The 230,686-nt window shown below is 42.4% G+C and carries 223 protein-coding genes, 4 riboswitches and 1 other annotated feature (2 of these 228 only partly in view); of the genes, 169 read left to right on the top strand and 54 right to left on the bottom strand.

Going from position 1 to position 230,686, the window contains the following annotated elements; translation table 11 throughout:
* The 6 genes from ACFPRA_RS12020 to ACFPRA_RS11995 all read left to right on the top strand — a co-directional run.
* Nucleotides 1-1,284, top strand: the 3' portion of a protein-coding gene (locus tag ACFPRA_RS12020) for an iron ABC transporter permease (protein ID WP_381434586.1). 711 nt of this gene lie to the left of the window's left edge; 1,284 of the gene's 1,995 nt are visible here — the last part of the coding sequence; the start codon falls outside the window, past its left edge; the stop codon is at nt 1,282-1,284.
* 199 nt (nt 1,285-1,483) lie between these two features.
* Entirely contained in the window at nt 1,484-2,689 is a 1,206-nt protein-coding gene (locus tag ACFPRA_RS12015) for a DUF3221 domain-containing protein (protein ID WP_381434584.1), read from the top strand.
* A gap of 263 nt (nt 2,690-2,952) precedes the next feature.
* Entirely contained in the window at nt 2,953-3,525 is a 573-nt protein-coding gene (locus ACFPRA_RS12010) for an NADPH-dependent FMN reductase (protein ID WP_381434581.1), read from the top strand.
* 338 nt (nt 3,526-3,863) lie between these two features.
* Complete coding sequence (locus ACFPRA_RS12005) at nt 3,864-5,273, top strand: sigma-54 interaction domain-containing protein (RefSeq protein WP_381434578.1); 1,410 nt, start codon at nt 3,864-3,866, stop codon at nt 5,271-5,273.
* 151 nt (nt 5,274-5,424) lie between these two features.
* A complete protein-coding gene (gene speB, locus ACFPRA_RS12000; RefSeq protein ID WP_381434574.1) occupies nt 5,425-6,402 on the top strand; it encodes an agmatinase in 978 nt (325 codons plus the stop codon).
* A 191-nt stretch (nt 6,403-6,593) separates the two neighbouring features.
* Nucleotides 6,594-8,024, top strand: a complete 1,431-nt coding sequence (locus tag ACFPRA_RS11995; RefSeq protein ID WP_381434571.1) for a sodium:solute symporter family protein — start codon at nt 6,594-6,596, stop codon at nt 8,022-8,024.
* Nucleotides 8,025-8,495: 471 nt separating this feature from the next.
* On the opposite strand, the gene ACFPRA_RS11990 is transcribed toward ACFPRA_RS11995, so the two are convergent.
* From ACFPRA_RS11990 to ACFPRA_RS11975, 4 genes are all read right to left on the bottom strand, one after another.
* A complete protein-coding gene (locus tag ACFPRA_RS11990) occupies nt 8,496-8,921 on the bottom strand; it encodes a GatB/YqeY domain-containing protein (protein WP_381434569.1) in 426 nt (141 codons plus the stop codon).
* Nucleotides 8,922-8,989: 68 nt separating this feature from the next.
* Nucleotides 8,990-9,673 carry a DNA alkylation repair protein gene (locus ACFPRA_RS11985; RefSeq protein ID WP_381434566.1) on the bottom strand — a complete coding sequence of 228 codons (684 nt, stop codon included), beginning with the start codon at nt 9,671-9,673 and terminating at the stop codon, nt 8,990-8,992.
* Nucleotides 9,674-9,795: 122 nt separating this feature from the next.
* Entirely contained in the window at nt 9,796-10,308 is a 513-nt protein-coding gene (locus tag ACFPRA_RS11980) for a methylated-DNA--[protein]-cysteine S-methyltransferase (protein ID WP_381434563.1), read from the bottom strand.
* On the bottom strand, nt 10,292-10,882 hold the full coding sequence (locus tag ACFPRA_RS11975; RefSeq protein ID WP_381434560.1) for a bifunctional transcriptional activator/DNA repair enzyme AdaA: 591 nt from the start codon (nt 10,880-10,882) through the stop codon (nt 10,292-10,294). Before ACFPRA_RS11975 ends, ACFPRA_RS11980 begins: the two co-directional genes overlap by 17 nt.
* Nucleotides 10,883-11,073: 191 nt before the next feature.
* On the opposite strand from ACFPRA_RS11975, the gene ACFPRA_RS11970 reads away from it, so the two are divergent.
* The 16 genes from ACFPRA_RS11970 (at nt 11,074) to ACFPRA_RS11895 (ending at nt 29,893) form a co-directional block, all read left to right on the top strand.
* Nucleotides 11,074-12,426 (top strand): catalase, encoded by a 1,353-nt coding sequence (locus ACFPRA_RS11970; RefSeq protein WP_381434557.1) that lies wholly within the window; start codon nt 11,074-11,076, stop codon nt 12,424-12,426.
* A 540-nt stretch (nt 12,427-12,966) separates the two neighbouring features.
* Nucleotides 12,967-13,977, top strand: a complete 1,011-nt coding sequence (locus tag ACFPRA_RS11965; protein ID WP_381434554.1) for an asparaginase — start codon at nt 12,967-12,969, stop codon at nt 13,975-13,977.
* A gap of 41 nt (nt 13,978-14,018) precedes the next feature.
* Entirely contained in the window at nt 14,019-15,617 is a 1,599-nt protein-coding gene (locus ACFPRA_RS11960; RefSeq protein ID WP_381434552.1) for a glutathione ABC transporter substrate-binding protein, read from the top strand.
* 66 nt (nt 15,618-15,683) lie between these two features.
* Nucleotides 15,684-16,604: a glutathione ABC transporter permease GsiC gene (gene gsiC / locus ACFPRA_RS11955; protein WP_381434549.1), complete on the top strand. Its 921-nt coding sequence runs from the start codon at nt 15,684-15,686 to the stop codon at nt 16,602-16,604.
* 48 nt (nt 16,605-16,652) lie between these two features.
* Nucleotides 16,653-17,522: an ABC transporter permease subunit gene (locus tag ACFPRA_RS11950; RefSeq protein WP_381434888.1), complete on the top strand. Its 870-nt coding sequence runs from the start codon at nt 16,653-16,655 to the stop codon at nt 17,520-17,522.
* 24 nt (nt 17,523-17,546) lie between these two features.
* Complete coding sequence (locus ACFPRA_RS11945) at nt 17,547-18,560, top strand: ABC transporter ATP-binding protein (RefSeq protein ID WP_239392640.1); 1,014 nt, start codon at nt 17,547-17,549, stop codon at nt 18,558-18,560.
* Entirely contained in the window at nt 18,526-19,506 is a 981-nt protein-coding gene (locus tag ACFPRA_RS11940; protein WP_381434545.1) for an ABC transporter ATP-binding protein, read from the top strand. Before ACFPRA_RS11945 ends, ACFPRA_RS11940 begins: the two co-directional genes overlap by 35 nt.
* Before the next feature lies 1 nt (nt 19,507).
* The gene (locus ACFPRA_RS11935; RefSeq protein ID WP_381434541.1) at nt 19,508-20,527 is read left to right on the top strand and encodes a winged-helix domain-containing protein; all 1,020 of its coding nucleotides are present in this window, start codon (nt 19,508-19,510) and stop codon (nt 20,525-20,527) included.
* Nucleotides 20,528-20,581: 54 nt separating this feature from the next.
* Entirely contained in the window at nt 20,582-21,430 is an 849-nt protein-coding gene (gene dat, locus ACFPRA_RS11930; protein ID WP_381434538.1) for a D-amino-acid transaminase, read from the top strand.
* A 346-nt stretch (nt 21,431-21,776) separates the two neighbouring features.
* Nucleotides 21,777-22,595 (top strand): M55 family metallopeptidase, encoded by an 819-nt coding sequence (locus tag ACFPRA_RS11925; RefSeq protein WP_381434535.1) that lies wholly within the window; start codon nt 21,777-21,779, stop codon nt 22,593-22,595.
* Nucleotides 22,596-22,655: 60 nt separating this feature from the next.
* Nucleotides 22,656-23,726, top strand: coding sequence for a P1 family peptidase (locus ACFPRA_RS11920; RefSeq protein ID WP_381434532.1), 1,071 nt, complete (start codon nt 22,656-22,658; stop codon nt 23,724-23,726).
* Nucleotides 23,727-23,786: 60 nt separating this feature from the next.
* A complete protein-coding gene (locus tag ACFPRA_RS11915; protein WP_381434529.1) occupies nt 23,787-24,944 on the top strand; it encodes a M20 family metallopeptidase in 1,158 nt (385 codons plus the stop codon).
* Nucleotides 24,945-25,122: 178 nt separating this feature from the next.
* Nucleotides 25,123-25,743 (top strand): NAD(P)-dependent oxidoreductase, encoded by a 621-nt coding sequence (locus ACFPRA_RS11910; protein ID WP_381434526.1) that lies wholly within the window; start codon nt 25,123-25,125, stop codon nt 25,741-25,743.
* Nucleotides 25,744-25,870: 127 nt separating this feature from the next.
* Complete coding sequence (locus ACFPRA_RS11905; protein WP_381434523.1) at nt 25,871-26,341, top strand: PadR family transcriptional regulator; 471 nt, start codon at nt 25,871-25,873, stop codon at nt 26,339-26,341.
* Entirely contained in the window at nt 26,341-28,083 is a 1,743-nt protein-coding gene (locus ACFPRA_RS11900) for an ABC transporter ATP-binding protein (RefSeq protein ID WP_381434520.1), read from the top strand. Before ACFPRA_RS11905 ends, ACFPRA_RS11900 begins: the two co-directional genes overlap by 1 nt.
* Nucleotides 28,076-29,893 (top strand): ABC transporter ATP-binding protein, encoded by a 1,818-nt coding sequence (locus ACFPRA_RS11895; RefSeq protein ID WP_381434517.1) that lies wholly within the window; start codon nt 28,076-28,078, stop codon nt 29,891-29,893. Before ACFPRA_RS11900 ends, ACFPRA_RS11895 begins: the two co-directional genes overlap by 8 nt.
* A 122-nt stretch (nt 29,894-30,015) precedes the next feature.
* Here ACFPRA_RS11895 and ACFPRA_RS11890 read toward each other — a convergent pair whose 3' ends face one another.
* On the bottom strand, nt 30,016-30,459 hold the full coding sequence (locus tag ACFPRA_RS11890; RefSeq protein WP_381434514.1) for a MarR family winged helix-turn-helix transcriptional regulator: 444 nt from the start codon (nt 30,457-30,459) through the stop codon (nt 30,016-30,018).
* A gap of 176 nt (nt 30,460-30,635) precedes the next feature.
* Here ACFPRA_RS11890 and ACFPRA_RS11885 point away from each other — a divergent pair, with 176 nt between their 5' ends.
* Entirely contained in the window at nt 30,636-31,289 is a 654-nt protein-coding gene (locus tag ACFPRA_RS11885) for a GGDEF domain-containing protein (RefSeq protein ID WP_381434511.1), read from the top strand.
* 130 nt (nt 31,290-31,419) lie between these two features.
* Here the strand turns inward: ACFPRA_RS11885 and ACFPRA_RS11880 are convergent, their stop codons facing one another.
* Nucleotides 31,420-32,376 carry an ABC transporter substrate-binding protein gene (locus ACFPRA_RS11880; protein ID WP_381434508.1) on the bottom strand — a complete coding sequence of 319 codons (957 nt, stop codon included), beginning with the start codon at nt 32,374-32,376 and terminating at the stop codon, nt 31,420-31,422.
* A 108-nt stretch (nt 32,377-32,484) separates the two neighbouring features.
* Between ACFPRA_RS11880 and ACFPRA_RS11875 the strand changes: the two genes are divergently transcribed.
* Both ACFPRA_RS11875 and ACFPRA_RS11870 read left to right on the top strand, forming a co-directional pair.
* Nucleotides 32,485-33,486 carry a FecCD family ABC transporter permease gene (locus ACFPRA_RS11875; RefSeq protein WP_381434885.1) on the top strand — a complete coding sequence of 334 codons (1,002 nt, stop codon included), beginning with the start codon at nt 32,485-32,487 and terminating at the stop codon, nt 33,484-33,486.
* Nucleotides 33,483-34,535, top strand: coding sequence for a FecCD family ABC transporter permease (locus tag ACFPRA_RS11870; protein ID WP_381434506.1), 1,053 nt, complete (start codon nt 33,483-33,485; stop codon nt 34,533-34,535). Before ACFPRA_RS11875 ends, ACFPRA_RS11870 begins: the two co-directional genes overlap by 4 nt.
* A gap of 151 nt (nt 34,536-34,686) precedes the next feature.
* On the opposite strand, the gene ACFPRA_RS11865 is transcribed toward ACFPRA_RS11870, so the two are convergent.
* Nucleotides 34,687-34,935 carry a hypothetical protein gene (locus ACFPRA_RS11865; protein ID WP_381434502.1) on the bottom strand — a complete coding sequence of 83 codons (249 nt, stop codon included), beginning with the start codon at nt 34,933-34,935 and terminating at the stop codon, nt 34,687-34,689.
* Between the two features lie 216 nt (nt 34,936-35,151).
* Here ACFPRA_RS11865 and ACFPRA_RS11860 point away from each other — a divergent pair, with 216 nt between their 5' ends.
* A complete protein-coding gene (locus ACFPRA_RS11860; protein ID WP_381434500.1) occupies nt 35,152-35,886 on the top strand; it encodes a sulfite exporter TauE/SafE family protein in 735 nt (244 codons plus the stop codon).
* 125 nt (nt 35,887-36,011) lie between these two features.
* On the opposite strand, the gene ACFPRA_RS11855 is transcribed toward ACFPRA_RS11860, so the two are convergent.
* On the bottom strand, nt 36,012-36,737 hold the full coding sequence (locus tag ACFPRA_RS11855; RefSeq protein WP_381434497.1) for a sulfite exporter TauE/SafE family protein: 726 nt from the start codon (nt 36,735-36,737) through the stop codon (nt 36,012-36,014).
* Between the two features lie 405 nt (nt 36,738-37,142).
* Between ACFPRA_RS11855 and proS the strand changes: the two genes are divergently transcribed.
* On the top strand, nt 37,143-38,582 hold the full coding sequence (proS, locus tag ACFPRA_RS11850) for a proline--tRNA ligase (RefSeq protein WP_381434494.1): 1,440 nt from the start codon (nt 37,143-37,145) through the stop codon (nt 38,580-38,582).
* A 604-nt stretch (nt 38,583-39,186) separates the two neighbouring features.
* Here proS and ACFPRA_RS11845 read toward each other — a convergent pair.
* The 3 genes from ACFPRA_RS11845 to ACFPRA_RS11835 are packed head-to-tail and all read right to left on the bottom strand — an operon-like array spanning nt 39,187 to nt 41,543.
* Complete coding sequence (locus tag ACFPRA_RS11845; protein WP_381434492.1) at nt 39,187-39,918, bottom strand: ABC transporter permease; 732 nt, start codon at nt 39,916-39,918, stop codon at nt 39,187-39,189.
* The gene (locus ACFPRA_RS11840) at nt 39,919-40,629 is read right to left on the bottom strand and encodes an ABC transporter permease (RefSeq protein ID WP_381434489.1); all 711 of its coding nucleotides are present in this window, start codon (nt 40,627-40,629) and stop codon (nt 39,919-39,921) included.
* Nucleotides 40,629-41,543, bottom strand: coding sequence for an ABC transporter ATP-binding protein (locus tag ACFPRA_RS11835; RefSeq protein WP_381434486.1), 915 nt, complete (start codon nt 41,541-41,543; stop codon nt 40,629-40,631). The genes ACFPRA_RS11840 and ACFPRA_RS11835 overlap by 1 nt, the downstream gene beginning before the upstream one ends.
* A 2,219-nt stretch (nt 41,544-43,762) precedes the next feature.
* Here ACFPRA_RS11835 and ACFPRA_RS11830 point away from each other — a divergent pair.
* The 11 genes from ACFPRA_RS11830 (at nt 43,763) to ACFPRA_RS11780 (ending at nt 53,517) form a co-directional block, all read left to right on the top strand.
* Nucleotides 43,763-44,083: a helix-turn-helix transcriptional regulator gene (locus ACFPRA_RS11830; RefSeq protein WP_381434483.1), complete on the top strand. Its 321-nt coding sequence runs from the start codon at nt 43,763-43,765 to the stop codon at nt 44,081-44,083.
* A gap of 59 nt (nt 44,084-44,142) precedes the next feature.
* Nucleotides 44,143-44,580: a hypothetical protein gene (locus ACFPRA_RS11825; RefSeq protein ID WP_381434480.1), complete on the top strand. Its 438-nt coding sequence runs from the start codon at nt 44,143-44,145 to the stop codon at nt 44,578-44,580.
* A gap of 266 nt (nt 44,581-44,846) precedes the next feature.
* Entirely contained in the window at nt 44,847-45,032 is a 186-nt protein-coding gene (locus ACFPRA_RS11820; protein ID WP_381434477.1) for a class II lanthipeptide, LchA2/BrtA2 family, read from the top strand.
* A gap of 43 nt (nt 45,033-45,075) precedes the next feature.
* On the top strand, nt 45,076-45,261 hold the full coding sequence (locus ACFPRA_RS11815) for a class II lanthipeptide, LchA2/BrtA2 family (protein WP_381434475.1): 186 nt from the start codon (nt 45,076-45,078) through the stop codon (nt 45,259-45,261).
* 43 nt (nt 45,262-45,304) lie between these two features.
* Nucleotides 45,305-45,490, top strand: a complete 186-nt coding sequence (locus ACFPRA_RS11810; protein WP_381434472.1) for a class II lanthipeptide, LchA2/BrtA2 family — start codon at nt 45,305-45,307, stop codon at nt 45,488-45,490.
* A 44-nt stretch (nt 45,491-45,534) separates the two neighbouring features.
* Complete coding sequence (locus ACFPRA_RS11805; protein ID WP_381434468.1) at nt 45,535-45,720, top strand: class II lanthipeptide, LchA2/BrtA2 family; 186 nt, start codon at nt 45,535-45,537, stop codon at nt 45,718-45,720.
* Between the two features lie 97 nt (nt 45,721-45,817).
* Nucleotides 45,818-48,916: a type 2 lanthipeptide synthetase LanM family protein gene (locus ACFPRA_RS11800; protein WP_381434465.1), complete on the top strand. Its 3,099-nt coding sequence runs from the start codon at nt 45,818-45,820 to the stop codon at nt 48,914-48,916.
* A gap of 130 nt (nt 48,917-49,046) precedes the next feature.
* A complete protein-coding gene (locus tag ACFPRA_RS11795) occupies nt 49,047-51,194 on the top strand; it encodes a peptidase domain-containing ABC transporter (RefSeq protein ID WP_381434462.1) in 2,148 nt (715 codons plus the stop codon).
* Between the two features lie 680 nt (nt 51,195-51,874).
* On the top strand, nt 51,875-52,207 hold the full coding sequence (locus ACFPRA_RS11790; RefSeq protein WP_381434460.1) for a magnetosome magnetite crystal formation protein family: 333 nt from the start codon (nt 51,875-51,877) through the stop codon (nt 52,205-52,207).
* A 43-nt stretch (nt 52,208-52,250) separates the two neighbouring features.
* Complete coding sequence (locus ACFPRA_RS11785; protein ID WP_381434458.1) at nt 52,251-53,000, top strand: MerR family transcriptional regulator; 750 nt, start codon at nt 52,251-52,253, stop codon at nt 52,998-53,000.
* Nucleotides 53,001-53,031: 31 nt separating this feature from the next.
* On the top strand, nt 53,032-53,517 hold the full coding sequence (locus ACFPRA_RS11780; RefSeq protein ID WP_381434457.1) for a small multi-drug export protein: 486 nt from the start codon (nt 53,032-53,034) through the stop codon (nt 53,515-53,517).
* 511 nt (nt 53,518-54,028) lie between these two features.
* On the opposite strand, the gene ACFPRA_RS11770 is transcribed toward ACFPRA_RS11780, so the two are convergent.
* The 4 genes from ACFPRA_RS11770 to ACFPRA_RS11755 all read right to left on the bottom strand — a co-directional run bounded on the left by ACFPRA_RS11770 (nt 54,029) and on the right by ACFPRA_RS11755 (nt 58,604).
* A complete protein-coding gene (locus ACFPRA_RS11770; RefSeq protein ID WP_381434454.1) occupies nt 54,029-55,375 on the bottom strand; it encodes a HAMP domain-containing sensor histidine kinase in 1,347 nt (448 codons plus the stop codon).
* Nucleotides 55,372-56,040, bottom strand: coding sequence for a response regulator transcription factor (locus ACFPRA_RS11765; protein WP_381434450.1), 669 nt, complete (start codon nt 56,038-56,040; stop codon nt 55,372-55,374). Before ACFPRA_RS11765 ends, ACFPRA_RS11770 begins: the two co-directional genes overlap by 4 nt.
* Nucleotides 56,041-56,216: 176 nt before the next feature.
* Nucleotides 56,217-57,209: a magnesium transporter gene (gene mgtE, locus ACFPRA_RS11760; protein WP_381434447.1), complete on the bottom strand. Its 993-nt coding sequence runs from the start codon at nt 57,207-57,209 to the stop codon at nt 56,217-56,219.
* Nucleotides 57,210-57,438: 229 nt separating this feature from the next.
* A riboswitch (M-box (ykoK) riboswitch) is annotated at nt 57,439-57,606 on the bottom strand.
* Nucleotides 57,607-57,671: 65 nt separating this feature from the next.
* Complete coding sequence (locus tag ACFPRA_RS11755) at nt 57,672-58,604, bottom strand: EamA family transporter (protein ID WP_381434444.1); 933 nt, start codon at nt 58,602-58,604, stop codon at nt 57,672-57,674.
* A gap of 67 nt (nt 58,605-58,671) precedes the next feature.
* Nucleotides 58,672-58,903, bottom strand: a binding site (T-box leader).
* A 241-nt stretch (nt 58,904-59,144) separates the two neighbouring features.
* Between ACFPRA_RS11755 and ACFPRA_RS11750 the strand changes: the two genes are divergently transcribed.
* On the top strand, nt 59,145-60,734 hold the full coding sequence (locus ACFPRA_RS11750; RefSeq protein WP_381434441.1) for a glutathione ABC transporter substrate-binding protein: 1,590 nt from the start codon (nt 59,145-59,147) through the stop codon (nt 60,732-60,734).
* Between the two features lie 53 nt (nt 60,735-60,787).
* On the opposite strand, the gene ACFPRA_RS11745 is transcribed toward ACFPRA_RS11750, so the two are convergent.
* The 5 genes from ACFPRA_RS11745 to ACFPRA_RS11725 form a co-directional block, all read right to left on the bottom strand.
* On the bottom strand, nt 60,788-61,036 hold the full coding sequence (locus tag ACFPRA_RS11745; protein WP_381434438.1) for a hypothetical protein: 249 nt from the start codon (nt 61,034-61,036) through the stop codon (nt 60,788-60,790).
* Between the two features lie 79 nt (nt 61,037-61,115).
* Nucleotides 61,116-62,312 (bottom strand): alanyl-tRNA editing protein, encoded by a 1,197-nt coding sequence (locus ACFPRA_RS11740; protein WP_381434435.1) that lies wholly within the window; start codon nt 62,310-62,312, stop codon nt 61,116-61,118.
* 200 nt (nt 62,313-62,512) lie between these two features.
* On the bottom strand, nt 62,513-62,872 hold the full coding sequence (locus ACFPRA_RS11735) for a hypothetical protein (protein ID WP_381434432.1): 360 nt from the start codon (nt 62,870-62,872) through the stop codon (nt 62,513-62,515).
* Between the two features lie 153 nt (nt 62,873-63,025).
* Nucleotides 63,026-63,784 (bottom strand): hypothetical protein, encoded by a 759-nt coding sequence (locus ACFPRA_RS11730; protein ID WP_381434429.1) that lies wholly within the window; start codon nt 63,782-63,784, stop codon nt 63,026-63,028.
* Entirely contained in the window at nt 63,781-64,317 is a 537-nt protein-coding gene (locus ACFPRA_RS11725; protein ID WP_381434427.1) for an RNA polymerase sigma factor, read from the bottom strand. Before ACFPRA_RS11725 ends, ACFPRA_RS11730 begins: the two co-directional genes overlap by 4 nt.
* Nucleotides 64,318-64,511: 194 nt before the next feature.
* Here ACFPRA_RS11725 and ACFPRA_RS11720 point away from each other — a divergent pair, with 194 nt between their 5' ends.
* Entirely contained in the window at nt 64,512-65,060 is a 549-nt protein-coding gene (locus ACFPRA_RS11720; RefSeq protein ID WP_381434424.1) for an NADPH-dependent FMN reductase, read from the top strand.
* A gap of 77 nt (nt 65,061-65,137) precedes the next feature.
* Here the strand turns inward: ACFPRA_RS11720 and ACFPRA_RS11715 are convergent, their stop codons facing one another.
* Complete coding sequence (locus ACFPRA_RS11715; RefSeq protein WP_381434421.1) at nt 65,138-65,701, bottom strand: GNAT family N-acetyltransferase; 564 nt, start codon at nt 65,699-65,701, stop codon at nt 65,138-65,140.
* A gap of 101 nt (nt 65,702-65,802) precedes the next feature.
* On the bottom strand, nt 65,803-66,693 hold the full coding sequence (locus ACFPRA_RS11710; protein WP_381434418.1) for an EamA family transporter: 891 nt from the start codon (nt 66,691-66,693) through the stop codon (nt 65,803-65,805).
* Between the two features lie 176 nt (nt 66,694-66,869).
* On the opposite strand from ACFPRA_RS11710, the gene ACFPRA_RS11705 reads away from it, so the two are divergent.
* From ACFPRA_RS11705 to ACFPRA_RS11680, 6 genes are all read left to right on the top strand, one after another.
* Nucleotides 66,870-67,808: a carbohydrate kinase family protein gene (locus ACFPRA_RS11705; RefSeq protein ID WP_381434416.1), complete on the top strand. Its 939-nt coding sequence runs from the start codon at nt 66,870-66,872 to the stop codon at nt 67,806-67,808.
* Between the two features lie 247 nt (nt 67,809-68,055).
* On the top strand, nt 68,056-69,216 hold the full coding sequence (locus tag ACFPRA_RS11700; protein WP_381434413.1) for an ABC transporter substrate-binding protein: 1,161 nt from the start codon (nt 68,056-68,058) through the stop codon (nt 69,214-69,216).
* A 132-nt stretch (nt 69,217-69,348) separates the two neighbouring features.
* Entirely contained in the window at nt 69,349-70,233 is an 885-nt protein-coding gene (locus tag ACFPRA_RS11695) for a branched-chain amino acid ABC transporter permease (protein WP_381434410.1), read from the top strand.
* Nucleotides 70,234-70,237: 4 nt separating this feature from the next.
* On the top strand, nt 70,238-71,218 hold the full coding sequence (locus tag ACFPRA_RS11690; protein ID WP_381434407.1) for a branched-chain amino acid ABC transporter permease: 981 nt from the start codon (nt 70,238-70,240) through the stop codon (nt 71,216-71,218).
* Entirely contained in the window at nt 71,190-71,966 is a 777-nt protein-coding gene (locus ACFPRA_RS11685) for an ABC transporter ATP-binding protein (RefSeq protein ID WP_381434404.1), read from the top strand. The genes ACFPRA_RS11690 and ACFPRA_RS11685 overlap by 29 nt, the downstream gene beginning before the upstream one ends.
* Entirely contained in the window at nt 71,959-72,660 is a 702-nt protein-coding gene (locus ACFPRA_RS11680; protein WP_381434401.1) for an ABC transporter ATP-binding protein, read from the top strand. Before ACFPRA_RS11685 ends, ACFPRA_RS11680 begins: the two co-directional genes overlap by 8 nt.
* Nucleotides 72,661-72,864: 204 nt before the next feature.
* Here ACFPRA_RS11680 and ACFPRA_RS11675 read toward each other — a convergent pair whose 3' ends face one another.
* A complete protein-coding gene (locus ACFPRA_RS11675) occupies nt 72,865-73,098 on the bottom strand; it encodes a hypothetical protein (protein ID WP_381434398.1) in 234 nt (77 codons plus the stop codon).
* A 152-nt stretch (nt 73,099-73,250) separates the two neighbouring features.
* Between ACFPRA_RS11675 and ACFPRA_RS11670 the strand changes: the two genes are divergently transcribed.
* From ACFPRA_RS11670 to tatC, 7 genes are all read left to right on the top strand, one after another.
* Complete coding sequence (locus ACFPRA_RS11670; protein WP_381434396.1) at nt 73,251-73,685, top strand: hypothetical protein; 435 nt, start codon at nt 73,251-73,253, stop codon at nt 73,683-73,685.
* A gap of 209 nt (nt 73,686-73,894) precedes the next feature.
* Entirely contained in the window at nt 73,895-74,302 is a 408-nt protein-coding gene (locus ACFPRA_RS11665; RefSeq protein WP_381434393.1) for a hypothetical protein, read from the top strand.
* 139 nt (nt 74,303-74,441) lie between these two features.
* Complete coding sequence (locus ACFPRA_RS11660) at nt 74,442-74,705, top strand: hypothetical protein (protein WP_381434391.1); 264 nt, start codon at nt 74,442-74,444, stop codon at nt 74,703-74,705.
* A gap of 157 nt (nt 74,706-74,862) precedes the next feature.
* Nucleotides 74,863-75,621, top strand: a complete 759-nt coding sequence (locus ACFPRA_RS11655; RefSeq protein WP_381434388.1) for a gluconate 2-dehydrogenase subunit 3 family protein — start codon at nt 74,863-74,865, stop codon at nt 75,619-75,621.
* 14 nt (nt 75,622-75,635) lie between these two features.
* Nucleotides 75,636-77,348, top strand: a complete 1,713-nt coding sequence (locus ACFPRA_RS11650) for a GMC family oxidoreductase (protein ID WP_381434385.1) — start codon at nt 75,636-75,638, stop codon at nt 77,346-77,348.
* Between the two features lie 21 nt (nt 77,349-77,369).
* Entirely contained in the window at nt 77,370-77,570 is a 201-nt protein-coding gene (tatA, locus tag ACFPRA_RS11645) for a twin-arginine translocase TatA/TatE family subunit (protein ID WP_381434383.1), read from the top strand.
* 12 nt (nt 77,571-77,582) lie between these two features.
* Complete coding sequence (gene tatC, locus ACFPRA_RS11640; RefSeq protein WP_381434380.1) at nt 77,583-78,440, top strand: twin-arginine translocase subunit TatC; 858 nt, start codon at nt 77,583-77,585, stop codon at nt 78,438-78,440.
* A 65-nt stretch (nt 78,441-78,505) separates the two neighbouring features.
* Here the strand turns inward: tatC and ACFPRA_RS11635 are convergent, their stop codons facing one another.
* Nucleotides 78,506-78,652, bottom strand: coding sequence for a hypothetical protein (locus tag ACFPRA_RS11635; RefSeq protein ID WP_381434901.1), 147 nt, complete (start codon nt 78,650-78,652; stop codon nt 78,506-78,508).
* A 183-nt stretch (nt 78,653-78,835) separates the two neighbouring features.
* On the opposite strand from ACFPRA_RS11635, the gene ACFPRA_RS11630 reads away from it, so the two are divergent.
* The 6 genes from ACFPRA_RS11630 to ACFPRA_RS11605 all read left to right on the top strand — a co-directional run bounded on the left by ACFPRA_RS11630 (nt 78,836) and on the right by ACFPRA_RS11605 (nt 82,826).
* Nucleotides 78,836-79,171, top strand: coding sequence for a L,D-transpeptidase (locus ACFPRA_RS11630; protein WP_381434882.1), 336 nt, complete (start codon nt 78,836-78,838; stop codon nt 79,169-79,171).
* Between the two features lie 130 nt (nt 79,172-79,301).
* Nucleotides 79,302-80,270 carry an ABC transporter substrate-binding protein gene (locus ACFPRA_RS11625; protein WP_381434377.1) on the top strand — a complete coding sequence of 323 codons (969 nt, stop codon included), beginning with the start codon at nt 79,302-79,304 and terminating at the stop codon, nt 80,268-80,270.
* Between the two features lies 1 nt (nt 80,271).
* Complete coding sequence (locus ACFPRA_RS11620) at nt 80,272-81,306, top strand: FecCD family ABC transporter permease (RefSeq protein ID WP_381434374.1); 1,035 nt, start codon at nt 80,272-80,274, stop codon at nt 81,304-81,306.
* On the top strand, nt 81,293-82,078 hold the full coding sequence (locus ACFPRA_RS11615) for an ABC transporter ATP-binding protein (protein WP_381434371.1): 786 nt from the start codon (nt 81,293-81,295) through the stop codon (nt 82,076-82,078). Before ACFPRA_RS11620 ends, ACFPRA_RS11615 begins: the two co-directional genes overlap by 14 nt.
* A complete protein-coding gene (locus tag ACFPRA_RS11610) occupies nt 82,075-82,497 on the top strand; it encodes an ankyrin repeat domain-containing protein (RefSeq protein WP_381434368.1) in 423 nt (140 codons plus the stop codon). Before ACFPRA_RS11615 ends, ACFPRA_RS11610 begins: the two co-directional genes overlap by 4 nt.
* Complete coding sequence (locus ACFPRA_RS11605; RefSeq protein WP_381434365.1) at nt 82,494-82,826, top strand: antibiotic biosynthesis monooxygenase; 333 nt, start codon at nt 82,494-82,496, stop codon at nt 82,824-82,826. Before ACFPRA_RS11610 ends, ACFPRA_RS11605 begins: the two co-directional genes overlap by 4 nt.
* 75 nt (nt 82,827-82,901) lie before the next feature.
* Here ACFPRA_RS11605 and ACFPRA_RS11600 read toward each other — a convergent pair whose 3' ends face one another.
* Nucleotides 82,902-83,228: a winged helix-turn-helix transcriptional regulator gene (locus tag ACFPRA_RS11600; protein WP_239389607.1), complete on the bottom strand. Its 327-nt coding sequence runs from the start codon at nt 83,226-83,228 to the stop codon at nt 82,902-82,904.
* Between the two features lie 106 nt (nt 83,229-83,334).
* Here ACFPRA_RS11600 and ACFPRA_RS11595 point away from each other — a divergent pair, with 106 nt between their 5' ends.
* On the top strand, nt 83,335-84,183 hold the full coding sequence (locus ACFPRA_RS11595) for a VOC family protein (protein ID WP_381434360.1): 849 nt from the start codon (nt 83,335-83,337) through the stop codon (nt 84,181-84,183).
* Between the two features lie 138 nt (nt 84,184-84,321).
* Nucleotides 84,322-85,410 carry an AI-2E family transporter gene (locus ACFPRA_RS11590; protein ID WP_239389609.1) on the top strand — a complete coding sequence of 363 codons (1,089 nt, stop codon included), beginning with the start codon at nt 84,322-84,324 and terminating at the stop codon, nt 85,408-85,410.
* A 45-nt stretch (nt 85,411-85,455) separates the two neighbouring features.
* Here the strand turns inward: ACFPRA_RS11590 and ACFPRA_RS11585 are convergent, their stop codons facing one another.
* Nucleotides 85,456-85,785, bottom strand: coding sequence for a CHY zinc finger protein (locus tag ACFPRA_RS11585; RefSeq protein WP_381434357.1), 330 nt, complete (start codon nt 85,783-85,785; stop codon nt 85,456-85,458).
* Nucleotides 85,786-85,867: 82 nt separating this feature from the next.
* Here ACFPRA_RS11585 and ACFPRA_RS11580 point away from each other — a divergent pair, with 82 nt between their 5' ends.
* Nucleotides 85,868-86,146: a hypothetical protein gene (locus tag ACFPRA_RS11580; RefSeq protein ID WP_381434355.1), complete on the top strand. Its 279-nt coding sequence runs from the start codon at nt 85,868-85,870 to the stop codon at nt 86,144-86,146.
* A gap of 9 nt (nt 86,147-86,155) precedes the next feature.
* Here the strand turns inward: ACFPRA_RS11580 and ACFPRA_RS11575 are convergent, their stop codons facing one another.
* Complete coding sequence (locus tag ACFPRA_RS11575; protein ID WP_381434352.1) at nt 86,156-86,866, bottom strand: hypothetical protein; 711 nt, start codon at nt 86,864-86,866, stop codon at nt 86,156-86,158.
* 100 nt (nt 86,867-86,966) lie between these two features.
* Here ACFPRA_RS11575 and ACFPRA_RS11570 point away from each other — a divergent pair, with 100 nt between their 5' ends.
* The 4 genes from ACFPRA_RS11570 (at nt 86,967) to ACFPRA_RS11555 (ending at nt 91,173) form a co-directional block, all read left to right on the top strand.
* Nucleotides 86,967-88,238, top strand: coding sequence for an acetyl-CoA hydrolase/transferase family protein (locus tag ACFPRA_RS11570; RefSeq protein WP_381434350.1), 1,272 nt, complete (start codon nt 86,967-86,969; stop codon nt 88,236-88,238).
* Nucleotides 88,239-88,450: 212 nt separating this feature from the next.
* Nucleotides 88,451-89,272: an ABC transporter permease gene (locus ACFPRA_RS11565; RefSeq protein WP_381434347.1), complete on the top strand. Its 822-nt coding sequence runs from the start codon at nt 88,451-88,453 to the stop codon at nt 89,270-89,272.
* A gap of 4 nt (nt 89,273-89,276) precedes the next feature.
* Nucleotides 89,277-90,065: an ABC transporter ATP-binding protein gene (locus ACFPRA_RS11560; protein WP_381434344.1), complete on the top strand. Its 789-nt coding sequence runs from the start codon at nt 89,277-89,279 to the stop codon at nt 90,063-90,065.
* Between the two features lie 13 nt (nt 90,066-90,078).
* Complete coding sequence (locus tag ACFPRA_RS11555; RefSeq protein ID WP_381434342.1) at nt 90,079-91,173, top strand: ABC transporter substrate-binding protein; 1,095 nt, start codon at nt 90,079-90,081, stop codon at nt 91,171-91,173.
* 322 nt (nt 91,174-91,495) lie between these two features.
* On the opposite strand, the gene ACFPRA_RS11550 is transcribed toward ACFPRA_RS11555, so the two are convergent.
* From ACFPRA_RS11550 to ACFPRA_RS11540, 3 genes are all read right to left on the bottom strand, one after another.
* Nucleotides 91,496-92,476, bottom strand: coding sequence for a DMT family transporter (locus tag ACFPRA_RS11550; RefSeq protein WP_381434339.1), 981 nt, complete (start codon nt 92,474-92,476; stop codon nt 91,496-91,498).
* 16 nt (nt 92,477-92,492) lie between these two features.
* Complete coding sequence (gene pepT, locus ACFPRA_RS11545; RefSeq protein WP_381434335.1) at nt 92,493-93,719, bottom strand: peptidase T; 1,227 nt, start codon at nt 93,717-93,719, stop codon at nt 92,493-92,495.
* 117 nt (nt 93,720-93,836) lie between these two features.
* Nucleotides 93,837-94,907, bottom strand: coding sequence for a YeiH family protein (locus tag ACFPRA_RS11540; protein ID WP_381434332.1), 1,071 nt, complete (start codon nt 94,905-94,907; stop codon nt 93,837-93,839).
* Nucleotides 94,908-95,024: 117 nt separating this feature from the next.
* On the opposite strand from ACFPRA_RS11540, the gene ACFPRA_RS11535 reads away from it, so the two are divergent.
* Nucleotides 95,025-95,930: a LysR family transcriptional regulator gene (locus tag ACFPRA_RS11535; RefSeq protein ID WP_381434329.1), complete on the top strand. Its 906-nt coding sequence runs from the start codon at nt 95,025-95,027 to the stop codon at nt 95,928-95,930.
* Nucleotides 95,931-95,984: 54 nt separating this feature from the next.
* Here the strand turns inward: ACFPRA_RS11535 and ACFPRA_RS11530 are convergent, their stop codons facing one another.
* Nucleotides 95,985-96,206, bottom strand: coding sequence for a DUF2187 family protein (locus ACFPRA_RS11530; protein WP_381434326.1), 222 nt, complete (start codon nt 96,204-96,206; stop codon nt 95,985-95,987).
* Between the two features lie 316 nt (nt 96,207-96,522).
* Here ACFPRA_RS11530 and ACFPRA_RS11525 point away from each other — a divergent pair, with 316 nt between their 5' ends.
* A complete protein-coding gene (locus ACFPRA_RS11525; RefSeq protein WP_381434323.1) occupies nt 96,523-97,359 on the top strand; it encodes a YitT family protein in 837 nt (278 codons plus the stop codon).
* A gap of 89 nt (nt 97,360-97,448) precedes the next feature.
* Here ACFPRA_RS11525 and ACFPRA_RS11520 read toward each other — a convergent pair whose 3' ends face one another.
* Nucleotides 97,449-98,084 (bottom strand): glycerol-3-phosphate acyltransferase, encoded by a 636-nt coding sequence (locus ACFPRA_RS11520; RefSeq protein ID WP_381434321.1) that lies wholly within the window; start codon nt 98,082-98,084, stop codon nt 97,449-97,451.
* A gap of 140 nt (nt 98,085-98,224) precedes the next feature.
* A riboswitch (SAM riboswitch) is annotated at nt 98,225-98,339 on the top strand.
* 116 nt (nt 98,340-98,455) lie between these two features.
* Between ACFPRA_RS11520 and ACFPRA_RS11515 the strand changes: the two genes are divergently transcribed.
* Both ACFPRA_RS11515 and ACFPRA_RS11510 read left to right on the top strand, forming a co-directional pair.
* Nucleotides 98,456-99,745 (top strand): O-acetylhomoserine aminocarboxypropyltransferase/cysteine synthase family protein, encoded by a 1,290-nt coding sequence (locus ACFPRA_RS11515; RefSeq protein WP_381434317.1) that lies wholly within the window; start codon nt 98,456-98,458, stop codon nt 99,743-99,745.
* A gap of 62 nt (nt 99,746-99,807) precedes the next feature.
* Nucleotides 99,808-100,794 (top strand): homoserine dehydrogenase, encoded by a 987-nt coding sequence (locus ACFPRA_RS11510; RefSeq protein ID WP_381434314.1) that lies wholly within the window; start codon nt 99,808-99,810, stop codon nt 100,792-100,794.
* 91 nt (nt 100,795-100,885) lie between these two features.
* Here ACFPRA_RS11510 and ACFPRA_RS11505 read toward each other — a convergent pair whose 3' ends face one another.
* The gene (locus ACFPRA_RS11505) at nt 100,886-102,292 is read right to left on the bottom strand and encodes an amino acid permease (protein WP_381434311.1); all 1,407 of its coding nucleotides are present in this window, start codon (nt 102,290-102,292) and stop codon (nt 100,886-100,888) included.
* Between the two features lie 261 nt (nt 102,293-102,553).
* On the bottom strand, nt 102,554-103,420 hold the full coding sequence (locus ACFPRA_RS11500; protein ID WP_239389627.1) for a LysR family transcriptional regulator: 867 nt from the start codon (nt 103,418-103,420) through the stop codon (nt 102,554-102,556).
* Nucleotides 103,421-103,683: 263 nt separating this feature from the next.
* Between ACFPRA_RS11500 and ACFPRA_RS11495 the strand changes: the two genes are divergently transcribed.
* From ACFPRA_RS11495 to ACFPRA_RS11440, 12 genes are all read left to right on the top strand, one after another.
* Nucleotides 103,684-105,201, top strand: coding sequence for an aldehyde dehydrogenase family protein (locus ACFPRA_RS11495; protein ID WP_381434308.1), 1,518 nt, complete (start codon nt 103,684-103,686; stop codon nt 105,199-105,201).
* Nucleotides 105,202-105,230: 29 nt separating this feature from the next.
* A complete protein-coding gene (locus ACFPRA_RS11490; RefSeq protein ID WP_381434305.1) occupies nt 105,231-106,424 on the top strand; it encodes an NAD(P)/FAD-dependent oxidoreductase in 1,194 nt (397 codons plus the stop codon).
* 33 nt (nt 106,425-106,457) lie between these two features.
* Nucleotides 106,458-107,357 carry a 4-hydroxy-tetrahydrodipicolinate synthase gene (dapA, locus tag ACFPRA_RS11485; RefSeq protein ID WP_381434303.1) on the top strand — a complete coding sequence of 300 codons (900 nt, stop codon included), beginning with the start codon at nt 106,458-106,460 and terminating at the stop codon, nt 107,355-107,357.
* Nucleotides 107,358-107,780: 423 nt separating this feature from the next.
* Nucleotides 107,781-108,569: an aspartate/glutamate racemase family protein gene (locus tag ACFPRA_RS11480; protein WP_381434299.1), complete on the top strand. Its 789-nt coding sequence runs from the start codon at nt 107,781-107,783 to the stop codon at nt 108,567-108,569.
* A gap of 17 nt (nt 108,570-108,586) precedes the next feature.
* Nucleotides 108,587-108,874, top strand: coding sequence for a (2Fe-2S)-binding protein (locus ACFPRA_RS11475; RefSeq protein WP_381434297.1), 288 nt, complete (start codon nt 108,587-108,589; stop codon nt 108,872-108,874).
* A complete protein-coding gene (locus ACFPRA_RS11470; RefSeq protein WP_381434294.1) occupies nt 108,855-109,181 on the top strand; it encodes a (2Fe-2S)-binding protein in 327 nt (108 codons plus the stop codon). Before ACFPRA_RS11475 ends, ACFPRA_RS11470 begins: the two co-directional genes overlap by 20 nt.
* Nucleotides 109,175-110,407 (top strand): NAD(P)/FAD-dependent oxidoreductase, encoded by a 1,233-nt coding sequence (locus tag ACFPRA_RS11465; protein WP_381434291.1) that lies wholly within the window; start codon nt 109,175-109,177, stop codon nt 110,405-110,407. Before ACFPRA_RS11470 ends, ACFPRA_RS11465 begins: the two co-directional genes overlap by 7 nt.
* Before the next feature lie 23 nt (nt 110,408-110,430).
* Nucleotides 110,431-111,030 (top strand): short chain dehydrogenase, encoded by a 600-nt coding sequence (locus tag ACFPRA_RS11460; protein WP_381434288.1) that lies wholly within the window; start codon nt 110,431-110,433, stop codon nt 111,028-111,030.
* Nucleotides 111,031-111,073: 43 nt separating this feature from the next.
* Nucleotides 111,074-111,766 (top strand): SDR family oxidoreductase, encoded by a 693-nt coding sequence (locus ACFPRA_RS11455; protein WP_381434286.1) that lies wholly within the window; start codon nt 111,074-111,076, stop codon nt 111,764-111,766.
* Between the two features lie 68 nt (nt 111,767-111,834).
* Nucleotides 111,835-113,358: an alanine/glycine:cation symporter family protein gene (locus ACFPRA_RS11450; protein ID WP_381434283.1), complete on the top strand. Its 1,524-nt coding sequence runs from the start codon at nt 111,835-111,837 to the stop codon at nt 113,356-113,358.
* Between the two features lie 35 nt (nt 113,359-113,393).
* Nucleotides 113,394-114,143: an SDR family NAD(P)-dependent oxidoreductase gene (locus ACFPRA_RS11445; protein ID WP_381434280.1), complete on the top strand. Its 750-nt coding sequence runs from the start codon at nt 113,394-113,396 to the stop codon at nt 114,141-114,143.
* A 223-nt stretch (nt 114,144-114,366) separates the two neighbouring features.
* Nucleotides 114,367-115,872, top strand: coding sequence for an alanine/glycine:cation symporter family protein (locus tag ACFPRA_RS11440; RefSeq protein ID WP_381434277.1), 1,506 nt, complete (start codon nt 114,367-114,369; stop codon nt 115,870-115,872).
* An 81-nt stretch (nt 115,873-115,953) separates the two neighbouring features.
* On the opposite strand, the gene ACFPRA_RS11435 is transcribed toward ACFPRA_RS11440, so the two are convergent.
* Nucleotides 115,954-117,609, bottom strand: a complete 1,656-nt coding sequence (locus ACFPRA_RS11435) for a PucR family transcriptional regulator (protein ID WP_381434275.1) — start codon at nt 117,607-117,609, stop codon at nt 115,954-115,956.
* 150 nt (nt 117,610-117,759) lie between these two features.
* Between ACFPRA_RS11435 and ACFPRA_RS11430 the strand changes: the two genes are divergently transcribed.
* Nucleotides 117,760-119,223: a CoA-acylating methylmalonate-semialdehyde dehydrogenase gene (locus ACFPRA_RS11430; RefSeq protein ID WP_381434272.1), complete on the top strand. Its 1,464-nt coding sequence runs from the start codon at nt 117,760-117,762 to the stop codon at nt 119,221-119,223.
* Between the two features lie 29 nt (nt 119,224-119,252).
* Complete coding sequence (locus tag ACFPRA_RS11425) at nt 119,253-120,611, top strand: aspartate aminotransferase family protein (RefSeq protein ID WP_381434270.1); 1,359 nt, start codon at nt 119,253-119,255, stop codon at nt 120,609-120,611.
* Nucleotides 120,612-121,002: 391 nt separating this feature from the next.
* On the opposite strand, the gene ACFPRA_RS11420 is transcribed toward ACFPRA_RS11425, so the two are convergent.
* Nucleotides 121,003-122,655: a PucR family transcriptional regulator gene (locus ACFPRA_RS11420; RefSeq protein WP_381434267.1), complete on the bottom strand. Its 1,653-nt coding sequence runs from the start codon at nt 122,653-122,655 to the stop codon at nt 121,003-121,005.
* Nucleotides 122,656-122,895: 240 nt separating this feature from the next.
* On the opposite strand from ACFPRA_RS11420, the gene ACFPRA_RS11415 reads away from it, so the two are divergent.
* The 9 genes from ACFPRA_RS11415 to ACFPRA_RS11375 all read left to right on the top strand — a co-directional run bounded on the left by ACFPRA_RS11415 (nt 122,896) and on the right by ACFPRA_RS11375 (nt 131,879).
* A complete protein-coding gene (locus ACFPRA_RS11415) occupies nt 122,896-123,162 on the top strand; it encodes a (2Fe-2S)-binding protein (protein ID WP_381434263.1) in 267 nt (88 codons plus the stop codon).
* Nucleotides 123,162-123,557, top strand: a complete 396-nt coding sequence (locus ACFPRA_RS11410; protein ID WP_381434880.1) for a (2Fe-2S)-binding protein — start codon at nt 123,162-123,164, stop codon at nt 123,555-123,557. Before ACFPRA_RS11415 ends, ACFPRA_RS11410 begins: the two co-directional genes overlap by 1 nt.
* On the top strand, nt 123,550-124,740 hold the full coding sequence (locus ACFPRA_RS11405) for an NAD(P)/FAD-dependent oxidoreductase (RefSeq protein WP_381434877.1): 1,191 nt from the start codon (nt 123,550-123,552) through the stop codon (nt 124,738-124,740). Before ACFPRA_RS11410 ends, ACFPRA_RS11405 begins: the two co-directional genes overlap by 8 nt.
* Before the next feature lie 25 nt (nt 124,741-124,765).
* Complete coding sequence (locus ACFPRA_RS11400; RefSeq protein WP_381434260.1) at nt 124,766-125,947, top strand: NAD(P)/FAD-dependent oxidoreductase; 1,182 nt, start codon at nt 124,766-124,768, stop codon at nt 125,945-125,947.
* Nucleotides 125,948-126,313: 366 nt separating this feature from the next.
* On the top strand, nt 126,314-127,855 hold the full coding sequence (locus tag ACFPRA_RS11395; protein ID WP_381434258.1) for a CoA-acylating methylmalonate-semialdehyde dehydrogenase: 1,542 nt from the start codon (nt 126,314-126,316) through the stop codon (nt 127,853-127,855).
* 58 nt (nt 127,856-127,913) lie between these two features.
* A complete protein-coding gene (locus ACFPRA_RS11390; RefSeq protein ID WP_381434255.1) occupies nt 127,914-129,272 on the top strand; it encodes an aspartate aminotransferase family protein in 1,359 nt (452 codons plus the stop codon).
* 416 nt (nt 129,273-129,688) lie between these two features.
* Nucleotides 129,689-129,811 carry a hypothetical protein gene (locus tag ACFPRA_RS11385; protein WP_255726619.1) on the top strand — a complete coding sequence of 41 codons (123 nt, stop codon included), beginning with the start codon at nt 129,689-129,691 and terminating at the stop codon, nt 129,809-129,811.
* Between the two features lie 17 nt (nt 129,812-129,828).
* Nucleotides 129,829-131,397, top strand: a complete 1,569-nt coding sequence (locus ACFPRA_RS11380) for a sodium/proline symporter (RefSeq protein ID WP_381434251.1) — start codon at nt 129,829-129,831, stop codon at nt 131,395-131,397.
* The gene (locus ACFPRA_RS11375; protein ID WP_381434249.1) at nt 131,394-131,879 is read left to right on the top strand and encodes a hypothetical protein; all 486 of its coding nucleotides are present in this window, start codon (nt 131,394-131,396) and stop codon (nt 131,877-131,879) included. The genes ACFPRA_RS11380 and ACFPRA_RS11375 overlap by 4 nt, the downstream gene beginning before the upstream one ends.
* A gap of 81 nt (nt 131,880-131,960) precedes the next feature.
* Here the strand turns inward: ACFPRA_RS11375 and ACFPRA_RS11370 are convergent, their stop codons facing one another.
* Complete coding sequence (locus ACFPRA_RS11370) at nt 131,961-133,454, bottom strand: glycine betaine uptake BCCT transporter (protein ID WP_381434246.1); 1,494 nt, start codon at nt 133,452-133,454, stop codon at nt 131,961-131,963.
* 268 nt (nt 133,455-133,722) lie between these two features.
* On the opposite strand from ACFPRA_RS11370, the gene ACFPRA_RS11365 reads away from it, so the two are divergent.
* On the top strand, nt 133,723-134,286 hold the full coding sequence (locus tag ACFPRA_RS11365; RefSeq protein WP_381434243.1) for a glutathione peroxidase: 564 nt from the start codon (nt 133,723-133,725) through the stop codon (nt 134,284-134,286).
* 81 nt (nt 134,287-134,367) lie between these two features.
* On the opposite strand, the gene ACFPRA_RS11360 is transcribed toward ACFPRA_RS11365, so the two are convergent.
* Nucleotides 134,368-135,384, bottom strand: coding sequence for an ABC transporter substrate-binding protein (locus tag ACFPRA_RS11360; RefSeq protein WP_381434241.1), 1,017 nt, complete (start codon nt 135,382-135,384; stop codon nt 134,368-134,370).
* A 319-nt stretch (nt 135,385-135,703) separates the two neighbouring features.
* On the opposite strand from ACFPRA_RS11360, the gene ACFPRA_RS11355 reads away from it, so the two are divergent.
* Genes ACFPRA_RS11355 through ACFPRA_RS11340 form a run of 4 tightly spaced genes read left to right on the top strand, consistent with a single transcriptional unit; the run spans nt 135,704 to nt 139,736 of the window.
* Nucleotides 135,704-136,525 (top strand): ABC transporter ATP-binding protein, encoded by an 822-nt coding sequence (locus tag ACFPRA_RS11355; protein ID WP_381434237.1) that lies wholly within the window; start codon nt 135,704-135,706, stop codon nt 136,523-136,525.
* A 42-nt stretch (nt 136,526-136,567) separates the two neighbouring features.
* Nucleotides 136,568-137,584 carry a FecCD family ABC transporter permease gene (locus tag ACFPRA_RS11350; RefSeq protein ID WP_381434875.1) on the top strand — a complete coding sequence of 339 codons (1,017 nt, stop codon included), beginning with the start codon at nt 136,568-136,570 and terminating at the stop codon, nt 137,582-137,584.
* The gene (locus ACFPRA_RS11345; protein ID WP_381434234.1) at nt 137,581-138,618 is read left to right on the top strand and encodes a FecCD family ABC transporter permease; all 1,038 of its coding nucleotides are present in this window, start codon (nt 137,581-137,583) and stop codon (nt 138,616-138,618) included. Before ACFPRA_RS11350 ends, ACFPRA_RS11345 begins: the two co-directional genes overlap by 4 nt.
* Nucleotides 138,619-138,677: 59 nt before the next feature.
* The gene (locus tag ACFPRA_RS11340; protein ID WP_381434231.1) at nt 138,678-139,736 is read left to right on the top strand and encodes an NAD(P)/FAD-dependent oxidoreductase; all 1,059 of its coding nucleotides are present in this window, start codon (nt 138,678-138,680) and stop codon (nt 139,734-139,736) included.
* Between the two features lie 96 nt (nt 139,737-139,832).
* Here the strand turns inward: ACFPRA_RS11340 and ACFPRA_RS11335 are convergent, their stop codons facing one another.
* Both ACFPRA_RS11335 and ACFPRA_RS11330 read right to left on the bottom strand, forming a co-directional pair.
* Nucleotides 139,833-140,063: an excisionase family DNA-binding protein gene (locus ACFPRA_RS11335; protein WP_239389658.1), complete on the bottom strand. Its 231-nt coding sequence runs from the start codon at nt 140,061-140,063 to the stop codon at nt 139,833-139,835.
* Between the two features lie 191 nt (nt 140,064-140,254).
* Nucleotides 140,255-140,755 carry a QueT transporter family protein gene (locus tag ACFPRA_RS11330; RefSeq protein WP_381434228.1) on the bottom strand — a complete coding sequence of 167 codons (501 nt, stop codon included), beginning with the start codon at nt 140,753-140,755 and terminating at the stop codon, nt 140,255-140,257.
* A 7-nt stretch (nt 140,756-140,762) separates the two neighbouring features.
* Nucleotides 140,763-140,807: riboswitch (PreQ1 riboswitch) on the bottom strand.
* Between the two features lie 169 nt (nt 140,808-140,976).
* Here ACFPRA_RS11330 and ACFPRA_RS11325 point away from each other — a divergent pair.
* The 9 genes from ACFPRA_RS11325 to ACFPRA_RS11285 all read left to right on the top strand — a co-directional run bounded on the left by ACFPRA_RS11325 (nt 140,977) and on the right by ACFPRA_RS11285 (nt 150,058).
* The gene (locus tag ACFPRA_RS11325; RefSeq protein WP_381434225.1) at nt 140,977-142,581 is read left to right on the top strand and encodes an ATP-binding protein; all 1,605 of its coding nucleotides are present in this window, start codon (nt 140,977-140,979) and stop codon (nt 142,579-142,581) included.
* Between the two features lie 12 nt (nt 142,582-142,593).
* Nucleotides 142,594-143,268 (top strand): response regulator, encoded by a 675-nt coding sequence (locus ACFPRA_RS11320; RefSeq protein WP_381434223.1) that lies wholly within the window; start codon nt 142,594-142,596, stop codon nt 143,266-143,268.
* Nucleotides 143,269-143,376: 108 nt separating this feature from the next.
* Nucleotides 143,377-144,348, top strand: a complete 972-nt coding sequence (locus ACFPRA_RS11315) for a tripartite tricarboxylate transporter substrate binding protein (RefSeq protein ID WP_381434221.1) — start codon at nt 143,377-143,379, stop codon at nt 144,346-144,348.
* 224 nt (nt 144,349-144,572) lie between these two features.
* A complete protein-coding gene (locus ACFPRA_RS11310) occupies nt 144,573-145,697 on the top strand; it encodes an AbrB family transcriptional regulator (RefSeq protein WP_381434218.1) in 1,125 nt (374 codons plus the stop codon).
* Nucleotides 145,698-145,932: 235 nt separating this feature from the next.
* Nucleotides 145,933-147,240 carry a CitMHS family transporter gene (locus tag ACFPRA_RS11305; RefSeq protein ID WP_381434216.1) on the top strand — a complete coding sequence of 436 codons (1,308 nt, stop codon included), beginning with the start codon at nt 145,933-145,935 and terminating at the stop codon, nt 147,238-147,240.
* Nucleotides 147,241-147,840: 600 nt separating this feature from the next.
* Nucleotides 147,841-148,695: an AAA family ATPase gene (locus ACFPRA_RS11300; RefSeq protein WP_381434213.1), complete on the top strand. Its 855-nt coding sequence runs from the start codon at nt 147,841-147,843 to the stop codon at nt 148,693-148,695.
* Nucleotides 148,696-148,811: 116 nt separating this feature from the next.
* Nucleotides 148,812-149,219: a DUF4181 domain-containing protein gene (locus ACFPRA_RS11295; RefSeq protein WP_381434211.1), complete on the top strand. Its 408-nt coding sequence runs from the start codon at nt 148,812-148,814 to the stop codon at nt 149,217-149,219.
* 115 nt (nt 149,220-149,334) lie between these two features.
* Nucleotides 149,335-149,535: a hypothetical protein gene (locus tag ACFPRA_RS11290; RefSeq protein ID WP_381434208.1), complete on the top strand. Its 201-nt coding sequence runs from the start codon at nt 149,335-149,337 to the stop codon at nt 149,533-149,535.
* Between the two features lie 307 nt (nt 149,536-149,842).
* Nucleotides 149,843-150,058: a hypothetical protein gene (locus tag ACFPRA_RS11285; protein WP_381434206.1), complete on the top strand. Its 216-nt coding sequence runs from the start codon at nt 149,843-149,845 to the stop codon at nt 150,056-150,058.
* Between the two features lie 159 nt (nt 150,059-150,217).
* Here the strand turns inward: ACFPRA_RS11285 and ACFPRA_RS11280 are convergent, their stop codons facing one another.
* From ACFPRA_RS11280 to fdhA, 4 genes are all read right to left on the bottom strand, one after another.
* A complete protein-coding gene (locus tag ACFPRA_RS11280) occupies nt 150,218-150,772 on the bottom strand; it encodes a hypothetical protein (RefSeq protein ID WP_381434203.1) in 555 nt (184 codons plus the stop codon).
* The gene (locus tag ACFPRA_RS11275) at nt 150,765-151,658 is read right to left on the bottom strand and encodes a hypothetical protein (protein ID WP_381434200.1); all 894 of its coding nucleotides are present in this window, start codon (nt 151,656-151,658) and stop codon (nt 150,765-150,767) included. The genes ACFPRA_RS11280 and ACFPRA_RS11275 overlap by 8 nt, the downstream gene beginning before the upstream one ends.
* 142 nt (nt 151,659-151,800) lie before the next feature.
* Nucleotides 151,801-152,601, bottom strand: coding sequence for an MIP/aquaporin family protein (locus ACFPRA_RS11270; RefSeq protein ID WP_381434197.1), 801 nt, complete (start codon nt 152,599-152,601; stop codon nt 151,801-151,803).
* A 101-nt stretch (nt 152,602-152,702) separates the two neighbouring features.
* Nucleotides 152,703-153,917: a formaldehyde dehydrogenase, glutathione-independent gene (gene fdhA / locus ACFPRA_RS11265; RefSeq protein ID WP_381434194.1), complete on the bottom strand. Its 1,215-nt coding sequence runs from the start codon at nt 153,915-153,917 to the stop codon at nt 152,703-152,705.
* 191 nt (nt 153,918-154,108) lie between these two features.
* Here fdhA and ACFPRA_RS11260 point away from each other — a divergent pair, with 191 nt between their 5' ends.
* The 3 genes from ACFPRA_RS11260 to ACFPRA_RS11250 are packed head-to-tail and all read left to right on the top strand — an operon-like array spanning nt 154,109 to nt 157,228.
* Nucleotides 154,109-154,798 (top strand): response regulator transcription factor, encoded by a 690-nt coding sequence (locus ACFPRA_RS11260; RefSeq protein WP_381434192.1) that lies wholly within the window; start codon nt 154,109-154,111, stop codon nt 154,796-154,798.
* Nucleotides 154,776-154,952, top strand: a complete 177-nt coding sequence (locus ACFPRA_RS11255) for a hypothetical protein (protein WP_381434190.1) — start codon at nt 154,776-154,778, stop codon at nt 154,950-154,952. The genes ACFPRA_RS11260 and ACFPRA_RS11255 overlap by 23 nt, the downstream gene beginning before the upstream one ends.
* A 2-nt stretch (nt 154,953-154,954) precedes the next feature.
* Nucleotides 154,955-157,228: a sensor histidine kinase gene (locus ACFPRA_RS11250; RefSeq protein WP_381434188.1), complete on the top strand. Its 2,274-nt coding sequence runs from the start codon at nt 154,955-154,957 to the stop codon at nt 157,226-157,228.
* A gap of 169 nt (nt 157,229-157,397) precedes the next feature.
* Here ACFPRA_RS11250 and ACFPRA_RS11245 read toward each other — a convergent pair whose 3' ends face one another.
* Nucleotides 157,398-158,048 carry a CPBP family intramembrane glutamic endopeptidase gene (locus tag ACFPRA_RS11245; protein WP_381434186.1) on the bottom strand — a complete coding sequence of 217 codons (651 nt, stop codon included), beginning with the start codon at nt 158,046-158,048 and terminating at the stop codon, nt 157,398-157,400.
* 194 nt (nt 158,049-158,242) lie between these two features.
* On the opposite strand from ACFPRA_RS11245, the gene ACFPRA_RS11240 reads away from it, so the two are divergent.
* Both ACFPRA_RS11240 and ACFPRA_RS11235 read left to right on the top strand, forming a co-directional pair.
* Nucleotides 158,243-158,572, top strand: coding sequence for a hypothetical protein (locus ACFPRA_RS11240; protein WP_381434183.1), 330 nt, complete (start codon nt 158,243-158,245; stop codon nt 158,570-158,572).
* A gap of 84 nt (nt 158,573-158,656) precedes the next feature.
* Nucleotides 158,657-159,130 (top strand): DinB family protein, encoded by a 474-nt coding sequence (locus ACFPRA_RS11235; protein WP_381434872.1) that lies wholly within the window; start codon nt 158,657-158,659, stop codon nt 159,128-159,130.
* A gap of 512 nt (nt 159,131-159,642) precedes the next feature.
* Here ACFPRA_RS11235 and ACFPRA_RS11230 read toward each other — a convergent pair.
* The 5 genes from ACFPRA_RS11230 to ACFPRA_RS11210 all read right to left on the bottom strand — a co-directional run bounded on the left by ACFPRA_RS11230 (nt 159,643) and on the right by ACFPRA_RS11210 (nt 163,101).
* On the bottom strand, nt 159,643-160,275 hold the full coding sequence (locus ACFPRA_RS11230; RefSeq protein WP_381434181.1) for a response regulator transcription factor: 633 nt from the start codon (nt 160,273-160,275) through the stop codon (nt 159,643-159,645).
* Nucleotides 160,250-161,296, bottom strand: a complete 1,047-nt coding sequence (locus tag ACFPRA_RS11225) for a sensor histidine kinase (protein WP_381434178.1) — start codon at nt 161,294-161,296, stop codon at nt 160,250-160,252. The genes ACFPRA_RS11230 and ACFPRA_RS11225 overlap by 26 nt, the downstream gene beginning before the upstream one ends.
* A complete protein-coding gene (gene liaF, locus ACFPRA_RS11220; protein ID WP_381434176.1) occupies nt 161,293-161,994 on the bottom strand; it encodes a cell wall-active antibiotics response protein LiaF in 702 nt (233 codons plus the stop codon). The genes ACFPRA_RS11225 and liaF overlap by 4 nt, the downstream gene beginning before the upstream one ends.
* 80 nt (nt 161,995-162,074) lie before the next feature.
* Nucleotides 162,075-162,734: a PspA/IM30 family protein gene (locus ACFPRA_RS11215; RefSeq protein ID WP_381434174.1), complete on the bottom strand. Its 660-nt coding sequence runs from the start codon at nt 162,732-162,734 to the stop codon at nt 162,075-162,077.
* Nucleotides 162,735-162,750: 16 nt separating this feature from the next.
* On the bottom strand, nt 162,751-163,101 hold the full coding sequence (locus ACFPRA_RS11210; protein ID WP_381434171.1) for a lmo0954 family membrane protein: 351 nt from the start codon (nt 163,099-163,101) through the stop codon (nt 162,751-162,753).
* A 551-nt stretch (nt 163,102-163,652) separates the two neighbouring features.
* Between ACFPRA_RS11210 and ACFPRA_RS11205 the strand changes: the two genes are divergently transcribed.
* Nucleotides 163,653-164,264: a DedA family protein gene (locus tag ACFPRA_RS11205; protein WP_381434169.1), complete on the top strand. Its 612-nt coding sequence runs from the start codon at nt 163,653-163,655 to the stop codon at nt 164,262-164,264.
* Nucleotides 164,265-164,270: 6 nt separating this feature from the next.
* Complete coding sequence (locus ACFPRA_RS11200) at nt 164,271-165,098, top strand: undecaprenyl-diphosphate phosphatase (protein WP_381434166.1); 828 nt, start codon at nt 164,271-164,273, stop codon at nt 165,096-165,098.
* A gap of 47 nt (nt 165,099-165,145) precedes the next feature.
* On the opposite strand, the gene ACFPRA_RS11195 is transcribed toward ACFPRA_RS11200, so the two are convergent.
* A complete protein-coding gene (locus ACFPRA_RS11195; RefSeq protein WP_381434164.1) occupies nt 165,146-166,501 on the bottom strand; it encodes an FAD-binding oxidoreductase in 1,356 nt (451 codons plus the stop codon).
* 253 nt (nt 166,502-166,754) lie between these two features.
* On the opposite strand from ACFPRA_RS11195, the gene ACFPRA_RS11190 reads away from it, so the two are divergent.
* The 10 genes from ACFPRA_RS11190 to ACFPRA_RS11145 all read left to right on the top strand — a co-directional run bounded on the left by ACFPRA_RS11190 (nt 166,755) and on the right by ACFPRA_RS11145 (nt 177,090).
* Nucleotides 166,755-167,423, top strand: coding sequence for a GntR family transcriptional regulator (locus ACFPRA_RS11190; RefSeq protein ID WP_381434161.1), 669 nt, complete (start codon nt 166,755-166,757; stop codon nt 167,421-167,423).
* On the top strand, nt 167,420-168,430 hold the full coding sequence (locus ACFPRA_RS11185) for a TRAP transporter substrate-binding protein (protein ID WP_381434159.1): 1,011 nt from the start codon (nt 167,420-167,422) through the stop codon (nt 168,428-168,430). The genes ACFPRA_RS11190 and ACFPRA_RS11185 overlap by 4 nt, the downstream gene beginning before the upstream one ends.
* 58 nt (nt 168,431-168,488) lie before the next feature.
* Entirely contained in the window at nt 168,489-168,983 is a 495-nt protein-coding gene (locus tag ACFPRA_RS11180) for a TRAP transporter small permease (RefSeq protein WP_381434157.1), read from the top strand.
* A complete protein-coding gene (locus ACFPRA_RS11175) occupies nt 168,980-170,266 on the top strand; it encodes a TRAP transporter large permease (protein ID WP_381434154.1) in 1,287 nt (428 codons plus the stop codon). The genes ACFPRA_RS11180 and ACFPRA_RS11175 overlap by 4 nt, the downstream gene beginning before the upstream one ends.
* Before the next feature lie 29 nt (nt 170,267-170,295).
* A complete protein-coding gene (locus ACFPRA_RS11170; protein WP_381434152.1) occupies nt 170,296-171,450 on the top strand; it encodes an aminotransferase class I/II-fold pyridoxal phosphate-dependent enzyme in 1,155 nt (384 codons plus the stop codon).
* 30 nt (nt 171,451-171,480) lie between these two features.
* Entirely contained in the window at nt 171,481-173,118 is a 1,638-nt protein-coding gene (locus tag ACFPRA_RS11165; RefSeq protein ID WP_381434149.1) for a M20/M25/M40 family metallo-hydrolase, read from the top strand.
* Nucleotides 173,119-173,212: 94 nt separating this feature from the next.
* Nucleotides 173,213-173,914: a response regulator transcription factor gene (locus tag ACFPRA_RS11160; RefSeq protein ID WP_381434147.1), complete on the top strand. Its 702-nt coding sequence runs from the start codon at nt 173,213-173,215 to the stop codon at nt 173,912-173,914.
* The gene (locus tag ACFPRA_RS11155; protein ID WP_381434144.1) at nt 173,904-175,244 is read left to right on the top strand and encodes a sensor histidine kinase; all 1,341 of its coding nucleotides are present in this window, start codon (nt 173,904-173,906) and stop codon (nt 175,242-175,244) included. The genes ACFPRA_RS11160 and ACFPRA_RS11155 overlap by 11 nt, the downstream gene beginning before the upstream one ends.
* 56 nt (nt 175,245-175,300) lie before the next feature.
* A complete protein-coding gene (locus ACFPRA_RS11150) occupies nt 175,301-175,987 on the top strand; it encodes a PepSY domain-containing protein (protein WP_381434142.1) in 687 nt (228 codons plus the stop codon).
* Between the two features lie 275 nt (nt 175,988-176,262).
* Nucleotides 176,263-177,090 carry a PepSY domain-containing protein gene (locus ACFPRA_RS11145; RefSeq protein WP_381434139.1) on the top strand — a complete coding sequence of 276 codons (828 nt, stop codon included), beginning with the start codon at nt 176,263-176,265 and terminating at the stop codon, nt 177,088-177,090.
* Between the two features lie 33 nt (nt 177,091-177,123).
* On the opposite strand, the gene ACFPRA_RS11140 is transcribed toward ACFPRA_RS11145, so the two are convergent.
* On the bottom strand, nt 177,124-177,864 hold the full coding sequence (locus tag ACFPRA_RS11140; protein WP_381434137.1) for an MBL fold metallo-hydrolase: 741 nt from the start codon (nt 177,862-177,864) through the stop codon (nt 177,124-177,126).
* Between the two features lie 185 nt (nt 177,865-178,049).
* On the opposite strand from ACFPRA_RS11140, the gene ACFPRA_RS11135 reads away from it, so the two are divergent.
* From ACFPRA_RS11135 to ACFPRA_RS11025, 23 genes are all read left to right on the top strand, one after another.
* Entirely contained in the window at nt 178,050-179,534 is a 1,485-nt protein-coding gene (locus ACFPRA_RS11135) for a sensor histidine kinase (protein ID WP_381434134.1), read from the top strand.
* Complete coding sequence (locus tag ACFPRA_RS11130) at nt 179,503-180,072, top strand: ANTAR domain-containing response regulator (protein WP_381434132.1); 570 nt, start codon at nt 179,503-179,505, stop codon at nt 180,070-180,072. The genes ACFPRA_RS11135 and ACFPRA_RS11130 overlap by 32 nt, the downstream gene beginning before the upstream one ends.
* A 131-nt stretch (nt 180,073-180,203) precedes the next feature.
* The gene (eutH, locus tag ACFPRA_RS11125) at nt 180,204-181,460 is read left to right on the top strand and encodes an ethanolamine utilization protein EutH (protein ID WP_381434129.1); all 1,257 of its coding nucleotides are present in this window, start codon (nt 180,204-180,206) and stop codon (nt 181,458-181,460) included.
* 30 nt (nt 181,461-181,490) lie between these two features.
* Nucleotides 181,491-181,832, top strand: a complete 342-nt coding sequence (eutS, locus tag ACFPRA_RS11120; RefSeq protein WP_381434126.1) for an ethanolamine utilization microcompartment protein EutS — start codon at nt 181,491-181,493, stop codon at nt 181,830-181,832.
* 16 nt (nt 181,833-181,848) lie between these two features.
* On the top strand, nt 181,849-182,361 hold the full coding sequence (locus tag ACFPRA_RS11115; protein ID WP_381434124.1) for a EutP/PduV family microcompartment system protein: 513 nt from the start codon (nt 181,849-181,851) through the stop codon (nt 182,359-182,361).
* A gap of 118 nt (nt 182,362-182,479) precedes the next feature.
* The gene (locus tag ACFPRA_RS11110) at nt 182,480-183,928 is read left to right on the top strand and encodes an ethanolamine ammonia-lyase reactivating factor EutA (protein WP_381434121.1); all 1,449 of its coding nucleotides are present in this window, start codon (nt 182,480-182,482) and stop codon (nt 183,926-183,928) included.
* A 16-nt stretch (nt 183,929-183,944) separates the two neighbouring features.
* On the top strand, nt 183,945-185,309 hold the full coding sequence (locus ACFPRA_RS11105; RefSeq protein ID WP_381434117.1) for an ethanolamine ammonia-lyase subunit EutB: 1,365 nt from the start codon (nt 183,945-183,947) through the stop codon (nt 185,307-185,309).
* 13 nt (nt 185,310-185,322) lie between these two features.
* A complete protein-coding gene (eutC, locus tag ACFPRA_RS11100; RefSeq protein WP_381434115.1) occupies nt 185,323-186,297 on the top strand; it encodes an ethanolamine ammonia-lyase subunit EutC in 975 nt (324 codons plus the stop codon).
* Between the two features lie 11 nt (nt 186,298-186,308).
* Nucleotides 186,309-186,962, top strand: a complete 654-nt coding sequence (gene eutL, locus ACFPRA_RS11095) for an ethanolamine utilization microcompartment protein EutL (RefSeq protein WP_381434869.1) — start codon at nt 186,309-186,311, stop codon at nt 186,960-186,962.
* A 17-nt stretch (nt 186,963-186,979) separates the two neighbouring features.
* Nucleotides 186,980-188,491, top strand: coding sequence for an aldehyde dehydrogenase family protein (locus tag ACFPRA_RS11090; protein ID WP_381434113.1), 1,512 nt, complete (start codon nt 186,980-186,982; stop codon nt 188,489-188,491).
* A gap of 19 nt (nt 188,492-188,510) precedes the next feature.
* Nucleotides 188,511-188,798 (top strand): BMC domain-containing protein, encoded by a 288-nt coding sequence (locus tag ACFPRA_RS11085; RefSeq protein ID WP_381434110.1) that lies wholly within the window; start codon nt 188,511-188,513, stop codon nt 188,796-188,798.
* 86 nt (nt 188,799-188,884) lie between these two features.
* Entirely contained in the window at nt 188,885-189,751 is an 867-nt protein-coding gene (gene pduL, locus ACFPRA_RS11080) for a phosphate propanoyltransferase (RefSeq protein WP_381434108.1), read from the top strand.
* A 16-nt stretch (nt 189,752-189,767) separates the two neighbouring features.
* Nucleotides 189,768-190,070: a EutN/CcmL family microcompartment protein gene (locus ACFPRA_RS11075; RefSeq protein ID WP_381434105.1), complete on the top strand. Its 303-nt coding sequence runs from the start codon at nt 189,768-189,770 to the stop codon at nt 190,068-190,070.
* Complete coding sequence (locus ACFPRA_RS11070; protein WP_381434101.1) at nt 190,045-190,404, top strand: BMC domain-containing protein; 360 nt, start codon at nt 190,045-190,047, stop codon at nt 190,402-190,404. Before ACFPRA_RS11075 ends, ACFPRA_RS11070 begins: the two co-directional genes overlap by 26 nt.
* A 22-nt stretch (nt 190,405-190,426) precedes the next feature.
* Nucleotides 190,427-191,368, top strand: coding sequence for a malate dehydrogenase (gene mdh, locus ACFPRA_RS11065; protein ID WP_381434099.1), 942 nt, complete (start codon nt 190,427-190,429; stop codon nt 191,366-191,368).
* A 256-nt stretch (nt 191,369-191,624) separates the two neighbouring features.
* Nucleotides 191,625-193,154 (top strand): 4-hydroxyphenylacetate 3-hydroxylase N-terminal domain-containing protein, encoded by a 1,530-nt coding sequence (locus ACFPRA_RS11060; RefSeq protein ID WP_381434098.1) that lies wholly within the window; start codon nt 191,625-191,627, stop codon nt 193,152-193,154.
* Between the two features lie 42 nt (nt 193,155-193,196).
* Nucleotides 193,197-193,811, top strand: a complete 615-nt coding sequence (locus ACFPRA_RS11055; RefSeq protein ID WP_381434095.1) for a hypothetical protein — start codon at nt 193,197-193,199, stop codon at nt 193,809-193,811.
* Nucleotides 193,812-193,886: 75 nt separating this feature from the next.
* The gene (locus ACFPRA_RS11050) at nt 193,887-194,390 is read left to right on the top strand and encodes a flavin reductase family protein (protein ID WP_381434093.1); all 504 of its coding nucleotides are present in this window, start codon (nt 193,887-193,889) and stop codon (nt 194,388-194,390) included.
* Between the two features lie 475 nt (nt 194,391-194,865).
* Complete coding sequence (locus tag ACFPRA_RS11045) at nt 194,866-196,218, top strand: PucR family transcriptional regulator (protein ID WP_381434090.1); 1,353 nt, start codon at nt 194,866-194,868, stop codon at nt 196,216-196,218.
* A 49-nt stretch (nt 196,219-196,267) separates the two neighbouring features.
* Nucleotides 196,268-197,107 carry a dioxygenase family protein gene (locus ACFPRA_RS11040; RefSeq protein ID WP_381434088.1) on the top strand — a complete coding sequence of 280 codons (840 nt, stop codon included), beginning with the start codon at nt 196,268-196,270 and terminating at the stop codon, nt 197,105-197,107.
* A gap of 47 nt (nt 197,108-197,154) precedes the next feature.
* Nucleotides 197,155-198,309, top strand: coding sequence for an iron-containing alcohol dehydrogenase family protein (locus tag ACFPRA_RS11035; protein ID WP_381434085.1), 1,155 nt, complete (start codon nt 197,155-197,157; stop codon nt 198,307-198,309).
* Nucleotides 198,310-198,367: 58 nt separating this feature from the next.
* Nucleotides 198,368-199,231 (top strand): MBL fold metallo-hydrolase, encoded by an 864-nt coding sequence (locus ACFPRA_RS11030; RefSeq protein WP_381434083.1) that lies wholly within the window; start codon nt 198,368-198,370, stop codon nt 199,229-199,231.
* A 647-nt stretch (nt 199,232-199,878) separates the two neighbouring features.
* Nucleotides 199,879-201,159, top strand: a complete 1,281-nt coding sequence (locus tag ACFPRA_RS11025; protein WP_381434080.1) for an MFS transporter — start codon at nt 199,879-199,881, stop codon at nt 201,157-201,159.
* Nucleotides 201,160-201,280: 121 nt separating this feature from the next.
* Here the strand turns inward: ACFPRA_RS11025 and ACFPRA_RS11020 are convergent, their stop codons facing one another.
* A complete protein-coding gene (locus tag ACFPRA_RS11020; RefSeq protein ID WP_381434078.1) occupies nt 201,281-203,107 on the bottom strand; it encodes a ribonucleotide reductase N-terminal alpha domain-containing protein in 1,827 nt (608 codons plus the stop codon).
* 231 nt (nt 203,108-203,338) lie between these two features.
* Nucleotides 203,339-203,521, bottom strand: a riboswitch (cobalamin riboswitch).
* Between the two features lie 159 nt (nt 203,522-203,680).
* Nucleotides 203,681-204,487: an IclR family transcriptional regulator domain-containing protein gene (locus ACFPRA_RS11015; RefSeq protein ID WP_381434075.1), complete on the bottom strand. Its 807-nt coding sequence runs from the start codon at nt 204,485-204,487 to the stop codon at nt 203,681-203,683.
* 141 nt (nt 204,488-204,628) lie between these two features.
* On the opposite strand from ACFPRA_RS11015, the gene ACFPRA_RS11010 reads away from it, so the two are divergent.
* The 22 genes from ACFPRA_RS11010 to ACFPRA_RS10905 all read left to right on the top strand — a co-directional run.
* Nucleotides 204,629-205,096 carry a DUF3237 domain-containing protein gene (locus tag ACFPRA_RS11010; RefSeq protein WP_381434071.1) on the top strand — a complete coding sequence of 156 codons (468 nt, stop codon included), beginning with the start codon at nt 204,629-204,631 and terminating at the stop codon, nt 205,094-205,096.
* A gap of 20 nt (nt 205,097-205,116) precedes the next feature.
* Complete coding sequence (locus ACFPRA_RS11005; RefSeq protein WP_381434069.1) at nt 205,117-205,962, top strand: alpha/beta fold hydrolase; 846 nt, start codon at nt 205,117-205,119, stop codon at nt 205,960-205,962.
* Nucleotides 205,963-206,121: 159 nt separating this feature from the next.
* Entirely contained in the window at nt 206,122-207,264 is a 1,143-nt protein-coding gene (locus ACFPRA_RS11000; protein WP_381434066.1) for a muconate cycloisomerase family protein, read from the top strand.
* Nucleotides 207,265-207,766: 502 nt separating this feature from the next.
* Nucleotides 207,767-210,088, top strand: a complete 2,322-nt coding sequence (locus tag ACFPRA_RS10995) for an arylsulfatase (protein WP_381434064.1) — start codon at nt 207,767-207,769, stop codon at nt 210,086-210,088.
* 762 nt (nt 210,089-210,850) lie between these two features.
* On the top strand, nt 210,851-212,650 hold the full coding sequence (locus ACFPRA_RS10990; RefSeq protein WP_381434061.1) for a XylR N-terminal domain-containing protein: 1,800 nt from the start codon (nt 210,851-210,853) through the stop codon (nt 212,648-212,650).
* Nucleotides 212,651-212,852: 202 nt separating this feature from the next.
* A complete protein-coding gene (locus tag ACFPRA_RS10985; RefSeq protein WP_381434058.1) occupies nt 212,853-214,403 on the top strand; it encodes a 4-hydroxyphenylacetate 3-hydroxylase family protein in 1,551 nt (516 codons plus the stop codon).
* Between the two features lie 88 nt (nt 214,404-214,491).
* Nucleotides 214,492-215,274 (top strand): dioxygenase family protein, encoded by a 783-nt coding sequence (locus ACFPRA_RS10980; RefSeq protein WP_381434055.1) that lies wholly within the window; start codon nt 214,492-214,494, stop codon nt 215,272-215,274.
* Nucleotides 215,275-215,444: 170 nt separating this feature from the next.
* The gene (locus ACFPRA_RS10975; protein WP_381434052.1) at nt 215,445-215,993 is read left to right on the top strand and encodes an adenylyltransferase/cytidyltransferase family protein; all 549 of its coding nucleotides are present in this window, start codon (nt 215,445-215,447) and stop codon (nt 215,991-215,993) included.
* 53 nt (nt 215,994-216,046) lie between these two features.
* Nucleotides 216,047-216,520, top strand: a complete 474-nt coding sequence (locus tag ACFPRA_RS10970; protein WP_381434049.1) for a flavin reductase family protein — start codon at nt 216,047-216,049, stop codon at nt 216,518-216,520.
* Nucleotides 216,521-216,872: 352 nt separating this feature from the next.
* Nucleotides 216,873-217,655 (top strand): dioxygenase family protein, encoded by a 783-nt coding sequence (locus ACFPRA_RS10965; protein WP_381434046.1) that lies wholly within the window; start codon nt 216,873-216,875, stop codon nt 217,653-217,655.
* A 558-nt stretch (nt 217,656-218,213) separates the two neighbouring features.
* Nucleotides 218,214-219,338 (top strand): acyl-CoA dehydrogenase family protein, encoded by a 1,125-nt coding sequence (locus tag ACFPRA_RS10960; RefSeq protein WP_381434043.1) that lies wholly within the window; start codon nt 218,214-218,216, stop codon nt 219,336-219,338.
* Between the two features lie 161 nt (nt 219,339-219,499).
* The gene (locus ACFPRA_RS10955) at nt 219,500-221,386 is read left to right on the top strand and encodes a XylR N-terminal domain-containing protein (RefSeq protein ID WP_381434039.1); all 1,887 of its coding nucleotides are present in this window, start codon (nt 219,500-219,502) and stop codon (nt 221,384-221,386) included.
* Nucleotides 221,387-221,408: 22 nt separating this feature from the next.
* Nucleotides 221,409-221,672, top strand: a complete 264-nt coding sequence (locus ACFPRA_RS10950; protein WP_381434036.1) for a ferredoxin — start codon at nt 221,409-221,411, stop codon at nt 221,670-221,672.
* 104 nt (nt 221,673-221,776) lie between these two features.
* Nucleotides 221,777-222,805, top strand: a complete 1,029-nt coding sequence (locus ACFPRA_RS10945; protein WP_381434033.1) for an NAD(P)/FAD-dependent oxidoreductase — start codon at nt 221,777-221,779, stop codon at nt 222,803-222,805.
* 92 nt (nt 222,806-222,897) lie between these two features.
* A complete protein-coding gene (locus tag ACFPRA_RS10940; protein ID WP_381434030.1) occupies nt 222,898-223,281 on the top strand; it encodes a VOC family protein in 384 nt (127 codons plus the stop codon).
* 628 nt (nt 223,282-223,909) lie between these two features.
* Entirely contained in the window at nt 223,910-224,395 is a 486-nt protein-coding gene (locus ACFPRA_RS10935; protein ID WP_381434027.1) for a flavin reductase family protein, read from the top strand.
* A 44-nt stretch (nt 224,396-224,439) separates the two neighbouring features.
* Nucleotides 224,440-225,720: a Rieske 2Fe-2S domain-containing protein gene (locus ACFPRA_RS10930; RefSeq protein WP_381434025.1), complete on the top strand. Its 1,281-nt coding sequence runs from the start codon at nt 224,440-224,442 to the stop codon at nt 225,718-225,720.
* Nucleotides 225,720-226,919 carry a dipeptidase gene (locus ACFPRA_RS10925; protein WP_381434023.1) on the top strand — a complete coding sequence of 400 codons (1,200 nt, stop codon included), beginning with the start codon at nt 225,720-225,722 and terminating at the stop codon, nt 226,917-226,919. The genes ACFPRA_RS10930 and ACFPRA_RS10925 overlap by 1 nt, the downstream gene beginning before the upstream one ends.
* 16 nt (nt 226,920-226,935) lie before the next feature.
* Complete coding sequence (locus tag ACFPRA_RS10920; RefSeq protein WP_381434021.1) at nt 226,936-227,691, top strand: SDR family NAD(P)-dependent oxidoreductase; 756 nt, start codon at nt 226,936-226,938, stop codon at nt 227,689-227,691.
* A gap of 73 nt (nt 227,692-227,764) precedes the next feature.
* Entirely contained in the window at nt 227,765-228,127 is a 363-nt protein-coding gene (locus ACFPRA_RS10915) for a hypothetical protein (protein ID WP_381434019.1), read from the top strand.
* A gap of 315 nt (nt 228,128-228,442) precedes the next feature.
* Nucleotides 228,443-229,888: an amidase gene (locus tag ACFPRA_RS10910; RefSeq protein WP_381434016.1), complete on the top strand. Its 1,446-nt coding sequence runs from the start codon at nt 228,443-228,445 to the stop codon at nt 229,886-229,888.
* A gap of 87 nt (nt 229,889-229,975) precedes the next feature.
* Nucleotides 229,976-230,686 carry the 5' portion of an MFS transporter gene (locus ACFPRA_RS10905; protein WP_381434014.1) on the top strand. Its footprint extends 678 nt past the window's final position, so the window shows 711 of its 1,389 coding nt (coding positions 1-711); the start codon lies at nt 229,976-229,978; its stop codon lies beyond the right edge, outside the window.

Genomic DNA, 230,686 nt, shown 5'->3' with positions numbered 1-230,686 from the left:
GCCGCCATTTTCCTGGCGGCTATTACAGTCGCGGTAGTCGGGCCGATCGGTTTTGTCGGTATTATCGCGCCCCATGTTGTTCGGTTACTCGGATTGCGGTTACATTTTTCAATGATCCTAGGCAATATTGTTGTGGGGGCTTTGCTTCTCGTTAGTGCGGATATATTGGTACGTATTATTTCTCAGACATCGGAATTACCGGTTGGCGCTATGACTGCTCTTATTGGCGGTCCTTGGATCGTGTATTTAGCGATGAAGATGGGGCGTTCAGTCCGGGGGAAATCCGCTCCATTAGGCGGGCATGTTTTATTTCCCAAAAAGGGAGCCGTTTATGGTGTCTTGTTGATTATCACCATTTGTCTATTTTTCGTGAGTTTGCGGTTTGGTGGGACTGAATTTACGCCTCTGCATTTACTTGGCCAAGAGCTTGCGCATAATACATATGTATGGAATTTCCGCGTACCGCGAATTCTTGTCAGCTTCTTGGTGGGGATGCTCATGGCAGCTGGAGGCGTTCTGTTTCAATCGGTTTTGCGGAATCCGCTTGCAGATGCATCCGTGTTAGGGGTGACCTCCGGTGCAGGGATGACGGCCATGCTGTTCATGATTCTGTTTCCGGGTTTAGCGTATTTATTTGTCCCAATCGGTGCAGTTGTAGGGGCTTTTGTCGTGACGGGACTGATTTTGGTATGTAGTTCCCGAGGCGGTTTTCAACCTGTTACGCTTCTGTTAATCGGCGTTTCGATATCCGCTGTCTGTTCCGCAATCATTCAAATCCTAATGGTTAAATCCAAACTGTATGCAGCACAAGCATTGACATGGTTGTCTGGGAGTACGTATGGGAGTTCATGGGATCATGTGTGGATGGCGCTTGTTACGAGCCTCATTTTACTGCCACTTATTTATTATTTCTCCAGGACATATGATGCGTTAATTTTTGGGGAAGAAGTGGCGATCGGTTTTGGTATCCATACAAGCAGACTCCGTTTATGGATGATTATTGTTGGAGTGATCATCTCCGCGATCAGCGTTTCGATTGTCGGAACGATCGGTTTTATCGGGTTGCTAGCTCCCCATGCTGCTAGGCGGATCGTCGGTATTAAGCATCAAGCCGTTTTCCCGGTCAGTATTTTGCTGGGTGGCATGCTCTTATTGGCGGCAGACTTTTTAGGACGTTATGTCTTGGCACCCAACGAAGTTCCAGCGGGCTTACTCGTTTCCATAGTCGGCGCACCATATTTGCTGTATTTATTAAAGAAAAGTGGGCAAGTGAAAGTGAGATAGGAATTAAAAGTGTACCGTGTTGCAGGGCAATGTTGGATTGTCCTACAGCACGGTACTTTTTTGATTTATATGGGAGAGGTATTCGAATGCGGCAAACTCATGAAACCATTGTCGTATCAGGCCCCATAAAAATGTATAGATGAAACTAAACAACTGCCAAGCCGACTAACTCTATATGAGTTGGAGAGGAGGCACGTAGATGAAGAAAAGAATGGGGTTCGCCCTGATAGCAAGCGTTTCAATCCTTTTTGCTGCATGCGGGGCTACTGAAAACGATGAGGAACAGCTACCATTACAGAGCAATACAAAATTCGGCAGCGATCGTGAAATTATTGCGGAACTTGAGCAAACGGTGACCGAAACGCCGATACGGGACGCAGAGGCTAAGAAGCAAATAGAAAGCGATGATTTTAAAAATGGGTTTTATGGTGAGCCATCGGCAGAACTTGAGGAAGATATGGCTGTTCAAACAATAGAAGCCCTAGCAGCGTCAGACGCGATCGAAACAGTATATGGTAGTCACGGGGCATTCCGAAAAGAAGGTGTATTATTTTTAGAAAATCAGACTGAAGGCGCAAAACAGTCGGGCGTTTGGATTGGAATAAAAGAACCTGATGACCGTTTGGATGAATTATTGAAAGTATTGCAACCAAAAGTGGATGCCGGAGAGATTCTAGCGAAGCCGATTTATTTTTATCGGAGTGATTATGCAGAAATGGACTTGGAGCTTTTGCAAGAGGAGGTGTTGAATGCACTCAAGCCAATGCAATCCGGACGCGGATCGTTTGGCATTTCTACAGACACAAAGACAGGTAACATTGAAATCACCCATGACTTCTTAAAAGAGGAACAACAGGCAGAACTGAGAAAGCAGTTCGCAGACTACACCATTCATTTTGAACAGCAAGGAAGGCTAGTCGCGGAACCTGGTGAACCAACAACGACATACCCAGATCTGCCATTTACGGAAACTCCTTCGAAGGAAGGGACATATGTCATGCAGGTCGATGGAGAAAAGATGCTTGTTGTCGACACCATACCAACGGATCCTAGTTCAACCGGGGGTCAGGAAGATTTTTATGGTGCAGTGTTTTTCACATATCCAAATGCAGTTGAGGAATTAAAAATCGGCCAACGAGTTAAAGTGGAAAACTCCGGTATGATTTTGACTTCCTACCCGGGACAAGGAAGTGCGAAGTATGTAGAAGTGCTTCCTGAGTACAAGCCGAAAAATGCGAAGCTCTCAGAATCAGAAGTGATTGAAAAAGCGATTGAAATTACAAAAAAGAAGTCAGACGGCAGGATGATCATTCGCTCTATTGCATTTGATGAAGAAAAAGCTGTTTGGAAAGTTGAGATCAAACAAGATGGACAGGACGATGAAATTGAAATCAAAGATGAATGAAAAGTACCGGGTTCCGAGCTTGATTTGGAACTCGGTATTTTTTATTTACCTGAGTACTTCTGCAGCCATTCTGCAATTATAGAAAGTAAGGGTTTTTCGGTCACAATATAAACTGTGGAGGCTATCGCTTTTTTTCAGAGATGGTTCCGTTCGCCTTCCCAATTCAAATACTTGACTATTAAATATTACATATGTATAGTTACTTACATAAGGTAACAAACTAACACTTTGCATATTGCAAAGATAAAAAGGAGATCATAATCATGACTATTCAAGTAAAAGCGATTATAGGTAGCACAAGTTCAAATTCATTCAACTTAAAAGTGGTTGAGTTTATGAAAAAGCGTTATGCCGATCAATTGGATATTACCCCTGTATTGATCAATGACGTTGAAATGTATTCAGTGGATATTGAAAATAATGTACCGGCAAATGCGGAAAAGTTTAAAGAGGCTGTTAAGGATTCAGATGCAGTCCTATTCGCAGTGCCCGAGTACAACTTTTCAATTCCAGGTGCTTTGAAAAATGCAATCGACTGGTTATCACGTGGCGGGGATTTTGAAATCAAAGATAAGCCAGCATTTATCGTAGGGGCTTCTATGGGGGCCTTGGGAAGTGTCCGTGCTCAAATGCATTTAAGAGAAATCTTGTCAAACCCTAACTTATCACCTATCGTATTACCGAATAACGAAGTCTACATTGGTTCAATACATGAAAAAATAAATGAAGCTGGAGAAATCACAGATCAAGGTACCGTTGATTTCTTGGATTCCGTTGTTAAAAACTTCGTTGAATTCTATCACAAAGTGAAATCTGTTGATCTTGTCACTCAATAATTCGGCAGAATTAAAGCCAGCTTTCTATAAGTAATAGCCGTTTTCCGAAAAATAAAAGCTTCTAAACAATCCTGTATTGTTTAGGACCTTTTATTTTTTTAGAAAAAATTTTCACGTCGTTTTGCCGACTACTTTCCCTCAGTTATTCATGTGACTGCTACTAAACTTTCCTTGAGAATTCAAGTATGATGAATAAGTGGTGGAATACTCAATCATTTTATTTTTTAGGTTCTTGAAATTGAAGCATATGGTGAGGGCGGTGGACGCTGTGAATAGAATGCCAATTGCCAGAATGTCTTAAACAGGCACTAAACATTTAAAGAAAGATAGGTGGTTACATGGAAAAGCTTGAAATGTTGGAGCTTGAACTTAATGCTCTAGTAAGAGCGTCAAAAGATAACATTGTCATTACGGATGGAAAAGGAATCGTGTTAAGGGCTAGTCCCAATAGCAATGGTATTTATGGAATGGATCCTTTGTCTTTGATTGGGAAGTCGGTGACTGAACTTGAAGCGGAAAATGTATTTTCACCCTCTGTAACCAAGAGAGTATTAGAAGAGCGTAAGGAAGTACAGGTAATGCAGTATACTGCAACCGAACGATCGGTCATGGCAACAGGGATTCCTGTTTTCGATGAAGCAGGGGAGATTATCCGGGTTATTAGCTTTTCACATGATTTGACAGAGCTTCAGCATTTAAAAGAGGACTACGAAGAATTACGAACAACAATGGAAAGATATCAATCGGAAATTCAAGAACTTAGGGAAAAAGAACATGGTCTCGAAAATATGGTTATTCAAAGTAAGTCTATTCAGAGAGTGTGGCAACTTATACAGCGAGTTGCAAAGTCAGATGCTTCAGTTGTCTTTTTAGGAGAATCTGGAGTAGGAAAAACTATATTTGCTCGGGCTCTTCATAAAGGGAGTCAGAGAGAAAAAGAAACGTTTATCGAAGTAAATTGTGGAGCTATTCCGGAGTCCTTATTTGAATCTGAAATGTTTGGCTACGAAGCAGGTTCGTTTACGGGTGCTAACCAAAAAGGAAAGCCTGGTCTCATTGAGCTTGCTGACAAAGGGACACTGTTTCTCGATGAAATTGGAGAACTCCCGCTCCCGGTTCAGGCCAAGTTGCTAAAAGTGCTACAAGAGAAAGAAGTTACACGAGTAGGTGGAATAAAATCAAAAACCATTGATTTTCGATTAATCGCCTCAACTAATCAGGACTTGGAGGAAATGGTGAAACAGGGGAAGTTTCGGCAGGACCTTTATTATAGACTAAACGTGATTTCAATTACCATACCTCCATTAAGAGAGCGGAAAGAGGATGTTGCAATGCTTGCGCATTACTATTTACAAAAGTTCAATGAAAAAAATGCGATGAGCAAGTTTTTTCATGCAGCGACAATAGAGGAACTCGTCGCTTATGACTGGCCTGGAAATGTGCGTGAGCTTCAAAATATGGTAGAGAGGCTTGTCATTACGGCAGAGACAAAAACAATTTATCCTGACTCGTTACCCTTTTACACTCAACAGGAACACCAACCAGACATGGATAGCTTGCACATTGCAGAGCTGGAAGAAAGGGGTTCCACCTTGCGAGAAGCGCTTGAGGAAGTTGAAATCCGTTGGTTGAAACGAGCTGTTAGACAGTTTAAGACTACATACGAAATGGCGGAATACCTTGGCGTGAATCAATCAAATGTTGTGAGAAAGCTAAAAAAGTATGGTATTAATGCAAAAAAGCATTGAAATGCAAAATTAAATTAATGGTGATTAAATTAATGCATAATTGCATGCGGATTCTAATAATCTCCCCCTGTTTTTCTAACATTTCATCTTGGTATAGTTCTTGCATTGATAAAAAGTGGATGCAGAAATTTTAGAAACTAGGGGGATTGTCATGTATCAACCAAAAGACTCTTCGAAATCACCACGTTTTTGCGGTGTTCGTACATTTATGAGATTAGAACAAATTAAGACGACGGATCATGTAGATTTTGTTGTTTTGGGAGTACCTTTTGATACAGCAGCTTCAAATCGAACGGGGCAACGATATGGCCCGCAACACATACGTAATTCTTCAGTCTTGCTTCGTCCTTACAATCCGGATATGGATATTAATATTTTTGAATACTGCTCCGGTGTCGACTATGGGGATATTGATGTCATCCCTGGGAATATTCATCGCACATACGATAACATGGTTTCAGAACTTGGACCTATTCTTGAGAAAGGAATCATTCCAATTATTATGGGTGGTGATCATTCTATATCACTAGGAAATCTTCGTGCTTTTCACAAAAAGTATGGTCCGGTTGCACTTGTTCATTTCGATTCTCATGGCGATACATGGGATGATTATTATGGAGAAAAATATATGCATGGAACACCGTTTCGTCGCGCAGTAGAGGAAGGGCTTCTGGACGTTGATCATTCGATTCAGGTGGGGATGCGTGGTCCGCTTTATAGCCCGGATGATATAGAAGATGCTCGGAAATTAGGTTTTGAAGTAATTCCGATGAAAGAAGTTAGAGAGATTGGATTTGAAGAAGTTATGCGACGCATCCAATCCCGTGTTGGGGATCGCCCTGTATTTGTTTCTTATGATATTGACTTTGTTGATCCAGCGTATGCTCCAGGTACGGGTACACCTGAAGTCGGTGGACCTACAAGTTATGAAGCGCTAGAGTACGTAAGAGGTTTGGACGGACTCGACATCGTTGGATTTGATTTAGTGGAGGTTCTACCAACTCATGACAGCAGTGAAATTACAGCTGCACTGGCATCTGCTGTGATGTACGAAATGATTACGTTAACAGCATTGAAGAAAAAGCGGCTACAGTCATTGGTACATTCAGCTTCCAATCTATCCGAATGAATGACAAACGAATTCACTGATCGTACAAGAATGAGACATAATCTACTATGTATCATTCTTGTACATCTATGAGACCGAATATTTAAAATTGTTTACCGTGCCCTCGTTATCCTCTTAGACGATAGAGATTATCTTAATGCCGTCTAACTCGGTAATTGACAAGAATCTATTCTATGGAGAGTGGTTAGTCAGTGAATATAATTGATGTTTTAATAATGGTTGGATACTTTGCTGTGTTGATTGGGGTGGGGGTAATTGGATCCAGAAGGGCGAAGACAGCGGAAGACTACATATTAGCTGGGAGAAATCTAGGGTTTTTTATGTATTTTGGTTGTCTCACGGCCGTCATTCTTGGAGGCGCTTCCACAATTGGGTCAGCGCAACTTGGGTATGAATATGGATTATCCGGTATGTGGCTTGTATTCATGCTAGGTTTTGGAATTATGCTACTTGGCCTTTTTCTCATTAAACGGATCACAAATTTCAAAGTAATGACGATTAGTGAATTTTTGGGGAAGCGTTTTAACACACAGACACAGTTAATCAGTGCACTTGTCGCTTCGATTTATGCGATGATGGTGACAGTGACTCAAGTTATAGGAATGGGAACGATTTTAAACGTATTGATTGGCTGGAATTTGACTACATCGATGCTTGTCGGCGGAGGGATCGTTCTTTTTTATACCATACTCGGGGGAATGTGGTCGGTTACCATGACGGATATCGTTCAATTTTTGGTAATGACGATTGGTATTTTCTGTTTCATGCTACCTATGAGCGTATCCAGTGCAGGAGGTTGGAGCCAACTTTCGCTTCAGTTGCCGGATACGTATTTCAGTCTTTCAGGAATCGGTTCATCTCAAATATTTCACTATTTCTTATTGTTTGGGCTGGGTATGGTAGTTGCTCAAGACATTTGGCAACGTATTTTTACTGCAAAAACAATCAAAATTGCTCGAACGGGAACTATCTTTGCCGGAATTTATAGCTTGTTGTATGGATTAGCTATAAGTGTAATTGGAATGTGTGCATTTATTGTCCTTCCGAATCTCCAAGATACTCAAAATGCTTTTGCTAGCATGGCTTCCGAAACGCTTCCAGCCGGTATTCTTGGCTTTGTACTCGCAGGTGTCATTTCGGCCTTAATGTCCACAGCATCGGGAACATTACTTGCTTCATCGACACTAATTACAAATGACATACTAAAAACCTATTTTTTCAAAAACATCAAAGAAAAACAATTCCTGATTCTTTCAAGAGTGGTTACATCCATCATCGGCATTGCGACGATTGTCTTCGCACTTTGGATTCAAAATGTGCTCGTTGCTCTTGACGTGGCGTATGCAGTATTATCAGGGGCAGTTTTTGTACCTGTTATACTTGGCTTCTTTTGGAAAAGAGCGACAGCAAAAGCTGCTTTTTACTCGATTATCGTTAGTACTATCACAATCCTTACTGGACTGGCTATCGAAGGTATATCGTCGACCAACCCAATCTTGTATGGAATAGCAACTAGTGTTGTTGTCATGGTGTTTGTTTCACTGATTGGTCAGTATCAGAAACAGTCAGTCCCCGGTTATCACGGGAATATTAGCAGCGGGGCGGACCGGAGTGATTCGTGATAGGGAGAGGATATGTACTAAAATCAATAACGCCTCGGCGTTATTGCGTCCGGATTTTGAATTGAGCTTGCTCAATTAACTCCATTTAAAATCCGTGACATCCGCCGGAAGCTTGGGCAAACAGGATGTTGGTCACTCAGGCGTTGCCAATCAAACAGCGAAGGGTTTGATTTGCCGTATTTCTGCGTTTTTTTGCAGAAATTAAGGCACTTTCATTCAGGACGCGGCGACCTTAGCCTGAGTTCCTCTATTCAGCCGGGGTTTGAACCCCCACTGAATGGAATGCATTTCTAGCATTCATCCCGCCACTTATAGAAGTGGGGGACTTCTGCTGAAGCAAGTTAAAAGGGGTCAGTACTTCAACATCTAGCCAATGTAGCTGACGTGCCACATGAAGTGGAGGATTTTTGTTGATTCAAGTTAAACTAAAAAACGAACCTCTTGAAAACATGGAGGTTCGTTTCATTAAAATCAGATCAAGCTTTTCACAACTTTCGACATCGTTCCGCCGTCTGTTTTTCCAGCAAGTAATGGTTTTGCGATTTTCATGGCTTCGCCCATGTTCATGCCTTTGGTGACGCCGGCTTCTGTCAACAGTGCGATGATTTCATCTTCGCTCAGTTGTTTTGGTAAGAAGCTTTTGAGCAACACTAATTTTGCTTCTTCCTGTTTGATCAAGTCGTCCCGCTGTGCTTTTTGTGCACCTTCTAGCGCCTGATTCGTCTGTTTGATTTCCCGATTGACGATGGCAGTTTCTTCTTCAGTTGAAAGGGCTGCACCTTTTTCTTTTTCGGCAAGATCTAGCGCTGACTTCAATAAGGTTAATACACCTTTAGAAAGCGTATCTTTTTCCCTCATGGCCTTTTTCAATTGTTCGAATACGGTTGTCTTTAACATATTGGATCGCCTCCCACTTAGTGATAAAAGTATAAAAGAGGAGTGCATGAAAAGCAACGAATGTCGACTTATTTACGCTTCATGTTTCGAATCCGTTGTTTGGTCTCCTCATCGACGCGGTAAGATTCTATGATTTTTTGTAGAGCTTTATTATAGGTGAAATCATCAAGTGCATTCTCGTTCAAATAAATCGTTGTCGGTTCAGGTAGTTTTACATAGCAGATGGAAATGGCCCACGCAACCGCCATTTTCACATAATAACCGTCATGCTTGATACAATCGAGCGAATGAAGGACCTTGTCAATATAGGCATCGTCAATGTAAAAGTTCAGGAGCATGACAACCCCGAAACGTATGTCATATTCTTTTTCGGAGGTTAAATAGGGCTGCAAGTACGCCCAAACACGTTCCTGATTGACTTTTGTAAACTTGAGGCCAATACAGAAACTGTCACAAACCGACCAATTATCAATTTTAGGTACAAATGCAGTGATATAAGACAAAATTTCCTCGATATCCGCCTTTACATACCCAAGGACCATCCCTTGTAGCATGACTTCCTCAAAGTACTCACTTTCAGCCGTTTCTAAATAGGTACGCCAATCGCTTTTGGCAATCTCTTTGGCGATTTTGCGTAGTGCTGGCAACCGAACCCCTAACACATTATCGATCGTCGGAATGAGCTTGGAGGAAAACTTTTGATAATCTTCATCAATGAGTTCGAAAATTTGTTGGCGATAGCTATTTTCCATTTTTACACCTCTTGTTATAGAGTAAGCACGAATTTGGAACGCTCATTTTAACCATGGTGGTCATAACCAGACGGGCGGTCCCCATTTCGCAAGCACTGGTATGGATATAGGTGTGTTTTATGTTATTTTTCCAATGCCAATAATTGCTCTTTCATGTCCAAGCCGCCCCGAAAGCCCGTCAACTTTCCATTTTTTCCGATGACGCGATGACAAGGGACAATGATTAAGACTGGATTGGCGCCAATAGCTGTTCCCACTGCACGTACCGCTTGCGGTTTTTGGATGTTTTCCGCAACGTCTGTGTAGGAAATCGTTTGGCCGTATGGTATTTCTTGCAACGCTTTCCAGACTGTTTGTTGAAACACAGTGCCATGGAGATCCACAGGCCTTGAAAATGTTTTCCGTTTACCTTCGATATAGTCGATCAATTCAACCGTGTATGGCTGCAGCATTACTTGATCCTCGACTAGGCTGTAGGTGGGAAGTCGTTTCTTTGCCCATACAGCGAGTTCATCGAAGGGGGCATTTTGAGGACCGACATAACAAAGCCCTTGTTCTGTGGCGGCAATATACATCTTCCATTGTCCATGATTCAGCAGCGTCCAATAGACATTCTTTTCATTGTTTTTGTCCATTTTCATGTCCCTCCGAAATGATTTTTTGATACTGTTTTGGCGTGTGTCCTATTTTATTTTTAAATAAAGTGATGAAATACGATGTATTGGGAAGTCCTACTGATAAACCGATGTCAGCGATTGATTTATCGGTCGACTGCAATTCATTGATCGCCCGTGAAATTCGTATATGTTGAATATATTCCATCGGAGTTTTCCCGACAATTCTTTTAAAAGTGCGTTGTAGGTGATAGGGACTTCCATGACACATATCCGCTAATGTTTCCAACGAGAGTGGAGTGGGATAATTTGCATCGATATATTCGCGAATTTGGATTACCCATTCTTCATCCGGCAACCGAATACCGCCGGGTTTACAGCGTTTGCAAGGACGGAAACCTGCGGCCACTGCTTCATCGACATCGTAGAAAATGCGGACATTCTCTTTTTTCGGATCTCTTGAATGGCAAGAAGGCCGGCAACAAATACCTGTAGACGTTACAGCGTAGATAAAGACATCATCATAGGATGGATCATTCTGTGTGATGGCCCGCCACCATTCGTCCGTCAATGGCATCCCTTCTTGAAGGGCCATGGAATCACCTCTTCTCTCTTTTAGTATAACCGTTACCTCTCCAGAATGAGCGTTTTTTAAGATGTAATAGCAAGATAACAAAATTTTTCCCGACTGCCAGACGGTACAACTGCATTCATAATTACATAAAGTCCCACATAAATAATAGTGTATCTGAGGGAATGAACTGGCGGGTACAGGAGGCAGGAGCGATGAGAGATAACAAGGGGCGGAAAACGGGTTCTTCAAAAAGGGTAAAGGAAATGCATTCGCAAACTGTAGGGGAAAGAGGTCCTGTACTCGAGCAGGATAATATTTTGCATGAAACATTGGAGACGTTTATTCATTCGAAAATACTGGAAAGACCGGTGCATGTGAAAGGCTTTGGGGCTTTCGGTTACTTTGAGACCGTGTATTCAATGGCTAACTATACGAAGCTTTCCTTTTTACAACAACCTGGACAGCAAGTTCCGGTGACGGTGCGTTTTTCGCTTGCTGTCAGTAATAAAGGTACTCCGGATACCTCCCGCAATGTGCGTGGATTTTCGACCAAGTTTTATACAGGAGAAGGGATTTTTGATTTGGTTTGCAATCATATCCCTGTATTTTTAGTAAGGGATGCCTTGCGCTTTCCAGAAGCTATTCAGGGGTTATTACCCTCCCCGGTCAATAACTTGATGGACCCCGAACGGTTTTGGAGCTTCATAGCGAGAGCACCCGAAGCCACCCATTTTGTTGTTCGGCTATACTCGGATATGGGGACGTTGAAAAGCTTTCGTCATATGCCGGGGCACAGTGTAAACACTTTTGTGTGGCGGAATGGGCAGGGCGTTGGTACTTATGTAAAATATCACTGGATTCCTTATGCCGGGGAACAGTATATCGACAGCCAAGAAGCCAACCAATGGAACGGGAAGAATCCGGATGTTGCAGGCCAGGACCTATATGATACGATTGCAAAAGGAGAACCTGTTGAATACGGGCTTTATGTACAATTGATGAATCCAGACGATGCAACCACCCTTCCTTATGATCCATTGGATGATACGAAAGTTTGGGATGAACGGCAGTATCCGCTTTTGCCTGTTGGTCGCCTGACATTGAACCGGAATCCGGAAAATTATATGGAACAAGTGGAAAAAGTGGCATTTTCCCCGTCGAATCTATTGGAAGGTACTGAATTGTCAGACGACAAGATGCTACAAGGGCGGGCCAATATTTACTGGGATTCCCAGCGTCACCGACTTGGACCGGATTTTCGCAAAATACCAATCAACAATCAGAAAAATTGGTCGCCAGCTTCGCTTGTAACGAGTGGGAAAGGGAGATATGTGGAAGGTCGTCTCGTCCGAGCTGGTTTGCCGAAGGAGGATAACTTTACACAAGCCGGCCAATTTTATCAAGGTCTTTCCCCTGTACAGAAAGACCACTTGATTCATAATCTTTCTGTTGATCTTGCGGTCATATCCCCTGAAACGCGGCGCATTGTTTTAACCTATCTGTATAATGCATCGCCGGAAATGGGAGAACGGGTTGCTAGGAAAATTGATAAACAATCAGGCTGAATCCACTATGGGTTCGGTCTTTTTTGTCGTCAAGAAAATTATAAAACCTCGAATTGTAGATAACTATGAATGGGGGCATCTAGACTATCGGGACGCCATTTCACTTGAGTGCTTTCAACCTCATTTTTACATAATGAGTTGTATTAAGTTTGAATGTGTGTAATTGCTGTATGGAAATAAAGAACAAAGAGACGTTATCAGTTGCAGGTACTAAGCCGATTAAAGTGAATTCGTTCCTCCAATAAGCAATGAAAAAAAGGTTGCTTATGAACTCTTTTTTGTTGCTGGAGCAGAATGAAGTCATGAGTTGCTGAGAAGTCGATGCCAAGAGATTTCAAGTTTAGGCAGGTGGGCAACGCTTTTTGTCGTCTAGGAACACAAAAACTTATTTAGACAATACAGCCCTTATTATCGTTCTTTTCCGACTTTCAATGTAGCGCCAGGTTTCCATGTATTCCGAATTATTTTTAAAAAAGTGTTGTAATATGTTGAATTATGGGTTAATGTTATTAGAAATTATAGATAATATGAGGTGTAACCATGGGGGAAGAACAGTTAGTAGACGTAATAAGAGGTAGCATTGTTGAAAGTACACACTTAGGTCATATTGCTGTTGTGAACAGTGAAGGAAAACTACTCTACTACAATGGAGATCCGAATCGAGTAACGTTTGCGCGATCGTCGATGAAACCTTTGCAAGCGGTTCCAATTGTTGAAACTGGAGCTGCAGATTTTTACCAATATGATCAAGCAGACCTTTCGCTTGCTTGTGCATCGCACAGTGGAGAAGCGCAGCATACTGACCGAGTATTGGAAATTTTGAGTCGATTGGGTTTAACGACAGACAGTTTGAAATGCGGCACACATCCTCCACGTTGGCAAGAAGCTTATGAGAAGTTGATGAAGGAAGGTAAAGAAGTTACACCAGAATTCAATAATTGTTCCGGTAAACACAGCGGCATGCTTACAACGGCAAAATTTATGGAAGAGAGTTTGGAAGATTATTATAAGATCGATCATCCCGTGCAAAAAAGAATCCTAGAAGTAATCAGCAATCTCTCTGAAATACCCATTAACGAAATAGAAATCGGTATTGATGGTTGTGGAGTTCCTGTTCACGGAATTCCGTTGAGAAACCTTGCATTAGGTTTTGCGAAAATGGCGAATCCGGAAACCCTTCCGGAAAACAGAAAAAAAGCGATTGAACAAGTTACCGCTGCGATGATGGCTGCACCGGAAATGGTCGGAGGCACACACCGCTTCTGTACGGACTTTATGCACGTTGAAGATGGCCGTATGTTTGGAAAAGCTGGAGCGGAGGGCGTTTACTGTATTGGTGATAAAGAAACCGGTATCGGGATTGCTATCAAAATTGAAGATGGAAATGCCCGAGCTACATCGCCTGTTGCGGTTGAAGTGTTAAAACAGCTGAACTTGTTAACGGATAGACAACTTGAACTTTTACAAGACTATCACTATCCAAATTTGAAAAACGCAAGACAAGAAGTCATTGGGCAATTACGTCCAACTTTTTCGTTGAAAAATGCGTAATGCATATTTTCATAAAACAAGAAGGTAAAGGGGAGTTAGGGATGAAGAAAGCGTTGAGTGTACTATCTTTACTAGCGTTATCGATGGTTCTCATTTTAGCGGGCTGTTCAAGCGCTTCAAATGATAGCGATGGCAAAGACTCGGCTAAAGGAACAGAAAAAGCGAAAAAAGAAGGTAAAGACATTGTCATTGCAGTGCAAGATAACTTTACAGGAATGGATCCGCATGACACCAATGATACGTTATCCGGATCTGTTCAAAAGACAATGCTTGAAGGGCTTGTTGGATTTGACAAAAACATGAATGTCGTTCCAGTTTTGGCAGAAGACTATCTTGCCAATGATGATGCGACGGAATTCACCTTTAAGTTACGTCAAAATGTAACCTTTCATGACGGAACACCTTTTAATGCAGAAGCAGTAAAAGTGAATTTCGATCGACTTGCAGATCCTGAAAGTGGATTGAAGAGACATAGCCTTTATAGCTTGATCGAAAAAACGGAAGTGATTGATGAATACGAAGTGAAGTTCACGTTGTCAGAGCCATTCGGAGCGATGATCAATACATTCGCTCACCCGGCGGGATTAATCCATAGTCCAAAAGCGTTGGAAGAGTTTGGCGATGACGTTGCGAGACATCCAGTAGGAACAGGTCCATTTAAATTTGTGGAATGGAAACCGAGTGAAGGGCTAGAAATTGTTAAAAACGAAGACTACTGGTTGGAGGGATTCCCGAAGGTAGATAAAATTACTTTCAAACCGGTAGCGGAAAATGGATCGAGAATTGCGATGCTCCAAACCGGTGAAGCGGACTTCATTTACCCGGTTCCAACAGAACAAGTGGAAAACATTAATGGGAAAAATGGTATTGAAGTGGAAAGCAACCCTTCTATTATTGTTCGTTATATGGCGATGAATACATTGAAAAAGCCATATGATGATGTGCGCGTTAGACAAGCATTAAATCATGCCATCAACAAAGAAGCATTTATTAAAGTAGTGATGAACAACCAGGGTAATGTACTGGATTCCGTTATTGCGTCTGATGTACAGTTTTATGCGAAACAGGATGCATATGCATTCGATCTTGAAAAAGCAAAAAGCTTGTTAAAAGAGGCTGGATATGAAAATGGCTTTAAAACAAAACTGTGGGGCGGTAACAATTCCAGCGCAATCAAAGCGATGGAATTTTTGCAACAACAATTAGCGCAGATCAATGTAGAAGTAGAAGTGGTACCGATGGAAGCGGGTACGTTGTCTGATAGAATTTGGTCCGTTCAAAATGCAGAGGATGCTGAAATTGAATTGTATTATGCTGGATGGTCACCATCTACAGGAGATGCGGATTGGGGGATTCGTCCACTTCTTGGTGGAACAGAAGCTTACCCTCCATTCTCTTATAACGTAGCGTATTACGACAATCCGAAAGTGGATGAATCAATCCTAGCGGCCTTACAAACTGCGGATTTAGAAAAACGCGGACAAGCGTATGAAGAAGCACAAAATATCATATGGGAAGACGCGCCATGGGCTTTCTTATCAACAGATAATACATTGGCAGGTAAGAAAAACTACTTACAAGGAGTTTATCTGTTACCGGACGGCTCCCTAAGTGTTTCAGAAATTGAAATCGTCGAATAAACATTTGAATGAGCGCTATATTCAACATATAGCGCTCTATTTTTTCACCAATTTGGAGGGATGACAATGCTTCGCTTTCTCATGAAGAGACTACTAGAGATCATACCGATTTTGTTATTGGTCTCCATCCTCATCTTTCTTTTCGTACATATGATACCTGGTGACCCAGCTCGTCTTGTTGCAGGAGAAGATGCAACTCTTGAAGACGTGGAATTAGTGAGAAAAGAATTAGGTTTAGATAAGCCAATGCATGAGCAATACATTACATACATGACTAATCTATTCCAAGGGGATTTAGGAACATCACTGAAGACGAAACGACCGGTTACGGAGGAAATAGGCGAACGTTTTATGCCGACTTTTTGGTTAACTGTATGGAGTATGGTTTGGGCAGTCGTTGTCGGATTGATCATTGGGGTTGTTTCCGCAACCAAAAGAAATAAGTGGCAAGATTATTTAGGCATGTTCAGCGCTGTTTCAGGTTTGTCTTTGCCGTCATTTTGGCTTGGGCTGATGCTCATTCAGTTATTTGCCGTCACGCTTGGCTGGTTCCCAACCGGGGGAATGGAATCATGGAAAAGCTATATTCTTCCATCCTTCACGCTTGGAACTGGTGTTGCAGCGGTCGTTGCTCGCTTTACAAGATCATCTCTAATGGATGTATTGAAAGAAGATTATATTCGTACGGGTAGATCGAAGGGGTTAAATGAGCATAGCGTTATTTGGGGACACGGTTTAAGAAATGCGATGATCCCAGTTGTGACGATGACGGGCTTACAATTTGGCTTTCTACTCGGTGGCTCTGTCGTTATTGAAAGTGTATTTAGCTGGCCAGGTCTAGGGAAACTGTTAATAGACTCAGTTGCTTATCGGGATTATCCGGTTATTCAAGCGGAAATGTTAATATTCGCTTTCGAATTCATTTTAATAAATCTAATTGTCGATCTGTTATATGGTGTTTTAAATCCACAGATCCGATATGAGTAAGGAGGGACCAGAGTGGTTGAAATAAAGCTGTCCAAAAAAGAAGCGTATATGCAAATGACGTCGGAACAGATGAAGACGCGAACACCTTTTTCCGAGTTTTGGAGGAAGTTCAAAAAACAAAAACTTGCGTTCATCTCATTCTTTTTAGTGCTGTTCCTTATGATCCTTGCTGTCGTCGGTCCATTTATCGCACCTTACGACATAGCGGAACCAGATTATGAAAATGTTCTTTCAGGTCCATCAGCCAAGCATTGGGCAGGTACGGACGCCTATGGTAGGGATATTTTCAGTCGGATTATTGCTGGGACACAAATTTCCTTATTTGTTGGCTTGTCTTCTGTTTTACTTGGTGCCGTCGGTGGGACGGTTTTTGGATTGTTAGCAGGTTACTACGGAAAATGGATTGACCGGATCATCATGCGGATTTGTGATGTCTTACTCGCTTTTCCTGGTATACTATTGGCAATTGGTATTATCGCAATTTTAGGACCTGGTCTGGGTAACGTCATCGTTGCAGTTGCGATTTTCAGTATTCCGGTGTTTGCCCGGATTGTTAGAAGTTCAACGTTAGCTGTGAAATCGACCTTATATGTGGAGGCGACAAAATCGATTGGCGCGCAACCGCGACGTATTATTTGGAAGCATATTTTCCCAGGTACCATTTCTAGCATTATCGTTTATTTTACAATGCGAATTGGGTCGGCCATTTTAACAGCTGCCAGTTTGAGTTTCTTAGGACTGGGGGCGCAGCCACCTTCGCCTGAGTGGGGAGCCATGTTAAGTGGTGGGCGGGATTATTTGAATATAGCTCCACATGTTACCTTGTTTCCAGGGCTTGCGATATTTTTTACCGTACTCGTATTTAACTTATTAGGTGATGGATTGCGCGATGCACTCGATCCAAAAATAAAAGATTGATAATGAAGGAAAGGAGTAAGGTCTATGGGTAATCCATTGTTGAAAGTAAATAATTTACAAACGCATTTTAAAAGTGATGCTGGCGTTGTAAAAGCTGTGGATGGGGTTTCATTTGCCGTTTCGAAAGGCGAAACGCTTGGGATTGTTGGAGAATCCGGTAGTGGAAAAAGTGTGACATCCTTGTCGATTATGCGCTTATTGAAAGATACGCCGGGGCAAATTGCCGGTGGGGAAATTCTCTATGACGGGCAAGACTTGGTCAAAGTAAGCGAAAGTCAGATGCGGGAAATTCGTGGAAATGACATTGCGATGATTTTCCAGGAACCTATGACTTCTTTAAATCCAGTTTTCAAAATTGGGCGTCAACTGGAAGAGGCTATCCGATTGCATTTGAAATTCGGTAAGAAAGAAGCCAGAGCACGGGCGATTGAAATGTTGAAAGCGGTCGGTATTTCAAGGCCGGATACGATTGTTGACGAATTTCCACACCAACTTTCAGGCGGTATGCGCCAACGTGTAATGATTGCAATGGCCATGGCTTGTAACCCAAAGATTTTAATTGCCGATGAACCGACAACAGCACTTGATGTGACCATCCAAGCACAAATACTGGATTTGATGCGGAATTTGAGTAAAACGGCGGAAACGGCTATATTGCTTATCACGCATGATTTGGGTGTCGTTGCGGAAATGTGTGATCGTGTCGTCGTAATGTACGCAGGTCGTGCAGTGGAAGAAAGTGATGTCTACTCTATTTTTTCAAATCCTAAACACCCTTACACACAAGGGCTATTAGCTTCGATTCCTAAAATGGGAGAAAGAGTGGATCGATTGCAATCGATTCCAGGCAATGTTCCGATTCCAACGCGAATGCCTGAAGGATGTAAATTTGCACCTCGATGCCCATTGGCAATGGAGGTTTGTTGGGAAAAAGAACCGGCTTACAAGGAAGTTTCTACAAAGCATTCTGTTCGATGCTGGTTGCATGAGGAGGTGCCGAACGATGAGCCAGAACTTGTTGGAAGTGCACAACGTTAAAAAATATTTTCCGCTGCAGAGAAAATTATTCAGTAAAAAGCAGGACTATGTAAAAGCGGTTGATGGCGTTTCGTTTGCAGTAAAAGAAGGGGAAACGTTAAGTATCGTTGGCGAAAGTGGTTGTGGAAAGTCAACAACTGGCAGAGTATTGATGAAGTTATTAGAAGCCACAGAAGGTAAGATTATTTTCGAAGGAAAAGATATTACGCATTTAAGTGATGACGAGATTCGTCCTTATCGGAAAGAGTTTCAAATGGTGTTCCAAGATCCATACGCATCGCTGAATCCCCGACTGACGGTGAAGGAGATCATTGAAGAACCCCTTATTGTACATAACTTCGAAAAAGAAAAGCGAGCAGAACGAATTGCTGAATTACTGGAAGTTGTCGGTCTTAATAAATATCATGCGGATCGTTATCCTCATGAATTTAGTGGCGGTCAACGCCAAAGGATTGGTATCGCAAGGGCGTTGGCGGTACATCCGAAATTGATCATTGCAGACGAACCGGTTTCGGCGTTGGATGTTTCGATACAATCTCAAATTCTAAACTTACTTAAAGATTTACAAGAACAGTATAAGTTGACATATGTCTTTATTGCCCATGATTTAAGCGTGGTTGAACATATTTCAGATCGAGTAGGGGTTATGTATTTAGGGAGATTGGTTGAGTTGGCGGATAGGGACGAATTGTTCCAAGGTCCGTTACACCCTTATACGAAGGCATTATTAAGTGCAGTTCCAATTCCAGATCCCACTTTAAAAAGAGAAAGAATTCTGTTGAAGGGAGATATCCCGAGCCCTGCTAATCCTCCTTCTGGTTGCACATTCCACACGCGATGTCCTTTTGCACAATCATTATGCAAAGAGCAGGTACCGGAATTTAAGGAGTTAAGGGATGGACATTTTGTAGCGTGTCATTACGCAGAGGAGTTGCAGAAGGAATAATATGGTTCATTCTAAACGTAAACTTCATGTTATAGCGATACAAGAAGCTTATTTAAATATTGCAGCGTACCAATTAGTAGATATTCTTGGAGACAAAATAGATGTATTAGCGATCACTTTACAAGAATTGACGATGGATGTCATTGGGGAAGGAGATATCGTCATTCTTTCAAAAGAAATATTAAAGGGGATTACCCGGCCCTTCATCCCGGCGTCATGTCCAATCATTGTTGCAAAACGGGAAGTCAATATAGCAGGTACAAGAGAGTTTTTAAGTCTACCCAAGAATCAACAAATCCTTGTCATTAATGACACACTTGAACATGCAGAGGAGACAGCGATATCTCTTAAAAACATTCACTTTGAGCAAGAATATATTGCTTATGATCCGATCAATCCAATCCCTTCCCAGATCGATCTTATCGTTACTCCTGGAGAAAAAGAGCTTGTCCCGAAGCAATTTAAGAATGTCATTGATATTGGACCTAGGACATTAGATTTTAATACGGTATTGAAAATAGCGAGTCACTTAAATGATGACGATGAACTGAACATATTAATGAAGCGTTTTTTCAAATCCCAACTGTCATTAGCCGAAAAATTGAATGAAAAATACAACTTTCACTATAAAAAACCATTGATACAGAAACGAGAAGACATGGAGGATAAGGATCGAACTGAAGATGCAGTTCCTTTATCGGAAAAAGAAATGAGTTCCATGGTTAAAAAAATTGAAGAACATGGTTTTTTGGAGGAAAGTTTAGCGATTTTGGCAATTTATCTAGAAGGTAAAAGAAAACTTGAATCGTTTGGTCGTACAACGGTCAAACAGAAATTACAGCAAATTGGATTTGATTTATCTGCTCAGCAGTTACGGTTACGGTTAGAAGTTATGCAAGAACTGGGATTGGTCATCGCGCGTCAAGGAAGAGGCGGCACTAAATTATCTGAGACGGGCGAAGAATTTCTGAGTCATTATACAAAACGTACGGGTGCTGAATCCAAAGAAAAATCGATGTAATATGGCTCAATACACTAATTTTGGAATGTAGCGTTCAATGGGGAGGAATGCGTAATGAGTATTGGTTATGTGAATGGCGAATTTATACCGGTCGACAAACCCGTTATTCCAATCGATGAAAGAGGCCATCAATTTGGTGACGGAGTCTATGAAGTAATTAGAGTCTATCATGGAAAACCCTTTATGTTGGAAGAACATGTTCAAAGATTATTCAAGAGTGCGATAGCCATTAAATTAAACGTTGAACAGTCCCATGAGGATATCCAACAACTTATTGATGAATCGATTGAAAAATCGGGTTTGGCGGACTGTGATGTCTATATTCAAATTACAAGAGGCATTTCACCGAGACAACATCTATTTCCAGATGCTCCAGTCTCCATCACGCTAACGGTTAAGCCTATGCGTGTAACAGAGGAGGCGATTCGTGAAAACGGTAAGACTGCCATATTCCATGAGGATGAGCGTTGGGCAAATTGTTATATAAAATCATTAAACCTTTTGCCTAATATATTGGCCAAGCAAAATGCGCAAGATGTAGGTGGTTATGAGGCAATTCTTGTAAAAGATGGTTTTGTGACAGAAGGATCCAGTTCGAATGTATATATGGTAAGGGATCAGACCATCTATACAACGCCATTATCGAAACAAATCCTGCCTGGTATTACGCGCATGGCGGTAAAAAATATTGCGGATATGCTCGAGATCCCATTTATTGAAAAAAAGTTTACACCTGATGAGTTATTGCAGGCAGATGAAGTATTCATAACGAGTACAACGAATGAAGTCATGCCGATTGCATATGTGGATGGGAACAAGATAAACGACGGAGCTTCCGGAGAAATAACAAGATTACTCTATAGAAAGTTTTTTGAGTTAATTGAAATAGTGCAACATACATGAGTAAAAAACGGAAGTGGGATTTTCTGTACTCCTCATCCATGAATAACTCCTTCTAATTGAGGATTTGGGCGGAATTCAGTATCCGGCAATCCGAATTAGTAGGAGTTTTTATTGTTGTAGTACTTTTATAAGTTGAATTTATGATTTCACCTATTTTTTTAGTTGATTGGAGTGCAGAGCGGCGACTCCAGCGGGAACAGCGCTAGCCGAAGACCCTGCAGGAACGCAGTGACGAGGAGGCTTTAGCCGTGCCTGCGGAAAGCGTCCGCTCGGAACGGAAATCAACGGTTAGAAGAAATTATTTAGTTTAACTTATAGAAAAAATAACTTGTTCGGAGGTGTAGTTATGAATATTTTTATTTCAGCAGATATTGAAGGGGTTTCGGGAATTGTTCATGGTGAACATACAGCACGGGATGGAAAAGAACATGATTACGCTAGGATGCTCATGACAGAAGAGGTTAACGCATGCATTATGGGTGCATTGGAAGCGGGAGCTGAGCGAATCGTAGTCAATGATTCTCATGGAACGATGCGAAATATCTATCATGAAAAATTACATATGCAAGCGGAGCTTATTCTAGGTTCACCAAAGAAATTAGCGATGATGGAGGGGATCAGTTCAGATTTCGATGCAGCGATTTTTATAGGCTATCACACAAAAATGGGGTCGGATGGAATCCTCAACCATACGTTCAATGGCCGGGTTGTAAAATCGATTGAAATAAATGGTACGGAACTTGGAGAATTCGGTTTAAATGCGCTTGTTGCCGGTTATTTCAAAGTCCCTGTTCTCTTTGTTTCCGGATGTGATTTAGTGGCCATTGAAGCGGAGAAATGTGTGCCGAATATCCATCATGCCGAAGTGAAGAAAACGATAAATCGTACGACGGCTCTTAATGTACATCCTATGGTGGCTAGGGAACTCATTAAAGAAGGCACCCAAAAAGCAATGAAGAATCACGAAGATATTACCCCTTTTACAATGGAGCCACCGTTCATCGTGAGAATGGAGTTTTTAAATACTGGATTAGCTGATGCCGTTGAAATTTTACCGATTGTGAAAAGGGAAGGACCGCTTACGATTTCATTCGTTATGAATGACATGTTAGATTGTTATCGAATGATTCGAAGTGCCATTATGATGGCCGGGTCTGTTTCATAAGAGAATGTAACGATGTTTCTTACAGTGCAACTGTTATTAAAATATTTGGGGTGAATAACATTGAAGCGATATGTACCAGAAAAAGTTAGAGATAAAGGAATTTTGATTGGTCGTCTGCCAGTTGGTAAGAAGAATTGCATTACTGATGTAGAGGGCGTGAAGGTCGGACACGTGACACTTGATCACCCGTTAGATGACGGTGATGGCGAAAATGCATGTACTGGGGTAACGGCTATTCTGCCACATGGTGAAAATCTATTTAAGCATAAAGTTGTCGGTGCAAGTTATGTTTTAAATGGCTTCGGTAAAACAACCGGTCTTGTACAGGTGAACGAACTAGGTCTTATTGAGTCCCCTATCATGCTCACCAATACATTTGCAGTGCCTGCAGTTACACAAGGGACCTTGCAATATATGTTGGAGGAAAATCCTGAGATAGGCGAAACAACAGGAACGATCAATTTGGTTGTTGGGGAATGTAATGATAGCCGGTTAAATTCAATTCGTGCTTTGCCGATTCAACCGAGTCATGCGGTGGCAGCGATAAAAGAAGCGTCAACTGAAGCTGCACTTGAGGGGGCTATCGGGGCTGGTAAAGGAATGATTTGTTTTGGTTATAAGGGGGGGATCGGTTCTTCATCCAGAATTATTAAAGATGAGGGCGGTGGAAATACATATACCGTAGGCTGCATGGTCCTTAGTAATTTCGGACGAAAAGAGGATTTTCAACTTTTAAAATACAGCATCCCGAAAAATAAGGATGTTCCATCCTATCCGAAAACTGCAGACGGTTCCATTATATTGGTGCTGGCTACGGATGCACCACTAAGTAGTAGACAGCTTCAGCGAGTGGCCAAAAGATGCGGTATTGGATTAGGAAGAACAGGCAGCCATTTCAGTCATGGCAGTGGAGATATTGTTATTGCTTTTTCCACAGCCCATAAAATAGCACATTTTACAAAAGAGTCGATGGAAGTTCGACATCAATTACGAGAGGATCATCCAGTCATGAATGATCTTTTCGAAGGTGCTGCCGACGTTGCTGAGGAAGCGATATTAAATTCATTGTCCCAAGCAGTGACGACGAAAGGAAGGAAGGGAAATCTTGTTCATGCTTATCCCTTTGGATGAAAAATCATACTCTTTGAACTTATAAAAGTTAAAGCGAATTATTAAGTATAGAAAGGGCTGATGAATTTGAAGGAGTTCCTACAAACGAAAGAAGACGAAATGTTGTCCTTACTGGAAAGGCTCGTGAATACGGATTCGGGTTCCACAAACAAGAAAGGAATCGATGAAGTAGGGCGCATTATAAGTACTGAGTATAAAAAGATGGGTTTTACTGTTGAAGTAGTGGAAGAGAAGGAGAAGGGCAACAACCTTTTGATCAAACATCAAGATGCGGTTGAACCTGAAATACTTATCGTTGCCCATATGGATACGGTTTTTCGGGAAGGGACGGCGGCAAAAAGACCTTTCACTATAAAAGGAGATCGGGCATATGGTCCGGGTGTTATTGATATGAAAGGGAGTCAAGTTGCACTCCTATATGCACTGAAGGCTTTGATTGCAGAAAACCGCGGCGGATTCGAAAATGTGCAAATCGTATTGAATGGGGACGAGGAAATCGGTTCGCCAACGTCAAGGTCTCTTATTGAAGAGCAATCGGTCGGAAAAAAATATGCACTAATTATGGAACCAGCTCGGAAAGACGGCTCACTTGTTAGTGCGCGAAAAGGCGGAGGCAGGTACTCGGTTTACGTCAAGGGGAAGGCGGCCCATGCCGGTATAGAACCGCAAAACGGCATTAGCGCAATTGAAGAATTGGCCCATAAAATTTTGAAACTACATGCATTGACTGACCATGGAGCCGGGATTAGTGTCAGTACAGGTCTCATCGAGGGTGGAGAGTCGGTTAACACGATTGCCCCTTCTGCGGCCGCTCATGTGGACATTCGCATTAGCCAGATGGACCAGGCGTCTATGCTTGATCGTCAGGTGCGAGAAATTTGTGCAACAGCTGACGTTCCAGGAACCTCAATTGTACTGGAAGGAGGCATTAATCGACCGCCAATGGTGAAAAACGAGCAGACAATTGGGCTGCTTGACACAATCGGTAAAATCGGTGCAGAGCTAGGAATCAAGATTACGGACATTGCAACGGGCGGCGGATCTGATGCATCCTTCACATCTGCAAAAGGCGTTCCAACGGTAGATGGATTAGGTCCGGTTGGTGGTAACGCACATAGTGAAAATGAATATTTGGAAATACCATCATTCGTCGAGCGGACGAACTTGCTAGCGGAAGTAATTGGACGGTTGAGTGCGTCTGATAAAACTTCTTTATAATGCAGGTAAGATGTTATTGAATACTTAATGAAACGAGCCTTTTTATGGACAGTCGCCCCATTAAAAATGGATTGCGAACTGCTATAAAATTTACTTGTTTAGTTCAGTAAAAACCAGTCCATTATTTCTAGGAGCACCTCAGTTCATCTATACTGTTTGTAGAAGGAAGGTGTTTCTCATGAAGATTTTAGTTTTAGGTGCAACCGGTCGGGTTGGAAGTCGAGTGGTTGCGCATGCGTTGCGTGATGGCCATCATGTGACTGCGTTTGTCCGTAATCCGGAAAAAATGACACGACAGGATAAAAATTTACAAATTGTTCAAGGGAATGTTTTAAACAAGCAGGACATTGAACGTGCGATGTCCGGGATGGATCTCGTCATCAGTGCGTTAAATACAGATCAGACAACGACTTTGTCCGAAAGTATGCCGTTGATCCTGGAAGAGATGGAAAAAGAAAATATTAAAAGGATTATCACAGTCGGAACAGCTGGCATCCTACAAAGCAGAACAACACCAGATGTGCTCCGCTATCAGTCGACTGAATCGAAACGTCAGCTCACACGTGCAGCGGAAGAGCATCATAAAGCGTATGAAATACTTAATCAGTCAGACTGTGATTGGACGATTGTCTGTCCCACTTATTTACCGGATGGGGAGTTTACGGGGAATTATCGTGTCGAACGAAATTTCTTGCCTGAAGGTGGAGCGGTCATATCCGTGGAGGATACGGCAGCTTTTACTTATCAACAGAGTACTAATAAAGAATTCTTGAAAGCACGAGTGGGTATTGCTTATTAGTTTCATAATAGAACTACGACAAAATCGGCTCCTTCTAGAGGGCCGATTTTGTTATTTTTTATTACGATTGCATTCACTCGATATATCGATTAATATAATCGATATATCGAATGGGGAGAGGATTTAGGTGAGAAGGCGGAGAGGGTTTGTACAAATAGCGATCTTGCATTTGCTTAAGGAAGAGTCGATGCATGGCTATCGAATCATGAAGGAATTGGAAGAGCGGGCAGATGGATTCTATTCAGCGAGTGCGGGTACCGTTTACCCGGCGCTTCAAGAATTAGTGGAACAAGATATGATCGATTTGGAACCTGCATCCGTTAAAAAGACGTATTTCATTAAAGAAAACGGAAAAAAACGTTTGGAAGAATTTAAAAAACGCCGTGAAGGCGATTTTTGGAGCGAGTGGAAAGCGCGCTTAGTTTGGCAAAGCTCTGAAGAAGCTATTCAGCTAAAGTCTGTGATGGAGGCATGGGAAACAGAGCTACGAAAGGCGGTCAAACAAGCAAGACAAGAGCCAGAAAAATCCGGGAAACTAGTTACACTCCTAGAAGAAATGACGGAATTACTCAAGAAAGATAACGGGGGAGGGAAGTAATGAATTCCCTGAAAAAACTATTTCCATATATTAAGCCTTATACCCTTTTTGCGATTTTAGGTCCGCTTTTGATGTGTATCGAAGTGGCAATGGATCTACTGCAGCCGACGATTATGCAGCATATGATCGACGTGGGAATCGCAAATAATGACAATGCCTATGTGATAAAAATGGGCTTATTTATGATTGTGACCGCTTTTATCGGTTTAATTGGTGGGGCTGGAAGTTCGATTTATAGTACGAAAGCAGCTGTTAATTTTGCAGCGGATATACGTCGGGATGTTTTCAAAAAGGCAGAAAGGTTTTCAAGTGACACGATTGATACGTTTAGCGCTGGAAAATTAATTACCATTTTAACGAACGATGTAACAGCTGTTCAGCAAGCCGTAATGATGACGTTGCGTATCTTTGTACGGGGACCACTATTGTTTATTGGTGCTGTGGTGATTGTTTGGTTGACAGCTCGTGAATTGTTTCCGGTACTCGTAGTAGTGATTCCTATCTTGATGGCCTTTATTTATTATTTTTCTTCTCAATCCGGAAAGCTGTTCGTCAAAGTACAAAAAGCGATGGATGCGGTGAATACCAAGCTTCAAGAAACGTTTGCGGGTATTCGGGTGATCAAAGCGTTTAATCGGCAGGGGTATGAGCAAGAAACGTTTCGTAAGGTGAATGAGACGTTAACAAAGCGGAATCTGGCTGCTGAGCAAATGATTCTGTCATTGATGCCTATTATGCTTTTTGTCGTCAATCTGGGCGTCGTTGCCGGTATGTGGATGGGAGCGATAAAAGTAAACGAAGGGACGCTTCAAGTGGGCGTCATTTTAGCTTTTATTAATTACTTGAATATTATTATGCATGGACTAATGACGAGTAGCCATGTGCTTATGCAGATTACCCGGTCGTTTACGTCAGTAAATCGAATCGGGCAAGTGTTGAGCACGGAAAGTAGTATTCAGGATGTTGTAACAGGAGCTCCAGTTTTAGAAACAAGGGGAGATGTGGAGTTTAGACATGTGAACTTTAGTTACAGTAAAAATGGGGAGCATGTGCTGAAAGACATTACGTTTCGGGCAAAAGCAGGTGAAACGATCGGCATCATCGGATCGACGGGGAGTGGGAAATCGACGCTTGTCAAATTGCTTCCACGTCTCTATGACCCGGATTCGGGAGAAATTCTTATTGACGGGATAAATAGTAAAGCATATTCGCTAAAAAGGTTAAGGGAGAGCATCGGTTTTATCCCACAAAAAGCACTGTTATTTTCAGGGACGATTGAAGAAAATCTTCGTTATGGTAAAGAAGATGCGGGACTTAAGGAAATGAAGGAAGCGGCTGATTTTGCTGTAGCTACTGAATTTATCGGGAAATTGGATGGGGAGTTTGCGCATGAGCTGATGCAAGGGGCGACGAATTTATCCGGTGGTCAGAAACAGCGTCTATCGATGGCGCGTGCTTTTATTAGACAGCCTAACATTTTAGTATTGGATGACTCGACTTCTGCCATCGATGCCCTCTCGGAAGCTTCAGTTCAACAAGTGTTGAAGCAGTGCTATCCAAATACGACTAAGTTCATCATTTCCTCGAAAGTGTCTTCGATTATCGATGCCGATCAAATTCTTGTATTGGATGATGGAAGAATTAAAGCAAGTGGCTCCCATGAAGAATTGCTACTAACGAGTAGTATTTATCGTGAAATCTATGAAACGCAAAGCGGGAAGGGGGTTCTTTCCTATGAGTAAAGCTTCCGAACAACCTGCCGCCAATATAGTGGCCCGGGCGCGCGGTCCAAGAGGATTTGGCGGCCCAGTCGTCAAAGCGAAGGACAGAAAAGGGACCATTAAGCGAATATGGACGTATATGAGTAAACAGAGAGTGGCGATCATCAGCTCAATGGTTTTAGTCATCTTGTCTACATTATTAGGATTGCTAGTGCCTTATTTAATCGGCAAGATTGTCGATGACTATATCATTCCGAAGGATATCAGCGGGACCATTCGACTGTTATTTCTATTAGCCGCCATTTATATTCTTTCTTCCATACTCACATGGTTGCATAACTTTTTGATGGTTCGTGTATCACTTCAAACGATCCGCATGTTGCGTCAGGATTTATTTGATAAGTTTCAGACATTATCGTTGCGTTTTTTTGATAAACGTGCGCATGGCGACTTAATGAGCCGCGTGACGAATGACATTGAAAGTTTAAATAATGCGCTGAGTCAGAGTGTCGTCCAAATTATTTCTACTATTTTAATGGTGTCAGGTGTTACGATAGCGATGTTCTTATTGAATTGGATGCTAGCGATCGTATCGCTAATCGTTCTACCGTTGATCATTTTTACAACGAAAAAGATTATTAAGTATAGCATTAGTAATTTTATTAAAAGACAGCGAGATTTAGGCGAATTGAACGGTTTTATCGAAGAAGCCATTTCAGGAAACGAAGTGATTTCACTGTTCAGCCAGGAAGAAAAGACATTTCGTAAATTCGATGTCGTCAATGAAAGGCTGCGACAGTCAGCAACCGCGGCTGACACAGTTTCAGGATTTATGGGCCCGATCAATAACTTTATTAACAACCTTGGACTTACGCTGATCATTGCAATAGGAGCATTGCTGACATTGCACGAATTGGCTACCGTAGGAATTATCGCTGCGTTTGTTACGTATTCACGTCAGTTTTTCCGGCCGATTAACCAGCTGTCCAGTTTGCTCAATACTTTTCAGTCCGCGATTGCCGGAGCAGAGCGGGTATTTGAAATTATGGATGAGACGCCAGATGTCCAAACTAAAAAGAATGCGATCGCGATCGATTCTTTTCAAGGGGATGTCCAGTTTTCCAATGTGAACTTTTCTTATGAGGCCGATAAGCCGATCTTAAAATCGATTAGCTTTCATGCCAAACCGGGTGAGAAAGTGGCTTTGGTAGGTCCGACTGGTTCAGGGAAAACGACGATCATCAATCTATTGCTGCGCTTTTATGATATTGATTCCGGAGAAATTATGATTGATGGTCGCAGAATTAAGGATTATGAACTCGATCAGTTGCGCGAAAGAATTGGCATTGTCCTTCAAGATACCTATCTATTTTCAGGGACGATTATGGAAAATATCCGTTACGGTCGTTTGGAAGCAACGGATGAAGAAGTCGTTTCTGCCGCCAAAATGGCTTCTGCACATGGATTTATCAAACATTTGCCCGAGCAGTATAAAACGCATATCATGTCTGGAGGCTCCAGTTTAAGTCAAGGGCAACGTCAATTGATCGCCATCGCCCGTGCAATTTTAGCCGATTCGGATATATTGATTTTAGATGAAGCGACATCGAGTGTTGATACGAAAACGGAAATTGAGATTCAACGGGGGCTCAATCAATTATTACAAGGCCGAACGAGTTTCGTCATTGCTCACCGTTTAAAAACGATCGAAAGTGCTGATCGCATTTTAGTCATCCGTCATGGGGAACTGATTGAATCGGGCACGCACGAAGAACTGCTCGAAAAGAAAGGCTTTTATTATGAGCTATACGAAAGCCAGTTTGCGATTTGAATGAAAAGGTTCTAAAACAATATTTATTTTTAAATCACTGTCATGTCTTGGAAAAATACAAAGCACCTCCTCTTTGTCAACGACGTCGACAAAGAGGAGGTGCTTATTTGAGCTTCATCTAGTCATTTTGAGTCGATTCCCCACTCAAGTGTTAATAAATCCTTCAAAAGCTTTACTTGCTCAGCACCTATTTTTTCTGCAATTTTCTGTTCCAGTTGAGCTTTCAACGCCTCGTTTTTTTCGTAGCATGCTTCTCCTAAAGCCGTTAACTGAACGCATTTCTCTTTTTTGTTGTTCTCTACGTTATGGATTACGATGAGCTCTTTTGCAGCAAGTTGTTTAATGAATTTATGGATGGCTTGGCGGGAAATTTCTACATGTTTGTTTATATATGAAAGAGTAGGCTGTTTTTTATAAATGCGGGCCATAATATACCATTCGGAATTTGAAATATAAATATCACTCTGATCGTTCCATGCCTGTTCTGAAATTTTACGAACCAGGCTATGACGCTCACTCAATAAATCGATTAGATCTAAATTTTGTAATTCAAAGCTTGAGTTCAAACGATTCACCCCGATTATGATCATCGCCACTTACTATACGGAATTCGCTATTGCATGTCAATTTGGTTGGCTTTCAATAGCATTACAATCATAATACCAGCACTTTATGTAATGTTGTAGACGCATCCTGAATGTTATAATGTCCTTTTAGTAAAACAAAGAAAAGAGTGACGCTTGTGGGGTATAAGGGAAGGGTTTTTGCAGTCGGAGTCGTCGGTCTCTTCAATGTCCTTCGGTATTTTTATTACCATCAATACTTAGAGTTACCTTTCAAAGCGAATTTTTTTATATTGACAGCTATTTTTTTATCGGTTGCATGGTGGTGCGGAAAGCAGTTTGATCTTGTACAGTACTATTCTGAGAAAGATCCTTTGACGAATACGTATAATCGTCGATCGTTGGAACGGTCTTTTCCGAAGCTTGCAATGGCTTGTGGGAAAGAAGGAAAGAAGCTTGGCATTTTGATGTTAGACCTGAACAATTTTAAAGAAATCAATGATTCGTTCGGACATCAGATGGGTGATGACATATTGGTTCATGTGGCATCCATTTTGAATGATTTCGGAAAGAAGAAACACTTGATAGCGCGGTGGGGTGGGGATGAATTTGTGATGCTTGTCCCCGGTTATCAGGAAGAGTTTAAGTTTGTTTATCTAGATGCACTTAACCAAAAGTTGAAGGGAGAAAAAGTTGATAATTTGCCTATGATAAGTGCCTCCATTGGATTTTCCATTTATCCCGATGAGGGAAAGACTCTACAGGAATTATTGAAGACAGCTGATGAGGCAATGTATAAAGCAAAAGAAATGAAAAAGGATACCAGACTCTAAAGCGGTTCTAAATTGGCTTAGAGTCTGGTATTTATAAAGTGAAAAGAACCCTACTTTTTTGAAAAAGTAGCCTTGTGCAATTGATTCTATGATGAAATAGTTAAGAGCCCACCAAATTCGTTTGACCCCATCACTTACTCAAAAAGTATTCTTCAATATCATCAAGCATTAAATTTGCAGCTAAGACACCGCCAGCAGTGTTCCAAATAATATCATCTACTTGGTGGACATTACCATTCTTTGAGACGTTTAGATTTTTAAACAATGGATCCTCAATCCAATCATTTGCTAGCTTCGTAGCTTCGTTATCTCCTGTTTCATAAGTGAAGTAAAAGAGAACATCTCCATCCATTGCTGGAATTCGTTCTTTCGTAACGCCTCTTTCAGCAAAATCGTCCACATCTTGTCCATCTGCACGTGCAAAGCCAAGTTGATCTAATATAACGCCTGAGAAGGAGTCTTTATGGTAAATACGTACATCTCCTGCCATAAAGCGAACCATTGAGATTTTTTTCTTCGTTTGATCTCCAAGTTCAGCTTTGATTGTTTCAACACGGTCATTGTATGCATTTAATACTTCTTTCCCTTTATCTTCTTGGTTTACTGCTTTCGCATACAACTTGAAGTTTTCTTGCCAATCCCCACGAAGTGTCTCTGCAAAAACAGTTGGGGCAATCTTGCTCAATTGTTCGTAAATTGCTTCGTGTCGCATTTTGTTTCCGATAATTAAATCTGGTTTTAATGCCGCAATTTTCTCTAAACTTGGTTCGGATTCAACACCGACAGATTCAGTACCTGTCATATCCATATGATCATACCAAACCCGCTGCGCCGGTGATTGAACTGCACCTACAGGTTGAATGCCCATTGCTAGAAGAGCCTCAGCTCCCTCATTTGTTAAGATTACAATACGTTCTGGAGTTCCTTTTATATCTGTACTGCCCATAGCATGTTGAACAGTATATGTTTTCTCATCACTTTGTTGTGCTTGCTCATTTGATTCTTTCGGGGTCTTATTAGCCCCGCAAGCCGATAATACGAGAATACTAATCATCATTATTAGCATCGTTATTTTTTTCATGTTCATTTTTCCTCCAATTGAATGAGAATGAAAATCATTTACACTATGTATCCTATATGCTAATATTATGCATGTCAATAGACAATTGAAAACAATTCTCAACTAAGCGAGGACATTATGATACATACATCTAAAGGTAAGTGGATCGCTCTTATTATAAGCAGTTTTACTTTTATCATTTGTTTACTTTCAAGCATTGTCTATGGCTATACGGATACAAGTTGGTCTACGGCGATTGCTGCATTTAAAGAAAATGATGGTTCTACAGCACATCTCGTTATACAAAATGTACGTTTACCACGTGCGCTGATTGCTGCAACTGTTGGAGCTTGTTTGGCTGTTTCAGGGGCAATTATGCAATCCATTACGAAAAATCCATTAGCTTCTCCAAGTATTTTAGGCATAAATGCCGGAGCAGTTTTTTTTGTCGTCATTGGGGTCGTGTTCTTCCAATTCCAAAGCCTTCAATCGTACATGATTCTGGGATTAGTGGGCGCTGCCGTTGCGTTCATTGTTGTTTTTGTTTTAAGTAGTATTGGTAGAGAAGGACTTACACCCATGAAACTCGTCTTAGCAGGAGCCGCCGTTTCCGCATTATTCTCGTCCATGACACAGGGATTTCTAACGATTAATGAAGCAGCTCTCGATCAAGTATTATTTTGGCTAGCAGGTTCTGTCGCCAATCGACCTATAGATCTATTAATGACAGGGTTTCCTTATTTAATGATTGGATTATTTGCGGCTTTTTTTCTGTCGAAACAAATGAACCTATTAGCGATGGGGGACGATGTTGCGTTTGGATTAGGACAGAATATAGTTTTAGTAAAGTTTGTTTTTGCTCTTATCGTCGTTGTTTTGGCAGGAATCTCGGTGGCAATTGCAGGACCCATTGGTTTTATCGGAATTATTATTCCACATATCGTTCGATCCTTCATCGGTATTCAACATCAGTGGGTATTTCCATTTTGTGCATTATACGGTGGGATACTCTTACTTTTATCCGATATTGCCGCACGATATATTATAATGCCTAAGGAAGTGCCGGTCGGAGTGATGACTGCATTAATCGGTGTTCCATTCTTTATTTATGTGGCGAGAAGGAGAATTGGAGCATGAAAAATAAAGTGACAGTTCGAATAGGAAATCTTGCTTCGTTTATAGTAGATAGAAAATCTTTGTTCTCTACGACGATCGCAACGGTACTTTTAATTTTACTAGCTCTTCTATCGATGGGCTCTGGTGAGTTTTATATATCGCCTTTAAATAGCCTGAAAGCCATTTTAGGTGTTGGTGAATCGTTCGATCAAACTATTATTTTTGAATTTCGATTACCTCGAATTGTAATGGCCATTTTAGTTGGAATCGGCTTAGCGACAGCGGGCGCCATTTTGCAAGGGATTTCAAGAAATCCTCTTGGTTCTCCAGACATTATCGGGATTACTGCAGGGGCCTCATTTGCAGTTGTTTTATTTTTAGCGCTGTTTTCAAATGAAAGTAATGCGCTAACGGTTAGTCAAGATTGGATGCCGTTATTTGCCTTTGCTGGTGCGATGATTACAGCAGTCATTGTTTTCATGTTATCTTGGAAAAACGGCATTGCTCCTTTTAGAATGTTACTGATCGGAATTGGGATATCAGCACTTATGCATGCAGGAACGACAGTTCTTATGCTTGTAGGTCCTATCTATCAAGCAAGCCAGGCCAATATTTGGATTACTGGAAGTATTTATGGTTCAAATTGGACAGAAGTTCGCATGATCTCAATATGGATTTCACTTCTATTCATCATGACACTTGCTATGACGAGGGAAATGAACATTTTAGCACTTGGTGATAATTTAGCAAAAGGCGTTGGATCGTCGGTTCAAAAAAGCCGAACGATTCTCCTTTTACTTTGTGCCGGTTTGACAGGTGCATCTGTTGCTTTCGCCGGTGGAATTGGGTTTGTTGGGTTAATCGCACCACATATCGCCAAGAGGATTGTTGGCCCTCGTTTTGGTTCAATGGTTGGACTATCGGCAGTCGTTGGTGCAATTCTCGTTCTCGTTGCGGATTGGATTGCTCGTGTTGCCTTTGCACCAATTGAAGTACCAGCAGGAGTGTGGACAGCTGTAATCGGTGCGCCTTACTTTATCTATTTACTTATTAAACAACGAAACCGATGAGCGTTTGAAAATAATGAGAAGCAAAAAGGCGTCATGCTCTAAACAATTTCGTATTGTCTAGAACATGACGCCTGATTCGATTATACTTTGTTGTGTTTTTTGCTAAGGAGGTATTTTTCTAACAGGGGATCGCGGAGAGAACCAAGGCATATTAGGAATGAATCCGCCCCCTTTTTCTATTTTGAAACAATAGTGAATGGGCATTCTCCACTTTTTCTTCTAAATAACGGAGCGAATAATTGCCGGATGGGTCGGTAATATCCCCGACTGCTCGAGACAGATTATCAATCACAAGATTTAATGTTTCACAGGGCCTAAGTTCTTTTGCCCGATTCATCTCATCCATGATTTCATGGGCGAGGTTTTGGACACGGCGTAAACGCATTTCTTTTGTTTGCATGAAATCCCCCTCCAATTGCCGCTTCATACTTGACTAACTATATGGCGAGAGAGGAAGTTTTATGAATTTAAAAGTGAGGAGAGCATTTGGTTTTCGTTGCCAGGATATCTACATTGGCTTTTTGAATATACTTTCATTTGAATAATTGAATTTACTTATGGACGGAGGAATAATATGCTAGTGTTATAGAGGTTTTCATTGAAAGAAGGATATTGTATGGAATATATTTTGCTTTGTATCATTGGTTTTGCTGCATCAACGCTTGGCACATTGGCAGGGGGCGGTGGATTGATCAGTCTGCCAGCTATGTTGTTGATGGGCGTACCGGTTCACTCGGCGATCGGCGCCAATAAAGTATCGAATACAGTGGGCTCGTTTTCAAGTTTCTTTATGATCTATAGAGAAAAGGAAGTAACGGTCAAAGAAGCGCTGACGGTTGTTCCGATCGGCCTTGCGGGCGGAATTACTGGAGGGATAATCGCATCCCATTTGAAAGAGGAATGGATGATTGTGATTGCAGTCGTGTTGTTGAGTTTTGCATTTATCACATCCTTTTTAGGTAAAGCGGACTTCGATGGCAATGAGCGCTTTCAGTTCACGAAAAAAAGTGCGGCTTCCTTGTACGGAATTGGCATTTATGATGGTGTATTTGGTCCTGGAAGTGGAACGCTCGCTTTGTATTTATATGGACGATTGAAAATAGCTTATTTGCGGGCCGTAGGATTGACTCGGATCATGGTTTTTTCCAGTTGTTTTGGGGCATCGATCAGTTATATTTCGACAGGGAAAATCATTTGGCCAATGACGTTAGCGTTAATGCTTGGATCGGTTAGTGGGGCACAGCTCGGCGTTCGTCTCGCACGTAAATTGAAAAAAGAACAGGTCAAACCGATTCTTCGGGTTGTGACGGTTTTGCTGATCATGCAAATTGTTGTGGAGTATTTTGGATGACCTTGCACGGGTCAATGTGTACGGAAAGGGTCTTTTCTGATGCCAAGCATTGAAAAAGGCTATCTCACTAATCGCTTAATGAGATAGCTCAACCGTTATGGGTATGCTGGTAATGAGATACATAACTATAACAAACGTAAACTTTCAAGTAAAAGCGAAATCCCTGCACTTATCAAAAGGATATAGGTGAGTACTCGGAAAAACTGCTGGTTTAGCCATTTGAAAATGATTTGACCTAAAAATAATCCAACAAACACAAGTGGAATTGCATAAAGACTAGATTGCCATATAACTTGGTTTGTTCCGGTAAAGATTATTTGAGTTAGGAGACTGACGAAATAGATAAAGAGATAAAAGGCTAATGTTGTAGCTCTTAGCTTTCCTTTTTCAGTATCTGTTCCTGTTAAGTAAAGCAATAACGGAGGTCCAGGCATCCCAATGCTAGTCGTTAAAATGCCCGATACCCCGCCAACGATGAAATCTCTGAATGCTGTTGATTGAATCTTGAAGTTGCATATGAGTAAAAGCGTTAGAAGCATGAGAAGAAGGCTAACCCCTAATTTTAACGCATTTATATTCAGCGTAACAAAGATGAATATACCCAAAGGTACTCCAACAATGCTCCCTCCAACAAATCTTTTCAGTAGGATGAAATCAATCTCCTTGCGTATCTTTAAAATGAGTGAGATTGAGATGATCAAAGAGAGGATAATGTTGATTTGTATTGCTTCTTGTGGAAGAAATAACATGAGCAAAAAGGGTGTCGCCATGATGGAAAAACCAAAACCTGTACTCGATTGAAGGATAGAAGCAATCAGTATAATACATATGAAAATAAATCCAGTCCCCAAAATATACCTCCTCATTCAACAAATTCACGTATAAGTATTTTACCATTTTGAGGGCGGGATTTTTGATTGGACGCCACAATCCGTCGAATGGCTCACAATCGGATTGTATAAGCATTCAACGTTTGCTATATTATATATAACTAATACGAAGTCTTTGACGTGACCAAGTAAATAAGAATTGTGAACCAGAAAGTATAGCGTATTGCTGAGAGCTATATCACCGCTTCTTATTGAAACCTACCACCGAGATGTTATGCCAACATAACCGAGTCGTTTCCGTTACCAAACGTCTAGAGGGCCTATATGCAGATAGGCTAAAGTAAGGTGGTACCACGTCCGTTCAGCACAAAGACGTCCTTGTAGAGGGATAGCTTTGTGTTTTTATCATTTTAGGAGGGAAATTTAATGACCAATCAGCAACAAAATGATTTTTCAAAATGGTATATCGACACGATTCAAAAGGCAGATTTAATGGATTATACGCCGGTTCGTGGATGTATTGCGTTCAAGCCGGATGGCTATGAAATTTGGGAGCATATCCAAGCGGAAATGGATAGACGTTTTAAAGAAACAGGACATCGCAATGCTTATTTCCCAATGCTTATTCCAGAGAATTTCTTCCAAAAGGAAAAGGATCATATCGAAGGATTTTCGCCAGAACTCCCTTGGGTGACGGAAGCAGCGGGCGAAAAATTGGAAGAGCGCTTGGCACTACGTCCTACGTCTGAAACGATGATCGGGCATCTCTACTCCGATTGGGTGAAAAGCTATCGGGACCTTCCGGTGTTGATCAACCAATGGGCAAACGTCTTCCGTTGGGAGAAGAAAACATTGCCATTCATCCGGACATCTGAGTTTTTATGGCAAGAAGGGCATACGGCACACGTGGATGAAGAGGAAGCGCGTGCGGAAACGATGCAAATGCTTAACATCTATAAAGAAGTCGTGGAAGATTTACTCGCAATCCCTGTATACGATGGTCAAAAGACGCCATCAGAGCGTTTTGCGGGTGCTGTCGATACGTATTCCATTGAAGCGATGATGAAGGATGGAAAAGCGGTACAAGCGGGAACTTCTCATTATTTAGGAACGAAATTTGCGGAAGCATTTGATATTAAATATTTAACGAAAGAAAACAAGCATGAATTTGTCCATACAACATCTTGGGGAACGTCAACACGTCTGATCGGTTCGGTCATTATGGTGCATGGTGATGAGCAAGGTCTTGTCCTTCCGCCACGTATTGCGCCAACACAAGTCGTCTTGATTCCAGTAGGGCCATGGAAGAAAAACCCTGCTATTATGGAGAAATTGGATGAAGTGTTTGCAGAACTGAAAGCGAAAGGCATCCGTGTGCGTTTGGACGACTCCGATCAATCACCAGGCTTCAAATTCAATGAGTGGGAGCTAAAAGGGGTGCCAGTTCGAATAGAACTTGGACCACGCGACTTGGAAAAGAACCAAGCACTTTTGAAAGCACGTGATGAAGACGAAAAAGTGGCGGTTGATCTTGCTGCAATCGTCGATAGCATCGAAGCGGAGTTAAAGACGATGCAATCACGCTTGCTCGAAAAAGCACGTGCATTCCGTGAACAGCATTCCCATACACATGTCGATTCACTGGAACAACTGACGAAGCATATTGCCGACTCAACAGAAAAAGGCGAAATCCCTGGATGGATCCTTGCGGGTTGGTGTGGCGATGATGCTTGTGAAGAACATGTAAAAGAAGAAACGAAATTTACAACACGTAATATTCCTTTCAACCCACCAGCGAAGAAATCCACTTGCATCAACTGTGGAAAAGAAGCACAACATACGGTGTGGTTCGGCCGCGCTTATTAATTGAATGAAATGAAAAACGCTCCAATCGATTCATCGAAGGAGCGTTTTTCATACAGTTTGAATACTTTCACGTCAAGATTAGTAACATGCGAATCAATGTTCGAAAGTTAAACTAACTATGGTAAACTAAAACTGTAGCTGACTATTGTGAGGGTGGATTGGTTGTCATTCTTCTTTCCGTTAAGGAAAGGAGGTGATAATCATGGAAACATTTGGGCCTACAGGATGTAGGTCATGCATCCGTTACCGCAGGACGCGGTGCAATTAGGATGCCTTCCTTGAGGGCTAGAGAGATTCTGAAAGGGATTGTGCGAGAAACAAGCGCGTTCATCTTCCGGAAGAAATTATTAGAAAACAAGAAAACCACCCTACGCCGTCGCAAGCTCATCAAGGGTGGTTCTCAAAGCAAATAACGTAATTTGACAACCATCACCTTGACGGTAAAGGCTGCAAAGAGGAGCGTTAGCGCGCTTCTCTTTTTTAGTATATGTCCATTATAAATCAAATTATGCAATAGTTCAATTTACGTGGTGTGGATTGAACAGCGTACCCTGATCCCACTTTGTTCATCCCAAATAATCCGATGCATGTCAGATACAGAAAGTCATATTTCTTTTCTCAAGAAATAACCCAATCCCGAACCTAAAAACAGGACGAGACTTCCAAAAACTACGATGAATAACGTAGTTGCTGAAACATTTAATGCTCCAAAGCTTTCGCCTGTGCTTGGCATCATCAATAAGAATGGTTGCGCCCAAGGATAGTAAGGACCGAACTTCTCAGAATTGACAATGAGCATATTCGGGATTGTGAAAATAACATTGACCGCAAGTGGTGCTGCGAAGCTCGACCACGCAACGGATACGAACATTTGCAAAGCGATTAAAGGCAAGCATGCGACCCATCCTCCCAACACACTCGTTCCAATGACTTCCCAAGGGATATCCGTCGAAAATCCTTTCAACCATCCAATCAAGAAAAGCCCCGAGACAAACAATAGTTGTGTGAGTGCAATAAGAAAGCTCACAATGAGCACTTTTACGATATAGACATTTTTTCTGGAGACGGGCATGGTCAACAGTTGCTTCCAGCCTCCTCCGACATGTTCATATCGGCAAATAAAGCTTGAAAAAATCCCTGTTAAAAGCGGTAAAAATAAAATGGCATGGCTGATTGTCATCATACCAAGCGTTTCGATCCATTGCTGTTGTCCAAGTTCAGTCATTGTGTCGGCGCCCAAACCAAGTAACAACGAAAGAAGAGGGCTGACAAAAATAAGCAGCCAAATCGCGGATTTTCGTAACTTCAGAAACTCGGATTGAAATAACTTCCTCATTTATTTCACGTCCTTTCGATGAAACTCAACAAGGCTAATGAGGTAGATAAGGATTCCTAAACCGAGACCCGCTAACACCGAATAGATCGGTTTACCCCATTCATTCATCAACAAAGGCCATTTCCACGGGACCCAGTCAGGAAAATTCATCCCATACATCGAAACGATTGCTCCTACAATCCCGATGGTTAAGGGCAATGCCTGGTTTTTTATCGTAATGGCCAGCCAAATTTGCAATGCGAGAAAGGGCATGGAAGCAAGACAAGGAAAAAAACACATTTTGACTAAATAAAAAAATGGAATATCGCTCCCGAACTTTAAGAGAAGACCAAGAATAATTGTGCCGCCCGCCAGCAACGAACATGCAATGAGTAACAGAAGCACTGCCAATAAGACTTTACCTGTAAACACTCTCGTTTTTGAAATTGGTAATGCTAAAAGTTGCTTCCACGCATTGGTCTGATGTTCAATATTAGCAATCATCGATGTTAGGATGGTCAAACCGATAAGAATCGTTGGAATGGATAACATGGAAACTTCACCAATAAGACCGCCCCACAAATCTTCCTTATAAACACCCGTGAGCCACTCATACCGTAGACCGAAATTGACGGCTTCCAACCCAATGACACCAATGGGCCCAAGAAATACGAGAAAGAGAATCATTTTTCGCTTGATTTTCAGAAATTCAGAGGCCATGATCCGTGCCATCACAAACCACCTTCCTGACCCGTCAATTCTAAGAAGATATCTTCCAATGATTTTTTCTCTTCTTCTACTCTGTAAATGGAATAATCATGTTGAACAAGCGCTTTTACGATTTCGGCAATTTTTTCATTAGAATTATTTTCAACGAAAATGCTATTTTGCATGCGTTGTGTGGTGTAACCGTGGGACAACAATGTCTTCCATGCGGATTCTGCATGATTGACGGTTAACTTAATCTTGCTCGTAGATCGTTGCCTTAACTTTGTAATGGAATCTTGAAAAATCATTTGCCCTTTCGAGATAATGCCCACCTGCGTCGCCATTTGGTCAATTTCCGACAGCAAGTGGCTCGATATGACAATCGTGATGCCGTGTTCCTTTGGCATGCTTTTAATGAGTTCACGCATTTCAATAATGCCAGATGGATCCAGTCCGTTCGTTGGCTCATCCAAAATAAGTAACTCCGGATTCCCAAGTAGAGCAGTTGCTATGCCGAGTCGTTGCTTCATCCCTAAAGAGAACCCCTTTACAGGACGTTTCGCGTCTTTTGTCAGACGGACAATCGAAAGGACTTCGTCAATTCTGGATTTAGGCGCATCCAATAAAATTCGTATGGCTTCTAAATTTTCATGCGCGGTTAAATGTCCATAGTAAGAAGGATATTCAACAAGCGAGCCCACCTTTTTTAAAATGGAGAGCTTTTCTTTTTTGACATCTTTCCCGAAAATATGGATGGACCCTTTTGTTGGGCGGGCAAGTCCGAGAAGCATTCGAATCGTCGTCGTTTTTCCCGCGCCATTCGGGCCTAAGAACCCATAAATTTCACCTTTTTTTACTTGTAAATCAACGTTATTCACAACTCTTTTCGCACCAAACTTTTTCGTCAATTGTTTCGTTTCAATAATAAACGCACTCATTCTCCTCACCTCGCTTACTATCCTACCGTTCGAAGGTTAAAGCAACGGAGGGCGGAAGTTTAAATTTCGTTTAAAATGAGGGGAGGTAATTTGTAATCACGCTACTATTCTTAATGAGGAGTGGACAAATGAAGCTAAACCGTCTACTAACAATGGTCATGATTTTAATTAATCGTAAAAAAGTAAAGGCACAGGAATTAGCGGAGCTGTTTGATGTATCGATTCTGGTAGAAAAGATAACTAGTGGTTTAAGGAGAAGAGCCCCGAAGTCTGTGTGGTCAATACAGTTAAATAACTTAATTAACAGGAGGTACTTATATGTTTGTATTATGTGGTTTAGATGGACAAACCGCGACAAGTGCAACGTGGGATGAAAACGAAAAGAGGAACAGCATGAAACGTATGAGCCAGCGTAGCGGGTGCTTGAGGAAATTGAAAAGAGCTTTCCGAAAGGTTTATTTCGAAACGTAGCAACTGAATGCGAACGATACGGTGGGGACTAGGGTTGAACGATTTTTCATGTAAACGATGAACCAAAAGCATATTGTCAAAATTGTCGAGTGGAAATGTTCACGAAGAAAAATCCCGTCGGTCGTCCATTGGTTGACGTTACGAAAAAGGTTTCTCATACCCTTACTGAAAACGAGTGGGAATGGTTTGACGTGAAAGCAAAGAGGAACCGTTCGCAGTTCCTCCGTCATTTAGTTTGGAAAGCGCATTTGCCAGAAAGTGACTAGAACAGTTATACGTGTCTTGGATATACAATGGCGGGTGGGAAAAAACTTGGCTATGGAGATGAAAAAATTCGTGAATTGATCAGAGCAATCTATGGGGAAATTGATTGGAAACCCGTTCGTTACAATACCTGTATAACTCCATTCCGAACTAATGAAATACCGTGTTTTTATCCAAAAATCAAGACATTCATCTCTATAAACAGTATAATAGTTATATAAACTGAATTAAATGTTAAAAGGGGATTACCCCACCCAATTCTCCGTGACGGTGTTTTTTTAATATTGTACTGTTGAAATGTCCGAAAAGAAAATGCGGAAAATATTCTGAAGAGGCGAAAGAGAGAATTAACTTGATATTCAATTAAAAAAACTTAAAGAGTTTCTTAAAAATAAATTAATAGGTTTTGGCCACTTGGAATGGATTGAAACAGGAGATGAAATTGATGAAATCATTCTAGAAAATACTAAAACTTATCATCTTATATTTCCTCTTATGGTGAGGTGTGGGACTATCCAGAGTCGATGATTATAAAATTCACTAGTGGCACTTGTTCAGGAATACATTTTGTATTTATGCTTTGAGATAAAAAAGGTCTACTAATAGACTGTATTTTAACAATGGCGAGTGACGGCCTTATATATATAATGAATACGCAATTGATGTGGAATTTCGATTATTGAGTGGCTGCGGCTACTCTTTTTTAAAAGAGTGTTAGTATATGAATGAGTTATTAGAGTGCGGAATTTATGTAATTATAAATAAAAAAATAAATAAATGCGGTTTATGTAGGGCAAACACAAAGAAACTTTTGATAAGATGGTTGGAGCATTTGAAATGGATAGAAAATTATCAACATGACTTACATAGATTTTAATTATATTTAGAGGGCAATACGAAATATCTAATTGTCAAAACTATAGATAGAAAACAAGATTTGTAGGATTATTATGATTTTGAAAATGAAGCCATCGGATTGTATAAAAGCCGTAATTGGGTAGTGGTTTTTGAACAAACGGAAAGGAAAGTAGGGGGAAGAATTCTTGAAACGGATAGTAAGAAGAGATATAAGGAAATGGTAAAGCAGATGGTTTTGTTTTTTAGGTACTGTTGATGTGAAAGAAAATTATGTCGGTAAACTGTACGGTCAAATTTATAGAAAAGTAGATAAGAATTTCCATACGAATGTTCATGTGCGATCTGATGGAGAAAAAGGATATCGAACGAATCCGCCTTGATAGCAATTGCATAATTGAAGTGATATAATTAGAAAATGGGAATTTATGTTCGCTTCGGCTCTAAAATTACATAAGTAGACAAATATATGCCTTGAAAAGTCGATATCTTGAACCGGATAAAGCAATCAGCTAGCCTATAACATGAATAATAGTGATTAACAAAGAGTCGGAAAATTGTTATACTTTGAAATCTATTTTTTGTGCTAGCAGAGGAAGATACGAACATGCCAATGGAAAAGTAAGGTCATGTTAAAATCGGACGATCCGACTGGCAATACTTTCTTAGGAATTGGATATGCCCTTGATAGAACTTCATTACAGATCATATTATCCTTTAATGAAAGGGACTTTTTTATGCTAATAAACAAAGTGAAAGAACTTAGAACCAGCCTTAATCTAACACAATCAGAACTTGGTCAAAGAGTCGGTGTTACTAGACAGACAATTTCGTTTATCGAAAAAGGAATTTATGATCCCTCAGTAACACTAGCCATCCGGATTTCAGAAGCTTTAGGTTACCAGATAGGTGATGTGTTCTGGATAAATAATGAAAGTGTAGAAAAATAGGTTAGGCCTTGATTGGTCTATTTTAGATAGTTTAATTTAGAATTAGAAAGGTGACCAACATGATTGAAAAATTGCTTCGCTTTCCATTTTTCCAAAGTATATTATTAACGTTTGTTGGAATTATTTTGTTGAATAAATTTCATCCGTACTTGCTTCCTGAGCTACTAACGAATGTTTATTTGAAATTGGTTCTAATTGGTGTGTTAATTTTTTGGTTTATAATAGTTTTTGTTTATAATAGACAAAATCCTAAGAATAAGTTCAAATTTTTCACATTTTTGCCGGTTGAATTAAGAGAAGAAGATGAAGGTTTGCGTTGGATGACGTTCAAAGCATGTCGCAGTGTTTACATCTATTATTCATTTGCTATTCCGGTAGGGATAGGGCTGGTTACTTACTTTAACGGATACTCCTTCGCTCCACTAATTATTTTTATATTACTGGGAATAGGACAATACATAATCTATTGGTTGGAAATTAAAAAACTATATGACTAAAGAAAAGTCTAAGATAAATTCTTTGTGATGATTTCGTGTATTTACGAAATCATCTTTTTTTATTATTTTTACAATTTTAATTACATTTGACTATATAGATTCAATAAAAAGGACAGAAAAAATCTGTAATTTTAGCAATATTTGAATATTAATTCATATAATTTACAAAATATTTAATAAAAAATGCTTGAATGTTAGGTTTGTTTAACATATACTCAATTTATCCCGGGATAAGTAAAAAAAAACAATATTTAGGGGGAAGAAAAATGACACAAATTGAAAACACGATTATGGCTTGGAAAAATCCGGACTTCAGAACAAAAGATTCGGTAGTAAGTCCAGCAGGTGAAGTTTCAGAGCAAGAGTTGATGGCAACGGTTGGTGGAAGTGATATCACTCCACAAACGACTCTTCCTTGTGTAGTTGTACTAACATTGTTAGCTTGTAAGTGAAATTTTCGGTAATTTCAAAATTGAATGATTGGAGGAATAAAAAATGACACAAATTGAAAACACGATTATGGCTTGGAAAAATCCGGACTTCAGAACAAAAGATTCGGTAGCAAGTCCAGCAGGTGAAGTTTCAGAGCAAGAGTTAATGGCAACGGTTGGTGGAAGTGATATCACTCCACAAACGACTCTTCCTTGTGTAGTTGTACTAACATTGTTAGCTTGTAAGTAAAATTTTCGGTAATTTCAAAATTGAGTGATTGGAGGAATAAAAAATGACACAAATTGAAAACACGATTATAGCTTGGAAAAATCCGGACTTCAGAACAAAAGATTCGGTAGCAATTCCAGCAGGTGAAGTTTCAGAGCAAGAGTTAATGGCAACGGTTGGTGGAAGTGATATTACTCCACAAACAACTCTTCCATGTGTAATTGCAATAACATTTTTGGCTTGTAAGTAAAATTTTTAGTAACCTCAAAATTGAGAGATTGGAGGAATAAAAAAATGACACAAATTGAAAACACGATTATGGCCTGGAAAAATCCGGACTTCAGAACAAAAGGTTCGGTAGTAAGTCCGGCAGGTGAAGTTTCAGAGCAAGAGTTAATGGCAACAGTTGGTGGAAGTGATATCACTCCACAAACGACTCTTCCTTGCGTAATTGCGATAACATTTTTGGCTTGTAAGTAAAACTTGTTTTTAATATACCCGAAATAAAGTGTATTAAACGGGTGAAGACTATAATCTTCACTCGTTTTACACTTAATATAATCGAGGAGGGAAAGCTATGGAAATCATAAAATCGGATATTTGGAAAGTATTTAATCGATCTGCTTATTTGAAAGAGATTAATAAAATTATAAGTGACGACAATAGATTTACAGAGGTCCAAAATTGGATGAAGAAAACAGGGACAAATGAAGAGGTCTTAAAATTCAAGCTAACTTATGATGGATATACAAAAGGCGAATTTAACTCCTTACTCGCTCTGAAGAATCGCGGTGATATACCAGATGTAATCAGTATGCCATGGATGCAAAAATTCAAAGAAATATTTTCGGAACAGAGAAATTTTGATATCAAAGATAAAACTGCATTTCAGTGTGTTATTGAACCCATAATTTCTTATGCTTCGATTCAATGTGATACATACTTTAGTTCAATATCGGTTGAAAGAAAAAATGTTATAGATATAAGAGCCTTAAAAAATTCAATTCTTAAAAATATAGAAGAAAAAATAGTGTCATTTACTATAAAGCCGGTTGTATTGGAAATGAATATCGCTAATCTTCGAAACGAGTTAGAAGGAGATAACCCTGAGGAGAAGTTTATTTCCTTTATCCATAATTCATTAAGTTCTACCCAACAAGTTCTACATTTTTTAAGCGAGTATCCGGTTCTGGCTAGACGCTTAGTCGAGTTAACCGATAAAAGTTTGAACCATCACTTTAAAGTCATAAATCGCTTTATTAATGATATCTCAGAAATTCAAGAAACCCTTATTCCAATAACTTCTTCCTTAGTTGATATACAAGTTGATGCTGGTGATACTCATAATGGCGGTCAAACAGTGACTATTTTAACCTTTGATAACCTTCATAAGTTAGTTTATAAGCCACGATCTTTGTCGGTAGATTCACAGTTTCAAGAGTTACTCAAATGGTGTAACAGAATGGGTTTCAAATTAAAGTTTTCTACTTTGAAGATGATTGATAAAGATCACTATGGATGGCAAGAATGTATATCTTATACAGAATGTGATACGAAAGAAGATGTTGAGAATTTCTATTATCGATTGGGTGGTTATATATCTATCCTATATTCACTAAATGCGATAGACTTTCATTTTGAAAATTTAATTGCCCAAGGGCAACATCCTTATTTAATTGATTTAGAGTCCATCTTTCATCCTCTCCAGCCAATGAGCGAACAGTCTACAGCACAACACCAAGCGATGAAACTCCTTATGACATCTGTATTAGGGACAGGTCTTTTGCCTATTCACCACAAAACGGCAAAGGATTCGCCTCTGGAAGTTAGTGGAATAGGCGGGGAAGAAGGTCAAGTCATTAGCAATATTGAATACCTGAAAAACGACAACACCTCCAATATGAAAATTGAGAGAACTCAAACTCATATTGAATCGAGGGCAAATCGACCAAAATATAAAGGTGAAGCTGTAAATCCAGTGGGATATGTATCAAGCGTTTTGGAAGGATTTGAATCCATGTATTCCATATTAATGGACAATAAAGAGGATGTCTTGGGGAAGGATGGTATTTTAGCTCCTTTTCTAAATACGACTACTCGTTTTATTGTTAGGAATACAGAGCTATACGCTAGGTTTATTCAAATGGGAAAACATACGGATTATTTACAAAATGGGTTGGACCAACAGCGACTCATTGATCTTATGTGGAATTATGGACGAATATCCAATAATCATTTAAAGATTATACCTTCTGAAATAAACGATTTACTCCAAGGGGACATTCCTTATTTCTACACCAAACCAAATAGTACAATTATATGGGATAGCAATAACCAAGAAATTCACGGATTCCTAGAAAAAAGCGGTCAGGAGTTAGTATTCCACAAAATTAATTCATTAAGCCAAGAAGATATGATCCGTCAATCTAACTGGATTCATCAGTCAATATTGACACTAGATAAAGAGGAGAGCCATCACCAAAAGAATTTACAAACTATTAGTTTAGACAAAGAAGAGAATCCCAACCAATTGGCTGAAGAAATTGGTAAATATTTATCGTCACAAGCTGTTTGGGGGGAGAGTAAAGAAGATGTTACCTGGATTGGGGTTGGCATGAATATGGAAAGCTCTATGAGCCTTTCTCCATTGCCTGTTGGACTTTATGACGGATTAATGGGATTGTCTATTTTTTATGCGTACCTGGAAGATCAAACAACAAGAAACGAATATAAAGAACTTTCACAGGCAGCGTTAAAATCAGTAATCCAATATATAGATCATCCGGAAAATAAATTAACAATATCCGCTTATTATGGTAGTGCTTCTATACTCTATGGATTGACTTCGCTATATGAACTTTGGAATGACGATGAACTTTTGAAATACTGCAATGTTTTATTAGAGAATATCGAGGAGCTTATTGAGCATGACCAAATATACGATATAATCGGCGGATCAGCAGGAGTAATCATGGTACTTTTAAAATACTATGAATTAACTGGGTCTGAAAAAGTATTGAATATTGCAAGGAAACTCGGTGATCACCTTATTAAGAATGCAATTTCAGTAGGAAAGGGTGTTGGTTGGAGATCTGTCACTTCATCCGTCCCATTAGGTGGATTTTCGCATGGTGCTGCTGGTATAGCACTATCTTTATACCATTTGTATCAGGTTACTCAAGAGGTTATCTATTTAAATGTATGTAAGCAAGCTTTAGTTTATCAAGACTCACTTTTCAAAAGTGATGAAAGATTGTGGGAAGATTTGCGGGAAGGCAAGAAATCTCATAGTCAATTTGGTTGGTGTCACGGATCTTCAGGAGTAATCCTTGCATATACCCAAATGTGGAAAATATTAAGTTCGGAACAAAAAAGTATGGTTCATAATGCATTCGAATCAACATTGTCTAATTTCACTTCAGATAACCATAGCTTGTGTCATGGCGATTTAGGAACCTATTGGGCGCTTTCAAAATGTACAGAAAAAATCAGTTCCTTTTCTGATGAAATACAAAATATTAAGTCGTCCATTTTAAATGGTATGAATAACAAGCCTATTCGTAGCGGTTTTCCTGGAGGTATAGAATCTCCAAACCTTATGATGGGACTGTCAGGAACAGGACTAGCTTTACTAGCAATGGAACAATATATACCAAATGTTTTACTATTAGAATAAACAATTATTTGATCAGATAATATAAAAGTTTAAGGGATTGATTAAACTTTTTCTTAGCACGGTCCTCCAAAACAAATTAACGTTTTTTACATCATAAAGCTTAACTTTAGAGTTATTTCAGGGGGTAATTATGCTTAAACGTCGATCTGTGCCCTTTGTGGAGCAGCAAGAGCAATCGGAATGCGGATTATGTTGCTTAGCCATGATTTCTAGATATTATGGAAGATATTTGACCGTCTTAGACATACAAGAATTGGCGCAAAGTAATAGGGATGGCCTGTCATTGCATCAATTATTAAACATTGCTCATGCAATAGGTATGGACAGTAAAGTCTACAAAGGTACTAGCGAGGAGTTAGAAAATTATGAGCTCCCTGCTATATTACACTGGAAAGGACACCATTTCGTTGTTTTGGAAGAAATCAAAAAAAATAGTTATATTATAACTGATCCTATTAACGGAAGAATGACAGTATCGAGCGAAGAGTTCAATCAATTATTCTCAGGTTACATCATGTGTATTAAGCCTGGTGACTCTTTTGAAAAAAAGAAAGCAAAGAACTTATGGAAGCCATACTTAGATATTCTTATAAATGAAAAAAAGCTTCTATTTTCCTTGATTTCATGGTCCTTATTGCTGCAAGTACTGATGTTAATGACACCAATAGTCACTAACTTTGTAATAGACTCTATTATTCTACCAAAAAGGTTTGAACTGGTAAAAACTCTAGTAATTGGTATATCTATTGTTGTTCTTTTTCAAATAATATTTACCCTATTAAGATCACGACTGCTTGTTGTACTACGGAATAATTTGGATTGGATACTAATGTCACGTTTCTTTCAACATTTATTGCATATGCCCTATTCATTTTTTCAACTTCGGTCATTTGGTGACTTAATGTTTCGGGCAAATAGTAATATGATGATACGTCAAATCTTATCTAACCAGGCTTTAAGTGGTTTTCTTGATATTTCTTTGTTGATTATATTTACGGTTTACTTATATCTGCAATCTCCATCCTTAACACTAATGATATTTACAGTCGGAATTGCTTATTTTTACACTCTGTTTATAGCTGCGAAAAAGCTACAAAGGTTATCTAAAGAAGAACTTTCAAAACGCACAATCGTACAATGGCATCAAAGTGAGATGCTATATGGTATTTTAGGCGTTAAAATGGCCGGTATGGAAAAAAAAATGCTGAATACTTGGGAAGACTATTATAAAGAGCAGTTATCTGCGACTAAGAAGAAAGATTTTTATGCAACGAATTTAGAAGTTCTTATGTTTTCCATTCAGATCATAGTTCCTTTTGCAGTACTCGCTCTAGGGACACTTCAGGTACTAAGCAACAATATTTCGCTAGGTGGCATGATTGCCTTTTATACTTTAACAATAACTTATTTTACATTACTTTCCTCACTTGCGACTGCATCGAGTGAATTTGTTAAAATTACAGCCTATCTAGAGAGAATGGTGGATATTTTAGACAGGCCAAGAGAAAAAGATGGTGAAGTAAAAGTAAAAGAACTTGAAGGCAACATAACGGTTAAAAATCTGAATTTCAGTTACAACAATAATAATGAAAGTTCTATATTAAAAAATATCAATCTCAATATTAAGCAAGGTGAAAAAATAGCAATAGTGGGAAAATCCGGGTCCGGAAAAAGTACATTAGCAAACTTATTAATTGGGTTATATGAACCCACTAATGGGGAGATTTATTTTGATGATTTACCGTTGACCATGCTCGACAGGGCTTCATTAAGAAAAAAAATTGGCATTGTTCCTCAAGATATTCATATGTTCAACCGGTCTATTTTTGACAACATTACAATTTATTATCCTGATGCTAATCTTGAAACTGTAGTACAGGCTGCAAAATTAGCAAAAATTCATCAGGATATTATCTCATTACCATTGGGATATAATACTATTATATCCGAATTTGGCACAAATTTTTCTGGTGGGCAAAAGCAAAGAATTGCACTAGCTCGAGCGCTTATTAACCAACCTTCCATTTTATTATTGGACGAAGCAACAAGTTCATTAGATGCAATTGTTGAAAAAGAAATTGACCAGATTCTCTCCGAACTAAGATGTACACGTATTGTGATAACACATCGATTAAATACTGTAAAAAATGCAGACAAGATTATTGTGCTAGATCGAGGGGGAATTGTAGAAATAGGCACACATTCGGAATTGTTAAGTAAAAAAGGACACTATTATCAACTGGATTTTTCTTCCCAAGATAAGAACTATGTAAGTTGAAGGTCCTCAAGTGTAGCGTATATAGCTAACGATCGATTTTCAACGGTCGGTATTGGAGTAGGGGAATCCGGGGTCGCCAAACCCATACTAGATTCGTTTCCTACTCCTATTTGCTCTAGGTTATCCTTGAATGCACGGAATTCGCTCATTTGATGTCTCTTCCCTCTATCAACGGATTTGCGGCAATGGAACCTGTCGTAAAGTTCAAGCCTCTAAAACTCTCCAAGGAATTACGACCTCGCGATATTCTCACTACTGACATCTTTTACCATTGAACGAGGAGTTTTCCACCCAATGACACCTTATTGCTTGCTGGATAACAAACCTCTACGGGCATTTATAGCCTCTCAGTGTAAAGTTGAGTGGATTTGCCATTCCAGTCAATGTATATCTATGTTTCCCGCGAGCGTTGGGGTCTATTACTTAAAGATGCATGATGGGAAACGTTCCTTGGTACATTTGTTGTCATTCGGTGGCAATAAACATGACAGGAGAGGGACGTTTCATTGACTGTGATCATCTACTAAAATTCATTGAGTTCCCGCTAAATGGTTGTATCTATTAAATTAAAGTTTGTACTTGAATCTCCCGTTACGTCATCTTTTATAATAAATTTAGTTATGTAACTCAATTAAAAAAGCAACAACAAAATATTATTTATACTATTGGAGGTCGATGCTTTGAAAAGGGAGAGTTTGTTAAATAGGGGAGTTGCAAGCTTAATGCACCTATTTTCGTTAGTGTTTACTTTTGTTTTACCTGTACTAGTATATTTAGGGACAAAAAACAGAAACAAATATTTTGCAGAGCATGCAAAAGAGGGAATGAATCTCCACTTTACTTTTTTTCCAATATTTTTAATTTTAAATTTAGTATCCCTGAAATGGAGCGTGGTGTCTGCTTTTTCTTATGGACTTATTATCCTTGAAACAATATTGATTTTAATTGCAGTAGTTTATACTTTAAAGGGAAAAAAATTTTCTTACCCTGTTATTCGTTATTTTAAAGTCTAAAAGATGGATCTATAAATATTAATAAAATAAGAGGTGAGGACAAATGTCAGAAAAAGAAATATTTACTATTGGAGAGTTTATGCAAAAGTCTGGCGTTAGCATTAGAACCCTTCGATATTATGACAGTATAGACTTACTTAAACCAAGTGACTATACAGAGGGGGGACATAGACTATATTCACGAGAGGACTTATCTACTCTACAAAAAATTAAATCCTTGCAGTTTCTCGGTCTTTCCCTAAAAGATATTAAAAACATGCTACAAAAAAGCTCTATTAAGGGTGCAACAGTATTGAAGTCTTTAAACTATCAAAAGCAGCTGTTTGAAGCGAAAAATCTTGAAATAATTAATATTTTATCTGACTTAAACCATCTCATTGAAACAATAGAGGACGAGGAGATCATCAACATCAATATATTTTGTACTATGCTTCAAAAATTAATGTTTGAAGAAGATACACAAAAATGGTTTAAAGATCACTTTTCTAAAGATATAGCAGATGATCTATTAAACATGAATAAGCCGAAAGAAATTGAATTAGATAAAAAATGGACTAAAACTTTATCAGAAATCAAACATTTAACATTTACTGGAGCTATACCGTCTTCTAAGGAAACACAAGGAACAATTGAATCGCTAATACTACTTATGAATGAAACCACAAAAGGGAATTTGGACTTGATTGCAGAAAAGCTACCATCCTCAGAACCTTTTTCATTCCCTAATCCATTTACAGAAAAGGAGCAAGAGTTTCTAAAAGAGGCTATGGAAATTTATCAAAAAGATAATTAAAATATTATTCAATACAAAGGGAGGAAGTAAATTGTTCTGGACATATACGGTGATTTTTATTTTGGCCGCGATTCCTTTTTTTGAAATAATCGCTATTATACCAATTGCGATAGTGGGTGGCCTTCCTACAATTCCAGTAATGTTTCTTTCTTTTTTCGGGAATTTGCTAACTATAATTTTACTTATAAAGTTTGCTGATAATTTCAGGAAGTGGTTGTTGAAGAATAAGAATCCAAAAAATCATGAATCCAAACGTTATAGCAGAGCAAGATTAATATGGAATAACTTTGGTCTTCCTGGGTTATTATTTATAGGACCAATAATTGTAGGGAGCCATTTATCGGCCTTATTATCCATTGTTTTTGGCGCTAGTAAGCAAAAAACATTATACTTAATGTCCATAAGTTTGTTTTCTTGGACACTAATATTGGGGATAGGGTCTCATTATGGATTTAACTTTTTTATAAAAGGAGACAATAATCAAGGTTTTATTATGAAGATTATAAATGGATCATAAATACAAAGATATTCCCTCAGAAAGGTACTCCCCGCACAGTGGGCAGTTAATCGAGTAGGAGGGAGCGATTTACTTCCGAGCTCTCACATCACTGTACGTGAGTCTGTCTAATAATTTTAACTTTCTTAGATGATTCGACATTCCTGTCATTGCGCAAATCACCATTTGTTTGCCTCTCTTGGTGAAATGTAATTAAGTGTAAAATTAATTTGTGAAACACCGGGTTTTAAAAAATAACTATCTACGGATAGCAGACAATTATAATGATTCATTTTAGTTAAATTCCAAAGAAAAAACCATTTTATTTTCGAACTATGACATGACATTTGGCGTTGGTTTGAACAAGAGGAAGTGGAGTGCACTTATACGGGGGATTTTGAGGTATATGATGAAAGATGCCTAGATCCACAAAATGCACAAGTAGATATTTATATAGCGATTAAGGCATAGGAATTGATAAAAGCTTGTACTGCTTCCTGACAATGCGGAAGTAGTACAAGCTAATATCTAGCTAAATTTGTTTAATCGTCATAATGGTACCGCGCACACTCGTTTCAATAGCCCAATCCAGCTTCATTTCCTTTAGCATGAGGGAAATGATCGAGAGGCCGATTCCAATTCCTGTCTGGTTTGACTTTCCTTTCATACCAGGGCCATGGTCTTCAATAATAATTGCTTCATCCTCAACTCGAACTGCGACAAACTGTCCACTTTTGGCATGTCGATCAATATTTTGAAACAGGTTATCTAACACACGATGCATCCACTGAGGATCGACTTCCCACAGCAACTGCCGCTCGGGAATATCCACTTCAATCGTAAATTGGTGATTCTCAAATACGGGATACCAAGACGAAAAGGAATTCCGGATCAATCGAACGACATCCACTTTCTCTGGATAATAAGGATATTTTCCAGTCGTCAACAATGTATAGGAAAGTAAGTTCTCAATTAGTTCGCCCATATAATTCACTTTTTCATCGATGAAGTCCAATGATTTCTGACCTGTTGTACTCAATGACTCTTTCTTTAAACGATAGGCGTGACCACGTATCGTCGTCAGAGGTGTGCGTAAATCATGCGATAAATTCGCGATGAGCTCTTTTCTAAGTTCTTCCTCCTCAATCTCACGATGTCGACTCGTTTCTAGTTCCTGAACCATCCGATTGAATGATTGTACTAGGCGTCCGATTTCATCATCCTTTGTCACTTCGATCATCGCTGGAATACCGGTTGCTTCAGGGGTGGCCATCACCTTTTGTAGATGGAGCAGTCTCTTTCGGATGCGATAAAAAAAGAGCATTGAAATGATAATGAAGAGGGCAAAGATCGATAACAGGGCGATTGGAAAAAGGTAATTGTATTTGGCACGCAGTTTATCACTAGGGCTTACCATGTCTGGACGAGGGACTTGCAGCACCATAAAACCTTCCTGCTGTTTATCCCCTATGAACGCGACGACGGTAAAGGGGTCAACTGTATATCCTCGATTTTTTTTCATAAACTCAATCGCATCAGATGCACTCCACGTATCAGGGACTGCTAATGAACTTGGAAATTTGTCTTTTGTCTGCCCCGAATCATCTACCCAATACATAGACGCTTCCTGGTAGATATTTTTCATTTTCAATAACTTCTGATGGATTTCTGCTTCTGAAGCACCTGATAATCCTTTTGCTGTTTCGATCCACATTTTCTCTAAATCCGTTCCATTATAGTAGCGAACTGGGTCATCAGCTTTTTCCAGGCTATTGTAAAAAATAATCGATACAATAGGCAGGGAAAGGGGGAGTATCATCGTTGCCACAAGAATGATTAACAAATACTGGGCCAGCAAAGAGTTTCTTAGTTTTTTCACTGTTTCACCCGATAGCCAAGTCCCCGAATCGTTTCGATGATTTTGGGCGAACTTGGTTCTTCTTCAATCTTTTCTCGTAAGTGGCGAATGTGCACCATCAATGTTTTATCGCCTTCCAGGTAAGGTTCGTTCCATATTGCCTCATAAAGCTGTTCTTTTGTCAAAATCTGATTCGGATGTTTCAACAGGTACATAAAAATCTGGTGCTGTTTGGCTGTCAACATGATTTCTTCCCCATTGTTCCTGATAATACGATTTGCTGACATGTTCACCTTTAAATGACCTAGGTGAATTTCTTCAGAAAAGTCCTGTTGATTTCTTCTAAATAGCACTTCAATTCTTGCGGCAAGCTCGTCGGGATGAAACGGCTTTGTCACATAATCATCAGCGAACTGTAATCCTTGCAACTTATCATCGACGGATGTCCGAGCAGATAACATTAGAATCGGTATAGCAGGATAACTTTTTTTCAGCCGCTGTCCCACCGTAAAACCGTCAAGCCCTGGAAGCATTACGTCTAAAATGACCAAGTCTGCATTTCCAAGTACGTCTAGCGCTTTTTCTCCCGAGGTAATCCAATGAACCCTATAACCGCGTTGCTCTAAGTCTTCTTTAACAATGTTGCCAATTTCTACATCGTCTTCAATGTATAGAATTTCATGCATCCAAATCCCTCACCTTCGCCAATTGGGCAAGCTGTAAGTATTACGCTTTATTTTCACCTAAGACTATAACCTATACGATATACTGTCAAAATGAAAAAAGTCTACTTTGAGTTGGCAATATTTTACGAGGCCTTCGGAAAAATCGGAAGAGGCTTTTTCGTATACTTTGAATCGACTCATATTAACTTTGAAATAAACATGGTCGCAATGCCAAAATAAATCAGTAAAGACAATATATCGTTAATGGTTGTAATGAGCGGACCTGATGCCACAGCTGGATCCACTTTGAATTTATAGAGGAGAAGCGGAATGACCGTTCCCGCCAGTGTCCCGATAATAAGCGTGGCAAGAAGCGATGAACCGACAACGAGACCCAGTATCAAATCACCTCGCCATACAAAGGCAATCACTGCGATGACAATCGCGCATGTTATCCCTATAATGATTCCGACAATCAACTCGCGGAATAATAGCTTCATAGACTTTTTAATAGTAAGATCCTCCGAAACAAGCCCACGGACGACAACTGCAAGCGATTGAGTTCCCGTATTGCCAGTCATTCCGGCGATCATCGGCATGAAAAAGGCCAGCGCAACAACCGCCTCCAATGTAGCTTCAAATTTCTCAATAATTCCACCCGAAATGAGGCCGATGAAAAGTAACAAAATAAGCCACGGCAATCTTCTCCAAGCAGCAACGAAAGGACTCGTCCGAAAATCGATTTCTTTCCCTGATGCAGAAAGCTTTTCGATGTCTTCATCGGCTTCACGCTGGATAACATCTAAAATCTCCTCGACGTGAATGACACCAATCAGTTGATTTGCATGATTCACGACAGGAATCGACACGAGGTCTCTGTCACGGAAAACTTTTGCTGCTTCCTCCTGATCGAGATCGGTTGGAAACGAAAGTACGTCTGTTTTCATAATGTCCGTAATCCATTCATCATCTAAAGCGCCAAGTAACTCACGGATGGACAAAACACCTATTAGCTGGCTGTCTGAATTTAGAATATACAAGTAGTGAATATTCGTTTTTCCTTGTACATTTTTCCGGAGATGGGAAATGGCTTCCTTGGCTGTATACGTATCTTGAAGGGCGATAAACCCTTTCTTCATAAGTGTTCCGGTCGTTTCATGTTTGAAAACGCCGTTAGTCATGTTGTTCATGATGTGGACCTCCTTAGCACGTCCACTTCTTCACGAGGTGAGGGGAAGTGAACGTTCTCTTAGTAATTTGTTTTGTTAGGGACCTTAACCAACTAGGGGGTTCTGAACTCGTCGGACTACACATCCCCCTCACCTCCTTTCGTGAAATGAATCTGATCGTTGAAGTATAGACAAATAAAAAAACACCTCTCCACAAAGAAGGGTGTTCAATAGAAAACGCTATCAGCGAATAAACCCTCTTCGTAGAGCTTTAGCACTATATGGCATAGGATGAATAGCATCCAGCTACATTAAAAACCACCTTAAGTCGATGGTTCCTGTTGACCCATTGGTGTCTTTCGACATTTCTGGGCAGTAGCGTATCTCCATATAGGAGCCTCACCTAACGAGGAATTCCTACTTCAATTATCAATTGCATACCCACCATACAGGTCTTCCAATGAATTGTCAAATGGAATGGGACTAGTTACTCTCTGAAAAAATACTTGCAACCCCCAATATAAATAGCGTTAAAATACCAATGAATGAAAGGGTAGACCACTCAATACGCGGATCGAATAGTTGAAAAGCAAATGTAAAAACAGGTATGAAGCAGATGGACATCATGACTATAAATGGCTCACAGTATTGAATGCCCTTCTGTACCAAGAACATTGGAATGGTCACACCGAAAATGGTTACAAGTAGTATCCAATCGATATTTTCCATCAAGTACGAGGGCAAAATCGTATACGTCATTAAAAATGAAATAACGATAATCCCGTAAAAACGGTGTGCCAAAATAGAAGAACTTGTCCACCCGGCATTGCTTAATTTCTTGGAGTAAATGGTACAGAGTACGGCGCCTAATCCACATAAAACAGAGGAAATAATGCCATAGACAAAATTTGTTGCGCTTGTCACCTGCACGCCAGAAAATCCGAATAGAGCCGTTAACATTAATAATAGACTAGCCGCGAATGTGCCAACTGTAATCGCCCATTGCATCCGCGTCGCCCGAATTTTTTCCTTTGTAATCATTGCAGTAACAATAATCGCAAAAAAAGGTCCAACTCCCATTTCAAGAGAACTGACAATGGCGGGTTCAATAAATTTCAATGCATAATAGAAGCCCATAAACGCTAAAATAGAACTTCCGTTCAATCTCACGACATCACTCATCGACGATTTTACAGAAACAGTCGATAGCCGACGTTGTTTAAATGCAATCACATTGAAAAGGAACGCGGTAATGAAAAAGCTCACCCCTGTAAATAAAAATGGATGTACACCTTGCACTTGATTTGCGTAGTAGACTTGGCTAGCGGACGTGAGAAGGGCAGAGAGTAATAAGAAGCTCACACCTATGACCATTGATTTTGATGAAATTCCTTTTGACATCGTTGCTGCTTTCATCTTATTCTCTCCTTCAAAAGATTTATTGAAATAAAAAAACTCCATGCCGTTCCGCTTGTATAGATATACAAGGGACGACAGGAGTTCAACTTCTGACGTGGTACCACCCTAATTCACTTTTTATCGTTTGATAAAAAGTCTCATTCAATGCCCTTAACGCGGATCAGACGGATTTTCTTACTACATGTTCAGAAAATCAGCTCAGAGGTGAGTCAATAGCAAGTTACCCCAAAACTCTCAGCAATGTCTTGGTCTCTGTCCGGTAAAAAATGCTACTTTGTCCTTTTCATAGCCGTTATCAATATTGTCTACTAGGTTAGAATATTGAGTGTGGAATGTCAATCTAATAATAATAATCCTTTAGCCTTTTATAACCTTACTGGAGAAATTATTCTTTAATTTTCTAAACAATCAATTTACATTGTGTGAAAAAAGTTTTAAGATAATTCATAAAAGTAATTGTCCATTTTTCTTTTTCGTGGTATATTTCTTAAAACAGATTGATTTAGTATGTTTTAGAGAGAAACGGGGGAACTTCTTGTGATTAACAAAAGAAATTGGCTATTAGTCATTGGATTGCTATTAACTTTGGCTCTTGCTGCATGTGCAGGGGGCAGTGAAACTGAACAAGCAAGCGGAACGGGCAATGAAACGTCAGAAGGCGGGGATCTTGTACTTGCTGTCAAATCGGATGCGACTACGCTTGACCCGGCTGGATCGAATGACGTTCCATCAGGCAATGTACAGCATAATATTTTTAATACATTAGTGGAGCGTGACGCGGATAATAATATTGTTCCAAGTCTAGCGGAATCTTGGGAAGCAATTGATGACACAACGTATGAGTTCAAATTGCGCCAAGATGTTAAGTTCCATGATGGCGAAACATTCAATGCCGAGGCAGTGAAAGTGAACTTGGACCGTATCCTTGATCCCAAAGTTGCATCATCGAAATATAATACATTTGAAATGATCTCCAACGTTGAAGTTGTAGATGACTATACTGTCCGGATCACAACTGAATATCCGTTTTCACCAATACTGGCTCATCTTTCCCACGGTGGAGGGCGCATGGTGAGCCCGAAATTGATTGCAGAAGATTACGAGCAAATGAAAAACGGACGTGATGCGGGTTCTGTTATTTCTCAAAACCCGATCGGTACTGGCTACTTCAAGTTTGAAAGTTGGACACCAGGTACGGAAATTAAACTCGTTCGCAATGATGACTATTGGGGAGAGAAAGTCCACGTCGATACAGTCACATTTAAAGTTGTACCTGAAAGTGCCACTCGCCAAGCAGATTTGGAGCGTGGCTTCGTACACATCATCGATCCAGTTTCACCAAATGAAGTGGCAACATTGAACAACAGTGATTTCGCAACCGTTATTCAAACGCCTTCCACGGCACTTACCCATATCGGGTTTAATACGACAAAGGCGCCGTTCGATGATGTGAAAGTACGTCAGGCGGTTTCCATGCTAATCAATAAACAAGAAATTATTGATGGAATCTATGATGGCTTTGCGATTCCAGCCGAAGGTCCCCTTGCACCAAATTCATTTGGATATGCAGAGGACTTGAAGGGAATCGAATATGATGTAGAAGGGGCAAAAGCGTTACTGAAAGAGGCTGGTTACGAAGATGGATTTAAGATAGCACTTTGGACGAATGATAATCCGGAACGTGTGGACATCGCGGTTTACTTGCAAGATCTATTGAAAGATTTACAAATTGAAGTGGATATTCAACAAATGGAACTCGGAGCATATCTTCAGAATCTAAGAGCAGGTGATCATGATATGTATATGCTAAGTTGGGGGAATTCACTGGCAGATGGAGACAATGGCTTGTATAATCTTTTCCATTCATCCATGGCAGGCGCACCACCGAATGCGATGAACTATGGGTCGCCAGAGGTGGATGAGCTTCTGCAACGTGGCCGTCAAGCGACAGATCTAGAAGAGCGCAAAGAAATCTACAAAGAAGCACAGGAGCTTCTAGTGGATGAGGCACCAATGATATTCTTGAATTATCCGGAATATTTGACAGGCGTCAGCAACAATATTACAGGATTTGCAGTCGATAGTGCCAATACGTATCTATTACAAGACGTGAAATTTGTGAAATAAAGGATGTAAAAACTCCAGGATGGGCTGATGCCATTCCTGGAGTTTTCAATTTGTTAGGAGTGTTGCTGTGCTTTTGAAGGCTTTCCTAACTTTTGGGAAAGGAAGTAAGCTGCTGTCGCTGAAAAGAAAATCAACAATGTAGGTGTATAAGTCGGATCCATGAATACAACTTCCTGATGGGTTAGCTGTCCAGCTGAATAGATATCAGGTGTGTACAATGCTGTGAGAATCAGTCCTGATGAAACTTGGATCAGCAAATACAATGCTATAAAGCTTAAGATAAAGATTAGATACTTTTTCAATGCAATCACCATCCTTTCATCTACTTACGGGGTAACTTGACCTAAAGTTTCATCCATTTGCCAAAATGCTTATGGCGTGTCAATTTGATCCTACAAGTGATGTTTCCAACACTTGCAATAGTTCCTCGGCTGAGATGTTCCGTTCGCCGCCACCTTGGACAAATGCGTCATTGCCTCCACCTTTTCCGTTAAGAAGGGGAAGTGCAGCAGCTGAAACTTGTTTCATGCTAGTTGTCACAGTGTTACCACGCGCAGCGACAAACTGTAATTTATCCTCATTGTCTGCAACGAGCAAGGCGATAAGCTGCTCATTTTCCGCAACAAGCAGTTTAGCAAGTCTTTGTAACTGTTGGATGGTGCGCCCTGTAAATATCATTTTTACGAAGCCTTGTTGTTGTGCGTTTGCCAGTTCTTTTGCTTCGAAGGCCAATAACCTTTCCTCTGCCTCTGCTAATGCCTTTTCGAGCGAGTAGTTTGTTGCGAGTAACTTTTCCACTGCGTCACCCGCACCTTCTTCAGGTGCGCTGAGCAGACGGGATACTTTCGTCAATTCATCGTTTTTTCGATGTAATTGTTGCAATACGCGTCCACCACAGACGAAATGTACGCGTACTTTCTGTCGATGCTTTTCTGTCGATAAGATTTTGATGGCATTCACTTGCCCAGTTGAACTCGGATGTGTACCGCCACAGCCGTTGTAGTCATAGTCGGGGATGATGACCAACCTGATTTCATCCGTCACGGCGAGCGCTTTGCGAAGGGAATAGTGTTCGAGTTCGTCCTCCGTCACCCATTTCGTCTCAATGGGTCTATTTTCCAATATAATCGCATTTGCCCGTTGCTCGGCTGCCTCTAATTGCTCAGGCGATACTTCTTCCGCATCCAAATCGATGGATACCAGTTCTTTTCCTAGATGAAAGCTAATCGTCGGCAATTCGAACAGCTCGACAAATGCTGCGGTCAACATATGCTGTCCCGCATGTTGTTGCATATGATTAAAGCGACGTTGCCAATCGATGGCACCCTCCACTTGAACCCCATTATCGATCTTTTCAGCTAATGTATGACGGATTTCGCCATCCACTTCCTCCACATTGAGCACCGGAACGCTGTTCAATGTCCCTCTGTCCGATGGCTGCCCACCACCTTCCGGATAAAAAGCCGTATTGTCCAATACGACAAAGGGTTGTCCTTTTTCATCTTGTGAAGCTTTAATAACGCATGCTGTAAATGATTTACGGTACGGGTCTACATAATACAATCGATCTTTTAACATGACCACGGCTCCTAATGGGTTTTTAATTATTTTACCATGAAACGGGATGGAGCCACGGTATAGGTGGAAAGCCTTGATTTGCAAATAACTCATCGGGAAGCGCCAATAACACATCGTTTATGAGGGGGACTTCCAAATTTTGAGTAATGAAAATAGGCATTGAAAAAGGCATGGCCGAATATTAGCCATACCTTTTCTCTTCACTTAGCCCTTGAAAAAATCATTTGTTTAAACTTGGAAAAAGAAATCCGAGTTAATAATTGATTGTATGTCATTTGCCATTGTTTTTTAACAATCAGCGTCAAGCAGAGCAAGCTGAACAGAAGGATAAAAGAAATGATACTGGTTAACTTGAAGAAAATTGTTTCTTGAAAGCCGCCATAGCCGTTTGCGATGAGGAGGCTGGTGATGACGATCAAAGAGAGCACGGGCAGCAGTTGCGTAAACCGATCACAGTTCCTTTTTTGGAGAAATCGCATCATGTACGGCGAAACGAGCGCGATGATCGCAATATACAATAAGGCAATGAGTATGTCGATGATGAGTATGAATGTATCCATTTTCTTCAGAACCTCCTTCTATAATCAATTCTTTGATTCTGTTAAAGAGACAGACTATTAAATATATATACCCGTGCAATTCTATTATTATGCATTGTTGTTTTCGAATTTAGAATAATCGCGACTATCGTCTAGCTTGTTAGTACTATTTGCTCATTCAACAATTTCAAAGCTTTTCAACATATGGTGGAATCGGGCACCATGTCCTTCCGCAGCTTCGAGGAAGTAGTTTTCGGTAATGACATAGCTGCCTTCTTTACCGTTGCTAATGACATAAGCTGTGACGACTTTGCTGTTCCATTCGCTGCCTGTTGTGCCATGTAACCAATAGCCTTCAACCGGTTCTGTCACGGTTTCGACTGCACGTAATTCAGGGAAGGCTTTCTTAAATTCAGCTTCGATGTCGCTCAAAAGGTCTTCAGGTTTTGTGTCTGCAACTTGTTTGATTTCCATTGATACTTCTGGATATCTTTCAGGCAAAGGTTCAATCGTAGTGATGATATCCGCTTCTTCACCTTTGATCATTTTGTAGCGTGTTTCATCGACATAGATGACATAGTTGGAATTTGTTCCTTCGTTTAAATGGACATCGGTTGCTTCGTCTTGTCCTTCGATGCTTTGAATAATTTCTTTTTCCGGGACAAACATATCCTTGATCCCTTTAATGAATGCCATGCCTGTGTCCGTTGTTAAGCTGAATACGATGGCAAGGGCAGCGGCAGCTGTCAGGATAATGGGTACCGCACGATTTTTCTTTTTCTTTTTCATTTTCTTCACTTCTCCTTTCTTCGGTTTTTCTTCGCTGAAAAGTTCTTTTTCTAACGCAATCCAAATTTCATCTTGGAGGCCATGAGTATCTTGTTCGGTTCTTTTTTGCAATTCATCTTTTGCTCGTTTGTCGAAATCATTCATTGGGATCTTTCCTCCTTATCGATCAGGTCTAGCTGTTCTTTCAGCCGCTTTCTACCTTTGAATAACCGTGATTTCACGGTGTTGTGATTCAATCCGAGAATGTCGGCAATTTCCTTTTCCGTAAAACCTTTCACATACTTTAAAATGAGCGGGATGCGATGTCCGTCATCCAGCGCTTGAATCGTATCGTATAGATCAGATAAATGATCAAAAGATTCCACGGCTAGCGAAGCCTCATTTTCCAAGTCAGGATGTTCGTACTTGGAAAGAGGGGACTCCTTCTTGAGTAACCGTAAGCATTCATTTGTTAAAATCCGATAAAACCAAGGATCGAATGGCAGTTCTGGGTTGTAGCTGCCGATTTGCCGATAAACTCGGATGAATGTTTCTTGTACAGCGTCTTTCGCCATTTCCCGATTGCGTGTAATGGCGGAAGCGGTCCGGATGGCGTAGTCTGCATATGCTTCATAAAAAGCACGAAAGGCTTCTTTGTTACCTTGTTGAATGTTATGTATCCAATCATTTTTTTTCACTCAGTTTTCACTCCTTTCAGAACGACGTCCTGTTGTCGCTCTTACTATACTTACCCTCGAGCACGGGAAAAAGTTTTCGGAGGGGTGAAATTTTTTGTTAGATGGAAAAGCGAAGCATCGGAACGTATGTAAATGGAGGAATTGGTGTAAAGTAGAAACAGGTTTGGAAAAATAGGAATAGAGGAGAGATACATATGAAGATTGTGGCACTTGTTGGAAGCTTGCGGAAAGAATCATTCAATAAGCAGTTAGTGGAAACGATCGGCAAGCGATACAGTCATCTCTTTGAAGTGGAAATCGCCGATATCGGCATTCTTCCACATTATAATGAGGATGATGAGCTTAATCCGTCTGAAGAAGTCAAACAGTTTAAGAAGCAAATAGCGGATGCGGATGCGGTGATGATCAGTACGCCTGAATTTAACTGGTCTATTCCGGGGGCTTTAAAAAATGCATTGGATTGGACTTCGAGAGTGGAGCGTCCGCTTGTTGGCAAGCCTGTTTTGCCAATGGGCGTTTCACAAGGGGCGTTAGGAACAGTGAGGGCTCAATTGCATTTGCGTCAAGTGTTGACAAGCAATGTTGGCGCGAAACTTATGCCTCCTGCGGGCAATGAAATCTTCATCGGATCAGCTGGACAAAAATTCGCAGACGGTATGCTGACAGATGAAACGACGCTACAATTTTTAGATCAAGTGATCGGCAAATTTGTTGCTTTCGTGAAAGAGCAGGAAACGAAATAATTCTATCCATAACGAATGAAGACCGCTATTCGATTTCAAACGAAGAAATGGAATGGCGGTCTTCTATTTACATGGAATCAGATATGTTTCACCATATGATGAAACGGTTCGCCGATGATCGTCCATGGAGAGACAATTTCGTAACCGAGTCGTTTGTAGAGCCGGATGGCGGGTTCTTTTTGCGTTTCGACATTTAAAGCTAGTTTGGCGTAACCTTTTTGCTTGGCGAGTTCTTCCGTGAAAGTGAATAATTGAGTTCCGATTCCTTTGCCACGGAAACTCGGATCGATACAAACGGTGTCGATATACAATTCCCCTGGTAGCGACTCCGCATCGATTTTAGGAGTGTGGATACCTCTTTCCATCAGCCAAGTCGATAAATTCCGATCAAGGATTGGAGCATCTTCCCCTGTATACAGCACCATGATGCCCGCCATCTTGTCGTTCATCTCAGCAATATATGTATAAAGGTAGGAGTGCCGGTTGTCAGTTCGCTTGAACAGCTCACGCAACCTTTCTGTGACCTTTTCTTCTTCGGTTTCTCCGGTTAGCCGATTGGCAATGTCCCCAATTGCATCAATAATGAGTGGGACGGCTTTGTCCGCATCTGTTGGTTGTGCGGGACGTATATGAACGTTCAATTTGAAAATCTCCTTTTAACTATTATTGTTTTTATTATATCAAAAAACAATTAAGCAGAAAAAGAACAGCCCAATGCAGGAACAATGGGCTGTCCGAGAAGTTAGCTAGCGCGTCTTCTCAATTTACGCTCGGCAAGGGTCGGTAAGGTCATGCCGAATAAGATGATCAAGATTCCGATCACTTGAAGGAATGTAAGCTTCTCACTCAAGAGAATCACCGAAGCTGTAACGGCAACAGGCAATTCCATCGCACTTAAAATCGATGCGGTTGCTGTCCCGACTTTCGGCACGGCGATGGAAAAGAGATAAATTGGCACGACAATCCCAAACAAGCCGAGGATCAAACCGTACACCCATAGCCCTTCAGCGAACAATGTTCCGTTCCAAACGATTTCCGGGTTTTGGTAAAAACAGATGGCGATCGCTGCGAAAAAAGAGGTGAAAAGCAACCGTGTTTCTGTACCCATCCCCTCCACTTGACGTTGATTGATCATGACAAAGGAAGCGAAACTGATCGCTGAAGCCATTCCCCATGCCCATCCTTGCCATGGAATGCCACTTAAATCTGCATCGATGATACCCGCAGCCAAAATAGTCCCACCAAGAAGGAAAATGAGGGAAATGACCTCAACTCGTTTCGGTAATCGACGATTGGCGATACAGTCGAAGAGCATCCCAACCCATGTGAATTGAAACAGCATGACGACGGCAAGAGAAGCCGGCATATGCTGAACGGCTTGTCCGTATACTGTTCCTGTTGTCGCCGTAAATAAACCCGCTAAGATGAGGATATAACCTCCACCAAATTTTGGAATTTGACGTTTGATGAAGATAAAAATTAGCAACGCTATGAAAAAACCGACGAAATACTGACTTGTCACTGCCTCTGCCGCAGTGAAACCATCTTGAATCGCCAGTTTAATAATAGTTGAAAGTATACCGTAACTGCTTGCTGCAATGACGATTAGTAATGGATAGATCCATTGTTTCATTAAATGTGCCTCCTTTATTCCCGTACAACAGTATAGCACGGGAAGGAAGAAACTTGCAGGGCCGAGGTGATATGTGGATAATGTATAATTTCACATTATTGGTAAGCTTCAATCTCCTATCTTGTCGTAACCTTCCATGATAAGATATAGAAAATGAAATTGTAGGGAGTTTACAGATGACTGATGTAAGTAAAAAGCATGTCCTGATTTACGGCGATGCATTCGTCGATTATATAGCAGAAGACCAATCGAATTCGACATTCAAGACGTTTCTTGGCGGAGCGACGGTCAATGTAGCAGCTGGCATATCAAGGTTGGGGGCAGCATCGACTTTTATTACCGTTACAGGGGATGATGAAACGTCTGAATTTGTGCGTGAAGAATTGCGTAAAGAAGGCGTGGATCTATCTTACGCCAAACTTGAGCCGAATAAGCGGATCAGTGGCGTGTACGTCCATTTGACGGAAGACAATGATCGGATTTTTCATACGTATATCGATGAGACACCGGATATCCAAGTAGAATCCTCCGACTTGGATGAAAGAGCATTCCAGCAAGCCACCGTGTTTCATATTTGTTCCGGTACAATGTTTCATCCGACCGCATTAGAGACGACAAAGAAAGCGATGCGACTTGCGAAAAAAGCGGGAGTCTTTTTTTCGGTTGACGCAAATATTCGACCGCTGCGATGGAAGAGTGAAGAATTATGTCGCGAGACGATTTTATCCTTTGTTGAACATGCGGATCTTCTAAAATTGACGGAAGAAGAGCTGCTCTTTTTGATGCAGACGTCGACCCTTGAAGAAGGGATGGAAAAGATAGCGTTTTATCGTGTTCCAATTGTACTCATCACGGCTGGCGAACAGGGCACATTTGCATCGATCGATGACGAGATGACTCAAGTAGGTGTAGAGCCGGTTGAGCCGGTTGATACGACAGGGGCTGGTGACGCGTTTGTTGCGGGCATCCTGCGACAAATCCAGTTGAAAGGGTTGCCTGTGACCCGTGAGAAATGGTTAGACTATGTATCCTTCGGGAACAGGCTTGGTGCACTTTGTGCAACGAAGCAAGGCGCGCTATCGGCCATGCCAAGACTGGAAGAAATAGAAGAATGAGCCAATCCTCCCATTATAATAGGGAGGATTTTTTTGGGATTTCTGGAGGAGACTTTGAAAATCAGTTGTTCAGTTTCATGGCTAGTTATTTGTTAGGGAAAGAAAACGCTTTCATATTATTGCAATCTTCTAAAAAAAGTGATTGATTTTTACAATTTTGTAACAATGGCTATTTCAATTACTCCGCAAATGATGTATATTTAGAATTATTGTTATTTTACTATTATGTGAAAAGGATGGAGAATGCATGAATAAGAATATCAAACTGCTATTTTCAGCAATGATGGTATGTTTATTAGTCATCTTAGCTGCATGCGGAAACGATACGAAAGACACAGGTGGTCAAGCAAACGAATCGAATTCGGATGGACCAGTAAAAGCGACGGTGGGAGTTATTTCCTACTTGACGGGATCTGGAGCAAGTTATGGCGAAGCCATTACAAATGGTCTTAAATTGGCTAACGAAGAATTAAAAGCGGCAGGGGAAGTCGATATTGAATTAAAAATTGAAGACTCTGCTGGAAAACAGGAAGAAGCTTTGACTGCAGCGCAAAAACTGATGAACTCGGATAATGTCGATGCAATCATTGGGCCAACACTTAGTACGGAAATGTTCGTTGTAGGTCCGGAGGCAGAATTGAACGGTGTGACAATTCTTGGTACGTCAAATACAGCTGAAGGGGTTCCTCAACTTGGAGATTATGTTTTCAGAAATTCAATCCCTGAGACGATGGCTATTCCTGCCGCTGTAGAAAAGGCGATTGAGAAGTATGATGTGAAAAAAGTTGCGATCTTGTACGGAAATGATGATGTATTTACAAAAGCGGGCTACGATGTGATGAAACAAGTAGCCGAAGACAAGAATCTGGAAGTTGTAACAACTCAAACATTCCAACTTAATCAATCTGACTATAAACCACTGTTGACAAAAATCAAAAGCTTGGAACCGGATCTAATCCTGGCATCTGCATTGTATAACGAAGGTGCGGTTATTTTGGACCAAGCACGAAAAATGGGTATTGATGTACCGTTTGTTGGAGGAAATGGATTCAACTCACCGGAAGTGATCACGATTGCAGGAGATGCATCCAACGGGTTGATCGTTGCGACACCTTGGTTTGCTCAAAAAGATGATGAAAAAGTGAAGAGTTTTGTTGAAAAATACAAAGAAGCTTATGGTGTAGAGCCGGACCAGTTCGCTGCACAAGCGTACGATGGATTGTATTTGATCGCTGAAGCGATTAAGAACGCAGGTACGAATGATCGTGATGCGATTCGTGATGCACTTGCAGAAGTTAAAGATTTTGAAGGTGTACTAGGGATGATGTCATTCGATGAAGAAGGCGATATCGTAATGGATCCGACTGTCTTAATCATTGAAGGCAACAAATACATCGAATTTGAGTGATCGATCAGCAATCAGGTTGTAGAAAGTTACAGCCTGGTTGTATTCTTATTTATTCGACTAAATCTTTTGGCCTCATAACTGGAAATAATGATTTCCGACGATGGAATTGAACATGGAGAAGGAGGGGACATTTTGTTAATTGAACAATTAATAAACGGTTTGACATTAGGGAGCATCTATGTCGTTGTTGCCCTCGGGTATACGCTTGTCTTTGGGGTCTTGAATATTGTGAATATGGGACATGGAGAAATTTTCATGTTCGGTGCTTTTATGGGCGTTGTGGTGACGAATAGTTTAGGGCTCCCCTTATATGTTGCATTTATCATCGCTATTGTGGTGACTGCGATATTAGGTTATTTTCTTGAACGTTTTGCTTTGCGACCATTGCGTGGCAAAGAAGGCGTATCGCATTTGGCACCACTCATCAGCACGATCGGGGTGTCCATTTTTCTTGAGAATGCGGCCCATCACCTGTTTGGAGCAGGAAATAAGCCGTTCCGGACAAGTTTTTCGGATATGAGCTTTACTGTCGGTACGACGACAATCTATTATGTACAAATCTTGATTTTCGTCATTGCCATTTTATTGATGGCAGGGTTGATGTTTTGGCTTTCTAAGACCAAAGCGGGAAAAGCGTTGCGTGCCAGCGCAGAGGATTTGTCTGTTGCGAGTTTACTTGGTGTGAATACAAAAAGGATGATTACGCAAACAGTCATCCTAGCATCCGCAATGGGTGGAATTGCCGGAATTCTAGTAGGGCTTGCCTTCAACTCAGTAAACCCTCAAATGGGTCTTTCATTTGGTTTGAAAGGGTTGGCTATCATTATTCTCGGCGGTTTAGGAAACGTTCGTGGCGCCATGGTTGGCGGACTGATTTTAGGTCTTGCGGAAACATTCGTAGTAGCCTACGGCGATTCGGGCTATCGGGATGCGATTGCTTTTATCGCTATTATCGTTATTTTAATTGTTCGACCACAAGGAATTTTTGGTACAGCAACATCAGGGTCAAGGGGGTGAGGACATGTTAAGCGAGCTAATAAACCCATATTATTTACAAATTGCATCGTTTATTCTATTGAACATTATTCTAGGTGTTAGTATTTACATAACGCTCGCAACTGGACAACTATCGTTGGGGCATGCGGGTTTTATGAGTATTGGCGCTTATACGTCAGCGATTCTTACATTAAATCATAATGTACCGCTCGTTTTAGGGATATTGATTGCTGCCATTTTCACAGGTCTAATCGGCGTACTCATCGGTTTTCCGGCTTTGCGGTTGCAGGGGGTCTATCTTGCCATCGCAACACTTGGATTCGGGGAAGTTATTCGTGTACTCTTCGTCAACTGGGAAGGCCTTACAAATGGTGCAATTGGTATCTCAAGAATTCCTCACTTAGGTAGGGAAATTTTAAGTTTTAGTCAGAGTATCGGTATTGAGCCGGCTGCATTCGGATTGAGGAACAACCAATTCATCAGTCTTTCTGTTTTTCTATTATTGCTGATTATTAGTATTGTTGTCATTTGGTTCTTTATCCGTCAAAATAACTCGAGAATTGGACGGGCATATGCATCGATTAAAATGGATGAGCAAGCATCAGAAGCGATGGGCATTAACATTACATATTATAAGATTCTTGCATTTGGCCAAGGGGCACTACTTGCCGGTTTTGCCGGAGCGTTGTACGCGCATATGACGGCATATATCAGTCCATCAGATTTTGACTATCATCGTGCTGTTGAAATTTTGATATTCGCGGTATTCGGTGGGAGCGAAGTCATTTGGGGACCAATTTTTGGCGCAGTTTTCCTGTCGACTTTACCAGAGGTATTGCGTGCAGTGAGTGAATATCGTTTCATGATTTACGGTGCGTTGATCGTCTTTATGATGGCATTCCGTCCACAAGGGTTGATTGATATGAACGTCATGAATTGGTTCAAACGTTCGAAGTCGAAGAAGAAGGAGGGAAAACATGGTACTGGAAGTAAAGAAAATCAGTAAGAATTTTGGTGGGATCCAGGCGCTGACAGATGTTTCTTTTTCGATTGAACAAGGGGAAGTCATTGGGCTGATCGGTCCGAATGGTGCTGGGAAAACAACGATGTTCAACATGATTACCGCGATGTTCCCTCCAAGTTCCGGCGAGATTATTTTTATGGGAAAATCACTTTCAGGTTTGAAACCGCATGAAATTACGAAGCTCGGTATTTGTAGGACCTTCCAGAATATCCGGTTGTTTTCGGATTTGACTGTCCGTGAAAACGTGATGGTCGGCAATCATTGCCGATTGACAACAGGTGTATGGCAAAGTGTTTTCCGCACGAAACATCAAAAACAGGAAGAGAAGAAAGTGCTGGAGAAAGCGGACGAGATTTTAGAAATTGTTGGCTTATTGGAACATAGTCAAACGATCGCTAAAAATCTATCCTACGGGCAGCAACGCCGTTTGGAAATTGCAAGGGCATTGGCAAGTGATCCAAAACTATTGCTTCTTGACGAGCCAGCTGCTGGGATGAATGAAAAAGAGACGAACGATTTATTTGATTTGATCACGAAAATAAAGTCGCTAGGTATTACCGTGTTATTGATCGAGCATGATATGCCACTGGTCATGCGGATATGTAGCCGACTTGTCGTCTTGAACTTTGGTGAGAAAATAGCAGAAGGTACGCCGGACAGTATTCAGACCAATAAAGAAGTCATTGAAGCCTACCTCGGAGTTGAAGAGGAGGAAGAAGAACTTGCTTAAACTACAAAATGTCAGTACGTATTATGATAAAATCCAAGCGATAAAAAATGTCGATATTGCCGTGGAAGAAGGAACTGTCGTTACAATTCTCGGTGCCAACGGTGCTGGGAAGACGACGACGATGAATACGATTGCAGGTCTGTTAAAGCCGAAAGAGGGAAGTATCCATTATTTAGGTGAAGACGTGACGGGACTGCGGCCGGATCAATTGCTAAGAAAAGGACTTGCGCTTGTACCGGAAGGTCGGGGAATTCTATCTTCCATGACGGTGATGGATAATTTGGAAATGGGCGCTTATCATCGAAATGACTCCGAAGTGGGGGCAGATTTAGAAAAGGTGATGAAGCGATTCCCGATTTTGAAAGAACGGAAATCACAATTGGGCGGGACTTTATCTGGCGGTCAGCAGCAAATGTTGGCCATTGCACGAGTGATCATGTCCAGACCAAAGCTATTGTTATTGGATGAACCTTCCATGGGACTGGCACCTCTTATTGTGGCGGATATCTTTAAAATCATTAAAGAAATTAGCGAAGCTGGAACGACAGTCCTACTTGTAGAGCAAAATGCAAGGCAGGCTTTGAAAGTCGCAGATTATGGCTACGTTCTGGAAACAGGACGGGTCGTCGCAAGCGGAAATGCAAAGGAACTATTGCAAGATGATACCATCCAGAAAGCTTATCTGGGTCATTAAGATCGGAGAGGTTAGCATGAACGGAAGTGAACCTGAGTTTTCCGTTAGGTCGAAAAAGTGACAGTGAAAAGCATTTCCCGGGAAATGCTGACACTTCTCGACAATTTTCATGATGATCTATATATTGATAAAAGCTATGCAGGCTCCATTGAGGAACTTGCATAGCTTTTTATCGTTGTTTGGCTCTCGATAATGGATGCGTCTTTAAGAACCGGGGTATTTCTCAGAACTAGAAGATTTGCTTTTTGTATCATGATGGACCTTTTCTTCACGGGTTTCGATTTTTAAGTCTTCAAGTGGGATGGGATCGACCGTTTGCATATCTTCATGCATATCGTAAATACTCTCTTTATCTGTGCGGAGATTCTCGGGATTATCCATATATGGACCATCTGCATCTTTTCTATCTCTTTCAGTGAACACTTTTTTCTTGTTCAAGGACACACACTCCTTTCAAATGGTGTAATTGCCTTAACACCTTTATACTATACCGTTCACTTTTTCGGACTTAGCTAAACATTTTTGCTGATTTGTTTCTAATTTGTATGGATGGGTACAGTAAAAAAAGATTGTATGTGAAGGAGGAACTGATGAACTTGGCTACTAAAAAGCATGTAGGCACCTTTCATTCGGTTGACACGGTTCTTTATAAAATTACTGAACTTGGATCACAAGGCTTTGCAGAAAATCAAATTTATGGGGTTTCGGGTGTTGACGATATGATTGCGATGTTAGAAGGGGAAACGGAGATTGTGCTTAAGGGCGGAAATGGGAATGAGCATGTGAAGGATATATTGATGCGCATGGGTTTCTCCAAGCAACAAGCCGAAGTTTACTTCGAAGAAGTGAAAGATGGTGGCGTTGCCTTGTTTGTGGAAGATGAGCAATTCGATTCAAATGGTAGGCGAGAAGAGATGGATAGTTCGGCGGAGATTGGATTTAGTGGAGAACAATTGGATGGACAAAACCATCAGCAACAAGTGATTGAAAATACAGTCCCACGAATTGACACGAGAAATTTATAATCGTATTCAAATAGGAAGTTTTAGCTTAGATAACAGTTCGATAGTGATCATTAGATACTTTTTCCTTTTGTCGAAATGCCAGTGTATGGTTATTGCAGAAAAAGTCCAGTAATTTTTAAATTTAATGGAAATACAATAAATCATATGTTCCATTTATCTAAAAATTATGTATAATTAGATACAAACCGACAAAAAGGGGGGAGGCTGGAATGATAAGAAGGGGGCGATTTGCACGATGGGATAATCGGGAATTCGAAATTGTATCATATAGGCGGCAATACTATTTAAAATCAAATGATCCATCAGATCGACAATGGGGATTTCAGGTGATGAATGGCAGGCAAGAAATGTTTTTCAAACCGATCTTGGTAACCGATTTGGAGGATGCATATGAAATTATTCCATACGTATTTATTTCAGGTTATCGATTTGCAATCGAAAGCTACAATGTGGAAACAGGGATGCTTACGCTTGTAACGAACAATCCGTTTGTTCAAAAAAAGATACCTGTACGCCCCCAAGGAAAATATGAGTATATAATAGATGTTTCGGTACATGAATTGAAAATTGAAGAGGACCGAATCCCAATACTTGGATTTGATAGCTCTTATCCTTAGGAGTGCCTCACTCATCTTCCGTACAAATATTCACCTTTCCTTCATGAAAAGAATGGCTAGTACAGAAAAGTATTTTTCCATAAACTCAACGCATGAAATAGGGCGATATTTGCAATAATGAGGAAGAGAGGTAAGGAAAATGAATTGCCAAACAATCCATGATGGAGGGGTTAAAATGATTACAGATTTTAAGGTGCGAAAAGAAATATTTGAGGATACACAATATGAAACCTTACATTTTGAGTTGATGTTGGATGGGAAGGAATATCAAGGGCATTATAAAGATGATGAAGTGAATTGGTTTCAAATGCAGCCTTCCCAAGACGCTCATGAGATTTCTATTGATGAATTGGAAGATGAAGTAAGAAATCGTCTTCGAGATTGGAAAGAAATCGAACAGTAAGTATACAGAAAACAATTGCGAGAGGCTATCCATAGCGGATAGTCTCTTTTCTCTGCTAATAAATCTTTAAAAAGGTATGAAATCAATATTAAAATGGCATGCTTTCATGTAGGAATCTGTCTCTATATGGATGTTAATGCGAAGGAGAGGATAACAGATGTCGAATGATAAAAAAGGATTATCAAGAAGAGATTTCCTAAAAACGACTGGTATCGCTACAGGTGCCCTCGTTGGTGGGGGGCTCATTGGAGGGCTTGTTGGCTACAACGTGAACAAGGAAGGACAAGTGGCCGGTACAAAGGGAACCACGGGCGTTAACGAACAACATGAAGCAGCCATCAACCGTGGTCTAATGTTCTTTCAAAAGATGGAGGATTTCAATGTGCTGTCTCAGGCGGTCGAGCGGATTTTCCCGGAGGATGATCTCGGACCTGGTGCCATTGGGTTGGGCGTACCGTTTTTCATTGACAATCAACTAGCGGGTAATTACGGGAGCAACGTGAAGGAGTATATGCACGGACCGTTTTTTGCCGGTGAATCGACACAAGGGTATCAAAGCAGACTGACCCGCGCTGAAATGTTCATGCAAGGGATTCACAAGATGAATGAGGAAGCGCAACGCCGTTTTGATAAAAATTTCGTTGACTTGGAAGGCGCCCAGATGGATGAAATCTTGACGGCATTCCAAAAAAATGAAGTAGAGATGAAAGGTGCGTCGTCGGAATTCTTCTTTAAGCTTCTTCGACAAGCGACGTTAGAAGGCGCCTATGCGGATCCAATTTATAACGGCAATATCAATATGGATGCTTGGCGCATGAAGGAGTTCCCGGGGAACCAGATGACCTATTTGGCTCATATTGAAAAAGAGGAATTCATGAAATACGATCCAGTTTCGCTGAGCAATATGGAACATTAAAGGGGGAAAGAACAATGGCAACTACGTTAGATAAGGTAGATGTTGTGACAGTCGGAGTTGGATGGATGGGTGGAATCATCGGTGCCGAATGTGCGAAAGCCGGTATGAAAGTGTTGGGGCTTGAGCGGGGGAAAGAGCGTGGTACCGCAGATTATTTAATGATTCATGACGAATTCAGATATGGGATTCGCTATGATCTCATGCAGGATCTCTCGAAAGAGACCATTACTTTTCGGAATGATCGAAAAATGCGTGCGCTTCCAATGCGACAGATGGGATCTTTTCTTCTAGGAGAAGGCCTCGGTGGTGCGGGAACACATTGGAATGGTCATAACTGGCGTTTCCTTCCATATGATTTTGAAATTAAGACGATGACAGATCAAAAGTATGGAAAAGACAAGCTCTCAAGTGACTATTTGCTTCAAGATTGGGGAGTTACATATGACGAGCTGGAACCTTATTTCGATAAGTTCGAAAAAACCGCCGGCATATCAGGGGAGGATACCAATCCTTTTTGGGGGAAACGTTCGTCTGATTTTCCAACGCCCCCGATGAAAAAGACACCCATCTTAAAAAAGTTTGAGACTGCAACGAGCAATCTTGGTTATTCTCCTTTCATGTTGCCGTCCGCCAATCTATCCGAAGCGTACACTAACCCTGACGGTGAGTCGATTGCTCCATGTCAATATTGTGGTTTTTGCGATCGTTTTGGCTGCGAATATGGAGCGAAGACATCTCCTGAAATCACAGTGATCCCGACGGCAAGGAAAACAGGAAACTACGACGTCCGTTTCCATGCGAATGTTGTCGAAGTGTTGAAAAAAGGCGATAAAGTGACAGGCGTGAAGTATATTGACACACAGACGGGCGAGGAATTTATCCAGCCGGCTGAAGTGGTCGTTCTTACAAGTTATGTCATGAATAATGCGAAACTGCTGATGGTGTCGGGAATCGGTAAAGTGTATGATCCGGATACCGGAAAAGGAACACTTGGCAAAAACTATTGCTACCAGATCCTTCCTGGAGCGACAGGTTTCTTTGAGGAAAAAATGAATACCTTTATGGGCGCCGGCGCATTGGGAATGACGATTGATGATTTTAATGGGGATAATTTCGATCATAGTGATCTGGATTTCATTCACGGGGCAAGCCTCTCTCTTACACAACCCGGAGTGAGACCGATCGCGTTTAATCCGCTACCGCCTGATACGCCTGCATGGGGACCAGAATTCAAGAAGGCGTCGATTTATAATTTTACGCGCACACTCAGTGTAAGCGGCCAAGGGGCGTCGATGCCACATAAGGAGAACTTCCTGTCACTGGACCCTGTTTACAAAGATGCATACGGAGTTCCGCTACTGCGTTTAACGTACAATTTTACGGAACAGGACCGAAACTTGCACAAATATCTTACTGAAAAATGTGTTGAAATCATACAGGAAATGGGTGCAAAAACAGCCGTGCCCGGAAACCCGCTGACGAATTATGACATAGTCCCTTATCAGACGACACATAATACCGGTGGGACCATTATGGGAACGAGTCCGGATAACAGTGTTGTCAACACACAATTACAGCATTGGGATGCGGAAAATCTGTTTGTCATAGGCGCTGGGAATTTTACACATAATGGTGGCTATAATCCAACAGGTACGATCGGTGCGCTTGCGTATCGCGCTTCGGAAGGAATCTTAAAATACAGTAAAAACGGTGGATCGCTTGTATGATTTGGAGAGGAGGTTTGTCTGATGAGCTTAGCAAGTATTGGTGTCCCTGGTTTAATCATCATCCTTGTCATTGTCCTGATCCTGTTCGGACCGAGAAAATTGCCAGAAGTCGGTTCTGCGGTCGGGAAGACCCTTGCGGAATTCAAGAAATCGGCACGGGATATTTTGGACGAAGAAGAACAACCGGCCGCTAAGGAAACGAAGAAAACGGACCAACTATAAGCAGGTGATAGGATGGATCCATATGGAGATCAGAATCGCAAAATCATAAGTCCGCTTGATAAAGCCGAGACGGTGGAAAAGGCAGTTGAAGCGGAGATTGAAGCTGTGGAAAGTACCAACATAGCGTTGGAGACACAAGAAGAACCAAAAGAGCAGGAACAGGAGTTGGAGACGAATCCGACAATTGTCGAACATCTTACAGATCTACGAAAGCAGCTCGTAAAAGGTGCGGCTGCTTTCCTGCTCTTCTTCATCGTCGTTTTCTCGACCATTAATTTTTGGTTTCCGTACATTACCCGGGGCCATGAGCTCGTCATTCTTGGGCCATTGGAAGTTGTGAAGTTTTATATGTCGATTTCCATGGCGCTTGCCTTAGGGCTTTCATTGCCGTTTCTTTGTCATTATCTTTGGCAATTTGTCAAACCGGGATTGAATGAACGGGAAAGCAAATTTCTCAGTCTTTATTCACCTGTGATGTTGTTGCTTTTTCTCGTTGGTGTCGCCTTTGGCTATTTTGTCGTCAATCCGCTTAGTTATCATTTTCTTATTTCGCTGGGCGCTGTCAACTTCAATGTGATGGTGTCGGCACAGGAATACGTTCGTTTCTTGCTGATGACGACGATGCCGATTGGGATCTTGTTCGAGTTGCCGATTGTCACGTTGTTCTTAGCGACAATCGGTTTGCTCACTGCAGAATCCATGCGCAAGGTGCGAAAATGGTCGTATCTTGCGATTGCCATTATTTCAGCGTTGATCACGCCGCCGGATTTTGTGAGTCAGCTGATCGTACTCATTCCGATGGCACTGCTGTATGAAGCCAGTATCTATATCGTGCTGTATGCAGAGCGGCGGAATACCGTGGCCAATTAAAGGCGTATGGGTAAACAACCAAAAAGTCGGTACCCTCTATGCAGGATACCGACTTTTCGGTCGTTTTACGAATTGTTCTGTGATGCGTTTTTCGCGGTAAATGAACCCGTGAGCGATTCAACCTGTTTCATAAGTTTGTCCCTAGCATTTTTATTTCGCATGAGGTACGCCGCGCCGAGTCCAAGTGCTGCCATGGCCATTTTGTTCATCAAGAACAACATCTCCTCGCTCATTGAAATTTTGGTTCACCTTACTATGCCCGATTTGAGGAAGATTAATCGGGTGAAATATGTATTTTGAAATATCGGTCGTGAAACTATAACAGGATGTAGTCATCGTCATTACTCCCTCATAGTATACAGCAGTTAGAACTATTTGGGATGGGGGCGAATCTGATTACATTTTGGATTGATATATCCACACAGAAATATCAGTTGAAATTGTACGATGGACATCGATTGGTCAAAACTTATCCGATAGCGGTCGGAAGAATGGTGACGGCAACCCCAACGGGAACGTATCGGATCATTAACAAACAGCGTAATCCGGGCGGTCCTTTTGGAGCATTTTGGATGGGGTTATCTAAACCGCACTACGGCATACATGGGACCAATAATCCCGCTTCGATCGGGAAAAGTGTGTCACACGGATGTATCCGGATGCGTAACAAAGACGTATTGGAATTGGCGTCGAAGGTTTCGATTGGAACGACTGTCCAAATTCATAAATGAAGGATTAAATGAAAAAATCAGTTTGGGACTCCCTTGAACTGATTTTTTTATTTTCAAACTACTAATTGACAATGATAATCGTTATCACTATAATGAGAATCATTATCAATTATGGATAGGAGCCAGGGAAATGAATAAAGTGTCACTACTATTACTATCTGCATTGCTGTTGTTTGTTTTGGCGGCATGCGGTGCAGAGAAGGATAAAGCGGAAGCAACGGAAGAAACACCGAAAGTAGATGAGGAAAAAGTAGAGGACGCCACCGCCATTGAAGTGAAGGATGCGACGGGAGACACCGTTGTGTTTGAAGAAACTCCGGAATCCATTGCCGTTTTGAATTCTGGGGATTTGGATATTTTACTTGCTTTGGGTGCGAATGTAACGGGGCGTCCGACTTCGAGTGGGCTTGTTGCCAAAGAGGTCGAAGGGATTACGGAAATCGGCAATCCTCATCAGCCGAACTTTGAAAAGATAGCGGAGGTTCATCCATCCGTATTAGCTGCATCTCTGAGCTTTAAACAACATGCACAAAATATAGAAAGACAAGGAACAAAAGTCGTTTATACAAAAGCGAATTCCATCGCCGACATTCAAGAAACGATTCAACTATTCGGACAACTGTTCCAAAAAGAGTCAGAAGCCGAGACGATCAATCAATCCATTACTGAAAAAGTGGACGGAGTGGGAAAGGCTGAAACAAATTCAGTGAAAACGTTATTAGTCTACGGTGCTCCGGGTACTTACTTAGCGGCTCTGCCGAATTCACTTTCGGGAGATTTATTAGAAAAAGCGGGCGGCGAAAATATTGCATCTGATTTCCCGCAAGAAGAAAGCTATCCGCAATATGCAAGTCTAAGTGTAGAAAAAATTATTGAAAGAAATCCAGAGGTTGTCATGCTCATTACACACGGAGATCCAGAAGCGGTAAAAGAAGCATTTGAGGGTGAAATGGAGAAAAATGCTGCTTGGAAAAACCTTGATGCAGTGAAAAATGGAAATGTCGTTGTGTTACCATCACATCTATTCGGCACAAATCCGGGTACAAAAGTGACGGATGCGCTTGATGTGATGATTGAAAATCTGGCGGTGGTTAAGTGATATGGAAGCGGCAGAGGTCCAAGTAGCGAAGAACACACATCCATTGGCTAAAAAAAGAACGATTGTCATTGTTTCGTTCAGTGTCCTTCTAGTACTTGCCTGTACGGCCAGTTTAATGATTGGACCTGTTTCTTTTCAACTAAGTGAAGTGTGGAGCGGGCTTGTGTCCGCTGAAGATTCGCTTTCAAGAAGAATCGTATGGGAACTTCGATTTCCACGCGTGTTAATCGGCATGATTGTCGGAATGTGCCTCGCTGTATCAGGCGCCATCTTACAAGGCGTCATGAAAAATCCGTTAGCCGATCCGGGGATTATCGGTGTATCTTCAGGGGCTGGGCTTGCGGCAACTACAATTATGATACTATTTCCGGCCTTTATCATGTTTTTACCTTTAGCTGCATTCTTGGGGGCTCTCGTCACTGCACTTGTGATCTACACATTATCCTGGAAAGGGGGGACTTCGCCGGTTCGGATCATTTTAGTCGGGGTGGCCATCAATGCCGTTATCGGTGCGTTTATGAGTGCGTTGATGCTTCTTTACAGTGATCGTGTTCAAGCCGTCCTCCCTTGGTTAGCAGGTGGAATTGCTGGCGTCGGGTGGATTCAATTTGAAATGATCATTTATTATGCAATTACAGCACTTGTGTTATCCCTATTCGCCATCAGGCATATCCGCATCTTAAGACTAGGTGATGAAGTAGCAAAACTGTTAGGGCATAACGTGGAGAGGAGTCGGTTCTTTCTCATCGTATTAAGTACATTGCTTGCAGGGATTGCAGTGAGTGTAGCTGGTTTAATCGGTTTTGTCGGACTGGTGGTCCCCCATATTTTGAGAATCATGATCGGCGGTGACTACCGTTATTTATTGCCTGCTTCTGCGCTTGGCGGAGGATTGCTAGTTGTGTTAGCAGATACAGTGGCCCGGAGCGCTTTCGATCCGATTGAGTTACCGGTCGGGATTTTGCTGTCATTTTTAGGCGGACCGTTTTTCTTATATATGATCCAAAGAAGGAGGGATACTATTGCTTCTCACTAAGGATGTGACTTTTGAACATTCTTTTTCCTTTCAACTGGATGCAATCGAATTACATATTCAGAAAGGGGAGATTGTCAGCCTGATCGGGCCGAATGGATCGGGGAAATCCACTGTTCTTCGTTTGATTTCACGCTTGATTACCCCGAAAAGTGGAGAGATCATCTTGGATGGTGAAATGATCCGCTCGATGAAAAGTGTGGAAGTGGCGAAGAAGCTAGCCATGCTACCTCAAATGCAAGATCATCAACTCGATTTGACAGTTGAGGAATTGGTTGAATATGGAAGATATCCCCATCGCGGTGCATATGGCAAATTAACAAAAGAGGATGAAGAGATTGTGCACTGGGCGATGGAAGTGACGAGACTTATGCCATATAAAAATCGGATGTTACAATCGCTTTCTGGTGGGGAAAGGCAACGGGCGTGGATTGCCATGGCGGTTGCTCAACGGCCCAAAATATTATTGCTCGATGAACCGACCACTTTTCTGGATATATCCCATCAATTGGATGTGATGGAACTCGTCAAAGAACTGAATGCGCAGTTTGGCATGACCGTTGTCATGGTGCTACATGATATTAACCAGGCAGCCCGTTATAGCGACCGATTAATTGTGTTAAAGCGTGGAAAAGTCCAATATGATGGCATACCGCAATGCGTGTTATGCCAGGAAATGTTTCAGTCTATTTTCGAAATCGATGCGGATATTCACGAAGAAAACGGGACACCGTTTTTCACCCCAATAAGGTCGAGAAAGGAAGTGTACGCATGAAAAAAGAGCCAAGAGAGCCATTGGATTATGAATTGGTCAAGGCATTTATCATTGCAGCACATGGAAACTTGGAAGAGGTGAAGAAACTGCTGGCGATAGAGCCGGCACTCCTCCATGCAGTTATCAATTGGGGAGGCGATGATTGGGAAAGTGGAATTGGAGCAGCAGCGCATACCGGGAATCGAGCGATTGCTGAATGGTTGCTCGAGCAAGGGGCTCGTATGGATATTTTTGCAGCGGCCATGCTAGGCGAACTTGAATTGGTACGTGCGATGGTTACCTTGCAACCGACTGTTGTCAACGCGAATGGACCGCATGGCATTCCGCTCATTCGCCATGCACAAATGGGAGGCGAACTGGCAAGACCTGTCTATGAATTTTTAGAAACATTCATTCAAAAGGAGGAAGTTGTAGGATGATGACTGCAGTCAACACCATTCGTATTCAAAAGGGAAGAGTAGATGAAATACTTGCTCGTTTCCAAACACCAAAATCCGTTCACACGTTTGAGGGTTTCATTCTTATGGAGGTGCTGAAAAAAGAAAATAGCCCTGACTATGATGAGATCAAAGTATGTACAACCTGGGAAGACCACTCGTTTTTTGAAAAATGGCTAGAAAGCAGGGCATCCCAAAAAGCGCATGCACAAAAAAGTGAGCAAAAACCAGAAGATAGCCCGATATTAGGTTCTGAACTGACCACATTTGAAGTGGCTATTCAGCACAAGCCGGCTACACAGGAAGTTTGAAAGAGGTCTCTCGACAATTAATATAACAGGAGGTGTCTAGAAAGTCAGTGTTCACTGAATTTCTAGACACTCTTTTTATTCTTCCACAGCAATTGGCTCAATCCATGTTTTCGACCAATTTTCGATTTCTTGCATAATCGGTGTAAGTGCCATCCCTTTTTCTGTTAGGGAATATTCAATGCGGACTGGTGTTTCCGGATAGACATTGCGGACGACAAAATCTTGCTGCTCTAAGTCTTTTAACCTTTCCGACAATGTTTTTCCGCTGACACCGAGCTTGTCGGTCATCGTACAGAAGCGTTGTGGACCTGCCATCAATTGATAGAGAATGAGCGCGGTCCAACGCTGGCTGAGAATCGACACGGCTTTCTCAAAACGGGGACAAAGTTCAAATTCATTCATAGCTGTCTGATGACTCCTTTCATAATTGTTGACAAAAGTTATTATAGCATATAAAGTTAGTTACATAAAGTAATTAACTATATATAATAAAATTGGAGGAACAGAAATGAATTTTCATAAAGAACCCCTTATTTATACAGGCGAAGTGCATCTGAACGTGACTGACTTGGAGAAATCCGTGAATTATTATAAAGAGGTGATTGGATTTAAAGTGCTGGAAGAGGAAGCGAATAAAGCGGTGTTAACAGCTGATGGAAAGACTCCGTTGCTCATTCTTGATCAACCCGAAAATGTTACACCGAAAGAGCCGCATCGTTCCGGGCTTTACCATTTTGCATTATTATTGCCGGAGAGAGCGGATTTAGGGGCCATCATTAAACATTTCATCCAACATAACGTACGTCTCGGGGCATCGGATCACCTGGTGAGCGAAGCGCTCTATTTGTCAGATCCTGATGGTAATGGCATTGAAATTTATATAGACCGTGATCCGAGCGTTTGGCATTGGGAGGATGGGAAAGTAGCGATGAGTACGGACCCGCTCGATGGGGAAAGCATTATCGCAGAAAGCGCGGGACGTTTATGGGATGGACTCCCTGCCGGAACTGTCATGGGGCATGTCCATTTGCATGTTGCACATTTGCCTGAAACGGAAACGTTCTATAATGCACTTGGTTTCGAAGTGGTAACGACCTATCCACAAGCCTTATTCATGTCAAACGGTAAGTATCATCACCATCTCGGACTGAATACATGGAACGGTGTCGGCGCATCACGTCCTTCGGAAGACAGTGCAGGTCTCCGATCGTTTACACTCATCTATCCGACGGAAACCGTGTTGAAGGAAGCTCTTGCAAAAGTCGAAGCCCTTGGGACGACAGCGGAATCATTCGGAAATGAAAAATTAATAGAAGATCCTTCCGGTAACCGCATTGTCCTTCGTGTCGGAAACTGATCATGAAAAAGCTGCCGTGCTTTGGCAGCTTTTTTGTTGTAACTGTGTCCACATAGATTGAAACTTCTTTCGACGCCATCCGTATAAAAGCGTATACTTATACTATCGAGATATTATGCCGAAAAGGAAGTGAGATAGATGACGAAAAAATTATGGTTTCAAGCAGGCGTTGGAATTTTACTTGCTTTGCTGATTTTGAAATATTTTATGGAAATCAAAGGGATATTCGCACCTCTCCTTATCATTGCAAAAACAATTTTCGTACCGTTGTTACTTGGTGCTGTCCTTTTTTATGTAACGGAGCCCTTGCAACGTTTTTTAGAAAAGCGTAAAGTGCCACGTTGGGGAAGTATTTTAGCAATACTCATTAGTGTGGCGGCGGTTATCTGGATTTTCATTTCAATTATTGGTCCACCAGTCGTGAATCAAGTGGATAAATTGGTCAAACATGCACCATTCATAGCAAAAGAGGTTACCGTTCAAACGGAAAATCTTATCGATGTATTGCAACATCGCGAGGACTTTCCACCGCAAATAAATGAGTGGATTGACAAGGCTGTCAACTATATCCAAACGATTGCCGTTGTATTCGGAAAACTAGTCGTTCAATTTTTCCAATCTGTTTTCCAAACAGCATTCACCCTTATTCTTGTTCCATTTTTCTTCATATTTTTGCTGAAAGATCATGAGAAGTTTGCGCCATTTATCTACAATTTCTTTTCGGGTAAACAGCAAGAATGGGTTAAGAAAACATTGAAAGATATCAATACAGTGTTGCGAACATATATCCAAGGGCAGCTTCTGATCAGCTTTCTTCTAGCGCTTATCATGTTACTTGGTTATTGGATCATTGGTCTAGATTATGCGTTATTGCTTGTCATTTTTGCTTTTTTCATGAATGTTATTCCGTTCATCGGTCCGTGGATTGCGTTTACGCCCGCTCTCATTATCGGGTTTCTGCAAGATCCGCAAATGGTCATTTGGGTCAGTTTGGTTACTCTTGTTGCACAGCAAACGGATAGCAACTTGATCACGCCAAATGTGATGGGGAAAACGCTCGACATCCACCCACTCACGGTCATCACGGTTATTTTAGCAGCCGGAAATATTGCAGGTTTCCTTGGCATTCTCCTTTCGATTCCAGCCTACGCAGTCGGGAAAGTCATCGTGAAAAATATCTATGATAGACGTAAGGAAATTAAACTTGCTGCGACGAAAAATGTATAGCTTGCAAAAGAAAAGAAGCACGCTCCAAATGGAATGTGCTTCTTTTCATGTTTGAAAGTAAAGATGTTGATGTAGGTTGCACCCGGGGTTGAAAGCGGCGGTGCATTTCGGGCATTCCGACTTACAATCCAAGTACTCCTCGACCGTCAGTTCATGTCCGCATGCTCCACATAGAATGGCTTTTTCATTAAATTTCTTTTTTGGCCAGACGTCGGGATGGCCACAGCCTTTTTCAGCATGGCATTCGTAGCACGGAAAGTATGTATCGCAACAATAAAATTTGATCGCAATGCGGTCAATTTCCTTGTGATAATGGGCACAGCGTGTTTCTTCGTCCATTTCGCAAGCTTCTACGACTTGTCCTTTGATGAGCATACGATTTCCTCCTTGAAAATCAGCTAGTGGACGTATGGAGAGTCGGATACAGGGCATTCTTACAGTAAAAAGGACTGATACAATGTTAACCGAATTTCCGATTATCCATACGAATATTTGGGATGCCATTTGGGCAATTCCTGTCATTCTTGTGGTCATGGTGATCATGAAGGCGTTTTTTAAGCTTTCAACGGCGTGGCTTTCAACCGTTGCTACGGTCCTCGGTTTGCTGATTTCCATTTTCATCAGCCATCCGGGGAATTTGTCAGCAGGTATTTTCATGGGCTTTTTCTATGGTGGAGCTGCCATCGGTTTGATTTATTCATTGAGAAATTCGTTTGTCGCTTATCGTCAAGGTTGAATAGGAAACTTATCGAAGTGGGCAAAATCCGCATTGCATAAGTCCAGGCACATCCTTTGAGAAGCAGCATGTCGTTCGGACTTCGGTATTCAGAAGTATAGAAGGTTCATTTCCTTTCAGATAAGTGGCAAATAAAGAATGAGGGGCGATGCCTTTCCACAATGCATCGTCCCTTAACATATCAAAATCCGCACGGGCTTCGTATTCCGTTGCTGGATTGGCAAGCAGTACATGGTATTGCCAGAGTAGAAAGCCGAAGATGTTTTCCCATAGTGTTAAAGGGGAGATGGAGGCGACGGTGCGCATTTGTTGAATGACAGCTTTGCATTCTTCAGTTAAAATGCGGCTGATGACATCCTGCCGCTCCTCATCATCTACAGTTCGCCAATCTTCTGCATCGGCAAATGTGCTTACCGCCAATTTTCCGTATTCCTTTTTTGCGCCAAAAACAAGCCGGTTATGACTGCCATCCCAAATTTCATCGTACATTGCTAAATTGGTAAACTGCATAGCGATGAACATCCCGAGGCGGCGCATAAAATAGGAGGCAGCGACGGTACGATTCGGGCTACCGCTAATGGCCTGGACAGTGGTCAATACATGTTCGGTTTGTTTGGGATCGAGAAGGGTCTGTAAGGTGAACAGTGGTCGTTCAGGCTGTTCGGTATAAATGCTATACATATTCAGCTGTCTAATTTGATCCGCCGTTAAGTTTTTCATGCTTTGATTGTATCACTCTATTCTGAAAACGACTAGGTTGAGGGAGGTTTTTGTTTGATATAGACTTAGGGGGGAGGGGAACTTTTTAGGGGGGAAAAGCATGACTAAGCGATTAGATATAGATGCAATTATTGATTTGATTGAAGAGGAAGCGGATATTATTCTCCCGATTGCGAACGGAGAACCCCATAAATTGTTGGATATTTTAGAAGAAAATCATACAAGATTACGGAACGTGAAAATTCATCAGCTGCTAGCTCTACGGGAGCGGGGCTATATGTTAGGCGAAACAAAAGGACATCTGTCGCATGTTTCTTATTTTTTAAGCGGTGCGACACGCAGGGCGTATCATAAAGGGACAATCGAATTGGTTCCGAACGTGTTCCATGAAGTCCCGCGCATCTTGCAGAAAACAACTAACATGTCATTGATTATGACGACAGCTTCTCCAATGGATGCGCATGGCTATTTTTCATTGGGGGCACAAGCAGATTATGTGGCCGAATTCATCGGACATGTCCCGTTTGTCTTGGAAGTGAATGATCAGGTGCCGAGAACGTACGGACAAAATCAGGTCCATATTAGTCAAATTGCTGGTTATATTGAAAATAACGCCCCTTTGACTGAGACAGAACAGCCTATTATCGGGGAAAAGGATATTAAAATAGCTGAACGGATTATAGCAGAAATTAATGATGGGGATACGTTGCAAATCGGGATTGGTGCTGTCCCGAACGCCGTCATGGGCATGTTGAAAGACCATCGCCATCTTGGTATCCATACGGAGATGCTGACGGATGGGGTGGTCGATCTCGTTGCTAGCGGTGCAGTCGATGGCACCCGGAAGTTTACGAATAAAGGGAAAATCATCACAACATTTGCATTTGGGACACAACGGCTTTATGATTTCCTTCATGAAAATCCATCGGTTGAATTCCTGCCGGTAAGTGTCGTGAATGATCCGCGTGAAATCGCTAAGGAAGAGCAACTTGTATCGATCAATGCCACCACTGAAGTGGATCTTTACGGGCAATGTGCGTCTGAAACAATTGGTGGGCGTTATTATTCTTCGACAGGCGGACAAGCTGACTTCGCAAGGGGAATCCGCTTTGCGAAGCACGGAAGAGGTTTTATCTGTCTGCATTCGACAGCGAAAAACGACACGATCTCACGTATTCAGTTGCAATTGTCACCGGGTTCAATCGTCACGACATCTAAAAACGATGTGGATCATATCGTAACGGAATACGGAATCGCCCGTCTTTACGGCAAGTCGTTATCCGAACGGGCAAAAGCACTCATTGCCATCGCCCATCCGGCGTTACGGGAGGAATTGTTGTTTGATGCGAAGAAAAATGGGCTGCTTATATAAGTAAGAGATGAAATCCATGGAGTCAGTACGCTCTATGGATTTTTATTTTGGATTGATTGAAAAAATGGCGAGTCAAAAGTCCTGAGTTGCAATCAAATTCTATGTGAGTGCAATCAAACCAGAAAAACGCCTGAAGTTCGTCGTTGATCGGCGCCCGCCCAACACACTTTACTAGGCAGAAACATATTATTTGTATGAAGAGGTGGTGAACGTTGAAAAAAGATGAGAGGGCTATCCGACATGATCCATTTGAAATCGAACAGCGTGAATGGAAACAGCGGCAAACAAAGGAACGACTTAAACAGTTATTGACGATCGCTTCTCCGATATTTCTACTCTTATTATGGGAGTTCTTGTCGAGGACAGGAGCGATCGATATTCGTTTCTTTCCGCCACCCTCCGCCATTATAGGCACGTTTTTCGGGATGATTTCTAGTGGTGAAATGGCCAGCCATATCGGCGTTTCTTTGTATCGGATTTTTGCGGGCTTCCTTCTTGGCGTCATACCAGGAGTCATCATCGGTCTCCTGATGGGCTTGTACTCGCCCATCCGCCATTTTATGTCGCCAATTGTCATGGCACTCATGCCCATACCAACGCTTGCTTTGATGCCGATTATTATCATTCTACTTGGCATCGGAGATTTGTCGAAAGTGGTGACGATTGCGGGCAGTGTCTTTTTTCCAGTCGTCATTAATACAGTGGCGGGTGTTATTAATATCGATTCGATCTATTTGGATGTCGCGAAAAACTACGGGGCAAGCAAATGGGATTTCTTTTGGAAAATCGCTTTGCCGGGAGCGCTGCCAGTCATGTTGGAAGGGATTCAGATGGGGCAGGCGATTGCGCTTTTGACAATTGTTGCGGCAGAAATGATGGGGGCCACGTCGGGGATCGGGTATCTGATTTGGACTTCGTATAAAGCTTTCCTCCTGCAAGAGATGTACGTCGGGCTCATTCTCATTTCGTTTTTTGGCTATTTGTTCTCGCTATTGCTACGAGGAATCCAAAAAAAATTGTTACCGTGGAGGTGAGCACATGAGCAGGCAGACGAAAATTGCCATCCGTAATTTGACGAAGGCATTTTATAAAAAGCAGGGGAGTGTGACAGCACTCGAAGACATTAATTTGACCATTGCGGATGGAGAGTTTGTTTGCATTGTCGGACCGAGTGGCTGTGGAAAAACGACGTTGTTACGGATGCTAGCGGGCTTGGAGCATCCGAGTATCGGTGATTTTACTATTGAGACCGTCGGAGAAGAACGTCCCCATCAGTCCATGGTATTCCAAGAGAGAGGCATCATTCCATGGCTGACGGTAGAGGAAAACGTCGCATTTGGGTTGAAAATGCGACATATGCCGAAAAACATCGTAAAAGAACGAACCGACTATTATTTAAAGAAAACAGGGCTTGAAAAGTTTGCTTCCCTTTATCCGAAAGAATTATCGGGAGGGATGAAGCAGCGGGTCAGCATTGCACGGGCATTTGCCAATGACCCCGAAATATTGCTGATGGATGAGCCGTTTGCCGCGCTCGATGAACAGAATAAATTCATCCTGCAGGAAGAGTTGCTATCCATCTGGTCCGAAACAGGGAAAACAGTGCTATTCATCACACATAGTATCGATGAAGCACTTTTGTTGAGTGATCGGATTTTACTTATGAGTTCGCAACCTGGAAAAATTGTTCGGGAAATTACGATTGATCTGCCAAGACCGCGAAAAATGGAAGATATCCGGGAAAATCCAGTGATGGCAGGGAAATTTATTGAAATATGGCAGCATTTGCAGGAAGAAGTGCAACGATCACGGTTGGAAGACGAGTGAAAGGGGAAGTGCGATGGTCAAGTGGATGAAGAGCGGGTGGTTGCTAACGATTTTTGCATTGATGTTAATTATAGGAGCTTGCTCGCCGAAAGAGACTGCGAAACCGGCTCCTGTTGATGAAGCACCAGGAGATTATCCATCCGGTGACTTAGCGCCACTTGAAAAGCGGGCAAAAGTGGTCATTGCAGAGGATGGAGCGGCATCTGGCGCCGGTTTTTACATCGCAAAGGAAAAAGGGTATTTTGAAGACTATAATATTGAGGTTTCATTTGCCGACTTTGCGAACAGCGATGATATGCTACCGGCATTAGCGGCAGGGGAAGTGGACATTGCCGGCGGAGTTTCCACTGCCTCGTTTTTCAACGCAATTGCACAAGGGATCGATGTCAAAATCATTGCGGATAAAGGGCATAATGTACCCGGAAAATCGTATTTCACGTTCGTCATCGGCAATCATATGGTCGATGAAATAAAGGATTATCCGGATTTTGCAGGGAAGAAAATTGCGGTTTCCTCACGTAATTCGATAGACGGTTATATTTATCAAGAAATGCTTAAACATGCCGGCTTGACAGAAGATGATGTGGAGTTTGTACTGATGGCCGACTTTGGCAGCATGCTCGGCGCGATTGACGCCGGAACGATCGATGCAGCGCTCAATATCGAGCCGCTTATTGCACAAGGGGTCGATAAAGGCTTCCATGTCCGTTTCAAGGATGCGACTGACTATGCGCCTGAGTCGCAAATTGCAATGGTGCTCGGTTCCCCTCAATTCATGTCTGAAGAGCAGGATATTTCGCTTCGCTTCATGTCCGCTTATTTGAAAGGCGTCCGGGATTACAACGATGCCTTTATCAAAGGAATCGGGAAGGATGAAGTGATCGACATCATGGTGAAGCACACGGCACTGAAAGATCCGGCATTATGGGAGAAAGTGCATGTTACAGGACTGGATCCGGACGGCAAAATGTTTATCGACGATATTAAAAAGCAATATGACCAGTACAAAGCAAATGGCGCCATCCGTGGGGATGTCGATTTAAATAAAGCGATCGATACATCGATAACAGAAAAAGCGGTTGAAACGATCGGGGAATATGAACGCTGAATAAGTGAAAAACAGCCCATCGCTTAAGAGGTGGGCTGTTTTTTCTTCGTCTAGACTTCAGCGCCTAGGGGATCGGAGGCTCACAGGAAGTGAGTCGGGTAGCCGTTGCCACAGGAGGTGGCGTACTTGTACTTAGGCTGGCATCTTTGAAAGCCGACTGGCTGTGAGGCAAATAGCGCCTCTTGGGCCTACAGGATGTAGGTCATGCAGTCGTTGCCAATCGAACAGCGAAGGGTTCGATTTGCCGTATTTCTGCGTTTTTTGCGGAAATTAAGGCACCTTACAGGACGCGGCGGTTTTAGACTGCCTTCCTTTTTTCGTCTTATGCCTGTCGCCCCTGACCAGGCGCTTGCTCTTTGGTTCTTTGCTCCAATGCAGTTTGGAAACTGTGTAACCCCATCCCAATGATGATGACAACAATCCCGACAAGTGAAATCGGACCTGGCAGGGCGATGCCGACGAGGATCATTTCACCAAACATAGCAAAAATAAGTTCTGTCGATTGTGTCGCTTCGACTGCAGCTAGTTTTCCTTGATTGTCCCGTGCTAGATCGGTCGCCATGAAAAAGAGCGTTGTCGCGATGACACCTGAACTTACCGCTACGATAAACGACTGTGTCAGCTGGTCGATGGACGGGGGACCGACCGTCAAAAGCGCATAGATGGCAACGCCGATCCAAATCGGCAATGTCATAAGCGTCATGCCGAGCACTCGTTGAAATGTATCGAGCCGTCCGCCAAGTAGCTCCATCATTTTCCGATTGCCGAGTGGATAGGCTACTGCGGCGATGATGACGGGAAGAATGCCAAGCCACAGTGTTTGAATGTCAACACTTTGAGCGTGTGGGATTTGAATGAGCACAACGCCTGCAAGAATGATCAGTGAAATACAGAGTGAAACGGCAGGAATCTTTTGCCGGAACTTCTGCTCACCCGACTTTGTTTTTACAATGATTGTGAAAAACGGTGCCAACAAAACACCTGCTACAATCGTCAACTGCCAAGTGCCGGCGAGAAGCCAACCCGGGCTATACGCAGCTGCATAAGTAAGGGGCGCGTAAAATAACACAAAAGCTACCGCGCTCCAAATGAAAAACATTACAGGCTTTTTGAACATTTCTTTCTTCGTTTCCCCAAGTCCTTTACGATAAGCGACAATGGCTAACAAGAAGGGCACCATAAAGAAATAGCGGAGGGAAGAGCTCCAAAGCCAGCTTCCTCCCGAAAGTTCCATCGTGCGATTCAAGATAAAAGTCACCGCAAAGAACAGCGAGGCAAGGATTCCAATCCAAATTTCCTTCATATGTTACCCACCTAACTTATGCGCGCTCTTCGAACAGTTTTACCGCTTCAATAATGACGTTCGTCGCTTTCTCCATATTATCCACTGAAATGTATTCGTATTTGCCGTGATAGTTTTCGCCACCGGTAAAAATGTTCGGCGTCGGCATTCCCATATAAGATAGTTGGGAGCCATCTGTGCCACCGCGGATCGGCACGATATTCGGTTCAATATCGAGAATTTTGAAGGCATCAGAAATGATCTCGACGATTTCTATCACCGGTTCGATTTTCTCTCGCATATTGAAGTATTGATCTTCCATTTCTAACATAACAGCGTGTTCGCCGTATTCTCTCTTAAGTTTATCAACTGTTTCCACCATCAACTGTTTTCTTGCCTCGAATGTTTCCCGATCGAAATAACGGATGATATAGCCGAGTGTCGTCTTTTCGATTGATCCATCGAACTGCATCAGGTGGATGAACCCTTCATAGTCCTCCGTTTTCTCAGGAATTTCATCCGTAGGCATTGCTGCTTGGAATTGATTGGCGATCAGAATCGAATTTACCATTTTCCCTTTTGCGGAACCAGGATGGATATTCGTGCCGTGGAACGTCACTTTCGCCCCGGCCGCATTGAAACTTTCATATTGCAGTTCGCCGAGTGGGCCGCCATCCATCGTATAGGCATATTTGGCGCCGAATTGTTCAACGTCGAATTTATGCGGACCTCGGCCGATTTCTTCGTCTGGCGTGAAGGCGATGCGAAGCTTTCCGTGCTTGATATCCGGATTGGTGATCAAGTACTCCATGGCGGTCATAATTTCAGCGATACCTGCTTTATTGTCAGCGCCGAGAAGAGTCGTACCATCTGTTGTAAGAAGGGTATGACCTACATAATTTTTCAGCTCTGGGAAATCATTCACACTCATGACGGTATTCGCGTTCAGTTGAATATCGTTGCCGTCATACTGTTCGATCCGTTGGGGATTGACGTTTTTCCCTGTGTAATCGGTGGCCGTATCGACATGTGCAAGAAAGCCGATCACCGGTACATCCCGATCCGTGTTGGCAGGAAGCGTGGCGAATAAATAACCGTTCTCGTCTAACGTAATCTCTTCCATGCCAATATCGTCCAGTTCCCGTTGCAATTCGTGCAACAGATCCCACTGGCCTGGTGTCGAGGGGGTGGATGAGCTATTTGCATCCGATTGTGTATCTATTTTTGCGTAGCGTATGAGACGCTCCATCAGCTTTTCTTTCATTGCCCACATTCCTCCTAAAATTGAAGTTACAGTCTCTCCATCTTATCAGATTGTTTAGACTTACGGAATATTGGACCTTGAAAAGAGAAGTCATAACAGGGTGGACGGTTTCTCCTTTTATACAATGAAATAGGCCAGGACACTAAGGACAATCGATGTGATCAGCATCGCCGTCAATGGCTTCAACGCTTTTGTTCGAAGTTCGCGTAGGTTTATGTTGAGACCAAGACCAACCATGGCGGCAGTCAAACACCAAGTCGTCACAGTAGCTACACCAGACAGAAATTGTTCTGAAACGGGAATGGAATGGCCAAGGACATAGCTTCCGAAAAGGCTCATTAGAATAAAGCCAATCAAGAACCATGGAAATTCAATTTTATTTCCATTCGTCTCGCTATCGTGGCTTTTCCGTTTCATCCAATATAAGAAAATGAAACAAAGAGGGACGAGGAGGAATACACGCCCCAGTTTAGCAAGTAAGCCTACAGCGAGGGCATCTTCGCCTCCGGGCTCAGTAGCGAGTGCCACATGGGCAATTTCATGGAGGCTAATGCCGGACCATATGCCGTAATCAACGGGTGTTAACGGTAAAATGGGACGTAAAATGGTATACGCAATAGCAAAAATGGTGCCAACAAGCGCAATGATACCGACGCTAATCGCGGTATCTTCATCTTTCGATTTGACGATTGGGGCAATCGCGGCAATCGCGGCTGCTCCACAAACACCGGTGCCGACACCTAGTAGCAGTGAAATGGTCAGATCGGCTTTCATGACTTTGGCGAGCCCGACGGTCAAAAGAATCGCAAAGAGGATAACCCCGGCATCGCGCATGAGTAGGCCGAGGCCATCATGCAAGACCATACTGATATTCAATTTTAAACCATAGAGAATAATGGCAAAGCGCAACAACCTTTTAGACGAAAAAGTGATACCCGGTCGAATCAGCTCCGGGTAATGAAAAAATTGCCGATAGATAACCGCGAGTATAATGGCGCAGGCTAGTTGTCCGACATGATCAAACCCGGGGACTTTAGCCAAAAAATAGCCAAGCAATGCGATTGAAAAAGTGAATGCAATGCCGCCATACCAAGGGAAGGGTGGAGGTTGCCGTTTCGTTGGTTCTATTGAGGGTGTTGCATCGACGGATCCAATGGATGGACGCTTTTTGAAGCTTTCTATTTTCATGTGAACACCTCTTATCATGTACTGTATAATTACCATATTCCCCGTTTGACGATAAGTAAAATAAATATATATTATACTAATAATAAGTAATAACTTATAGATTGGAGATTTTTCTGGATGGATCAACATTTACGTGTATTTGTCACTGTTGTGGAGAAAGGGAATTTTTCACGGGCGGCGGAAGAATTACATATGACGCAACCTGCGGTAAGTCAGTACATCAAATTATTGGAACAAACATACGGAGAGCAGCTTCTTGATCGGAGCAACAAATATGTGCGTTTAAATAAGGCGGGAGAAATCGTTTATGCCCATGCGAAAGAAATATTAGGTTTATACACGAAAATGCAACGCTTATTGGATGACTTGGCGAACCGGGCAACCGGTCATCTTTCAATTGGAGCCAGCTACACGTTTGGGGAATATGTACTGCCTCATTACATCGCCCGATTGCATGAACAATTTCCACTAATCAAACCGAGTATCGTTATTGGTAATTCAAAGGAAATCGCTGAGTTAGTCGAAGGGCATCAATTGGATGTAGGCATTATCGAGGGAGAACTTCAAAACAACCAACTTTCGATTGAGGCATTCGCAGAAGACACGATGTACGTCGTCGCATCAGCACAACACCGTTTGGCGCAGCAAATCGATGAGGTGAAGCTATCCGATTTAGAAGAAGAGACGTGGATCATTCGTGAATTGGGTTCTGGAACAAGGGCGGCAACTGAAAAAATCTTTCATAGCTTGTCGATTAAACCTAAAGATGTCATGGAATTCGGCAGTACGCAATTGGTAAAGGAGTCGGTCGAATCCGGACTTGGTCTCACGTTCTTGTCCCATTTAGCGATTCGGAAGGAATCTGCTATGGGGCTATTGAAAACCATAGCGGTAAAAGATACCCCCTTTAAACGGAAATTCTCGATTGTGTTACGAACTTCCTTCAAAACAAAGGCTTTGGAAGTATTTATCGATCTATTAAAAGAGGATCCTTCTTTGTCGACGGTGATAAAAAGGCCGTGAAATCGGACAAAAAAAGGCATCACGCTTTTTTTGCGGATGCCTTTTCTATATTCATCAAATAACAGAATAATTCTTATGTGAAACGACCGTTAGATTTGACGCGGCACCAATGCGCTCGGCGTCACTCGATGAAATTTTTACGATAACGGAGTTCTCCAGTATTTTATAAATAGTTCCATTTACCTCGTGATCATTGCGGACGAACGAAATCTGTTCATCGATTGTGCGCGCTGCGACAAAATCTGAAACCTCTTTATCCTTACGTGGAAAAGCCATTCGAATTCCCCCTATTGTTTTTTCTCCCCGCATACAAAAAAAGGCTTAGGCAAAGTCCTAAGCGGGAAGTGGAAACGGAAAACAACTCAACGAAAATGATCTATTACAAGTTGTCTATTTATAGTATACCATAATTTGACGGATTTTGCAGAGGCCACGCCTTTGAAGCATATATACCCTTATTGGTTTTAGCTCTTTCACATCTGTTAGTCGGGTGCTATGATATAAGACTACATCGTATTTGTGATGGTGAATAATGTCGGTAAATGGGTAGAAAATTGATGCAGACGATAAAATTGCAGAAAGAGGGTGCATTATGAAAAAGAGAGCAGTCGATTTTCTTTATATACTAGTTGGTGCTTTTATTTTCGCATTGGCGGTCAATCTTTTTGTCATTCCGAACGAACTTGGAGAAGGCGGAGTTACCGGATTGACCATCATCGCATACTATCTCTATAAATGGTCACCAGGACTGGTGAATTTAGTGCTCAATGGTTTTTTACTGATCGTAGGCTATAAATTTTTGAGCAAAAGTACGACGATTTATACAATCATTGCCGTTTTATTCAATTCTTTATTTTTACATTTGACAGCGGGGTGGAGCATTTCTTCTGATGAAATCATAGTAAATACTATCTTTGCTGGTGTATTTATAGGTGTAGGAATCGGGCTTATCATTCGTGTAGGCGGTACAACCGCTGGCTCTGCCATTCTTGCCAGTATTGCAAATAAGTATCTAGGTTGGAATATCAGTTATGCTTTGCTGTTTTTCGATTTAATTGTCGTTTTCGCTTCTTATTTTATAATTGGTGCCGAAAAACTGATGCTGACGATTATTATGCTCTATATCGGTACAAAAGTCATGGAGTTCATCATTGAAGGGTTGAACTCAAGAAAGGCTGTAACGATCATTTCAAACAATGCAGATCAAATCGCCAAGCAAGTCAATGAGGTAATGGGCAGGGGCGTGACAGTCTATTCTGGTCATGGTTATTATACGAAAGAAGAAAAGGACATCCTTTATATCGTAATTAGTAACCGTGAAGTAGTGAAGTTAAAGAAAATCGTGAAGGCCGCAGATCAGAGCGCCTTTATCGCCATTCATGATGTCCGGGATGTCTTTGGTGAAGGCTTTATGAAGATTGCGAATTGATAAGGTGAGACGAATGCTCCGCATTCAGGCCAAAACCATTTGCTGAATGAAGATAAAAGAAAGACTGAGATCTTCCAACTTGAAGTTTCTCAGTCTTTTTTGGCATTCTTTTTAAAAATTGCTGAAATCCGTTTCTCAGTGCCTGCTTTCATCCGGCTGAAATTCTCGAGATGTTTCCAAATGGCCATGCCGAACAGTAAGGCCGCGATGATGAGTGGCCAATAGCCTTCCGTCCACAGCGCTTTGGCAATGAGTGTAATATACAGCATCAATACACCGACAACGAGAAAATCGGTTGTCAGTGCGACGATGACGAACAATAGGAACCCCGCAAGACCGAGCCGCCAATCGAGTGTGAGCAGCACCCCGATGATGGTGGCAGTTCCCTTTCCTCCGTTGAAATGCATATGGAAAGGGAAATTATGGCCAATCACTACTGCCGCACCGACAATGAATAACAACAAAGTGACCGTATCTTCCGGCCAACCCGCTTGGTGGGCAAAATAGCGGACAAGCAATATCGCGACTGCCCCTTTTCCAATGTCGATCGCCGCCACCAATGCCCCCATTTTTTTCCCGAGGACAATCGTCGCATTGGAAGCTCCCGCATTTTTTACCCCGGTTACTTTCAAGTCTACCCCGGATATTTTCTGGGCAATTACGGAACCGTGCAGGCATCCGATTGCATATCCCATCAGGAGAACTCCTATAATCCATACTTCCATTTTACTTCCCCCAATCAACCATACGAACAGTATATCATTCTATAAAATCAAATTTAAAAATATTTTAAATTAGTTGCTTGACAATTCTATGAAATTACTCGTATACTTATTTCACAAGATGGAAAATTAAATTAATTAAACTCTTATCAAGAGCGGCGGAGGGAATAGGCCCTGCGATGCCCGGCAACCGGCAAGCGACCAACTTGCAAAGGTGCTACTTCCTACAGAACCGTTAAACGTTCTGAAAGATAAGGGGAGGAATAAGCGAAAGCATAACCCTCTTCTTAGGCGAAGGGGGTTATTTTTTACATCCATAACCCCTAAAACAACTATGTATTATAGGTATTAAAAAACTTCAGGAGGTAATTACAATGACAAAACTTCAACCCGAAACACTACTACTACATGGCGGCCAAGAGCCAGATCCTGTAACAGGATCGCGCGCATTACCGATTCATCGTACGACTTCTTTCGTTTTCCCTGACACGGAGCATGCACAAAATGTATTCGGTCTGAAGGTAGCTGGAAATATCTATACACGTATTACGAATCCGACAACCGGTGCTTTTGAAGAACGTATTGCACTTCTTGAAGGTGGAACTGCTGCAGTCGCTCTTTCATCAGGGATGGCGGCGATTGCATTCTCCATTCTAAACATTGCTGAAGCGGGGGATGAAATCATCGCTGCTGAAAATTTGTATGGCGGTACATATAATTTGTTCGCTGCTACACTTCCACGTTATGGCATTAATGTAAAATTTGTTGATGCGACAGATCCGGAAAACTTCCGAGCAGCGATTACCGATAAAACAAAAGCATTATTCGCGGAAACAATCGGCAACCCGAGCCTGCACGTATTGGACATCGAGGCGGTTGCAAAAGTTGCACATGACAACGAAATTCCATTGCTTGTAGACAGCACATTCTCAACACCGTACGGCACAAATCCGATTGAGTATGGAGCGGACGTCGTCATTCATTCAGCAACGAAATGGATCGGCGGACATGGAACTTCAATCGGCGGAGTTGTTGTCGATGCAGGGAAGTTCGACTGGACGAGAGGGAAATTCCCAGGCTTTACAGAGCCAGATGAGACATACAATGGCCTTCGTTACGGAATCGATACGGCTGCTGCTGCGTTCGCTACGAAACTGCGCGTTCAACTATTGCGTGACTTCGGTCCGTGCTTAAGCCCTGATAATGCGTTCAACTTCCTGCAAGGGCTTGAAACACTTCACCTGCGTGTTCCAAAACATAATGAGAACGCACTAAAAGTTGCACAATTCTTGAAAGATCACCCAGCTGTCGAATGGGTGAATTATATCGGTCTTGAGGATCATCCATCCCATCAAGATGCAAAGAAATACTTGAAAAATGGCTATGGTTCCATCGTGAACTTCGGCATTAAAGGTGGACGTGAAGCAGGTCGGAAAGTGATTGACAATATTACAATCTGGTCGCATGTGGCAAATGTCGGTGATGCGAAATCATTGATCATCCATCCGGCATCCACAACGCATCAGCAATTGAGCGCAGAGGATTTGAAAAAATCCGGTGTAACGGAAGAACTCATCAGATTATCAATCGGTCTTGAAGCACCTGAAGATATCATTGCAGACCTTGCGCAGGCAATTGAAAAGGCGGTACCGGTCAAAGCATAACGATTTGGAATGGAAATTTGAAAAACGGGACTCCTCATCGAGCAGTCCAGGGAGGTGGCGAAATGCCGACAATTAAAGTGGCTATACTCGGCTTCGGCACTGTAGGTGAAGGTATTTACAGGATTTTGCAAGAACGGAAAGAAGCGATTCAGAAAGAAACAGGCTATACGATTGACGTCCATTCGATCCTTGTCAGAAATAAGGGCAAAGTGCGTCTAACAATCCCTGGAACGAAGGTAACGGATGATGTGCAGGAAATCTTGTCAAACCCGGAAATCGATGTCGTCTTTGAAGCGATTGTCGGGGAAGAACCGGCATATACGTATCTTTCGGAGGCGATTGAAAAAGGTTGTCATGTCATTACGGCAAATAAGGCCATGTTTGCGAAGCATGGCCCGGCACTTTTGAAACATGCACAATTCCGGGATGTCAAAGTCTGTTACGAAGCAACGACAGCGGGGGGCGTTCCGATCATCCGAACGATTTCCAGCTTATTGCCCGCAGACCGTGTGAGAAGGATCCGTGGCGTCCTAAATGGAACATCCAATTTCATCCTGACAAAAATGCGGGAAGAAGGTATTTCATTCGAGGCGGCACTTCGCGAAGCACAAGCACGAGGGTTTGCAGAAGCGGACCCGACAGATGATGTTGGTGGGATGGACGCCTTCCGGAAATTGATGATTTTAAGCACGCTTGCGTTTGGCAAACAGCCCGATTGGCAAGACGTACCGATCGTTGGAATCGATCAATTGACGATTCCGGATATTGCGGACGCGTCGAAAGGGAACCTTCGTTATCGACATGTAGCAAATATTACGATAGAGGCGGACGGGACACTGCGCGGCAGCGTCGGCCCAGTACTGATTGAGCCGGGTCATCAGCTCTATGGAGTAGATGGGGTCGATAATGCAGTCATCGTAGATACGGAACATCTAGGTGCGTTGACGTTGATCGGTCCGGGAGCTGGCATGTATCCGACAGCCAGCGCGATGGTGGGAGATTTACTACAGATCATCGGCAAACGTGAAACAGTGGCCTTGACAAGCTGAAAAAGGGACTCCTCATTAATCATTTTTAATGAGGAGTCCCTTTTTAATTTTTCCTTTCATAGGAAATGATGAAGCTTTTGATTTAAGCATATTAGCGAATGGTTCTAGAGGATGATGATAAGATACCTTTTTGCAATTCGCTCATACCTTCTTTTTTACGAACGAAAATGAAATAAGAGGTAATGGTTAAACTCGCTATTAACAATGTGAGGATAGCCTGTATCCTTAATGACTCGATGATGAGCATGGCGATAAAGATTCCTGCAATACAGAGAATAGTTGCATACGTCAAGTAAGGAAACAGCCACATCTTAAGTTGAAGTGCTTCCGGTTTTTCTTGTTCAAGTATTCTGCGCATCTGTAACTGTGAAAAGGCAATCACTAGATATACCAGTAATGCTACGGCTCCTGAAGAATTCACCAAAAAGAGAAAGATTTTATCGGGTGAAGTATAGCTGAAGATGACCGCAATATAGGAAAAGACTGTACTGAAAAGTATTGCTCGTACAGGAACCCCTTTTTTACTCAATTTAAGAAATGCCTTAGGTGCATCTCCTTTCTTTGCCATGCCGTATAGCATGCGCGAATTCGCATATAATGCGGAGTTTAAACAAGAAAGAACGGCAGTCAAAACGACAAAGTTCATAAGTTGTGCCGCTGCTGGGATACCGATATAATCGAGTACCGCAACGAACGGGCTGACAAGAATGTTAGCAGAGTTCCACGGTAATAATGTAACGACAATAGCAATGGAGCCAATGTAGAAGATAAGAATACGCCAAATGACACTATTGGTTGCAATACGTACTGCTTTTCCAGGATGATCTGATTCGCCAGCTGCAATCGCTACGATTTCGGTACCCATAAAAGAAAAAATGACAACTGTAATTCCGAGTAGAACGGAACCGAATCCGGTCGGTATGAAACCGCCATTTCCTAAAAGATTCGCGGTTCCTGGTGCCCCCACACCGGGATACCAGCCAAAAATGACACAAAGACCAACAACAAGGAATAAACCGATACTAATGACTTTGATAAGCGAAAACCAATATTCAAACTCTCCAAAGGATTTAACTGAAAAAAGATTTGTAAGTGTCAACAAAACAGTTAAGATGAGTGCCATTAACCAAAGAGGGAAATCGGGTATCCAGTATTGCATAATGGCCGCACCGGCAATTGCTTCAATCGCAATCACGACAACCCAGAAAAACCAATACAACCAACCGATTGTAAAACCTGCCCACGGTCCAATTGCATCGCTGGCGTATGTGGAGAAAGAGCCACTTGTTGGATAAGCCGCCGCCATTTCACCAAGCATTCTCATGACCAACACGACAATAGTTCCTGCAAAAGCATAAGAAAGAATGGCCCCTGGTCCTGAAGCATTAATCACTGCACCACTTCCGATAAACAGACCTGCACCGATAACCCCAGCAATTGAGATCATGCTGATATGTCTGATTTTCAAATCTGATTTTAACTGACCCTGTTGTTTCATTATCTACATTCCCCCTTGTGAAAGTGATAATTCTCTGCTAACAATGTACAATTCCGTTGCTCAATTGCTATACGTGTAATTTTCGTTAGATTTCCAATCTTGCTCCTTTCGTTGAAATTTGTAAACGGTTTCACTAAACTTAAGCGAATATTCACTTAAGTTATTTATATAAATCATACACAACTGGAAACTAATTTTCGTAGACAAGTTGTAAATAGATAGGGGATTAAATTAGACGGGGTGTTAAATTTCGTCTTTCTATTAAATTGTTTGATACATTTCCTTAACAATTGAGATAAAACTTCTTGTCGCATGCGATGCCTGCTTTGTAATACCTAAACCGATAATCCTGTACGCCTCTTCTTCAAATTCAAGGGCTGTGATGCCATCCGGAGTATTCTTCAGGACGAGTTCAGGTCGGATATTAATTCCTATATTTGCTTGTACTAAGGCGATGATGGACTGATCATCTGAAACTTCATATTTAACATTGGGATCGATATTGTGTTTGTTAAAAAAAGTGATGACCTCACTATCCCATCCTTTTTTAGGCTTGATTAACGGAAATTCCTCGAGTTGCTGAATACACATTGCTGTTTGTAAATGTAAAGGGTTGTTGTTCGAAACGATGCAAAACAGTTTGTCCTTGTGCAAAGGTAAAAATTCAAGCCCTTTTTTAATGGGCGCTGTCGTGAAGCAACAATCTAATTCCCCTAATTGCACGGCATTTTCTAGACTTTCGTAGTCGTCTTCAAAAATTTCAACAATGATGTCGGGGTGCTTCCTCTTGAACTCTTTTAGAATGGTTGGAAGCCAATGCGTCGTTACACTTGCGAAGGTTCCTACTTTTATAACCCCTGATTCTAATCCGTTTAGTGCGAGAGCTTCCTGTTGTAAGTTATGATGCGCGTGAATAATCGTAAGTGTATGTTCGTATATTTTCTCCCCTTCTCTCGTCAGCTTAATTCCCGATCGATTACGAAGTAATAACTGCAAATCCAATTCGTCTTCAAGACTCTTAATGGCACGACTTACCGCGGATTGTGTGAGATTTAATTCGATTCCTGTCCTTGTAATGCTCTGTAGTTGAACAACCTTATTGAAGATTTCATACCTCTGAATGGTCATTATACACGGCCTCCTTAATCAACATGAAAAAAAGTCATGCAAAACATTACAAACAGTCGTTTTACTAATTCTAATAGTCCAACTATACTGAAAATAAGTCAAGGGAAACTATAAGATTTGAATCGACAATGGTTTTAAGGGAACTCGATTCGCGATCGGATAGGGGATGATAGATGGGTAGTCTACTTAGTAATGATAGATGTGAAAGCGTTGTCTTTTTGAAGTCGGGTAGAACATTCTAGCTAGGAGGGGGAAAAATCAACATGACACTTACGATCGAGAAATTTGAACCGGTTCTCAGAGAAAAAACAACAGTTCAAAGGATGTATATTAACGGAAAATGGGTTACGAGTGTTTCAAATAAGACGCGGGAAATCGTAAACCCTGCAAATAATGAAGGTATTGCGGTGGTGACAGAAGGTGTAGAGGAAGAAGCGAACGCAGCCGTCAAAGCAGCCAAAGATGCATTTTATAAAAATGGTTGGAAAACAGTCTATGCCCGCATAAGAGCAGACCTACTTTTGAAAGTTGCAAGTAAATTAGCAGAACGTAAAGAAGAGTTTGCCATGCTCGAGACATTAAACAATGGAAAAGTGTATGAGGACTCGCTAGACGATGTCGAAGATGCGATCCATCAATTTCAATACTATGCGGGTCTTGCCACAAAGCCGCATGGGCAAACCTATGAGGTACCGGATGAGATACGAGCGATGGTTGTCCGCGAACCGATTGGCGTTGTAGCGCAAATTGTTCCTTGGAATTACCCGCTTGTCATGGCAGCACAGAAAATGTCAGCGGCGTTGGCAGCCGGCTGTACGGTCGTTATCAAGCCTGCCTCACAGACACCGCTCACGCTCATTCGCTTGTTTGAGATTTTGGATGAAGTCGGTTTTCCGGAAGGTGTTGTGAATCTGGTGCTCGGTTCGGGTTCGGTTATTGGCGATAGGCTAGTCAATCATCCGGATGTTGATAAGATCTCTTTCACTGGAGGTACTTCAACAGGCAAGCAAATTATGAAGGATGCCGCGGATACGATTAAAAAGGTTGGCCTCGAGCTTGGCGGGAAATCGCCCAATATCGTATTTGCGGATGCGGACTTTGAGACGGCGGTCGACTATGCATTACTTGCGATATTCGCAGGGCAAGGACAGGTTTGTTCCGCAGGCTCACGTCTTCTTCTTGAAAAAAGTATTTACGATAAATTTGTCCCTGAGCTTGTAGCACGGGCGAAGAAAATCAAAATCGGACCGGGTTGGCAAGATGGGACGGAAATGGGACCACTTATCTCACAAGCTCATATGAAGAGCGTATTGGACTACGTGAAAATCGGAGTGGAAGAGGGAGCGGAACTTCTGTGTGGTGGAAATCGAATAACGGATGGCGAACTTGCAAAAGGCAACTTTGTCGAGCCGACGATTTTTACTAACACCAAACCAGATATGCGTATTGTGCAAGAAGAGATCTTTGGTCCTGTTCTTGTCATTCAAGTATTTGAAACAGAAGAAGAGGCCCTTGAGTTGGCGAATGGCACGGACTTTGGACTAGCTGCTGCTGTGTTCACCAATGATGGAGCGAAAGCGCAGCGTGTCATCCGTGGTCTGCAAGCAGGTATTACGTGGATCAATGCCTATCACCCGACATTTAACGAGGCGCCGTGGAGTGGCTATAAACAAAGCGGAATTGGTGCTGATCTAGGAACATACGGTTTTGAAGAATATTTGCTGACAAAACAGGTCAATATCGCTCTCCATGTGCAACCGTCTGGGTGGTATAAGGGGTAATTGGTAATGCGACATAAGGGGGTTACATCATGAACAGTTTTGATATTGTCGTCATTGGTGCCGGCATTATAGGCTCTAGTGTCGCCTATCATTTATCCAAAGAAGGCTATAGCGTGGCACTTGTTGAAAAAGGCGACATCGCAAACGGAACATCCAGCCGCTGTGATGCTGTAGCGCTCATTTGTGATAAGAAACCCGGAATCGATACGGAGATAGGATTTAAAAGTATCCAACTCTATAAAGAATTGGTGAAAGAATTCTCGTTCGATTTTGAGTTTTCCACCCGAGGGAGCTTGTACGTTTGTGAAACCGAACAAGAGCTTGAAATCGCAAACGGGTACGTCGCGGAACAAAGTGCTGCAGGATATGACATGAAAATGGTCGACCACAAGGAGCTGCTAGAGATCGAGCCTTATTTGGCAAAGGATCTAGAAGGTGGGATCTGGACGGAAGTCGATTCTACAATGAACCCTTATTTAGTCTGTTATGCATTCGTGGAAGAAGCCAAAAAATACGGCTTGAAATTATTCACGAACCATGAAGTAAGGGACATTACAAAACGATTGGATGGCCGTGTGCAGTCGGTCATCACAGATAGGACAACGATTCACACAAACCGGGTTGTAAACTGTGCGGGTGTCTGGGCGGCGAAAATAGGAGAAATGGTGGGGATTGATATACCGATTCAGCCGCGAAAAGGGATGGTGCTCATCTCAGAGAAAACAAAGCCAGTCGTCGGCCAAAAAGTGCATGAATTCGGCTATATGCTTTCAAAATTTGAAGATATTCAGTACAAGCGCAATGTCAGTAAGCTTGTAGAAGAGAATAATATAGCCTTTACCATTGAGCCAACAGAAGCAAATAACTTTCTGCTAGGAGGTCATCGTGCATTTAAAGGGTACGATATCAGCTCGGAAAATGATGTCATACGGGGAATCGCGGAAAGGGCCATCCGCTTCCTGCCGATCCTCAAAGATATTAGTTGTATACGTGCCTACGCGGGTATTCGCCCATGGGTGGCTGACCATCTGCCAATCGTCTCTGAAGTCGAAGAGGTGCCAGGCTTTTATATTGCTAGTGGTCACGAAGGTGATGGCATCAGTATGGCACCGATTACCGGCAGAATGATTACACAGCTAATCGCTGGACAAGAAACAGACTTTAATATAGATCGATTAAACTTCTCGCGTTACAAGCAATTGGATAAGGTTTCAAGCTATTAATCATAAAAAAATCGTAAATTGGAGGAATGAACTATGTATAAACCATTCGGAATGATTCCAGCAATGCCAACACCTTTTGACGAACAAGGAAAGGTAGATTTTGCAGCGTTTAACGCATTGATCGAGCACTTGATCGAGGGCGGCGTCCACTGTCTTCTCGCAGGTGGAAGCACAGGAGAATATTCACTGATGTCACTGGAAGAGCGGAAATCTGTCTTAAAAGCAGCGGTCGATGCTTCGAATGGACGTGTTCCGATTATGGCCGGAACGAGTGCCCATCGAACGGAAGAAACGCTCGAACTAACGAAATATGCAGCAGAAATCGGTGCAGATTGTGCGCTTGTGATTACGCCTTATTATATGCAGACGAGTGAAGCGGGCATTATCGACTACTTTAAAACAATTGCAGAGCAATCCGGCATCGGGATTGTCATTTATCATTATCCATCTGCAACAGGCGTGGAGCTGTCTCCGGAGCTAATCGCTCAGTTAAGTAAAATTGAAGGAATTGTAGGTGTGAAAAATACAACAGATCAAGAGCATACGTGCAAAGTAATCGGTCTGACAAAAGATCAGGAGGATTTCGCTGTGCTAACTGGATACGAGCACTTGATACTGCCAACATTAGCTGTCGGAGGGGATGGCGCAACAGGAATTATCCCTAATCTGATTCCGAAAGAAATTGTGAAGCTTTATGATTTATTCACAAAAGAAAAGGATATTGAAGGGGCAATCGCGCTTAACCAGCAACTACTTCCACTCTATGACTATGTTGAAGCGGAGCCAAGCCCAGGTCCGGTAAAAGCGGGTCTTGATATCATCGGGTTGAAAGGCGGAACTGTCCGTTCCCCACTCGTTCCAGCTTCTGAAGAATTAAAACAGAAAATGAAAGTGACACTTTCTGAGCTTGGCTATGAAGTAAGCCCAGTCTAATCAATTACGCCTCGGCGTAATTGCGTCCAGATTTTGAATCGAGCTTGAGGCCCACACGATGTGGGTCATGCAAGCGTTGCGAATCGAACAGCGAAGGGTTCGATTTGCCGTATTTCTGTGATCTTTGCAGAAATTAAGGCACTTTCCTTTTTAGGACGTCGCGCATTTAGCTTGCCTTCATTTGACTCCTTTCAAAATCTGTGACATCCGCCGGAGGCTTTATCTTCGTTCAGCGGGCGTTTGAACACCTACTGAACAGTAAGCAAAATCGCATTCATCTCGTCATCTATAGAGGTGGGAGCCTTCTGTAGCTGACGCTTCGCTTTCAGTACAAAAAGATTTGCTGAATGAAGATAACTTGTGGGGAATAGTCGAAAAACTATTCCCTACTCTCTTATCAATCAACTTAAAGGTGGGGACAGCATGACGATGATAACTGCGGAAAAAAGAGAATATGGCTTTATTGAAAATGGAATAAAAACGAAAGTCCATATGAAAAAGGGGCAGTATATTTCAGGTTTTTCTGTAGGTATTCTGTTTTTAGATGAATGTTGGTATCCGATTTTACCGGGCAATGTAGCCAATCTGACCACTTATGATTTTCCTGTTGTGTTAAAAGTCGTACCGAATTGCACGCAAGAGAGAATTCACGCAGGGGATCCAACACTTATCGATGATGTCATTCGTGCAGCCAAACAATTTGAGGCTGAAGGGGCTCGGGTCATTTGTGGAGCTTGTGGTTTTTTCGGTAACTTCCAAGAGCAAGTAGCGAATGCGGTTGATATTCCTGTTTTTCTATCAAGTGTTGTGCAATTACCTTGGATTAAAACAGGGCTAAAATCAACTCAACGTGTGGGTATGTTGACGGCTGATAGTCATGGCATTACACCAGCTTTATACAAGAGTTGCGGCATCGATAGTCCGGATTACGTCGTTGTGAAGGATTTAGGTAGATTGCCAGAGTTTTCGGCAATCATTGAAAGTAGAGGCAGCTTTGATAATGATATTGTGCGTGAGGAAGTTGTCAATGCAGCGCTAGAGCTTGTCCGTGACAACCCGGATATCGGAGCGATCCTATTGGAGTGCAGTGATCTACCCCCATATGCAGCGGATATTCAACGAGCAGTTGGACTACCGGTCTATGATTTTATCACAATGATACGATGGGCACATATGGCAACAACACAAAGACCATATGATGGTTTCATTTAAGGCGGGAGGTTTTAATCATGAACGATGACAAGACGCTTGTATGCAGATGTGAAGAAGTATCGCTGAAGACCATTCGTGACACCGTCCAGCAATTCAGCTGTTCCTCCCGTGAAGTGAAATTGCGCACACGGGCGGGGATGGGGTATTGCGGTGGAAGAACTTGCCGACATGTTATCGATACAATTGTTTCAGATGTAAACCAGCAGGCTGTTGCGGATGAGGTACAACTGAGTTATCGTCCGCCGGTTCGTCCCATGACTTTTGGCGTGTTAGGAGGGTGCTGCCATGACAATGAGAGTTGTTAATCATCCAGTTCTAGGAAAACTGCAGGAACGGAATCAGATTACAATCTATTTCAACAACCAACCCTATCAAGTGTATGAAGGTGACACCATCGCTTCTGCCATGATGGCTGAAGGCATTAAGACGCTGCGGCATCATGAGGAGAGTGGTAAAGGTCGGGGCATCTATTGCAATATAGGTCATTGTTTTGAATGCCGGGTTCAAGTGGGGGAGAGACAGGTCGTACGAGCTTGTTTGACACCGGTTTCAGAAGGTATGGAAATTCATTCAATTACTGCCTTTAAGAAGGGAGACGAATCACATTGGTGAGCTTATTAATTATTGGGGCGGGACCTGCGGGCTTAAGTGCGGCAATTGCGGCGGCTGAGCAAGGCCTTGATGTCAAAGTGATTGACGAGTTTACCAAATCGGGTGGACGCCTGCTCGGACAACTTCACCAAGAGCCAAACGGCGATTGGTGGAATGGTATCGCAATGGGGGAAAAGCTCCATCAAGAGGCGCTTCGTGTAGGAGTTGACATCCAAGGTGAGGTATCTGTCTTTGATATTAGTCGATCCGCTACAGGTTGGACGGTGTACACCTCGCAAGGAATGATGGAAACAAGAAAACTGCTATTGGCCACCGGCGCATCGGAAATCCCTATTCCACTACCTGGATGGACACTCCCAGGGGTAATGTCCATTGGAGCTGCACAAGTGATGGGCAATGTCCATCGGGTAAAGCCGGGAAATACATGTGTCATTATTGGTGCAAATGTACTGTCCATGGCAATTGCCAATGAATTGAGATTATGTGGAATTAAAGTGAAGGAAATTATTCTACCGGCAGCGGGATCCATTTCCAAAGACGCGGGCAGACCGGAGAAAGTGCTGGCATCTTTGATGAAGTTAACACATCTGGCACCAACTGCTATTCTGCGTCAGGCGGGTAAACTTGGGAAATTTGTCAATCCAAGCTTCGCTATTAAGTTCTTTCCTAAAAAAGGTATTAAGCTATTTGATATTCCGATCCGGATTAAGAAGGCCGCCATCGAAATTGTTGGTGATGAGCATGCAACGGGTGTGCGGACAGTTGCGATTTCATCGGAAGGAAAAGAAATTCCGGGAAGTGAAAAGGTCACGGAAGCTGATTTTGTCTGTATAGCTGGAGGGCTGGCACCAATGTCAGAGCTTGCCTCGGTCGTTGGATGTTCATTCAAGTATGTACCGGAGCTTGGCGGTCACGTGCCTGTCCATAATGAACGGATGCAAACCAACGTCCCAAATCTCTTTGTGGCGGGAAATATCACGGGAGTTGAAAGTGCGAAAGTTGCGATGGCTCAAGGGAAAGTGGCAGGACTATCAATCGCCTTGGAATCGGGTAGTACAAGTAAGGAAATAGAGTTATTACTAAAGGTGGCCATTGAAGAAGTTCAGAAAACAAGGGCAACGGCGCTCATGCAGTTTCAACCTGGCATACCGGAAGCTCGAGAAATGGTGTACCGCCAATTTCTGCTTGAAGAACAGGCTATGAAACGAAAAGAATCGGTTTCATAAGAAAATGGATTGGAGGCGCGGATTTGAAGCTATTAATAGTGGGTGCCAATGGGACAATTGGCAAAGCGGTAGTTGAAGAAATGAAGGATACAGCTGAAATTATTCAAGCAAGTAGAAGTAATTCGACCATCCAAGTAGATATTACGTCGACAGCTAGTATTCAACATATGTTTGAGGAAGTTGGAGAAATAGATGCACTTGTCTGTACGGCGGGTGCGGCACATTTTGGAACTGTTGAAGAGCTCACCCCGGAACTCAATCGTATCGCCGTGGAAAGTAAGCTTCTTGGTCAGGTGAATTTGGTGCTTCTTGGATTACCCTACATACGTGATAAGGGGAGCATTACGTTAATAACAGGCATTCTCATGGATGATCCCATTGTGAAAGGGGCTTCCTCTGCGATGGCAAACGGAGGTGTTCGTGCCTTCGTTACATCGTCGGCGATTGAATTGCCAAGAGGTATTCGCATTAATAGTGTGAGTCCGAATATGCTTGAGGAATCGAAAGAAAAGTATGGTCCGTTTTTTGAAGGATACGAGCCGGTTCCGGCACAACGAGTTGCACTAGCTTTTAGAAAGAGCATTTTAGGTGCTCAAACGGGACAAAGCTATACCGCTTATTGAGAATCGGGTCACAACAATGGCCTTTAACCTGAAGGGGGAAGTCATGACAGAAAAAACAGTTGTCATTACGGGGGCAGGAAGCGGTCTGGGCGCATCCCTGGCAAAGCAGTTTTCAGTATGCGGATATCATGTATGTTTACTTGGAAGAACGCAAGACAAGCTTATCCGAACAGCTTCAAAACTCGAAAATGACCATTCGATTTATGAAGTGGATGTCACCTCACTCACAAGTGTTCACCATGTCATGAAAAGAATACAGGAAGCGCGTGGTTCGATCGATTGTTTAATCAATAATGCCGGTGTAGGGGTTTTTAAGTACTTCGGGGATCTCAAGCCAAAAGAAATCGATCAAATGATAGATACGAATTTAAAAGGAACAATCTATTGTACGCAGGAAGTATTGGCTGGGATGAAAGAAAAAAATAGGGGAACTATCGTCAATATCGTTTCGGCGTCCGGGAAAGTAGCAAAAGAGACGGAGAGTGTCTATAGTGCAAGTAAATTTGGTGTCCGGGGTTTTTCAGATGCACTTGCATTGGAATTGAAAAATTCCGGTGTACAGATTTTCTCTGTCTATATGGGGAATATGAAAACGGATTTATGGGGGGACGAACATCCCGAGGGTCAGTTGAATAATTATATGGATCCAGATGACGTAGCTGAAATCATTATTGAAAATTTAAAGCCACGGAAACATTTATATGTGACAGATGTGACCATTTTGAACCATGTTTAACGGCGAGATTGGAAAGTAATACGACTCATTTGTTCAGATTATTCCCAATTGTCCGAAGGGGGACGCTTATGACTGATTTTATCAATTGGCTGAGTGGAATGGTGTGGAACCAATATTTTATTTATTGTTTTTTAGCAGTCGGATTGTTTTTTACGATTACAACAAGGTTTGTTCAAGTGAGGCATTTTAAAGACATGATCAGGCTGATGTTCCAAAGGAAGAGTTCCGAAAGTGGTGTCTCTTCCTTCCAAGCTATTTCAATGTCACTGGGAAGTCGGGTTGGAACAGGCAATATTGCAGGTGTGGCGACTGCGATTGCGTTAGGGGGCCCCGGTGCCGTTTTTTGGATGTGGGTAATGGCATTCTTAGGTGCTGCAACTTCCTTTATCGAAATTACATTAGGTCAAGTCTATAAAAGCAAAATTGATGGAGAATATCGCGGTGGCCCTTCTTATTATATTGAAAAGGGGCTCGGATTAAAGAAGTTTGCTTTTGCATATGCGGTGTTAACCATTGTTGCAAACGGTTTCTTGCTTATGAATATCCAGTCGAATACAGTTGCTGGATCAATGGCGAGTGCATTTGGCATAAGCCCGATTATTACAGGCCTGGTAATGGTAGTCCTCTTGGCAATGATTGTATTTGGAGGAGTCAAGCGAATTGCAAAGGTTGCGGAATGGGTTGTACCCATCATGGCCATTGGGTACTTGGTTGTTACTGTGATTATCCTTAGTGTAAATGCAACGGCCATACCAGCCGTTTTTACGTTGATTTTTTCAAGCGCCTTTGGTGTTGAAGCGACATTCGGAGGGATCGTCGGATCTGCCATTGCATGGGGCGTTCAGCGTGGATTTTTCTCAAATGCTGCCGGTTCAGGTGGAGAGACTTTCGAGGGTTCCGCGGCAGAAGTGACACATCCTGCGAAGCAAGGACTCGTGCAGGCCTTAGCCGTCTATATCGATACATGGGTCATTTGTTCGGCAACAGCTTTTATGATCTTGATCACGGGACTGTATAATGTACAACCATCTGGCTCAAAAGCACTTGCAACCAATATTCCTGGGGTAGAAGCCGGCGCTATGAATGTCCAACTAGCGGTGGATTCTGTATTTACGGGATTCGGCCATATTTTTATCGCGCTTGCTTTATTTTTCTTCTGCTTTACAACGATGATTGCCTATTATTATAAATCCGAAACGAGCTTGGCTTTTATTAATCGCAATCAAAAAGGCAATAGGGCTTGGTTAGGGTTTCTCTTGAAATTTGGTGTTCTCATTTTTGCACTGACAGGTAGTGTTGTTTCTGCAAGTACCGCTTGGACGCTTGGAGATATTGGGCTAGGGAGTATGGCTTATTTGAATATCATTGCCATCCTGCTTTTGAGAAAACCGGCGTTGAAAGTATTAAAAGATTATCGAGAACAGAGAAAGGCTGGAAAAGATCCAGTATTCGATCCAGTAAAGCTTGGGATAAAGAACGCAGACTTCTGGGAAAATGAGTTTAAAACGGGTAGGTTAGAGAAAGGAATTGCACCTGAGAAAAGCAAACTTGACCGGTCTGCTAGCGGTAAAGTACAGCCACTTGTGAAATGAAGTTGACTGGAAAAACGAAAGAAAAGAGGCGGATTATGAGATTAAGGGATAAAGTTGCTATCGTAACAGGCGCAGGCTCAGGAAATGGAGCTGCCATTGCTAAAGGATTTCTTGCAGCAGGAGCGAAAGTGGTGTTTGCTGACATTAATGTCAGCGCGGCAGAGCAGGAAGCGATCCAATCAGAATACGGTAAAGATGCTTGGATTGCGGTAGAAGTGGATGTTGCAAATCAGAGTTCTGTCGAAGAGTTAATCCGTGAAACTTTGAAAGCGTTTTCGAAAATAGATGTTATGGTGGCTAACGCTGGAATTACGATCAGAAAACCATTTCTTGAGTTGTCGGAAGCAGATTATGATCGTGTAATGGACGTGAATGCAAAGGGTGTTTTCTTTTGCAGTCAAGAAGCTGCTCGGATTATGGTTGAACAGGGTGGTGGTAGCATTATTCATATGTCTTCCACGACCTCCGTTTTGGCAGAAGGAAATGCGGTACAGTATGGTGCCTCCAAAGGAGCTGTCGCTGCGATGACACGCCATATGGCATTGGATTTAGGCGAGCAAAACGTTCGAGTGAATGCCATCGCTCCAGGAACCATTCAAACTAAATTGACAGGATCCCGTTTACAGGCTGAAGGAGTCGTCGCGAGAGAAGCGGAACTGACAATGTTAAAACGCATCGGACAACCGGATGATTTAATAGGAGCTGCACTATTTTTAGCATCCGATGAATCGTCATTTATAACTGGAACGCAAATCTTCGTAGATGGTGGTTATTCGGTAAAGTAAATCTCCCCAACATACTGAATTTTAAGGATATTAGAAGAGGGGAGTAGTGCGATTCAGGAATTGGCTCAAATATGTAAAAAGGAACTGGGGTATCGCGACAATCCACTTCCTTTTTATGTATCCTGTGGAAAAGATGGACTCGTCTACAATTCGAGATGTGGATAATGAATCCTGCATCCTGAATTACCTGATAGTAACGATGCCGAGGAGGGGATGGTTTTTTATGTTAGAAATAGTGAATTTCTTGAATGGGTATATTTGGAGTAAGGCCCTAGTATTCCTATTCTTAGCTGTCGGACTATACTTTACCGTCATAACTAGATTTGTACAAGTTAGGCGTTTGAAAGACATGATTACTTTACTATTTGAAAAGAATAATGATAATGCAGGTATTTCTTCCTTTCAAGCATTAGCGATGTCTTTGGGCAGTCGTATCGGAACCGGTAATATTGTTGGGGTAGCTGTTGCTATCAGTTTAGGAGGACCAGGAGCAGTCTTTTGGATGTGGATTACAGGATTTTTTGGAAGTGCCACTTCTTTTATCGAGATCACATTAACTCAAATTTATAAAAGTAAATTAGAGGGTGAGTATCGTGGTGGAACGCCGTTCTATATTTACAAGGGATTAAATTTAAAATGGTTCGCTGTTAGTTCGGCAATTGTTTTGACAGTAGTCATCGGTATTTTGTGGCCGACTGTACAAGCGAATACAATCGCGCTAACCGTACAAGATTCTTTTCATATTCCACCTTTGGTCACAGGGATTTTATTGGCGTCGTTAATCGCTGTTATTATTTACGGTGGCGTTAAGCGTATTGCGACTGTTTCGGAATACTTGGTTCCATTCATGGCGCTTGGCTATGTGGGGATCTGTATCGCGTTATTAGCTTTCAATGCTTCTGAAATCCCGGCTATGTTTACATTGATTGTTACAAGTGCTTTAAATCTGAATGCTACATTCGCCGGGTTATTAGGGACTGCAATTGCTATGGGCGTACAGCGCGGAGTGTTTGCAAGTGCTGCAGGTCTTGGTACTGAAACTTTCGAGTCCGGTGCGACAAGTGTATCACATCCTGCAAAACAAGGTTTGGTACAAGCACTTTCAATTTATATTGACACTTTCTTAATTTGTACTGCCACTGCTTTTATGATTTTAATTACAGGGATGTATAATGTTGTTCCTAGCGGTAGGGATGCAATTGTTAGCAACTTATCAGGTACTGGTCCAGAATTATATACGCAATTGGCAATGGGAACTTTAGTTTCGCAGACTTTCGGTCAATACTTCATGGCAGCCTCATTATTCTTATTCTGCTTTACAACTTTAATTACTTATTTCTATAAAATGGATACCAACATCGCGTTTGTCAGAGAAACGCTGAACCTCAGAAGTTCAGGTAACGTTGTTAATCACCTCGCACGTTTTGGTCTTCTCGGAATGGTGATTTTCGGTGCAGTTAACTCGGCTCCATTGATCTGGGGGATTACGGATGTAGGTGTTGGTCTTCTCGGATGGATTAATGTGATCACTATTTTCACCTTATCTAAAATTGCTCTAAAAGCGCTTAAAGATTACGATGAACAGAAAAAAGCAGGGCTCAATCCTGTTTTCCATCCGAGTAAAGTCGGGATTAAAAATGCTGATTTCTGGGAAGAGCTTGAAGCGAAAGAAGGCACTGCCGAAACAGAGCTTGACCCTGTCTTCCGCCCGAGTAAAGTTGGTATTTAACATAGAAGCCCTTCATTCAAAGAAAGCATATTGAACACATAGCACCTCTTGATCATGTATCAAAGGAGGTGCTTTCTAGCGTCACAACAACAATGAACGATCGTCAGCCTTACTCTTGTTGTCCGTCAATAGCCGATGGGCCATGATTGCAACTTCGAGTGCAAGGCGATTGGATGGTGCCATAAATTTTTCCCCTAAAAGTGATTCCAGCTTTTCAAGTCGCTGGTATAATGTTTGTCTGACAATAAATAGGCGATCGGCCGTTTCTTTTTTAGAGCCGCTGCATGCCAGATAGACTTGAAGTGTTTCAAAAAGCGTACTGCCCATCTTTTGATCGTAGTCAAGAATAGCAGATAAGTAATCTCGGACGTAGGCTTCAAGATGGTTGCTGTTTTTTAGAAGAAGAAGGAGTCTATAAATTCCTAGCTCTTCATAGAAGTTTGTCTCCGCTAACCTCGATTCATGGAGGGCAAGAATTTTCTTGGCTTCTTCATAACCTCTTTTTACATCTGCAAGCTCCTTATAAACCATACTTATTCCGAACGTACACTTTTCCCCGGCAATGAAGCTATTATCCTTCATTTCAGCAATGTGTTGGATTACTTGTGAAAAACGAGTAGTCTCATTTATTAGCTGATCAACGGCGATGAAGGGAGCAATGACAGTAATCTCATTTTTGGTCGATGATACAGCGGGAAAAAAACCTGCTCTTTTAAAGACGGATCGGATCATTGCCGACCTCTGTAGTTTAATTTCTTCCCAATCATCTTCGCTAAGGTTTATTTCTTGTTCATTGGTTTGAATGGTAAAAATCCTGAAATACATATTTCGACTCATGGTGGGCAAATAACTTTGTAAATCGTCTTGTTCGAAATCCCTACCGTTTAATAAGTTTCGAACAAATTCATCTTCATTATGTTGTTTCCTTTCTTCAATTGTACGATTGCGCAATAAAATTTGGGCAATCGCAAGCGAGGCACGATCCAAAATAAGAAAGGTGAATTCGTCTGATATTGGCTGACCCACTTGTAGGCAGAGATAACCCCAGGTTTGTCCGAGTCCTTTAACAGACATAAGGGCGAATGCTTGACCTTCCAGTGAGAAAATTGTCTGCTCCACATCGCCGGAAGGAAGGGTTTCAATATAATTCCGAATGGTGTATTCCATCTCTTTGCTTTCAGGCGGATAATAATAAGCTTTTCTATCATCTGTCATAAATAGAATGCTTTTTTGGAAAAACTGGTGTAATTCCTGTAAAATTTTCAAAATTCCATTAGGCGTCAAGGACAAAGCATTGAATTTCCTTGATAGCATATCGAGTTGTGAAAGCATTTGATGGTGTTGATTGATGATAAATGTATGAAGATCCTGTGTGATTTCAACAAATTTCACGGTATTTTCAAATACAATGATTGGGAAATCATGTTCGTTTGCGAGACTGATGATGTCCGCCGGAATTTCTGTGAAATGAGTTCCTAACTCAATGCAAAGACATGCGACGGCTTTTTCGACTAGTTTCTTCACATGTTCCAACTGGGTGGGCAGATCGGATTGCAGGCCCCCACCTGTTGTCAGAATCATTTCTCCACCATCGACCAGTGACTCAAATTCATTAACTTCTAGTACATGTGTCCATTTCACCTGCCGATCCAATCCGCCCTCGCCCGCCACAACTTTTGCAGATGTAAATGAATCGCGGGAAAGAATATTACCAACAGTCAATTTCAATTCATTCATTTAACAGAAGCCCTCCATAACGTAAAAATAATAAGTGTGTGAATTTACAGTGTGTCTAGTTACAATAGTCTAAAAAATTAGTAAAGTATATGGTGAAGTCTAACGAAAATCGCATTAACTAGCAAGGGGAAATGAAAAGGAGGAGTATATATGACAATCACAGTAGTAGAAAAGAAAACGCTCGCAAACTTCATCAATGGACAATGGGTAAAATCGACGACAGATAAATACGAAGAAGTGCCGAATCCGGCTACGGGGGAAATTCTGGCGGAAGTTCCGATTTCCACCCAAGAGGATTTGGACATCGCGGTGGCAGCAGCCAAAAAAGCATTTGCCAAGTGGAAGAAAGTGGCTGTTCCTCAACGTTCTCGGATTCTATTCAAATATCAGCAGCTCTTGATTGAAAATTGGGTTGAGCTTGCGAAACTCATTACGGTTGAGAACGGTAAAAATTACAGTGAAGCGTATGGCGAAGTGCAACGCGGAATTGAGTGTGTGGAGTTTGCGGCGGGAGCACCAACTCTGATGATGGGTACTCAGCTTCCGGATATTGCGACCAATATTGAGTCCGGTATGTATCGTTATCCATTAGGTGTAGTGGGAGGAATTACACCGTTCAACTTCCCGATGATGGTGCCGTGCTGGATGTTCCCGTTAGCGATTGCGAGTGGCAATACATTTATTTTGAAACCGTCAGAGCGCACGCCACTTCTCGCAAACCGTCTTGCGGAATTGCTACAAGAAGCGGGTCTTCCGGAAGGCGTATTCAATGTCGTTCATGGCGCGCACGATATCGTGAACGGCATCTTGAGCCACCCGGATATTCCAGCGGTGTCATTCGTCGGTTCCCAACCAGTTGCGGAGTATGTATACAAGACAGGAACAGCAAATGGGAAAAGAGTGCAAGCACTTGCCGGAGCGAAAAACCATACCATCGTTATGCCAGACGCGGATTTGGATTTGACGGTTACAAATATTATTAACGCTGCTTTCGGATCGGCAGGGGAAAGATGTATGGCTTGTGCGGTTGTCGTGGCGGTTGGTGAAGTGGCGGATGAACTTGTTGAACGTTTAGTCGATGAGTCGAATAAGCTGACGATCGGTAATGGACTGGAAGAAGGGATCTTCCTTGGACCTGTTATCCGGGATTCGCATAAAGACAAGACCCTAAGCTACATTGAATCGGGTGTAACGGAAGGTGCTAAATTAATCCGTGATGGACGAAAAGACAAATCTACTTCTGAAGGCGGTTATTTTGTTGGACCGACCATTTTCGATGAAGTAACGCAAGAGATGAAAATTTGGAAGGAAGAAATTTTTGCACCTGTGCTATCCATTGTTCGAGTGGATACATTGGATGAAGCAATCGAGGTCGCGAACCAATCCGAGTTTGCGAATGGGGCTTGTTTATTCACAGATAGCGCAAAAGCGATCCGACAATTTAGAGAAGAGATTGATGCAGGGATGCTCGGCGTGAATCTTGGTGTACCGGCTCCGATGGCATTCTTCCCGTTCTCGGGCTATAAAAAATCATTCTATGGTGATTTACATGCAAATGGCCGGGATGGAATCGAATTTTACACACGTAAGAAAATGTTGACAGCACGCCATTAAGTGAAAAAAGGGAAAAGGGAGTGGGGAAAATGACGACAGCAAAAGAAACGACGAAATCACTAGTTGAAAAAGACCGTGAAAATGTGTGGCATCATATTTCCGCCTATAACGAAAAGAATCCACCAATGGTTTGGGAAAGCGCAGAAGGGGCTTGGATTACGGATCATCAGGGCAATCGTTATCTAGACGGTATGTCAGGACTTTGGTCCGTGAATGTGGGATATGGGCGCAAGGAACTGGCGCAAGCCGCATTCGAACAGCTGAAAAAGCTGCCTTACGTTCCGATGACACAAAGTCATGAACCTGCAATCGAATTGGCCGAAAAGTTAAATGAACTACTTGGGGAAGAGTATAAAATTTTTTACTCGAATAGCGGATCTGATGCCAATGAAGTAGCATTTAAGCTAGCACGCCAATACCATCAGCAAAACGGGGAGCCGTCACGCTACAAATTCATCTCCCGTTATCGTGCCTATCATGGTAGTTCGATGGGCGCATTGGCGGCGACTGGTCAAGCATTACGCAAATATAAATACGAGCCGCTTGCACCGGGGTTCTTACACGTTGCACCACCGGACAATTACCGAAGACCGGCAGGACAATCGGTTGAAGAATACAATATTCAGCGTGCACAAGAATTCGAAGAAAAAATCATTTGGGAACAGAAAGAAACGATTGCTGGAATTATTATGGAACCGGTTATTACAGGTGGCGGTATCTTAATTCCGCATCCGATTTATCTTGAAAAGGTTCAGGAAATCTGTAACCGCCACGATGTCCTGCTCATCGTAGATGAAGTGATCTGCGGTTTCGGACGGACTGGAAAAGCGTTTGGTCATCAGCATTTCAAAGTGAAGCCGGATATCATCACGATGGCGAAAGGACTAACGAGCTCATACTTGCCGTTGTCGGTAACGGCTATCCGAAAAGATATCTATGAAAAATTCGATACGGGTGAAGAAAATAGCCACTTTCGTCACGTCAATACTTTCGGTGGGAATCCAGCGGCTTGTGCCGTTGCGTTGAAGAATCTTGAAATTATGGAGAGGGAAAATCTCTTCGAACGATCGGTTGAGCTTGGCGAGCGTCTTCTAAATGAGTTGGCAGAATTAAAGGATCATCCGTTTGTCGGGGATATTCGCGGGCTTGGATTCCTTCTTGGCATTGAACTTGTAGAAGACAAAGAAACGAGAGAGCCTGCCTCCAATGCGCGTGTTGCGAAGATTATCGGGGAATGTAAGGCCAATGGACTCATCATTGGAAGAAACGGTGATACGGTTGCTGGATATAACAATATCCTAGCGCTTAGCCCGCCACTATCTTGTACAGATGAAGATTTTGATTTCATCGTAGCGGTCATTAAGAAAGTATTTAAGGAAAATGAATAGATAGCTCCAATCAGCAATGATTTTAACTAGTTGAGAAACATTTCGAATACCCATCTCATCGCCAATATCCCGGGTGATGAGATGGATATCTGATGATGAATCAAATTATTATCTGTAAATGTGGCATGACATTCAACATACGGCAACCACGTATAACTGCTTGTCGGTGAATTCTAAGGGAAAGATAAAAATTAGTGTAGGTTACTTGGAGGGGCTGGTAGTCAAGGGGAGACAGCGTATTGGAAAAGTCGTTTATACACGTTAAAAAAGGCTTTCTCGTCAGAATTCTAATGAGGAAGCCTTTTTATTGTTAGGGGTGATTGTCACAACTATTTCTTTAAGGTTAAGCCATTTCAGCTGTTCTTCACGTTTCTTAAATTTGCAAATTAGGTCAATTGTGGAGCAGGTTGTCAGCTCTGCTCTTGTTGTCCTTTAACAGTTGATGGACCATGATCGCAACTTCAAGCGCAAGGCGATTCGGTGGTTCCATAAAATCAGCACCTAGGAGCGCTTCTAACTTTTCAAGTCGATGGTACAATGTTTGCCTAACGATAAACAGAGAATCGGCAGTGTCCTTTTTAGAGCCGTTGCATGCCAGATAGACGCGAAGTGTTTCCAAAAGCGCACTATCCGTCTTTTGATCGTAGTCAAGTACTGCAGATAAGTAATCTAGGACGTAGGTTTCAAGATAATCGCTATTTTTTAAGAGAAGAAGGAGTCTGTAAATTCCTAGTTCTTCATAGAAGTTTGTTTCCGTTATCCTTGATTCATGGAGAGCAAGAACTTTCCTAGCTTCTTCATAACCCCTTTTTACATCTGAAAACTCCTTATAGACCATACTTATTCCAAACGTGCACTTGTCCCCGGTGATGAAGCTATTATCCTTCATTTCACTAATGTGTCGGATTACTTGTGAAAAACGAGTAGTCTCATTTCTTAGATGATCAGCGACGATGAACGAAGCGATGATAGCAATCTCATTTTTGGTGGAAGACACTGCGGGAAAAAAACCTGTTCTTTTAAAAAGGGATCGGATCATTATCGACCTTTGTAGTTTAATTTCTTCCCAGTCATCCTCGCTGTGGTTTGTTTCTTCTGCATTGGTTTGTATGATAAAGATTCTAAAATGCATATTTCGACTTGCTATGGGCAAATAACTTTGTAAATCGTCTTGTTCGAAATCTCTGCCGTTTAATAAGTTTCGGACAAATTCCTCTTCATTATGTTGTTTCCTTTCTTCAATCGTGCGATTACGTAATAAAATTTGTGCAATCGCAAGCGCGGCACGATCCAAAATAAGAAAGGTGAATTCGTCTGATATCGGCTGACCCACTTGTAGGCAGAGATACCCCCAGGTTTGTCCCAGTCCTTTAACAGGCATAAGGGCGAATAGTTGCTTGTCAAGTGTAAAAATAGTCTGTTCCACATCGCTTGAAGGAAGGGTTTCAAAATAATTCCGAATGGTGTATTCCATCTCTTTGCTTTCAGGCGGGTAATAATAAGCCCTTCTATCATCGGTCATAAATAGAATGCTTTTCTGAAAAAACTGGTGTAATTCCTGTAAAATTTTCAAAATACCATTTGGTGTAAGGGACAAAGCATTAAATTTCCTTGAAAGCGTATCTAACTGTGAAAGCATTTGATGATGTTGATTAATGATAAATGTATGAAGGTCTTGCGTAATATCAACAAATTTCACTGGATTCTCAAATATGATGATTGGGAAATCATGCTCGTTTGCCAGTGTGAGGAGTTCAGGCGGCATTTCTTTGAAATAATATCCTAATTCTATACAAATACATGCAACATTTTTTTCTATCAGTTTCTCTACATATTTTAGTTGATTGGGTAGATCGGGTTGTAGGCCTCCACCTGTCGTAAGAATCATTTCCCCTCCATCGATCAAAGACTCAAATTCATTAACTTCCAGTACATGTGTCCATTTCACTTGCCGATCCAACCCACCCTCTCCCGCCACAACTTTTGCAGATTTGAACGGATTACGGGAAAGAACATCGCCAACAGTCAATCTCAATTCATTCATTTAATAGTTGCCCTCCAAAACGTAAAAAAAATAAGTGTATGATTTTACAATTTGTCCAATTACAATAGTCAAAAAAATTAGTAAAGTATAGTATGAAGTCTAACGAAAATCGCGTTAACTAGCAAGGGAAATTGAATAGGGGAATCCATACGACAATCACAGCGGCAGAAAAGAAAACGCCCATGATCCTTGCCGTTGGACAATGGGTAAAATAGACACAAAGAAAAAGGAGACTTGACTATGGATAAAACAATCATCTGTAGATGTGAAGAAGTTTCTTTACATGACATTCAACATACTGCAGCCACCTATAACTGCTCTGCCCGTGAAGTGAAATTACGAACACGTGCGGGTATGGGGTACTGTGGCGGGCGGACATGTAGACCAGCTGTAGATGCGGTATTAGAAGCAGCTACGGGAGAAAAAGCAGGGCACGATATACCGATGAAAGTCCAACCACCCGTCAGACCTGTATCATTGTCCGTTTTGGGAGGGGAAGTAAAATGATAAACCGTATAGTAGATCATCCAGTTCTTGGGAAATTAACGAACCAAAAGCTAGTCAATTTTACTTTTGATGGTGTTACTTATAAAGGTTTTGAAGGCGATACAATCGCATCGGCACTGCTTGCAAATGGCATTAGACAACTGCGCGTGCATGAAGAAACCGGCGCCCCACGAGCCATTTACTGTAATATTGGCCATTGCTTTGAATGCCGTGTAACGGTCAATCAAGCACAAGGGGTTCGGGCATGTATGACACCAATCGAAAAAAATATGATCGTCGAGAGTGGCAAATTACAGGCCACTCCATTTGACTCTACACCAGAGGAATGGCCGCGTACATATGCCGAATTTGAACAGCGGACCAAGGGAGAAAAGGTCGGTGAGCCACATGTATGATGTCGTCATAATCGGTGCAGGCCCCGCTGGTTTGTCGGCGGCCATTGCATGTCGTGAATCAAATTTAAATGTTATCGTCATCGATGAATTTTCGAAACCAGGTGGACGATTGCTAGGACAACTTCACCAAGAACCGAATGGGGAATGGTGGAATGGCATAAAAGAAACACAAGTATTAATAGATACGGCAGAAAAACTTAACACAGAAATTAAGTGTGGCGTTTCTGCCCACCATATTGAAAAAGTAGAACACGGCTATGCCGTCCATACGAATATAGGCGTTCTCGACACGACCAATCTATTGATCGCAACAGGCGCTGCGGAAACAGCAGTCCCGATTCCGGGCTGGACACTTCCCGGTGTGATGTCTATCGGTGCAGCGCAAGTGATGACAAACGTCCACCGCGTTCGCGTTGGAAAGAAAGGGATTGTCGTTGGTGTCAACGTTTTGTCTGCAGCGATTGCCCGTGAACTTCAAATTGCCGGAATTGAACTGCATAGTATGGCGCTACCAATTGCGAACACCGTCACGAAAAAACATGCCGATCCAAGAACTGTAATGGATGGATTGGTACGGATTGCACATTTGGCACCTTCTGCTTTCCTGCGGTTTGGAAGTAAGTTTGCCAAATCCGAGTGGGTACGCGATATCGCTGTGAAGTTGTATCCCAAAGGCGGCGTGAAAATGTGGGGAATGCCGATCCATATTCGAAAAGCTATCGTTCAAATAAACGGTACAGAAAAGGTAGAATCCGTTACGATGTGTGATATTACTGCGGACGGAGAAGTGATTGCTGGCAGCGAAAAAACAATCGATGTCGATTTTGTCTGTATAGCGGGAGGGCTTTATCCGCTTGCAGAGCTGGCGGCTGTCATCGGTTGTCCATTCCAATACGTCGAAGAGTTGGGCGGTCATGTCCCAATTCATAATGAACAAATGGAAACACCACTGAAAGGCTTATATGTGGCTGGCAATATTACAGGTATCGAAAGTGCAAAAGTCGCTCGTGCACAAGGGACGCTTGCGGGATACTCGATTGCGAAAAACCACGCCAAAATACAACAAGCGATGAGAGATGTAAAATCAGTCCGTGATTCGGCATCCATCCAATTTCATCCTTCTATTGTTGAAGGACGGGAGAGGATTCATAGATCGTTCCTAGAGTATGAAAATGCACAATAAACCTTTGGAATAAGGAGGATGTTGAATGTCAACGAAAAATCATGCGGAAGTCGCGATTATTGGTGGGGGAATTGTCGGTTGTGCCATCGCTTATTATGTTGCCAAATCGGGAATTGACTGTGTACTCATTGAGAAAAATGATATTGCAAGCGGTACTTCTTCACGCTGTGACGGCAACGTGACCATTGTGGATAAAGACCCTGGATTTGATAGTTTAATGTCCTGGAAAAGTCAGGAATTGACGATAGAGTTGAGTAACGAACTGGATTTACCATTCGAATACCGGGCGCTCGGCAGTTTGCTCGTCTGTGAGAATGATACGGAAATGCAAGCAGCAAAAGAATGGGTGGACATCCAAACTGCGGCGGGCTTGAAATTCAACTTACTCGATCGGGAAGACCTGCGACAAGAATCCCCTTATTTTGCAGACGATATTCCAGGTGGGCTGGAATGTGAAACGGATTCACTCATCAATCCCTACCTATTTTGTTATTCGCTCATTGAAAAGGCCAAGCAATACGGTCTGAAATTGCAGACCCATGCCGAAGTGACGAATATTACGAAAAAAGAAGCGTTTACCATTGAAACGACGAACGGAACCTTTACCGCCAAGAAAGTGGTCAATGCGGCTGGCGTTTGGGCACCTTTCATTGGTAAAATGCTCGATCTCGATATCCCGATCATCCCGAGAAAAGGCCATATTATGGTCGGTGCCCGACAAAAGCCGGTTATGATGCGCAACGTCATGGAGTTCGGTTATTTGATGAATAAGTTTGGCCGGGAGCGTATTGTCGATAAAAGAACGGAACAACACGGTGTAGCGCTAGTACTGGAGCCGACGGAAAGCCAGAATTTCTTACTAGGAAGTAGCCGCCAATTCGTCGGGTATGATGGGAGGATCGATATCAATGTCGTGGAAACGATGGCGAGAAGAGCGATGCGATTCTACCCGAAATTGAATGATTTCACGATGATTCGCGCGTATACGGGTTTCAGACCATGGACAGCCGATCATTTGCCGATTGTTTCAGAAGTCGATGAAATTCCTGGGTTTTTCATCGCAGCCGGACATGAAGGTGATGGCATCAGTTTGGCGACGGTTACTGGGAAGTTAATTGACGAATTGATTCGCGGTGTATCCGATACGATTATTCCATCGACTCCATTACAATTTGAGCGTTTTGCGAAAGTGCCTGTTACACAATAAAACGACTTTAAATTAAAAGAGGGTTCCAATTGTGACTAAGTAAGAGAGGCATTGCAAACGAAGCTTCACATAAGTAAGGGTTTAGACTGTAGACAAAAGCGTGAAAGCGCTCGACGTTTACGGTCTTTTTGTGGTTTGCAAAGCTTATAGTGGGTTGAAGGCGACTGCAGCGATTTAAAGGACATTTTTGTTATTGGACAAAGTGTAAAGTAAATTCATTTTTAATCTTACTAAATGTTAATCAGGAGTTGGAAATACGATCAATATACTGCTAAGGCAGACTGGAGATCTGTTTAGCAAGTGTGATAGAGGATTACTGTAAAGCGTTATGAACGTATCAAAATGAAAACAGGGGGTTCATTGGATATGAATAAGCTCGATCACGTTGTAGGTGAAGAAAAATCGGTAGACAGGCTTTACCACTTTATAGATGGAGCAAGATCAGAAGGTAAAAATGAACGTTATGGTTATGTTTATAACCCATCCACAGGTGAGGAAACGGCTGTTTGTCCTTATGCAACAGCTGAGGAAGTGGACGTTGCGGTAGAAGCTGCAGAACAAGCCTTTAAAAGATGGAAGAGCACGCCTGTTGCGAAAAGAGTAGAGATTCTTTTCGAATTCAAATCATTACTCGTTAAGGCGACAGAAGAACTGGCTGTCATGATTGGACAAGAAAATGGAAAAACAATCACGGATGCCAAAGGAGAAATCAGTCGTGCAATCGAAGCGGTCGATTTTGCGATGAATGCACCGCATTTGTTAAAAGGGGAGCACTCATCTGATGTAGGCGGAGACATTAACGCCTTTTCTATTAAACAACCACTTGGCGTCGTTACCTGTATTGCACCGTTTAATTTCCCTGTCATGGTACCTGTTGCGATGTCGACAATGGCACTTGCATGCGGTAATTCGGTGATCTTAAAGCCTTCCGAGCGTGTACCGAATTCTGCATTATTCATCTCGGAGCTGTGGAAAAAGGCGGGGCTTCCTGCAGGGGTATGGAGTGTAGTAAATGGCGACAAGGAAGCGGTCGATGCACTGATTACCCACCCCAATGTGATGGCTGTTAGTTTTGTAGGTTCAACAAAAGTGGCGGAAGCAATTTATGAAAAAGCAAGCCGGCATCATAAACGAGTCGCCGCATTTGGTGGAGGAAAAAACCATATGATCATCATGCCAGATGCTGATATCGATTTTGCAGTCACTTCTTTCATAGGTGCTGCATATGGAGCTGCCTCCCAACGTTGTATGGCTCTTTCTGTTGCAATGCCAGTAGGAGAAAAAACAGCAAAGGTATTTGTTGAAAAGTTGAAAAGGCGCGTCGAGGAGTTAAAAGTGGGCTCATATGACGATGAGGAAGCAGACTTTGGACCGGTGATTACGCAACAAGCGAAAGATCAGGTACTCAAGTCAATTGAAGGAAGCTTGCGGGAAGGTGCGAAACTCTGTGTGGATGGCCGTGATCCAGATGTGGGGAGAACTACTAATGGTTATTACTTGGGGGCCACTTTACTTGACCGTGTCACACCGGATATGGAAATTTACCGGGAAGAAGTGTTTGGTCCGGCAAGGATAGTCGTTCACGTTAATAGCTTGGACGAAGCGATCAATCTGGTAAACGAACATGAATACGGCAATGGCGTGACAATCTTTACACAGAGTGGTCCTGCTGCCCGCAAATTCACAGAGGAAATCGAGGTTGGCATGGTTGGGGTTAATGTCCCCATTCCGATTCCGGTAGGCTACCACAATTTTGGAGGATGGAAGCGTTCGAAGTTTGGCGAAAGTCATATGTTCGGACCGGACACCGTGCGCTTTTTCACGAAAATAAAAACAGTATCTGAAAGATGGCCAGAATCGAAAGGTAACAATGATGTTGCATTTGATTTTCCGAGTAATCGCAATTGACGGAAACAGTCAGTGTAGATAGGTCATTATGATTGATAAGGGAAGAGGGGGAAAGAAGATGACAAAAGTGGGACAGGAAAACGAATCGCTAGTTGAAAAGGATCGTCAACATGTGTGGCATCATATATCTGCCTATAATGAAAAGAATCCACCGATGATTATAACGGAAGGAAAAGGGGCTTGGATTACAGATCATAATGGCAATCGGTACCTCGATGGCATGTCCGGACTGTGGTGCGTAAATGTGGGCTATGGGCGTGAGGAACTGGCGAAAGCCGCATATGAACAGATGACGAAGCTGGCGTATGCACCTTTGACACAAAGTCACGAACCTGCGATTGGGCTCGCTGAAAAGTTGAATGAAATGCTTGGTGACGAGTATGTGTTTTTCTATTCGAATAGCGGATCTGATGCAAATGAAGTGGCGTTCAAGCTAGCACGTCAATATCATCAGCAAAACGGGGAATCATCCCGTTACAAATTCATCTCCCGCTATCGCGCGTACCATGGAAGCTCAATGGGTGCGCTCTCAGCGACAGGTCAAGCACTTCGTAAATACAAGTACGAGCCGCTTGCACCGGGATTTCTGCACGTTGCACCACCTGACAATTATCGCAGACCTGCGGGGCAATCAATTGAAGAGTACAATATCCAACGCGCCCAAGAGTTTGAGGAGAAAATTATTTGGGAGCAAAAAGAGACGATTGCCGGCATTATTATGGAACCACTTATTACAGGCGGAGGTGTCTTGATTCCCCATCCGGTTTACTTGGAAAAAGTCCAGGAAATCTGCCAACGTCACGGTGTCCTTCTCATTATTGATGAAGTCATTTGTGGATTCGGAAGAACTGGAAAAGCATTTGGTCATCAGCATTTTAATGTGAAACCGGATATTATTACGATGGCGAAAGGACTAACAAGCGCTTATTTACCGCTATCAGTTACAGCTGTTCGAAAAGACATTTATGAAAAATTTGATACGGGTGAACAGAACAGCCATCTCCGCCACATTAATACATTCGGCGGGAACCCTGCGGCTTGTGCAGTTGCGTTGAAGAATCTTGAGATTATTGAAAAAGAAAGCCTTGTCGAACGATCGGCGAATCTCGGGGAGCGTCTTCAAAAAGAATTGGCAAGCTTGAAGGACCATCCATTTGTTGGCGATATCCGTGGTCTCGGTTTCCTCCTAGGAATTGAACTTGTTGAAGACAAGAAAACGAAACAACCTGCTTCCAATGCACGTGTCGCGAAAATTATCGGGGAATGCAAGGCGAATGGGCTTATTATTGGAAGGAACGGTGATACGGTAGCCGGCTATAATAATATTTTAGCGCTTAGCCCACCGCTATCCTGCACCGACGAAGATGTAGATTTTATGATCGCGGTTGTAAAGAAAGTGTTTAAAGAAAACGAATGAATGATCTGGATAGAGGTGTGTGCACACCTCTTATTCCTATATCTATCTTCATTCAGCAAATGTTTTTGTACTGTAAGCGAAGCGTCAGGTACAGAAGACTCCCACCTCTGTAGGTGGCGAGATGAATGCGGTTTTGTTTCCTGATCAGCGGGTGTTCAAACGCCCGCTGAACGAAGAATGGAAGGCAACCTAAGTTCGCCGCGTCCCGTAAGGTGCCTTAATTTCCGCAAAAAACGCAGAAATACGGCAAATCGAACCCTTCGCTGTTCGATTGGCAACGGTTGCATGACCTACATCCTGTAGGCCCGCGGATGTCACAGATTTTTTAGAGGAGCTTTTCGAGCGAGCTCGAAAAAATCTGGACGCAATTACGCCGAGGCGTAATTGATTTAATTATAACAATGGGAGGTGTTGAGATGTTCAATTTACCAGCGGAAACGTTTTGGTGGCTTGTTCCGTGGCCATTCATATGGGTAGGATTGGCCTTGGTATTGTATGTAAAGTTGAAAAGGGAAGATGAGAAAGAAAATGATCGTTAGGGGGGAAAGCAACGAGTATGGATGGCGTTATTTTTATAACTTATATAGCAGTACTCTTAGTCATCGGTCTCTGGTTTTCGCGTAAGTCATCTGAATCCACGGAAAATTATTTGCTTGGGGGAAGATCACTTGGTCCGGCTGTTACCGCCATGACGATGCAGACAACTGCTATGAGTGGTTATATGTTCATGGGGGCACCTGCGCTCGCCTTCAAATATGGTTGGTACGCTTTGTGGTATGCGATTGGTGATGCGGGAGGTTCCATCATTAATCTTTCCGTTTTAGGGAAGCGGATGAGAAGAATGTCTGAATTATTGGGAGCGCTTTCACCGATAGAATACTTGGAAAAAAGATTTGAAAGTGCCAGTGTACGTGTCATCGGTTCAATTATAGCGATTGTTTTTCTATTCGCTTATGTTTGCGCTCAATTTATAGCGGCAGGAAAAGCGATGGCTACACTCACCGGTTTTCCATATGAGCTGTCATTGGTGATCGGGATCAGTGTCATTATTATCTATACAGTGGCAGGGGGCTATCTAGCCGTTGCTTACACTTCCTTTGTGCAAGGAATCATAATGGTGACCGGGGTTGTCGGTATCGGTTTTTTAGCTTATTTTCATGTCGGTGGAATATCCGGATTGAATACTGCCTTGGCACAAATCGATCCCACTTATTTAAGTATTTGGGGGAAAGATTTGGCCTTCTACGGCCAGTGGGGAGTAGTACTAGGCGCTATTCTTATCTTTGGGATAGGGTATATGGGGCTCCCACATGTGGTCGTACGACATATGTCGATGCAAAGCACCAAAACGGTAAAAGGTGCAATTCTGATAAGTGCAATCTGGAACCAATTCTTTATCTATGTTCCCTATATTTTAGGACTTATCGGAATCATACTTTTGCCTAATCTCGCTGATCCGGAGATGGTCATTACCGAATTAGCTTACACGCTTTTCCCGGGCTTTTTTGCGGCTCTTCTGTTATCAGCGGTTATGTCCGCTGTCATGTCCACTGCGGATTCTTTACTCATGCAAGCAGGAACCATTTTATCCCGTGACGTCTATCAACGGTTTATCAATAAGAACGCGAGCCAGAAAACAACAGTCCTTGTTTCTAGGTTATGTATTTTAGGAGGAGGACTTGTCGGAATCGCTGTTGCGATTTATGAACCACCATCCATTTTTGGATTAGCTGTTTTTGCTTTTGGTACGCTTGGGAATAGCTTTCTTGTTCCTTACGTTGCTTCCGTATATTCAAAAAAGGCTAATGCTCTTGGCTGTCTATGTGCAATGATTGGTGGGGCTATGACAAATATTATTTGGACTTCGATGGAGTTGGAAACGATAACGGCCGTACATCCGTTTTTGGCAGGCCTGACCGTCTCCCTTATCGGGATGATTATTGGCAGTCGTTTTGGTCGCAAGCCTTCCCAGCCCATCCTGAATATCTTTGAACAATCAACAAATAAACGCTTCTTTTCAAAAGAGTTTGATCAAAATATCGCTCGTAGTTTAGCTCCTGAAGCTAAAAATATATCGAGTTTTTTGTCGCAAGAAACAGATCGCCACAGTGGGATATACTCATGAGTGGGGTATTGATGCAAGAACCGGTTTATGGTGAACAGGATGTTTTACGTGGGTTGCAGCAGTATGAAAAGCAAGCTAAGATGAACGTACGTAAATTGATTTTTTATCCGTATTACTTATTTGAATATGAACTTGGCATTAGAAGTTTACTGAAGTTAAAAGGAAAGACAGCTTGTACGATAGATGCGTTAAGTGGGTATGGGGCATTGATTGATGTGCAACCTGAATTTTCACATCGCCAGATTGAGGCTGGACAGGCCCCTGCAATTCAGATCGATGAGGATGAAGCAAGGGAAGCGGCGGGACAGTTTATTTTTGAAAATGCTATGTCGAAAGCAAAGTTTGTAACTGTTCCGGATATTCAATTGTTAACGAGTACATTATTTTATCGTCCTTTTTGGTTGGTAGAGTACAGACTTGAAGCATATGAGCCAAAGTCGCTAATCGTAGATGCTATAAGTGGCAGTTACCATCCATTATGAAGAAATGTAGAAAATACGAATGCCAAGAAAGACTGAGATCCGTGGAGCCACTCAGTCTTTTTTGGCACCCTTTTAATGGGTTCATTTTTTCAATTTCATCTCTTTCGCTTCGGCTTTCAATGCTTTGAGCAAAGCGACGATCATGAGCAGCATGATGAAAGAAAACGGCAAAGCTGCGATGATGATCGTGTTTTGCAAGGCGGTCAGTCCATTGACGGATAGGAGAATGACCGCGATTGTCGACTGGATGATACCCCAGATGAGCTTCACATTATTCGGTGGTGTCAACGAGCCATTCGTCGATTGCATGCCCAATACAAAAGTGGCCGAATCTGCCGAAGTGATGAAGAAGGAGGCGATGAGTAAAATCGCGAAAATCGAAATGAAGAGCGATAAAGGCATCGCGTTGAACATTTCAAAAATAGTCAGTTCCGTAGACGACGCGGTCAAATCGGTCAAACCTTGTTTTTGCATATCGATGGCAGTCGTCCCGAATGCCGAGAACCAGAACGAACCAAGCAGTGTAGGGGCAACCAGCACCCCGATCATGAACTCCCGAATCGTACGCCCTTTCGATACACGTGCGATGAACATACTGACAAACGGAGCCCAAGAAATCCACCAAGCCCAGTAAAAAATGGTCCATCCATCGAGCCACTCCCGATTGTCTGCGTTTAAAGGCGCCGTGCGCATACTCATATTCACAAGATTCGCCAAATAACCACCAAAAGAATCGGTAAACATATTGAAAATAAGCAATGTCGGACCCAAAATGAGGATGAATCCGAGTAGTGCCAACGCAAGGACGATGTTCGCATTGGACAAATACTTGATCCCTTTGCTGAGCCCCGACCAAGCGGACATGATGAACAAGACTGTGACGATCGCAATGATGATGAATTGCGAGGAGATGCCGATGCTGACACCAAAGAGATAATTCAGGCCTGCATTAATTTGAACAGCACCGAAGCCGAGTGACGTGGCGACTCCGAACGACGTCGCAAAGACAGCGAGTACATCGACGAGAACGCCCCGCGGACCTTTCATTTTATTGCCGAATATCGGCTTCAATGTTGCTGAAATTAATCCCGGTTCTTGTTTACGGAACTGGAAGAAGGCAAGGGATAACGCAATTACTCCGTACATGGCCCACACATGGAGACCCCAATGGAAAAAGGATTGACGCAATGCCTCTTTGAAGGCTTCATCTGTATTCGGCTCTTCTGTAGCCGGACTAATTGCAAAATGAGACAATGGCTCAGCTGCACCGTAAAAGACGAGCCCGATACCCATTCCTGCAGAAAAGAGCATCGCAATCCAAGTGACAGTTGAGAACTGTGGGCGATCGGTGTCCTTTCCCAGTCGGATCCTCCCGTATGGACTTAAGGTAAAAAAGATACTGAGCACTAGCATGAATGACATGAGTAACATATAGTACCAGCCAAACGTTGACGCAACGAAGTTTTTGATGTTTGATGTGATGGCTTCAAAACTTCCGGGTGAAAATGCGCCGAACCCGACGGCCAATATGATGAGACCGATTGTGATATAAAAGACATTTGAAATTTTCTTCATGCTTCCCCCTTTTGGAACTGGTGATGGAGCCCAGACTTTGACTGCAAACGCCTTTTAAAATCTGTGACATCCGCTGAACAGCGATAAACAATTTTCAACTATACTAGCAAACGACATTGAATGCAACCGCACTTGGGTGACCATATTGTTCTTTTCAATTTTATTTCCATATGGAAAAAAGTCGTGTCAGGCTTATAAGCAATAAACTTTCCTTGTGCTTGTCTATCACGTAAATTGGGTATATAAGCATAATGAAAGAGGTTAGAAAATGAGCATTTATAACTACTTGGTGCGAAAGCCAAATGGCGAGATCCTTTCGATGGAAACGTATCGTGGCAAAACGATGTTAATCGTCAATACAGCAAGCAAATGCAGGTTCACGTATCAGTTTGAAGAATTGCAGAAAATGTATGAGCAGTATAAGGATCGAAATTTTGTCATACTCGGTTTTCCATGTGATCAGTTTGGTAATCAGAACCCAGAAGATGGGGATGATTCGGCATTATTTTGTCAGAAAAATTACGGCGTCAGTTTTCCAATGTTCGATCTAGTGATGGTGAATGGGGAAGGGATGGACCCTTTATTCTCTTATTTGAAACATGAAGTCCCATTCCGTGATTTGGATAAGGAAGTGATGGCGGAGAACATTTTGAAGACGAGATTGAAAGAAGAGTATCCCGAGTATTTGGAAGGGCGTAACATTCGGTGGAATTTTACAAAATTCCTCGTCGCTGCAGATGGGGAAGTCGTCAAACGATTTGAACCGACCGATTCCCGATTGCTGGTGGAAGAGGAAGTCGAAAGATATTTGCCACAACCGATATCGAATTGAAAAAAACCTGCTAAAGAGATGCGTCTCTTTAGCAGGTTTTTTCTCATTCCAATTAGATAGAACAAAATGGATCCAGCGAACTTATTTTACAATACTTTTGACTACGTCATGAATGATTTGGCTATTGGCGATAGGACCCGAATAGAGCCAGCTTGTATCTTTTGCGAATTCATGAACGTTGCCGTTTTTGACGGCAGGTATATTTGCCCAGAGTGGATCTCTTAGCATTTCTGCGCCATTTCCTACATCACTGTTAATGAGAAATAGGTGATCAGCATCCAACTCTGCCAACTTTTCCAGAGAAACAGGGGACCAATCGCCTGTTGCCGATTCGGATATTTCCTTCACTAAGCTTGGAGCGGTCAGACCAAGTTCACCATATAATACGGCGCCGCTTGAAGCTGTTTCACTGACCATATACACCGTATTATTGACGATCCAGATCGCTGCCGCTGATTGTGTACCAACCGCGTTGTGGATTTTTTCTTTTGATTCTTCTACCAATTGATCGTACTGTTGCAAGACTTCGTCAGCTTTCTCGTTCTTATCAAATATTTCTGCGACTTTTAACAGTTTTTCACGCCAAGACGCATTTGCCTCATTCTCCAATACAAAAGTAGGTGCAATTTTATTGTACTGTTCGTATTTTCCGCCTTCTACCGTTTCAGCCGATGACACAATGATGAGATCGGGATTGAAACTGGTCACCGCTTCAAAGGGTAGGTCGAAAGGAATAGTCGGTATGTCCTTTAACGAATCTTGTAAGTAGTTTTGGATGGATGCACCGTTATTGACGGACCACTGTGCAACAGGAGTGATGCCTAATGCGATCAGGTGGTCTTCCAAATATGAAGCGATGACGCGTTCAGGATTGGCGGGAATCGTCACTTCATGCCCTAAAGCGTCTGTCAGTACACGTTCTTGGGAAGCTTTCTCAGAACCGTTTTTTGGTTTTTCCTCGTTGTTCTGTTGCTGATTTCCGCAAGCTACTAAAAATATGGAGAGTAAAAAGATTGCCGTAACGAGCAACTTGTTTCTGATAGATGTATTCAATAGTTTTCCTCCTCTTACTTTACAGCTTAAATGTTTTATCTTCATTCAGCAGAAGATTCCCACCTCTGTAGGTGGCGAGATAAATGCAGTTTTGTTTCCTGGTCAGCGGGTGTTCAAACGCCCGCTGAACGAAGATAAAGCCTCCGGCGGATGTCACAGCTTTTGAAAGGAGTTAATTGAGCCTTGCTCAATTCAAAATCTGGACGCAATTACGCCGAGGCGTAATTGATTGAAGCTATTGTAGATTATAATGAAATTGATAATCGTTTTCAATTATGAATTGTAAATCGTTGAAAGATACCTTATACTAATGAAAAGTGATAATGATTCTCATTATCGAAGAAGGAAAGGTTGGTAAACAGATATGTCAGTTCTTACTGTCGATCAGGTAGCGGTAGGGTATGCGAATGCTGTAATTATAGATGGATTAAGCGTGGAGATCCCTGCAGGGAAAATTACGACGATCATTGGACCAAATGGGTGTGGCAAGTCTACGTTGTTAAAAGCGGTCGCTCGAATTTTGAAAACGCAAAGTGGGACTGTGTTTCTTGACGGGCGGGCCATTCAGCAACTTTCCACAAAGGAAGTTGCCAAGAAGATGGCGATTTTACCGCAAAGTGCTGAAGCACCACCAGGGCTGACGATTTTTGAGCTTGTTTCATACGGCAGGTTTCCGCACCAACGTGGATTCGGCACGTTGAAACAAGACGACTTGAAACATATCCATTGGGCGATTGAAGTGACGGGGTTAAGCGAGTTGAAGGACCGTCCGGTGGAAGCATTGTCAGGGGGGCAGCGCCAGCGCGTATGGATTGCGATGGCACTTGCACAAGACACGGATATTTTAGTATTGGATGAGCCGACAACGTATTTGGACTTGGCCCATCAGTTGGATATTCTCTTATTGCTCAAAAAGCTGAACGAGGAAGAAGGAAAAACGATTGTCATGGTCTTGCATGATTTAAATCATGCGTCTCGTTTCTCGCATTATATGATTGCAATGAAAGACGGCGAAGTCGTTACGGAAGGGAAACCTGAAAAAGTGATGACCCATACGAATTTGCAAGCGGTGTTCGACATCAATGCATTTTTAGCAGAGTGTCCATTCAGTCAGCATCCGATCTGTTTATCTTATCAATTGAATAAAGAAACGGACTGCTTAGTGCAAACTGTTGAATATGCGTAAGGAGCAAGTAAGATGTCAGCTTCAGTCAAAGAGTCAGTAAAGATGAAAAAAGTGTACAAAGGATCACGCCCGATCATGGCGACATTTATATTGATTGGCGGGATGATCGGGTTACTGTTCGCGATAGGCCTTTCGATTTCATTTGGTGCGGCGGATATTGAGTTGGCGACGGTTTGGTCTTCTGTTTTCCACTTCCAACCCGAATTGACATCTCACCAGATCATTCAAGAAATCAGATTGCCGAGAGTTTTAGGAGCGGCGTTAGTCGGCGCTTGTTTTGCCGTTGCAGGATCGATCATGCAAGGAATGACACGCAACCCGCTGGCGGATTCAGGTCTTTTGGGCTTAAACGCCGGTGCCGCTTTTATGTTGGCCATTTGTTTCGCATTTTTTCCTGGTCTGCCTTATATGTATATCATTCTGTTTTCATTTTTAGGTGCTGCGGTCGGTGCAGGCCTGGTGTATGGTGTGGGCTCATTGGCAAAAGGCGGGTTGACGCCGATGCGCCTCGTATTGGCAGGTGCGGCCGTCAGTGCTTTGCTTGCTGCTTTAAGTGAAGGGATTGCAATTCATTTCCGCATCGGTCAAGATTTAGCGTTTTGGTACGCTGGCGGTGTTTCCGGCACAAAGTGGGAGCACCTTCAAATCATGACACCGTGGATAGTGGTTGCCATAGCGGGTGCCATTATTCTTTCCAAATCGATTACGTTGCTCAGTCTTGGGGACGAAGTGGCAATTGGACTGGGCCAACGAACCGGCGTCATTAAACTTTTTGGAGCGCTTATTGTTTTAGTCTTAGCAGGTGCAGCCGTTTCGGTAGTTGGGGCTGTCGGGTTTGTCGGCTTGATCGTTCCTCATTTGACACGCTTTCTTGTCGGCAATGATTACCGATGGATTGTTCCTTGTTCTGCCATTTTAGGAAGCCTATTAGTCGTATTGGCGGACTTTGCTGCTAGAATGGTGAATCCGCCTTATGAAACACCTATTGGAGCGCTCATTGCGTTATTGGGTGTCCCATTCTTCCTTTACCTTGCGCGTAAAGGAGGGAAGGAATTATGAGTGAGAATAAATATGTTTCGGTTTATCAACAAAAAAGACATCGTAAAAATGTTTTCATTATCATAACGATTGTTGTCCTTATTTTGTTGATGTTGATGATCAGTATGAATACAGGTTTTATTCGACTGACGCCTGGGGAACTGTTCCGTACATTGTTTGGAATGGGAACAGAAAAGCAGCAACTGATCTTGTTTGAATTCCGGTTGCCGCGAATCGTCATTTCTATTTTAGTGGGGATGGCCTTGGCCGTGTCGGGGGCCATCCTACAAGGCGTGTCGAGGAATGCGTTAGCGGATCCGGGAATTTTAGGGATTAACGCGGGTGCAGGTCTAGCTGTTATGTTGTTCATCTCGTTCTTTCCATCGACAACGGCAACGCCCGTCTTTTTTCTGCCATTTTTAGCGTTTGTAGGTGCAGGAGTGACGGCTGTTCTCATCTATGTGCTTTCATATAAACGGGACGAAGGCATTTCGCCGATTCGCTTGTTGTTGACAGGTGTTGCGATTGCAGCCGGGATCAGTGCAGCGATGATTGTATTAACATTGCGATTATCGCCTGAAAATTATCAATTTGTAGCGGTATGGATGGCGGGCAGTATTTGGGGGTCCAATTGGAAGTTTGTTATCGCATTATTGCCATGGATTTTTATTTTATTGCCGATCGCTTTTGCAAAATCTCGGGTGTTGAATACGTTGAACCTAGGAGAAATGCCAGCGACAGGGCTCGGATTGGCAATCGAAAGAGAGCGACTAATTTTACTTGCAGTAGCAGTCGGTTTAGCGGGGGCCGGTGTATCAGTCAGTGGAGGCATCGGCTTTATCGGTCTGATCGCCCCTCATTTAGCGCGTCAATTAGTAGGCGCCAAGCATCAGTATCTGATACCGACAGCCGCGTTGGTCGGGAGTCTTCTACTTATTACGGCGGATACGATCGGAAGGTGGATCATCGAGCCATCCGAAGTACCTGCCGGGATTGTCGTTGCTGTCATCGGAGCCCCCTATTTCTTGTATTTATTGGCCAAATCAAAAGCATAAGAAAAGGTTTGGATATTTCGTATTTAGCCAAATGACGAATTAGAAAAGGAGTAGTCGTGATGAATTCTGAACAATTGTATGATGTAACAATTATTGGTGGGGGCCCGGCAGGACTCTATTCTGCTTTTTATAGTGGTTTACGGGAAATGAAAACAAAAATCATTGAATTCCAGCCTTACTTAGGCGGGAAAGTGCATGTCTATCCTGAGAAAATGATTTGGGATGTAGGCGGTCTGACACCTGTTCCGGGCGGGCAACTCATCGAGCAAATGATTCAGCAAGGATTGACTTTTGAGCCAGAGGTTGTCCTGGGCGAAAAAGTGACAGCAATTAGCAAAGGTGAAGACGGAAACTTTATGGTCCAAACCGCAAGCAATCAAAAACACTACTCTAAAACAGTTATTTTGGCTGTCGGATACGGTATCTTAAAACCGACGAAATTGGAGCTTGAAGGTGCTGAGCGATTTGAAGTTTCAAATTTACATTATACAGTCAAATCATTTGAACGTTTCCAAGGGAAAACGGTGTTGATCTCCGGTGGAGGGAATGCAGCGATCGACTGGGCCAATGAATTGGAGCCGATTGCGGAAAAAGTATATTTAACCTATCGGAAAGAGCTATTAAAAGGACATGAGGCTGAAGTGACCCGCTTGTTCAATAGTTCTGTTGAATGTCTATTGAATACATCGATTGAAAGATTGATTGCGGCAGATGATCGTGAAAGCATTGAAAAAGTGGAGCTCGTCAACAATGAAGATGGACAGAAAATTCAGCTTGCAGTGGACGAAGTAATCATTAACCATGGCTATGATCGGGATAAAGCACTGACGTCCAATAGTGGATTAGATATCGAGATGGCAGATGAATATACGGTTGCAGGTAGTCCGATGAGTGAAACTTCTGTCCCTGGACTCTATGCGGCAGGAGATATTTTGAATCACGAAGGAAAACTGCATCTCATCGCAGGAGCGTTCCAAGATGCGGGGAACGCGGTGAATAAAGCGAAACAATACATTGAGCCCGAAGCGTATGGACATGGACGGGTATCCTCGCATAATGACCTCTTTAAAGAGAAAAACCGTGAATTGGTGAAGCATTTATATGCGGTGAAAAACTAAGCGATTTTACAGGGAGATGAATGAAATGTTTTCGCGTCTTCCATAGTTTGAATAACATTAAAAAACGGCTAAGACGTGTCTGTCTGTAGCCGTTTTTCAATCTTCATCTTTAATATCGCGATCGGGCGGGATCGGTTCGTTGCGCCATTCATCGATTTGGCGTTTCAATGTTTCCAGTTGCTCAAAGTACAGGTTGAATTGCGCTTGATTGATCAGAAACTGTTCGCCATCGTGAACGGAGCGGATCCGACCTTCGCGTACATATTTTTGCACTTGTTGGACCGGCATGCCGAGATACTCAGCAGCTTCTTGAATGGTAATATACATGCGGATTCTCCTTAAAAAATCCCCGCCATTTCAATTGCGGACAAAGAGGTGGCGAGGATCATTATATCGTCTAGGCTCCGGGCGCCAGATGCTCGGGTCATAAGCCATTTTGGCTATGAGGCAAAGATCGCCTCTTCGCCAATCTGTCTTATGCCTGTCGCATCTAAGCAGGCGCCCTGCGCTTTTGTATGTCAGATTAACTTTTCGAAGTTCAGGCGTTTGTTCAAAGCCATCATAATCGGGATTCCGACTGCCATGACGACGAATTCCCCAATTGCAAGTGTTAAATAAACGATGAGGAACGGAATGCCATTAAAATCGGGAAGATCCGCAAAAATCTTAAGCTGATAGGCGATGATAATCATCAAAACCGTAAAGACGATTGTGTTAAATAGCATTCGCTTGAAGATGCCGTTAATGAATTTTGCAGAAAAAATGGTTATTGAAAGAGCGATTACCGAATGAAGCACTCCGAAAATGACATCAACGAGAATCGGTGAAAATAGGAAGTTCGCGACAAAGACACCGATTACAATACCAAAAATATATTTCTTATTGAAAACGACGAGATGATTGAACATCTCAGAAACCCGAAATTGGACGAGTGTAAAACCAAATGGGGCAATTAAAAATGTAACAGCGACATACAAAGCGGCGATAACTCCACTTGTGGCCATCGTTTTTACTTTCATTATTTAGTTCCTCCTAGTTTTTTTACGTGGGATGGTTGCGAACCACGTGTTGAAAAATCCATAGTACAGTGTATCACAGTGTTCTCGGTTTGTGTATGAGTATAAAAATGTAAAAAATAGTGTGTTTTTTCTTATTCTTATCAAATAAGGGGGCCGCTATAAATGCATATGTGAAAATGCTATGATGAAAATGAAAGCATCTTTAAGAAAAGAGCCAAAAAATGAAAAAGTCAAAGTTTATCCCGTTACAAACCAAAATATTAGGGCTTATAAGTACATTGGTGCTTCTCATCGTCATTTTGCTTGCAAGCATCTTTGCTTATTTACAATTTGTCGATGAAAAAGATCAAGTAAAGCAGCTCGTTTTGCAAGCTGCAAAAACGATTTCACTGATGCCTGAGCTTCGGGAAGCAATTGAAACAAATGATATTGAATCCCATTTTCGACCGATTGCGGAGCAAGTAAAAGACCAAGTGCATGCGGCAAACATCATTATCGAAAATCGCAAGGAGATTGTGTACTCACATACCAATCCCGCCCAAGTCGGTGAAAAGAGTTTAGATGATACAAACTATCATGCGTTCGTATTCGGAGGTTCCTACAATTTTGAGGTGGAACGGGAACATGGTTCGGTTTTGATCGGGAAAGTTCCGATCATTGCAGATAATGGTGAATATACACAGGTGATTGGAACGGTTTCGATCGAGTATTTGGAGAAGGACATTTATGGAGAGATTTACTCGAGAATAAAAACCATTGCGATCGCGTCATTGTTCGTTTTTGTGTTAGGGATTATCGGAAGCATTTTTTTAACGAAAAGTATCCGAAAAGATACATTGGGATTGGAGCCGCATGAAATTTCTTCGTTGTATATGGAAAGAAGTGCAATCCTATTATCGATCAAAGAGGGGATCATGGCAGTGGATCGAAATGGGGGGATCACACTTGCCAATCATTCTGCAAAGACGATGTTGGATCTGAAGGAAGACGAGTTGATTGGTCAGTCTATTCATCCGATCGTGCCTACTATCCAATTGGAAGATGTTTTGCAAACGGGGCGGGCGATTCATAATGTTGAGAACAGGATTGGTGAGAAAACGTTCATTTTCAACTTAACGCCAGTCATTGACAATGAGCGTGTGGTAGGGGTTGTCTGTAGTTTTCAGGATAAAACGGAATTGAAAAAACTGATGCATACACTTTCGGAGGTCCGTGAATATTCGGAAGGGCTTCGTGCTCAAACGCATGAGTATGCCAATAAACTCTATTTGTTATCCGGCTTATTACAGTTGGAAAGATATGAAGATGCTTTTAAGTTCATCCAGCAAGAGTCTACGGATCATCAGCATCGCAGTCAAATATTGTTCAATCAGATCCATGATCCGAATGTACAAGCTATTTTGTTAGGGAAACTGGGCCGAGCATCCGAAAAGAAAATTAACCTAGAAATTGAACCCGATAGTGTTGTCGACGTCTTACCGGCTCACATAGGCGTATCGGATATGATCACCATTATCGGCAATTTGATCGATAATGCTTTTGAGGCCGTTGTCCAGCAATCTGAAAAAAACGTAATCTTTTCAATTACGGGTTTTGGAAATGACATTATTATAGAAGTAACAGATAGCGGACAGGGCGTACCAGATGACGTGATGGAATCCTTGTTTTCTTTAGGCTACTCCTCCAAAGGCGGAAACAGGGGATATGGCTTATTCAATGTGAAGCGCATCGTGGAATCATTGGGTGGAACGATTGAAGTAGGGAACGAAAAAAATGGCGGGGCTATTTTTACAGTATACTTGCCAAAAAAGTTTCGGGAAAAGTGAAAGGAGATCAAAATGATTAAAGTGGTTATAGCAGAGGATGATTTTCGAATCGCTCAAGTCCAAGAGCAGTTTTTAGAAAAGATACAGGGTGTCCAACTCGTTGGAAAAGCGTTAAATGCCAAAGAAACGATGAGCCTATTAGATAAACATGAAGTGGATTTGCTGCTGCTCGATATCTATTTACCAGACGAACTCGGAACGGATCTATTATCCAAAATCAGGGAAGACCATCCGAACACGGATATTATCATGGTGACGGCTGCTATGGAAAAGGTCATGCTCGAGAAGGCGATGCGATACGGGGTTAGCAACTATTTGTTGAAGCCAGTGTCGATGGAGAAATTCGTTGAAACGATTGAAGAGTTTAAAAAGAAGAAGGAAATCCTGCAAGATCGCGATGAAGTGAATCAGAAAATGATCGATCAATTCTTTGGATCTTCTAATCCGTCAACAAACAATCAAAAAGATCTCCCTACAGGTGTAGATCGCCATACGTTAAAAAAAGTGAGAGAAGTAGTGGAGGAGCTACGAGGCGTTACGATCGAGGAAATGGGAGAAAGCTTAGGCGTCTCCCGAACAACCGCCAGAAGATATTTGGAATATCTTGTTTCGATCGATGTTTGCACGGCAAAGCATGAATATGGCATTGTAGGAAGACCACAGCGGAAATATTACCTCGTCGACTAATGGGCACGATTCAGCCGAATTCAGTAGAAGTTCTCCACGATTATAAGTGTGGAGATGAACGCAATGACGCCGAGGCGTAATGGATAAGGAAGTAAGCGGGGTTGAACAATGGGAAAAAAAATAGTGGTTAGTTTGACGCTGTTGATCATGTTCATAAGTGGCTGTTCACCGAAAGAGGAGCGGGAAGTGATTTCTGATGAAGTGACAATCGTTGCCCCTAGCTCTGTGGGTGGAGGATGGGATACGACAGCACGAGCGATACAGGAAATTTTAGTAAGTGAGAAGTTGTTTGACGGAGATATTCATGTGCTTAACAAAGTAGGGGCGGGTGGGGAATTAGGATGGAAATACGTACAACAGCAAAAAGAATCCGTACTGGCCATCAATTCGAGCTTACTCATTACGAATCATTTACTCGGGCAAAGCATGCTGACCTATAAAGATTTTACACCGATCGCCATTTTGGCTACGGAATGGGAAGTTGTCATCGTTGCAGAGGATTCAAATATCAGCAGCGCCAAAAGCTTGATGGACAATCTGAAAAAAGCACCGCATGCTTATAAAATCGGACTCTCGCCACGATTAGGCAACGATGATCAGCTATCCTTTGTGTTAGCCGGAAAACAAGTCGGGCTGAAACCGGAAGAGCTGGATTTTTACGTCTATGAAAATAGTGCGCAAGTAGTGGATGCATTATTAAAAAAACAAGTCGATGTGGCAACGATGACGTTAGCCGAGGCAAAAAAATATTATGATGCGGGACAAGTGAAACTGCTTGTGATCTCCGCTGATGAAAGATTACAAGAACTGCCCGAAATCCCTACATGGACAGAAGAAGGCATTGCGGTCGTTTTTGAACATTGGCGCGGAATTATGGGGCCTCCTTATATGACGAAAGAGGAAATTCAATTTTGGGATCGCACGCTTGAAAAAATGGTGAAAACCGAAGCGTGGCAACAAACACTTGAAAAGTATATGTGGGATGACTTTTATAAAAATAGTAGCGAGACGACTAAATTTCTTGAAGAGCAAGGAAAGATGTATGAGGCCCTCATGAAGGTCGATCAAGCAGATAATTGAATTCGAACGAAAAGAATGTAATGTTCTTAATGAACTTAATGTATAAATGTTTCGTATTGTGTACTTCGGCTAATGATGGCTGTATGATAATGGAAAAATCATGCGAGACAAATACGAACCATACCTCTATAGGTTGAAAAATGAATCGATTATAGAAACTTTCAAAAGGGAGACGAGGCATAGCCTTTTCAATCTTTAGAGGCGAGCGGTAGGGGTGAGACATCATGACTTTTTCATCAAGCAAAAATGTGATGAACAGCAGTAAACTGAATCTTCTTCAGCTATTGGAAACGTTACTTTGTGGCATTATCGGTGGCGCAGTCTTCACGGCTCTGCATTTACCATTATCATGGATGTTAGGACCGCTGACGGCAGTCTTCGTTTGGAAGCTGATCGCTAAACGGGAATTGCATTGGTTGAAAAGTTTTAAAAATGGGGGACAGATGGTATTAGGGTATAGCATGGGACTATCGTTTACGATTGCAAGTGCGAAACAGATTGGTCATCAATTACCGTCGATGGCTATTGTGACGGTTCTCATGGTAGCTTTTGGATTGGCGATTGCTTTATTAGTTGCAAAGTTTACGGGTATGAATTTACCAAGTGCTGTCATGGGAACGACGCCAGGAGGGTTATCCCAAATGGTCGTATTGAGTGAAGAGATTAAAGGGGCAGATACAACTGTTGTGACATTCATGCAAACGATTCGCATGTTAACGGTCATTTTCATAGTCCCTGCACTATCCATCCATGCCTTTTCGGGCGGCGGGACACAAAACAGTGAACCTGCCATCGGTATGGTAACGCAAGCGGCATCTAGCGGCTTTTTTCATACACTGCTAGTTGTGGCGATTGTGCTATTCATCACCGCCTGTGCAGTTCACTTCAAATGTCCGACTCCATGGATTATCGGGCCTTTACTCACTGCGGCGGTTATGACGGTCAGTGGCTTTGAAACACCGCAACTTCCTCCGATTCTGATCATTGTTGCACAACTTTGCTTAGGCGTGCATTTGGGACTTGGCATCAAAATAAATCGATTGGCAAATTGGAAAAGATTATTACCGTTTTCCATTGTTTCCGGATTGCTCATTGTCGGTTTTGCGCTCGTTTTAGCTTATGGCTTACATATCGTTTATCCGATTTCGATGACAACTGCGTTTTTATGTATAGCTCCCGGCGGTTTGCCGGAGATGGGGGTGACGGCACATACCGTCCAAGCAGATGTATCGATGGTTGCGGCTTATCAATTGTTTCGTGTGTTTTTCATCTTGTTCATCGTGCCGATTTTCCTGCGGTGGATCTTTGGCAGACAAGATGTTCTCGAAAAAGCGGCAAAAGCATTATAAATTGGGTTGAAAACGCTTGGTTTATTCAAGCGTTTTTTTGTTTTTTTTGATGTTAAAATAATCTGATTATGGTTTTAATGTATAAAATAATTATTAAGAATTTTAATAATAATATTTTGTAATCGTTTACATTCTATCCTCACTGCTTTAGATTAATAGATAATATTAAAAATGTTAAATTGTTCGTCAAGTCAGATAGATGTTTTACGGCAATTGCAAATGGGGAGGTCATGTTATGTTAGCATTTTTAGGGTTTTCAATGATTGTTGTATTTATGTTTTTGATCATTACGAAACGGATGTCTGCAATGGTTGCATTAGTTTCGATTCCGATTCTCTTTGCATTGATCGGCGGTTTTTGGGCTGGTCTAGGCGACATGATGATGGACGGGATTAAACAAGTTGCTCCGACCGGCGTCATGCTCATGTTCGCAATCCTGTATTTTGGGATTATGATTGACTCTGGTCTGTTCGATCCGCTTGTTTCAAAAATCCTGTCAATCGTAAAGGGAGATCCGCTAAAAATTGTTTTAGGTACCTCTATCCTTTCGATGCTTGTAGCACTTGATGGCGATGGAACAACTACTTATATGATTACCGTATCGGCTATGCTTCCGCTTTATAAGCGTATCGGGATGAATCCACTCGTTTTAACATGTGTGGCCATGCTTTCACTTGGTGTGATGAATATGACACCATGGGGCGGACCGACTGCAAGAGCTGTAGCTGCTCTACAACTCGATATGGGGGATGTCTTTACACCTCTGATCCCTGTAATGGGGGCGGCGGTTTTATGGAATCTATTCACAGCCTATGTACTTGGAATGAAAGAGCGCAAAAGATTGGGCGTTGCACAGATTCAATACTCGGAAGCTGAATTGCTTGCGATGAGTCAAGCAAGCGCGACGACAGCATTGGAAGATTATAAACGCCCAAAATTAAGATGGTTCAATCTTATGTTAACGGTTGCACTTCTTGTTTGTTTAGTGGCTGGCGTATTACCATTAGCAACTTTGTTCATGATTGCTACAATCATTGCTTTAATGGTGAATTATCCGAACTTGGATGATCAAAAAGCAAGAATTTCGAATCACGCGGCAAACGTACTTGCAGTTGTAGGATTAGTGTTTGCTTCCGGTATATTCACAGGTATTCTATCAGGGACTGAAATGGTAGATGCTATGGCAAACAGTTTAGTTTCGATAATACCGGAATCTTTAGGTTCGTACTTTGCTGTCATTACAGCTGTGACAAGTATTCCGTTCACTTATTTCATGGCCAATGACCCTTACTATTTCGGAGTGTTACCGATTTTGGCTGAAACAGCGATGGCATATGGGGTGGACCCGGTAGAGATTGCACGTGCATCCGTACTCGGACAACCTGTTCACGCGATGAGCCCGTTAATGGCTTCCGCTTATTTACTTTGCGGGATGGCTGGCGTGGAATTCGGAGATCATCAGAAGTTCATTTTTAAATGGGCATTGGGATCATGTTTTGTCATGATTATCGCGGCAATTCTTCTAGGGGTTATTACATTCTAATATGAAATAAACTAAAAAATCATCCCGTGGTTATACAGCGGGATGATTTTTTTCTTATATTTGTATTCTACTGATGCTTGCCGGATCACGCATGTTCTTACATGGTAAGTCACTGTACATTGGATGTGATACTTTTTGTGATTTTAGTAATAAATACTTGTGAACTCAATTTTGATTTCAGAAGTGCTTTTTGGGATGGTTATTTTAAAGTTTTTCATGTTTAGTTTGTACTAGGAAACTTCCCAATCATAATGAACGTATTAGTAGTAGAATGATTTCTTGTTCAAGTACCGGAACAGTGATTAAATGAATTTATAGCAAAGTGGCTATATTGAGGAGAGAAACTTGAAAAATATAATCCTGTGTCTTGTAAATGCTTTTATGTTATTTGGTATTTGGTTGTTTGCTTCTGTTTTTCTGTCGACAGGAGATGAGTGGTGGTCCTTATATACTTTTAATATGGAGGAAATGTCTCCTTTCAATGTAGAACTATCTTGGCTAAAAGTCTCTATTTTTGGATTTATTTCTTTAGTTATCTCTTTTTTTCTTGTAAAGATAACCTCAGAAAAAAGATGAAGCAAACGATAAGGGGGAGAAATTGTGGTTTATTTACGAGCCTTTTCATTTCCGAATGAGGACATGGAATTTGACTTTTTCATAAAAATAAAAAGAACGTGCTATGACTCGTTTTATCCGTTTAAAATTTTATCAAGAAATGGCTTTGAAACAATTGATTTTGAACCCGTGACGATATTATATGGCGGAAATGGTTCCGGAAAATCTACTGCATTGAATGTGATAGCAGAAAAAGCAGGAATCAAACGTGATTCTATCTATAATAAATCCAATTTCTATCCCGATTATGTCAATATGTGTGAGATGCAACTGAAAGCGGACATTCCTGAAAATAGCAGGATTATTACGAGCGATGATGTGTTTGATTATATGTTGAACATCCGGAATTTCAACGAGGGAATTGACCAAAAACGGGAAGAGCTTTTTGAAGAATACTTGGATGTGAAATATTCCCAATTCCAGATGAAATCTTTGGCAGATTACGAGCAGTTAAAAAAAGTGAACACAGCTAGAAGCAAAACACAATCCCGTTTTGTGAGGAATGAACTGATAGATAATGTGAGGGAATATTCGAATGGGGAAAGTGCATTCCGGTATTTTACCGAAAAAATTGACGATAATGGACTTTATATTTTGGATGAGCCGGAAAACAGTCTCTCTCCAAAACGGCAGCTGGAATTGGTGAAATTCCTTGAAGACTCTGCCCGATTTTTTGGCTGTCAATTTATCATCTCGACACATTCTCCATTTCTGCTATCCATGAGGGAAGCGAAAATTTATAATCTTGATGAAAACCCTGTGACTGTGAGACGCTGGACGGAATTAGAAAATGTCCGTACATACTATGAATTTTTCAAAAAACATGAAAGCAAGTTTTGAGGTGCTTTACAAAGAACCTTTCGGAGTAACAATCCCATTCCTCCTGAAGTGGGAATATTAAAAGGATTATTACTGACTCACTATAATTTATAGATATAAGGAGTGGGGAGAATTACATGTTCTGGATAAGATTCGGTTTGATTGTGATAATTGTTTTTGTCCTTATTTCAATAGTTAAGTTTCTTCTGAGGAACCTACTCAAAATTGAGAAAGTAAAAAAAGAGTTTTTTTCTTTTAATCATTTCAACGAGTCACATCGAAAAATTGATAAGGGTTTGAGAACTATTTCCACGATTACTTTATTGGCTCTAACTTGTGTGCTGTTGTTTTTTTATCCAAATTTCATTTATCTATTTTTAATTGCAGTCATTGCTTTTACGGTATTGGATTATATGGTAAGAGCATTTTTTGAATGGAAATATACACAATATCCGAAGCAAGCTATTTTGACTTTAACTGAAATGGGTTTAATTTTATTAGCAATCATAATCGTTGTTGAATTTAAATTACTTGGTGCCTATTAAGCTAACAGTTTTATTCTTGTTCAATTTGTGTTCAACAGTCGAGCGCATTTAATTGAATAACACCTTAGAGTAAATTGTGAAAGGGAAAATTTACTCAATAAGGGAGGGAAATTGTGTGTTGATTAGTTTGATGCAAGGTATAGGAATTTTATATTATTGGACTTGGTTTATCTGGCCATTTGTGTTTGTTGTTTCATTGGTTTATGCGATATCTTCTTTAGTTAAAGATGACAAAGCATCCATGACGCCAACCCTTGTTGCTTCTATATCACTTTTAATAATTCTAGCCGGAGTGACTTCTCCAGCAATGAGTTAACCATTAAAGAATTCTTTTAATCAGATACTTTCCTCTTTATCTAACGGTGTAGGTTAGCTGAATAAGAAAAGGTGGCAAAATAATATGTTGAAATATTTTTGAATATTTGTATTCGTGTTATTTGGATATGTTATAACTTGTTTCCTATTTTAAAAGCAACTTTCTAATGAAATGATACTTAAAGTATTTCGGGCTTCGATATTAACTGCATTTTTCTGGTGGTTATTTGATTGGTCTGCATCTAAAGAAAGTAAACGGGATGAAGAATAGAACCTTTTATAAAAGTCATCGATAAGAGGTGAGCGAAATGGATTTATGGGTTATTGTTAAGGAACGTTATCTGTTTCTTTCTATTTTTATAATCATTATACTGGCGAGCTTAATTTTAGTATCTGCTACTTGGAGAAGTCGTTCTAATATGCCCAAAGGTTTAACTGGAGTAATCATTGTATTAGGCACGCTTCTAATAGGTTTGTCGTTAGTAGCATTGTTTCTTTCAGTTTCATTTGGATATAATTCGTGAGATGAAAAATTAAACAAAAGGACGTTTTACTTGAAGGGGAGAGAGCTTTTTCAAACCCGCTCGTTCCAGAACAAAGGACCTCACCTATTCATTATAGAAAATAGGTGAGGTCCTTTAATTTATTCCTTGATAGCACTGAGGAAGAGGCTTGGCATCCTGTTAGACACTAAGATCATAGCGATGGGCCGGTGCATTCCGACGGATGGCTCCTAACAGCAGGAGGAAGGCGATATCCATGATGACGACGCCTAGTCCTAAGATGAAGGGGAATGCTATCCACAAGTCCCCGGATACATTCGTGGAGAATGACGAAAGGAAAAGCGCTAGTAAGTGGATGCCGATGTAAAAGTTGAAGACCCGATTCGTGCGGCTGATCAGTGCACGGTCTGCAAAATCATGGACAATGCTTTTTAACACCGCGAAAATAAAATAAGCGACAATCAATTTTAAGACGAGTAAAGCGGACCCATACATTTCCCATCCGCTATGATGGACTTCCGATAGATTGATAAAAATTGATGGGAAAGAAATGACGATCCCCAGTCCAGCTGCAATCTTTGCTTTTCGGGCATGTGGATATTGATCAATAAGCCTAGCACTTCCTGCGTACAGCAAATAATAGCCGATCGGGTCAGCGAGTAAATCAAAACCGAAATGGATCCGGAAGAAAACAAAGAGGTATCCCCAGAACATCATTTGCAATGCTTTATTCATTGGAAGCCTCCTTTGTTTTTCGTTTAATGATTTCATTGACGTCTTTTTGTTCTAAATAAGGGGAATGAAAGTAACTGTTGGTCGTTGAAAATGACTTGCCTGAAGCAGTCGACCCTGAAATATGGATCTGCAGTTCCAAAACCGCCTTGAAATCAGGTGCAATGGTACTGTATACACTGAGGAAGTCCTTCGTTTCCATATTGAATGGCAATGTTATATCCTTCAAATCCAGTGCAGGTAGACCATCCCAATCATTTTGTGAGTCGTTGTAAACTCTTTTGGTTACTGAGGGAGTACTGGGTGCATGGACTTTGATTAGGAAGTTATCTTGTATGGCTTCTTGAAAAGAACTAGTAATCGCATCGACTGTCAACGGTTCGGTGGCCGAATAATGTGCACGGTTGTAATAAGAGCCTGACGTTGAACTGGATTGCGTCAATGGACTTTCTTCGTAATGAAAAGGACGGAATTTTACCATTCCAATTGGCGCGGTGATTTGTTTACCGTCGGAAAAATAAACGTCCATTTCTGTAAAAGAAAATTCCTCGAGATGGTCTGATTCTGGTAAGTATGTATCGAACTGAACTTCAATTTTGCGCAATACGTGATTCGTGAATATCTGGTCGTTATACACCTGTTCGTCAAAGAATTGATAGCCATGTGGATAGCCGACCCATTCTCCGGCTGAAACAGAGGTGACGGTCGTTCTGTCGTTTTTATTCGTCAAATAGTAAAAGTTCAGATAAAAGTTGTCTTGTATTGATGTTTCAATGTAATGATCCAAGAAAATCGGTTCTTCCAATTGCTTGGAATAGGCGTATATGGAATTGGCAATCCAACTGATACCGATCAGACTTAAGGCTATCCAGAAAAAACGGGCATTCATGAAAATTTCCCCTCCTTATCTATTTCCTAAGTATACCAAATGGAAGGGGGTACAGGATTATTATTCCAACATAAAACACCCCGTTTGCGCCTGATTTAATCCTTGCTTAAATCGGCGGAAGGGGGTGTTTTTGCGCATCACTTTATCGTGTTTTTAACGAGCTGTTTTTAAAATAGGCACTCAAAATGACAAGGAGACAAAGGATGCCTACTAACCAAAATGCCAACGTATGAATCCCATTGAATAGTTGTTGGTAGAACAGTGCACCAAATACGCCGCCCAGTAATGGTCCTACAATGGGAACCCATGCGTAACGCCAATCAGATGATCCTTTTCCGGGAATCGGCAAGAAAAAATGGGCGATTCTCGGACCGAGGTCACGTGCAGGATTTATGGCGAAACCAGTGGCGCCTCCCAATGATAAACCGATGGACAGGACAAGGAATCCGACGATTAGTGGATTCAATCCTTCGGTAAATTGATTGGCTCCGATTGCTAGAAGCCCAAGGACAAGAATGAACGTGCCAATCATTTCGCTTACGAGATTGGAAACGGGCTTTCTGATAGCTGGAGTAGTTGCGAAAATAACTAGCTTTTGTTCTGGATCGGTCGTTTTTTCCCAGTGTGGTAAATAATTCAGGAATACGATAGCTGCACCGATAATGGCTCCGATCAGTTGAGCTGCAATATACGTCGGAACATCTGCCCAAGGGAATGCTCCGATTGCAGCCAATCCTAACGTTACGGCAGGATTAATATGGGCACCGCTTATTCCACCAACCGCATAAACGGCGATGGCTACTGCGAGTCCGAAACCCATCGTAATGACAATCCAGCCGGAAGCTTGTGATTTGGACTTATTGAGCACGACTCCACCAACAACTCCACACCCCAAAGTAACTAAAATCATCGTTCCGATCAATTCACCTAAAAATGCCGACATGGGAAGTCCCCCCTAATTGTCGATTCGGGATTGAAAAAAACTATTGAAAAGGCCCTTGGCGGTCATAACAGCATGTATCCGGCATGATAGTAGCATTGAAGTTATCTTTTCACTAATCCATGCGGATCAATAACAAACTTTTTCGCCGCGCCTTTGTCAAACGTCTGGTAGCCTTGCGGTGCTTCTTCCAATGAAATAAGCGTCGCATTGACTGCCTTGGCAATTTGGGCTTTACCGCTGAGGATTGATTTCATTAGAAAATCATGGTATTTCATGACAGGCGTTTGTCCTGTGACAAAATGATGTGCTTTTGCCCAGCCTAGGCCGATACGAATTTTCAGGGTTCCGATTTTGGCATCCTCATCGACGGCGCCTGGATCGCCTGTTACATAAAGACCCGGAATTCCTAATTTTCCTCCAGCGCGTGTCACTTGCATGATGGAGTTCAGAACGGTCGCTGGTGCCTCTCCTTGTTCTGATCCATGTCCGTGCGCTTCAAACCCTACACAGTCTACCGCACAGTCGACTTCAGGCGTTCCAAGGATTTGGGCAATTTGTTCACCGATATCATCATGATGACGAAGGTTGATCGTTTCGCAACCAAAACTTCTTGCTTGTGCCAATCGTTCTTCGATCATATCGCCGACAATGACACAGGAGGCACCGAGCAATTGTGCAGAATGGGCTGCCGCTAAGCCGACAGGTCCGGCACCTGCAATATAGACTGTCGAACCGATCGTGACCCCTGCGCTATACGCGCCGTGAAATCCTGTCGGGAAAATATCCGATAACATTGTCAAGTCAAGAATCTTTTCCATCGCTTGTGCTTTGTCCGGAAATTTTAGCAGTTGGAAATCAGCATAGGGGACCATGACATACTCCGATTGACCGCCGACCCAACCACCCATATCGACATAGCCGTAAGCCGATCCTGGACGATCCGGATTGACATTTTCACAAATATGCGTGTCTTGCGATTTACAGCTTCTGCAACGACCACAAGCAATGTTAAAAGGCACGGAGACGAGATCTCCCACTTTCATGAATTCCACATCTCGTCCTACCTCAATGACTTCACCGGTGATTTCATGTCCTAATGCAAGGCCGCTTGGGGCAGTTGTCCGACCGCGCACCATATGCTGATCACTGCCGCAGATGTTTGTAGCGACCACTTTCAAAATGACCCCATGTTCACATTTCCGTCCGACATTCAACGGATTGACTCCAGGCCCATCCCGTAATACCAAGTCTGGAAACCCGATATTTTCAACTGCTACTTTTCCTGGTTCTTTGTATACAACAGCACGATTTGACATTCACAATCCCCCTAATAGTAGTTTGTCCTTGCAACCTATTGATATGTCCGCTTCCTAGTAAACATGCATCAAAGTTCAATTAATGAAAAATGAGCAGAACGATCTTAAGAATTTCTTCATAATTCCAGTTAGTGTATGTTAAGATTTGACGGTTACAATTGGTATTATAGAAACGAAGCGAGGTGCGGAAGATGGCGAAGTTCAAAGTGCTCGTGGCGGATGATGACCAGGATATCCGTAACGGGATTGAAATTTATTTGAAAAATGAAGGTTATGAGGTATTGAAAGCGGCGGATGGGCAAGAAGCACTTGAACTGTTGGAAGCGCATGATGTTCATCTGCTCATTCTTGATATCATGATGCCGAATATGGATGGCATTACAGCGACGTTTAAAATAAGGGAAGTGCGCAATATCCCGATTATCATGCTCAGCGCGAAGGCGGAGGATTCCGATAAGATCCACGGGCTATCTGTCGGTGCGGATGATTATGTGACGAAGCCTTTCCATCCGATGGAGTTGATGGCGCGCGTGAAGTCACAATTGCGCCGCTACGTCCAGCTCGGTACATATGATGGGCAGAAAAAAATTGAAGTCGATGGGCTTGTACTGGATGAGGAAGCGAAGGAAATTACACTGGATGGCGATGCAGTGAAGCTGACGCCGATTGAATATAAAATTACGGAATTGCTGATGAAAAATGCAGGACGCGTCTTTTCCATCAATGAAATCTACGAACGTGTCTGGAATGAAGAAGCGTATAACGCGGAAAACATCGTCGCGGTCCATATCCGGAAAATCCGGGAAAAAATCGAGGCGGATCCTAAAAATCCGCGCTATGTAAAGGTGGTATGGGGCATTGGCTACAAAATCGAAAAGTGAGCGGAGTCTCTTGTGGTCCATTGTCGCACTTACCATTGCGGCGCTTAGCATCGGTTATTGTTTCTCCCATATTATTGACTTGATCAGTAACGGTGTGGAACGTTCGGGCCGGGCGATTGCCTATCTTACACGGCTAGTGAAAGGAAGTGTTTGACGGTGAAAAGGAATACAAGCATACCTTATTTGATATGGGCTTCATTAGTCGTTATCGTATTAATGGCATTGCAATCATTTGTGGAAAATGGCAACTACCGCTATGTAGGGAAAAGCTATGTCGAGTCGGATGATTTTCAACAGGAAATGGAGAACTTTTATACAAATTTCAGCACAGCTATTTTAAACCCGGTTGACCTAGAGGCGGCGAAAAAGAATATTATTGTGACGAGTTCTGAAATTGAAGAGCATCGCACATATTATGGCACGCTTTCTGAGCAAGTCGACAATATTGAAGAGCAATATGCAGAGCGGATAGCCGATGCGGAAGCTGCGAAAAAAGAAAATCTGAAAAAGACATTGGTGGAAGAACGCGATGCCAAAATCACCGATATTCGCAAAAACTTTGAGTCAGACGCACATGTAGAGGCTAAAATCCGTGCCGATAAAGAGCGGCAACTAGAGCAAGAGTGGAAGGACCACATTCGAAGCGCGAAGGAACAATTGTATTTTCCTGTGGCGTACGAATTGACGGATATTCAATCGGGGGAGACGTTTAAGACTGGGGATATAAGCGTAGCGGCAGGCTATAAAAAGACCTTCAATAAAAAGGAAGGTTATTTGCGAGCAACTCCATATCCGATTAATGACTTCGATTATGACAGCTATCCATCGGAGAGTGTCTACGAGTGGGGCGATTCGGTATTTAGCAACCAAGAAGTGACTGTAGCAACCACTCCAAACCATTCACTCTTTATGGCCTTGGAATCGGGTCAGCCGCAAGCTGTAAAGAGATTTGAGGGAACTGTCATTGTGCCGAAGAGCGCAATGAAGGAAGGGCAGCTAGGCAGAAATGTGGACCAGTATAATCGCCGATTGCTTGGAATTTATACTCTTGGAGGGCTTGGCCTTCTTGCGCTACTTGCGTTAGCATCCATCATGCGTTTTAAAAAGGAGTGGGTGACAAAGAGTAGCTTTGCCTCACGCTATGATCGGCTGAAGTTGGATTTGAAAGTGGCGTTGTTAATCCTTTCAGCTATGATCGTTTGGGGGTTCACCTTTACGATTCTTCATCGTTATACTTGGTTCTTTTTTCAGTACAGTATCGAAAACGGGCTGTTCTTGCTCCTATCATTTGTCGCTTTAGTATTCCTCCTATGGGCGACGGTGTTTCAATTGGTTTTACTCGTGGAGCGTTTGAAAAATGTAGAAACATTGGAACAGGAAATTAGGGATAGTTACAGTGTGAAGTTTTTAAAAGCATTGCAGGGAATGTTCTTGAATCGCAAGATGGGTGCTCAGACATTCATTCTGCTAATCGGCTTTTTCCTTGCCGGCATCGGATTTGTCGGTATGTTTCTCGATCCTTTCTTCGTTGTCATTTATACATTTTGTGTGTTGTTCCTCGGCTTGCCGGCACTTTATATTTTTGTGAAACGTGCCGCGTATTTAAACCGTATTTTGGTTGCGACGGAAGCGATGGCAAATGGACGTCTGAATGAAGACATCAAAGTGGTAGGGAAATCTCCTCTCGCGGAACATGCGAAAAACTTGAATAATCTTCGTGAAGGAGTCCGTGTTTCAATGACCGAACAAGCGAAAAGCGAACGGTTGAAAACAGAGCTCATTACAAATGTGAGCCATGATCTTCGGACACCATTGACGTCGATCATTACGTATACGGATTTATTGAAAAATGAAGAGCTGTCGTCTGAGGAACGTTCAAAATACGTCGACATTCTTGATAAGAAATCCCAGCGTTTGAAGACATTGATCGAGGATTTGTTTGAAGTCTCAAAAATGGCGAGTGGCAACTTGGAATTGCATAAACAGCGTGTCGATTTAACCCAATTGCTCCAACAAGCACTTGCGGAACATGAGGAAGAAATCTCGAAGTCAGGTTTGGATTTCAGGGTGAATAGCTCGGATTCCCCGCTCATTGCGTATGTCGATGGGCAAAGATGGTGGCGGGTACTCGATAATCTCATCGTCAATTCCATCAAGTATACGTTGCAGGGTACACGCGTTTACATCACGCTTCGAAAAGTGGGCGATACCGCCGAGTTTGTCGTGAAAAATATTACGAAATATGAACTCGGGGACAATACTGATGAATTGTTTGAACGGTTCAAACGGGCAGATACTTCCCGTCATACGGATGGTTCGGGTCTAGGGCTTGCGATCGCCCAATCGATTGTCGATATGCATAATGGGAATATGAAAATCGAAGTGGATGGGGATTTATTCAAAGTGACGGTCGTCGTGGCGGCGATTTGATAGATAAAAAAGAAAAGTGGAAGCGCCTGTTTAGCCCCGAAAAGCGCTGGAAGTCTTGAAGGGAAAGGCGTTCTTTGCCTTTATCGGCAAGACTGAAGCGACCCGAGGGGCTAGGCGCTGGAGGCTGGACAATAAGGAAAAAGCTGTACGTAAATGCGTGCAGCTTTTTTCAATAGAAGTAAATCATGTATACGCCAACGATTAAAACACCTACATCCGCAAACATATGGATGATCCAGGACGGCAAAATGGTTCCGCTTCGTTCATTGACCAGTTGAAAAATAATACCGCCAATCCAAAGGCCCACAACAGCAAGCAAGAGGATGGGCGTACTAAACCAAGGTAGAAAAATGGCGATATGGTAAATCGCAAAAAAGAAGGAAGGCAACAAGAGACGCAACATAGGCCTATCCAAAAAACTTGGCAATAAGCCGCGGAAGAAAAACTCTTCCAAAAGAGAATTGCCAAAAAGGATATAGAATCCGACAAACGGGAATACTATAGATGTCACGCCTGCATCGGCAAGGTCATCGAGAAGCGCATCAATGTCGATGAACGGCTTTAGGATGATGAAAGTAGCAACGATCATCCCCATGATCGCAATTCCGGAAACGATAGCGATGTTCATGCTTTTACGATCGGTCTGACGCAAGCGGAAAAACGGGAAACCGTTTTTTCTGAACAAAAGGAATGGGATGAGCAAGAAAAGAATCGCTTTTGCCATTGTTTTCAAGATGTAAGCCACTTCGAGCACTTGTTCAATCCAAATTAAAATAGCGATGCTGGCAATTGTAGCTAAAACACCGATAAATGTTCTCAAGAAAATCCCTCCGCTTCCTGTAAAATGGGACGCTAATGGAAGAAGTTCGGTTTCACCGAATTTGAAAGTTTTGTGAAGTTTCTGTTAAAAGGGGGTAGAATACTAGGATGAATGACTGAGTTGTGCTATAATTCTTTCAAATAGTATTTTTTGCGATAAGCAAAACCATACAACAGAAGAAGGGGGTATTACACATGACGAAATCTGACGGAAAGTATCCAAACAAAGACGATCTTGAACCAAAAGTTCCAGGGGTTACCAATCCAGACGAGCTCCCCCTTGCAGATCCTTCCGATTCGAATACTTCAGATATCTTCCAAAAAAATGCGCAAGAAAAAGCGGGGGTACACATTCAGTCCGCTTACGGTGCGAACAAACCAGACACCGGCTACAATAGTCTGAAACCAGGCGAACGCTTTCCTTACGGCGATCGAAAGGAATATGAACGCCAATTCAATCAGTTATCACATGATAAGTGGAACGAGGTAAAACCGAATGAGGATCCTTTTAAACCTAGGGCTTAACTGAACAGCGACCCCCTCTGTGGAGCGGTCGCTTTCCTATTTCTGATAATTGCGATACAGTAAAAGGGAGACTTATAGAAAGGACTGATAGAGATCGCTACTTTAAAGCAATTACGTTTTGCACGTATGGCCACATTAGGTCAGCTACAAAAGTCACCAGAAGGAAAATGGGATGCGCAACCGGAAGGATTTAGCAACACGATTCGTTGGAACGCAGGTCATATTTTCGTATCGATGGAAGGGCTCCTTCAAAAAGCAGTACCTGAATACAATCCTGTGAACCCAGAATGGATTCCACTTTTCGTTACGGGATCCAGCCCATCTAAATGGGAAGGTGAACCGCCTTCGAATGAAGAGCTTCTAACAGCATTGAAGGCACAACCTGAACGGATTGCCGATTTCCTTGAAGGGAAACTGGATCAGACATTAGTGGAACCTGTCCAGATCGGAAACATTCATACGATGGAAACATTGGATGCTGTTGTACAATTTATTGTATGGCACGAAGGGGTACACGCTGGGTTAATTCAAGGCTTGAATCGTGTAGTAGGGAGATAAATTCGTATTAACTTGATTCAGCAGAAGTCCCCGACTTCCATAAGTGGCGGGAATTTCAATCAGAGGGAGACCGAACTCCCTGCTGCTTCAGGTTAAGTCTCTGGCGGATGTCACAGATTTTGAAAGGAGTTAATTGCGCTTATCTAAGTGCCTTAATTTCTGCAAAACGCAGAAATTAAGGCAAATCGAACCCTTCGTTGTTCTATTCGCAATTCAAAATCCGGACGTAATTACGCCGAGGCGTAATTGATTAAATAAAAAGTCGTCTACAATCGGATGGATTCGATTGTAGACGGCTTTTTATTGTTTTTCACTTTGCTTTTGTTTATCTTCATTCAGCAGAAGACTCCCACCTCTATAGGTGTCGAGATGAATGCGGTTTTGTTTCTTGTTCAGCGGGTGTTCAAACGCCCGCTGAACGAAGATAAAGCCTCCGGCGGATGTCACAGATTTTGAATCGAGCAAGCTCGATTCAAAATCTGGACGCAATTACGCCGAGGCGTAATTGATTGTCATTCCGCCAAATCATGCTTGAACGCATAAATAACCGCTTGTGTCCGGTCTTGCACTTCAAGTTTCGATAACAGGTTGCTGACGTGTGTTTTCACTGTTTTGAGCGCGATGAACAAGTCGTCTGCGATTTCTTGATTGGATTTTCCTTCGGCTAGAAGGAGCAAGATTTCAAGTTCGCGTTCCGTTAAGTCATCATGCGGAAGGCGCTCCGTGCCCGCACGCATTTTTTGCATCATTTTCGTCGTCACTTCGGGCTCCAGTACTGTTTGTCCTTTCACGGTTTCCCGAATCGCTTCTGCAATCCGCTTGGCGTTGGATGTTTTCAATATGTAGCTGATGGCACCGGCTTCGAGAGCGGGATATACTTTGTCATCGTCCAGAAAACTAGTGACGATGACGATTTTGGCTTCCGGCCATTCTTTGATAATCGCGGCTGTTGCTTCGGCACCGTTCATTTCCGGCATGACCATATCCATCAAAATGATATCCGGCCGCAAATCCAGCGCTTTTCCGATCGCTTCACGGCCATTGACTGCCTCACCGACTACCTCCATATCCGGCTGTGTTTGCAAATAAGCGGACACGCCGATTCGCACCATTTCATGGTCATCCACTAATAGGATTTTGATCAATTGATTCTCCTCCTTTCCGTGTAGGTAGTTTCACTTCTACAATCGTCCCTTGTGAAGGGACCGATACGATTTTACATGTCCCGCCGATTTCAATCGCCCGTTCTTTGACGTTTTGCAATCCGTACGATCCGCCTTTTCCATCGCTTTCTTTAAAGCCGACGCCGTTATCTTGAACGCGAAGAATCGCCAGGCCATCACGTTCGACGAACAATACATCCACTTGTGTCGCTTGGGCGTGGCGAAGTGTATTGGATAATGTCTCTTGTGCGATACGGAATAAATGATCTTCCGCACCTTTTGATAATGTCACTTCTTCCAAGCGGAAACGGATATCGAACAACACTTTTTCCCGTAATTCAGCTAACAGTTCTTCCAATCCTTGCGCAAGTGACTTGTTATTCAAAGCGGCAGGTCGCAAATGCAACAGCAAGGCGCGCATTTCCAGTTGCGCTTGTTGAACCATCCGTTCGACTTGGAGTAACGGTTTTTGCTGCTCTTTGTCTTTGGCCTGTTCGTTGACCGCCGAGAGTAGCATGGATGCAGCGAATAGCTGTTGGGAAACGGAATCATGCAATTCGCGGGCCAATCGTTGCCGTTCTTGTACGATCCGTTCCTGGATCATGCGGTCTTGCGCTTCTGCCCGTTCATCCGTAATGCGCTGTAAACTTTTTCGCTGTGTGACGATAACATTCGATACTGTATCGATGGCCCGGTCTAGCCGGGGGGTGAATTTTTTTCTTACTTCTATTTCTTTTTCTGTGTCGATTAAATCGACTAACCTTTGCTCGATCGCTTTTTCCTTCGAACGGCCGAGCGAACCGGTCCAAATGGCAATGCCCCAGCCGAGTAGGAGAGTAGTGTTCAAAATCCACCACCCGAGAGGGACTTCCGCAAATTGCATGTCATAAAATGCATACCAAGTCTCCTGCAAAGGCAAGTCAAGGAGGAAATAAATATAAACGGCTGCAATGCCCGTAAAGAGCAAAGATAAAGTTAACCCGCGTGCAATAATGGATTTCATTTGCGGTTCACCTCGACATCTCCACCCCATGTGGCAAGAGTGATGATCAGCTCAGGTGAGTCATCCGTTTTTCCTTCGTAACTATCCTTTATATGAAGGCTTTCGTTAATGAGCCGTTTTCGATGAATCCCGAATAACTTCACATCGCCGATCAATGTCGTGTAATGGATGCGAACGGGTATCTCATAAGGCAAGTCGATCTTGATTTTTCCGATGCCTTGCCGGACGGAAATGAGGGAAGTCCCTTTCGGCAGCACCGTATCCGTCACATCGATATGAATATCCCCGAAAAAACCTTGGATATGGACATCTTCCCATTCGTAAGATGAAAAAGGGGAGGATTGGACGGAAAATAATTTGTTTTTCCAAATGCCATTCGGCGTTTCACGTTGAAACTCTTTCAGTGGTCGCATGATCTCTGCCGAAGGGGTGCCTTTCCATAACTTAATAAGAACGTACACGAGCACAATGAAGATGAGCAAACGTAAACTCCATAACGTGAAAAGTGCGAGTGCGATGAAAAACAGTCCGAGGATGACGGTCCATTTCGCCCGTTTCCGTGAACCATAATAGACGAGTCCGCCACCAAGAAGGACGAAAACGATGTTGCCGTTATGGAAGAAGGCCGCTTCGATGAAAATGAGCAAAAGGAAAGTGAAGCCCCAAAAGGTAATTTTACTTGTATCGATGCGTGTCAACTGATCATTCTCCCTTCTTGATGTCTGACTTGGCATTGGTCAACAGGTTAAGAGGAAGGCATCCGCCTTCCTCTTATAGTTTACACAATTTCAGCATCTTTTGCGGATGTTTTTGATTCCGTCTCTTCTACTTTTTCAAGTGCATCGAGCCTGCGTTCCATGGAAGAGATTTCGTACTCCCGATCGATCTTTCCACCGAGGTTTTCAATGTACTTTTTCATTTCTCCGAAAGACGCGATGTTGCTGTCCGCATTTTCAGGGGAGATGACTTTGTCCATCCGGCGATGGGCACGTGTGACATTCTCTTTGCCCATCAATTGCAGTTGTCGGACTTTCATATCTTTCACTTTATGTTTCATTTCCTCGAATTTACGTTCCAACGAAATCAATTCGTAGGCCGTTTCCATAATACTTTCGGAAAGTTCGGCAGCGCGTGTGTCGTAAGCTGCAATTTCTTCTTCGGCAAAAGTGATCAAGTCTTCTTCACCCGCCGCTTGTGCAAGTTCAAGTTGCTGGCGGCGTTTGTCTGCCATTTTTTCTGATTCTGTCAATTCTTTTTGCATTTCGGCTTTTAGTTTGCTTTGACGTTCAAGCAGTTTCCCAATCGACTCTGTTTGTTTTTCCGCTTCGCGAATGTATTGATTCAACATGGCAATCGGGTTTTTACTTTCCTTTTTATCGAATAATGTATGAAGATCCGCCTGTACAGAATATTTAAATCGGTTCCAAAGTGAGTTCATCATCATTTCCTCCTTATTATTTTGTAAGTTCGTTCCACTGACGTTCGAAGTTTACGAATGGATCATCTGATTCGGCTTGGATGACGTTGCTATTCTCTGTACCTTTCCATTTACGCCAAGCGTAGTACACACCCGCTAAAGCAAGGATACCGATGAACGCGGGTACATTTGAAATGGCTGTCAACAATCCGATGACAAGCACGATTCCCCAAAAGATTTTTACGAATGTGGAATCGCTTTTTCTGTAGTAATGGAAACCTGCGTAAGCGATCAAGGCTGAAATGGCGAGTCCAAGAAGCGATCCGAGATTTGAAACAGCGACAATCCCCGCTACAATTCCCAGTGAGAGAAGACCAAATTTTTTCATATGTTGTTCCTCCTTTCGTTTGTAGCTTAATCTTATAATGATTTTCGACTTGTCCAAACAGGCGCAGAACGGATTTCCATCTAAGACTTGAGACCGAGTTCGTCTAAGCACTTTAGGAAACGGTTCATTGAATGTGATCCGCGTGTGTATACTTAAAGAAATTGTGCTAGTTTGCGAGCTTCAAGTTCAATCTGTGAATAATTACGAAGCGGCATAGGGCTGTGGATAACTAATTTTATAAACAGCTAAAATACGCTGATTGTGGATAAAAACAGTCAATTTTCAGAAATTATCAACAAATCAATCAAGTTATCCACTTGCACTTGAGGATAACTTCTTTTAAAAACAAAGTTATCCACCAGAAAGTTTTTGAGTCTATCAACATGTGTATAGTTGTTCACATGGAGCTACGTCATATTCAACCTCAAGCTTGCGTAAAATAATGGATAGTTAGGAAACTTCGTCATTTATAGAAGCGTCTCTATTAGTTCCACATTCAATTTGCATCTAGTTTTCGTATTTAGTAAAGTTGAGGATGACGGAGGGATAGCGTGGAAAATTGGATTATCGAATTTATGAGCCGATTCGGCTATTTTGGTGTGTTTTTTTTAATCATGGTTGAGAATGTGTTTCCACCGATTCCGTCAGAAGTCATTTTGACTTTTGGAGGATATATGACCTCGCTCTCGGATATGACGCGAACAGGTGTCATCATTGCGGCGACTGCTGGTTCGGTGCTTGGAGCAATGATCCTGTATAGTATCGGACTACTGCTCGACGTAAAGCGTCTGGAGAAAATCGTGGATCGATGGGGGAAGATTTTGCGTTTGACCCGGAAAGATATCCATCGTGCAGATGCATGGTTTGACAAATATGGCCCTTGGACGGTGTTGTTTTGTCGCCTTGTTCCGTTAATCCGGAGTCTGATTTCGATTCCGGCAGGAATGTCAAATATGAATTTCCCACTTTTTCTATTGCTCACAACGATCGGGAGTCTCATCTGGAATGCGGCACTTGTTACGGTTGGAGCAGCGGTCGGCGATAATTGGGAATCCATCGTCGGCTATATGGATATTTACTCGAACATTGCGTATGTGATTATAGGACTGAGCGGTATAGCGGCATGTATTTGGTATATTCGCTTCCGCAGAAAGAGAGTGTAACGGCTAATGGAATTATTTGAGTTATTGAAAGCGTTGATACTTGGCTTTGTGGAAGGGATGACGGAGTTTGCACCTGTATCTTCGACGGGTCATTTGATCATTGTCGATGATATGTGGTTGAAGACAACGGAGTTTCTTGGCGATCGTTCGGCATTCACCTTTAAAATCGTTATTCAATTAGGGTCGATTTTAGCGGTTGTCATCGTCTTTTGGAAAAGGTTGTTCAGTTTGGTAGGACTGCACAAGATCGATGGGCAGCAAGCGAATAAAAGCTTTAATTTATTGCATGTGATTGTCGGGATGCTGCCGGCGGTTATTATTGGATTTGTGCTCAAGGACTTTATCGATGAAGAATTATCGGGTGTGCAAACAGTGATTTTTGCATTAGTGGCAGGATCGATTTTGATGATTATTGCGGATAAATTCGGTCCGAAAAAGTCATGGGTTAACACATTGGATCAAATTACATATCGGCAGGCTTTCGCAGTCGGCCTTGTGCAATGTTTGTCTTTATGGCCTGGCTTCTCGCGTTCGGGTGCAACGATTTCAGGGGGCGTCTTGTTCGGGATGAATCATAAGACTGCTGCTGATTTCACATTCATCATGGCGGTTCCGATCATGGCGGGTGCGAGTCTTGTGTCTGTACTGAAAAACTGGGAGCATTTATCCATGGATGACTTATCGTTCTATATTGTTGGATTCGTTGGTGCGTTCGTGTTTTCTTTGATTTCGATCCGCTTCTTCCTGAAGCTGATTTCACGCATCAAACTGATGCCATTTGCAATTTACCGACTGGTTTTGGCTGCCGTCTTAGCAGTAATTGTATTCTTATAAGAAACAACGACTCTTACACATTTGCGTAGGAGTCGTTTTTTTATCCATTACGGGAAAATCTTCCCTGGATTGAATAGGTTTTTAGGATCGAGCATTTGTTTCATTTGCTTCATGATTTCTAAAGCCTCTCCGTGTTCGGCTTGTTGCAATTGGCGTTTCCCTAATCCGACGCCGTGCTCTCCTGTGCAACTGCCGCCTACTTCGATGGCGCGTCGGGCCAGTGCTTCGTTTGCTTGTTCCGCTCTTGCTCTTTCTTCAGGATTGTTCGGGTCAAATGCGATGATGGTGTGGAAATTCCCATCGCCGACATGGCCGAACACACCACTTTTCAAACCGCTTGCGTCGGTCAATTCACGCGCTAAATGGACCATTTCAGGCAATTTGGAAATCGGAACGCAAACATCCCCGCCTGCAACGACAACTCCCTCTGTATGGCTGTACGCGTAGGACATTTCATGACGGGCTTTCCAAAGTTGCGCGCGTTCTTTCGACGTGCCAGCTGTTTCCCAGCCATTGCATCCGAGTTCACGCATCAGTTCTTCGGCTGTCGCGGCTTCTTCCTCTGTACCGCCTTTTGTTCCGGCAAATTCAAAAAATAGTGAGTGGGCTACCGGTATATCATAATCTCCGTAAGCATTGACCGTTGCAATACTTTGAGCATCTACAAGCTCCATGCGTAAAACCGGGATGCCGCTTTGTAAGATCATTGTTGCAGCAGCGGCACATGTTTCGATTTCGTCAAATGTACAGCGTGCAGCAATGATGTGTTCCGGGATGCCATGGAGTCGTAAAGTAATCTCCGTCACAATGCCAAGCGTTCCTTCTGAACCTGTAAACAATCCGGTCAAATTATAGCCAGACGATGATTTTTTCGCTCTCGTGCCTGTTCGGATCACTTTTCCGTTGGCCAATACAATTTCGAGATTTAATAGTTGATCACGCATCGAACCGTATTTCACGGCAGTTGTTCCGCTGGCATTGTTGGCGACCATACCGCCGACGGAAGCATCTGCACCCGGATCAATCGGGAATTGGAGTCCGTGTTTATTGATCAGATCATTCAACTGCATGCGGGTGATCCCCGGTTGAACGGTGACTGTCAAATCTTCAGGCGAGAAATCGAGCACTTTGTTCATTCGTTCGAAATCGATGGAAATGCCTTTGTTAATTGGAATTGCCTGTCCTTCAAGACCCGAACCTGCACCATATGGCGTGACGTTGACTCCGAACTGATCTGCGATTTCCACAATAGTAACGACATCTTCCGTATTTTCGGGAAAACAGACGACATCCGGTTCAACGGGGGGATGTGGTGATTCATCTTTACTATGACGATATAATTCGGTTTCATTTTGAGTGACTTTGTCAGTTCCCAGCCGTTTTTTTAATTCAGAAATAAACAATATGTTCAGCTCCTCGTATGGTTTTGGAATTTAGATGTGTAGATTCTAACCTAGTAGATTGATATTACAAAATATATCACCTATTCTTATCATTTTGCAATGCTAATTGAAATAGGGGTTAGTAGCCTATCACTCGCCGGTCTAATTATTTAGAAAACTACTATTTACAAAAATCCAAATTTAATATATATTGTTACAGTATACAGTATACAAAGAGTTTTTAATAGGATGATATACATGGGGAGGTGGTTAAATGGAGAAGGTCATTAAGCCTACTTCGTTAGCAGAGCAAGCCTATTCATTGTTAAAAAAATCGATCATTTCAGGAAAGCTTGCGCCGAAGACGGAACTGACGGAAGAAAAACTGGCAAATGATTTGGGGGTGAGTCGTACGCCTTTAAGAGAGGCCATCCGAAAACTTGCGATGGAAGGTTTGATCGATTTAAACAAAGGTAAACCGGCGACTGTTGCTACTTTTACCAAAGAGGATTCTTTAGAATACTTGGAGTTACGTCGAGTTCTCGAAATTTATAACATTGAAAATATTGTTTTAAAAGATGATGGGTTACTCATTAAGGAATTAGAGGGTAATTTGAAAGAACAAATGAAAGCGATTTCAAATAATGATTTTCAGGGCTTTATGAACTACGATCGGGAATTCCATCTCATCCTAGCTTCACAAAACAGAAATAAGAAAATTAAGCAGTTAATTCACCAAATGAACACGGGCATCAATCGGGCATTTCTAATCTTATCCAATACGGTGGAGATGAGCGCCATCGAAGCGTATAACGAGCATTTACGGATTATTGAAGCAATCAAGAGTAAAGATTTGGAGCTTTCTAAGAAAGAAATGATGGTGCATTTGAAAAAAGTAGAAGACCGATTTTTAGTTTACTTTAAAAGGGAGGAAGAACAATGAAGAAGTTACTCGTATTATTATCGATTACCGTATTGATTTTGGTGGCATGTGGACGGCCATCTGCAGATAGTACAAATGGAGAGGATACAGTGTATACCATTCGGATTGCCCACTTAGTTCCTGAAGAACAATCCTCACATTTGGCAGCACTCACATTTAAAGAAAAACTCGAAAAGGAATCAAATGGTCGACTAAAAGTGGAAATTTACCCAAATGGTGCTTTATTCGGTTCTGACCGGGAAGCAATTGAGGCTGTCCAGCTCGGGAATTTGGAAATGACAATTCCAGCAGTGGCACCGCTTGCTTCGTTCAATAAGAAGTTTATGGTCTTTGATCTTCCGTTTATTTTTAATGATCATGAAGCGGCATATAAAGCGCTTGACGGTGAGCTTGGAGAAAGTCTATTGGAGGATCTTCAGAAAAATAGTTTGAAAGGATTGGTGTTTGCAGAAAATGGTTTCCGGCATATGTCAAATCACAAAGGTGCAATTACTTCACCTGATGATTTGAAAGGTATGAAGTTCAGAACATTGGAGAATCCGGTCCACACCGATACATTTAAATCATTCGGAGCAAACGCATCTCCATTTGCTTTCGGAGAGTTGTATACAGCGTTGCAACAAGGCACTTACGATGCTATGGAGGCTCCTATCTCCCTTTATTACACGAACAAGTTTTACGAGGTACAAGAGTACTTGACGCTAACTGGACATGTATATGCAGCTACTATACTGCTCATGAATAATGACTTCTACAATCAATTACCTGAAGACTTGCAAGCGTTAGTTACTGAAGCTTCGGAAGAATATCGGACAGAACAGCGTGAAATTGCACAAGGGCAAGACGTAGAGTTCTTGGAGAAGTTAAAAGAGAATGGCATGAAGGTGAATGAAATAACACCTGAGCAAAAGGATGCATTCCGTGAGGCGGCAAAAGTAGTTTATGACAAGTTCACTGCTGAAATCGGTGAAGACCTGGTAGAGCAGGCAAAAGCGGCAAATCAATAACGGGAGCGGAGCCAAGGGGAAACCCTTGGTCCTTCCTTTCTGAAAGGGAGTGGGATGTATGGGGAAAAAGTTTAACCGATTTGAGGAAAGTGTACTTGTCGCAACATTAGTGATTATGGTCATTTTAATATTTGGACAAGTGATCGGTCGTTATATTTTGGGTTCAACACCTAGTTGGACAGAGGAATTGGCGCGCTACATACATATTTTCCAAGTATGGATTGGGGCGAGTTATGCGGTTAAATTTCGTCAACATATTAGGATTGAGGCTTTTATCGAATTATTTAAAGGGGTACCTCGAAAAATATTAGAAACTATTGGTATTATCATTTGGTTTGTCATTGCATTATTTTTGGCGGTATTTGGTACACAACTTGTATTGGCAAGCTTACAGAATGGTCAAGTTTCACCTGCTCTTCAAATTCCAATGTGGATTCCATTCATTGCGTTACCTTTAGGTGGTGCTGGAATGGCCTTCAGACTTATCCAACAAATCGTGGCGGTTTGGCGAGGGAATTACGACAAGCAAGAAAGTGAGGAAATCATCGCATGACAATTGCCTTACTGTTCATAACGCTGTTTGTTTGTTTGCTGATTGGTGTTCCAATCGCAATTTCCTTGGGGGTCTCATCACTTGTAGCAATTTACTTCGGTTCAACGCTTCCACTTTCTATCATTACACAGAAAGCATTTACGTCTCTCGATTCATTTCCCTTACTAGCAATTCCGTTCTTTATGCTTGCAGGAATTTTAATGGGAAAAGGCGGTGTTTCCAAACGTTTGCTCGATCTAGCGACCACACTAGTTGGATGGATGACGGGCGGGTTAGCGATGGTGACAATTGTTGCATGTATGTTCTTTGCAGCTATCTCCGGATCTGGTCCTGCAACGGTTGCTGCAATTGGTGGTTTCATGATCCCGGCGATGGTTGCGCGTAAATATGATGGTGGATTTGCTGCAGCTATCTCGGCGTCAGCTGGATCGATCGGTGTAATTATTCCACCGAGTATTCCGTTCGTTTTGTATGGCGTTATTGGTGGTGTTTCAGTTGGTAACATGTTTCTTGCGGGAATTATACCTGGAATATTGATTGGAATCGGATTGATGATTACAGCATATTTCATCGCCAACAAACGGGGATATAAACCATCCGAAACTGAAGTATTTAAATTTATGGATGTATTGAAAGCGACGAATGATGCTAAATGGGCTTTACTCATACCTGTTATCATATTGGGTGGAATTTACGGCGGTATTTTCTCGCCGACAGAAGCAGCAGTCGTTGCAGTTGTTTATGCATTTATTGTAGGGAAATTCGTATACAAAGAACTAACATGGGAGGATTCCTTTAAGTCTTTCCGTGAGGCTGTAGTTATCAATGCGACAACGATGATCATTATTGGCTTATCTGTTTCATTTGCATACTTCATGACACTTGAACAAGTTCCCAATCAAATCGCAGCATTTTTAACGGACTTTTCTAGCAATCCTTTTGTGATATTGCTTGCAATAAACCTGTTGCTTTTAATCGTTGGTATGTTTATAGATACGATTTCAGCACTAGTTATTTTGACTCCTATACTTTTGCCAGTTGTTATGGCAGTTGGAGTAGACCCAGTCCATTTTGGGGTCATTTTGGTAGCTAACTTGGCGATTGGTTTTATTACACCGCCGTTAGGTGTCAATCTATTTGTTGCTTCCAGTGTAGGGAATGTAAGGTTTGAAAAAATTGTTGTTTCAGTCCTTCCATTCTTACTTTCAATGATCATCTGTTTACTCGTCATCACATATATTCCGGCGCTTTCTTTATGGCTGCCAAATCTTCTTGGGAAATAAGCACAATGACTGTTGAAAGGTGAATACGAATGAAATTAACTATTAATGAACATGTGGAAATGTTACAAGTTCCGGGAATCCGTCAATTCTCAAACAAGCTTATCCATTTTCCCGATGCTGTTAATCTAACAATCGGACAACCGGATTTTTCGACGCCGGAAGCTGTAAAACTAGCGGGTATAAAAGCGATTGAAAACAATCAGACGGGATATTCCCATAACGCAGGCTTACTTGAATTAAGACAGGCAGTCTCTTCTTTTTTTAATTGGAAGTATGGATTTAGCTATGAAGCCGAAAACGAAATTGTCATTACAAACGGTGCAAGTGAAGGAATCGACTCCGTCTTCCGGACAATTTTATCACCCGGTGATGAAGTTATTCTGCCGACGCCGCTCTATCTCGGTTATGAGCCGATTATCAACATATGTGGAGCGAAAGTTGTCTATCTCGATACGACGGATACGGAATTCCGTCCATCACCAGAAAGACTTGAATCACTAATAACATCTAAAACAAAAGCAATCTTGTTCAATTTTCCATCCAATCCGACGGGCGTGACAATTGAAAAAGAGCGGATGAACGAACTGGTAGCGGTTCTCGAAAAGTATCAGTTATTTATCATCTCCGATGAAATATATAGCGAAAACACATTTTCCGGAGAGCATGTTTCTTTTGCACAGTATGAAGTATTGCGGAATCGTCTTTTCCTGATTCATGGTCTATCGAAGTCGCATTCGATGACAGGGTGGCGTATTGGATACGTATTAGGACCAGCCAATTTCATGGAGACTGTGTTGAAAGTCCATTTATATAATTCGGTCTGTGCTTCTGTTCCAAGTCAGCATGCAGGAATCGTCGCATTGAATGAGTGTCGACATACTCCTACGGAGATGAATGTGGAATACATGAAGAGACGTGATTTTGTTTATGATCGATTGAGAGGGATGGGCTTGGATGTCGTTAAGCCAAATGGTGCCTTCTATATCTTTCCGTCCATTAAAAAATATGGTATCGACTCATTCAGCTTTGCGACGAAGCTACTTGAGGAAGGCGGGGTTGCTGCCGTTCCGGGAAGTGCCTTCACAGAATACGGGGAAGGTTATTTGCGGATCTCTTATGCATATGCAATGCCTGTACTGGAAAAAGGAATGGATCGTTTAGAAAAGTTTTTACAAAGATTATAGAGTATTTTTGATGGTAGAGGAGGAGTTGGAATGGGAAGCTATCTATGGGGGACACCGGATAAACTTCGTTCGCTTTTATGCGAACTCGTCAGCTGGGATAGTCGTACATTAACGGAAGGGGAGCGTACATTTGCGCTGAAAGTTATTGAGAAGCTGAAAGCGTTGGATTATTTTCAGGTTCATCCGAGTCACTTGGAATTGCATGATGCTGGTTTGGGTAGAAAGCTTGTCACGGCTTTGTATAAGCATCCGCAAGCGACAGAGACAGTTGTGCTCATCAGCCATTTTGATACGGTATGGACGGAGGAATATGGGGTGCTTGAGCCGCTTGCATGTCATCCGGAGGAACTAACGAAAAAGCTGATGGAGCCCGCTTTTAAGAAGGATCTTCCAGAGGATGCACGGATTGATCTCGAGACAGGAAAATATTTATTTGGTCGGGGTACGATGGATATGAAAATGGGGCTTGCTCTTCATATGCAGCTCATCGAAAAGGCAAGTATCGAACAGTGGCCGATCAACCTTGTCTTGACGACGGTACCAGATGAAGAAGTGAATTCGGCAGGCATGCGTGCAGCCGTGACGGAACTCGTCCGTCTCCGTGATGAACATGATTTGACCTATAAATTATTTTTCAATAGTGAACCGTCATTTTCACAAAATCCAGCAGATATTAAAGAATACGTTTACTCAGGTACCGTTGGAAAAATTATGCCTGCTGCCTTATTTTATGGAAAAGAAACGCATGTCGGTGAACCGATGAAAGGCATGACGGCGAATTATATCGCTTCATTCTTGACACAACGGATTGAATGGAATGAGCTTTTTCGAGAGACAGACCTCGGTGAAAGTACACCATTGCCGGTTTCATTGCAACAAAAGGATTTGAAATTGCAATATTCTACGCAGACACCTTATCGTGCAGTGGCACTTTACAATGTCTTTTTGCTGAAGCGCAATGCGACGGAAGTGATGGATCTGTTCGAACAGGTGGCGACGGAAGCGATGGCCGCTTGCAATGAACATTACAGAGCTATTTGTGATAGGGAACAGGTGAAGGGGGTGGGGGATGTCAAAGTATTGCGTTATGAACAGCTACTTGAGCATGCCGTTCAAAAATTGGGTCATGCAGAGGTGGAGCGTTGGAAACAAGAAGCACTGCAAAACGATGCGTGGGATGATCGCGAAAAATCGCTGCGTATTGTCGATAACTTAATGATTCAGTGTCAAGAACTTGCGCCAGCGACAGTCCTGCTTTACGCACCTCCTTATTACCCGGCTATCAACTCGTCGGGTGACCCGCTTGTGCAAAAGTCCATTGAATTGATGAAGGAAGTGGCGAAAACATTTGATAACACCGTTGAGCAGATCCATTATTTCAATGGCATTTGCGATTTAAGCTATGTGAACTACGAAGACGATGCAAACGGCTGGCTTGCATTTGAAAACAATACGCCAGTTTGGGGCGCCACGTATAGCATTCCTTTTGAAGAGATGGCCCAGCTGAAAGCGCCTGTGCTGAACGTAGGCCCTTTTGGGAAAGATGCACACCAGCGGACAGAGCGCTTGCATGTCGACAGCGCATTCGTCGAAATGCCGGTCATGTTGGAAACATTGATGAAAAATATGTTTGTGAAGAATCGAAATCGACCTGCAATGGTAGACTAATGATAATGGAGCAAGGAGACCTTCTAAATTTGCGAAGGTCTCCGTTTTTTGTATAACTCTGTTAAGATGAAAGAAAAAGCGGCAGGTGAACCAAATGAAAAATAAGATTTTAATCGTTGAAGATGAAGAAAATATTGCACGTGTACTCCAGCTAGAGCTGGAGTTTGAAGGGTATGAAACGGGTGTTGCCCATACAGGGCCAGATGGACTGATCAAATACCGCGAGCAAAAATGGGATCTCGTCCTTCTTGACCTCATGTTGCCTGGTTTGAACGGCTTTGACGTTCTGCGTAGAATCCGGGCGACCGAAGCGAGCACGCCTGTCATCTTATTGACGGCAAAAGGGGATGTGGAGGATAAAGTGACCGGATTGGACATTGGTGCCAATGATTATGTGACGAAACCGTTTGAAATAGAGGAATTGCTTGCCAGAATCCGTACAGCGCTGCGGTTTTCAGCACCAAAAGTACCAGAGAAAGACGAGTATCTCCATGAGTTTGCCGGATTGTCTATCCATGAGCAAACGCGGGAAGTGAAACGGGATGGGGTGTCGGTTGAACTGACGCCACGAGAGTATGATCTTCTCCTCCATTTGTTGAAACACCCGAACCAAGTGCTATCCCGTGAACAATTGTTGGATGCAGTGTGGGGATTTGATTATTACGGCGATACGAATGTCGTCGATGTATATATCCGTTATGTTCGGAAAAAAATCGATAATGGCGATAAAAAATCATTGATCCAAACGGTGCGCGGGGTCGGCTATGTGTTGAAGGAACCTGTCCATGAAGCTTAAAACGAAGATTCATCTATTTTCAACACTTCTCATGCTCATCATCCTTACGCTAACGAATGTTGGTATTTATTTTCTATTCGAAAAGATGGGACACCAGACAGAATATAACCAATTGTTAATACGGTCTAAAGAACTCACGACGTCCCTTAGTAAAATGACCGAGCAAATGGATGCCAGAACAATAGTAAGGGCGTATCTCCCATCGAACGGGGTCATTCAGATCGTCGATGAAAAAGGCAAGCAGAAAGTGAAGTCGTCCGTACCTGAATTGGAAAAGGAGAAATTTGACATCAATCCGAAAGAGCGTTATACAATCGGGGATTTCAATGGTACGCAGACAATGTCCATCCGTGTACCTGCCATTTGGACAAATGGAGAAGTTGTGCAAGTTGAAATGGTGCAAGTGTTGGAAGAGTTAGAAAGGAGTATGCAGCTGCTGAAGCTGATCCTGTTTGGTGTAACGGTAGTCGCCATGATACCGATTACGGCGTCCAGCATCACATTGGGGCGAATCGTCACGCAGCCGATTGAAAAATTGACGAAGACGATGTCGGAAAGTCAAAAATCAGGAACATACGAAAAAATCAATGTATCTGTGGAAGGGAAGGATGAGCTGGCACAAATGGGGCGGACATTCAACGATATGATGGAACAACTGGAACAAAACTACAAAAAACAAGAACAGTTCGTTTCAAATGCATCCCATGAATTGAAAACACCTCTTACTGTCATTGAAAGCTATTCCCGTCTTCTTTCCCGTCAAGGGTTTGACAATCGTGCTGTTGCAGAGGAGGCGGTAAATGCCATCATCAGCGAATCTGTCCGTATGAAAGAGATGATTGCTCAAATGTTGGAGCTTGCAAAAAGCAACGGACCGTTGACATTCGAGTTCTCGGAAATAGAAATCCATTCATTGGTAGAGCAAGTGATTCAGCCAATGCGGCATGCTTATGCACGGAATTTCAGTTTGGAAGGCAGCCCACCAGTCAAGGCAATGACGGATGAAAACCGACTAAAACAGTTGCTGTTCATCTTGCTGGATAATGCACGGAAATACAGCGATGGGGACATTAAGACCATTATCCAAGCACATGAGGATAGTACAGAGATCTCCGTGATGGATTTTGGCAATGGCATTGCCGAGGAACATTTGCCGCATATTTTTGATCGCTTTTATCGTATCGATAAAGATCGGAATCGGAAAACCGGCGGGACGGGATTGGGACTTGCCATTGCTAAGGAAATCGCGGAAGGGTTGGGCGCAGAGTTGAAAATCGAAAGCATTGTCGGCATGGGTACGACAATCCGTATTTTGATTCCGAAAAATTGATTTCTCATCGTTTTTTAATGTTGGTGGCGTATGCTGGATTAGAGGAGTGAGACCAGATGAAAATGATAAAAAAACCTTGGTTTATCCCAATCGTGTTAACGATCCTGATTCTAATTATCGGCAATTATTATACAAAACAATTGGTTTCCAAAGCGGAGACGTTACCGGAAGATGAAATCCGCAACCAGCTCGAAGACATGTACGAAGGGAAAGTGGAACGACTTTCTTTGAAAGGTTCTATGTATGAAGTGGAACTGTCTAGAAGCAATGCGGTTTACTTAGCAGAGGTGGATGCGGAGACGGGGAAGGTACTATCTCTTTTCCAGACGAAAGAAAAAACACCGCTTGCATCGGCTGGGGAAAAGGAAGCTGCTCCGGATGAGAAGGTTGTTGAACAGCCAGTCAAGGAAAAGGAACCTTCTGTGACACCACCGAAGGAAGTGAAGTCGGAGCCGGATAGAAGCAAAGTGGAAACACCATCTTCAAAAGTGCAGGAAAAAAAGCCGGTTCCTTCTAAAAAGGAAGATAAGACGGTTTTGATTTCAAAAAATCAAGCGATCAAAATTGCGCTTGCCCAATTGAAAGGTGAAGTGGACGACGTTGAATTTGTCCCAAAAAGCGACGGCGGTTACTATTTAGTCGAGATTGAAGTCGACGATGACAATGACAAACGGGGCGATGGGGCGGTTTATCAAATTCATGCTATTACTGGGAAAATCATGAATGTAACATGGGAAGATTAATTGACTTGAATCAGCAATAGTCTTCCACCGCCAAAATGGTCGGATGAATGCCGGAATACATTTCAATCAGAGAGAGTCCAATTCCTTGCGTCTTGAAAGTGCCGTAATTTCTGCAAAAAACGCAGAAATTACGGCAAATCGAACCCTACGCTGTTCGATTCATAATTACGCCGAGGCGTAATTGATATTCTCTCATCAATTTCTAATAATCCTCTCCCTCTCTTCTCAGAATGAAGTCGTATGATGAAGATAATAAGAAAAGGAGGAATTCAAACATGAAAAAATGGATGTTCATTCCTGCATTGGCGGGAGCAGTAGCAATAGGTGGAGTAGCTTTGGCAAATGACACGCCAACGGACAAAGTGAGTGCGATGGAAGGACTTATGACCTTGCAAGAAGCAAAAGATTTAGCGCTTCAACAATATGGTGGGAAAGTGACAGAAATCGAACTTGAGCAAAAGAAATCGGGCTATGTGTATGATGTAGAAGTGAAATCGAACGGTATCGAATACGATTTGGACATTGACGCAAAAACGGGGAAAATCGTGCTCGATTCCCAATCGACAGATAAGCGTAGTGCACAACAAGCGACTGCAACGAACACATTAAAAGTGGATGAATCCACTAAACCGCGTGTGGCAGATGCGAAACTTTTAACGTCAGATCAAGCGATTGCAATTGCTAAGAAAAAAGCGAACGGCACGGTTACCAAAGTCGAATTGGATAGTGACGACGGACGTCAACACTATGATATCGAATTCAAAGATGGCACGTATGAATATGATTTCGAAATTGATGCTGTTACCGGTAAAATTCTCGAATTCGAAAAAGACCGCGATGACGATGATAAAAAAGTGAACAAACAAGCGACTACAAGCAAAGTCGCTGGTACAAAACAAGCGATGCTAACGAAAGAGCAAGCGATCGCAATTGCCATGAAACAAGCAAAAGGAACTGTCACAGACTTTGAATTAGACGATGATGACGATCGCCAAGTGTATGAAATCGAAATCGAGGATGGTACGTATGAATATGACTTCGAAATCGATGCCTTCACAGGTGAAGTATTGAAATTCGAAAAAGACGATCGTTATGATGACTGATGTGTAAAGGGCTGCCTTAGGCAGCCCTTTTTGTTATGGAGAAATCGTGTATGATTTTCCAACCTCTGCAAGCTCGACAGGTCCGTTGAATGTACTGGCAGCAGCTGCAAGAATTTCATTGATATTTCCATGCAAAGGCAAATGAGTGAGTACAAGCTGCTTTGCTCCAGCTAGTTCGGCCAATCTTCCCGCTTCGCTGCCTCCCATATGTCCAGGTGCTTTGCCGACATGTTCTTCGTACAAGTTCGCTTCACTAATTAACAGATCAGCCCCGCGTGCGAAGTCCACCAGCTCATCCCGCCACTCCGTATCTGCCGTCAAGACGACCGATCGATCGTTCACTTTGAATTTCATTGCCAAGCAATAGACAGGATGGATCGTTTGACAGAAAGATACTTCAAACGGTCCGATTTGGACGACGTCGTCTTCTGAAATGCCTACACCTACCGTCTGTTCTTTGTACGATAGTTTCGCGAAGTTTTCTTCATCTTGCCGATGTCCGTAAATCGGTAACGCAGGAGCCGGCTTGCCGAGATAGTATTGGATCAGCCGGCTATACTGTAAACTGCCGACATCCGCGATATGATCTGCGTGATAATGACTGATGACGACCGCATCCAATTTTTCTAACGGCAAATAATTTTGCAAGGATGAAAGGACTCCGCTGCCACAATCAATCAGACAATGGAAGCCTTCATGTTCGATTAAAAACGAAGAGGTCGCACTGTTCGCTTTCGGATAACCGCCCCAAATGCCGAGGGGTATGATTTTCATCTATGAAACGCCTCCTTCATTGCTTCCAGTGTACCGCGAAATTGGGGAATTCAAAAGTTTTGAAAGGAATAGGTGAATAATGTAAATAAATGAAAAGAGGCCAGGAAAAAGAAGATTGACCTTCTAGAGAATAAATCTTATAATACATTCGAATAATTTGAATAATAATTTTGGGCAATCCAGACTTGGAGGAATGGGAGATTTTATCGACTGATTCTAAGCTAGAGAAACTTTGTGCCTTACACACGGATTTAACAGACGCGGAAGTACAGCTATTGAAACATGTAGCCAGCTCCTTACAAATGCACGCAGACTTGACAGATTCCTATATGTTCATAGATTGTCAGATCAAAGATAGCGAATACGCCATTGTCGTTGCCGAAGCCTTTCCAAAATCCAACGATTCAGTTTATGAAAATTCGGTAGTTGGAAAAATCGTGTTCGATACATTTGAACCGGGTGTTTTCTATAGTTTTCGAAAAGGGAAGAAATCGCAGATCCGCCATGCCGTCACACAAGAAGGACATACGGTGGAGCAAAACGTAGTTCCGATTAAGAACGCTATGCAGCAAGTGATTGGTGTACTCATCCAAGAAAAGAAAGTGGACGTACCAGTTGTTTATCAGGATGAACGACAACCTCCTTTGTTTGGTCAAGAGTCCATCGAATATGTACTGGGCGATAAAAATGATGAAATGCCGGCGATTTCCAATTTATTGATGGAAATTTTCTTATTAACGGATGATGAGGATAAGCTGATCTATGCCAATCCCGTTGGCGTGAAATTTATTACTGAAATGAGTCGGACTGAAGAAATCCGAAATATGAACATCATCGATTTACTACCCTTTCTTAAAACGGTTTATGACCAGCCTGAAGATGTTTTTGTCTTTGACTTGACCGTGGATCGTAAAAACTTGATTGTAAAAAAAGTGAGACTGCGGAAAAAGGATAGGCTAACTGGGACATTGCTCATTATTCAAGACATTACGGAATTGCGGACAAAGGAAAAAGAGCTCAAGATGAAGTCTGTCGTCATTCAAGAAATCCATCATCGTGTGAAAAACAATCTTCAAACGGTAGCCAGTCTAGTAAGGCTGCAAATGAGAAAAGGTGTTTCTGAGGAGAGTAAATCCTATTTTGAAGACACTTTAAATCGGATATCGAGCATCGCTTCTGTTTATGAATTGATTTTGGCAAAAGAAAATGCGGATGATGATGATGTCAATCTTATTGAATTGACGGAGAAAATTTGTTCCACGATGGTATTGAATGAGCTACATAAAAAAGTTAACTTGATTATTCGGCCAAATGGCAATAAAATATTAACATCGTCAAGGAAAGCGGTTTCAATCGCGCTGATCGTCAACGAGCTTGTTCAGAATTCGATTAAACATGCTTTTCCTGCAGATATGGCAGGCGAAATTAGTGTAATATTCTATTCGACGCAAGATTTTTTGGAACTTCATATTTCCGACAACGGTGTTGGGATAAAGAAGCCGAAATCCTCACTTGGATTGGAAATCGTGCATAATTTAGTCGTCAATGATTTGAATGGTGAATTTCGTTATTTACCGGAAGACAGAGGAACACATGCGGTGATTACGTTTCCAGTAAGTCCGGAGGTTAGTATATTCTATGAGAAAGAAGATATTGATAGCGGAGGATGAGTCCATCATCCGCATGGATATTAGAATGATGTTGGAAGACCATGGCTACGAAGTCGTCGGGGAAGCCGGGGATGGAGATCGTGCAGTGGAACTTGCGTTCAAGTATAAGCCCGATCTTATATTGATGGATATTAAGATGCCGAAACTCAACGGACTTCAAGCGAGTCAAATTATTGCGAGTCAGTTGGATTTGCCAATTCTGATCATTACCGCCTATAGTCAGAAAGAGTTCGTTGAGAAAGCGCAACAAGACAATGTTGTGGGCTATTTGGTCAAACCGATTTCAGAATCGAATCTGATTCCGGCGGTTGAAATCGCGTTACATCAAGCGAACAAAGCGAAGAAGCTGAAAAATGAAATTGCGGTTGCGAAGAAAGAAGTTGAAAAGAGAAAGTTGATTGAGCGGGCAAAAGGCATTCTAATGCAACACGAGCAACTCACGGAACAGCAGGCTTTCAAAAAGATGAGAGATGCAAGCATGTCGAGACAGCTGACAATGGAGTCGGTTGCAAAAGAAATCACTTCCACTTACAAGTAAATAGGACAAGCAAAGGCGCTTAAAGAGAAGGTTTCTTTAAGCGTTTTTTGTGTTTTTTTGAAAGGGGGACATCTATACGGGACTTGGAGTCGGATAGGGGAGAAAATGAAAATTTCTAGGGGGGATTTTAAATGGAAATGATTGGAACAGTAATTGTATATATTATTATGGCGTGTGCTGTTGTCGGTGCATTTGCGGCGATTAAAAACCCGGAAGACGGTCTTGGGAAAGAGTTCATGTCCGGACTCCATGCGGTTGGTCATATATTTGTGCCTGCAGCGGGGATTATGGCGTCCATCCCTTATTTGACATGGTTTATCAGTAAGTTTATCGGTCCTGTCTTTGATACGATCGGGGCGGATCCTGCCATTGCGGCAACGACGATCTTAGCTTCTGATATGGGCGGTTATCAACTGGCGAATGCCTTGAAGACGTCCTATGAAGGTTGGGTCATGGCGATGATTGTCGGTTATATGGCGGGCGCGACGATTGTGTTTTCCATCCCTATGGGGCTTGCCATGTTGGACAAGCGCGATCATAAATACATGGCACTTGGTATCATGTCGGGTGTATTGACGATTCCAATTGGTGCATTTATCGCATCTGCTTTAACTGTCTTATTTAACACGGAAATCCGTGAAGTTATCAGTACAACAGCTGATACGACTTATGAATTTGTCATCAGTTATGCACAAATCTTGATCAACCTACTACCATTGCTTATTTTTGTAATAGTCATAGCAGCAGGGTTGAAGTTCTTCCCGCGGATCATGATTTCCGGGTTCATGCTTTTTGGACGCGTCATGGACGCAGCTATTAAACTTGTTTTGGTGTTCTCCATTGTTGAAATTTTTACAGGGTTGTTTACGACGCTGTTTGGCGCATGGGGCTTCGATCCGATCATGGCAGACGAAGCGGATCAGTTCCGGGCACTTGAAACGGCGGGGTATATTGGAATCATGTTAGCGGGAGCTTTCCCGATGGTGTATTTGATTCGTAAATATGCGGCAAAACCGCTGGAGGTCGGGGGACGGAAACTGGGTCTCTCCTCGGTTGGCAGTGCTGGAATTTTGGCGACGATGGCGAATATTTTAGCGATGTTTTCATTGGTCAGATATATGAGACCGAAAGATAAAGTTATCAATATTGCATTCGGTGTTTGTGCTGCTTTCTTGTTAGGGGATCATCTATCCTTCACAGCGAATTTCCAACCGACAATCATTTTACCGGTCATTATCGGTAAATTGGCGGCTGGTATTTGTGCCATTGCCATCGCCTACTGGCTGTCTGTTCCGACAGCGCTTAAGCTGGAGGAAAAAGACCGTGCTGAAGGGATCATTCGTCCTGGTGAATACTTAGAAGACGAAAAAGCGGAGAAAGTGAGTTAAGCTTAAGTCGAGCTGAAAGGAGCGAGCATAGTGAGTGAAGAGAAAAAAAGGTTTATACAAGAGTTTGTTCCAGGCAAACAGATTACGTTAAGTCACTTAATCGCCAATCCAGATCCGGATATGTTCCAAAAGCTTGGCATTCAAGAAGCAGGTGCTTTAGGGATCATGACTTGCACGCCAAGTGAAACCGTCATTATTGCAGGGGATCTGGCAACGAAATCGGCGAATGTCAGAATTGGATTCTTAGATCGTTTTACAGGAAGTCTTGTCATTGTGGGCAGCGTTTCGGAAGTGGACATGGCGATGATCGAAATCAATCGGTTTTTATCCGAACAACTAGGGTACACACCATCATCCATTACAAAGTCATAAGGGGGTGGAGTGAAAAGTGAAAAATCGGGCAATGCTGATCGGTGCAATTGGCGCTGGCAAGTCGACGTTGACAAATGCGTTATTAGGGAAAAAAGTCGATGCGGTTAAAACGCAAACATTGATTTATTATGACTGGATTGTTGACACACCGGGCGAGTATACAGAAAATCCGTTGTTCTATAAAAATATTATGGCGACCGCGCTGGAAGTGACACATGTGTTGTATTTACAAGACGCGACAAATGGGAAATTGATCTTTCCACCTGGCTTTAGCATGGGGATATCGAAGTTGCCGATTGGCGTCATTACGAAAAGCGATCATCCCGAAGCAGATCTGGAACGTTCCATCAGGATGATCCAGTCCGTCATTTCGTACGGACCGATTGTCATCACTTCTTCTGTCGAGGGGACTGGTATCCCCCATTTGAAGGAATTGGTGAAAATGAAGACGATGGAAGAGATGAAGAACTATGTAGTGGAAGCGGCGGATGAGCGTCTATTGTTCACCGATTCTCTTTACACTTCTTGAAACCTTTGCTATATTAAAACTATTGAAGTGAATGAACGCGGCAAAGGCGCCTTTACGACTCGAAGACTTTCTTCGGGTTTGTAAAGGCGCCTTTTTGTATGGAAGAGGGGGAGGGTGTGTGGTGAATTTCAAGCGTAAGCAAGAAACGATCATCAGTGCAGGGATTGACATTGGCACAAGCACAACGAAGCTGATCATCAGCCGTTTTTCATTGATGAATGTTGCAGGAACAACGCATGTTCCTCGAATTGAAATAGTCGACAAAGAAATTCTTTATAAAAGTCCGATTTTCAGGACGCCATTGACCGACCCTTCTACGATCAATGTAGCGGAGGTTGAAAAAATTGTCCGTTCCCAATATGCGAAAGCCGGGATTGAAGCGGCTCAAATCGAAACCGGTGCAGTCATTATTACGGGAGAGACGGCGACTAAACAGAATGCGAGCGAGATGCTCCATTATTTGTCCAGTGAAGCCGGCGACTTCTTAGTGGCGACAGCCGGACCGGATTTGGAAGGGATCATTGCGGCAAAAGGTTCTGGTGCGTACGATTATTCCGGGCGAAGCGGGAAAGTAATCGCGAACATCGATATTGGCGGAGGAACAGCAAACATTGCTGTTTATAAAAACAAAGTGCTGCTCGGTACATGCACGATGCATATCGGAGGACGACTCATTGAATTCAATGGACAGCAAATCATGTCGATTTCACCGCCTGTCCAAAGACTATTAACCGAGCGCGATATGCCGTTGCAAGTCGGTGATTCAGCGCAGGCTGCCGGTGTACAGCTTGTAACCGATTGCATGGCTGAGTCGCTGGCACGCATTTTAAAAAATGACGTGCACATGCAAGATGAAGTGCTTTTACTCGGGCATCGCCCTAATTGGAATGAACCAATTGATGCAATTGTCTTCTCGGGAGGCATTTCCGAATGCATGTATAGCCACGAAGCGGATGATATTCAGCAAGCTAATTATAACGACATCGGAATCCTGTTAGCGACAACACTTCAAAGAAACGCAACATTGCAAAGTTTTACATGGCTGGAGCCGATGGAGACGGTTCGTGCCACTGTCCTTGGGGCGGGTACGCAGACTACAGAGATTAGCGGAGCGACCATCCAAGTGGCACCGCATGAATTACCGCTTAAAAATGTGCCTGTCTACCATTACGATTTTCAAACTGATCTTCAAAAAGGGTTGGAACACTTTGGGACAGCCATCAAGACAGCGATCGACATGTTCGATGCCACACGGGAGGGGCAGAATTTTGCCCTGTATATCTCAGAGCTTCCCTACATGGGGTTCAGAGATATTCAGCAGTTGGCGACAGCGATTATGCAAGTGATGGATCAGCGGCCGGATCCCGATCAGCCAATTGTTCTTGTATTGCAATCGGACCATGCAAAAGTGTTGGGGCAGACGCTGGTCGCAATGAATGTCAGGCAAAGCGTGATCTGTATTGATCAAATCAATGTCGATCATGGGGATTACCTGGATATCGGGAGAGCGCTTGACTCGGGTGTTGTCCCCGTAGTTGTCAAAACATTAACATTTCACTCGGCGTGAAGGAGGGTGTTAACACGTGAATTTAAAAACAGTATTAGGCGGAGTCAGTTATACATTCGCCGATTTGAAAGAAGTCATGGCAAAAGCGAATGAGGAAAAGTCGGGAGACCGACTTGCAGGCGTTGCAGCCGAAACCGTACAGGAACGGATTGCCGCGAAAACCGTTCTCAGTGAACTTTTACTTAGTGATATCCGCAACAACCCGCTAATCCCGATTGAAACGGATGAGGTTTCCCGGATTATCGAAGGGGACATTAACGAAAGAATCTATGGCGAAATCAAGAATTGGAGCGTCGCAGAATTGCGGGAATACATTCTTAGCAATGAAGTGGGTGACCGTGAACTAAAACGGATCAGCAGAGGGCTCAATTCGGAAATGATTGCCGCGGTTGCTAAGCTGATGTCGAACTTGGATTTGGTGCACGCCGCCAATAAAGTGGAAATTTTAACGACATGCAATATTACCATCGGCCAAAAGGGGACAATTGCTTCACGCCTCCAGCCCAACCATCCGACCGATAATGTCGACGGAATGATTGCTTCGCTCAAAGAAGGGCTGTCCTACGGAGTGGGGGATGCAGTTATTGGGATCAACCCGGTGGACGATTCGGTTGAAAGTGTGAAACGACTGTTACAGGCGACAAAGGATTTTATGAACGAGTGGGAAATCCCCGCGCAAAACTGTGTGCTGGCCCATGTGACGACGCAGATGAAGGCGATTGAACAAGGAGCCCCAGCCGATATGATTTTCCAAAGTATCGCTGGAACTGAGGTTGCCAATCGATCGTTCGGGATCTCCGCGGAATTGATAGCGGAAGCAAAAGACCTTGCGTTAAAGCAAGGAACAGGATCGGGTCCACAAGTTATGTATTTTGAAACAGGACAAGGATCTGAATTGTCTGCGGAAGCACACTTCGGAATCGATCAATTGACATTGGAATCCCGCAACTACGGTTTTGCAAGGCATTATGATCCTTTTATCGTGAATACAGTAGTCGGTTTCATCGGTCCGGAATATTTGTATGACAGTAAACAAGTGATCCGTGCCGGTCTCGAAGATCATTTCATGGGGAAAATGCATGGTCTTCCGATGGGCGTAGATATTTGTTATACAAACCATATTCGAGCTGATCAAAATGATATTGAAAATTTAGGGGTCTTGTTATCAGCGGCGGGTGTAAACTTCATCATCTCAACACCTATGGGGGACGATGTGATGCTGAATTACCAATCGATGAGCTATCACGATATCGCGACGCTTTTGCGAACGTTTGGTAAAACCCCATCACCCGAATATCTCAAATGGCTTGAAAAAATGGGGATTTACGAAAACGGTCGTCTGAGCGCACGCGCTGGAGACCCTACCATTTTCACACGTTAGGAGGTGATATCTTATGGATGAACAACTGATTCAGCAAATTACAAAATTAGTCGTCGAAAAATTGCAAACGAATCATTCGGGGACTTCGAATATTGAAAAAGAAAACGAGCCACTTATTGATTTATTTCAAAATAAGCCGACAGGATATCGCTTGAATGAGGAAAGACGGGAAACGCCTTCTGGTGAAGTGACATTTTTCAATACAGTTACAGAAAACAGAAAGCCTAATGTGCTTAAAGCCGTAGAAAGTAAAACGGTTTCTTCACCCAATGATGTGAAGAAAGACGAAGAATTAGCGGAACTCCGTAAAAAAACACCTGCTCGGATAACGGTCGGCAGAGCCGGCTCAAGACCGAAGACAAACACATGGCTTCAATTCCGCTATGATCATGCGGCAGCTGTAGATGCTGTATACGGCGAGGTTCCATCTGAAATTCTGGAACGTTTGGATTTCTTCCAAGTCCACTCAAAAGTACAGGACAAGGAAGAGTATATTAGACGTCCAGACTTAGGAAGACGTTTATCGGACGACTCCAAGGCAACTGTCCAAGCGAAATGTCAGCATGCCCCGAAAGTGCAGATCGTTGCTTCGAATGGCTTGAGCGCATTAGCCATCGAAGAAAACTTGGAAGACGTCTATCTCTCTTTGAAGCAATCATTGGCGAATTTAACTATTGAAGTCGGAACGAGCTTTTATGTCGATAAAGGCCGAGTTGCTTTGATGGACGAGATTGGCGAAATGCTTCAACCAGATGTTGTCATTATGTTAATCGGTGAGCGACCGGGCCTTGTGTCCGCTGAGTCTTTAAGTGCCTACATTTGCTATAAGCCGCGTATCGGAACGATTGAGGCGGATCGCATGGTCGTTTCGAATATCCACAAAGGGGGCATTCCGCCAGTGGAAGCGGGCGCTTACTTAGGGACATTGATTCAGAAGATTTTAAAGTATGAAGCCAGCGGTGTTTCTCTCGTTCAAAAAGAAGGATAGGAGGTGGGGAGATCATCGTGAAGAAAATTCATGCGGAACTATTATCTATGCAAGTCATTCCGAATGTTGACGCAGGTCTAGCCGAAAAGTTTAAGCTGAAACCGTATCAGCGGAGTATAGGATTATTCACGACAACAATTGATGATGTCGGATATACGGCTGCTGATGAGGCAACAAAAACGTCGGATGTCGAAGTGGTCTATGCGAAAAGCTTTTACGCAGGATCTGCCCATGCATCCGGTCCGCTCTCTGGGGAGTTCATCGGCATTATTGCAGGACCATCTCCAGAGGAAGTGAAAAGCGGACTTGATTCCATTCGCATTACGGTTGAGAACAGCGCTTATTTTGAGGCCATCAACGGCGATGACAATCATGCTTTGTATGCCCATACGATTTCAAGCTGTGGCAGTTATTTAGCGGAAATAGCCGGAGTTCCGGTGGGACAAGCACTGGCTTATTTAATCGCACCGCCTGTCGAAGCGATTGTCGGATTGGATGCTGCGTTGAAAGCGGCTGATGTACGTGTTTGTGAATTCTTTTCACCGCCATCTGAAACGAACTTTGGCGGCGGTTTATTGACAGGGAGCCAATCATCTTGTCAAGCTGCGGCCGATGCGTTCAGGGAAGCGATTTCGAATATGGCACAAAGACCATTAGATTACTAAAGAAAGGAGAGAGTGCAATGGTAACAGCAATCGATGCTGATTTAGTGGCTCTCCAAGAAATGCGTACAGCTGTGAAAACAGCTAAAGAAGCACAGTTAGCCTATATGGACTTTTCCCAAGAGCAAGTGGACCGAATTGTGAAGGCTGTAGCAGATGCAGCGTATGAACAATCCGACAGACTTGCGAAAATGGCAGTAGAAGAAACAGGGATGGGTGTAGCCGCCCATAAAAAGATTAAAAATGAAGTCGGTTCAAAGGACGTTTATGAAAGTATCAAAGACTTGAAAACGGTCGGTGTAGTCGGGGAAGACAAGGTCAATCAAGTGGTTGAAATTGCAGCACCTTTCGGGGTCGTAGCAGGCATCATCCCAACGACCAATCCGACATCGACGGCATTCTTTAAAACATTGATTGCTTTGAAGACGCGGAACTCAATTGTTGTCAGTCCGCACCCTTACGCTGTTCAATGTACAAGTGAGGCATTGAAAGTTTGTGATGAAGCGGCAGTTGCGGCGGGTGCACCGAAAGGGTTAATCCAATGTCTGACAATGTCTTCGATGGATGCGACACAACAGCTGATGAAACATCCCGACGTGAATCTGATTTTGGCTACGGGCGGAGGTGCGTTAGTTAAAGCGGCGTACAGTTCAGGGAAACCTGCATACGGTGTTGGTCCCGGGAATGTTCCCGTCTATATTGAACGCACCGCTAAAATCGAAAAGGCTGTCGAAAATATCGTCAACAGTAAATCATTCGATTATGGAACGATTTGTGCAACGGAACAAGCGATTGTCGTCGATCGGAATGTATTGGAACTCGTTAACCGCGAGTTAAAGAAAAACGGTGCTTATATTTTAACGGATGAAGAAAAGCGCATCATGGAGAAAGTGATTTCCCCAGTCCCTGGAAAAGTGAACCCGAAAATTGTGGGCAGAAGCCCGCAAACCATAGCGAAGTTGGCCGGGATATCCTTACCGGAAGGTACAAGAGTTATCGTCGGGATGGAAACGGAAGTGGGGAAAGACGTGCCTTTCTCACTTGAAAAACTATCTCCTGTCTTTGCGATGTATGTGGCATCCGATGTGAAGCATGCCAAGGAAATTTGTTTGTCATTATTAAATTTAGGCGGCCGTGGACACTCTTTGTCCATTCATACGGAAACAGATGCGATTGCCCGAGAATTTGCAGTGGATATGCCGGTTTCCCGTATACTGGTCAATACGATGTCATCTGTCGGAGCGGTCGGCGGTACGACAGGATTGAAGCCGTCGCTTACGCTAGGTTGCGGAACGTTCGGTGGGAATATTACATCCGATAACGTAACGGCCAAGCATTTATTGAACATTAAACGAATGGCTTACGGCATTAAGGAAGTCCAGCTTCCGAAGCATGTAGCCGATGCAAGTGAAGATGCTACAGATGAAGTCGTATCCCATGTATTGAAATCCATGGGTTCAACTGATAAAGTCGATCCTGAAATGGTGAAAGACTTGGTCAGCGAAATTGTTAAACAACTATCTAAATCATAATCATTAGGAGGAAACAGACATGAATAGAGAAGGTACAGCATTAGGAATGGTAGAAACAAAAGGATTGATTGGTTCAATTGAAGCAGCAGACGCAATGGTGAAAGCAGCTAGCGTACATTTAGTTGGTAAAGTACATGTTGGTGGCGGAATTGTAACAGTTCTTGTACGTGGAGATGTAGGCGCAGTAAAAGCAGCAACAGATGCAGGCGCAGCAGCGGCACAACGCGTAGGTGAATTACTATCGGTTCACGTCATCCCAAGACCGCATAACGAATTGGAAATGATTTTACCAAAGTCGGATAACTAAGATTTTCAAAGGAGCCAGTCGGTATTTCCGCTAGTGATAGCAATGACTGGCATCCTGTTTTGATTTGATTGAAAGGCGGTCACGATATGGATCAGCAATTGATTGAAAAAATCGTCGGGGAAGTGCTTGGTCAATTGACGAAAGCAGAAGCTCCGCAAACGCAGGTGCTCCCTTCGAATGCAATTCCGATCGCTGTTTCTGCCCGTCACGTCCATTTGTCGCAAGAACATGTCGAGACGCTTTTTGGACAAGGTTATGAATTGACGAAAAAAGCGGATTTATCCCAACCGAATCAGTTTGCAGCCAATGAGACAGTTATTGTTGCAGGGCCGAAAGGTTGCATTGAACGTGTTCGTGTACTTGGCCCGGCGCGCTCATTGACACAAGTGGAAGTGAGTTGGACAGATGCCATGAAGCTTGGCGTCAAACCTCCGCTACGTGAATCGGGGAATATTAAAAATTCCGGGACCTGTACGTTGATCGGACCGAAAGGAAGTCTTTATCTCGATGAAGGTTTGATTGTTGCACAAGCCCATATTCATATGGAGCCGAAGGACGCGACGCATTTAGGTGTACGGGACAGTGAGTATGTCACAGTAGAAGTGGATGGCATCCGACCGATTGCCTATCGCAATGTTAAAATTCGTGTTTCTGAGCGGTATCGTTTGGAAATGCATATTGATACGGATGAAGCGAATGCAGGTTTTATCACAAAGGGATCGATTGGGCGCATTATTCGATCTGGGGAGGAACGCCCGAAATTTGTTTCGAAAACAGCTGCTCCTGAGGTTTCTGTCAAACAGCAGCATGAATTCAAAAAGAAGTTATTGTCAAATGGCGACGTCCGGGAGATTGCAGAAACGGAGATTCTCATTGAAAAAGGGACCATCGTCACGGCACTTGCCCGTGATACGGCAAGGGAACTAGGTAAGACGATTTCCGTTAGAAAATAGAAAAGGTGATTGCGGCATGCGATTAGGAAAAGTGATCGGAAACGTTTGGGCAACACGTAAAGAAGATGGCTTACAAGGCATTAAATTATTGGTCATTCAACCGATCGATGCCTATGGAAATCCGATTCGAACGCATTTTGTTGCGGCTGATCGTATCGGCGCTGGAATAGGTGATCATGTCCTTGTAACAAGTGGCGGTTCATCCCGTTATATTGATAAAGATAACCCTATGCCAATTGATGCGGTCATTATCGGGATCATCGATTCGACAGAAGTGGAAAGAGGTGAAATGGATGAGTCAAGCAATCGGAATGATTGAAACGAAAGGATTGATCGGCTCCATCGAAGCGGCAGACGCTATGATTAAAGCGGCGAGTGTAACGCTGATCAAACAAGAGATGGTGGACGGTGGAATTGTGACGGTCATTGTACAAGGTGATGTCGGCGCTGTACAGGCGGCAGTAGATGCAGGGCGGGAAGCTGCCATGCGTGTGGGTGAACTTTTGGGAGCTCACGTCATTCCACGTCCGGACGAATCTGTGTATAGCATGGTCGAGCCTCTTGATTACAATCAGTATGAGCAACAGCAACAGGCGAAATCGGCACCTGAGCTAGCTCCAAAAGCGAAGGCTGCCAAAAAGGCAGATGCCTGATAGAATGAAAGGGTGAGCACATTTGGCTTTTCGTAGAAACAAAATCGCCGTTATCGGCGCGGGTTACACCGGTGCCACTGTCGCTTTGATGGCGGCACAGAAAGAGTTGGGTGATGTCGTGTTAGTGGACATTCCAGACCAAGAGAACCCGACTAAAGGGAAAGCGTTGGATATGTTGCAAACAGGTCCTGTCCAACGATTCAATGCGAAGATTACGGGAACATCCGACTATGCGGATATCCAAGATGCGGATATGGTCATCATTACTGCGGGGATTGCGCGGAAACCGGGAATGAGCCGGGATGATCTTGTGGCGACCAATGCCAAAATCATGCGGCATGTATCCGAACAGGTCAAGAAGTACGCGCCAGAAAGCTATATTCTGATTTTAAGTAATCCTGTAGATGCGATGACGTACGTTTGTTATAAAACGACAGGATTCCCTAAAAATAGAGTAATTGGACAATCAGGCGTACTGGATACGGCCCGTTTCAATACGTTTGTGGCAGAAGAGTTAAATATTTCTGTGGAAGACATTTCTGGATTTGTATTAGGCGGACACGGGGACGATATGGTACCGCTCGTTCGGTATTCCTATGCGGGAGGTATTCCGCTGGAGAAACTCATCCCTCAAGATCGCATGGATGCCATTGTGGAACGTACGCGAAAAGGCGGTGGGGAAATCGTTTCGCTTCTCGGAAACGGGAGCGCTTATTACGCACCTGCTGCTTCACTCGTGGAAATGGCTGAAGCGATTATTAAAGACAAAAAGCGGATTTTACCATCCATTGCTTACTTGGAAGGGGAATATGGCTACAGTGACTTGTATCTAGGTGTTCCCACGGTCCTTGGTGGCAATGGGATCGAAAGCGTCATTGAACTGCCATTGACGGATGAAGAAAGAACAGCACTCGATAAATCCGTTGAGTCCGTCAAAACCGTACTTGAAATTTGCAATAAATAATGTAAAAAAAAAGCATTCCTGGCGGGATGCTTTTTTTCGTTTAGGAAAAGTTTATGTCATCAAAGAGAAAACCAATACGACTGAAATAGCAGACTATTAACCTATAATAGACGGTATTTTATTGCAAACTCCGACTCAATTGACTGGTCCATTTTATATCTGTGGTTGTTAGAATAATCGCAAGGTTCAATTAGATGCCTGGTTATCTAACTATAAAACTGGAGGGAACGGTATGATACAAACGATTACTAGACCGATGACAGGAAAAGAATATCTTGAAAGTTTGAAAGACGGACGGGAAATTTGGCTTTATGGCGAGAAGGTAGAAGACGTGACTACGCATCCTGCTTTTCGTAATTCGGCACGCTCGGTTGCTCGACTTTATGATGCGCTCCATGATCCGAAGCATAAAGATGTTTTAACAACTGAAACCGATACAGGTGGTGGAAGTTATACCCAAAAGTTTTTCAAAGCAAGCCGAAATTCAAAGGAATTATTGGAAGCACGTGATGCAATTGCCCAGTGGGCTCGCCTTACTTATGGATGGATGGGCCGTACACCAGATTATAAAGGAGCGTTTTTAGCCACTCTTGGAGGAAATCCTGAGTTTTATGCGCCGTATCAAGACAATGCTCTTCGTTGGTACAAAAATGCGCAAGAAAAAGCGTTGTTCATCAACCACGCCATTATTAATCCCCCAGTGGATAGAAATAAACCCGTTCATGAAGTGAAAGATGTATTTATAAATGTTGAAGAAGAGACAGATGAAGGAATCATTGTAAGCGGTGCCAAAATGGTGGCAACAGGATCGGCCTTAACAAATTACAATTTCGTGGCTCACAATGGAACGCTACCGATTCAAAAAGAAGAATTTGCACTTGTCTTTTTTGCTCCACAAAACACACCGGGGGTTAAATTACTTTGCAGACCTTCCTATGAAATGGTTTCTTCAGTCATGGGTAGCCCGTTTGATTACCCACTATCAAGTCGATTAGATGAAAACGACGCTGTACTTATCTTCGATAAAGCGCTTATTCCTTGGGAGAATGTTCTTGTCTATAAAGATATTGAGAAAGCAAACGCCTTCTTCCCTCAGTCAGGCTTTACAAATCTCTTTCTATTTCACGGTTGTACCCGTTTGGCAGTCAAACTGGATTTTATTTCAGGATTACTGATGAAAGCCGTTGAATCTACCGGAACAAGCGAGTTTCGCGGAGTAAAAGCACATGTGGGAGAAATGATTGCATGGCGTAATATGTTTTGGGCATTGAGCACAGCAATGGCGAAAGATCCAGATGAAGGACCAAACGGAACTGTATTACCCAATATGGAACATGGTACAGCTTATCGTGTATTTTCTACAATGGCTTGGACACGAATTCGAGAAATTATTGAAAATACAGTTGCGGGGGGATTAATTGTTCAACCGTCCAGCTCAAAAGACTTTAAAAATCCTGAATTACGTCCGTATCTAGATAGATTTTACCGGGGATCAAATGGATATGAGAGTGAAGAAAAGATTAAGCTTGTGAAACTTCTATGGGATGCACTAGGCAGTGAATTTGGCGGTAGACATGGGTTATATGAAAGAAACTACACAGGAAACCATGAAGACATTCGAATACATGCATTAAACAACGCCATGCAGAATGGGTCTGCAGACGCCTTTAAAGGACTGGTAGAACAGTGTATGAGTGAATATGACCTTGATGGTTGGACGGATTCTACTTGGATTAATCCAGATGATGTATCACAAATACTAAAGGATGTTATTGGTACAAAGTAAGAACTGGAAGCTGATCAAAACAACTGATACAGAGGTGGAAATATGCGAATTGTACGTTCACCCCTACATGTCGGAGGGGACAAAAACTGGGTTGCAATTGGTAAGTGGGACGGTCTTCATATTGGTCATCAGCAGCTTGTTCGTAATCTTGTAAAGAAGGCAAAAGACCATTCCGGCCAATCTGTCGTGATAGGTTTCGATCGGCATCCGACAGCGCTATTTAATCCGGGAAATGAGCCCCTGCAGTTACAAAGTATAGAAGAACGCTCTGTGTGGCTAAAAGAATTAGGAGTAGACGTCTACCTTGTTATACCCTTTACGAAACAATTCGCTAGCCACCCGCCGGAATACTTTGTCAATAATATCTTGATCAATGATTTACGTACACAAGATATTACGATTGGGTATAACTTTAGATTTGGCAATGGCCGGAAAGGAACCCCTGCACTTTTAAAAAGATTATGCAAACCATTTGGAGTAGGTGTTCATGTGATCCCGCCAATCTATATAGATGATGAAATTGTTTCATCTACGCTGATTCGCAGTTATCTGGAAACAGGAAATATAGAAAAAGTCCAAAGATTGCTTGGTCATCGTGCTTTATTGGCCGAGGGACACCGGAAAAATCAAATAGAAGAGCTTTATCAAACAATTTAAGTGATCAAGTATCACGCATTGAAAAAGATATAAAATTCCATATTTGGGGTAATGAAAAATAAGGGAGGAAGTACTATGTCCCAAACATTTGATAACATTGAGTTTCGTAATGTATGTGGTCAGTTTTTAACAGGGGTTACGGTTGTAACAGCTAAAGGTGAAAAGGAAGAACTGGTTGGTTTTACGGCTAACTCATTTGCATCTGTTTCATTAGATCCCCCTTTAGTGCTCGTATGTCCAGATAAAAAACTAGGTTCTTATCCTGCTTTTATGAAAGCGGAAGGGTTTGCCATTCATATATTGGGACATGAGCAAGAGGAGTTATCAACGCAATTTGCAAAGCGTGGCGTGGATAAATTCAATGGGATAGACCATAAGGAAGGTTTGTATGGTGCTCCCATTCTTCCTGAAACGCTTGCGGTGTTACAATGTCGCACAGTAAATAAAGTGGATGGCGGCGACCATACCATTTTAATTGGACAGGTGGAGTCCATAGGTAAGTGTGAAAAGGAAAGAAATCCTTTAGGCTTTTTCCGTGGTCAATATACAAGAGTTGAAGATCGTGTCGTAAAGGCATAAGGACCTGCTTGTATGAATCAACCCATAATAACCTAGATTAATGAATGTTAAAACAAAATGATAAAATGGAGTGGATAAAATCAACATTAGCATGTAAGAGAGGGTTCTTTACTGTGGACTGACTGTTCCCTCTCTTTATCTTCATTCAGCAGAAGACTCCCACCTTCGTAGGTGGCGAGATGAATGCGTTTTGGTTTACTGATCAGCGGGTGTTCAAACGCCCGCTGAATGAAGGGTGGAAGGCAGTCTAAGTTCGCGACGTCCTGTCGCAACGACTGCATGACCTACATCCTATAGGCCCGCGGATGTCACAGATTTTGAAAGGAGTCAATTGCGCTTATCTAGATGCCTTAATTTCTGCAAAAAACGCAGAAATTAAGGCAAATCGAACCCTTCGCTGTTCGATTCGCAATTCAAAATCTGGACGCAATCACGCCGAGGCGTGATTGATTACGAGAGGGAGCATGAGATTACTATGAATTTACAGGAAAAGAATCACTTGTTAAAGATAGAAGAATCAGAAGAACTCCATCATGAGGCACAGCATTCACCTGAATTACTACAACATCTTATGCTTGTGCATGAACAATTGAATCGTATGGTGTTAGAAGGGCTTTGCAGAGAAGAAATTATTAAAACAGTTGGAGAAATACTAGGTTCTCCAATCGTTGTTGAAGATAAAGAGCTTCGTCCCTTAGCTTGGTGGGTGGATCCCGCATTTAATTTAGATTTGGAAGATTGTTTACTCGGGTCTGCACTAAACAAAAACTCCCTGCTGCAATCTTGTCTAACGAAAATGGAGCTAGAGAAGAAGGCGATTGAACTCGTTCTATCAGATAACAGCATGGTTCCGCGAACTACAGCGCCCATTATTATCAGTGGAGAAGTAATGGGTTATTTGTCCGTCACTCATGTAGAACAAGGGAACGAAGTGCTTAGGCGAATGATAATTGAGCGTGCTGCAATGGTGATAGGGATTGATCTCTTAAAAGAACAGACGAAGTTGGAAACCGAGCATCGACTTCGGGGGAATTTTTTGGATGAGTTATTGGACGAAACAACCCCGATAGAATCATTAAGGAGCAGGGCAATATACATGGGGCAAGACTTAGAATTGCCACATCGGTTTTTATTAGTAGGAATTGACCCGCCGTGGTTAAACTTGCAAACAGATGCAGACCAAGAAAAGTTTTTTCAAATTTTGAAGAAAACATATAATAATGTTCGACGCGTGATGAATAATTTAAATCTCAATGTCATGGTAGTTGAGCGTCCGAAAGGAATATTGGTTTTAGGAAATACAATTCAAGAGGGATTTGATCCTTTAAAAGTTGCAAAAGCAATCCAGGATTTTCAGCGCAGGCAGGCAGATGAATTAACTGTATCCGTTTGTATAAGTAGAGAAGCTAGTTCAATCAATCAATTGCGAACCGTATTTACAGACTGTAAAAGTACTTTAGAGGTCATGGTTAGATTAGGACGAGTAAATGAAACATTTTTCGTTGATGAGATGAGCATGTTTGATTTGTTCTATGTTAGTTCTTCAACCGAGGAACTTTGTCTGTTAGCTGAACAGACCTTAGGAAGTTTACTGCTGTACGATGAAAAATATGGTGGACAATTTACAGAAACGTTGCATGTCTACCTTATGCATGAATGTAATTTACAGCGTACAAAAAAAGAGTTGAATATCTCGTTAAGCGGACTGAAATATAGGCTGCAACGCTTACAGGAAATTGGAGAAATCGATTTTGATAACCCGGATGAAAGGTTTAATCTTCAATTGGCCTTACGTATCCTGATAGCAAATGGGAAATTTGTCTTTTGAGTTATGGGAACATTGGGAAAGTATAGAGATGAAAATGGAGGGACTGACAATGAATAGTCGACTTGAGGAAATTACGAAGAAAATTGTTGGAAATATTCATGAAGTAATCGTGGAGTATCAAATTAATGATACAGAACTTATGCAAGCCCTTAACTTTCTTACGGAAGTCGGAGAACGTGGTGAATACCAATTGTTGAGTGACGTGTTGGGTATCTCGGTCTTAGTGGATGAGATTACTCACGGTCAAGAAGAAACGGCAAAGACCGCACATAATGTTGAAGGGCCTCTATATCGGCCAAATGCTCCCAAAATGGGCTCGAAAGCTAAAATCTGTTCGGACGGCGATAAAGGTGATCGGCTCATTTTGACAGGTCAGGTTCTGTCCGCTGAGAATAATCTTCCACTTGCACATGCCTTAGTAGATATCTGGCAGGCGGATGAAAAGGGAGATTACGAGAACCAGGACGAGAATCAAGCAGATTATAATTTACGTGGGTTAATAGAAACGGATGAAGAGGGAAGATTTACGATAGAAACAGTGATTCCAGGGCCTTATGAAATTGCAAAAGCAGGACCGATTGGGGGCTTTTTAGAAGCCATTGGCCGACATGATTGGCGGCCGGGCCATATTCACTTTAAAGTCTCGCATGAGAGTTGTTCACCGTTAACGACGATGCTCTTTGTACCAAATGATCCTTGGATCGATTCAGACGCGATCGGGGCGGTAAGGGATTCCTTGATTATGAAATTTGAAAAAATTGATGCGCCAGAAGAATTAACAAAATACAATGTCGATGAACCGTTCTTCCTGTGTAAATACGATTTCATTTTAAATACGATTGAGAATGAAAAGATTGAAGCGAAGGATGAAGCTTTACAAATAAAGTAATGTCTATTTCAAAGTATCCTTGTAGTAAAAGTATGGAGGTTTTGTGATTGAAAGACTTTCAATATCTGTTTTCCGCTCAACAAGTAGTTTTTGGACCCGGTTCTTTATCGAAAATCGCGGAAGTAACAGAACAATTTCATTTAAAGCGGATGATGCTATTTACGACGAAAGGTTTCCGAACTCGGGGCTACGTCGATTCGATTGAAAATATGTTAGGCGAACGTTTAGTAGTTGCGTACGACCAAGTTCAACCGCATGTGCAAGATTTTCAAGTGCGGGAAGCGTTAGCAATTGCAGAGGAACAACAGATTGATGCGGTTATTGGCCTTGGTGGTGGAAGTGCGGTTGGTATTGCTAAAGCGATTAGCCTAGCTTTGGAAGAAAAAAGGACGGGTAGCCCGGCGAAAGCCGCATTTCCGACAGAGCAGCCGCTCATCCCGGTCATTGCCATACCAACAACGTATGCGGGTTCTGAAATGACGCCTGTCTATGGCATTACGCATGAACAAGGAACGATAAAACGTAAAATTACCGTGAAAGATGTAAAAATTACGCCCAAATTAACAATTTACGATCCGGAACTTACTTTGGAGCTCCCTCAAGGGGTAACGGCTGGTTCCGGAATCAATGCATTTGCCCATTGTATCGAGGCTCTCTATTCAATTACAAAAAATCCATTATCGACAGCTGCAGCGCTTGGAGGTATTCGTTCAATTGGACAATCTCTTGTCCAGTGCGTCGTGGATGGAAGATCATTAGCTGCACGAACCGAAATGTTGAACGGTTCTTTCCTGGCAGGGGTGGCATTGTCCAATGTCGACATGGGATTGCATCATGGTATTTGTCATGTTTTAGGTGGCAGTGCCGGCGTTTCACACGGAGATGCCAACAGTATTATGTTGTCCCACGTGATGCGTTTCAATTTAGATGTAACAGCTAATGAACTTGCCCTGGCTGCGGAAGCGATGGGTATTTCTACAGTCGGCATGAGTGCTGAAGAAGCGGGAGCGGCCTCTGCGGATCGTGTTGCGGAATGGGTGAAGCAAATGAACTTACCTTCTCGCCTACGGGATGTGGGTGTTGATAAAACAGATATTCCACATTTAGCAAAGGTAGCTTTCGAAAGTCGCACAGTACGAAATAATCCGAAGCGAATTGAAAATGTAGAACAGCTTGAACAATTATTGCAAGCAGCTTGGTAAAAAACAAAATTTTTCTGCAAGAATGAAAAACGTTATCTAGAAAAGAGGAATGTTTGTGATGTCGAATGTAACTGTAAAAATGCTCGGTACAGGTTGTCCCCGTCCGGAAATTGACCGAGCTGGCCCTGCGCAAGTTTTGTTAATTGAAAACTTGCCAATTTTAATAGACTGTGGGGAAGGCACTACAGCCCAGCTAATGAAAGCTGGGATTGCCCCTGAAGAAGTAAAACATTTATATTTCACCCATCTACATTCGGATCACACTATGGGGTATACACAATTTTTATTTGCCGGGTGGGAACTAGGTAGGCGTGAGCTCACAGTCGTTGGACCAAAAGGGTTGAAGAAATATCACGATACAATTGTAGGCATGTTTGAAGAGGATATTGACTATCGACTTTCTTTGGGCAGGCCAAGAAATGGACTGTTAGATGTCAATATTATTGAACTTGAAGGAAAGGGAGAAGTGTCCTGCGACATACCTGCGCAAGTAACAGCTGCCCAGATGGATCATAGTATTTTGACCTATGCTTATCGCTTCGATATCCAAGACACTTCAGTCGTAATTTCAGGCGACACAGCACCGACGAACGCCCTAGTAGAGTTGTCGAAGGATGCGGATATTTTAGTCCATGATTGCTGTTTGGCTCCTACGAAACTCTATACAGCAGAAGAAAGGGAACGAAATCCGGAAAGACAAGCCTTATGGAAGAGAATTAACGAAACACATTGCACTCCAGCTCAAGCGGCGGAAACAGCGCGCCAAGCAAATGTGAAACAATTGGTGTTAACACATTTTCTTCCGGATATTGATGTACAAAAAACATATGAAGAGGCGGCGGAAGTCTTTTCTGGGAAAGTCATCGTTCCGTACGACCTAGAAGTAATTACCGCTAAAAACTTGTCAGGCGCTTTAACGTAAAAAAAATTTTTGATATATGTGTACGGGCAATTTTAACTTGATTCAGCAGAAGTCCCCCACTTCCATAAGTAGCGGGATGAATGCCAGAATGCATTTCAATCAGAGGGAGTCCAAACTCCCTGTAGCTGACGCTTCGCTTTCAGTACAAAACGATTTGCTGATTAGGGGAACTCAGGCTAAGATCGCCTCGTCTAGAAAGTGCCTTAATTTCTGCAAAAAACGCAGAAATACGGCAAATCGAACCCTTCGCTGTTCGATTGGCAACGCCTGAGTGACCAACATCCTGTTGGCCCAAGCCTCTGGCGGATGTCACGGATTTTGAAAGGTATCAATTGCGCTTATCTAAGTGCCTTAATTTCTGCAAAAGGTGCAGAAATTAAGGCAAATCGAACCCTTCGCTGTTCGATTCGCAATTCAAAATCCGGACGCAATTACGCCGAGGCGTAATTGATCATTGCCCGTAGGATTTTCAAAGTATCAAGCCCTGTAAATTTTTACTTGTTACAAAATCAGATTATTGGTACTTATGGGAATATAAATTAGTAAGAAATGCAAAACGAAAAAAAAACTATTCTAGTGAATCTTATAATGGAAATTCCATAGAGGAGTGGCTTATTATTTTCAAGAAAAACTTTCGGTGGATCATGTTGAGTTATGTAACCATTATTATGTTTATAAATTTCGTTGACCGTATTATTATTTCAGCTGCAACCGGACCTATTATGGAGGAGTTTGGGTTCTCAGCCACTCAGTGGGGTTTAATTTTAAGTGCATTTTTCTGGGGGTTAGTGCCGTTTGCTTTTCTCTCTGGAATTGCGGCTGATAAATGGGGACCCAAAAAAGTCTGGAATATCGGAGTTACATGGTGGTCTATTTTTACAATAGCCACTCCGTTTGCATTTAACTATGTTACATTTCTGATTGCGCGTATTTTCTTTGGAGCAGGGGAAGGTCCGACTTTATCTAATGGTATTCGGGTCATTTCCAACTGGGTAAGTCCTCGTGAAACGTCCACAGCAGCAAGTGTTGTGTTTTTGGGGGTGAAACTCGGTCCAGCGTTAGGTACTCCTATTATCGTTTGGATTATAGCTACCTATGGTTGGAGAGTTGCTTTTTATGTAATGGGAGTAATGGGATTGGTTTGGTTATTTGGTTGGCTCCGTATTTTTACAGACAGTCCAGCTGATAACAAGTACATGAGTAAAGAAGAAAAAGCCTGGCTAGCAAAAGAACAAGGTGATGTTGTAAGCGCTAACATTTCTGATAAACCATCTTTCAAAGAGTTATTTTCACTGCCAAAAGAAGTACGTAAAACGCTAGTTACGAATTTGTTTAGTGGATTTTGTTTTGGATATGTTTTGTATTTTTCAATGACGTGGTTGCCGGGTTATTTGACAATGGAGCTGAATATGAGTTTGAAAACGATGGGTACCGTAATCATGGTTCTCTGGCTCTTTGCAGCATTTACATCGGTCATTGGAGCAAGGATTCTTGACAAGCTAATTAATAAGACAGGCAATCGAAGAATTTGGGGTTATTGGCAATCAGCCAGCTTTCTAATCATTGGAATTTGTATGTTTCTTGCTGGATTTGTCGATTCCGTGTTACTAATACTCGTTTTTTTAACGATTGCCATTTCTGCTAATACATTGGCTGAGTCTTGTATTAATTCCGTTATTCCTAGTATAGCACCTGAACGTGCAGGATCGCAGGCTGGCCTTTTGCAATTGGCCTACACAGTTCCAGGGATCATTGCACCTATTGTAACAGGGATCATTGTAGATATGACCAATAGCTTTTCTTTTGCTTTTTTTCTTATAGCTATCCTCGTCACTATCGGTAGTATCGTATCATTATTATTTATGAGACCTTCGAAGATGGATGTGAAAGGAACGGAACAAATAAAACCAATCATAATTAATCATTAATGGTGTGTAAATTTTTAACTTGAATCAGAGGGAGTTTGGGCTCCCTCTGATTGAAATTCATTCTGACATTCATCCCGCTACTTATGGAAGTGGAGGACTTCTGTAGAATCAAGTTAGAAAATCAAACAATGGAAATTAAAAAACTAGGGAAATCGCTACTCACATGAATGGTATTTGTCATTTTTAAGCCGCTTTTCCAAGCGTTTAAATGCAGATTTAATAATTCCGTTGCCTGTATTGTATGTGGTACATATAGCCTGAGAGAAATGCATTGGTCGATATGCCGTTGACGAGCTGCATTTTGCTTTAATGTCCACTGTTGGTCGATGAAATATGCTGATTTATAGAACCAGAATGTTTCTGGGCTTAGATCTGGCACAATAACGGGAATGGTAGTGTTTGTTTGTTGTGCCACTGTACTTTTTTCAATGATTGGCTCTACTCCGTTTGTTGTCCCCGTTAAGTCTGCTAGTGATGAATTGGCTGCAATTACCGTCAGATAGCCGTTTCGCACGCCATATAGTGAAACATCCGCCCGAAGATTTTGCCATGCCGTTGAATTGTATTTCCTATCTACAAAATAGGTACCAGTATGCCAATCAGACCCTGTGAATAACGGATAAGCCCCTTTTTCCTTTGCAAGTGCCATCGATGTGGAAATCGTCAAATAAGCGATTTGCTCATATAGTTCATCGGCAAATGTCACGGCTTCTGTTGATTCCCATCGTATTTTTTGTACGGCAAGCAGATGATGCCATCCAATGGTACTGAGTGAGATACCGCGGAATTGCGTATTTACATCGTCCACATCATTGTTCAAATCAATGGCATTATCGAGCATGCGCACTTGGATCGGTATTAGGCGTTCCAGTACACCAGCCGGAACGGCAAGACCAAGGTTGATGGATGATTGGGGATAATCTGGACTTTCCTGGATAGGCGGTTGGCTACATCTCACATGTTTATTCACATTTTTTCGATTCACTTCGTCTCTATAAAATAGATGGGGAAGGCCAGTCTCCAGTTGGCTACGCAAAATTCGCTTCATCAGATCGATGGCAAAAACCGTCTCCCGATGAAGTTCCGGATGATTGACGCACTCCATATATTTCTCACGGAATGAGCCGGATCCTCGCTTTTCATCATAAAAGTCCTCCAAATAGTAACCCATGATGGCATGTACTTCTTGTGGGTCGAATAAATGCCAGTGACCTCGGGATTCAACTCGTTCCATAAATAAATCCGGAATTGAGATACCTATTTTCCCGTCAGAAGAATTGTCGAGAAAGTTAAATATGTCCTGATGATAAACAGGTAGGTATGTAGCCACCTTATGTCCAATTGCAGATGACCTGGATGGCATCTCGAATGTCATATATAAATGGCTCAATGCCCAATACGCTTCAGCCACTTTTTTAAGTCGCTCTTCCGTCTCGTTTTGCATAAGTGTCATCGCGGTGATCAGCCATCGTTCTTGAGGGAGTTCGATGGGTTCATTTTCAGCATTTGTGGCGATGTAGTGATCCATCATTGTCCGTAAGCCAAGATAGGTGAACAGCTTGTCTCTTTCCGGGACGATTAGATTCCCTAGAAGCAGTAGCTCATCCTGTGAATAGCAATCAAGGAGCGTTTCATCGTAAAAGCCAAGTTGCGCCAGTTGTTGGAAATGAGCCGGGAAATTCGTATAGGGAGGCGAGCTGCGTTGCGAATAAAGCTCATAAAGATAGATACGTGCTGCGACAAACGTCCAGTACGTATCTTCCTCGTTCAATCGCCCGAGCGCACATGAAATCATGTCCTTATACCACTCGGTTTCTGTTCCGTTCAGATATGTCTTCATCCACCGTGCGTTTGCCTCTATGAGAGGAGCAATTACATCCGCTCCGAATTCACTGCGTAAGTCGTTCAGTAATAGGTCACGATCAAAGCATTTAGTTTGAGTGAACATCGTTTCCGAATCTCCTTCCATGTTCGTTGTGCAGCAAACAGTAGCCGGAGTGGGGCAACTGTTGCTTTTCAAAACAAAAAAGCGATGAAACTACCTTTTCGGTAGAGCCATCGCTCATGGATTAGTTGTAGGAAACAGAATAGGACCGCAAATATCGTCCGATTCATCTGGATAACGTCGGACTGATGGCGGGAACCTGCTCGCTTCCACCTCTCAACCCCCGAAGAAAGTGTTGCTTGACGATAGGGGGCAGGTCTTCTGGCTCACGCTTCATCCTTCCGGCCTGCCTTCCCATGGAATTCTCCACAGTGGCTTCTTCGGCGGTCGTCAGCGCTCACAGTTGCGGGGACAGCTCCGGATTTCCCGGATTCCCTTTTAAACCGTTATACGGTACCCTTCTATCGTTCATTTCGATATAGTTTGTTAACTTAACACTAGCATGTAGCAGGGCAAACGTAAATAGGGAAAGGGAAGTTTCTTAGTTATCAGAAAGGAAATATACTGATTGTTCAGTGCGAGCATCCATAATCTTTAAGAGTGTGTATTTTTCAATTCAATCTCTTCAATTTCTAATTATAAATGGGATACATGGTGTGACTTAGAAATTTCTTTGCTAATTTGAATAGCAGTTTGTAGCAATAACGGTATAAAGGCTTCTTTTCTTGTTTTCTCGTTTGTTCTGCCGGCCTGTGCAGATATATTAATGGCTGCGATTACTTTTCCTTCCGCGTTCCGAATCGGCGCGGCAATTGAACTAAGCCCTTCTTCTAGTTGTTGTTCTACAAAGACCCATCCATTGTCTCGAATTTCTTTAAACCTGTTTATTAATTCCGATTTATCAATAATAGTCTTCTTTGTAAAAGCCTTTAACTCTATTTTTTGAAAGTATGCTTCAAGCTCAGGTGGAGAAAGATGAGCCAATAATACTTGTCCCATAGACGTTGCGTATGCAGGAAGACGAGATCCTACATCTAATGAAATCGTCATAATTCGTTTTGTTGGAATTCGGGCCACATAGACGATATCCGTGTCATCCAAAACGGATATGGATGTTGACTCATTTGTTTGATTGACTAAATCTTTCATATAGTCATGCGCACTTTCCCAAATATTTTTCGATGAAAGATAAGCATAACCGAGAGACAACACGCGGGCTGTTAATGAAAAGTGACCATTTTTTGAAGTTACATAGCCTAAATGTTCTAACGTAAGCAATATACGGCGAACTGTGGGTCGACTTAGCTCCGTAATTTTGGCGGCTTCACTCACCGTTAGGGTTGGATATTCGGGCGAGAAAGCTTGGATGACGGCCAGTCCCCGTTCCAATGATTGGATAATATCCGTTTGTTTAATGGAATTATTAGAATATTCCCTTGACAATATCACTACCTCCGTGTCTATAATGTGATTGTACGATATGTAATTATTTGTACGTCAAGCGTACAATTTAATGATGGATTTTGCAAACACCTTTTTACACAATAGATTGTTCAAATCATAAATAAGGGGGAGTAATCAGTTATGGCATATTTCGAGGCACCAAAGCTGACATTTACATTTGATTTGGAATTACAGGTTGAAAAAGCACATCTACCAGGAAAGACACCGATTGGTAATCGAAGAATTATCCGAGTAGAGGGCGGTCATTTCAATGGCGAGTATATCAAAGGAGAAGTAATTCCAGGAGGAGACGATTGGATTACAGTTCGGGAAGACGGGACGATTATCCAGGATGTTCGTATCTTATTGCGCACGGACGACAATGAAATCATTCTGATGACCTACCGCGGAATTCGTACAGGTCCGAAAGAAGTATTGGCACGCCTTGATAATAATGAACAAGTTAATCCGGAAGAGTACTATTTCCGTACAGTTCCAATCTTTGAAACGGCTTCTGAAAAATATGATTGGATGAATAAAACAGCATTTGTCTCAACAGGACAGCGATTAGCGACTGGAGTAAAATACTCCGTCTATCAAGTTGACTAATTATAGAGAGGGGTTATCAAATGGTTAAGGAATTTATGCTCGATTCGCATACGAAATTAGCAATCCAAGAAACTCCAGGGCACAAAGGGACGATCATTGCTGTTCATGGGTTGACGGGTAATCATAAGACTTTTTATCATTACCGGAAGTTGCTGGAAGGGGATTATACGTTCATTAGCTATGACCTTCGTGGGAGAGGAAACAGCAGTCCGGCAGATGAAAATACATCCTTATTCAAACATGCGGAAGAACTAAAAACATTTATTGAAATGAAGAAAATTGAGAAACCGATTTTGATGGGTTATTCCATGGGAGCCTATATTTGTGCGCTCGTCGCAAGTGAAGTGGAAGTATCTGGGCTTATTTTACTTGACGGTGCCGGTACAACGGAAGAAAAGCAACGGGAGTTGATCATCCCTTCTCTCAGTCGATTGAAGAAATCGTATCGTTCTGCAGATGACTATGTCGCTCAAACAAGGGACATTTATGCTTCACTGAATGTTGAATGGGACGCGGCTGTTGAAGAAATTACCCGCTATGAAGTAAAAGAAACGCCAGATGGATGGCAACATAAATCAGAGGCGAGTGCGATGGAAAAAGATTTTAATAGCTTTTACGATTTTCATCCCATTCCTGTATTTGAAAAGATCATTTGTCCAACGTTACTTGTGATTGCATATGGACCTTTAGGGAAGAAAGCACCTCTTTTTACAAAAGAAACGTATACCGAAACGATTGCGACAGCGAAAGATCTAGTAACCATCGAAGTGCCTGCTAATCATTACACATTAATGTTTGAAAAGCAGGAGAAAGTCGAGGAAAGCATTCTCGATTTACTGCAAAATATAAAGAAGGTGACAGTATGAGGTTAAATAGAGTGACCACAATGTGTATCGGCGTAGGACACGGTATTTCAATAGTCGTTGAAAAAGTAGGACTATAAATGTAGCCTAGGTAGTTCATTATTTCTGAAGGAACGCTATCAAAAACTTATTAGAATTTATCGAGGGAAGGAAGAATATAAATTGAAAATCCATTCGTTAGACGTACATATCGTAGATCTCCCGACAATTCGTCCCCATCACCTGGCAATGCATACGATCGTTAATCAGACGATCGTTCTTGCTTGCGTGAAGAGTGAAGATGGGATTGAGGGGTGGGCTGAAGTTGCAACAATCGGTGGCGCATCGTATGCCGAGGAAAGCCCTGAAGCGATTAAGTTCAATACCGAGAAATACATTAAGCCGCTTATCATCGGAAAAAACCCTGCTAACTTTGGGGCTATTTCTTATCTAATCAGCCAGAATGTTGTTGGGAACTATTATGCGAAAGCGCTAGTGGAGGCGGCCATTATTGACTTGGCAGCAAAAGCACTAAATATCCCAAGTTATGAACTGTTCGGCGGACAAGTCCATACATCGTTGCCGGTCGCTTGGACACTTGCAAGCGGTGACACGGGGAAAGACATTGAAGAAGCAAAAGAATGTCTGGCGGCTAAACGTCACAACATTTTCAAATTGAAAATTGGCATGGGTGACCCGAAAAAGAATGTCCAACATGTACTTAAAATAAAAGAAGCAGTCGGAGACCAAGCTAGTGTCCGCGTAGATGTTAACCAAGCGTGGGATGAAGTGACATCGTTATACTGTATTGAAGCGTTGGAAGCGGGGGGGATCGATTTGATCGAACAACCGCTTATACATTGGAACCACGAAGGGATGGCAAGGCTTGCGGATCGATTTAAGGTGCCGATCATGGTGGATGAAGGACTCGGTCATATTCAAGGAGCTCACCATATTGCCAAACAACGTGCCGGTAATGTCTTTGCGCTCAAAGTCGGTAAGGCGGGTGGTCTGATAGCCACTAAGAAAACGGCAGCCATCGCTGAAGCTTCGGGTATCCCACTTTACGGGGGAACGATGATTGAATCATCACTCGGAACGGCCATATGTGCCCAACTGTACTCAACGATTCCTGAAATCGCTTTCGGAACGGAGCTATTCGGACCGTTGTTGTTCAAAGATACAATTACGACAAATGCCATCGAATATGAAAACTTTGAGATCAAAATTCCACAAGGACCTGGATTTGGGATGACGATTGATAAGGAAAAAGTACGCCATTATTCAAGGGACGCACAATATAGTACAGCCACATCGCATCGTTGATTTAGTTGGGGTGAGAGTGCTTAAAAAAACGGAGAATCAAAGATAGATCCTTAATGTGTACGGCACAATACTATTTTTAGCTAGAGGCGCCTTCGAAGCGGTAGCCGTTGCGTTTTTTGTGAGTATCTTTAGTTCAATTTATCTTCATTCAGCAAATCTTTTTGTACTGAAAGCGAAGCGTCAGCTACAGAAGACTCCCACTTCTATAGATGGCAAGATGAATGCGGTTTTGTTTCTTGTTTAGCGGGTGTTCAAACGCCCGCTGAACGAAGATAAAGCCTCCGGCGGATGTCACAGATTTTGAAAGGAATGAAAGAAGGCAGTCTAAGTTCGCGACGTCCTGTCGCAACGACTGCATGACCAACATCCTGTTGGCCTCAAGCTCGATTCAAAATCTGGACGCAATTACGCCGAGGCGTAATTGATGTAATTACAGTAGGGCTATATTTACCTTTATATAGCCCTTATTTTCGTAGGGAAATTTAAAGGAGGATGGCATATATTGAATCAGAAGCTTAAGTGGAATGACTCTAAAATTTTTAAAGGAATTACGATTTGTACCATTTTAACAATGCTTGCTGGCTGTTCTTACAGATCGGAAGCATCAGGCACAAGAACATTGGAAGAGAGTATAAAATCCAAAAATAGTATTAGAGAAAATCAACCGGAAAGTGGGGAACCGCCATCCAAAACGAATATTGCTTATATTGTCCTCGATGATTCTGGTTTTGCTGATCTTGGAAGTTATGGATCGGAAATCAAAACCCCTCACCTGGACAAGCTAGCGGAAAATGGTTTAAGGTATAACAATTTTCACGTGACTCCTTTATGTTCACCAACACGCGCATCCTTGCTAACAGGAAGAAACCATCACACAGTAGGCATGGGAAGTGTAGCTAATTTCGATTATGGTCCAGAATTTCCGAATAAAAGAGGTTCAATCATACCCGCGGCTGCAACAGTAGCGGAAGTCCTTTCTGAAAGCGGATACAACACATACGCGCTAGGAAAATGGCATCTTGCACCGACTTCACAAGTAACACCAGCAGGACCTTATCATAACTGGCCGCTTGGAAAAGGTTTCAACCGTTTTTATGGGTTTCTCGAGGACTCAGCTGACCAATATCGCCCAGAGTTGACAGAAGATAATCATCCTATCCCGGTGCCGGATAAGGATAATTATCATTTTTCGGAAGGCATTGTTGATAAATCGATCCAATACGCTCTAGACAATATTACTACTTCACCAGATACTCCTTTCTTTATGTATATGGCTTTTGGGGCTCAACATCAACCTCATCAAGTGCCAGAAAAGTACATTGATATGTATGACGGCGTCTATGATGAAGGATGGGATGTTATTCGAGAACAACGATTTGAAAAACAAAAAGAATTGGGGATTATTCCGGAGAGTACAGAGCTTGCGCCAACAAATCCCGGCGTTGAGAAATGGGATAATTTATCTGACGATCACAAAAAAGCTTTTATTCGTATGAAACAAACTTACGCTGGATTTTTAACGCATACTGACGAGCAAATTGGAAGGTTTATTGACTTCTTGGAAGAGAAAGGAGAGCTCGATAATACAATAATTGTTTTTCTTTCGGATAATGGAGCAAGTGCTATCGGTGGGGAATTGGGCTCGGTGAATCAGGCACTCGCATACAATTTCATACCTGAGAAGATAGAAGATATTGTTGAAAATATTGAAGTTATGGGCGGAGAAAGAGCTGGAACTGATTATCCTGCAGGTTGGGGGCAAGTAAGTAATACTCCGTTCAAGTTTTATAAAAATAGTACGTATGCTGGTGGAACACATACACCGATGATTGTTCATTGGCCAGAAGGGATTAAAGATAAGGGCGGAATAAGGACGCAATATGTTAATGTAAGCGATGTAACAGCGACCATTTATGATGCGCTAGGTATCGATGTTCCTAAAAAAGTAAAAGGTATTGAGCAATTGCCGTTAGATGGAACAAGCTTCACTTATACATTTGATGACGGTGGGGCAAAGTCTGTTAAAAAGACGCAGTATTTCGAGGTAAGTGGCCATCGCGCTATTTATCATGACGGTTGGAGAGCAGTGACAATGCATAAAAAAGGTGAGCCTTTTGAAAAGGATGTATGGGAACTTTACCATGTGGAAAAGGACTTTTCAGAAGTCCACGATTTAGCTAAAAAAGAACCCAAAAAACTATTAGAGATGAAGGATCTTTGGCAAAAAGAAGCAGAGAAAAATGGTGTTTTACCGCTATCAGATTTATTTTTGGAAGCGTTTGCTAATGTCGCGGATGATTCACCAAGGGCGAGAAGAACATTTACGTATTACCCGGGAATGAGCCATTTGAGCGAATCTGCGTCTCCGGCAATCATCAATCGTTCCTATAAGATAGATGTTCCAATCACCTATAAAAACGGAGATGAGGGAGTGCTGATCGCTTTAGGAAATCATAAGAGTGGATACACCCTTTATATTAAAGATAATCGTCTTGTTTATGAATACAATGTAGGCTTTGCAAGATACAAAGCCATATCTGAAAAGGATTTGACCGAAGGAGAGTTAGACATTCGCTTCGAGTTCGATAAAACAGGTGACTATGCTGGCATCGGCTCGCTTTTTGTGAATGACAAAAAGGTTGGGGAAGTTGAAATGGAAGCAACATTGCCATACAAAACTTCTTTTGAAGGAATGGACATTGGGAAAGATCTGCTTTATCCTGTCAGTACTGATTATGAGGATCAAGGTGAATTTGCCTTTACAGGTACAATCGAAAAGGTTGTTTTTGAACTGGAAGACAACGTAGAAGTCGCTGAGAAATAACGGGGTGAAAAAAAGCAAAGAACTTTATGATAAAAAGTGTTGCCCTCCTCCGATTATTTGTATCAGATAAAATAAAGCGAAATGTTCGAAATGTAGTTCAACAAACACCGTGGATCGTTCAACCGGTCATATGAGATTTTGTAGTGCAGCAGACCTATAGGAAATAGTCGTTCAGCTTGCCGAAGTTGGACTTGCAGTCAAAATAACTGGAATGATGATGTATATGAATGACTATATACATCATCATTTTATCTTCATTCAGCAAATCTTTTTGTACTGAAAGCGAAGCGTCAGCTACAGAAGACTCCCTCTGTAGGTGATGAGATGAATGCGGTTTTGTTTTACCTGTTCATAGGGGGTTCAAACGCCGGCTGAACAGTAGAAGAACGCAGGCTAAGGTCGCCACGTCCTGATAAAGTGCCTTAATTTCTGCAAAAAAACGCAGAAATACGGCAAATCGAACCCTTCGCTGTTCGATTCGCAACGCCTGCATGACCTACATCCTGTACGCCTCAAGCTCGATTCAAAATCTGGACGCAATTACGCCGAGGCGTAATTGATTCTGAATATAGAACTTATGGCCAATCTGATACAGAGGAGTATAGAGGATCTCTAAGCTTGAGTAACATTCGCTAGTATAAGTCCCTTTGTTGTCGCTAATATAAAATAGAAATGATCCGTGAAAACATTGGATTCGTATTCCTCGAAAAAACAAACAAGGTCCAATGTTTTGCTGATAAATAGAAGGGAGTAGGAGTGGTAATGAAAGCTAACCAGCTACTTTTACAGAATTTGCTTGATGTCAATCCTCGTACAGGCGTAATTAAGTTACACGACAAACGAATGGCATTAATCTCCGTAGAAGCATTGGGAATCTTGCGCACAGATTTAATTAATACGCTCGGCAAAGATCGCGCAAAAGGATTTCTTATGCGCTATGGCTGGGCATGTGGCAACAAGGCAGGGGAATCTCTTCGGGAAGAATACGAATGGAAATCGATAAAAGAATTGGTGTTGGCAGGACCATCTATGCATACATTAGAGGGAATTGTAACTGTAGAGCCTGACGTTTTGGAAATTGATGGTGATAAGCTATATTTTACGGGACACTGGAAAAACTCATTTGAAGTGGGAAATCATATTGGTGAACAAGGTATAGACCGTGAGGGAATATGTTGGACATTAATTGGTTATGCAAGTGGCTATCTCACAAAAGTTTTTGGAAAAGAAGTTGTCGCTTATGAGAAATACTGCCGAGGGAAAGGGGACTCGGTTTGTTATTTTGTTGCAAAAACGGTCGCTCACTCTGAAGAAGAACACTTGAAGGATTTACGTTATTACAAAGCGGAATCTTTGCAGTCTGTCTTGGAAGATATGTATATGGAAATAGAGCAGCTTAACAAAGACATCGTCGAGTCGGAAAAGGTGCAAAATGAATTAACTGAGCTTTTTTTGGAGGACAAAGATATTAATGAAATTACGGCTATGATTGGAAATATACTCGGACGTAGCATTGTTATAGATCATTTAACGGAAGTATACTCGTCCTATTTTGAGTGTGAAGAAGATCGGAAGACATATGATAAATGGATAAAAAGCGGCGTAGTTACGAATCGGTATGATGGTTTATTTTTTGAGTCATTTAGCATTAGAAGCCATAAAGTTTCATTGGGAAGGCTGACTGTAATCGGTGACGAAAAGCTTGACCAAAGAGAGCAGTTAATAATAAACCGGGCTTTAATGGTGTTCACGATTCAAATGTATCATCAGCGGAAAATTACAGAATCACTATGGCAAAGAAGAGAAGATTTTTTCGGTGAACTGATCGAAAATAGAATAGTAGATGATGCTCTTTTGAATAGGCAAGCTGCTATTTTTGGTTTTAAACCAGGCGAGCCAAATTGGCTGATCGCTATTAATGTGTTGCCGAAAGAAAAGAGAGGAGATGTGTTAGGTTTCCTCACGAAAAAGTATTCTTGTCTCGATGTATTTACGAAAGACGGATACATAGTCATGATTGTTCCGAAAAATAGCAACCCTAATATTGAGGACTATATGTCCAGCATACTTGAGGAAATCCTCGTAAGTTTACCCGATGTAAAAGTTTATAGTGGTTCAGGACAATTGGCAGATACGATTCAAAAGATGCGTATAAGTTATTTGGACGCTACTCGTCTATGTGACTTTGTCCAATTGACGTACCCGATGGGCAGCCGACATGCTGCTTTTAAAGAGTTAGAACCGATGATGATGTTTTTGAAGGGGTCTGATCCGCAAGAATTAATTAGGTTTTACTCTGAAACGATCGGCGAATTAGTGGAATACGATAGTGAAAATCAAGGGAATTTAGTTATTACGCTTAAAACATACCTGGATAACAATGGAAATTTGCAACAAACGGCTGATGAATTGCATTTATCGATCGCTGGATTGCGTTACCGAATTGAAAGGATAGAATCGTTAAGTGGTATCGATTTAAAAACGGGAGCCGGTAGATTTGAATGCCAACTTGCTACAAAAATATATTTTGCATTGCAAGTCATGAGCAATATAAAGAACTAATGAATTTTAAAGGAGGACGAATCGTTTGCGATTCGTCCTTTACTTATCGTAAAAGCGGAGTGGGGATTCTTAATTTTAAACTACTCCGCAATTTCTGCTAGTCAAGACACTTTTCTTGATGTTTTTTTACAGTTATCAATAATCGGAATAAAATGTACTATTAAGTTAGTAAGCGGTTACATTATAGAAAGGGAGGAACAAGATGACTACTAAACAACAAGAAACGGTTAAAGCGCCTTTGACAGGTGCAGAGTATTTGGAGAGTTTGAGAGACGGTCGGGAAGTATGGCTTCATGGGGAAAAAGTTGAAGACGTTACGACGCACCCTGCATTCCGAAATAGTGCCCGTTCCATTGCTAGATTGTATGACGCCTTGCATGATCCAAAATATAAAGACGTGTTAACGAGAGAAACAGATACAGGAAATGGCGGCTATACACAACGCTTCTTCCAACCGGATACAACTCCGGGGGATTTGTTCAAAACGCGTGATGCCATCGCACAATGGGCAAGGCTGACATATGGTCAAATGGGGAGATCTCCAGATTACAAAGCATCCTTTCTAGCGACGCTTGGAGCAAATCCGGAATACTACGGAAAATATGCAGACAATGCGAGGAGATGGTACAAAGAAGCGCAAGAGAAAAACTGGTACTTCAACCATGCCATCATTAATCCACCGGTTGACCGAGACAAGCCGATTGACGAAGTGAAAGATGTATTTATTCACTGCGTAGGTGAAACGGAAGAAGGTATTTTGGTCAGTGGTGCAAAGATGGTGGCGACGGGTTCGGCTCTTACAAACTATAACTTTGTTGCTCATTATGGGGCACTTGCAATCCCAAGTGAGGAGTATGCGCTTGTATTTATTGCCGACATGTCAACACCGGGTGTTAAACTCATTAGCCGCCCTTCCTATGAAATGAATGCAGCGGTAACTGGAAGTCCATTCGATTATCCATTAAGTAGCCGCTTTGATGAAAACGATACAGTCATTGTTTTTGATAATGCCTTGATTCCATGGGAAAACGTACTAGTTTATAAAGATATCGAGAAAGCGAATAACTTCTTCGCAGAAAGTGGATTCCTACATCGCTTTACGTTTCACGGTGTTGTACGACTTGCAGTTAAACTAGATTTCATTTCAGGCTTACTGATTAAAGCGTTAAGAGGGAATGGAACAGATAAATTCCGTGGCGTCCAAGCGAATATTGGGGAAGTGTTGGCGTATCGGAATATGTTCTGGGCGATGAGTGATGCCATGGCTTTGAATCCAAACCAAGGTGCAAATGGTACCGTCTTACCAAACATTGACTATGGCTTGGCGTACCGTGTATTCATGTCGGAAGGATGGCCGCGTGTAAAAGACATTATTGAGACGGTTGTGGCGGGAAGTCTAATCGTACAGCCATCGAGTACAAGTGATTTTAAAAATCCAGAGCTGCGTCCTTATCTTGATAAGCTCTATCGTGGTTCAAATGGCATTGATGCAGAAGAAAAAATTAAAGTCATCAAATTGCTGTGGGATGCGATTGGAACTGAATACGGTGGACGCCATGAATTGTATGAGCGAAACTACTCCGGAAACAATGAAAATATTCGTCTTGAGAACTTGATCATGGCTCAAAAGACTGGTCAGGCAGAAGAGTATGAAAATTTTGCTCAAGAATGTATGGATGATTATAACTTGGATGGTTGGGTGAATCCAACATGGATCAACCCGGATGATGTAAATGCTTATCAAAAGAAATGAATAAGAAAAGTGAATTGTACTCTTCAACAATTTAACGCTTGTAAATTTTTTGAAGTAATAAAAAACCGATATTTAGGAGGAATTCGTGATGCAAAAAGAACTTACTAAAAAGAATGAACGTGTAGAAGAGGTCTTTCATTTATTTATTAAACATATTCAAGGTTTTTTAGATGAAGCGAAACTAAATCACGAAGAGTATACAAACTTTGTGAATTGGGCTGATCGACTGGGACGGTCAGGAGAATTTCCGCTATACGCGGATGTTTTTCTAGAGACCCATGTACTAAAAGCGATGTACACTGAGAAACCTGGCACTCAACCTTCCCTTTTGGGGCCATATTTCATTGAAGGATCTCCTTTGATCGAAGCGGAACCCGGAAAGCCATTGGTGTTGACACAGCGTCCGGATGAAGCAGGTGAGGTTCTATATTTTAAAGGGAACGTAAGCAATGTTGACGGTAAGAAGCTAGCGAATACCCGCGTTGAAATGTGGCATAATGATGCATCCCAAAAATATTCTGCTTTTGATTCGGATGCGCCGAGATATAACTTCAGAGGACATTTCTATACCGATGAAAACGGTGATTTTGAAGTGAAATCCATTGTACCGCTTCCTTATTCGATACCGACAGACGGTCCTACAGGCGAGTTTTTAGAATACACGGATCAGCATCCGATGCGTCCGGCACATCTTCACCTTATGTTCGAAGCAGAGGGACACGAAACCCTTATTACACAAGTGTTCTTCGAAGGTGATGAATATCTTGAAACAGACGTGGCAGATGGTGTCCGATTAGATCTTCTGACAAAACTTATCGATAAAGGTAGTCATAAAGAGGCTTCGCTAAACTTTGTGATGCGCACGGTATAAGTAAGGTGTACATCGTCAAGGGCATTGAATGATGTCCTTGATTTTTTGAAAATCCGTGACATCCGCTGAAGCAAGTTAAAACGGTTGCTATTCAATGCGAAATACAATGCTTGATTCGTCATTGACGAATTGATCGTTGTCATCTTGACGAAAAGTGAGGATATCTTATATTGAAGGTTTTTCAAAACAATCAACTTAAACTAGAACAATCCGTTGTCACGATTGGAGCTTTTGACGGCATTCACCGAGGACATCAAGCATTGATAAAAAAAGCGAAATCACAAGCTGAACTTTATAAGGTTCCTCTTGTTGTCTATACATTCGATCCACCGCCTAAGGTTTTTTTTCAAAATCAGCCACTATTGACTTCACTGCCGGAAAAGAGAAAATTTCTAGAGGAACTGGGTGTTTGCTACACGGTTTTCGCATCATTTGACGAGGTATATGCATCCAGGTGCGTACAAGATTTTATTGATGAGTTAAGCGATGTGAATCCAAAAGAGATATGGGTGGGACCAGGATTCAACTTTGCCAAAGGGAAAAGCGGTACGATTGCAGATCTAGACAATGCATTTAAGGCATATCAGCATCCGGCTGTCACATGTCCAGAAGGGGAAGTCATTTCATCGACACGGATTCGTAACCTTTTACAGCATAAAGAAGTGGAAAAAGCCTATTCATTATTAGGAAGAAATCAATATGCCTTAAATCACGCCTAATAAAGTATTAGTGATTAGTACCAGGCAGGTAGTTTAATAGGAGGGATATTTTGATGGATGCAAGGGAATTTAGAAACTGTATGGGACGTTTTGCAACCGGTGTTACTGTTGTAACATGTAAAGCTGAAAGCGGCAATCATGGTTTCACAGCAAACTCATTTACTTCTGTGTCATTAGATCCACCGCTTGTTTTGGTATCTGTTGACCGGAAAACGAAAGCATTCAAACACCTTAAAAATAATGCATTCACGATTAATATTTTAAACGACGAACAAGAAGATGTGGCTATGCATTTTGCGGGTCGTCCGAAGGAAACTGAGCCATTCAATTGGGTTGAAGGAGAGCATACAACCCGTCTTGAGGAATCGCTCGCCTATATCGAATGTGTTGCATGGAACGAATATGACGGTGGTGACCATGTTCTTTTCGTGGGTGAGGTTAAGAATTTTGAGTACAATGACGGGAATGCTCTCACGTATTTTGCAGGCAAATTTTCAACTTTATCTTCAGAAGTCCAAGCGGTTTGATGAAATACCAACAAAAAACGCACCCTTGTCATACACAAAAGGTGCGTTTTTAAATTTGTTCATACTAAAAGGTCTATTTACCTTAGTTAGTTAGACCTAAACATACATTGTATTAAAGGTAAGGGTTACGTTAGTATATATCTACGATTAGATTATTCTAATTTTTCTGATGTGTAATGTGTTCACGATCTTAATCTAATTTAGCAGCTATCCAAACTTCCGTTGAATTAGATTAAGCGCTCGGGGGATTATGGTAAAGCGCTTGTATCATCACGCATTTTTATACGTCAAACACTTGAAATATTCGGTGTGTGAGAACAGTAATCTAACAATGAATTAGGGGGAATTCATGATGCAAAAAGAACTTACTAAAAAGAATGAACGTGTAGAAGAGGTCTTTCATTTGTTTATCAAACATATCCAAGGTTTTTTAGAGGAAGCGAAACTAAACCACGAGGAGTATACAAACTTTGTAAATTGGGCTGATCGACTTGGAAGGACAGGAGAATTTCCGTTGTATGCGGATGTTTTCTTGGAAACACATGTGCTAAAAGCGATGTACACGGAGAAGCCTGGAACACAACCGTCCCTTTTAGGGCCTTATTTCATAGAAGGATCCCCGCTGATTGAAGCAGAACCCGGAAAACCATTGGTGTTGACACAGCGTCCAGACGAAGCAGGCGAGGTTCTGTATTTTAAAGGGAACGTCAGCAATGTTGACGGTAAGAAGCTAGCGAATACACGCGTTGAAATGTGGCATAATGATGCATCCCGTAAATATTCCGCTTTTGATTCGGATGCACCGAGATATAACTTTAGAGGGCATTTCTATACGGATGAAAACGGTGATTTTGAAGTGAAATCGATCGTTCCACTACCTTATTCGATCCCGACGGATGGTCCTACGGGAGAGTTTTTAGCATACACGGATCAGCATCCGATGCGTCCGGCACATCTTCACCTTATGTTTGAAGCAGAGGGACATGAAACCCTTATTACACAAGTGTTCTTCGAAGGCGATGAATATCTTGAAACAGACGTGGCAGACGGTGTCCGATTAGATCTTCTGACAAATCTTATCGATAAAGGCGATCATAAAGAAGCTTCGTTAAACTTTGTGATGCGAACACTATAAAAAATCAGGGGCATTGAGAATGCCCCTGATTTTTTTTGCACGGAAGGAAGAGAGTGAGAATGTGCAATTGAAGATTTAAGGTGATTTGATTTGTATGGATAGAACTAGAATAATGGCATTCTTTGAACCTCAACATTCGCAGAAGAAGTCGGCAATTGTGAAGTATATCATCTTATTAATGGTGATTTTTATCTTGTTCTCGCGGATTGTTACCTTTGTTGTCAGCTAAAATAGCAGCTATTGAACAGCGGTGTCTGGAACCATAGCGACGATATTTTACGAGATATCGTCCTGTGGTGACTGGCACTTTTCATTTTGAGTTGGCTTTTTTATGATAGACGAATCATATGGAATATTTAAGAAGTTCAGACCTAATGTGCAGTAGTTAAAATATTTTAAATGTTCTATCGTGGGAATAGATAAAATATTTAGTGGCAAATCTTCAATGAAATTTGGAATCTAGGTTGAAAGGGAAGGCTCTTCCGTACGTAACTCATTCTTTATATCATGAGGTGAATGTCATTAAGTGAAAATATAAGTTATAAGGAGGAGAAAATCATGACTGTTCAAATACAAAACCAAAACCAACTCAACCAAGTATTGGCCGAAATCCGTGCTCGACGCGATGAATTTGAAAAGAAGCGGCACGTGCCAAAGGATATGATAGCGCAACTAAAGCAATTGGGCGTCTATCGCGCTCATGCGCCGCAATGCTTTGGCGGAGATGCCCCCACGCCCATGGAATTCCTTAAGTTGATTGAGACGATCTCCGAAGCAGATGGCTCCGCTGGATGGGTAGCAAGCTTCGGCTCTGCTGCAATCTACCTGGCGGCCCTGCCGCGCGAAACACTCGCAAGCCTTTACGCGGATGGGCCAGATGTGGCCTTTGCAGGTGGTCTGTTTCCAGTTCAGCCCGCAAAGAAGGTGAGTGGCGGCTGGCTTGTTAACGGTCTTTGGAGGTTCGCAAGTGGATGTAAGGGGGCCGATCTCCTCGGCGTTGGTATTGGTACTGGGGAAGGCGGCAAACCGCTTACCGCTGTACTAAGACCTGAGGACGTGGAAATCGTCGAGAACTGGGAGGTAATCGGGATGCGCGGAACGGGCAGCCATGACCTGCGCGTAAAAGACATCTTCGTCCCTGATGAATGGACCTTTGTTCGTGGTGGTGTTCCTTCTATTGAAGAACCGATTTACCACTTTCCATCCATCGCTTATGCAGCACAGGTATTAGCAGTGGTCAATCTTGGTGTAGCCCGGGCCGCACTTGATGAAGTTTCTCAGATGGCTGGAGGTGCCAGCATCACAGGGGCCCCGAAAATGGCCGATCGAGCTTATTTGCGAATCTCTGTGGCAAAGGCAGAAGCAGCGCTAAGGTCGGCGCGTGCCTTCTTCTACGAGGCTACTGAATCCGCTTGGGAATCAATCCTGAAGGGTGACGGCGTCTCCGATGACCAAACAAGCACACTGCGTCTGGCAGCCACTCAAGCTGCCCGCGAAGGTGCGAGCGCTGTGCAGTCAGCCTATATGCTTGCTGGCACCTCAGCTATTTACGACGGACATCCACTGCAGCGATATCTACGCGATGCGATGGTTGTGACCCAGCACGCATTTCTAAACGAGAGCATGTATGACGGTGCAGGGGCGGTACGCTTGGGCGTGCAACCGATGAAAGGTTACATCTGATAAGATAGAATTATTCACAGACATTTGATAAGTCCGCTTATCTTACAAAATTTTTTACGAGGTGTAAACGCTGTCATTATAAAGAATGTTTTATTTTGGGACAGTCATTTACTATTTTGCGAAAACTTGTCTGAGTCAACAAAATAGTAAGGGGGATTATTTTGACACTTCAAGCTAGTGAACTGACGTTAGATCATCTGATGCATATTTCCACCAAGCCCGGTATGAATTTAACAGACTTAAATTTTACATTAACGAGTATGGAAGCATGGGGATTACTTCGGAAAGATTTAATTACTGCACTTGGTGTTCAACGTGCGAAACGATTTTTGCTTCGTTATGCATATAATTGTGGAGCGCATGAAGCGAGAATGTTAAAAGATAAGATTAATTGGAAAGACAACATGGAGTGGCTCATTGCAGGCTCTAAAATGCATAGTTTAACGGGAAGATCTTTATCGTACCCAGAAGAATTCTATGTCGACCTTGAAAAGAAAACCTTTAATGTTTCTGGTTATTGGATAGATTCCTATGAAGCAAAACAGCATTTAGAGTATTTTCCGATGCATTCAGAACCGATTTGTTATTTTTTAATTGGTTATGCGAGTGGTTATACGAGTGCTTGTGTAGGGAAAAAAATTATCTTTAAAGAAGTGAAATGTAGAGGAAAAGGCGACGACCATTGTAGTTATATTGGGAAAACAGTTGAGGAATGGGGCGACGACATTTCCGAGGAACTGCTTTTTTATGTTGATGACGATATGTCAGGTGAACTGGATCAGATGTATCGAAAAGTTGAACTAGAAAAAGAACGATTCCAAATCGGTTCCTCTTTAAGCCGAAATTTAACGACGGCCATGCTTAAAGGGGAAGGGTTCCCCGCTTTTGCGGAACTATTAGGAAAAAGCTTGCATTGTCCTGTCTTAATTGAAAATAGCAATTTCAAGTTGCTTGCTCAATATGGTGACAACCCTGGAATGACGGATTATATGTCGGCGGAGAATTTTTGGCCAAGTGAATATGAAACAACGGCACTCAATCACATTATTGTAACGGATTTGAAAGATAAAACATTTAAGCTTTTGACAACATCCATCGTTGTTCGAAATCAAGTTCACGGATATATAACCATCGCATTAGATCAAAAAAGTGATGATTTTCATGAAGATTTACTAGAACGTGTCGCAACAATTGCTGCCTTATACTTGCAAAATGAACGGATTGCCCTCGAAACGGAGCAAAGGTTAAAAGGGGAATTGGTCGAGCAACTTCTAAATGATGATGGAACCGAAGTGGGGGAAATTCACAATCGGTTATCGTCACTTGGCTACAATTTAACTGAACCTCATTATATTATGCACATTGATATTAATAATCCAACGATAGAGGAAGACAATTCGACGAATTATAAATACATGCGCATTCGAAATCAATTGACGACTAGCATTCAAAACGCAGACGATCAATATAATATTCTGATTCTCACAAAGCTCAATACAATCCAAGTGATTATAGCGGAAAAATGGATTGAAAATCAGCGAACGACCATAAAAAAGTTTGGTGAAAAGCTGTTAGGACAAGTTGAGAGTTCTGATCGCCAAATTTGTATTGGAATTAGTAATGAAACACGAAAACTATCTGATTTTAATACGAAGGCAAAAGAAGCAAAAAAAGCTGTTGAGCTGGCAAAATATCGAACGTCCAAATCAGAAATTGTATTAGCTAATGAATTAGGACATTTAACGTTATTTTTAAACGCTCGGGAGCCTGCCGAATTAGAATTGTTTGCGAAGGAAAAATTGAGCCCAGTTCTTGAATACGATGAAAAGAGAAATTCGGAATTGCTGCAAACATTGTTTTATTACTCTCAAAACGAATTCAATTTGCATAAAACAGCGCGTGAAATGTCCATTTCAATTAGTGGAATGCGTTACCGTATTCAGCAAATTGAGGATTTATTGTTTGTCGATTTGTCTGATTCGAATAGTCGTTTTGAAATACAAATCGCACTTCAAATCTTCTTAACCCTTGGGAGAATTCAACTGTAAAATCTAGAAGGAGTGAAAAACGATGGCGAAATATACAATTGTTGACCAAGATACATGTATTGCATGTGGTGCTTGTGGGGGGGCTGCACCGGATATTTTTGACTACAATGACGAGGGTATTTCTTATGTCCTTCTCGATCAAAATGAAGGAACTGTAGAAGTGCCGGAGGATTTGCTAGAGGATCTAGAAGATGCCTATGAGGGATGCCCAACCGAGTCTATTAAAGTTTCCGAAGATCCGTTTAATGGAAATCCATTGAAATTTGAAGAAGTAGGAGTTTTATAACTTTCGATGACATCAAGGCATCGGAATAGAAAGAAATTGTGGAAACTACATGCTGAATACAATTACGTTGCTGCGTAATTGATCATTGAACGGGAGTGAGTCGGATGTCCAATAGAAATGAAGTGTATGATATTACAATTATTGGTGGAGGACCGGTTGGGTTGTTTACTGCTTTTTACGCCGGCTTACGTCAAGCGTCGGTAAAAATCATTGAAAGTTTGCCCCAATTAGGTGGGCAACTTTCTGCGCTTTATCCCGAAAAGTATATATATGACGTGGCAGGTTTTCCGAAAGTGACAGCCCAAGAGCTGGTAGATCGACTTATTGAGCAGATGAATCAATTCGATCCGACGATTGTGTTGAATGAGTCCGTTCTTGAATTGGAAAAGCAAGAGGATGGAATCTTTAAAATGACGACGAATGCAGGGGCACATTTGACGAAGACAATCATTATTACGGCTGGAAATGGTGCTTTTAACCCGCGTAAATTAGAGCTGCCTGCTGCTGAGAAGTATGAAGGGAAAAATCTTCATTACTTTGTAGATGATATGAATAAGTTTGCCGGAAAGAAAGTTCAAGTATTCGGTGGGGGAGATTCAGCGGTTGACTGGGCATTGATGCTTGAACCGATTGCCGAGGAAGTGACGCTTGCTCACCGACGAGCGAAGTTCCGTGCACATGAGCATAGTGTCAAACAGTTAGAAAACTCCACCGTTAAGGTTGTGACTCCTTACGTTCCAACTGAATTTATTGGTGAAGATGCTATTGAACAAGTTGTTCTTCAGCAAGTAAAAGGCGAAGAGACGAAAGTGGTTGAAGTTGATGATGTCCTTGTTAACTATGGATTTGTTTCGTCCCTCGGTCCGATTAAAGAGTGGGGACTAGAGATTGAGAAAAATAGTATTGTCGTCAATTCGAAAATGGAAACAAATATTGAAGGGATTTATGCAGCGGGTGACATTTGTACATATGAAGGGAAAGTTAAACTCATTGCAAGTGGCTTTGGGGAGGCACCTACAGCCGTTAGCAATGCAAAAGTTTATATGGACCCGAGTGCTAAAGTCCAACCGCTTCATAGTACAACGGTTATGGGCGAAAAAGAAAGTAAGCAAAAGGTTGCTTCTTTAACGTAAAATAGATATGAAAGAGATGAATCAAAGCGAGGGATCGCTTCATTTGATTGATCTTTTTGGGGAGAAGAAATGTATTAAAGGGGAGAACGTATATGATTCGTAAAATGGAGCATGTAGCAATCATAGTAAAGGATATGGATCAATCAATTCAATTCTATTCTGAGATGTTTGGATTTACTGTCCGTTTGCGAGGCAATAATCCAAACCGAGAAATGGCTTTTTTATATTTAGAAGCACAACCGAATATGGAGATTGAATTAATCCAAGACATTGATCCGGTTGGGGAATACGATGAGAGTGGAATTGTCAATCATCTCGCGTTTACAGTTGATGATCTTGATGCATCGATACGTTACTACCGCGAAAAAGGAATTGTTTTTACGTCGGAAGAGCCAAAGCCTACACTTGAAGGCGGCCGTATGATTTTATTTAAAGGACCTAATGAGGAGCTTTTGCAGTTTGTAGAGCGAATATAACTTGATCTCCCCGAGCCGATAGGTTGTCATTTAGTGATACTCCTTTCTTGTAATGGAATTACAGGAAAGGAGTATTTTTATCTTCATTCAGCAAATGTTTTTGTACTGAATGCGTAGCATCAGCTACAGAAGACTCCCACCTCTATAGGTGGTGAGGTGAATGCCGGTTTTGTTATCTGTTCAGTGGGTGTCCAAACGCCCGCTGAACGAAGAATGGAAATCGCCGCGTCCTGAAAGAAAGTGCCTTAATTTCTGCAAAGGACGCAGAAATTAAGGCAAATCGAACCCTTCGTTGTTCGATTGGCAACGGTTGCATGACCTACATCCTGTAGGCCCGCGGATGTCACAGATTTTGAAAGGAGTTAATCAAGCAAGCTCGATTCAAAATCTGGACGCAATTACGCCGAGGCGTAATTGATTTTCATGAAAGTAAAACATCTATGTTTTTATTCGTACGAATGAGTCTAATAACATTGGATAATTAGATCGAAACCTAGATTGTTTCAAAAATTCGAATAAATTATGATGAATATACAAACGAAGTATTCCGAATTCTTTAGATAGTGAAACCGCTATCAAACATTCGGTACTTTATGGAGCTAACATTTCATGTAAGGAGGAAACAAAAATGGATCCACGTGAATTCAGAACTACACTTGGTCATTTTGCAACGGGCGTCACGGTGATTACAACGGCACAGGGAAGTGAGCTGATCGGGTTAACGGCCAATGCCTTTTCTTCACTTTCCTTAGACCCGCCACTTGTTCTTGTCTGTATCGACAAAAAGGCCTTTAGTTTGCCAGCGTTTAAAAAGGGTGTCCCTTTCGCTATAAATATTCTGCAAAAGGAGCAAGAGGAAGATTGCTGGCGCTTTGCGAAAAAGTCAGAAGATAAATTTGCAGGTGCGTCTTACACGATTTCCGATCAGGGCGTACCCATTTTACAAGGGAATCTAGCGACGATTGAATGTGATGTTTATGAGATTCTCGAAGGTGGCGATCATGTGATCATCACAGGCTATGTAAAAAATGCCACATACGACGATCAAGCGGAACCATTGCTCTTTTTCCGTGGCAAGCTTGAACGAGTCGCACAAAAAGAATTGGTTGAATAATAAATATTGAACGAAACGACAACGAGAAACAGGGGGAATGAGTCATGTTATCAAAAGCAGACAATCAACTACTCACGCAAACAGATCCAGAAACACCGATGGGCAAATTATTCCGCAGATATTGGATTCCGGCACTACAATCCCATGAATTAGTAAGTGATGGAAAGCCGCAACGAGTGAAGTTGCTAGGTGAAGATTTAGTTGCATTTCGTGATACAGAAGGCAAAGTAGGATTGATTGACGAGCGTTGCCCACACCGTGGAACGTCATTGTATTACGGCATTAATGACGGATGTGGCATTCGTTGTATGTACCATGGCTGGAAATTTGATACGGCTGGAAATTGTACGGAAATTCCTTCAGAACCTACGGACGGGAAGTTTAGACAGTCTATTAAATTAAAAAGTTATCCAACGAAAGAAGTGAGCGGAATCGTTTGGACGTATATGGGACCGCCTGATTCACAACCGGATTTCCCGGAATTTTATTGGATGGGGTTACCGGAAGAAAACAAATTAGTCGAGCGTGTCTGGCAAGAGTGTAACTATGCACAAGCAATGGAAAACGACCTGGATTTTGTACACGCTGCATTTTTGCATAAAGCACATGGTACGCAAGAGGTAGAAGAAGGTATTTTGAGTAGTGACCTAGGCATTGATCCAGATCACCCGCTTGTGAAAAACCCTCCGGTTAAACAAGCTGTTCAAGATACGAACTTTGGGAAACGGTGTATTGCGGTTGGAATTGGAACAGAAGAAGAAAATGCATTTATGGAAATTCACTATATTTTTCCGTTCTATACGTACCCACCACGCTTTGGTGGCGAAGATGGCATGTGGCATGCATTCATTCCAAGGGATGACCATAGTACATGGACGTGGGATGTTCAGTTTGCGCACGATCGCGTAATTGACGTTCAAGCTCAACACGATCGTCGGGGTTTAAAGTTGGATGAGGATTTCCGTAAGCAAATTAATGCTGAAAATGAATACAATCAAGATCGTGAATTGCAAAAGACAGGGAACTTCACAGGGATTCGCGGGATCGCTAACCAAGACCACGCAGCAACTGAAACGATGGGAACAATTGTTGACCGTTCGATTGAGCACTTAGGGACAAGCGATTTACCGATTATCCATATGCGTCGAATCCTGCTTCAACAAGTGAAAGGATTCCAAGAAGGGCAGGAGCCGTTTGCATTGGAGAACGAGTCATTGAAAACGTTATACAGTGACGGCCTTTATGATGACAATCAAAAAACTTGGCAACAAGCGTTTCCATTAAAAGAACAGTTTGATCTGAAGCGCCAGCCGGTTAAGCAGTGATGAATAAGAAACAATACGATGGCTATACCTCTTTTAACTACTTGAGGGAAAATGTCGATTACAAGCGGTATGACCTTGCGACTGAGTTGGATCGAGTACCGCATTATTCGTTGCAGTTAACGGAGGAAGAAGAAGCCAAGCTGAATGAAATTATGGTGAAAGAACCGATCGTTTCTTTAAGAGATCATGGCTTTATCGTTCCGAAAAATTATGACGATATACTCCCATACTGCAGTGAATTGCACACATTCTATCATTATGAAGGCATTGCTCAATCAGGCATCGATATCATTTTTGAAAATTTTATGGATGGCATTTCAATCATTACATCGAAAAATGGATTGAAATGGGACGATGTGATTTACTTACTCGGGATGCGGTATGCAGATATTGAACGTCAAAATACTGTCTATATCGCTCGTTCATATAGTGATATGCAGAAAGCGAAACGCAAGAAACAAACGGCTCTCATCCCTTCTTTAGAGGCTGCTAGTATTTTAGAGAATGAGCTGGATCGTGTGGATATTTTATATGGACTCGGTATTCGGTGTATGGGCATTACGTATAACGAAGCGAATACGCTTGGTTCGGGACTAGTCGAAGCACGTGACGGCGGCTTAACGCAGTTTGGCCGCCGTGTTGTGGAACGGATGAACAGATTAGGGATGATGATTGATATTTCTCACTGTGGCGACCAAACGAGCCTAGACATTATCGAGGCAAGTAGCATGCCTGTCCTTATGACACATGCAGGGGCACGAGCGTTATGGAACACCCCGCGGATGAAACCGGACCATGTGTTAACAGCTTGTGCTGAAAACGGCGGTCTCATTGGGATTTGCGCAGCCCCGAATACAACGTTAACGAAAAGTTCTGCTACCCACTCGATCCATTCTGTCATGGAGCATTTCGAGTATATTGCCAATTTAGTAGGGATTGACCATGTTGGCTTTGGACCGGATACATTTTTTGGCGATCATGTCGCGCTGCAACACGCATTTGATGATCGATTAGGAATTTCAGCTTCGCATAGTGGCGAGGAGTTTGAAGAGTCTTCCTACGTTGAAGGACTCGAAAATCCTTCCGAAGTGATGAAAAATATGATCGGTTGGCTGATTCAACAAGACTATACAACGACGGATATTGCGAAAGTAGCCGGTAGAAATGCCATGAGGGTTATGAAAAAAATCTTCATTTGAAGGGGGGACGCTTATTGTGAATACCATTCAAAAAGTAGCGATCGTCACCGGGGCTGGTCAAGGTCTTGGCCTTGCGATCGCTCAGAAATTGCTATCTGAAGGCATGAACGTTGCCTTTGTCGATGTCAATGAACGACTTTTAGCAGAAGTTCAACAATCGGACCTGTTGACCCATTTCGATTCTTCGAAATACATGTTTCTTACAGTTGACGTATCGGATGTGTTGGCGATTCAAGCGAGTATACATACGATTGTGGAAAGCTGGGGGCGAGTTGATGTGTTAGTGAATAACGCCGGTGTTCGCAAAGAAACGGCGATTGAGGACGTGACAGAAGAGGAGTGGAACCTTATTCTTTCCGTGAATCTCGGCGGAACGTTTTTCTATTCACAAGCAGTACTTGAAACGATGAAAAAACAACAGTCAGGCCGGATCATTAATATCTCATCTTTTGGCGGGCAAGCCGGTCCGTTATCTTCCGGCGCACATTATTGTGCTTCGAAAGCGGGACAGCTTGTCTTAACAAAAGCATTTGCACGCTCATTGGCAGATCAAGGGATTACTGTCAATGCAGTCGCACCTGCAGCGATAGAAACACCGGAAATGGACAATATGGATCCTACCAAATTAGAAAAAATGCAAGCGAGTATTCCGGTCCAGCGTTTTGGAAAAGCAGAAGAAGTTGCCGACATGGTGTCTTATCTTGCTTCTGATGCAGCGGGGTATATTACGGGTTCCACCTTTGATATAAACGGCGGACTGCTTATGCGCTAATTCATTAGGAGTACAAACTTCTAATGAATTAATGCGTTTTGAAACAAATCATTGATGACAAGGAGATGGAAAAATGTCTGAAATTAAACACGGTGCACCCCAAATACCTAACCCGTTACGAGTATTCATAACGTTTGAATCAACGGGATGGTTTGATACGACTCAAGAACAGAAAGAACAAGAATTATTGCCGAAACTGAATGGAATTTTAGAAGAATGGCAACATAATGGATCAGAATTGCTAGGCACATTCGACCGAGATATTTTAACGGCAGGACATGCAGGCCCTGTCAATTGGCACGCATGTTTTTTATATAACATCCCTGATTTGCAAACGGTTACAAACATGACGCATGCATTTCGCGCTGCAGGTCTGGATCGTTATTTCCGTTTAGAAGCTTCCATTGGACGACCATTTTTCTTGTTAGAAAAATAACAACGCAATATAAAATTACGGTTGATTTAGCATTCATCCCCTTCTTCTATAAGATAAGCAGTGGGATGAATGCTAAAACCTTTTCAAAATCCGGACGCAGTTAAGTTCAGGTGTAATTGATTTTTAAAACCGTAAAATATTATTTCTTGTCTAGTCAAATCGCATCATGAAGAAAGCATTTATGACTCGGGAAAGGGGATTTTTAGATGTCTTTGACTGAATACTTAATCAGTGTTGTTGGACTAGAGGAGTCTGAGTTGTTGGTAGGGGAACCAGCGTATACGTTTTCGCTTGAAGGTTTTGAGGAGGATAACGATGAGTGAACTTTTATTTGAAACGATTGAGAACTTGGGGTCATTCATTCAAAAGAAAGAACTATCACCTGTGGAATTAACACAACTATCCCTTGCACGTATCCAACAGCATAATGCTGAATTGACAGCTTTTATAACAGTGATGGAAGAAGAAGCGATCAACCAAGCAAAACAATTAGAAGACGAGCTTCAAAGCGGTAAAATACGTGGACCTTTGCATGGTATTCCGATTGCTGTAAAGGACTTGCTACAGACTGAAGGGGTCCGGACGACAGGTGGCTCAAAGATTTTTCAAGACTGGATACCGGATCAAGATGCGGCTTCCGTTCAAAAACTGAAAGAAGCTGGAGCCATTATTATCGGAAAAGCAAATCTTCATGAATTTGCGATGGGAGCGACAACAGAAAACCCGCACTATGGCATCACGAAAAATCCATGGAATGTCACGAAAATTCCCGGTGGATCAAGTGGTGGATCTGCTGTAGCGACAGCGGTAGGGATGGCTTTTGGTGCTGTTGGAACAGATACAGCAGGGTCCATTCGTCTGCCTGCGGCGATGTGCGGTACAGCAGGCATCAAACCGACATATGGACTTGTCAGTCGTGAAGGGTGTCTTCCATTTAGCTGGTCACTCGATCATGTTGGGCCTATGACACGAACGATCAAAGATGCGGCCATCATGCTGGACGCTATGAAAGGTTATGATCCAAATGATCCAGCATCTGTTAAGCATGACGGTTCAGTTGTCTTCGAGAAATCATTGCCAGACCTACAAGGCGTGAAACTTGGATTTTGTGAACCGTATATGTTTGCTGGGATTACTAAGAGTGTGAAAGTTGTTATTGAAAAGGCCTTTCGTCAATTAGAGGCATTGGGAGCAGAAATTGTTCCGATAAATCTGCCGGGTATTGACAGGGCTCTTGATGGATTACGAATGATCGCTCAAGCAGAAGTAATTTCTTTCCATGAACCACTGTTAAAGAAACATGGGGATGATTATGGGGATGACTTGAAATACCGTTTTCAATTTGGACGGGATATTTCAGCAACCGTATACATCAATGCCCAACGGACAAGGAATGAGTTTATTCGAACGACTCTCCAAAAAATGTATGGCATTGATGCGCTCGTCGGACCGACAAATGTTCAGCCGCCTTATGACATCGGCTCAATGGTTAAGGAACAGGCGATTAGCAATATGTTTACACTAGGCAAGACCCCGCTTGCGAATATATTGGGCTTCCCAGCTCTTTCCGTTGCATGCGGATTTACAGAAGACCGCCTCCCAGTTGGCCTTCAATTAATTGGTAAACCTTTTGGGGACAAGAGAATCTTGGAAATCGCCGATTGTTATGAACGTTCCGAGCGATGGGTACAGGCATTGAAAGAAAACGCGAATGAATTGTATGTCAACTCAGAAGTAAAAGAAAAAGCTATGTTCCCGTAAAATGCATAAGAGTACGTGTGAAATGACTATAAGAAATCAGAACTGTGACAATTCAGTAACTGGAAGTCCAAAGGGGGAACAGTTTAGATGAAATTCATTAATCCAATGCAAACGATTGATAACAGCCGTGTTCATTCATTTCACATCGCACTAGTCGCTTGGCTCTTTTTTATTATTATGTCTGATGGCTACGATGTCGTCATTTACGGAGCCGTTGTACCTGCACTGATAGAGGAATGGGGCATGTCTGATGTACTGGCTGGCGCCATCGGTAGTTACACAATTGCGGGTACAGTGATAGGTGCAATCACTTTTGGATTACTGGCAGATAAAATTGGGAGAAAGAAAGTCATTATTATTTGTATCGTTTTTTTCAGCTTCTTCACCTTTCTTTCAGGTTTTGCGTCAGGGGCAGTAATGTTTACGATTTGCCGAATCATCGCAGGTCTTGGGCTTGGCGGCGTGATGCCGAATGTCATGGCATTAATGACAGAGTTCGCACCTAAATATAAACGGACGGCTCTTGTAGCATACGTGTTTGCCGGCTATTCTGTCGGAGGGATTATTGCAGCGTTGACAAGTCGTGCGCTACTCCCAATAGTAGGATGGCAACCAGTCTTTTGGCTGGCCGCTATTCCACTGTTAATGCTGCCTTTCATTATAAAAAATATCCCGGAGTCAGTCGCATACCTCATTGAAAAAGGAGAACTGGAAAAAGCGAAACAGATCTTGAGAAAAGTCGATCCATCCATGCCACTGCTTGCTCAGCTGGAACCACCACGGTCAACTAACAGTGCT

Source organism: Sporosarcina soli, from assembly GCF_042655805.1.
Lineage (GTDB): Bacteria > Bacillota > Bacilli > Bacillales_A > Planococcaceae > Sporosarcina > Sporosarcina soli.
The sequence above is the reverse complement of the archived record's forward strand: the minus strand, read 5'-3'. Positions and strand labels throughout refer to the sequence as shown.

Bases quoted from the DNA above. Each gene is read 5' to 3' on its own strand.
- ACFPRA_RS12015 (WP_381434584.1), top strand. From the start codon at position 1,484: ATGAAGAAAAGAATGGGGTTCGCCCTGATAGCAAGCGTTTCAATCCTT.
- ACFPRA_RS12010 (WP_381434581.1), top strand. From the start codon at position 2,953: ATGACTATTCAAGTAAAAGCGATTATAGGTAGCACAAGTTCAAATTCA.
- ACFPRA_RS12005 (WP_381434578.1), top strand. From the start codon at position 3,864: ATGGAAAAGCTTGAAATGTTGGAGCTTGAACTTAATGCTCTAGTAAGA.
- speB (WP_381434574.1), top strand. From the start codon at position 5,425: ATGTATCAACCAAAAGACTCTTCGAAATCACCACGTTTTTGCGGTGTT.
- ACFPRA_RS11990 (WP_381434569.1), bottom strand. From the start codon at position 8,921: ATGTTAAAGACAACCGTATTCGAACAATTGAAAAAGGCCATGAGGGAA.
- ACFPRA_RS11985 (WP_381434566.1), bottom strand. From the start codon at position 9,673: ATGGAAAATAGCTATCGCCAACAAATTTTCGAACTCATTGATGAAGAT.
- ACFPRA_RS11980 (WP_381434563.1), bottom strand. From the start codon at position 10,308: ATGGACAAAAACAATGAAAAGAATGTCTATTGGACGCTGCTGAATCAT.
- ACFPRA_RS11975 (WP_381434560.1), bottom strand. From the start codon at position 10,882: ATGGCCCTTCAAGAAGGGATGCCATTGACGGACGAATGGTGGCGGGCC.
- ACFPRA_RS11970 (WP_381434557.1), top strand. From the start codon at position 11,074: ATGAGAGATAACAAGGGGCGGAAAACGGGTTCTTCAAAAAGGGTAAAG.
- ACFPRA_RS11965 (WP_381434554.1), top strand. From the start codon at position 12,967: ATGGGGGAAGAACAGTTAGTAGACGTAATAAGAGGTAGCATTGTTGAA.
- ACFPRA_RS11960 (WP_381434552.1), top strand. From the start codon at position 14,019: ATGAAGAAAGCGTTGAGTGTACTATCTTTACTAGCGTTATCGATGGTT.
- gsiC (WP_381434549.1), top strand. From the start codon at position 15,684: ATGCTTCGCTTTCTCATGAAGAGACTACTAGAGATCATACCGATTTTG.
- ACFPRA_RS11950 (WP_381434888.1), top strand. From the start codon at position 16,653: ATGCAAATGACGTCGGAACAGATGAAGACGCGAACACCTTTTTCCGAG.
- ACFPRA_RS11945 (WP_239392640.1), top strand. From the start codon at position 17,547: ATGGGTAATCCATTGTTGAAAGTAAATAATTTACAAACGCATTTTAAA.
- ACFPRA_RS11940 (WP_381434545.1), top strand. From the start codon at position 18,526: ATGAGCCAGAACTTGTTGGAAGTGCACAACGTTAAAAAATATTTTCCG.
- ACFPRA_RS11935 (WP_381434541.1), top strand. From the start codon at position 19,508: ATGGTTCATTCTAAACGTAAACTTCATGTTATAGCGATACAAGAAGCT.
- dat (WP_381434538.1), top strand. From the start codon at position 20,582: ATGAGTATTGGTTATGTGAATGGCGAATTTATACCGGTCGACAAACCC.
- ACFPRA_RS11925 (WP_381434535.1), top strand. From the start codon at position 21,777: ATGAATATTTTTATTTCAGCAGATATTGAAGGGGTTTCGGGAATTGTT.
- ACFPRA_RS11915 (WP_381434529.1), top strand. From the start codon at position 23,787: ATGAATTTGAAGGAGTTCCTACAAACGAAAGAAGACGAAATGTTGTCC.
- ACFPRA_RS11910 (WP_381434526.1), top strand. From the start codon at position 25,123: ATGAAGATTTTAGTTTTAGGTGCAACCGGTCGGGTTGGAAGTCGAGTG.
- ACFPRA_RS11900 (WP_381434520.1), top strand. From the start codon at position 26,341: ATGAATTCCCTGAAAAAACTATTTCCATATATTAAGCCTTATACCCTT.
- ACFPRA_RS11895 (WP_381434517.1), top strand. From the start codon at position 28,076: ATGAGTAAAGCTTCCGAACAACCTGCCGCCAATATAGTGGCCCGGGCG.
- ACFPRA_RS11880 (WP_381434508.1), bottom strand. From the start codon at position 32,376: ATGAACATGAAAAAAATAACGATGCTAATAATGATGATTAGTATTCTC.
- ACFPRA_RS11870 (WP_381434506.1), top strand. From the start codon at position 33,483: ATGAAAAATAAAGTGACAGTTCGAATAGGAAATCTTGCTTCGTTTATA.
- ACFPRA_RS11865 (WP_381434502.1), bottom strand. From the start codon at position 34,935: ATGCAAACAAAAGAAATGCGTTTACGCCGTGTCCAAAACCTCGCCCAT.
- ACFPRA_RS11860 (WP_381434500.1), top strand. From the start codon at position 35,152: ATGGAATATATTTTGCTTTGTATCATTGGTTTTGCTGCATCAACGCTT.
- proS (WP_381434494.1), top strand. From the start codon at position 37,143: ATGACCAATCAGCAACAAAATGATTTTTCAAAATGGTATATCGACACG.
- ACFPRA_RS11845 (WP_381434492.1), bottom strand. From the start codon at position 39,918: ATGAGGAAGTTATTTCAATCCGAGTTTCTGAAGTTACGAAAATCCGCG.
- ACFPRA_RS11840 (WP_381434489.1), bottom strand. From the start codon at position 40,629: ATGGCACGGATCATGGCCTCTGAATTTCTGAAAATCAAGCGAAAAATG.
- ACFPRA_RS11835 (WP_381434486.1), bottom strand. From the start codon at position 41,543: ATGAGTGCGTTTATTATTGAAACGAAACAATTGACGAAAAAGTTTGGT.
- ACFPRA_RS11830 (WP_381434483.1), top strand. From the start codon at position 43,763: ATGTTAAAATCGGACGATCCGACTGGCAATACTTTCTTAGGAATTGGA.
- ACFPRA_RS11825 (WP_381434480.1), top strand. From the start codon at position 44,143: ATGATTGAAAAATTGCTTCGCTTTCCATTTTTCCAAAGTATATTATTA.
- ACFPRA_RS11820 (WP_381434477.1), top strand. From the start codon at position 44,847: ATGACACAAATTGAAAACACGATTATGGCTTGGAAAAATCCGGACTTC.
- ACFPRA_RS11815 (WP_381434475.1), top strand. From the start codon at position 45,076: ATGACACAAATTGAAAACACGATTATGGCTTGGAAAAATCCGGACTTC.
- ACFPRA_RS11810 (WP_381434472.1), top strand. From the start codon at position 45,305: ATGACACAAATTGAAAACACGATTATAGCTTGGAAAAATCCGGACTTC.
- ACFPRA_RS11805 (WP_381434468.1), top strand. From the start codon at position 45,535: ATGACACAAATTGAAAACACGATTATGGCCTGGAAAAATCCGGACTTC.
- ACFPRA_RS11800 (WP_381434465.1), top strand. From the start codon at position 45,818: ATGGAAATCATAAAATCGGATATTTGGAAAGTATTTAATCGATCTGCT.
- ACFPRA_RS11795 (WP_381434462.1), top strand. From the start codon at position 49,047: ATGCTTAAACGTCGATCTGTGCCCTTTGTGGAGCAGCAAGAGCAATCG.
- ACFPRA_RS11785 (WP_381434458.1), top strand. From the start codon at position 52,251: ATGTCAGAAAAAGAAATATTTACTATTGGAGAGTTTATGCAAAAGTCT.
- ACFPRA_RS11765 (WP_381434450.1), bottom strand. From the start codon at position 56,040: ATGCATGAAATTCTATACATTGAAGACGATGTAGAAATTGGCAACATT.
- mgtE (WP_381434447.1), bottom strand. From the start codon at position 57,209: ATGAACAACATGACTAACGGCGTTTTCAAACATGAAACGACCGGAACA.
- ACFPRA_RS11755 (WP_381434444.1), bottom strand. From the start codon at position 58,604: ATGAAAGCAGCAACGATGTCAAAAGGAATTTCATCAAAATCAATGGTC.
- ACFPRA_RS11740 (WP_381434435.1), bottom strand. From the start codon at position 62,312: ATGTTAAAAGATCGATTGTATTATGTAGACCCGTACCGTAAATCATTT.
- ACFPRA_RS11735 (WP_381434432.1), bottom strand. From the start codon at position 62,872: ATGGATACATTCATACTCATCATCGACATACTCATTGCCTTATTGTAT.
- ACFPRA_RS11730 (WP_381434429.1), bottom strand. From the start codon at position 63,784: ATGAATGATTTCGACAAACGAGCAAAAGATGAATTGCAAAAAAGAACC.
- ACFPRA_RS11720 (WP_381434424.1), top strand. From the start codon at position 64,512: ATGAAGATTGTGGCACTTGTTGGAAGCTTGCGGAAAGAATCATTCAAT.
- ACFPRA_RS11710 (WP_381434418.1), bottom strand. From the start codon at position 66,693: ATGAAACAATGGATCTATCCATTACTAATCGTCATTGCAGCAAGCAGT.
- ACFPRA_RS11705 (WP_381434416.1), top strand. From the start codon at position 66,870: ATGACTGATGTAAGTAAAAAGCATGTCCTGATTTACGGCGATGCATTC.
- ACFPRA_RS11700 (WP_381434413.1), top strand. From the start codon at position 68,056: ATGAATAAGAATATCAAACTGCTATTTTCAGCAATGATGGTATGTTTA.
- ACFPRA_RS11690 (WP_381434407.1), top strand. From the start codon at position 70,238: ATGTTAAGCGAGCTAATAAACCCATATTATTTACAAATTGCATCGTTT.
- ACFPRA_RS11685 (WP_381434404.1), top strand. From the start codon at position 71,190: ATGGTACTGGAAGTAAAGAAAATCAGTAAGAATTTTGGTGGGATCCAG.
- ACFPRA_RS11670 (WP_381434396.1), top strand. From the start codon at position 73,251: ATGAACTTGGCTACTAAAAAGCATGTAGGCACCTTTCATTCGGTTGAC.
- ACFPRA_RS11665 (WP_381434393.1), top strand. From the start codon at position 73,895: ATGATAAGAAGGGGGCGATTTGCACGATGGGATAATCGGGAATTCGAA.
- ACFPRA_RS11660 (WP_381434391.1), top strand. From the start codon at position 74,442: ATGAATTGCCAAACAATCCATGATGGAGGGGTTAAAATGATTACAGAT.
- ACFPRA_RS11655 (WP_381434388.1), top strand. From the start codon at position 74,863: ATGTCGAATGATAAAAAAGGATTATCAAGAAGAGATTTCCTAAAAACG.
- ACFPRA_RS11650 (WP_381434385.1), top strand. From the start codon at position 75,636: ATGGCAACTACGTTAGATAAGGTAGATGTTGTGACAGTCGGAGTTGGA.
- tatA (WP_381434383.1), top strand. From the start codon at position 77,370: ATGAGCTTAGCAAGTATTGGTGTCCCTGGTTTAATCATCATCCTTGTC.
- tatC (WP_381434380.1), top strand. From the start codon at position 77,583: ATGGATCCATATGGAGATCAGAATCGCAAAATCATAAGTCCGCTTGAT.
- ACFPRA_RS11625 (WP_381434377.1), top strand. From the start codon at position 79,302: ATGAATAAAGTGTCACTACTATTACTATCTGCATTGCTGTTGTTTGTT.
- ACFPRA_RS11620 (WP_381434374.1), top strand. From the start codon at position 80,272: ATGGAAGCGGCAGAGGTCCAAGTAGCGAAGAACACACATCCATTGGCT.
- ACFPRA_RS11610 (WP_381434368.1), top strand. From the start codon at position 82,075: ATGAAAAAAGAGCCAAGAGAGCCATTGGATTATGAATTGGTCAAGGCA.
- ACFPRA_RS11605 (WP_381434365.1), top strand. From the start codon at position 82,494: ATGATGACTGCAGTCAACACCATTCGTATTCAAAAGGGAAGAGTAGAT.
- ACFPRA_RS11600 (WP_239389607.1), bottom strand. From the start codon at position 83,228: ATGAATGAATTTGAACTTTGTCCCCGTTTTGAGAAAGCCGTGTCGATT.
- ACFPRA_RS11595 (WP_381434360.1), top strand. From the start codon at position 83,335: ATGAATTTTCATAAAGAACCCCTTATTTATACAGGCGAAGTGCATCTG.
- ACFPRA_RS11590 (WP_239389609.1), top strand. From the start codon at position 84,322: ATGACGAAAAAATTATGGTTTCAAGCAGGCGTTGGAATTTTACTTGCT.
- ACFPRA_RS11585 (WP_381434357.1), bottom strand. From the start codon at position 85,785: ATGCTCATCAAAGGACAAGTCGTAGAAGCTTGCGAAATGGACGAAGAA.
- ACFPRA_RS11580 (WP_381434355.1), top strand. From the start codon at position 85,868: ATGTTAACCGAATTTCCGATTATCCATACGAATATTTGGGATGCCATT.
- ACFPRA_RS11575 (WP_381434352.1), bottom strand. From the start codon at position 86,866: ATGAAAAACTTAACGGCGGATCAAATTAGACAGCTGAATATGTATAGC.
- ACFPRA_RS11570 (WP_381434350.1), top strand. From the start codon at position 86,967: ATGACTAAGCGATTAGATATAGATGCAATTATTGATTTGATTGAAGAG.
- ACFPRA_RS11560 (WP_381434344.1), top strand. From the start codon at position 89,277: ATGAGCAGGCAGACGAAAATTGCCATCCGTAATTTGACGAAGGCATTT.
- ACFPRA_RS11555 (WP_381434342.1), top strand. From the start codon at position 90,079: ATGGTCAAGTGGATGAAGAGCGGGTGGTTGCTAACGATTTTTGCATTG.
- ACFPRA_RS11550 (WP_381434339.1), bottom strand. From the start codon at position 92,476: ATGAAGGAAATTTGGATTGGAATCCTTGCCTCGCTGTTCTTTGCGGTG.
- pepT (WP_381434335.1), bottom strand. From the start codon at position 93,719: ATGAAAGAAAAGCTGATGGAGCGTCTCATACGCTACGCAAAAATAGAT.
- ACFPRA_RS11540 (WP_381434332.1), bottom strand. From the start codon at position 94,907: ATGAAAATAGAAAGCTTCAAAAAGCGTCCATCCATTGGATCCGTCGAT.
- ACFPRA_RS11535 (WP_381434329.1), top strand. From the start codon at position 95,025: ATGGATCAACATTTACGTGTATTTGTCACTGTTGTGGAGAAAGGGAAT.
- ACFPRA_RS11530 (WP_381434326.1), bottom strand. From the start codon at position 96,206: ATGGCTTTTCCACGTAAGGATAAAGAGGTTTCAGATTTTGTCGCAGCG.
- ACFPRA_RS11525 (WP_381434323.1), top strand. From the start codon at position 96,523: ATGAAAAAGAGAGCAGTCGATTTTCTTTATATACTAGTTGGTGCTTTT.
- ACFPRA_RS11520 (WP_381434321.1), bottom strand. From the start codon at position 98,084: ATGGAAGTATGGATTATAGGAGTTCTCCTGATGGGATATGCAATCGGA.
- ACFPRA_RS11515 (WP_381434317.1), top strand. From the start codon at position 98,456: ATGACAAAACTTCAACCCGAAACACTACTACTACATGGCGGCCAAGAG.
- ACFPRA_RS11510 (WP_381434314.1), top strand. From the start codon at position 99,808: ATGCCGACAATTAAAGTGGCTATACTCGGCTTCGGCACTGTAGGTGAA.
- ACFPRA_RS11505 (WP_381434311.1), bottom strand. From the start codon at position 102,292: ATGAAACAACAGGGTCAGTTAAAATCAGATTTGAAAATCAGACATATC.
- ACFPRA_RS11500 (WP_239389627.1), bottom strand. From the start codon at position 103,420: ATGACCATTCAGAGGTATGAAATCTTCAATAAGGTTGTTCAACTACAG.
- ACFPRA_RS11495 (WP_381434308.1), top strand. From the start codon at position 103,684: ATGACACTTACGATCGAGAAATTTGAACCGGTTCTCAGAGAAAAAACA.
- ACFPRA_RS11490 (WP_381434305.1), top strand. From the start codon at position 105,231: ATGAACAGTTTTGATATTGTCGTCATTGGTGCCGGCATTATAGGCTCT.
- dapA (WP_381434303.1), top strand. From the start codon at position 106,458: ATGTATAAACCATTCGGAATGATTCCAGCAATGCCAACACCTTTTGAC.
- ACFPRA_RS11480 (WP_381434299.1), top strand. From the start codon at position 107,781: ATGACGATGATAACTGCGGAAAAAAGAGAATATGGCTTTATTGAAAAT.
- ACFPRA_RS11475 (WP_381434297.1), top strand. From the start codon at position 108,587: ATGAACGATGACAAGACGCTTGTATGCAGATGTGAAGAAGTATCGCTG.
- ACFPRA_RS11470 (WP_381434294.1), top strand. From the start codon at position 108,855: ATGACAATGAGAGTTGTTAATCATCCAGTTCTAGGAAAACTGCAGGAA.
- ACFPRA_RS11455 (WP_381434286.1), top strand. From the start codon at position 111,074: ATGACAGAAAAAACAGTTGTCATTACGGGGGCAGGAAGCGGTCTGGGC.
- ACFPRA_RS11450 (WP_381434283.1), top strand. From the start codon at position 111,835: ATGACTGATTTTATCAATTGGCTGAGTGGAATGGTGTGGAACCAATAT.
- ACFPRA_RS11445 (WP_381434280.1), top strand. From the start codon at position 113,394: ATGAGATTAAGGGATAAAGTTGCTATCGTAACAGGCGCAGGCTCAGGA.
- ACFPRA_RS11440 (WP_381434277.1), top strand. From the start codon at position 114,367: ATGTTAGAAATAGTGAATTTCTTGAATGGGTATATTTGGAGTAAGGCC.
- ACFPRA_RS11435 (WP_381434275.1), bottom strand. From the start codon at position 117,609: ATGAATGAATTGAAATTGACTGTTGGTAATATTCTTTCCCGCGATTCA.
- ACFPRA_RS11430 (WP_381434272.1), top strand. From the start codon at position 117,760: ATGACAATCACAGTAGTAGAAAAGAAAACGCTCGCAAACTTCATCAAT.
- ACFPRA_RS11425 (WP_381434270.1), top strand. From the start codon at position 119,253: ATGACGACAGCAAAAGAAACGACGAAATCACTAGTTGAAAAAGACCGT.
- ACFPRA_RS11420 (WP_381434267.1), bottom strand. From the start codon at position 122,655: ATGAATGAATTGAGATTGACTGTTGGCGATGTTCTTTCCCGTAATCCG.
- ACFPRA_RS11415 (WP_381434263.1), top strand. From the start codon at position 122,896: ATGGATAAAACAATCATCTGTAGATGTGAAGAAGTTTCTTTACATGAC.
- ACFPRA_RS11405 (WP_381434877.1), top strand. From the start codon at position 123,550: ATGTATGATGTCGTCATAATCGGTGCAGGCCCCGCTGGTTTGTCGGCG.
- ACFPRA_RS11400 (WP_381434260.1), top strand. From the start codon at position 124,766: ATGTCAACGAAAAATCATGCGGAAGTCGCGATTATTGGTGGGGGAATT.
- ACFPRA_RS11395 (WP_381434258.1), top strand. From the start codon at position 126,314: ATGAATAAGCTCGATCACGTTGTAGGTGAAGAAAAATCGGTAGACAGG.
- ACFPRA_RS11390 (WP_381434255.1), top strand. From the start codon at position 127,914: ATGACAAAAGTGGGACAGGAAAACGAATCGCTAGTTGAAAAGGATCGT.
- ACFPRA_RS11385 (WP_255726619.1), top strand. From the start codon at position 129,689: ATGTTCAATTTACCAGCGGAAACGTTTTGGTGGCTTGTTCCGTGGCCA.
- ACFPRA_RS11380 (WP_381434251.1), top strand. From the start codon at position 129,829: ATGGATGGCGTTATTTTTATAACTTATATAGCAGTACTCTTAGTCATC.
- ACFPRA_RS11375 (WP_381434249.1), top strand. From the start codon at position 131,394: ATGAGTGGGGTATTGATGCAAGAACCGGTTTATGGTGAACAGGATGTT.
- ACFPRA_RS11370 (WP_381434246.1), bottom strand. From the start codon at position 133,454: ATGAAGAAAATTTCAAATGTCTTTTATATCACAATCGGTCTCATCATA.
- ACFPRA_RS11365 (WP_381434243.1), top strand. From the start codon at position 133,723: ATGAGCATTTATAACTACTTGGTGCGAAAGCCAAATGGCGAGATCCTT.
- ACFPRA_RS11360 (WP_381434241.1), bottom strand. From the start codon at position 135,384: ATGAAGATAAAACATTTAAGCTGTAAAGTAAGAGGAGGAAAACTATTG.
- ACFPRA_RS11355 (WP_381434237.1), top strand. From the start codon at position 135,704: ATGTCAGTTCTTACTGTCGATCAGGTAGCGGTAGGGTATGCGAATGCT.
- ACFPRA_RS11350 (WP_381434875.1), top strand. From the start codon at position 136,568: ATGAAAAAAGTGTACAAAGGATCACGCCCGATCATGGCGACATTTATA.
- ACFPRA_RS11345 (WP_381434234.1), top strand. From the start codon at position 137,581: ATGAGTGAGAATAAATATGTTTCGGTTTATCAACAAAAAAGACATCGT.
- ACFPRA_RS11340 (WP_381434231.1), top strand. From the start codon at position 138,678: ATGAATTCTGAACAATTGTATGATGTAACAATTATTGGTGGGGGCCCG.
- ACFPRA_RS11335 (WP_239389658.1), bottom strand. From the start codon at position 140,063: ATGTATATTACCATTCAAGAAGCTGCTGAGTATCTCGGCATGCCGGTC.
- ACFPRA_RS11330 (WP_381434228.1), bottom strand. From the start codon at position 140,755: ATGAAAGTAAAAACGATGGCCACAAGTGGAGTTATCGCCGCTTTGTAT.
- ACFPRA_RS11325 (WP_381434225.1), top strand. From the start codon at position 140,977: ATGAAAAAGTCAAAGTTTATCCCGTTACAAACCAAAATATTAGGGCTT.
- ACFPRA_RS11320 (WP_381434223.1), top strand. From the start codon at position 142,594: ATGATTAAAGTGGTTATAGCAGAGGATGATTTTCGAATCGCTCAAGTC.
- ACFPRA_RS11315 (WP_381434221.1), top strand. From the start codon at position 143,377: ATGGGAAAAAAAATAGTGGTTAGTTTGACGCTGTTGATCATGTTCATA.
- ACFPRA_RS11310 (WP_381434218.1), top strand. From the start codon at position 144,573: ATGACTTTTTCATCAAGCAAAAATGTGATGAACAGCAGTAAACTGAAT.
- ACFPRA_RS11305 (WP_381434216.1), top strand. From the start codon at position 145,933: ATGTTAGCATTTTTAGGGTTTTCAATGATTGTTGTATTTATGTTTTTG.
- ACFPRA_RS11295 (WP_381434211.1), top strand. From the start codon at position 148,812: ATGTTCTGGATAAGATTCGGTTTGATTGTGATAATTGTTTTTGTCCTT.
- ACFPRA_RS11285 (WP_381434206.1), top strand. From the start codon at position 149,843: ATGGATTTATGGGTTATTGTTAAGGAACGTTATCTGTTTCTTTCTATT.
- ACFPRA_RS11280 (WP_381434203.1), bottom strand. From the start codon at position 150,772: ATGAATAAAGCATTGCAAATGATGTTCTGGGGATACCTCTTTGTTTTC.
- ACFPRA_RS11275 (WP_381434200.1), bottom strand. From the start codon at position 151,658: ATGAATGCCCGTTTTTTCTGGATAGCCTTAAGTCTGATCGGTATCAGT.
- ACFPRA_RS11270 (WP_381434197.1), bottom strand. From the start codon at position 152,601: ATGTCGGCATTTTTAGGTGAATTGATCGGAACGATGATTTTAGTTACT.
- fdhA (WP_381434194.1), bottom strand. From the start codon at position 153,917: ATGTCAAATCGTGCTGTTGTATACAAAGAACCAGGAAAAGTAGCAGTT.
- ACFPRA_RS11260 (WP_381434192.1), top strand. From the start codon at position 154,109: ATGGCGAAGTTCAAAGTGCTCGTGGCGGATGATGACCAGGATATCCGT.
- ACFPRA_RS11240 (WP_381434183.1), top strand. From the start codon at position 158,243: ATGACGAAATCTGACGGAAAGTATCCAAACAAAGACGATCTTGAACCA.
- ACFPRA_RS11225 (WP_381434178.1), bottom strand. From the start codon at position 161,296: ATGAAATCCATTATTGCACGCGGGTTAACTTTATCTTTGCTCTTTACG.
- ACFPRA_RS11215 (WP_381434174.1), bottom strand. From the start codon at position 162,734: ATGAACTCACTTTGGAACCGATTTAAATATTCTGTACAGGCGGATCTT.
- ACFPRA_RS11210 (WP_381434171.1), bottom strand. From the start codon at position 163,101: ATGAAAAAATTTGGTCTTCTCTCACTGGGAATTGTAGCGGGGATTGTC.
- ACFPRA_RS11200 (WP_381434166.1), top strand. From the start codon at position 164,271: ATGGAATTATTTGAGTTATTGAAAGCGTTGATACTTGGCTTTGTGGAA.
- ACFPRA_RS11190 (WP_381434161.1), top strand. From the start codon at position 166,755: ATGGAGAAGGTCATTAAGCCTACTTCGTTAGCAGAGCAAGCCTATTCA.
- ACFPRA_RS11185 (WP_381434159.1), top strand. From the start codon at position 167,420: ATGAAGAAGTTACTCGTATTATTATCGATTACCGTATTGATTTTGGTG.
- ACFPRA_RS11180 (WP_381434157.1), top strand. From the start codon at position 168,489: ATGGGGAAAAAGTTTAACCGATTTGAGGAAAGTGTACTTGTCGCAACA.
- ACFPRA_RS11175 (WP_381434154.1), top strand. From the start codon at position 168,980: ATGACAATTGCCTTACTGTTCATAACGCTGTTTGTTTGTTTGCTGATT.
- ACFPRA_RS11170 (WP_381434152.1), top strand. From the start codon at position 170,296: ATGAAATTAACTATTAATGAACATGTGGAAATGTTACAAGTTCCGGGA.
- ACFPRA_RS11165 (WP_381434149.1), top strand. From the start codon at position 171,481: ATGGGAAGCTATCTATGGGGGACACCGGATAAACTTCGTTCGCTTTTA.
- ACFPRA_RS11160 (WP_381434147.1), top strand. From the start codon at position 173,213: ATGAAAAATAAGATTTTAATCGTTGAAGATGAAGAAAATATTGCACGT.
- ACFPRA_RS11155 (WP_381434144.1), top strand. From the start codon at position 173,904: ATGAAGCTTAAAACGAAGATTCATCTATTTTCAACACTTCTCATGCTC.
- ACFPRA_RS11150 (WP_381434142.1), top strand. From the start codon at position 175,301: ATGAAAATGATAAAAAAACCTTGGTTTATCCCAATCGTGTTAACGATC.
- ACFPRA_RS11145 (WP_381434139.1), top strand. From the start codon at position 176,263: ATGAAAAAATGGATGTTCATTCCTGCATTGGCGGGAGCAGTAGCAATA.
- ACFPRA_RS11140 (WP_381434137.1), bottom strand. From the start codon at position 177,864: ATGAAAATCATACCCCTCGGCATTTGGGGCGGTTATCCGAAAGCGAAC.
- ACFPRA_RS11130 (WP_381434132.1), top strand. From the start codon at position 179,503: ATGAGAAAGAAGATATTGATAGCGGAGGATGAGTCCATCATCCGCATG.
- eutH (WP_381434129.1), top strand. From the start codon at position 180,204: ATGGAAATGATTGGAACAGTAATTGTATATATTATTATGGCGTGTGCT.
- eutC (WP_381434115.1), top strand. From the start codon at position 185,323: ATGGATGAACAACTGATTCAGCAAATTACAAAATTAGTCGTCGAAAAA.
- ACFPRA_RS11090 (WP_381434113.1), top strand. From the start codon at position 186,980: ATGGTAACAGCAATCGATGCTGATTTAGTGGCTCTCCAAGAAATGCGT.
- ACFPRA_RS11085 (WP_381434110.1), top strand. From the start codon at position 188,511: ATGAATAGAGAAGGTACAGCATTAGGAATGGTAGAAACAAAAGGATTG.
- pduL (WP_381434108.1), top strand. From the start codon at position 188,885: ATGGATCAGCAATTGATTGAAAAAATCGTCGGGGAAGTGCTTGGTCAA.
- ACFPRA_RS11075 (WP_381434105.1), top strand. From the start codon at position 189,768: ATGCGATTAGGAAAAGTGATCGGAAACGTTTGGGCAACACGTAAAGAA.
- ACFPRA_RS11070 (WP_381434101.1), top strand. From the start codon at position 190,045: ATGAGTCAAGCAATCGGAATGATTGAAACGAAAGGATTGATCGGCTCC.
- ACFPRA_RS11060 (WP_381434098.1), top strand. From the start codon at position 191,625: ATGACAGGAAAAGAATATCTTGAAAGTTTGAAAGACGGACGGGAAATT.
- ACFPRA_RS11055 (WP_381434095.1), top strand. From the start codon at position 193,197: ATGCGAATTGTACGTTCACCCCTACATGTCGGAGGGGACAAAAACTGG.
- ACFPRA_RS11050 (WP_381434093.1), top strand. From the start codon at position 193,887: ATGTCCCAAACATTTGATAACATTGAGTTTCGTAATGTATGTGGTCAG.
- ACFPRA_RS11045 (WP_381434090.1), top strand. From the start codon at position 194,866: ATGAATTTACAGGAAAAGAATCACTTGTTAAAGATAGAAGAATCAGAA.
- ACFPRA_RS11040 (WP_381434088.1), top strand. From the start codon at position 196,268: ATGAATAGTCGACTTGAGGAAATTACGAAGAAAATTGTTGGAAATATT.
- ACFPRA_RS11030 (WP_381434083.1), top strand. From the start codon at position 198,368: ATGTCGAATGTAACTGTAAAAATGCTCGGTACAGGTTGTCCCCGTCCG.
- ACFPRA_RS11020 (WP_381434078.1), bottom strand. From the start codon at position 203,107: ATGTTCACTCAAACTAAATGCTTTGATCGTGACCTATTACTGAACGAC.
- ACFPRA_RS11010 (WP_381434071.1), top strand. From the start codon at position 204,629: ATGGCATATTTCGAGGCACCAAAGCTGACATTTACATTTGATTTGGAA.
- ACFPRA_RS11005 (WP_381434069.1), top strand. From the start codon at position 205,117: ATGGTTAAGGAATTTATGCTCGATTCGCATACGAAATTAGCAATCCAA.
- ACFPRA_RS10990 (WP_381434061.1), top strand. From the start codon at position 210,851: ATGAAAGCTAACCAGCTACTTTTACAGAATTTGCTTGATGTCAATCCT.
- ACFPRA_RS10985 (WP_381434058.1), top strand. From the start codon at position 212,853: ATGACTACTAAACAACAAGAAACGGTTAAAGCGCCTTTGACAGGTGCA.
- ACFPRA_RS10980 (WP_381434055.1), top strand. From the start codon at position 214,492: ATGCAAAAAGAACTTACTAAAAAGAATGAACGTGTAGAAGAGGTCTTT.
- ACFPRA_RS10970 (WP_381434049.1), top strand. From the start codon at position 216,047: ATGGATGCAAGGGAATTTAGAAACTGTATGGGACGTTTTGCAACCGGT.
- ACFPRA_RS10965 (WP_381434046.1), top strand. From the start codon at position 216,873: ATGCAAAAAGAACTTACTAAAAAGAATGAACGTGTAGAAGAGGTCTTT.
- ACFPRA_RS10960 (WP_381434043.1), top strand. From the start codon at position 218,214: ATGACTGTTCAAATACAAAACCAAAACCAACTCAACCAAGTATTGGCC.
- ACFPRA_RS10950 (WP_381434036.1), top strand. From the start codon at position 221,409: ATGGCGAAATATACAATTGTTGACCAAGATACATGTATTGCATGTGGT.
- ACFPRA_RS10945 (WP_381434033.1), top strand. From the start codon at position 221,777: ATGTCCAATAGAAATGAAGTGTATGATATTACAATTATTGGTGGAGGA.
- ACFPRA_RS10940 (WP_381434030.1), top strand. From the start codon at position 222,898: ATGATTCGTAAAATGGAGCATGTAGCAATCATAGTAAAGGATATGGAT.
- ACFPRA_RS10935 (WP_381434027.1), top strand. From the start codon at position 223,910: ATGGATCCACGTGAATTCAGAACTACACTTGGTCATTTTGCAACGGGC.
- ACFPRA_RS10930 (WP_381434025.1), top strand. From the start codon at position 224,440: ATGTTATCAAAAGCAGACAATCAACTACTCACGCAAACAGATCCAGAA.
- ACFPRA_RS10925 (WP_381434023.1), top strand. From the start codon at position 225,720: ATGAATAAGAAACAATACGATGGCTATACCTCTTTTAACTACTTGAGG.
- ACFPRA_RS10915 (WP_381434019.1), top strand. From the start codon at position 227,765: ATGTCTGAAATTAAACACGGTGCACCCCAAATACCTAACCCGTTACGA.
- ACFPRA_RS10910 (WP_381434016.1), top strand. From the start codon at position 228,443: ATGAGTGAACTTTTATTTGAAACGATTGAGAACTTGGGGTCATTCATT.